We start from the raw sequence: 220,178 nt of genomic DNA on the forward strand, positions 1-220,178 counted from the left end.
CATCACGGTCGTGTCGTTGGGCGTCCCGTCCTGGAAGGTGATGCCCGCGGTCTGGTTGAGGAAGATGACGCTCGCGTTCCGGTCGGCCGCGCCCACGGTTTCCGTTTCCCCGACCGCGCCGCCCTCGGTCGTCGTCTCGTTACCTGTCGCGGTCTCCGTCTCCTGTGCCAGCGGCGCGTCGCTCGCCGCCTGCGGCCCGGTCGTCTGGGTCGCGGCGCCGACCGCCAGCGTCGCGGTCGCCCCGACCACCACCGTCGCTACCAGCGCTACGATAACTGTCTTTCGTGTCATGGAAACCCCGCCGACGGTACGCCGAGCGCGTGGAAGAAACGCCCTAATCGTTCAGCCGACGAGCTGTCGGATAGCGAAAGCAAAACGGCCGGCGGCCCGCTGAAAACCTCGATTACGACCGTGAAATCGGCGGTTTCGGTCGCCGGGGACCGCCGCACACGGCGGTCCCCGGCGGACCCTCTACAGGTCGCACCGATTCGTTGCAGTTCTCCGCGATTCTCCGTGATTCGCCGGAACGTCGCCGAACTCTCGTCGTCGCCGAACGCACGTCGTCGCCGCTACCGCTCGGGCGTCGGCGATAGAAAGGCGGGGTCGGTTCCGATACGCTCCGTGCGTCTCAGGCCGTGGTCGTCTCGCCGGCGGGGGTCGCGGTCGCGTTACCCGCGCCGGTGGCCTGGACGGTGATGGACGCCCAGTCGGTCACCGGTTGACCGTCCTGGACGTACGGGTCGTCGGCCTGCGGGAAGTCGTACTGCTGGTTGTCGTTGGTGTCGCGGTGCGGCATCGCGATGAGCACCTGGCTCTCCTCCAGCGACTGGTTCAGCGTGACCGTCACGTTCCGGTGGACGCCGGGAGTGAGGTAGGTCGAGTTGCCGAGAACCGCCCCGGCCGCGTACTGCTGGGTCTGGGCTTCGCCGGGGGCGGTGGTGGTCGTCTCGACGGCGGGCACGGTCGTCGTCTGTGCCCCGGTCGCCGTCGCGGCCCCGGGTGTCGTCTCGCCGGCCGACTGCTGGGCCTCGTGGATCACGACGAAGCCACCCTCGGGGACGACGACCCGCTGCACTACGACGGCGGTGCCGTTCGAGGTCTGGTCCTGGAAGGTGACGTTCGCGGTCTGGCCGCCCGCCGCGGTGGTCGTCTCCTGGCCCGGTTCGGTTGTCGTCTCCTGTGCCATCGGCGCGCCGTTCGTCGCGTTCGGGGCGGTGCCGAGCGCGAACGCGGCCGGCGTTCCGAGCGCGAGCATCGCTACGACTGCTACGAGTACTGTCTTTCGTGTCATCTTCGACCTCGTCGGAGCCACCACCGAGTTCGGCAAGAAACGGTCCTATCGTTCAGCGCGGAACGAGCGACTTCTCTGGAGTCGGGTCGGCCGACCGCCGGGTAATCGGGATTGCGGCCCGTAATGCGGGCGTTCACGGCCGGCGAATTCGAGTTACGATTACGACAGCGGTCGGAACCAGACCGCGACCAGCAACAGTGCGAGGAAGACGTACGACCCCCGGACCAGCAGCATCGTCGCCAGTTCGGGTTCGGCGCGGCGCGCGAACAGCGCGACCGCCCCGAATCCGGCGACCGCGGCCGCGCTACTCGGCGGGAACACCGCCAGCGCCGCGAACCCGACCACGAGCGCGAGCGCGCAGGCCATGAGCGCGTAGGCCGCGGTGCGGGCGCGCTCGCGGCCGAGCGCGACCGCGACGGTTCGCTTCTCGATGGAGCGGTCGTACTCGAAGTCCTGGGCGTCGTCTATCACCTTCACGCCCGACAGCAACACGAGGAACACCGCCGCGAACGCCACCGGCGTCGCGGCGAGCGTCCCGGCCTGGACGTAGTAGCCGCCCAGAATCGCCAGCGCGATGCCGAGCGGGTAGCCCGTGGTCGTGGTGACGGGGTTCGTGTCGAGTTGGGGCGCGTGGTGGTAGCCGATGAGCCACGTCGGCACGGTCACCAGCGCCGCCCCGACCCCGACCGTCAGCCACAGTCCGGCCGTACAGGCGGCGAACAGCGCGGTCGACCCGGCGAGCGCGCGCTCGCACCCGGACTTCGTCAGCGGGTGGTCGTCGTCCTCGCCGCGGATGTAGAAGTCGACGTAGCCGTCTTTGACGTGCGCGGTGTACACCGCGGCGAAGATGGCGGTCGCGTGGAGCAGTCCCGACAGCGGCGAGAACGTCCCCGCGAGCACGCCGCCGAACAGCGAACTGGCGACCGGCGGGAGCATGAACACCGGGTGAACCTGCGAGGCGAGCGCCCGCGTCGCGGGGACGATGCCACTGCCGCGGCGCGAGAGGGACATGGAGCGTCAAACGACAGCGTGACGCATAAAATCTCAGGCCGGCTGAGAAGTTATAGGTCGCCGGGGCGAGAACCCCCGCGAGTGACCGCCAGCATCTACCGCACCGACGACGGACGCCGCGAGATTCGCGCCCGCTACCGCCGCATGCGAGACGACCTCGACGCCGAGTTCGACGAGGAATGGGTCGAGACGCGTTTCGGCCGGACCCACGTCCTCGCGACCGGTCCAGAGGATGCCCCGCCGCTGGTGGTCTTCCACGGCGGGAACGTCGTCAACCCCGTCAGCCTGGAGTGGTTCCTCCCGCTGGCCGATGACTACCGACTGTACGCCCCCGACACCGTCGGCCACCCCGGGCTGAGCGCCGAAACCCGGGTTTCGCCCGCGGGCGACGACTACGGGAAGTGGGTCGTCGACGTGCTCGACGGCCTCGACCTCGACCGCGTCCCGATGGTCGGACCTTCCTACGGCGCGGGCATCGTCGTCCGAACGGCGGCCTACGCGCCCGAGCGAATCGAGGCGGCGTCGCTGGTCGTCCCGTCGGGAATCGCCTCTGGGTCGGTGCTTCGGATGGTCCGGGCGGTCGTGGTGCCGATGCTCGTCTACCGGGCGTTCCCGACCCGCGAGCGTCTGCTTCGTGCGCTACAGCCGATGTTCAGCGAACCCGCCGACGAACTCGACCCGGAACTGGTCGACCTCGTCGGCGCCGTCTTCCGGCACGTGAAGATAGAGCGGGTGATGCCCGCGGAGGCGACCGCGGCGGAACTCGCGGACTTTCGCGCCCCGACCCAGGTCGTCGCCGCCGAGAACGACGTGTTCTTCCCGGCCGAGAAGGTGATTCCGCGGGCCAGGGAGGTCTTCCCGAACGTCGCCGACGTGGGACTGCTCGCCGATAGCGGTCACTTCCCCGCGCCGGCAACCCGCGTGGAGATGGTCGAACGAATCGCGGCGTTCCTCGGCGAGCGGGCGCGGTGAATCGGAATCAGCGCACCGCCTCGTACGCCTCGCGCATGATTTCGAGCGCCTCCTCTATCTGGGCCATGTCGGTGGCGTAGGAGATGCGGGCGTAGCCCTCGCCGTGCTCGCCGAACGCCTCGCCGGGGACCACGATGACCCCTCGCTCCAAGACCTCCTCGACCCAACCCTCGGGCACCTTCGGCATGGCGTAGAACGCGCCAGAGGGCTTCGGCGTCTCCAGGCCGATGTCGTCGAGACCGTCGAGCAGCACGTCGCGGCGTTCCTCGAAGGCGGCGACCATCTCGTCGACGCAGTCCTGGGGTCCCGAGAGCGCGGCCTCGGCGGCGTACTGGGCCGGCGCGCTCGCGCAAGCCTGGGCGTACTGGTGGACCCGGAGCATCCGCTCGATGCGACGCTCGCTCGCGGCGACCCAGCCGAGTCGCCACCCGGTCATCGAGTAGGACTTCGAGCAGGCGTTGACGACGACCACGTTGTCCGACTCGGCGAACGCCATCGGCGAGCGGTGGTCGCCCTCGAAGACGATGTGTTCGTACACCTCGTCGGAGATACAGAGTACGTCGTGCTCGTCGGCGATACGCGCGAACTCCCGCATGTCCGCTTCGGACTGGACCGCGCCGGTCGGGTTCGCTGGGCTGTTGACCACGAACGCCGCGGTGTCGTCGGTGATGGCGTCCTCGACGGCGGCGGGGTCGAGGGTGAGGTCGTCGCGGAGCGCCACCGGTCGGGGTTCGCCGCCCGCGATGTGGGTCAGCGCCTCGTAGGAGACGAAGCCGGGGTCGGGGTAGACGACCTCCTCGCCCGGGTCGACGTGGGCCTCGATGGCGATGTGGAGCGCCTCGCTCCCGCCGGCGGTGGCGATGAGGTTCTCGGGCGGCACCGAGTAGTCGTTGTCCCGGTCGTGCTTCGCGCTGATGGCCTCCCGGAGTCCGAGCGTCCCTTTGTTCGAGGTGTAGGCGTCGGACTCGCCCGACTCGATGGCGTCGACGGCCGCCCGCTTGGCGTGGTCGGGCGTGGGGAAGTCGGGTTGGCCGATGCCGAGGTTGATGGCGTCCTCGCCGGCCGCCTCGAACACTTCGCGGATGCCGCTGATGGAGACCTGCTCGACTCGCTCGGAGAAGTCCGTCATGTGTTCGTCTGTGCCACCCGGCACGATAATTCTTGATACTCTTCGGGCCGCCGGACCCGGTCGGTGTCTCGACGGGTGTTACTACGTTCGAAGTAACGCGCGCGTTACCACCGGAGGGATACGACCGAGACTATGGTCCCTGAATCGAGACGGGGATACTGTCCGACGAACGACCTCGCGAAACGATTCGTGCGACGACGGGAGCCTCCGAATGCCGATAGCTGAACTCCAACTCGACTCGTGCATCCTCCGAACCGCGATGACGTCCGCGCCCGACGCGGTCCTCAGATACGAACAGTGCCACCGCTCGGCGGACGGCGTCCGACTGTACGCCTGGGTGGAAACCGACGACTTCGGCGCGTTCGCCGAGGCGCTTGCGGCCGACGACACCGTCGCGAACCCGGCCGTCCTCGCGGTGGACGCCGGCCGTCGCCTCTACCGGGTCGAGTTCACCGAGGCGGGACGCGCCGCCTCGCTCTCGCCCGTTCGGGCCGAACTCGACATCGTCGTCCTCGACGCGCGGGCGACGGCGGAGGGGTGGACGGTTCGGCTGTTCACCCCGGACAACGAAGCGCTCTCGGCGTTCACCGACGAGTGCGACGAGCGAAACCTCTCGTTCACCGTCGAGACGCTCCAGCAGGCGCCGCCGCGGTCCGGGCAGACCGCGGCGGAGTTGACGTCTCCCCAGCGGGAGGCCCTGGAGGTCGCGCTGGAGGAGGGGTACTTCGAAGTTCCGCGCCGGGCGGCGCTGCGGGACGTCGCGGAAAAACTCGGCATCTCGGCGCAGGCGGCGTCCGAGCGCCTGCGCCGGGGCGTGGCGTCGTTCCTCCGGACCAGACTCCGCGAGGAGTGACGCCCGCCGCTCTCAGGACAACCGCGCCGCGATGTCGGCCTCGGTGATGATGCCGACGGTGTTACCGCGCTCGGTGACGATGACCGCCTTGTTGTGGCCGAGGTCGGTGCTGATCTCGTCGAGCGTGGCGTTGGGCGACTTGGTGGGGAAGCTCTCGCCCATGAACTCCTCGACTGGCTGGTCGCGGGCGTCCTCGTCGACGCTCATCAGGTCTTCGAAGCTGATGGACCCGACCGGGACGCCGTCCTCGATGACCGGCAATTGCGAGAACCCCGCGTCCTGCATCCGGGTGACGGCCCGGCTCACCGGGTCGTCGGGGGCCACGCTGACGACTTCCTCGTGCATCAGGTCGCCCGCCCGGACGATGTCGCCCTCCGACTCCTCGAGGGCTTCGACGATTCGCCGGAGCGTCGAGAGCCGGGGGTCGACGTCGCCGCCCTCGATTCGGGCGATGAGCGGCTGGGAGACGCCCGCGCGGTCGGCCAACTCGCTCTGGGTGAGCCCGAGGTCGGTCCGACGCTCGCGGACGTCCTGTGGCGTCGGTAATTCCATACCTCCGGATTACCATGGGTTATGGATAAAGCTTCGGACTGTCGACGCCCGAGAATCGTTCGCCCCGTCACGCTCCGATTACGCGGAGAAATCGCCCGATTCGGTCGCCGAACTCACTCCTCGCTGCCGAACTCGATCTCCTCGTCCTCGGCGTACTCGAGGGTTTCCACCACGTCGAGCGGAACGTCGCGGAGCGCGCCGCCGATTTCGCTCTTGGCGATGCGCTGGGCATGTTCCTCGCCCTCGGCGTTGAACACCTTCATCTCCAGCAGCAGGCCGACCAGCGCGGTGCCGGCGGCGATGAACGCCGAGTCGAACGGTTCGCCGCAGGCGGGACAGCCTGTCGCGCCGACCTCGACCTCGACATAGTCCATGTTCTTCTGATTCAATCGCTTGCCGGCCTCGCTCACGGCGACGCCGATTGCATCGTCGATGTCTTCGACGTCGCGGACGAGCCACGCGGCTTCCATCGCAACGAGATAGTTGCTCATACCTACCAGTCGGTTCGCGTAGTTTCGTGCTTTTTGGTTTCGTCCCGCCGCGTTTGCCGCGTCGACGTGGGTTTCGGTGACGTCGTGCAACCACCGAGTTCGGACGCGGCCGGTTCCGGCACGGCGACACCGCCGGCCCACCGGTCGCGCTCGGAGCGCGCACGTAATTCCGATAATGCTCATAACTTATGCCTACGCCGAGCGTCGCCAAACCCCGGTATACGACTGCGCGGCGCGCCACCTCTACGAGATTGGACGTAACGCAAACCGAGTTGAATCGATAGACGGCGCCGGGGTGAATCAGTCGGATAAACCGTTATGAATAATATCTGCACGAAAACGTTTTATGTAGGCTCGGCCGACCGCCGGATGAGGTACGACCGTCCGATGTACACGCGGATCCACAACGCAATCGTGTTCGCCCTGTATCAGACGAGCGTCGCCGCCAGCATCCTGCTGCTCCCGCTGGCGGTGCTCGCCCGACAGATCGGCGTCCCGCTCCCCGCCCACAGAATCGTAGACCGACTCGCCCGTGCGTACGACGCGGCCGCCTGAGGCGTCCGAGCGAATCCGAGAGGAGAACCGCTTTTCGCGCCAGACCGTCCAGACCAAGCGCTCGCTGAACTTCCCGACTGTCTCGCCGGAGACGCCCCGCGAGCGGCCCGTCGCTGAAAAGGGACTTCGTCCACCGGAAAGGTTGGTTTTATCAGTGCTGACGGACTACTGTCTGGCAATGCGTAATCCGATGCACGGTTCCGAGTTCTCGCAGAACGCGTCGCGTCTCGCAGCCGACCAGAACCCCTACGAGCCGGAGCTCGGCTCGATGCCGGACCGCTCGGGTTCGGTCGACATGGAGGACGTCCAGCAGCTCAAGACCGGGACGACCACCGTCGGCCTGACGACGAACGACGGCGTCGTGATGGCGACCGACCAGCGCGCCAGCCTCGGCAACATGGTTTCGAGCAAGACCGCCCAGAAGGTCGAGCAGGTCCACCCGCAGGGCGCGCTCACCATCGCCGGGTCGGTTTCGGCCGCCCAGTCTCTCATCCGCACGCTCAAGGTCGAGGGTAACCTCTACGAAACCCGCCGCGGCGAGGACATGAGCATGCAGGCGCTCTCGACGCTCACCAGCAACCTCCTGCGCTCGGGCGCGTTCCTCATCGTCGTCCCCATCCTCGGCGGCGTCGACGACGAGGGCGGCCACGTCTACTCCTTCGACGCGCTCGGCGGCGTGACCGAGGAAACCTACACCGTCTCCGGTTCGGGTTCGCAGTTCGCGCTCGGCGTTCTCGAACAGGACTACCACGAGGACCTCAGCCAGGACGAGGCCCGCGAGGTCGCGGTGCGCTGTATCAAGAGCGCGACCGAGCGCGACACCGCCTCCGGCAACGGCATGTGGCTCGCCGAAATCGACGCCGAGGGCGTCGAGATCTCGAACTACGAGAACTACGACGACGCGCTGTAGGAGTCCTCTCTTCCCTCTCTGCGGATTCCGTTCGGAGTCTTTCGAGAGCCGGCGGCATTCGCATCACGCCGGGAGTCCCGTTCGCGGCCCGGGCTTCTCGGCGCGACCGTTCCACCCTCCGCCGCGTCTGAAGAAATCGGGGGTCCCCGCCCGCCCGCGGTTGAACTACCGAAATATTTATATTTTCTCGCCGGAACGTTCGGTTGCAGTGCTGGTCGCGTGCCAGTAACTGTCACCCCCTGGGCTCACCACCCACCATTACCACCCCCCGAGGCTCCGATTTTTCGTCGGGGCCTCCCCACCCACCTACCCGCCGAGTCGCATCGCCGACGGCGATGCGACTCGGCGGACGGTCGGACGGTTCCGTCGTCGAAAAACGGTCGCGTGGCCGAGCGCTCGCCGTCGTCACTCGCGTTCCATCTCGGTGCCGCCCCGGCCCACCCAGTCGGCGAAAGTCCCGTCGATGAGCGTCATCGACTGGTGGTCGATGTACGCCCGCTGCATGCCGTAGACCGCCTCCTCGAAGTCCATCCCGTCGTCCAGCCGATTTCGGACCTGCTCGCGCTTCCAACTCGCGGGGGTGAGGCCGTGGCGGGCGCGCTGGCGGAGCGGCCAGAGGTATTTGGCGGCCTCTTCGTCGCTCAACCCCCGGGCCTGGAGGCCGTCCTTCGCGTAGGCGAACAGGTCGGCGTAGAGTTTCTCGCGGTCGGTCGTCTCCTCGCCCGCGTTGGTAATCCAGTAGATGTCGGCGTCGAGGCCGTCCTCCATCGCGGCGTAGAAGTTGTCCTTGGCGACCACCCAGTCGAGGTGGCGGACCGGGTGCTCGTGGCGGAAGGTCGCCTCGAGCAGGCCCGCGAACGCCGCCTGGAACGCGATGGAGTCCCGGACCGTGGGCTGGGCCGCGATGGGTCGGAACTCGATGCGAGCGTTCGCGGACGACTCGGTGGCCCCGCCGAACACCGGCCGAACCCACCGCCAGTAGGTGCCGTGTTTCATCCGGAAGTTGGCGAACTGGTCGTCGAAGCGGTCGGTCGTGGCGACGGGCATCGGGACGAGCGTGCGGTCCTCGACCACGTCCCGGATGGCGTCCTCGACCGACTCGATGTCCTCGGGGAACCGGACCTTGCCCGGCGCGTCGGCGTCGTGGTTCAGCACCGACTCGAACACCGAGATGCGGTGTTCGTCGTAGCCGTCGTCGAGGATGGCCTCGGGGTCGGCGTCGTCGTCGTAGAGGTCCGGTGGGAAGAACGGGGAGTTGACTCCGAGCGCGAGTAGGGGCGCCGCGATGCGGACGGCGTAGGTGAAGTACGTCGGCAGGTCGCGGGCGTGGGGCACCTGGTAGTGGGGCTGGATGGAGGTGATGAGGCTCTCGGGTAACACCGTGTCGTCCTGGAGGTGGACGTGCGGGGCGTCGAGCGCCATCCGGGCCTGCGCGTCGGTGTTGGCCATCGCGTGGTAGCGCACCGAGTCGCTCATGTTCGAGGCGATCTTCACCCCGCGGTCCTCGACGCTGTCGGTGAGGTAGTGGTGGGCCGTCTCGCCCTCCGGCGGGATGGTCCAGAGCGCGTCGCTGACCAGCCGCATCCCCTCCGCGCCGGTCCGGTCCTCGGCCGCCGACAGCCTGGCCTTGACCTCCGACTCCTGGGCCGCCAGTCCGTGGGAGTTCAGCGGCTGGGGACTGGTCGACATCTCGGCGTTGTGGAGGCCGAGTTCCTTCTCGAAGCCGATGAGTTCGAGCAGTCGCCGCGGCACCCGAGTCAGCGCGGCGGTTTCGGCGTCGACGGCGTAGAACTCGTACTCGAAGCCGATGATGGCCTGGGGGTTGTCGAACGTCCCCGCCTCTACTTCCTCGACGATGACCTCGGCGTCGGCCTCGACGCTGGCCTGGAACTCCTCGGGGTCCACGTCGAGGACCTCCGTCACCGCCGCGGCGAGGTCGGACTCTGGCATAGGGGCTACTCGTCTCGGAATCGCCTTGAATCCACGGGCTACGGTTCCGACGCGGGGTCGGGGTTTCGGGACTCTGCGGCGTCGGAGGACGCCGGGGAGTCCGGGCCGAGCCTCGCCGCGACCCGGAATGCACCCGCGTCGAAGAGCGCGAACAGGCTCCCGACGACGGCCCCGACGAGGAACGCCAACAGCGAGGCCACCGCGGCCGCGAAGACGAAGAACGCGACCGTGTCGGCCTCCATACGAGCGAGGTCCCGGAGTCGAACCCGGGGGACGAGAGCGACGACGACGATGGCCCAGAGGAAGCAGACGCCGTCGACGCCGCCCCACTTCATCCCCGCGCCGAACATCTCGGAAAGCGCCGGTTTCGCGTCTGCGTCCGTCTCCGCGCCCCCGTCCGACCCTGCGCCGGCCACTTCTGCGAGCGTGCAACGAGTCGTCCACCACGTCGCGGCCCACAGCAGGACGTAGAGCGCGAGGCCGACGAGCGTCGACAGGCCCCCGAGCAGTTCGCCGAGCGCGCCGGCGAGGTACAGCGCCGCAACCAGCGCGGCGACGAACGCGGCGGTGTGGAACGTCGCCAGCGTCCAGACGACGAGGGGGTCGTCGGCGCCCGCGAACGCACCCTCCGCGTCGGCGGAGGGCGCGTTCGCATCCAAATCCACCTCCTCAGCCATGGGCGAGCACCTCCGCCAGCGCCACAAGCACCGCGAACGCCAGCGCCGTCGCGCCGTAGCTCCGCCGGAGGCGCCGCCGGCCCGCGCGGCCGAGTTCGTCGGCGCGGCGGTAGCGGTGGACGACCAGCGTCCGGACGAGCGAGAGCGCGAGCACCGCCAGCACGAGCGCCAGTTTCGCGACGAACGCGGTCCCCCACGGCGTCTCCGTCCCCGGGACGTAGGGCGCGAGGCTCCCGAGGTTGCCGACGCCGGTCATCACGAGGACGCCGGTCGCGGCCCAGAACAGTCGCTCGTAGCCCGCCGCGACGGCGAGCGCGGGGACGCCCGTGCTCGCCGTCGCGACCTCGCTCGCATCTCCCGTCCCGGACTCGCTCTCGCCGACCGGCGCCGTGTCGAATCCCGTCGTCCGGAACAGCCACCACGCCAGGGTCGCACCGCCGAGCGCCAGCGCCGCGCCGAGCAGGTGGAGCCAGCGAATCGCCAGCACGCTACTCCCACCCCGCGTTCGTGCCGGACTGTCGACCGGAGTCGCCCGAGGCGGCCGCGAAGTCTCCCGAGTTCGCGGCCGCCATGTCGGCGACGAACTCGGTCGTGGCGAACGCCAGCGCCAGCGCGACGGGGGCGGTCAGCGCCGTGCCGACCACGACGCCGACCGCGCCGAGGTTGACCACGACCGGAGTGACGACCGCGGAGACGACCGCGCCGAACACCAGGTATCCCAGCGCGAACGAGAAGTACGGCCCGCCCGAAAGCGCCCAGTCGAGACTGCGCGAGAGCGCCGCCGCGAGGCCGGCACCCTCCACTACCACCAGGTACGGCGTCGCGTAGAAGCAGTACGCCGCGACGAAGTACAGCGGAATCGCCAGCAGGACGAGCGGTCCCGCGGCGAGTCCCAGGCCGACCAGCGCGAACGTCGGCGCCGAAATCAGCGCCTGCCACCCTAGCACCGGCAGGAAGTACCGCCGGACGTTGCCGACGAAGTCGTACTCGTTGACGCGGAGGAGGTCGGCGACGCTCCCGAGGTAGCCCGCGACGAGCGCCGCGTTGACGACCAGAAACACCGGAAACAGCCACAGCGGCGACGAGACGTGGACTCCGGGCCCCTGGTTTGGTAGGCTTACGAACGTCCAGAGGTCGGCCACCGTCATCGGGAACGGGAACTTGACGCCGAAGTGGCCGCCCTCGAACGCCGCGACCCGCCGGATGGCGTCGACGTTCAGCACGCTCGAAAGCACGGGGACGGCCGCCAGCGGCAGGTGGTCGCTCGCGCGCTCCCACCCGGCCCCCAACCGGGCGGTGAACGACCGCCCGGTGCTCCTGGCGTCTCCGGAGGAATTCGGAGTGTCGGTCGGCGCGGTGGAGGCGTCGTCGGGGGACTCGGAGACGTCGTCGGGAGCGTCCGGCGCATCGTCGGTCGAATCGTCTGGAGAGTCCTCGGGGGCGTCGTCTGGCGGGGAGGGCATCGTCCGTCCGTGCGTCCGGCCGCAGAATAAATCTTCCCGAGGCGACACGTCGGACGGGGAGTCGGTCGGTTTATCTGGGGCTACCGACTACCCTCGCTCGATGGAGTTCGGGGAGTTCGCCGACGCGGCGGCCGAAATCGAGGAACTGAGCGCCGACACGGAGATAATCGAGCGCGTGACCGAACTGCTGTCGCGCGCCGACGCCGAGAGCGACGGCGCCGCGGGCGAGGACAGCGCGACCGACGAACTCCCAGTGCTCGCGCGGTTCGTCCAGGGCCGAGTGTTCCCCGCCTGGTCGTCGACGACGCTCGACATCGGGCCGAACTACTGCTACGAGGCCATCGCGCGGGCGGCCGGGACGAACGTCTCGGCGGCCGACGTCGAGTCCCGACTCGCAGAGGTCGGCGACATCGGCGAGGTGGCCGCGGGCTACGACTTCGGCGGCCAGCAGGGGCTGGCGGCGTTCGGTTCGGGCGGCGGGAGCGAGGACCTCACGGTCGCCGAAGTCGCCGAGGAACTGGCGACGCTCGCCGCCGCCGAGGGGTCGGGGAGCCAGGACAAGAAGATAGACCTGCTGTTCGCGCTGTTCAACCGCGCGAGTTCGCGGGAGGCGCGCTACCTCGCTCGACTCGTGCTCTCGGAGATGCGCATCGGCGTCGGCGAGGGCACCGTCAGGGACGCCATCGCGGCCGCCTTCGACGTGCCGGTCGAGTCGGTCGAGCGCGCCCTCCAGGTGTCGAACGACTACGGCGAGGTCGCCCGCGTCGCGCGCGACGCGGGCGAGGCCGGCCTCGACGAGATGGACCTCGAAGTCGGTCGGCCGGTCCAGGCGATGCTCGCGCAAGCCGGCACCGTGAGCGATGCGCTCGACGATTGGGAGGAGACTGCGGTGGAGTGGAAGTTCGACGGTGCGCGCGTCCAACTCCACTACGACCCCGACGGACTCGCCCGCTCGGCCGACGACGACGCGTCGTCGTCGGCCGAGCGCACGGTCGCGGTCTTCTCGCGCAACATGGAGGACGTGACCGACGCGCTCCCCGAGGTCGTCGAGTACGTCGAGGAGCACCTCGACGTGCCGGCCATCCTCGACGGCGAGGTGGTCGCCACCGACGACGACGGCGACCCCCTGCCGTTCCAGGAGGTGCTGCGACGGTTCCGCCGGAAGCACGACGTCGCCCGCGCCCGCGAGGCGGTCGAACTCGACCTGTTCGCGTTCGACTGCCTCCACGCCGACGGCGACGACCTGCTCCGCGCACCCCTCACGGAGCGCCACGACCGCCTCGAAGACGTCCTCTCGGGAGGCGTGTCGGCGCTGTGGGTTTCCGACGACCCCGACCAAATCGCCGAGATAGAGGAAAACGCCCTCGACGCGGGCCACGAGGGCATCATGCTCAAGAATCCCGACTCGACGTACTCGCCGGGCCGCCGCGGGAAGAACTGGCTCAAGCGCAAGCCCGACGTCGAGACGCTGGACCTCGTGGTCACGGGCGCCGAGTGGGGCGAGGGCCGGCGGGCGAGCTTTCTAGGAACCTTCCTGCTGTCGGCTCGAACCGACGACGGCGACTTCGAGACGCTCGGAAAGGTCGCCACCGGCATCACCGACGAGGAACTCGCGGAGTTGACCGAACTGCTCGAACCGCACATCCGGACGCAGGACGGCCAGGACGTCGAGATTGCTCCCGAGGTCGTCTTCGAGGTCGGCTACGAGGAGATCCAGGAGTCGCCGACCTACTCGTCGGGCTACGCGCTCCGGTTCCCCCGGTTCCTCGGCGTTCGCGACGACAAGACGCCCGAGAGCGCCGATTCGCTTTCGCGAGTCGAGCGACTCGCAGACGCCCAGTAACGCGAATCTATTTCTGTCGGCGAGCGAAACAGTCTCGGGTGACAGGAGACGGTGTCGCAATCGAACGCGGGCGGTCCTCCACCCCGGCCAGCGCGCCGTCGAAGTGGCGATTCCTCGTGGTCCTCCCCGCGCTGGAACTACCGGTCGCCGTCCTCGCACTTCTGTCGTCCGCGGCGGTCGGGCCGTCTCACGCCGTCACGGCCTCGCTCGCTATCTTCCTCATGTACGCGACGCCGGTCGTCGGCCCGCTGTCGTTCGCCGGTCTGTACCTCGACGGTTCGCGCCGAACTGCCACCAGCGGTCGCCGCGAGCGCGGCGACCGCTGGTGGCTCTACGCCCTCGTCGCGCTCGCGTTCGCGGCCGTCCTCACCTACCACGCCTCCGGCGGCACCGAAGGCAACGCCGCACTGTTCGGCCTCTGGGAACCCTCGGTCGCGCTCGCGCTGGCGATGGTCCCGGTCGGCGTTGCGAACTTCCTCCGTCGCTACGCGTTCTGATTCGGATCGGACGGCGCTCGCGGGTTCGCCGACTCCCGACCTTCGACTCGCCGAGTGCCGACCTGCAGGCCCGCCAGGTGCCCGACGTCCGTCACCTGGCCGCGAAGGTTCAAATAGGAGAACGGGACCAACCCAGGACGTGACCTGAGCGGTCCCCGGAGCGGGACGCGGTCGCGCGGTGCGCGCCGCTTCGGGGTGACAGACCCTCGCGAGGACGCGCACCGCCTGTTAGCCCTCTCGACCGCCGTTCCGGAGCAACTGCGTCGAAGGCAGACGACTTTCGAGGCCATTTTTCGAGACGTCCGAAGCCGAACCGTTTAGGCCGCTTCCCCACCAACGCCCGGCCATGACGATTCGCCACGACGGACTCCTCGTCGACTGGCTCGGCTACGCGACGCTCCGCATCGAAGCGCCCGGCGGTCCCGTGGTCTACCTTGACCCAGGGCGCTACGGCGTCCTGACCGGCGAGTGGCGCCCCGACAGCGCCGACGCGACCCACCCCGAAGCCCGCGACTACCGGCCAGAAGACGGCGATTTGGTGCTGGTCACCCACGACCACCACTACGATTCGGACGGCATCGAGCGCGTGGCGGCAGACGACGCCACGGTCGTCGTCTACGACGCGGTCTACCCGAAGGGAATCGACCGCGACGTCAAGGACCTCGGCGACCTCCCCTACGAGGTGGTCAAGGTGAGCGACGGGACCGACCGGATGTTCGGCGACGTCATCGTCCGAACCGTCGAGGCCTACAACGAACCGGACGGTCCGCACACCCGCGAGAACGGCGAACCGTTCCACCCCGAGGGCTCGGGCACGGGGTACATCGTCACCGTGGACGGGACCGACGTCTTCTGGCCGGGTGACTCCGACGCGCTCGACGGCCACGCCGCGCTCGACGTCTCGCTGTTCTGTCCGCCCATCGGTGGGTCGTTCACGATGGACCGCCGCGAGGCCGCCGACCTGGCCGAGGCGATGGACCCGGACCTCGTGTTGCCGATTCACTACGACACGTTCGAGGCGCTCGAAACCGACTCGGCCGCGTTCGCGTCCGACGTGGCGTCCCGCGGCGTCCCCGTGGTGCTCGACGAGCGCGAGTAGTCGACCCCAACCTCTTTTCCGCTCTCCGTCGTTCCGTCGACCATGGGACGCGAACGGGGCCTCCTCCGGACCGAGACGGGCGAGTACCCGTTCGTGAAGTTCGGCGACGGCGAGCGTCCGCTGGTGATCTTCGCCGGCCTGAGCGACGCGTTCCAGCCGGAACGCCCCGCGCCGTTCTTCGCGCTGCTGCTCGAACGCTACTACTATCGGCTCTTCACCGACGAACACACCCTCTACGTCGTCGGTCGAAGACGGCGACTCCCCTACGGGACGACGACCCGCGACATGGCCGGCGAGTACGCCGACGTGCTCTCGAATCTCGACCTCGGTCCGGCGGACGTGCTGGGCGTCTCGCTCGGTGGTTTGATCGCCCAGCACCTCGCGGCCGACCACCCTGGTCTGGTCCGGCGACTCGTCCTGGGCGTCTCGGGCGCGCGCGTCGGCGTCGCGGGCCGCCGGACGCTCGAACGCTGGCGCGAGTGGGCCGACCGCGGGTGGTGGTTCGACGCCTACCTCGACGCGATTCCGGTGACCTACACCGGCTACCGTCGGTGGCTCTACCCGCCGTTGATTCGGACGGTCGGTCGACCGTTGCTCTCGGAACCCGCGGCGGTTTCCGACGTCGCCGTCTCCTGCCAGGCGTGTCTCGACCACGACTCGAGCGACCGCCTCGGCGAAATCGAGGCGCCGACGCTCGTGATCGGCGGCACCGAGGACCACTTCTTCCCCGAGGCGACCCTGCGAGGGACCGCCGAGGCGATTCCGAACGCGCGTCTCGAACTCATCGAGGGGACGGGCCACGGCGCGTTCGAGGAGCGAAAGCGGGCGTTCGACCGGACCGTGAAGGTGTTCCTCGACGATAGCGCGTAGTCCACGCGAGCGGGTCGGGCGTCGACGACGCCCGACCCGCCCGACACTGCGCTCTACCGCGTCCGCGCCGCCCGCTTCGAGAACCGGTTAGATTATTTACCCGTGCGTCCGAATCGACGTCCAAGATGCGTTTCGAAAGTCCCGGCGTCGAACCCCCTGCGGAGTGGCCCTACGCCACGGAGGCGACGGTCTGCGCCGCCTGCGGTCGGGCGAGCGACCGCCACCTCGTCGTCGATTCGCTGGGACTCGTCTGGGGCGCGGCGACTCGCGGTGGCCTCGCGCCGAGCGAGGTCGGTGAGTACGTCGGCACGTTGGAGTTTCGGTGCTGTACCGACTGCTGGACCGATGCGGGCGTCGCCGCGCTCGACGGTGCTCGGACGCTCCTCGCCCGGGAAACCCGCGCCGAGGACGGCCGACCGTTCGCGCTCGACGCGCGGAAGGTCGCGGCCGCCGCACGACTCGACGCGCAGAAGGTCGCGGTCGCCGACCTCTGGCCGCTCGGTCGGACCGGTCCCGAACTCGAACACGTCAGGGCGCAGGACGCAGCGGTCGAGGACCTGTTGGCGTCGCTGTCCGGGGAGTGACGCGCCGCGTCGGCGAACCGCCGGACCGGCGCCGACGCAGGGTCGGCCGTCACTCGGCGTCGATCATCACTTCGGTCGCCTTGACGACCGCGTTCACCTCGTCGCCCTCCTCGATGCCGAGTCGGTCGACCGAGTTCGCGGTGATGACCGCGGTCACCCGCTGGCCGCCGTCGGTTTCGACCGCGACCTCGGCCATCAGTCCCTCGGTTTCGACCGATTGGACCGTTCCCGCGAGCCTGTTGCGTGCACTGAGCGTCATGCGAACCGGCTACGACGTTCCGCGTGTTAAGCGTTCGAGCCGAGAATCGCGCGGACGATACGTCGCCGATGCTACACAACCTTCTTGTTACCGCGACGACGATTTCTCGTATGGCAACCCGCGATACGCCGAACTTCTGTTCGCAATGCGGCGACGCCCTATCGCCGGGAGACGCCTTCTGCTCGCAGTGCGGGGCCGGCGTCGACGACGACTTGGGACGGTCTGGGTCGCGCGCCACCGCCGGCGCGAGCGCCGGCGGTGGCGCGTCCACGCGGTCGGCCCGCTCCGGGCCGCGGTCGGACTTCCGCCGCCGGGTCGAGGACCTCACCGTCGAAGGCTGGGACGTGAAACACGACTACGGCGACCGCGTGGTGATGATAAACCGCGGCTTCGGTTCGATACCGGTCCACCTGCTCCTGCTGGTGTTCACCAGCGGCGTGGGGAACGTCCTCTACGCCGCGTACCGTTACTCGCCGGGCGCCGAACGAATCGAACTCCGCGAGGACGGCACCGACCGCTACTCGCCCGGCCGCGGACTCGACACGGAGTGGAGTCTGTCGGGGGCTATCGCGCTGGTCGCGAGCATCGTCTTAGGCGGTTTCCTCGCGTTCGCCGGACTGGGACTGATGGTCGACTCCGCGATTCTCCTCGGAACGGCGGTGCTATTCGTCGGCGTCGCGTCCGTCGCGTTCGCCGCGCAGTTCGTCCCCGGGTTCGAGTCGCCGACCACCTTCGGCCGGCGTCGGACCACCGACGAGGAGGTCGTCACCGCCCCGGAGACGCCCTGCGTCGCCTGCTCCCGGCCGGTCGGAACCGGCGTAAAACGGAGCTTCACCGAACGCCGATACGTCGCCGGAGTGCCGGTCGAGACGGTCGAGTCCGGCGAGAACCACTACTGCCGGTCCTGCGCGAACGGCGACCCGTTCACCGGCGAGTTCGAATTCGAGCGAGCGACCGGCGAGAAGAGCCGAGAGTTCGTCTGACCCGCGTTCGTCCTCAGCGAACGAGCGCGCCGAACACTCGCTCCTCGATTTTCCTGAGGTGTTCGCCCGCCGTCGTCGGTGCGATTCCGACCGCCGACGCGACGTCTTCGTGCGTTGATTCCCGCGGTGACCGGTAGTATCCGAGTTCCACCGCTGCTTCGAGCACTTCCCGCTGACGGGTCGTCAGCAGTCTCGTGAACGACTCGACCTCGGGGTCGTACTCGCCCGTTTCCACGACCTCGAAATCGAGGACCGTCTCGTCGGCGACCTTTTGAAACAGCTCCCGGAGGTCGGCGTCGCTCCCGAGGTGCGTTATCCGGAGCGAACCGTCGTCGTTGATGCGTATCGGCGTCTCGACGACGACGTCCGACTCGCGGCCGAGTTCCAGCACGCGCCGCGTCGAGTCGGTCGGTTCGAACTGGCTCACCGCCATCCACCGCTCGTCACCCGAGACGAGCGAGTCGACGACGTGGGGCGACTCCCGCATTATCTCCTCGTACCGTTCCCGGTCGCCGCTCCCTTCGGCGAACAACAGAACGGTCCCGTCAGCGAGGAGTTCGACGTGGTGGATCGCCTCCCGCGAAATCGAGGGCTCTTCGGCGAGTTCCGCTCCGAGCGGGTGGAACGCTCCGCTCTCGCCGGGGCGGGCGACCACCGTGAGATATCGCATACGAGCGCGGAGACGCCGACCGAACTTAAAGAGGCGCGGATGGCCCGCAGTCGACGCTTCGTATTCGGGTGCGAAGCGTCGACCATGTCACGAGAGTACCCCGACGTCGCGATAGTCGGCGGCGGCATCTGCGGACTGACCGCGGCGCTCGCGCTCGAACGGCGGGGGTGGACACCGACCGTCTACGAGGCGGCGTCCGAGTACCGCCCCGTCGGCGCAGGCATCCTCCTGCAGACGAACGCCCTCCTCGTCCTGGACCGTCTCGGTGTCGCCGAACGGGTCCGGGACGCGGGAGTCTCCCTCGCCGACACCGAGATTCGCTCGCCGAGTGGGCGCGTCCTGCAACGGTTCGGCCTCGACGCGGTCGAGCGCCGCGAGTTCGGCTACGGATTCGTCGCGATTCACCGCGCCGCCCTCCAGCGGATTCTCCTGGACGAACTCGACGCCGAGGTCCGGACGGGGATGAACTGCATCGCGGTGACCGATACGGAGACGCCGACGGTCCGGTTCGCCGACGGGACGACGGTCGGTCCGGACGTCCTCGTCGGCGCCGACGGCATCGGGTCGGCCGTTCGCGAGGCCGTCTCCCCAAGCGTCGGCCCGCAACCGTTCGACGGCGTCGTCTACCGCGCCGTCGCCGGGGTAGAACTGGCCGAGGAACACCGCGCCAGCGGGTTCGAGGTGTGGGGCGACGGAACCTACGCCGGCGGGGCGCCCGTCGACGGCGACCGGTTCTACCTGTTCGCCACGGCGCCCGAACCGCTGGCGGTCGACGGGACGGACGCCCGGGCGACGGTCGCGGCGCTCCGGAACCGCCTCGACGAGTTCCCCGACCCGGTCCCGGCCGTCGTCGAGTCGCTCGAACCGGGCGACGTGTTCGCCACCGGCCTGGCGGACGTCCCGCCGCTCGACCGCTGGCACCGCGACGCCGTCGTCCTCGCGGGCGACGCGGCCCACGCCATGCTCCCGTTCGCCGGACAGGGCGCGGCCCAGGGCGTCGAGGACGCGCTCGCACTGGCCCACGCGCTCGACGCCCACGAGGAGCGGTCGGCGGCCTTCCGGGCCTACGAAACCGAGCGAAAGCCCCGGGCCGACCGGATTCGGTCCGAATCGCGCAGGCTGGGGGAACTCGGGACGATGCGGTCGACCCTCGGCTGTCGGGTCCGAAACGCCGCGGCCGGCCTCCTCCCGGCCGCGCTCCTGCGACGGTCCCGGCGGCGCCGCGCCGCCGGGACGTCGCTCCCGGAAACCGGTCCTACTCCGCGTCCGAAGACCGGCGCCGACGACTGACTCCGCGTGCGGTCGCTCGTGCAGTCGGGTCGAAAGAAAGAGTCGTTCGGGAGTTACAGCACGCCCATGTCGCTCAGCCGTTCGGGCAGGTACTCTTCGGTCACGAAGTCCAGGCCGTGGGAGGCCAGCGACTGCTGTTCGGACTTCTTCTCGATGTCGAGTTGGATCTCGATCTGCTCCTCCCAGTAGTCGGTCTGGAAGCGCGGGTCCTCCAGTTCCGATTCGAGCGCGTTGACGTCCGAGTCGCTGAGCGGGTCGGTCGGCAGGTCGTACTCCACGATGTCGGAGGGCTGGATGCCGATGAACTGGGCGTCGGGCGTCGCGAGGTAGTCGCTCAGGTGGGCCGACTTGATGGAACCGTAGGCCACCGAGCCGAAGATGCGGTACGACCACGGGTCGCCGTCAGTGAAGACGGTCACCGGCAGGTCGAGTTCGTTGTGGAGTCGCTTGGTCAGCCGGCGGGTCGCCCGCGCCGGTTGGCCGCCCAGGTGGACGATGATGGTGTTGTACTCCTCGTCGAACCCGTTCTCGACGAGTCGGTCGCGCATCCCACCGGTTTCGACGCAGAGCACGAAGTCGGCGTCGTTGTCGAGGAACTCGATGGTGTCGATGTTGTTCGGGATCTGGTAGCCGCCCTGTCCCACGTCGTCCTGACAGTGGATCTCCCGGTCGCCGCGGTTGGTCTGCTCCCGGAGCAGCAGCGGTCCCATCACCTTCGCGCCGGACTCCTCAGGGCGCATGTGGAAGTCCTCGCGGGTGACTTCCGAGACGATCTCCAGGTCCTCGATTAGCTGGTTCGATTCGTCCTGGTTCGAGAACTGCGCCTCCTTGGAGTCCCAGCTCTCGCTGAGGTAGTAGAGCTCACGCAGGGTGGACGAGCGGTCCTGGTCGAGTTGTTCGGCCAGGAAGTCGATGGTGTAGACGGCCTTCAGGAGCTTCCGGGCGCCCCGGACGCTGTTGGCGCTCCGGGTGCTCTCTCGGTCGCCGTACACCCAGACGCGGTCGTCCTCGTCGTACTCGATGTTGCTCTTCGTCCGCGTCGGGATCGACATCTCGGGGATGTCGCCCCGGTCGAACTGGTCGTAGAACTCCGCCGCGAGGTCGATGAGTTGCTCGCGTGCTCGTTCTTCGTTGTCTGCGCTCATTGGTTAACTGTGAGTTTGGGGTCTTCGATTCCTTCGACGTTGACGTCGAACGATGCGTCCTCGCTGACTTCGTACTCCAGGGCGGCCTCGTCGCCGCTGGCGACGGTGGCCGACCACTTGACGAACCACTCGCCGTCCATGTCGACGACGGTCGCGCCGTCGGAGAGGTTCGTCGGTTCGGCGCTCACGATGTCGGTGACCTCCACCGTCTCGTTCGTGGTGGTGTGGTTCTCGACGACGAGTCGGACCTTCCCGTCCTCGACTTCGCGCTCGACGAGCACGTTGTTCATGATGCGCGCCAGCGCGTCGTCGTACTTGGGTTCGTCCTGGTCGGTCACGTCGGCGAGCTTCCGGGCCATCTCCGGCAGGATGGAGGCGATGACGCTCTGTTTCTTCTTGCGCTTCTGGAGCGACTTGCGCTTGTTGAGGTACGATTTGAGTTCGCGGGCGGCTTCCCGGATGGCGAGTTCGATTTCGTCCTCGATTTCGGGGACGTTCGCCACCGCGTCCTTGGACTCGCTGGTGAACGGGACGTTCGTCGAGGCGACGTGGATCATGATGACCGCCGGGCCGTTCGGGATGCCCGACCCGCCGGGTTGGTCGAGGTTGTAGTTGCGCCAGCCGATGGACTTCACCACGTCGGTGGTCGCACACGCCCCGCGCTGGTAGACCAGCGGCACGCGGTTGGCGAACCGCAGCACCTCGGCTTTCCCCTCGGCTTCGAGTTCACCGCCGTAGGCGATGCCGGCCTCGACGATGAACGGGTCGCCGCCGTGGACGCCCGCGTCGCGGGTCGCCGCCGCGTAGAAGTCGGCGTCGTACTCCTTGCGGAGGCCGGCCTCGACGAGGTCGGCGTCGATGGGCGACAGGCAGTCGGTCGGCGGCGCGATGATGTCGGTGTCCTTCATCGCGTTCAGGAGCTCGCCGGTCGCGTCGCGGTCGTCGGCGAGTTCCCGGACCTTCGGCACGTCGTCGGTCACCGTCCGCATCACCGACCAGAGCTCCGTCACGACGTTCTCGCGGGCCGTCTCGCCGAACGTCGCGTCGTCGTATTCTTCGGTGTCGTCGGCCGCGCGGTCGACGTACTCGACGAGTTCGTCGTAGGTCGCGCGGTCGCGTTCGCGGCCTTTCTCGAACCGCCGGGCGACGCGCTCGGCCAGGCCGTGGACGGTTTCGTCGTCCTTCCGAGTGCTGGTGGCCTTGTCGACCAGTCCGTAGATGTCGCTCGTGCGGTCGGCGGTGAGTTGCTCCCAGGCGGCCTCGACGGCGTTCTCCTGGACGGTTTCGCCGAACGTGACCTCGTGGGCCTCACCGGCCGAGTGGGCGGCCTCGGCCACGATTTCGACGAGTTCGTGGTGGGAAACCCGGTCGCGGGCGTCGACCTTCTTCGCCACCTCGTCGGCGAACGCGTTCGTCGCGTCGGCGCCCTTGTTCGAGACGGCGGCCTGGACCGCTCGGGCGATGTCGGCCTCGTCGTGGGCTTGCGGGGGTTTCCACGACGCCTCGCGGCCGAAGTGTCTGTCGCGGAAGTTGTCCAGGATGGAATCCGCGGTCTTGCGGCCGACCCGGGTGAACTCCTCCTGGACGAACCCCGAGATGCTGTGGGAATCGGTCGCGCCGAGCATCTTCAGCACGGTGCCGAGTTCGACCCCGTGGGGGTGCGGGCGAATCTCTTTCGTCTCTTCGGGGAGCGTCGCGCCATCGGCCCGGTCGAACACCTGCTGGCCCTCCATCCCGGGCTCCTCGAAGATGATCTGGGCGTGGGGGTTGACGACCGCGGTGTGCTTGATGTACTGCAGCAACTGCTGGCGGGCACGCATGTTCGCCTCCATCTGAAGCTCGATGCGCGTCCCGTGGGTGTCGTTGACGTGTTTGCCCGTCGGCGGCGTGTCCGACTCCTTCTGGATTTCGGGCTCGTTCTCGTCGGTATCGATGATGAGCTCGAAGTACTGCTCGCTACCCTCTCGGGTCTTGCTCGTAATCTTCGCGGGGGAGCCGCTGGTGAGCTGGGAGTAGAGAACGGCCGCGGAGATACCGATACCCTGCTGGCCGCGGGACTGCTCGCGCGCGTGGAATCGAGAACCGTAGAGGAGTTTCCCGAACACCTTGGGGACCTGCTCTTTGGTGATGCCGGGACCGTTGTCCTCCACGACGAGCGTGTAGTAGTCGCCGTCGTCGCTGATTTTGACGTAGATAGTCGGTTTGAAACCCGCCTCCTCCGTCGCGTCGAGCGCGTTGTCGACTGCCTCCTTCACTGCCGTCACCAACCCTCGGGCCCCGCTGTCGAACCCGAGCATATGCTTGTTCTTCTCGAAGAACTCGGCGATGGAGATCTGGCGCTGGCTCTCTGCCAGCTCCTCCGCGATGCCCTCCTCTTCACCGAGTGTCGACTGGATGGATGGCATTCTGTGAGGGGACGTTACGTCGGGCCATTTAAAGGCTTCTCGGTGGTGCGGAGTGAAAGTGAAAGTGATGGCAACAGCGCCCGAAACGGCGCATTTCCGTCTCGCGACCGCGGATAAACCGGGGCTTGCTATATCAAATGTTGCTCGAAGCCCCTCACCGTCTTCGAAGGAGAGCGCCATTCGCTTTCGATTTCGGTCGAATCAGACTCCGTCGCGGTCACGTTCTGCCGACGCGGTCGGCGACCGCGTCGCGTCGGCGAACCGAATCGGTTCGACGAGTACCCTCGCTCGAGCGCAGAACTCTGACATGCAATAACCACTATGCGAGAAGTCGGACGGTCAGCGGCGAGCGAGCAGGTATCCGGTCGCGGCACCGACCAGAATCGTTCCGCCGCGGGTGAGGATAATCGCGATTACGCCCAGAACCAGCGGTGCGGCGACGAGGAGGAGCAGGTTGTTGAGCGCCTGCATCACGGGGTCGTGCCGAGAAGCGGGTCGAAGGGAATCCCTTCGAGCGCGAGCGTCGCGAACTCGAGGAGGTATATTGGTACCGGCAGCGCCAGCAGTCCGAACGCCCCGCTGACCGTGGCGCCTCTGAGCGGGGACTCGCCCGCCCCGAGTCGCGTCCAGAGCAACCCCGCGACCAGCGCGGTGCCGACGACGCGAATCACGTCCAGATCGGAGGAAACGGAGACGCCGCGGTCCGCCGCCAGTTGCCGGGCAGAGGTCGCGGCGACCGGGAAGGTTAATTTTTATTCACTAACACGTGTTTTAATCACCTCCGAGAACGTCCGTTGGGCCGGTGTCAGAGATGGAAGACCACGACTCGAACGCTTCACGAACCGACGATACCGCTCGAACGTCGCGCCGTCGATTCCTCGGGGCGTGTGCGACGACCGGCCTCCTGCTCGGGACGACCGTCCCGGGGTCCGGACGAACCGCCGTCGGCGGAACTCCCGCGACGAAACGAGTCGACGGGCGCAGGCGGTCGGCGGCGGCCGCCCGCGCCGAGGACCCCGCGGCCGCGGAATCGACTACCACGCCGACGGACGGGGCGAGCGTGTCGTTCACCGCCCAGACTAGCGACGGCGAGACGGTCACCGTCGATTCGGCGACGCTCCCCAAGGACGGTTTCGTCGCGATATACGAGACGCGGGCCGGAGGCGACGCGCCCGCCGAACGCGTCGTCGGCGTCTCCGAGTACCTCCCGTCGGGAACCCACGAGAACGTCGAAATAACGCTGTTCGACGTGCCCGGCGCCGACTTCGACCGGACGCGACTCTCGACCGACCGGAGACTCCTCGCGGTGGCCCACCAGGATACGGACACGAACCGGCAGTTCGAGTTCGTCTCGTCCGGCGGCACGCAGGACCCGCCGTTCGTCGCGGGCGGCGAGCGAGTCGCCGACGTCGCCTGCGTCTCGGTGCGTCGCTGCTGACCCCGGACCGACTGCGGAAGAATCAGTATCCACCGCCGTCAACGTCCGGGTGAGTTACACGATGGTCCTCCCGATACGGATGGGGTGGCGACACCTCCTCTTCGCCAACTGGCCGGTCGACCCGTCGCCGGTCGCGACGCAACTCCCGGACGCGCTCGACGTCGAAACCTACGACGGGCGGGCGTGGCTCTCGGCGGTCCCGTTCACCAACGTCGCCGTCCGCCCGGCGGGCGTTCCCCGCCGACTCGGCTTCCGCCTGCCGGAACTCAACCTCCGGACGTACGTCACCCACGACGGCGAACCGGGCGTGTACTTCTTCAGCCTCGACGCCCACGGCGTTCTGGGCGTGGTCGGCGCGCGCGTCCTCCACCAACTCCCGTACTACTACGCCCGGATGTCGCTCGAAGTCGAGGCGGGCACCGTCGACTTCGAGAGTCGACGGCGTCACCCGGGGGCGCGCTCGGTCGACTTCACCGCCGCGTACGGTCCCGCCGGCGAGGAGTTCGTCGCCGAACCGGGGTCACTGGCCGCGTTCCTCACCGAGCGCGACCGGTACTACGCCGAGGGCGCGTCCGGAGATATCTGCCACGCCGACGTCCACCACGGCCCCTGGCCGCTCTACCCAGCGGAAGCGACCGTCGAGGGTGACTCGCTCTTCCGCGCTAACGGATTCGAGCGCCCCGACGGCGAACCGGTCTGTTACTACAGTCCGGGCGTCGACACCGTCGCCTCGCCGAGCGGCGGGTGGTGACCGACCGCCGACCCGAGTCCGAACGCTGAACATCCCCGCCCGCCAAGTTTCCGCCACGAATGAGCGCCGATGGCCCCGACCGCGCCGACCCGGCGGACGTCTCCGACGACCACCCGGTCCTGTTGTTCGACGGCGTCTGTAACCTCTGCAACGGGGCGATTCAGTTCGTCGTCGACGCCGACCCGGATGCCGTCTTCCGGTTCGCGCCGCTCCAGTCGCCGGTCGGCCGCGACCTCCTCGCCAGTTGCGGCCTCCCGACCGACGAGATGGACACCGTGGTCCTGGTCGAGGACGGCGAGTGCTACACGAAGTCGGCGGCCGCGCTCCGGGTCGCCCGGCGACTCGGCGTCCCCTACTCGCTCCTGTGGCCGTTTCGGTTCGTCCCGCGGCCGATTCGGGACGCCGTCTACGACGTTGTCGCCGCGAACCGCTATCGGTGGTTCGGCCGGCGCGAGGGGTGCATGGTGCCCTCGCCCGACGTCGAATCGCGGTTCCTCGACCGGAACTAGGGGCGAGTGTCCCGCGGCCCTGGGTCCGTCCCACGCCCGGCCCGAAGAGTCGAGCGCCGAGACGCGGGCGTAAACCTCGTACCGCTTGCCCCCGTACGTCCGGCGAGGCTAATACGGTGGGGGACGACGCTATCTCGAAATCGGCGGAAGGGACCGGGGGCGACGAACGGGTGCGCGACGCCGCGATTCGCCTCGACGGCGTGAGCGTGGAGTACGACGGCGTGCGCGCCCTCGCCGACGCGGAGCTCCGCGTCGGCGAGGGCGAGTTCGTCACCGTCATCGGGCCGTCGGGGTGCGGCAAGACGACCATGCTCCGGACCGTCGGCGGGTTGCAGGAGCCGACCGCGGGGTCGGTCCGCGTCGCCGGCGACCCGCCAGAACGGGCCAAACAGGCCGGCGACGTGGGATTCGTCTTCCAGCGCCACGCGCTCCTGCCGTGGAAGTCGGCGCTGGGTAACGTCACCTTCCTCCGGAAGATGGCCGGCGAGTCGCCCGACCCCGAGGGGGCCAGAGAACTGCTCTCGACCGTCGGCCTCGGAGGCTTCGAGGACGCCCGGCCCGCCGAACTCTCCGGCGGGATGAAACAGCGCGTCGCCATCGCGCGAGCGCTCCACCTGGGGGCCTCGGTGCTACTGATGGACGAACCGTTCGGCGAACTCGACGAACTCACCCGCGAGGAGATGGGCGTCGAGGTCCGGCGGGTGTGGCGCGAGGAGGGAAAGACCGTCCTCTTCGTCACCCACAGCGTCCCGGAGGCGGTGTTCCTGGCCGACCGATGCGTCGTGATGAGCGGCGACCCCGGCCGCATCGAGGGCGTCTTCGACGTCGACCTCCCCCGCCCGCGCGACGAGTCGGTGTACGGCACCGCGGCGTTCCAGGAGCAGGTCGCCCGCGTCCGGACCGCGCTCCACGCCGGGGCCGGGTTCGGCGCGTCGAACTCGGGCACGGAGAGCGCGGGGAACGTCTCACCGGAGCGAGGTGACATCGACGGTGACCGTCGCTGACTCGCCCGCAGACGGAACGCCCGCCGACGAAGCACACGCTAACGGGTCGTCCGGTCCCGAATCGCTCGCCGACCGGACGCCCGCGGCGAGTGTCGTCCTCCCGACGGCCGCGCTCGCGGTCGGCGTCTTCGCGTGGTGGGCGGTGGTCACCCTCTTCGGCGTCCCCGCATACCTCCTGCCCTCGCCGGTCGCCGTGGCGGCCAGACTCCTCGACCGACCCGACCTCTACGTCCGGAACGGGTGGGTGACTCTCCAGACGGTGCTGTCGGGCGGCGCGCTCGGCGCGCTCGCCGGACTCCTCGCCGCGGTCGGCGTCGTCCAGTCGTCGCTGCTCCGGCGCGCGCTGTACCCCTACCTCGTCACCGCGCGCGTGCTCCCGAAGGTCGCGCTCGCGCCGGTCCTGCTGGTGTTCGTGGGGACGGGTACCGGGACCGCCCAGACGTTCGTCGCGCTGGTGGCGTTCTTCCCGGTGTTCGTCGACGCCGTCGCGGGGTTGGACGAGACGCCCGACCGCTACCTAGACCTGCTCGAATCGGTCGACGCCGGCCCGGTCCGGACGTTCCTGTTCGTCCGACTCCCGGCCGCGCTCCCCGCCGTGTTCGCCGGCCTCAAGCAGTCGGCCGCGCTGGCGGTCGTCGGCGCCGTCGTCGCCGAGTGGATTCTCACCGACGAGGGACTCGGTTTCCTCGTCCTGGTCGGCGCGGAGAACGTCCAGACGGCGGCCGTGCTCGCGGCGGTCGCGGTACTTTTCATAGAGGGATATGCGGTTTATGGGCTGGTGGCGCTGGCCCAGAAGCGAGTGGACTGGCGGTCGTGACGAACGCCCGAATTGCCGAAAAAACCGGTTCCGCGGGCTACCTCCGACGAATCCGCCGCTCGACGAACGCGGGCACGAGGTAGAACGCCACGCCGAGCGCCGCGAGCGCGAACAGCGCGGCGATCATCCGCGGCGTCTGGAGTCGCGTCGAGGCGTGGAACACCCGGTAGCCGAGTCCCGCGGTGAGCGTCAGGAACTCCGCGACCACCGCCCCGACGACGCTCGCGGCGGCCGCGACCTTCAGCCCCGCGAACGTCTCGGGCGCGGCGGCCGGAAGCCGAACCCGCACCAGTCGCGCGCCGGTCGGCGCGCCGACCGACCGCGCGAGGTCGAGGTACTCCCGCGGAGTCGCCCGGAGGCCGTCGTAGGCCGCGACCGTCACCGGGAAGACCGCGAGCGTGGCCGCGAGCAGCGCCCGCGCGCCGAGGCCGTGGCCGAACCACCGGAAGAGGAGCGGCGCGACGGCGACCAGCGGGACGATTCGGAGCGCGACCACGTAGGGCCGGGCGACCGCCGCGGCCGTCTCGGAGGCGACCATCGCGAGCGCGAGCGCGACGCCGACGGCGCCCCCGGCGATCAGTCCGAGTCCCGCAGTCGCGGCCGTGATTCCGGCCGCACCTAGGAGCGTCTGCCACTCGGCGGCGAGTGCGACCGCCACGTCCCGGGGGCCGGGAAAGACGACGGGCGGCACGCCCGACGCCTGGATGGCCCACCACCACCCGACGACCCCGAGCGCGGCGACCGCCAGCGGCGGTCCCGCGCTCGCGGCGAGTTCGCGTACGCGCGAACCCGCCCGCGTCCGCCGCCGATGTCCGTGGTTCGCTCCGCGGTCGGTCGCCATCGCTATCCGTTGGAGGTCGTCGTGGTGTTTCCGGTCGCGGTGGTCGTCCCGCCGGTCGTCGTCGTTCCGGACCGCCCGACGCGCACGAGCGAGGCGTACTCCCCGACTGCTCGGGCGTCGGTCGGGAGGTGGTCGTTGGTCCACGCCGCCGCCGGGTCGGTCTTCCCGCCGAGCAGGCCGCCGTCGCGGAGCGCCCGGTACATCGTCCGCCAGGGCTTCGACTCGCTCCACCCCCAGCCGTGCTCCCGGACCGCGTTCGAGAGGACGTACTGGCGGGCCATCTGCTCCCACTTCGCGCGCTGTACCTCGCGCGTCTCGGCGAGCGAGGGTTCGGCCTTCACCAGGATGTCGGTGGCTTTCCCGGGGTTGTTCGTCGCCCACGCCGCGCCGCGGGCGGTCGCCCGCAGGAAACTCCGGACGGTCCCGGCGTTCTGCTTCGCGTAGGACTCCTCGGTCGCGACGACGTGACCGTAGGAGGGTATCGCCTCGGCGACCGAGACGGACGAAACCCGGTTACCCTTCTGGCGGGCGACCACCGCGTCGCCGAAGACGCCGCCCGCGGCGTCTATCTTCCCGCCCAGTAGCTGCTGGACCGTGTCGTAGCCCGTGTCGACCAGTTCGACCTGCGAGAGGACGCCCTTCTCCTTCAGCAGGAGCCTCGTCAGGAGCTTTACCATCCCCGGCCCGGTGCCGACCGTCTTGCCCGTTAGCTGGTCGACGCTCGTGAGTTTCCCGCCGAACGTCTCGCGCGTGGTGAACACCACGACCGGACTCCGCTGCATCATCACCCCGACCGAACGGGGCGAGAGGCCGCGGCTCCGGACGTTGAGCACCTGGTCGGCGCTGGTGACGGCGAACGGGACGTTGCCCAGGCCGACCTGCTTGGCCGAGAAGTCCGAGCCCTGCCCGGCTTTTATCTCGCTCACCGGCGCCCTGGCTTGCTGGTAGTACCCCCTCGCCTTGGCCACGTAGTACGGGACGTGAAGCCCGCTCGGCTTCCAGTTCAACAGCAGGCTGACGCCGTCCGACTGGCCGGCCGCACCGCCGACCGCGCCCGCGAATCCGACCGCCGAAGCACCCGTCGCTCGAAGGAACTGTCGTCGTGTCTCCCCCATGTTATCCGAGAAGCTGTTCGGCTGTCAGCCGTATAACGTTTCGGGCGGACCGGGGGTGGACGCGCCCGCCGGCCCCACGTTCGATTCCGTCTCGTCCGGTCCCTCACGCTCGTCCGGGTCCGATTCGATTCCGGCGGAACGGTACGTCCCGTCGGTGACTCCTCAGCCCTCGGTCTGGTTGCCGTCGTCCGACGTGGTCGTGCCCTCGTCGGTCGCGCCGCTGCGAGCCTCCGCTTTTACGGTTTCGGTCGTGCCGGTCGTCTGTCCGCCCGCAGTGGTTCGGGTTTCGCCGGTCGCGGTGGTCCGCTGGGCCGCGGTCGTGGTTCCGGCCGCGTCGGCCGTCGTCTCGGCGGTCCCGTTCTGACCGGCCTGGCCGAGCGAGACGCCCGACAACCGGAGTTGGGTCAGCGTGTAGTTCTCGACCACCGCGGTTTCGGCGGCCAGCGCGGGCTGACCGGTCGACTCGGCCGCCCCGCCGGTCGCGCCGCCGGCCTGCGAGAGGGAGACGTTCTCGGTCGCGCCGACGTAGACCGTCGCGTTCTCGACCGCGAGGCCGTCGACGGTCTGGTTCTGGAGGACCGCCTCGTCGATGACGAGCCGAGTCTCGATGCGGACGCGTCCGCTCTCCTCGATGAGCGCCTTCGCGAGCGTGTCGTTCCGGATGGTGACGTTCTCGACGGTCAGGTCGGTCACGAACCCGGTCGACTCGATGCGCTGGACCGCCACGTCGTTGTAGGTTCGGTTAGTGGCGTTCTCGCCCGACGCGTTCACCAACGTCAGGTGTCCGAACTGCGCGTTGCGGACCGTGACGTTACGCAGCGTGAGTTGCTCGACGGTCACGTTCCGGGCTTCTACGTGAGTCCCGGAGCCCTGGGTCGCGTTGCCGGCCTGCTGGGTCGCGTTCGTCCCCGGGGCCTGGGTTTCGTTCGCGCCCTGGGCCTGCTGGGTGTCGTCTGTCGCCTGCGTCTGCTGGGCCGCGGTGGTCGTGCCCTCGTCGGTCGCGCCGCTGCGGGCCTCGGCCTTCGTGGTTTCGGTCTGCGTGGTCGTCTCCTGCAGGGCCGAGTCGGCGGACCCCGCTCCCGGTTGGGCAGGGCCGACGTCGCCGATGAGTCCGGCCGCCCCGCCGGTGAGCGCGAGCAGCAGTGCTACCAGTATCGCCAGTGTGTCGTTCATTCCGCGACTCGCTACGCCGAGGCCGCGGATAAACGACCGAGTCCGTTTTGGCGACCGCGCGCCGACATTTCGCTCCGTTTCGTATTACAGCGCCGTTTCGATTCCGAGCGGGTCGTTACACCGAGGTTAACCGGGGCGACCGGCCGCGACCGAGGGAGAGGGTCCGTCGCGGGCCGGCGGAGGAACGAGCCACTACCGGCGGGAGGACGCAACCGCGCTCCCGTAACGGTGACGCCAATTTAAGGGCGTCTGCGTGTGGTTTCCCGTAGATGTTCGACACAGACCATGCGACCCTGATAGTCGGAGTAGTAGCGCTCGCGGTCGTCGCGCCGCTCGCGGCCGGCGCCGGCGTTCCGGCCGCGCAGAACGACCGGCCGACTCAGTCGGCCGGTCTACAGTCCGCCTCCACCGCCGACGGCCCGGCCCAGACCGGGCAGGGCGTCGGCGTGGGCAGGCTCTCGGCCGAGACGGTGATGCTCCGCAACGTCACGGCGACCGACGTGGTAGTACGGGATCTAACCGTCCGCCGGATGGGCCAGCACCGGAACGTGACGTTCGCGAACGTCTCGCTCGACCGCGTTGTCGTCCAGCGGGCGAACCTCTCGGACGTGCAAATCCGTGATGCGACGATACGAAGCCGGGAACTGCTCTCGGCCCTCGGCATTCCCTTCGGCGGGTTCAACCTGAGCAATCGTTCGGTCCGGCGCGTCACCATCCGGAACCGGACTGTCGACGGCGTGGTCGTCCGGAGCCTGACCGTTCGGTCGGCCCCGGGACTGAACCTCTCGAACACGGAGAGCGTCGCGGGCGACGCCGCGGTGAACGTTTCGTCGCCGGCGCTCACGGCAGGCAACGTGACCGTGAGCCAAGTTCGGTCGTTCCAGGTTTCGGTCGCCGGGCAACCACCGGCGAACGCGACGGCCGAGGCGGCCAGATTGACGGGACTGAATGCCGAGACGGCCGCGGAATCGGCGTAGTCCCTCCTTTTTCGTCGAGACACCGAAATCGGCTCCGGAACGTCCGGAAACCGGAGAAGGGCGAGCGTCAGAAACCGGAGAGAGCGTCGCGGGACCTTACTCCTCGAAGCCGCCCGACGACCAGACCGTTATCTCGTCGTCGGCCGCGACCGCGACGTACTGGATCTGCTCGGTCGGGTCCTCCCACACCACCGGCGCGGGGGTGATGCGGTCGGCGTCGGTCTGGGCGCTCCAGATGCGCTCGCCGGTCTTGGCGTCGAGCGCGTAGAGGTGGCCGCCCGAGGAGGCGACGAACAGGACGCCGCCGGCGGTCGCGGTCGTGCCGCCAGGCCAGATGCGCCAGTGGGACCACTCGGGGCTGACGTCCGGGAGTTCGGTCCGCCACGCGAGGTCGCCGCTGGCGGGGTCGACCGCCTGAACGTACGCGTTGTGGGTGGTGTCTTCGGAGGCGAGTCGCGAACCGCCCTCCGCGAGCGTGATGTCGCCCTCCGTCACGTACTCCCAGTCGGGGTCGTAGGAGACCCGCTGGGCCGCCTCGACGGCGGCGATGTACCGCATCCCGGTTTCGGGGTCGTACGCGCACGGCGGCCACTCGGTCGCGCCGATGGTGCCCGGCCAGGCGGTCGCGGCGTTCTTCTCGCCCCGAGGCGGGAGTGCGAGAAAGTGCTCGGCCCACTCGTGGTCCTGCTTGGTCCAGGGCGCGGTGCGTTCGAGCAGTCGGCCGGTTTCGGCGTCGTAGACGTAGGTCCAGCCGGCCTTCTGGTCGGTCGAGACCGCGCGCCGGGTTTCGCCGTCGACCTCCAGGTCGAAGACGGTCGGGGTGGCGTGGCTGTCGTAGTCCCACAGTTCGTGGGGAATCTGCTGGCTGGCCCAGTTGATCTTGCCCGAGTCGAGGTCCACGGCGACGATGGAGTTCGAGTGGTGGTTCGGCCCGGGCCGGACGAGTCCGTTCATCATCGGACACGGGTTGCCGACCGCGTAGAACACCGTGTTCGTCTGGGGATCGACCGAGGGACTCATCCACGGGGCGGCGCTGGCGAACCGCCAGCTCTCGTCGACCCAGGCGTCCTCCGGGGCCATGTTGACGGTCCACTGGACGTCGCCGGACTCGGCGTCGACCGAGGAGGCGACGCACCAGCCGCCGAAGTCGCCGCTCATGCCGACGAGGATTCGGCCGTCGTAGGCGATGGGCGCCTGGCTGATGGACATCCGCTTGGGGTACTCCATCTCGCGCTGCTGGCGCTCCGTCAGCATGTTCGTCTCCCACTCCTTCTCGCCGGTGTACCGGTTGAGCGCGACCAGGTGCGTGTCGGTCGTCGCGAAGTACACCTTGTCCTTCCACACCGCCACGCCGCGGTTGCGGCCGGTCTGTCCGACCGCGTCCTCCGGTAGCGCGTACTTGAACTGCCAGTACTTCTTCCCGTTCCGGGCGTTGGCCGCGACGACCGAGAGGTTGCTCGTGGTGTAGTACATCACCGGCGGGTCGGTCGGGACGATGATCGGGTTCGTCTCGATGCCCGCGCTGTCGGTCGGGATGGAGTACTTCTGGGTGAGGCTGGCGACGTTGTCGGAGTCGAGCCTGTCGACCGGCGTGTAGCCGCGCTGGCCCAGTCCCTTGTCGTAGGTGAGCCACGAGTCGCGGCGCTCGCCGTCCTCCCGGAGCATGTTCGTCGTCACGGAGAGCTTCGGCATGTCTTCCTGTGCGGCCCCCGGACCCGGCGGCTGTTGGATGGGTTGCTGCTGTTGCTGGCCGTCACCGCCGCCGCGGACCTGCATGTCGCCGACCATCGAGTTCGGGTGGATGGTGCAGATGTACTGGGACATCTCCTCGGTCGCCGTGAACACCAGCGTGACCGTCGCGCCCTGCGAGGAGTACACCTCGGTCCCCATCAGCCGGTTACCGTCGGCGTCCTGGATGACGAAGTTGTGCGGGGCGCCGTCGATGTTCTCCCAGCGGACCCGGTAGCGGTTGCCCGCCTCCAGGTTCAGCGTGGGGTTCACCTGCCCCTCGATTCGCTTGGGTTGGCGACCGTGCCAGCCGGAGATGCCGCCGCCGAACACGAACTCCGTGTCGTAGTCCTGCATGAAGTTGACGTGCTCGTCCTCGTCGCGGGCCTCCGGCCCGGTGTCGATGTAGTGCGGTCGCTCCTCCGGTTCGATCTCCTCGGTCTCGGGGTCGATATCGGCGGACATCGTTAGTTAGGAATTTCCAGGTCGTTGTCGCGCTCGGCGCGGGCCTCCTCGTCGATCCAATATGCGTCCTCGGGCAGCAGGTTCTGGGCGATGGCCTGCAGTGCGAACCCGCTGGATAGTAGTCCGGCAAGTTCGTCGTCCGTGGTGTCGGCGCCGCGGGCATCGCCGTCCGCGACGCGGCGGGCGCCGTCGACCATCAGGTCGAACCCGGCCGCCATGGCGCGGGCGTCCCACGTTGCGTCGGCCAGGATGTCGTCGGTCAGCAGCACCGCGTTCGTCCAGATGTGTTCGTCGAGGTCTTCGAGCCACAGCAGGACGCCGCCGGCCGCGGCCTTGGTCATCGGCGGGACGTACTTGGCGAACTCCATCTGCTCGCGGGGCAGTTGGTCGGTCGACACCCAGTGGCGGTCGCCGATGCGTTCGCGGTGGTTGACCGTGGTCGCCAGCAGGTCGACCAGTTCCCGCTGGTCGAAGCCGAGTTCTGACAGCGACCCCGCCAGCCCTTCGCTCACGACGAACCGCCGGACGCTGTCCTCGATGTACCCCGGCGTGAACTCCGGCAGTCGCTCGGTCGTGCTCTCGAAGAAGCCGACCTCGCCCAGGTGGTCGTAGACGGGGCGGGCCGCCTCCGCGACCGCCGCGAACTCCCCGCGGGGCCCCTCGTTCATTCCGGGGAGGCCGCGCTCGGGGACCGCGGTCAGTCCCGACGCCGCCTCGGCGACCGCCGCCTGACGGTCGGCGAGCAGGCTAGCGTCGAGTTCGCCCGCGAGGTCCGACCGAATCGCCTCGCCGACGCTCGCCAGTCGCTCGGACCCGCCCGTAGAGAGTTCCGACCGCACGTCGTCGAGGGTCGCCCCGCCGGCGGCGACGGCACCCCCGACGCCGAGTGCCTTCAGAAACTCCCGGCGCTGTTCGTCAGTTACACGTTCGTCTCCGTAGCCGTGAGCCATGTTCTCCAGTTCGGGTAAGGGAAGAATCCCGAAAAGGAGCCGACATAGTTTCCCAGCGTTCCGCGTTTCAATGCCCGATGTCGCCGATTCTAAGACGGTGGGCTTCGAACCGAAACGGCCCGGGTCGTTCGAGGCTCCGCCTAACGCGTCGCCGCCGGTCCGGCGGTTCGCCGACGCGCGGGGAACGACCGATTACTCCGCCGCCGACCGGGTCCCGGCGGTCGTCCGAACGTCGGACGACCGCCGGGGAACGACCGCGAACCCCGCGGAAAAACGGCGGTAAATTCTGCGGGAAACCGCGACGAGAGGCTCCTCCTCGGCGCAGTCCGGACTTCGGCCCGAATCCCTTTAGTAAGCGTCGTGGTACGACGAGGGGGTATGTTAGACGCTCTCAGACGGGCGGCGCTCGGTTCGACGGGACGGGCGCCCTCCCTGACCGACCGGGGAGTCGTCGCGCTGTTGCAGGACGGGGGCGGCGGCTTCGAGTGGCCCACCACGACCGAGGAGTTGATCGCCGAGTTCGGCGGCCTCATCGGCGACGTGATCGCGTTCGTGCTGGCGTTCGTCGTCGTCTACTTCGTCGGCAGGTACCTGCTGGTCAACCTGGTCGACCGTACGATGCGGGCGCGGGGAATCGACGAGACGGTCCGGCAACTGGCGACCAGGACGGCCGGAGCGGTGGCGCTGTTCGTCGCCGTCGCGGTGGCGTTCACCGTGGCGGGGTTCGGGGCGTTCCTCGCGGCGTTCGCCACGCTGGGCGGCGCGCTCGCGCTGGCGGCCGGTTTCGCGGCCCAGGACCTCGTCGCCAACTTCGTCGCCGGGGTGTTCATCCTGAAGGACGAACCGTTCGAGGTCGGCGACTGGATAGAGTGGTCGGACTACGCGGGCGTCGTCCGGGAGATCGACCTCCGGGTGACGAAGGTCGAGACGTTCAACAACGAGGTCGTCACGGTGCCCAACTCCGAACTGGCGAACAACCCGGTGACGAACCCGATGGCCAACGAGAAGCTTCGGATGCAGTTCACCTTCGGCATCGGCTACGACGACGACATCGACGAGGCGGCCGACATCATCGTCGCCGACGCCGAGAGCTGTGAGGAGATACTCTCGGACCCGGCGCCGTCGGTCCGGACGACCGAACTGGCCGACTCCTACGTCGGACTGGAGTCCCGAATCTGGATCGACGACCCCGGCCGCGGGAAGTTCAAGGAGGTGCTGTCCGAGCACGTCGAAGGGGTCAAGGAGCGTTTCGACGCCGAGGGCGTCGAGATGCCCTACCCCTACCGAGAGCTGACGGGCGGTATCGGCATCGAGGAGGTGAACAACGTCGACCAGGTCCGGGTAACGGGCGATTGACCGGCTTCCATGACGGCATCCTGTCGACGGAGAGGGAGTTAGCGTGCGCGCGCGTGCGTGAGTTTTATCAATACTGAGCCTCTACCCTAAATCACGTTTTATGAGTCAGGAAAGTGAATACGGGGCCGGGCAGATTCAGGTCCTCGAAGGTTTGCAGGCGGTCCGCAAACGCCCGGCGATGTACATCGGCTCTACCGATACGCGAGGATTACACCACCTCGTTTACGAAGTCGTTGACAATTCTATCGACGAGGCGCTCGCCGGCTACTGTTCCGCGATTGATGTAACCCTCCACGAGGACGGGTCGGTGAGCATCGCAGACGATGGCCGGGGCATTCCCGTGGACACCCACGAGGAGTACGACGCCCCCGCCCTGGAAGTCATCCTCACCGTCCTCCACGCTGGCGGGAAGTTCGACAACAAGTCCTACCAGGTTTCGGGCGGCCTCCACGGCGTCGGCGTCAGCGTCGTCAACGCGCTCTCCGAGCGGTTCGAGATAGAGGTCCGACGCGACGGCGGCGTGTTCCGCCACGCCTTCGAGCGCGGCGAACCCGCCGGCGAGATGGAGCGCGTCCGCGACCTCGAAGACGGCGAGGAGACGGGCACCTACCAGCGGTTCTGGCCCGACGGCGACATCTTCGAGACGACCGAGTTCAAGTTCTCGACGCTGGCGACGCGCCTGCGCGAACTGGCGTTCCTGAACTCCGGCGTTGCCATCACGCTGACCGACGAGCGGGACGGCCAGACCGAGACGTTCGAGTACGAGGGCGGCATCCGCGAGTTCGTCGAGTACTTGAACGAGACGAAGACGCCGCTGCACCGCGACGTCATCTACTTCGAAGACGAGGCCGACAACATCCAAGTCGAGGTGGCGATGCAGGCCACCGACGAACTCCAGGGCTCGATCCACGCCTTCGCCAACAACATCAACACCCGCGAGGGCGGCACCCACCTCACCGGGTTCAAGACCGCGCTGACCCGGGTGGTCAACGACTACGCCAACGACAACGGGATGCTCAACGACCTCGACGAGAACCTCACGGGCGAGGACGTCCGTGAGGGTTTGACCGCGGTCATCTCGGTCAAGCACCCCGACCCGCAGTTCGAGGGCCAGACCAAGACCAAACTCGGCAACAGCGAGGTCCGCGGCATCGCGGAGTCGACGGTCCACGAGGGACTGGCGACGTTCTTCGAGGAGAACCCCGACACCGCCGAGGCCATCATCTCGAAGGCGGTCGAGGCCGCGAAGGCCCGCAAGGCCGCCAAGAAGGCCGAGGAGTTGACCCGCCGGAAGAACGCGCTCGAATCGACCGCGCTCCCCGGCAAACTCGCCGACTGTCAGTCGCGGGACCCCAGCGACGCCGAACTGTTCGTCGTGGAGGGCGACTCCGCGGGCGGGTCGGCCAAGCAGGCCCGCGACCGAGAGTTCCAGGCCATCCTCCCGCTGTTCGGCAAGGTGCTGAACGTCGAGAAACACCGCCTCGACCGGGTGCTGGAGAACGACAAGATTCGAAACTTCATCACCGCCATCGGCACCGGCGTCGGCGACGAGTTCGACCTCGACGAGGCGCGCTACCACAAGATCATCATCATGACGGACGCCGACGTCGACGGCGCCCACATCCGGACGCTGTACCTTACCCTGCTGTACCGGTACATGCGCCCGCTGCTCGAAGCGGGGTACGTCTACGCGGCCCAACCGCCGCTCTACCGCATCCGCTACCGGGGCGAGACGTACGACGCGATGACCGAGGCCGAGCGCGAGGAGATAATCGAGGAGAAATGCGACGGCAACCCCTCCCAGGTCCAGCGGTTCAAGGGGCTCGGCGAGATGAACCCCGAACAGCTCTGGGAGACGACGATGAACCCCGACAACCGCATCCTGAAGCAGGTCACCATCGAGGACGCCGCGGCGGCCGACAAGATGTTCTCGGTGCTGATGGGCGACGCGGTCGAACCGCGCAAGCAGTTCATCAAGGAACACGCCACCGAGGCCGAATGGGTCGACATCTGAGAACCGTTTCGACCACGAAAACCAACAGAAACACGACAATACATGAGTGCTGACACACCAGACCTCCCTGACGAGGTCGCAGAGCGAGTACGGAGCGTCCGCGTCGAGGACGAGATGGAGCAGAGTTACATCGACTACGCGATGTCGGTCATCGCGGGCCGGGCACTACCGGACGTCCGGGACGGCCTCAAGCCCGTCCACCGGCGCATCCTCTACGCGATGCACCGGGCGGGCATCACCAGCGGTGCCGGCCACCGGAAGTGTTCCAACATCGTGGGCGACACGATGGGCGACTTCCACCCCCACGGCGACCAGTCCATCTACGACGCGCTGGCCCGGATGGCCCAGCCCTTCTCGATGCGCTACCCCCTGGTCGACGGTCAGGGCAACTTCGGCTCGGTGGACGGCGACCCGCCGGCCGCGATGCGGTACACCGAGGCCCGGATGGACTCCATCGCCGAGGAGTTGCTGGCCGACATCGACATGGACACCGTCGACTGGCAGTCCAACTACGACGACCGGCTTCAGGAGCCGGAGGTGCTGCCCTCGGCGTTCCCGAACTTGCTGGTCAACGGGTCGTCCGGCATCGCGGTCGGGATGTCGACCAACATCCCGCCGCACAACCTCGGCGAGGTCATCGACGCGACGGTCGAACTCATCGAGAACCCAGAGGCGACCGTCGAGGACCTGATGGAGCACGTCAAGGGACCGGACTTCCCGACCGGCGCGAACATCGTCGGCCGGAACGCGGTCCACGCCGCGTACAAGACCGGCCGCGGGCGCATCCGGGTCCGCGCGGAGTTCGAGGTCGAGGAGAACGAGAACGGCAGCGACCGAATCCTCATCACCGAACTTCCCTTCCAGACAAACAAGGCCCGGATGATCGAGAAGATCGCCAACTCGGTCAACGAGGGCACCATCGAGGGTATCCGTGACCTGCGCGACGAGTCTGACCGCGACGGCATCCGCATCGTCGTCGAACTCAAGCAGAACGCGATGGCGGAGGTCGTCAAGAACCAGCTGCTGGAGCAGTACCTCGAGAAGACGTTCGGCGTCATCAACCTCGCGCTGGTCGACGGCCAGCCCCAGGTGCTGACGCTGAAGGAGACGATCGAACACTACCTTGACCACCGCAAGGACGTCGTCCGACGCCGGAGCCAGCACGAACTCGACGAAGCCGAGGACCGCGCCCACATCCTCGAAGGTCGGCTCACGGCGCTGGCGAACGCCGACGACGTGGTCGACATCATCCAGGACGCCGAGGACCGCGACGAGGCGAAGGCCGACCTGCGCGCGGAGTACGACTTCTCCGAGGAGCAGGTCGACCACATCGTCCGGATGCAACTCGGTAGCCTCACCTCGCTCGAAGCCGCCGAAATCGAAGACGAGTACGAGGAGGTCCAGGCCCGAATCGAGCGACTCGAAGAGATTCTGGGCAACGAGTCCGAACTGCTGGCGGTCATCAAGGAGGAACTGCTCGAAGTCAAGGACGAGTACGCCGACGACCGCCGGACCTCGTTCATCGAGGACACCGCCGAGGTGACCCGCGAGGACCTCATCGCCGAGGAGGACGTCGTCGTGGTGCTCACCGAGCAGGACTACGTCAAGCGGATGCCGGTCGCGCAGTTCGACGCCCAGAACCGCGGCGGCAAGGGCATCATCGGCGGCGACATCAAGGAGGGCGACCGGGTGTCGAAGGTGTTCCGGGCCAACACCCACGACCACCTGCTCTGCTTCACCAACCACGGGCAGGTCTACCGGCTGAAGGCCTACGAGATTCCGGAGATGTCCCGGACCGCCCGCGGGAAGTCGGCCATCAACCTCCTCGACCTCGACGACGGCGAGGAGCTGACGGCGGTCGTCAACACCGACGACTTCGCCGACGACGAGTGTCTGAGCATGGTCACCCGCGACGGCTACGTCAAGCGGACCGCGACCGAGGAGTTCGACAACATCCTCTCGACCGGCATCATCGCCGCGAAACTCGAAGACGGCGACGAACTCGTCGACGTGAAGGTCACCGACGGGACCAAGGACCTCCTGATAGCCACCGCCGACGGCATGTCCATCCGCTTCGACGAGAGCGAGGCCCGCGAGATGGGCCGCAACGCCCGCGGCGTCCACGGCGTCGACCTCCAGGACGGCGACGAGGTGGTCGGCATGGTCGCGGCCGACGACGACACCGACGAGGACCTGCTGACCGTGACCGAACGGGGCTACGGCAAGCGCACGCCGCTCGCGGAGTACCGCCCGCAGTCGCGTAACGGCATGGGCCTGGTCGACATCAAGACCGGCGACCGCAACGGGTCGGTCACGTCGGTCAAGGCGGTCGGCCCCGACGACGGACTCATCATCATGAGTTCGGGCGGCCAGATCATGCGCATCCGGGCCGACGACATCTCGGAGGTCGGCCGGAACACGATGGGCGTGAAGGTGATGGAACTCGAAGGTGACGACACGGTCGCGAGCGTCGACGTGCTGCCCGGCGGACGCCGGGAATCCGGCGACGAGTCGGCCGACCTCGAAGCCGAAGTCGCCGAAGAGTAACGCCGAACGACCGCCTCTCGCGATTCTTCTCTCATTTCCGTGGGTCGTTCGTTCTTCGTCGGTCGTTCGTTTTCAGCAGTTGGTCACTTTTTCGCGGTCGTTCGCTCGCCGTTCGCTATCCGCTCGACGTCGTGGAGGTCGGCGACCTCGTACGTCGGTTCGACCGAGAGTTCGAGGTCGGCGCGGTGGGCGCGCCGGACGAACGCCGAGTCCATCCCGGCCCGGCGGGCGGCCTCGACGTCGCTCTCGCTGTCGCCGACGTAGAGCGCGCGGTCGGGGTCGGCGCCTATGTCGGCGAGCGCGCGTTCGAGGTAGTAGGGTTCGGGCTTCTTCCGGGCGACGCTCTCGATCGTCGCCTCCCGGCCGTAGTAGGTTTCGAACAGGTCGCCGAACTCGAAGAACTCCAGGATGAACTCGATGGTTTCGTGCTGGTTCGAACTCACGATACCGAAGTAGTGGTCGAAGTTCGCCAGCGCGACCACGTCGTCGTAACAGTCGCGCACGCCGTCCTCGAACTCCGCGCGCTGGCCCTTCGAGGCGAGGCGGTCGCGGGCCGCCCAGAAGGTCTCCCGGTCGACGCCGTAGGCCCCGCAGACGTCCCGGAGGAGGTCGGGGGTGACTCCGTACATCACGTCCTCGACGTGGGACTCCTCGGCGTCGTCGATGCCGACCGCTTCGAAGGCGCTCCGCGCCGCCTCCCTGAGGGTGTCAATGCTCGGCGGTTCGACCAGCACGCCGTCGTTGTCGAACAGCACCGCGTCGTAGGCCGTCATTTCGCTCGTGCGTGCTCGCGGCGGCGACTTGAGGTCGTCGGTTCGCGGACGTCGGTTCGCGGACGTCGGTTCACGGACATCGGCTCTACTCGTCGAGGTCGGCGCCGGCAAGCGCGCCGACGGTCGCGCCGACCGCCGCCGGGTCGGGCGCGACGCCGACGAAGACGCCCATCTCCTCGTCGGCGTCCCACGCGACGACGTGGGCGGCGCGCTCGAACGCCCGTACCGTCACCTGGACCTCACCGAGGAGGTGGGTCAGTTCGTCGTGGTCGTGGGCCGCCAGTTGTTCGCCGACCACGGTATCGACGAGGTCGAGGATTTCGTTCGGGGAGTACCCCTCGTGCACGTCGTCGTGGAGGTACGCCAGGGTGTAGTCGTGGGCCGGGAGGTTCCCGTAGAACACGCCGTGGAGGTCCTCGCCGAGTTCCGCGCGGAGTTCGTCCACGAGCGAATCGACCTGCTCTCGCATACGCTCGGATTCTCCAGCGCGATAATAAATCCACCAGATAATCGTTGAAGGAGGCCGATTCGACGTAATATCTACACCATCGACGAAGAAACCGGGGCTCGAAGGCAGGAGTCCGATGCGTCCAAACAGGACGTCTTGCGAACGCTCCCCCGGTATCGCGATGCGGTCGACAGGGCGCGAAGCGCCCGCACCAACGGGTTGTAGGATGTGAGCGAGACGACGGCGCATCGCGCCGTCGTCTCGCTCGCGTGTCCTTTTTTGGTCCAGATTTTTTCGAGAAGTGGTGGCCGAGCAGGCCGAAGGCCTGCTCGGCGACCCGACGAAGAAAAAAGGTGGTTTTAGAGGATGCGCTTTCCGAGCGCGCTCGCGGCGAGTTCGACCGCGAGTTCGGCGGTTTCGTTGTGTTGGTCGAGAATTGGATTCACCTCCACGACTTCGAGCGACCGGAGCGCGTCGTCCTCCTCGCCGCGCTCGGCGACCATCTCCAGGGCGGTGTGCGCCTCGCGGTAGGTGACGCCGCCGCGGACGGGGGTGCCGACGCCGGGCGCCTCCTTGGGGTCGAGCCAGTCGAGGTCGAGGCTGACGTGGATGCCGTCGGTGCCGTTCGTCACCACGTCCAGCGCGTCCTCGACGACCGGCGCGATGCCGCGTTCGTCGATTTCGGACATCGGGTAGGCGGTGACGTCGCTGTCGCGGATGGCCTCGCGTTCGGTTTCGTCGAGGCTCCGGAGACCGACGATGGCGACGTTCTCCTCGCGGATGTTCGGGGCGTTGGCCCACTCGGTGTCGGCGAAGTCGCCGATGCCGAGCAGCGCGGCCAGCGGCATCCCGTGGACGTTGCCGCTCGGGGAGGTCTTGGGGGTGTTGAAGTCGCCGTGGGCGTCGAACCAGATCACGCCGAGGTCGGCGTCCCGGGCCGCGCCGCCGGCGGTTCCGATGGCGATGGAGTGGTCGCCGCCGAGCACGAGCGGGAAGGTTTCGTCGTCGAGGGCGGCAGCGACCTCGTCGCTCAGGCGCGTACAGACGTCGGCCGTCTCGCGCAGGAACTTGGCCTTCCCCTCGACGGGGGCCTCGGCCTCGGGGTCGCGCTCCTCCGCGCGGGGGACCCGCAGGTCGCCCGCGTCGGTCGTCTCGACGCCCGCCGCCCGGAGTTCGTCAGCGAGGCCGGCGTAGCGGATGGCCGACGGTCCCATGTCGACGCCGCGTCGGTTCGCGCCCAGGTCCATCGGCGCGCCGATGATCTGCACCTGTCTGCTCATGTCCGGAATCTCGGCGGCCGGGCGTAAAGAAGGACGTGCTTTCGGTTTGTGGCGAGAATTGCGACTGGACGATTCTCCTGCCGTTCGTCCTCCCGCCTTCGACTGTGCAGCAGCGACCGTCGCGAAAGTCTTCCACGGAACGCAGACGCTATCGTAACGACGACCGCCCCGAAAGCCCCCGGTCGCTGGCGGTCGTTCCGCGGGATATTCGACTCGTGCCTATGGCGCGAGTCGAATAGTGGCCCGTCGGAAGCGACCGAGGGCCTGCGGCCCGCCAGCGACCGGCCCCTTTCAGTCCCGCCACGTCGGCTGGTCCGCCGTCGGGTTCCGGGGAAAGATTCACCGGGCGCAAGCCGGCTTCGATGAAAATGCGCGACGCTACTCTTAGGTCACGGCGTGCACGACGCGGTGCGGTTTCGTAGTCATCGTGCGAGTAGCGGTCGCGGTTGCGGTCGTGGTTGTGGTTGTGGTGGCGGTGCGGTCCTTCAGTGATGTGCGAGACGGAGATACCGGCGTTAGATTTGCCTTCTCTTCGTCTACGCCACACGGGTTCCCTCTCGAAATTCGACCAAGCACTACGACCGAACGAACCTACTCGTAGTACGAACAGACCTCTTTCAGCCCCTCTTCGAAGCTGATCTCCGGTTCCCAGCCCGTCGCCTCCTTCATCTTCGTGTTGTCGGCCATGGTGTCGTGGACGTACACCTTCTCCGGGATGGGATTCTCGACGTACTCGGGTTCGACGTCCGCGCCCAGTTCCTCGTTCAGGCGCTCGACCAGCGTGTTGATGCTGTAGCTCTCGCCGGTGCCGAGGTTGTAGATGCCGTCAAGTTCGTGGTCGGCCGCGAGTTCGAGGCCGCGGACGATGTCGTCGACGTGAGTGAAGTCGCGGGTCTGGGTACCGTCGCCGTAGATGACCGGCGATTCGCCGTGGGCGATGTCGTCGGCGAACTGCGCGATGAGGTTCGCGAACTCGTCTTTGTGCTCCTCCGCGCCGCCGAAGCCCTCGTAGACGCTGAAGAATCGCGTCCCCGCCATCGACATGTCGTAGTGGTACGAGAAGTACTCCCCGTAGCGCTCGCGGGCCAGTTTCGAGGCCTCGTAGCCCGTCCGGGCCTTCACCGGCATATCTTCGGGGGAGGGTTCGGTCCGGTCGCCGTAGATCGAGGAGGTCGAGGCGTAGACAACGGTGTCACAGCCGTCGTCGCGGACCTGCTCGACGGTGTTGACGAACCCCTCGACGTTGACCCGCGCGCCCTTCACGGGTTCGTCCTCGTGCATCTGGTACGACGACAGCGCCGCGATGTGAAAGAGGACGTCGACGCCCTCCGTCGGCAGGTCGTCGTCCAGCACGCTCGCGTCGTGGAACTCGACGGCGTCGTCGAGGTTCTCGGGCGTCCCCAGATAGAGGTCGTCGACCGCCACGACGTCGTTGTCCTCCGCGAGGTGGTTCGCGAGGTTCGAGCCGATGAACCCCGCGCCGCCAGTCACGAGAACTCGCTTTCCGTTCATGTGTCGAGGCACCGTCGCCACCGTCAAAGGGGTATCGCTCCGTCGCCGCTTGTGGCGTCGGGCGGACCGCCCATACGCGCCCGTCGCGGGGGGAAGGCCGTCTCGTCGTGGCCGGGGAGCCGGGCCGGTTAAGTACCCCGGCCGGGAACTGTCAAGGTATACGTGCGAGCTCGGGCGGTCCGTCGGATTTAAGGAAATCTATTACCAAGAATTGCATAATGTCGACCATCGAACTCACACCGAGCCAGAAAACGATTCTCACCGCGCTCGTAAATCTCCACCGGGAGTCCGAGGACGCGGTCAAGGGCGAGGACATCGCCGACGAAGTCGACCGCAACCCCGGCACCATCCGCAACCAGATGCAGAGCCTAAAGGCGCTGCAGTTGGTCGAGGGCGTCCCCGGCCCGAAGGGCGGCTACAAGCCGACCGCCACGGCATTCGAGGCGCTCGACGTCCAGGAGATGGAGAGCGCCGCCGAGGTCCCGCTGTTCCACAACGGCGAGGAGGTCGAGGAGGCCAACGTCGAGGAGGTCGACCTCACGAGCGTCCACCACCCCGAACTCTGCCGGGCGGAGATCCACCTCCGCGGGTCGGTCCGCGACTTCCACGACGGCGACTCGGTCCGCGTCGGCCCCACGCCGCTGTCGAAACTCGTCATCGACGGGACCCTCGACGGTAAGGACGACACCAGCAACATCCTCGTCCTGAAGATTGACTCGATGGAAGCGCCGGCCGAAGAGCCCGAACACTGAACCGTCCGCGGCTCGGTCACTGATTCTCTCCGCTACTCGCTGTCTCGCGACGACCGCGCTCGAACCTGTTCGACCGAGTGCCGAACCGCCGAATTCACGTTAGACAACCTCTCACAGTGCGTCCGGGGTTTCAAAGCCTTTGTATCGGAGGACTCCGGAGTTTCCCACATGACGGAGAACGTCGTCGTGCTCGGTGCGGGGTACGCCGGTGCTGGCGCGATTCAGCAACTCGAAGACGAACTGGACGGTCGCGACGCGGAACTGACCTGGATTTCCGAGAACAGCTACCACTTGGTTCTCCACGAGTCCCACCGCGTCATCCGCGACCCCAGCGTGCAGGACAAGATCACGATTCCGGTCGGCGACATCGCCTCCCCGTCGACGGAGTTCGTGCAGGGGCGCGTCGAGCGCGTCGACACTGACGAGCGGACCGTCGAACTCGACGACAGCGAGTCGGTCGACTACGACTACCTCCTCGTGGCCATCGGGAGCCAGACCGCCTATTACGGCATCCCCGGGATGGAGGAGAACGCCCTGACGCTGAAGAGCCTCGACGACGCGCTCGAAATCCACGAGCGGGTCAAGGAGGCGGCGAGCACGGCCTCGCGCAACGACCCCGCGAAGGTCGTCATCGGCGGCGCGGGCCTGTCGGGCATCCAGAGCGCGGGCGAGGTCGCGGAGTTCCGCGACAAGCACCGCGCGCCCATCGACGTCTACCTCGTGGAGGCGCTCGACGAGATCATGCCCGGCCAGGACTCGGAACTTCAGGGCACCGTCCGGCGCTACCTCGAGGAGGCCGACGTCGAGATTCTGACCGACGACCCCATCACGGAGGCCGACGAGGACACCATCCACTTCGACGAGGGCGACCCGCTCGACTACGACGTGTTCGTCTGGACCGGCGGCATCACCGGCCAGGACGCGATGGACGACTGCGGCCTCGACAACGAGCACAACCGCGTAACCTGCGAGTCGAACTTCCGGACCAGCGACGACCGCGTGTTCGCCATCGGAGACTCGGCCATCGTCGACCAGGGCGACAACCCCGCGCCGCCGACCGCCCAGGCCGCCTGGCAGGCCGCGGAGGTCGTCGGCGAGAACATTGCCCGCGCGATGAACGACCAGCCGCTGAAGACCTGGACCTACCAGGACAAGGGGACGCTCATCTCCATCGGGGAAACCGCGGTGGCCCACGACGTCGACGCCGTGCCGGTCCGGACGTTCAACTCCTACCCCGCGAAGTTCCTGAAGAAGATGGTCGCCGCGCGCTGGATCGCCGACCTCACCTCGTGGCCGCGCGCGCTGAAGGCCTGGGACGTGCTGTAGCGACCGGCGAACTACGGCGGTAGCCGACCGCGACTTCCGTTTCGATTCTCAGTTTCCGAGTTCCCGGACGAGTCCCGCGTCGCTCGCGACGAAGACCCGGCCGTCCCGGCCGACCGCGGGGCGGAACAACTGCTCGCTCGTCTCGAACGTCCAGCGCGCGCTCCCGTCGGACGCGTCAAGCGCGGAGACGAACTCCCGACTTCGCGTGTGACTCCCGACGACCAGCGACTCGCCCGCGACCTGCAGGAAGGTGGCGAATCCGCGGACCGAGACGCGCCAGCGTTCCTCGCCGGTCACCGCGTCGAGGGCGTGTACTGCGTCGGGGCGGCCGTCGTTGTACGCGCCGACGTAGAGCGTCCCGTCCGCGACGGTCGGCGGCTCTCGGGTCTGGCCGTCGGCGTCGAACGTCCAGCGCTCAGCCCCGTCCGTCACGTCGAGGGCGAACACGGCACCGTCGTACCCGGTTCCGACGACGATGTCGCCCGCGACGGCCGCGCCGGTCGGGACGAACGGCCTGTCGGCCACCGGGACCTCCGCGTAGGTCCAGCGTTCGGTTCCGTCGGACAGTTCGACGGCCGCGAACGCCGAGTCGCCGTCGGTTCGGGTTTCGGCGAATAGCGCGCCGTCGGCGACGACGAACGACTCCGTCGCCGACGAGAGCGCGCCGACCTTCCCCGACCACTGCCGGTTCCCGGTCGCGGGGTCGTGGCTCGCCGTCGCCTGTCCGCCGCCGGGGCCGACCAGCAGCGTCTCGTCGAGGTAGTGACCCTCGAAGGCGTCGCCGCTCTCGACCGACCACGCCGTCTCGCCGTCGCTGAGACCGACAGCCGACAGCGTCTGGCCTTCGACGTCCAGCGCGTCGTCGCTGGTGGCGAGGTACGCCCGGCCGCCGCCGAACGCGAGGACGTTCAGGAACTGGTCGACCGGGTCGGTGCGCCACCGTTCGCTCCCGTCCGAACCGAACCGGAGGAGTCGAACGTCGGTGCCCCAGAAGCCCGAACTGCCGCCGGCGACGCAGAACGCGTCGCCGCCGTGGACTCGCGGGGCGGCCATCGGCGCGGCGGGGAGGTCGGCCGTCCACCGCGGTACGCCGTCGCTCGCCGCGCTCGCGGCGAGCGACCCCTTCGCGTCCGACTCGCCGTCGGTCGTCTGCATCTCGACTTCGCCGACGGGGACGTACACCGCGCCGTCGCCGACCGCCGGCGCGTGGGCGAGCGGGGCGTCGAACGCGACCCGCCAGCGAACCGCCTCCGATTTCGGCGATTCGGGTCGCGGCTCGTGGCCAGTCTTGGTCGTCGTCGGGGATGTCGTCCCTGCGGTCGTCGTCTCGGCGTCGCGCTCGGTCGTTTTCGTCGACCCGGTCGTCGCGGTGCTGTCGGTCGGCGCGTCGCGGCCAGCGCAACCGGCGAGGCTCGACGCGACGGCGGCGCTCACGAGGAACCGTCTGCGGGTCGAGGAGACCGGCTTCTCTTCGGGGGAGGGCATGGGCGTGGCTGTCGCCCGGGGTCGGTATAAGTCTTCTATCTAAACGGTTCGCTCCCCCGCGCTATCGTCCTGGCACGGTTCACTCGGCGCCGGCCGCGCTCGCGGCGCTCCTATCCGCGCTCTTCGAGAATCCGGTCGATGATGCGGCCCGTCGAGAGCAGTTCGCCCTCGTAGGCGGGTTCCCGGGGGCCGGCGCGCCGGACCTCGCACTCGATGCCCCTGCGGGTGAGTTCGTCCTCGATGGCGGCCTCGTCGTGGTGTTGGTCGTGGCCGAGGACGATGTAGTCGGGTTCGAGTTCCTCGATGGGCACGAAGATGTCCTCGGGGTGGCCGACGACGGCCTCGTCGACCATCTCCAGGGCCGCGACCACGTCGCGGCGCTGGCGGTTCGGCAGAATCGGGGGTTGCTTGTGGGTGACGTTCTCGCGGCGGGCGACGATGACGGTGAGTCGGTCGCCCATCGCCGCGGCGTCCCGGAGGTAGTGGAGGTGTCCGGGGTGGAGCAAGTCGAAGGTTCCCTGTGCGATGACGTGGGTCATTTGGTGTCCTCGTCGTAGTCTCGTTCGCGGTCGTATTCGTAGCCCATTTCGGCGTCGATGTCGGCCTGCGTGAAGTCGAAGAACGACTCGCCCTCCGGGAGCGAGACGTCGAGCACGTCTAGATCGCGGGGCTGTCCGTCGTTGTCGAACGCCCGCCAGTCGTCGCGCTCGTAGGGGTAGCCGATGATGATGTGGACCTTCCCGCGGCCGAACGTCGCGAGGTCGGCGTCGCTCGGTTGCAACACGCCGTTGGGGTGGGAGTGGACCGACCCGACGCCCCGCGAGTCGTTGGGAATCTGGCTGGTCTTGACGGTGGCGCTCACGCTGTTGGACTCGGTCCCGGGGATGACCAGCACGTCGGTGATGACCGTGCCGTCACGTTCGAGTCCGAGGCTCCGGGCGTCCTCGCCGCGGAGGAAGCCCATGTACTCGTGGGGATGGGAGTCTTCCGACGCTTCGAGCGCGAACTGGAGGGCCTCCTCGGCGATGCCGAGGATTTCGCTCGACCTGAACAACCGCATACTGATGAGTCCGGCCGGGCGCGTTCTAAACGTTGCGAACGTCGCGTCGAACCGTGCGAGAAGTTGTCCCTCGTAACGGAACAAATTCGTCCTTCGCGCGCACTCTTAGCGCGCCCCCGTGGCGCGGTGCGGTGGCTATGCGGTCCGGGTGGATGAAAGGGGCCGCTCGGTCGCGCCCGAAGGGTGTGGTCGTCTCAGCGCGGCCACTATCTCGGGCGCGACATCGCCGCGCCCGAGATATCCCGCTGAGCGAACGCAAGCGGGCAGAGGCTTTCGAGGCAGTTTTCACTGCGGTCGCTCCGACCTGTGGCGAGCAGATGGATGACGAGGCCGCAACACTCGAGACGAATTCGGCGGTTCGTGGGTCGAACGTAATCGCTCACTCCCTCCATCTTCGAACCTCCACTTCCCACGAACCCACTTGCAAACCGTTAAAAACGGCCGCGCCGAAATCACGCCTAACAATGACTTCGTCTACCGACGACCCCGAGCAGGGGTCCGTCGTCGTCTACGACCTCGACCCCGATTGCACGGTCGAGGACGTCGAAGCGGGCAACTACTACCACGCGACCGTCAACGGCGTGGTCGACTACGGCGTGTTCGTCGACCTCTCGGACTCCGTCTCGGGACTCGTCCACGAGTCGACCTACGACGGGAGCTACGCGGTCGGCGACGAGTTCGTCGTCGAACTCACCGAGATTCTGGAGAACGGCGACCTGAGCTTCGAACCGTACGAGGGCGACTACGAGACCGAGTCGGTCGCCCACGACTACGACATCACGGACGCCGGCGACCTGCCCGACCGCGTGGGCGACACCGTCCACCTCGAAGGCGAGATCGTCCAGATCAAACAGACCGGCGGCCCGACCATCTTCCACGTCAGCGACGAGACGGGCGTCGTCCCCTGCGCCGCCTTCGAGGAGGCCGGCGTCCGGGCCTACCCCGAGGTCGAGATCGACGACGTGGTCCGGGTCACCGGGATGGTCGAGGAGCGCGACAACTCCCTTCAGGTCGAGGTCGAGAAACTCGACGTGCTCGAAGGCGAGGAGGCCGACGAGGTCCAGGACCGACTCACCGCCGCGCTCGAAGAGCGCGCGGAACCCCACGACGTCGAACCGCTCGTCGAGTGGCCCGCGCTGACCCAGCTATTCCCCGACCTGAAGGAGGTCGCCAAGCACCTCCGGCGCAACGTGCTGGAGAGCCGGCCGATTCGGATGCGCCACCACGCCGACGGCGACGGGATGTGCGCCTCGATTCCGGTCCAACTCGCCCTGGAGAAGTTCATCGAGGAGACCCACCAGAACCCCGCCGCCAAGCGCCACCTGTTCAAGCGCCTGCCGAGCAAGGCACCGTTCTACGAGATGGAGGACGTCACCCGCGACCTGAACTTCGCGCTCGAAGATCAGGCGCGCCACGGCCAGAGGCTCCCGATGTTGCTGATGCTCGACAACGGGAGCACCGCCGAGGACGTGCCCGCGTACAAGAACCTCGCCCACTACGACATCCCCATCGTGGTCGTCGACCACCACCACCCCGATCCGGAGGCGGTCGAACCGTTCGTCGACGCCCACGTCAACCCCTACCTCCACGACGAGGACTACCGCATCACCACGGGGATGATGTGCGTCGAACTCGCCCGGATGATCTGGCCCGACATCACCGACGAACTCCGCCACGTCCCCGCGGTCGCGGGGCTGTGCGACCGCTCGAAGGCCGACGAGATGGCCGACTACGTCGAACTCGCCGAGTCGGAGGGCTACGAGGAGTCGACCCTGCGCGACATCGGCGAGGCACTCGACTACGAGGCGTTCTGGCTGAAGTACGACGACGGCCGTAGCCTCATCAACGACGTGCTCAACGTCGGCAGCGACGACGAGGAGCGTCACCGCGAACTCGTCTCGTTCCTCGCCGACCGCGCCGCGTCCGACGTCGAGGAGCAACTCGACGCCGCGATGCCCCACGTCGAACACGAGCGCCTGGAGAGCGACGCCCACCTCTACCGCATCGACGTGGAGAACCACGCCCACCGCTTCACCTACCCCGCGCCGGGCAAGACGACCGGCGAGATCCACGACCGGAAGGTCCAGCAGACCGGCGAACCCGTCATCACCATCGGCTACGGTCCGGACTTCGCGGTCCTGCGGAGCGACGGCGTGCGCCTCGACATCCCCGAGATGGTTTCGGAACTCAACGAGGAGATCGTCGGCGGCGGCGTCTCCGGTGGCGGCCACCTCGTGGTCGGCTCCATCAAGTTCGTCCCCGGCATGCGCGAGCAGGTTCTCGACGCGCTGGTCGAGAAGATGGCCGACGCCGAGATAGACGAACAGCTCCAGAGCACGACGGTCGGTCACGAGCGCGACGACTGACCCGCTTTTCGACTCCGTCTCTCGAATTCGTCTCCCGACTGCTTCTCGAACCCGTCTCCTGACCCTTCCTTCGCCGTCGAACTCACTTCTCGAACGTCACCTCCCGCCTGGCGACCAGTATCGCGACGACCGCGCCGACGACGATTGCCGCGAGCAGACCGACCGGTAGTCGGCCGACGCCACCCGCGCCGTCGCTGCTGGCGCGCCAGTCGCGGTCGAACACCGCGGCGTAGTACCCGGCGGGCGCTTCGCCGTGTAATACGACCGCCACCTCCCGGTTTTCGCGGGCGGAGTTGTTGTTCCAGTTGAGACTGCCGACCACCGCGGCGTCGCCGTCGACGACCACGCCCTTGGCGTGAATCTTCTTGTACCTCCCTCGGGGGTCGGCCACCCGCGCGGTCAGCGGAATTCCCTCGCGGTCGGCGCGTTCGTTCAACCGCGCCGCCAGCGCCCGGTTGTCCTCCGCGACGTACCACGCGCTGGAGAGCAGGATTCGGACCTCGACGCCCCTGCGGGCCGCCCGTCGGGCGGCCCGCAGGAAGGGTTGGCCGGGACCGCCAATGGAGACTTGCTGGACGCGAATCGACTCGCGGGCCGAGTCGAGCAGGGAGACGACCGATTCCTCGGCGTTGTCCGGCGCGACGACGATGTTTGCGGACTCGACGGAGACGGTCCGGGGGTCGAAGTGGGAGGGGAACGACCCATTCTCCGGGCCGCCGGGTTCGAACGTTCGGCCCCGCCGGAACTCCCGCCACGGCACGGCGTCGCGCCACCCGGCGTCGGCCGTAAACACGGTTGCGAGGCGGTCTGCGGCCGCCTCGCTCCGTAAGACGACGCCCCACCCGCGGCTGGCCCGGCCGCCGGTCCCCGAGGGCTTCCAGTTCTCGGTGAGCACCAGCGCCCGGTCGTCTGCGACGGCGTACTTCGGGTGGTGGAAGGCGTAGCGCGCCAGCGGTCCGGCGACCACCCGGACCTCGATTCCCTTCCGGGCGAGTGAGTCGAGGAGTTCGGCCTGCCGGCTCGAGATACCCCCGACGGGCGCGCCCTCGACGAGTAGGCGGACCGTTGCCCCGCGACGGTCTGCGGCGACGAGCGCGTCGGCCGCCCGCTCGGAGGTGAACGTGTACCCCGCCAGCAGGAGTCGGTCGTCGGCGCTCCGGAGCGTCTCCACCGGAACGCCCGGCGCGTCGGGGAGGACGAACGTCCGGGCGCGAGCGGGGCCGACCGACGCGACCGGGAAGTCGGTCGCGCCGAGCGGCGTCCAGCGCCATGCGCCCGAGTCGGCGCGGTTCCAGCGCTCGCCCGCAGGGGCGTCAGCGTAGGTAACGTCGGGAGATCGGTCGGCCCGGCCGGCGCGAGCTCCAGCCGGGCCAACCAGCCGAACCGTCTCGCCGGCGTTCGACAGCGAGAGGTCGCCGTGGAGTCCGAGGACTCGAAGTTCGGTTCGGTTTCGGGCCGTCTCGGGGTCGGCCGAGAGCGCGACCCGGCCCGAGACGGTCGCGTCCGGGAGCGAGACGTTCGCCTCGCCGTCGGCGAGGCGGTACTCAGAGAGGTTCGTCGCCCGAGGGACGTCCAGGACCACGAACTCGCCGACGTCGTCGGGCGCGACGGGATTGGGGTAGACGGCCGCTATCGTCGGCGACCTTGTGGCGTTCGTCGCGTTCGTCCTATCCGAGGCATCCCACCCGGCCGCGGGCGGAACCGGGCGGGACCCCGCGCTCGCCGCCGGTGCGAGACAGACGGCCGCGAGGGACCCCGCGAGCAGAAGCGCGAGCACGACTCGGGCCGCGGGCGCGCGACGGACGAGGCGTTCCTGGCGCACCCCCACAGGTGGCCCCGGCTTCGAATTTAAACTCTCGGGGACCGGTGGATATTTGGCTCGTACGTCCGCCGGTGACCGTATGGACTACGTGCTGATGCTCGAACTCGCGGGATACGCGGTCGGGGCGCTGGGCGGCGTGCTGGTGTTCTTCGAGTTCTTCCAAACGCCGAGTTACATCTCGTACGAACCCGAGTTCAACGACTACAACGTCGACATCTCGCCGCACGAGGTCGAACAGTACACGTGGTCGGGGCGAATCGGGGCCTTCCTGCTGTCGGTGGCGTTCGCCCTGGAGTTCCTCGCGGCGTTGCTCGGCTGAACCGGCGACGGCCGCGGAACCGAAGCGCCGTCACTCGTCCCGTGGATGGACGACATCCCGGCAGTCGGGACACTCCGCGAACTTCGCGGGCGTGCCCTCCGACACGTACTCGATGAGAAGATAGTCGCGCGGGATGGCTCTGGCGCAGTTCGGGCATCGTCCGAGCGTCTTCGTTTCGGCTGACATGGCCCGTGTCCGTATTACACGAGGGAGAGGGCCATCTTTGTTATTGTCGTACTAACTAGACGTAACGCCCGATAGTGTGTCACAGAAAACCCCGACGAATCGGAAATGTAGCACTGAAATGCCGTAACTGGTGGTTACGGCGTCTTCTCGCCGGTCACGCGACCGTCTCGACGTCGTTCTCGACGGCCTTCTCGGCCTCGGACTGGACGAGGAAGTCGCGGTCGTCGCTGTACGGGCGGACCGCTTCGAGCGCGCGCTCGGTGCCGATCTGGTTGAGCGCCCACGCGGCGCTGGCGCGCACCTCGCCGGACTCGTCGTCGGCGAGCGTGTCGGCGAGCGGTTCGATGGCGCGCGTGTCGCCGATGAGGCCGAGCGAGCGGGCGGCCTGACTCCGGACGGAGGCGTCGTCGGCCACGAGCTGGTTGGCGACGTCCTGGGTGGTTTCCTCGCTGCCGATCTCGCCGATGGCCTTCAGCACGGGTTTGGCCATCCCGGGGTCGGCGTCGATGTAGTCGAGGATGGCGTCGAGTCCGTCCTCGTCGCCGATCTTGCCGATGATGTGGATGGCGGGCTTGTCGCGGCGCTGGGCGCGCTGTTTCATCGCGTCGAGCGACTCGGAGTTGCCCATCCGTTCGAGCGCCTCGACGCAATGTTCCTCCATGAAGTTCGACTGGAGCTTCTCCAGCGCGAGCAACACCATGTCGACGCGGTCGCGCTTCTCCCAAATCTTCAGCGCGTGCCACTCGGGCGGGTAGTCCTTGCGGTGGTCGAGCACGTCGAAGAAGCCCTCGGCCTGGAGCTGTTCGCGGGTCGAGAGGTCCTCCCACGTCTCGGCTTCCTCGACGCCCGCTTCGAGTTCCTCGGCGGCCGCCAGGAGTTCCTCGATGGTTTCGGCGTCGTCGTCGGGGTCGAGGCCGGCCTCGCCGATCGCGACCGCGGCGTCTTCGAGCGCGGCCACCACGTCGTCGGTGTCCGTCGTGACGTTGACCGCCAGGTCGGTGTCGAGGATCTCCTCGACCTGGGAGACGAACTCGACGGTCGTCTCCTCGAGTTGCGCTTTGCCCCGCTCGGTCCAGCGCTCTTCTTCGACGGTGGTCCCGGCGTCCGAGACGATCTCGACGACGTCCTCGGCGTAGGGACCGCGGGCCGCTTCGAGTTCGTCGCGGAGGTCGGCGAGGCGAGCCTCGTACTGCTCGCGCGGACTCTCCACGTCCTCGTCTTCGTCCTCGGGTTCGGGGAGGTCGGCCGCCTCGAGCATGCCCTCTATCTTGTCGAGTTTGGCCTCGACGGCGTCGAGGTCGGCTTCGGTTTCGGCGGCCTCGAGTTCGGCCTCGGCGTCGTCCAACTGCTCCTCGATGGAGTCCTGAGAAACCAGCTCCTGGGTGTCCTCCTCGTCGGCCGCCTGCTCGTCGGCTTCGGCCTCGGTCTCTGGCTCTTCGGTCTGCGCTTCAGTCTCCTCGTCGGCGGCGTCGGCCGCCTCCTCGTCCTCGCTCATGCTGCCCACCCCGTTGCGCTGACTCGGTCCATATGGTGGAAACTCGGTCCGTACGCATCAAGAGCGTTTCCCTTCCACCTCGCGGCGGGGTTCGCCGGCGGGGGAGGTTTCGTGGCAGTCGCGCCAGTAGAACCGCGGCCCCAGAAGCAGGTACGCCAGCGCGGCCCCCAGCAGCGCTCTCGGGAACGCCCGGTCGAACGCGAACGGAACCAGGATGGCGAGCGCCTGCACGCCGCCCATCGCCAGCGCGTCCCGGGCGTAGAGGTCCGGGTACGGAATGTCGGTCACCATCAGGTACGCGAACGCGCCGGTCGCGCCGAGGAGCACGGCGGCGTCGTCGACTCCCGCGAGGACGGCGGCGGCAAGCAGGGTCGCACAGAGCGTCGTCGGCACGCCCTCGGTGTGCTGGTTCGCGAGGTCGTAGGCGGTGTAGAGGCCGAGGCGGACGACCGCCATCGCGACGAACACCGCGGGGACGCAGAACGCGGCCGCGGTCGCGAGCGAGGGTTGGGTGAGGTTCCACTCCGCGCGCGCGACGACGAACACGAGCACCGCGGGCGCGACCCCGAACGAGGCCACGTCGGCCAGCGAGTCGAGGTACTCGCCGGCAGCCGTGCCGCCGGTCTTCCGGGCGATGACGCCGTCGAGGCCGTCGGCGACCGCCGCGAGCAACAGCAGGCGGGCGGCGAGTTCCGGTTCGACGGTGGCCGCGACGGCCGCGAGGAAGCCGAGCGCGGCGTTCGTCACCGTGACGGCGTCGGCGAGGCCGAGCCGTCCCACGAACCGGGGTTGCATACGTGCGGGATGGGCGGCGGCCGTTCATACGTCTTTATATCCGCGCGATTCTCGGCGGCCGGACAGGTCGGGCGGTAGAGCGAAGCCGAATCGCGGCGGGCGAGAATCTCGGAAGGCGAGCGTCTGCCCCGTGCTCGCGAGCGCGGACTACGCTCGGAGACCGGAGACAGACGCTCGTAGACCTGAGACGGTCGTTCACAGGTCCCGGGGAAGCCGCTCGCAGGCCCGGCCGACACGGGCGGCCTTTCGCACCACATAAATCCCTCGCGCTCCGAAGGGCCGACATGGACCGCCGAACCTTCCTCGCCGGGACCGCGGCGCTCTCGTCGGTCGGCCTCGCCGGCTGTAGCGCCCTCCGGAACAGCAACGCGAGCGCGAGCGAGGAGTACGACGTCGGCATGGGGTCGGCATTCTTCCGTCCGAAGAAGCTGACCGTGACGGTCGGCACGACCGTCGTCTGGCGGAACACAGGCAACCGCCGCCACACGGTCACCGCCTACGAGGGTCAACTCCCCGAGGGCGCGGCGTTCTTCGCCTCGGGCGGCTTCGAGTCGGAGGAGGCCGCCCGACAGGGCTGGATGAACGGCCTGAAGGGCCACATCGACGCGGGCGAGACGTTCGAACACACCTTCGAGGTGCCGGGCGACCACCACTACTTCTGTATCCCCCACGAACCGACCGGCATGGTCGGGACGGTCGTCGTCGAGGAGTGAGGGTTCTCGGGACGGGGCTTCGACGGTCACCCCTCACGCGGACGAGGTTCGCGTCAACTGGAGCGCCGCCACCGTCGCGCCCCCGAGGACGATGGGAAACAGCAGCGTCGCGCTCCGGAAGACGAGCGCCGCGGCCGTCGCGGTCGCGGCGGGGAGGCCCGTGAGCGCGACGAGGAGCACCACCAGCGCGGCGTCGACGCTCCCGATGCCGCCCGGTAGCGGGACGAGGTCAGTGACGGTCACGAGCGAGACGACCAGTACCGGAATCGCCGGTCGTACGCCGGCGCCGACCGCCGACAGCGAGAGCCACAGCGCGGTTGCCTGCAACAGCCACCCGAGCGCCGACGAGCCGATTCCGAGCGCGAGCACGCGCCGGTCGGCGGCGACGCGTTCGAGTCCGTCGACGAACGTCCCGATTCGCGCCTGGAGGTCGGCTGGCGACGGGAGTCGGACGCTCGGGACGACGCGGACAGTGACTCGCTGGAGGGCAACGAGCGCGCCGACCGCCCGAACTTCGAGCCACCGCCGGTATCGCCACGCCAGGCCGCCGCCGACCGCCAGCAACGCGGAGATGCCGAGCATCGTTCCCGCGACGACCTCCAGTTGCTGCCCGACCGTCGTCGTCGCGCCGACGTAGAGCACCCCCAGGAACGCGAACGCCGGCGCGGGTAGGTAGTTGATGACGTCGGTGCTGACCACCGACAGGAGCGCGGTTTCGTAGTTCGCCCGGGTCGCCCGCGAGACGAACAGCGCCGCGATGGGTTCACCGCCCCCGACCGAGAACGGCGCGACCTGGTTGGCGAACAGCACGTTCAGGTAGACGAGCGTCGCCCGTCGCCGCGACGCCGACACGTCGAGGACGCCGAAGACGAGATAGAGGGTGTAGCTCCACGCCGTCATCCAGCACAGTGCGACCGCGAAGACGGCGCCGACCGTGAGGCGGTCGGCAGTCGCGAGCGCCGCGACCACCTCGGAGACGCCGACGACGCCGACGAGAACGTACAGGACGACCGCCGCGGCGAGGAAGCCGACGAGTATCGTCCGCGCCGAAACGGAGTTCGTCTTCATTCGACTCCGAATTGGACCTTCTCCCCCGAGTGCGTTACCGCCGTTTTCGGTTCCCGCTCCGGGTCGCTCCGTCGCGGTCGTGGTCGCGGTCGCTCGCGGGGAATTCGAGCGCTGTCGCTCGGGGGACGCGAGTTCGGCGGTCGATAAAACGAGTGGTCGATTCGGTTCGAAGGCCTCAGACTTCGACGTCTTCTTCGTCGACGTCGACCGCGGTTTCCTCCTCGGCGGCGACCTCCTCGGGGCGCGCTTCGAGCGTCGCCTTCTGGATCTCGACGCGGCGGAGCGGGTAGATGGTCTTGGCCTCGCCGTAGATGGCCGAGGAGAGCCGACCCTCGACGACGCTGTCGATGAGGTCCTCGAAGGTGCGGTCCTCGGCGGCGTCCTCGACGAGGTCGATCATCGTGCGGCGGATGGCCTGCTCCTGGCTCGCGTCGGCGCTCTTGGTCGTGAACGCGACGGGCTGGATCTGGACGCGGTAGTCGTCGGTCGTCAGCACCGTGATGTACGCCTCGATCTTCGAGGCGCCGCGGCGCACGAGGCTCCGCAGGTAGTCGCGGGTGAGTTCGTGCTTGACGAACTCGGTGTAGGCCGCGTCGCTGCCCACGTCGTTGATCTTGAACGTGAGCTTGGTGTTGTTCTCGCTGGCGTCGTTGCTGAGTTCGCCCAGCGTGGTTTCGATGTCGCGTCCGAGTACCTTGTCCGGTTCGTCTGCGGGGGTCTGACCCAGCTCCTGTCGGTCGAACTGCTGGGGAGCGTGGATGGTGTACCACCGCTTTTCCTGTTTCTGCTTGGAGACTGAACGTTCGCTCATGATTGGTGTGTATCTGTGTTCGCGTGTCGGTCGGCTGCCTGTACCACTTTCCGCGCCACCGTGAGGTTCACGACGTAGTCGTCGACAGTCGTCTGCAGTCCGCCGGTCGTCTCTCGTTCGACGGTCGTCACCACGGCGTCCGGGCTGGACTCGCCCGCCTCGACTCGGGTGTCTATCTCGGGCGTGTTGTCCGGGCGGACCGCCGCCGCGACGACGTCGGCGCGGTCTAACTCCGTTCGAATCCGCGCCGAGCGAGACGCCGTCGTGGACGGCGTCTCGCTCGGGTCCTCGCGTCGTTCCTCGGTCACGTTCGGGCCTCCCGGAACGCGGCGAGGAAGTCGGTCGCCTCGGTGTCGAACTCGGCGTAACCGCGGGTCGCGGTGCCGCCGCCGCGGCCGCCGGTTTCGGCGGCCGCGGCGGCCATCGCGTCCCCGACCGAAACCGCGTCGGCCTCGTCGTCGAGGACGGCCTGTTCGGTCGCCGCCGCGGCGGCCTTCCCGTCGCCGACGACGAGTGCCGTCGGTTCGGGCGACCGGAAGTCCCGCAGGAGGCGGGCGACCGTCTCGACCGGGGCGTCTTCGGTTCGGAGTACGAACAGGCCGTCGTACCGGCCGGTCGTCCCCTCCCGCAGGGCCGCGTGGGCGCTGGCGGCGTGGTCGCGCCACGCCTCCAGCGCGTCGGTCCGCGCGTCGTGGCCGAGCGCCAGCGCGACGCCCGCGCCCGGTCGCTCGCGCGCGACCGATTCGAGCACGTCGGCGTAGCCCTCGACCGTGACGAACGGTCCGTCTTCGAGTTCGTGGGGCCGGAGCGCGCGCTCGACGGCGTCGGCCGCGCGGTCGGTCGTCCACTCCGCGCCCGCGACGGCGAGCGCGAGGTCCGAGGCGACGTCGCGGTGGGCCGACTCGTCGAGTTCGGCCGGCAGGTCGAGTTCGGCCAGCGTCGCCTGGACCGACCCCGCGTCGCCGGAGTAGTCGGCGTGCGCGAGGGTCGTGTGCGCGAGGCCGTCGGCGAGGTCGCCGGTCGGAACGCCGACGCCGGGTCGGCGCTCGAGCCCCGCTTCGCGGGCCTCTTCGTAGACGTGGGCGCTCTCGCCGGCGCCCGGCGGGCGACCGGCCGCGACCACGCCCGCGAGTGCGAGCGTGCGGTCTGGCGACGCGTCGAGTTCCCGGGCTGCGTCGAACGCGGTGACGCTCGCCGGGGTCGCCTCGGCCGCGAGCGAGACGTCGGCAGCGGGGTCGAGTCCCACGCCGACCGTCGTCTCGCCCGCGCCCGCGTGGGCTTCTCCGTCGGTGTCGGCACCGCCCCCGACGAGCGTCGTGCCGAAGCGGCCGACCCGAACCTGGTAGGGGACCGCCCGCTCGCTCAGTGCGCGCGCGAGCAGTCCCGCCGCGGCGAGGCAGTCGCCGTCCGCACGCGCGAGCACGCGGACGAACTCCGCCTCGCCGAGTGCGGCGGCCACGTCGCTACCCGAGGGGGCGTCGGCGCCGCTTCCGGTTCGACCCGAGGTGGACATCTATTCGATGAGTTGCTTGGCGGTTTCGTAGGAGTACGTGAAGTCCTCGTCGAGCTGGTCGCCGCGGTAGTAGTCGACGAGGCGACGGACCTTCGACTGGGTGTTCTGGAGCGCGCGCTTGTTCTGGTGGTCCTGGGGGTTCTCGTCCATGTGCTCGCGCAGTCGGACGGCCCGCTCGAAGAGGTTCCGGAGGTCCTCGGGGAGTTCATCGTCGGCGTCGTTCTCCTCGAGGATCTCGCTGACCTTCTTGCCCGTCGCCAGTTTCACGTCCGGGACGGGGGTGCCCTTGACGCCTTCGTCGCGCAGTTTCAGCCCGATGACGCTGGGGCTGTGGCCCTGCTCGGCCAGTTCAACGACGCGCTCTTCGACGGCGTCTTCGTCTACGTCGCTCCACTCCGGGGGTTCGTCTGCCACCGGCTTGTCGGAGTCCGACGAGCCGCGGCGGCGGGTGTGCATTCGTGCCATAGTTTGGATTGGAACTGCACAGACCGCTCGTGACTGAGAGTGTCTGCGTGCTGGTGCGTCTGTTCGACGCGGTGCACGTCCGCAATCCCGAGCCACCCAATCGGATGGCGAGTCAGATTTGCGGCTGTGCTGTTCCCGTACTCGAAGAACGGGTCAGGTCGTGTTAAAGGGTTTCCATTCGCTCCGCCGTGGGAGGCGTGAACGCAGTGGGGCGATTCCGAGAGGTTTATCAACACCGGCGGGGAACGTAGAATTGCAATCGCGGGCTCGTAGATCAGCGGTAGATCACTCCCTTGGCATGGGAGAGGCCCCGGGTTCAAATCCCGGCGAGTCCACTTCCTTCCCTCACTTCGTTCGGTCAGTCAGTGAACTCGCCGACCTTCGCGAACGAACCGCGTTCGCTCAGTCCCGGCGAGTCCACCGCAGAAAATTTCCCGTCATTCGAGTGAGGCCGTCCTATTCATTCGCTTTCTTCAAGTACTGTTTCACCGTCAGAACCCGATTTGATGGGATGTTCCGGCAGTTACGTCCTTGCTAATTTGATTCCGACCGTGCGTATTGCGTACCGGTGGTTAATCGTCACCGTGAACGGCTGGTGCGGGGGAAGCATCAACTCCCTTCGTGATAGCGTAAAGCAGTGCAGTAAGGAGCGCAGTATAGCGGAGGACAGCGATGAGAGTACTTCGCACCCCATAGAGGAGTTCGATACCGAATGCGGCAATAAATTCGCTCAGGAAATGGGCGAGGAGAAATCCGACCAAGACGATACTTCCGATACGGAGGCTTTCGGCAAGCAACCACCGACCATCAACGCCAAATGCGTTCATATCACTCGTCAACTCTCTCCTCCGATAAATCTACGTTCTAAATCTCCCATCAAGGGACGCTGGCCTGCACCGAATCGTATCGGAGGCCGCGGTCACTCCTCTCGAGTAAGATTGAGCATCTGCATGGCCTCTCGGATGTGGAAGTTCTTCTGTGCTCCATTCTCGGCATCTAGGGCCAACTTCAGTTGTTTCTCCACACCGCCCTTGAGTTCATCTCTCTCCATGTGAAACCACCAAGGAATCCAACCGAGTTAACACTTCTCCTCCGGGTCATTATGCCTGGTTTTCCGGACCGTGCGAGAGGCGAAGGGCCAGTACAGCGGCATCACGCAGAAAGAAGGGAGAATATCGGAGATGAGGAACGCGTCGTTCTCAGCTGGTCTGCCACGGCAGCGACTTCGGGAAATGGTGGCGGCGAACCGCTTCGCCCATCATCAGCAGGCCGCCGACAGCGAGTCCGATGGTCGCCATCCCTTTCGGTACCGTCGCCGGGAAGATGAGTCGATAGGTGAACGTGTGGGTCGTTCCCTGTATCTTCACCTTCACGTGCTGTGGCTGGAGGGGAATCTTGGCTGTGCCGGGAAGCGGCTCGCTGGTTTCGAGCACGTACGTCTTTCCATCGAGCGCACCGTCGACGATGCGTCGTTCCTGAGGCGTAAGCGATTCGTACCGATTGACGTGTTCCCCCTCGGCGTATGCGCTCGCATCCTGTTGAAACTCGTACTGAATCGCAGGGATGAACATGACCACCCCGGCGACGAGCGTGAAGACGCCGACAATGAACAACCCGTAGTGGATCCGCTTCCGTCTGGACCTCTCTTTAGAATCGACCGTTGGAGCCATAGCCCGGACTGGCGGACCACACATCATAAGTTTTCTCCACTTCGAACGGGTTAATATCGGCCCGTTGTCGGTGGCAGTGACAGAGACACGCTCTAAAGCTCTCATTGAGGGACACTGGCCTGCACCGTACCCTATCGCAGGCCGGGAGTCTTCTAGCCGGTTACTCTCTCCGGACGACAGAACCAGGCGGGAAACGGACGATGACCCGACCGCCGTTACCCCACTAATTAATGAAACGGTTGCAATCATAATGCTGATTAAGTAGACTCGACGTGTGGTTCATAACCGTGAGCGTCTTTACGATCGAATGCACCGGGTGTGGGACGACCCGAACTGCTCGGCAGAAATCTGACGAAGTCCTCCCCTTCGATCCCGTTTGCCCGGACTGTCTTTCGCAGGAATTCGAGGTAGTCAAGGGGGCGGACGAGGGAATCCCGGATAGCGCGCCCGTGAAAAGCGAGGGGACCCGCGACGTTTGACTGCCGGCTTGCTGTACCGACCGCGCCGCGCTTCTCGACGAGATTCCTTCCCCGGCAAGCAGGAGAATATGGCAATTGACGGTGTCGGCCACCTCGGGCCGGGTTCGAGGCGAGACTACGTCGGGGAGGTCACGCAATTTCAGAAGTCCGCGTTCGAAATCCACTCCACGGCCGCCGAGACGAACCACGCCATCCAGAGCGCGAAGACGACCAGCCACGCCCCGTACCGCGCTTCCGGCGACCCCACCACCAGATAGCCGACGGCCAGCACCAGTGCGGCGGCGGCGAGGGCGGTCAGCGTGCGGCGAGTCGGGGTGAGTTTGTCGGTCATCGTGACGGTTTCGTCGTTCGTGGTCCGAACGCAACGGTCGCGTGTTGCTAAGAACGCGGCGCGACGTAGTCCTAACGTCTGTGGGAGCATTTCGTTCGAACAGCGCGCTCTGCTCGTACTCTACGAGATTCACGAGATAGGGGTTTCAGTCGAACGGAGCGTTCTGCTCGCATTCTACGAGATAAGGATTTCAGTTAAATGGAGCGTTCTGTTCACACTCTACAAGATAAGGATTTCAGTTGAATGGAGCGTTCTGCTTGCACGATTCAAATGAGTACCGCAACCGCACCGCGACCGCCACACACCTCCCCAACCGATTCCTTCGCGCCTGCCGGCGCTCAGTCATCCCTCGCGCGTGTTGGTGCGGCCGAAACCGCCGGCCGCACCAGCACGCGCCGATGGTGAACGTGAAGATTCGGGGCTGAAGATGAACGCGAAGATTCGATGCCGAGGTGGTTTCGACTGGTGAACCGGTTCGTCGAGAAAACGTTACGAGAATCGCCAACGACCGCGTCTCGAAGACGGTTTCAGCTTCGGACGACGATACGGCCGTCCGAGAACACCGTCACGTGGTAGATGTCGTAGGGGAACGAAACCGAGACGTCGTCTCGGAGGTCCCCGTACCGCCGGGTGTGAAACAGCAGTTGGAGCGCGTCGCAGTCGACGACGGAACTGAGCGGGACCATCTGCTCGGGCGGTCGTTCGACCACCTTCGAGAGCGCGAGCGCGATACCCGTACACACTTCGCCGTGAATCATGTGGTCGCTGACGTTGAAAACGTAGGTCGACGATTCGTCGCCGTCGGCGTCCGCAACCTCGATTTCCACGGGGTCGATGCCATCTCTCGCCATGCTACTCGGTTCGATACGCCTCCTCGGGGAGGGACGTACATATGCTTTCCGGACAGGGTAAAATCGGGGTACTGCGGCGGGTTTCGACGCCGCTCGCCTGAAGATTCTGAGGCTATTTTTCGATTCGGCGAAGGTTCTTCAACGGTTGGGTCGCCTCCCCGTCGGTTCGGGTGTGACGACGGTCCGGAAGACGAGGCGCGGAGGACGGCGGCGCGGAAGACGACGGCGCAGCGGATGGCGGCACGGAGAGCGACAGCGCAGAAGACGGCTCCCCAGTGTCGGCAGGAAGAACGGTTCCCGTCCCGACGGATGCACCGACGGTCGGGAACCTCCCCAAAACGCCCGACTCCGACGGGAACGAACCGTCGTGCCGCACCCCGAACAACGTGAAAATTTCTCGAAGGGAGGCGGGGTAGTTTAAGACCCCCTGGTTCGTTGGGCCGACTATGTCGGGACGACCCAGGGGCGGTCGGAGTCGCGCACAGTCGAACGTCATCGGCGTCGTCCTCCTACTCGGACTCACGGTCCTCGGCACGGGCCTCATCGTCGCGTACGGATCGTCGGCGCTGGACGACTCTCGCCAGGCCTCCGAGGTCGGCGGCGCGGAACAGGCCATGGCCCAGTTCGACTCGCGGGCGGCGATGGTCGCGCTCGGCGATTCTGCGGTGCAATCGGTGCCGTTCGGGGGGACCGACGGGGCGTACAGCGTCGACCCCGACGCGGGGTCGATCAAGATTACCCACGTCGACTTCTCCGGGACCCACGACCACGTCATCCTCCCCGAGACGAGTCTCGGCTCGGTCGTTTACGAGAACGGTGACGCGACCGTCGCCTACCAGGGCGGCGGCGTCTGGCGCGAGGGCGAACACGGCGGGACGACCATGGTTTCCCCGCCCGAGTTCCACTACCAGGGCGCGACGCTCACGCTTCCCATCGTCCGCGTGTCCGGGTCCGGAAGCGTCGCCGGGTCGCCGACCGCCCGCATCACCGAGGTGACCCGCGCCGAACCGGTCTTCCCGTCGAGCGAGACGTATCCGGCGCCGGACGACGACCGGCCCTACGAGAATCCGCTCGAGAACGGCAAGATGATAGTCGAAATCCAGAGCCGGTACTACGAGGCGTGGGCCGACTACTTCCGCAGCAGGACCGCGGGAACCGTCACCGTCGACGCGTCGACGAACCCTGGCACCGTCACCGTCGACCTAATATCCACGGGGACGACCGGGACGTTCGGGATGCCCAACGACGGTAGCGGCGTCGACATCCGGGGCATCGCGGGCGGCCACTCACTGAACGAGTACGCCATCACCCTCCAACCGGACGACACCGACAGCTCCGACTTTTCGAACCTCCAGTGGTCGATGTACGCCGAGAAGGGCGACCGGCAGTTCGAACTGCACCTCCGCCGCCAGAGCGGAAGCGACTGCGACGACATGGTGGTGAGCGCGACGGTGTACTACTCCGAGAACGACGGCTCCACCTATCAGGGCTGGTACGACGGCGACGCGTACACGAGCGAGTGCTTCGACGCCGACGGCGACGGCGCCCAGGACGAGGTGCGTCTCGTCGCGAACTTCGTCGACGGCGACTCGGCCGACCCCGAACTGACCTACCAGTCGCTGTCGTCGAATCAGCTCTCGCACTTCAGCCTCTCCGGCGCGTCGCAGGCGCCCTCGCCCAGGTTCGACGAGCACGACGAGAGCGTGGAGTGGGAACCGAAGTCGTACTCCGACGGCTCGGTCGAGCGCATCGACCCCCTGATGAAACACTACCTCGCGCTCATGGGTCCGGGTTTCGAACTGCGAGTCGACGACAAGAACTCCGACACGGTGAACGAGGGCGTCTCCTCCGGCACGATCTACTACCCCGGCTCCGGCGAGTTCGTCACCTACCTCCACATCACCGAGAACGAGGTGCAGGTCGAACTCACGTGATGGCGACGTCGACCCTCGTCGCCGTCACGTACAGCCGTTCCGCGTCGAACGAACACTCCACGGTGTCGGCGTCGGTCCCGACGACGTCGCAGTTGCCGTTCCACCGCGGGTCGTCGAGTCGAGCCTCGAAGTAGCGCCGCCAGACGGGCGCCCGGGCCGGCGCGGTGTCGACGGTCACCGTCACTCTGTACCCGCCGGACGTCCGCGCCGACAGCACCTCCGAGACGGCGCGCGTCCCCCGGACCAGCACCGTCTTCGAGCCGCCGACACCGCCGGACCCCGTCGCCCGCGTCTGAACGACCGGGAGTATCACGACCCCGCCGTCGGCGCGGAACACCATGTCCGGCGCTCGCTTCATCACCGCGCCGCCCGGGTCCGTGCGGATGACGGCGCCCGCCTCGTAGACGAGCGTCGACTCCGACCGCCCGGAGTAGACGAGCGGCGCGATTTCGACCGTGTCTGCGGGCGTGCCGGCGACGTCGACGCTGACTGTCATCGTCGTAGGTTCGCCGAACCCCAACTGCGCCTCGGCGAGTTTGATCTCGGTCGCGCGGCTGGGCGCGTCCTGCCGGTGGAGGTCGGCCATGTTGTCGGCCAGAACGTCGAACGCGCGCTCGGCGTTGTTCAACTGCTCGGCGTCGCGGGCGTCGGTCAGCCCGTCGATTCCGACGACGTACACCGTGGCCACCGTCAAGGTGATGAGCGCGAAGACGAGGACGAACCCGACCGTCTCGCTCACGCCGCGGTCAGCCATGCTGCACCTCCAACTCGTCGGCGCTCGGGTCGTAGACGACGCGAACGTCGCCGCCGGAGACGGCGGTTTCGGCGACGGTCGTCTCGGACGTGAGTTCCACCCGGACGCTGACCTCCGGGCGGTCCACCGAGAGGACGAGGTACCGGTCGGCCCCGTCGGCTCGGACCGCTATCGTGTACTGTTTGCCGGTGACCCGTTCGGGGAGGTTCCGGTCGACGGTCACCGTCCCCGTCTCGACGGTCTGTGCGAGTCGGTCGACCGCGGCGACGTCGGCCGACACCTGCTGGCCGATGACTTCGAGTTCGTTGCGGACCGTCCGTTCGCGCTGGTCCTCGACGAACCCGCCGCCGGCGATCAGGAGGCCGCCGACGAGGAGCGTCGCCACCGTCAGGCTCAGCGCGTAGCCGAGCGTGGTCGAGACGCCTCGCTCGTCGGTCGCCAGTCGCCGCGCGCGCCCGTCGACCGCGGCGTCTGACCGGAGTCGGTCGCTCACGGCGGACACCTCGTTCCGTCGACCACGTGCTCTTTCGACGCGGTTCTGTCGTTTCCGTCCGCATCGGTCGCGGTGATGGCGACGGTGAAGCGGTCGCCGGTGCTCCCGAAGTCGACCGTTTCGCTCCCGGACGTCGCGGCGTACGTCTGCGAAGTGCCGGTGTTCTGGTTCGTGACGGTGACGTCCACGGTGTCGAGGTTCCCGTCCGGGTCGGACACCGACCACGAGATGGCGAACGAGCCGTCGTCGTCGTCGTCCGTGATTTCGAACTTGGTGACGTACGGCGCGACGGCCGGTCGGCCGGACTCACCCGGCGCGACCCGGCCGTCGGTTTCGTAGGTGAGACTCGGCCCGTCGACGACCAGGTCGACGGTCGCCGAGTAGATCGCCGGCGTGGTGTACGGCGAGCCGAGGTCGGGGTCGTCGCGGTAGGTGGTTTCGGTCGGCGGGCAGACGACCCCGTTCGCGGCGTCGACCTCGTGGCGGAACGGTCCCTCGACCCGGTCGACGGTGAGTTCGTACGTGCCGACGACGGCGTCGGCGTTGATGTATCGCACGTCGTAGGTCCCCGTCGGTCGCGCTGGGAAGTCCAGCGCCTCGCAGTGGACCCCGTCGAGCGTGCCCGCGGTGAGGTCGACGACGACGGACGACCCGTCGGCGGCGCACGTCCTGATGGTCCCGTCGGCGTCGTAGCTCATCACCTCGACCTTGTCGGTGGTCGAGTCGCGGTAGATCGCGACGCGCCAGACGTCGTTGCCGTCGTCTAACTCCACGAAGAAGGCCGCATCATCGGAAGTGGTGAGCGTGTCCTCGACCGTCGCGTCGTCCAGCGACGGGAGGCCGCTTCGGCGGACCGTGAGCCGGAACTGGCGCGCTTCGACGTCAGGGGCGACGACCCAGTCGTGTTGCCCCCCGACCGGGGTGAATTCTCCGCTCGTCCGGTCGGCGACGAGCGTCCCTTCCCGCCCCGAACTGGGGGTGACCGACGTCAACAGGCCGTCGACCGCCGAGTAGTTCGCGCGTAGCGTCTGCCACCGCCGGAGCGCCGTCTTGTACTCGTCGTATCGACTTGAGTAGGTGCGGTCGCCGCCGTTCCGGTTCGCGTGGTCGATGGCGGTGCCGGCCCCGGCGAGCGCGTCGTGCCGGAAGCCGACGGCGTCGTCGACCGAGGCGTCGCCGGTCCGCGTCGCGAGGTTCTCGGTGTAGATGGCCGAGTTCACCACGAGCGCGAGCGCGACGAACACCACCGCAAGCGAGAGTCCGCCGACGAGGATGAGCTGTCCGCGCCCTCGGCCGTCCGGCGTCACATCCGCCATACGACCACCTCCACCTCGACGACGTTGTACAGGCCGCCGGTCGCGGCGTCGCGGTAGAGCGAGGCGTCGCTGACCCCTGTGGCCGTCGGTTCGGCGACCCCGTCGCCGTCGGGGTCGCCGAACAGGACGTCGTCGTCGACGAGCGTCACGGTCTTCGACGCCGTCGCCGCGTTGTCGCTCGGGACGCCCTGGTAGAGCATCCGCTTGCGCTTGACCAGTCCGTCTCCCGTCTGGTACTTGACGAACACGTTGTAGACGATGCCGCGGTCGCCGAACGCGCGGTCGAGCATCGCCCCGAACCGGTTCGGGGGCGGGGAGTTCGTGTAGTAGCCGTCCATCCCGGTCTGGCGGAAGTCGCCCTCCGCGTCGGCGAACAGCACCGCCCGGCGGAGCGCGCCGCTCTCGGCCGCCGCCGCGAGGACGCCGTCGGCCGTCGCCGCCTGCTGGTTCTCGATGTGCTGGTTCGACGTGCTGGCCGAGAGCGGCGTCACCGCGGTCATCTGGAGCGCGAACGCGACGCTGGCCAACAGTAAGAGGCTGGCCACGACCGCTTCGAGCGTGTGGGCCTGTCCGCGACCGGTTGCGGGTCCGTCGCTGTGTCCCCCCACGTTACCACACCCGTACCTTCAGCACCGCGTCGATTCCGTCGAGGGTGACGAAGCGGCGCGCGACCATCACCGAACCGGACCCGGCGGGCGGCGAGTCGCCCGCCTCGAAGGCGGTGCACGACCCGCCCGCGGCGACGACATCGTCGCGCTCGTCGACGGTGCCAGAGCCGTCGTTACAGAGGACGTCGGGCGTCTGGTCGGCGTCGTCGGTGTCGCCGACGAGTTGAACGTTCACACCCGTATCGTCGGCCACGCCGATTCGGTCGTGAAGCGACCCGCTGCCGAACCGACAGTCGGACTCGGACGGACCGCCGAAGAAGTAGGTGGTACAGCCCACGTCCAGCACGTACGGCGTCGACGGGTCGCCGAGCGTCCCCTCGGCGAGTTGACTAGCGATTCGGTCGACGGCGACGGTCTCCTCCTGGGCGCTCCCGACCAGCGGTTCGAGGATGCCCGGAACGACCGCGAAGACGAACGACACCGCCAGCAGGAAGACGCTCACCCCGATGACGAAGTCGATGGTTGTCTGTCCTCTCATGGTCAGATGAAGATGAACGTCACCAGCGCGACGGTCGGCAGGACGACCGCGAACTTCACGCCCGCGAGCAGGCTGGCGTCGCGGATGTAGCCCGCGATGAACCCCGACAGGAGCGCCTGGAGCGTGACGGCGTGGAAGAACAGCATCGCCATCAGGTTGGTGTCGAGGCCGCTGCCGAACTGCATCCCGCCGCCGGCCCCGGACCCGCCGCCGGAGGCCTGGCTCGCGAGGCCGCCCATTACGTCGAGGAACTTCACCTTCAGGATGGCCATCACGGCCAGCAGGGTGAGGTAGGTCATGATGATGATGACGACCTGCATCCGCGAGCGCGACTTGCGCTCGCGGGCGATGTCGTCCTGGTTCTCGCTGGCCTGCGCCGCGGTCGTGAGCACCGCCGAAATCTGGCTGGAGGCCTCCTGGGCCTTGCTGATGAGCTTGACGGTGCGGGCCAACCGCGGGATGTGGTAATCGTTGTTGAACTCGATGAGCGCGGCCTTCAGGCTCATGCCGTACTCGACCTTCGCGTGGAGCACGTCGAACTCGTCGGCGAGTTTGCCCGAGGAGGTGTCGGCGACGGTCTTGATGGACTCCAACAGCGTGAGGCCGGTGTCGTTGGCGCTCGAGAGCTTCCGGAGGTTGTCCGAGAGCTTCCCGATGACCGACCGGCGCGACCGGACGTTCCACTCGTAGAACACCATCAGCGGCAGGAAGTTGAGGTAGACCGGGACGTAGACGTAGATGAACGTCCCCCAGATGGGTCGGGCTATCATCCCGTCGAGGCTCCGGGGCGCGGCGCCGGTCCAGACCGCGCTCGCGACCAGCACCAGCGACGCCGGGGCCGTCAGGCCGAGCACGTAGGTCGGGTTGTCCCGGAAGAAGATGTGCGGCCGCTTGAGCAGGGCGACCGTCTCGTAGGTGCCCTCGCGGCTCTTGATACGGTCGAACACCGAGAACTCCCCGACGTACTTCTCGACCAGGCCGAGGTGGAGCAGGCCCGCGCCCGTCGCGGCCGCCAGCACCTCCCCGCCCTCGTCGGGGTCGAGGTAGCCGTCACCGGGGTCGTCCTGCTTGACGGTCGAAACCAGCACCAGGAATCCAACGCCGGTCAGCGGGATGAGCCCGTAGACGGTGGCGTACAGCATCGACTGCTTGGCCTGGCCGAGCAGCGACATGATGACGAGGATGATGATGAGCAGCAGGGGGAACAGCGAGAGGGTCATGTACATCTCGCCGAACAGCTCCAGCGTCTCCAGGGTCATCTCCTGTTCCTGCTTGGCGGTCCGCATGTGCTTGTCCTTCTTGTCGTCTAAGAAGTCGGTCATGTTCCCGCCGGAGTTGACGATGGAGAGCATGTCGGTGAGGAACTGGCCGAGTTCGTCGCTGGGCGTCTCCAGCGACCGCTTGCGGATGGCGGTCCGGTAGTCGGTGTCGAAGTACTCGGTCTCCTGGACGATGGACTGGAACTCCCGGGACACCTCGCCGTAGGTGTCGTCGGCCTTCGCGATGGCCTCCAGGATTTCGAGTTGGTTCAGCCCCCCGATGGAGAGGGCGTACATGAACGAGATGGCGTCGGGCAGCAGCATGTTGATCTCGCGCTTGCGCTCGCCGGCTTTGAGGTACGGCACCCCGACGACGGCGCCGAACCCGCCGGCGAAGCCGATGGCGCCGAAGAACAGGCCGCTGGCCACGACGAGCGACGGAATCTTCAGCGTCCGGATGAGCCACAGCACGGTGTCGTTGGGCACCGGCACGCCGATGAGGATGCCCACGTCGACGAACCCAGTCATGAACAGTCCGTAGCCGACGACCAGTCCCAGTAGCCAGAGGACCGCGCCAGCCAGCACCCCCACGGCGAGCCCGCGCGAGATGTAGAGTTCGGCGGTTTCGGCCATCCGGGCCTCTGCGAGTTTCTTCTCGACGTCGGCGACGAAGTCGCCGTCGGCGTCGAAGAGGCGCTCGAACAAGGGGTAGAAGGTGTCGGCGAGCGAGTCGGCGGATTTCCGCGTGCCGGTCGCGGTCCCGTGGCTCATGACCGGTCCTCCGCGTCGGCGTCGGCGTCGCTACCCGCGGAACCGTCGTCGTCGGTCGTCCCGGTTTCGCTCTCGTCGAAGGCGGCTTCGAACTCGCCGAACGAGGGGGTTTCCTCGTCGTCGGTCGAGGAGGCATCCCCGTCGTCGGTCGAAGGCGACTCGTCGCCATCGACCGACTCGGACTCCGCGGCGAGGTCGCCCTGACCGAGTTCGGTACCGGACTCGCGCCGACCCGACTCCGCCGGAGTCGGGTCGGCGCTCACCGGGCGGTCGTTCGCGGGTTCGTCGCTCGCCGGGGCGGCGCTTTCGAACTCGTCGGCCGTGGTGCTCCGTTCGACGGCGTCGGGTCGGCGCGGCGTCGTCGCGTCGCCGGACCCGTCTCGGGTCCCGCCGGACTCGCTTCGCTGCCCGACCGCCTCACCCGCCGACGGTCGGTCGTCCTCGGTCGACTCGGGGTTCGTCTCGAACTCCACGGCGTCGAGCATCTCGTCGTCGAACGGCAGGTCCGGGGCGTCGCCAGAGTCGGTCGGCGCGTCGGTCGCCTCGTGGGACTTAGCGAGTGCGACCGCCAGTCCCTCGGCGTCGGCGTCCTCGCCGCGGTAGTCGTCGAGCAGGCGGTCCTCGGCCTCCGCGAGGATGCCCCGGGCGAGTTCGTACGTCTCGGGGTCCGGGTCGGGCCGGGGCACCATCTCCTCCTTCTCGGGGTCGATGTCGATGTGGACGCTCTCCATCTCCCGGAGGTCGTGGAGGCTCTCCTCCAGGTTCCCGTTGGCGATGAGGGTGAGGATGGTGTCAGGGTCGTTGATGAACGCCTGGGCGGTGGCGGCGACCTGGGTGTACTCGTTCAGGCCGTTCTTGATGAGGTATGCGAGGATGACCCGGCGCTTCAGGATCTCGTCCTCCAACTGGTCGTGGTTCCACCCGCGGTCGAACATGATCTCCTCCATGGTGTTCGACCCGGACAGGCGCATGAACTCGTCGTCCTCGGCGCGCCACTGGAAGATGTCCTGGACGTTGATCTCGTCGTTCTCGGGGTCGTAGTGGTTGATCTCGGTCAGCGACTTGTTCCGCCGGACCTTGCTCCCCTGGACCCGGGTCTGGGTCTGGATGGAGACGAGGTCGAGGGCGGTGAAGAGGGTCTTGCTGACGTTGATGGGTTCCGTGGTGAACCGCTTCAACACCTCGCCGACCGTGTCGGCGTGGAAGGTGGTGTAGGTGGTGTGACCCGTCGACATGACCTGGAAGAGCGTGCGGCCCTCCTCGCCGCGGATTTCGCCCATCACGATGTAGTCGGGGCGCTGGCGGAGCGCGGCTTCCAGCAGGTCGAACTCGTCGACGTCGCCCTTGTCGTCGTCGCTGAAGGAGGGTCGGGTGACGCTGGCGATCCAGTTGCGCTGGGGCAACTCGACCTCGCGGGTGTCCTCGATGGAGACGATCTTCGTGTTGCTCGGGATGAACAGCGAGACGGCGTTCAGGCTGGTGGTCTTCCCGGACGCCGTACCGCCCGCGAAGATGAGCGACTTGTGGTTCTCGATGGCCAGCCAGAGGAACGCCATCTCCTCCAGGCTGAAGGTGTTCCAGTTGACGAGGTCGATGGGCGTGAACGGTACGTCCTTGAACTGCCGGATGGTGTAGTTGGTGCCGTGGTCCGAAACCTCCCGCCCGAGCGTGAGTTGAGCGCGGGAGCCGTCCGGCAGGGTGGCGTCGACCTGGGGTTGGCGCTTGCTGATACCCTTTCCGGACCGCTGGGCCATCTTGACCACGAAGTCGTCGAGTTCTGTCTCGCCGTGGTAGACGTTGGTGATGATCTGCTCGTAGTCGGTGTGGTAGACGAAGACGGGCGAGTTGTAGCCGTCGACGGAGATGTCCTCGACGTTGATGTCGTGTTTGATGCCGTCGATGCGCTCGTAGCCGATGAAGTCCCGGCGCAGGAAGTAGAGCAGTTTCTCGGCCTGGTACTCCGAGAGCGTCTCCTCGTCCTCTTCGAGCAACACCGGTTCCGGCCGGACCGAGATGCCGTCGAGGCCGCCCGACTCGTCGGGTTCGAGTTCCTCGATCTTCGCCTCCACCGCGGCGCGGACCTGCTCGCGCAGGCTCCCCGAGGCGTCGAAGTCGAGGTCGAGGTACTCGTCGAGTCGGATTCGGGGCTCGGGGTCGTCCCGTCGCTCGGCGTCCCCGTCGGCCTCGCCTTCGGCGTCGTCCGCCGCGCCGGACGCTTCCGATTCCTCCGCCGCGACGGGACCGTCCGGCGATTCGGGTTCGGGTGGTGACGCCGGTTGCTCGGTCGCCGCGGGAGCGCTCGCGTCCGACGCGGGCGCTCCCGCGTCGTCACCCTCGCCGTCGACCGTCCCGCCGTCCGCGGCGACTTCCTCGTCTCCGTCGGAGTCGGCGTCGGCTTCGGGCGTCGGTTCGGTCGGTGTCTCGGGCGTTTCGGGTTCGTCGGGCGTCTCGTCCTCCGGCCCATCGTCGTCCTCTCCGTCGGCGGAGGCGGCCGACTCGTCGGCCGCCTCCGCGTCGTCGTCGCGGCGCTTCTCGACGTAATCGAGGTAGCTCTCGCGGACCGGTTCGAGCGCGGCGTCGGTGCTCTCTCGCGCACGGGCGAGCGACGCCGAGACGGCGTCTCTGGTTTCGTCGTACCGGGCAAGCGCCTGCTTCAACTGCTCGGCGCGCTCGCCGGTGTTCTCCGCGTAGAGGTCGTAGCGAGCGAGCAGTCGCAGGGTTTCGCGCTCGATGACCTCCTCACGCTCTTCCTCCTCCGCCTCGACGACCACCTCCTCGCTGGAGTACTTGATGGAGGTCCGGAGCTTTCCGGTCAGGAACTCCTTCAGGTCGTCCTCGATGCGGGTGCAATAGGGCTCTATCAGGTAGTACTTCGTCTCGTTCTCCTTCTCGGAGTGGAAGATGATGACGAACGAGTAGGGCTTGTTGACCCAGTAGCGGTCGACCTCCCGGAAGTGCTGTTTCTTCGGGAGCGCCACCGCCTTCTCCAGGTCGTAGCGGTTGACCACCGTGGTGTGGCCCTCGACGGTCGAGAAGAAGGCGTCCTCGTCCAGTTCCTCGGGCACGTCGAGCGTGCGCTCGTCCTCGACCTCCAGCAGTTTCTCGGCCTTGGCCGCGCCCTCCGCCAGCAGGTCTTCGAGGTCGTCTTCGGGGAAGCCGAGCCACTCCTCCTCGTCGAAGCGCTCGATTTCGCCCTCCTCGTCGCGGGGGCGTTCGGGCGCGGTGACGCTCGTGTCCTCGTAGTAGTACTCGTACTTGAAGTGCTCCCAGTAGTAGTCGCCCTTCGTGACGGGCGTCGTCGCGGGGTCGAGCCACGCCTCGAAGTCGGCGCTCAGGTCGGTGACCGCCAGGCCGCCCTCGAAGACGCTCGCCCCCAGGTCGTCGTGGCCGAGCCACTCGCTCCGGTCGAAGGGCACGACTTCGCCGTCCCCGTCGCGCGGGCGCGCCATCCCGTCGTCGTCCTCGTCGTAGTAGTACTCGTAGCGGAAGTGCTCCCAGAGGTACTCGCCGAGTTCGACCGGCGTCTCCTCGGGGTCGAGGAACGCCTCGAAGTAGGCGCTCAGCCCCGCGGCGGTTTCGGCGGCGTCGTCCACCCTGTCGCCGGTTTTCTCGGGGTCGAAGCCGAGGTACTCCTCGGGTTCGAAGGGGTACGGTTTGCCCCGCCAGTTGGTCGGCGGGCCGCCGTCCTCCCAGAAGACGTCCTCCTCGCAGTCCCGCCAGGTGTACTCGCCGACAGTGACCCGCGCCGAGGCGAGTTCGTCGTCGGAGAGGTCCAGCGGACCGGGCGTTCCGTCGGAGTCGCCGTCGTCCCCGTCGGAGTCCTCCGGTTCCCCGCCGCTCCCTCCGGGGTCGTTCGATTCGTCGTCGACATCGTCTGCGTCGTCAGCGTCGTCGGCCGTCTCGTCTGCCTCGCCCGCTCCGCCGTCGTCGTCGGCATTCCCGGTGTCGGAGTCCTCGCCGCCCTCCGAACCGGTTTCCTCGTCGGCGTCGCCGTCAGTCTCGTGGCGGTCGCCGTCCGGTCCGTGGGACGGTCGCTCCCGACCCCGGCCGCCGCCTTCGGACCGAGGTTCGGCCCCACCCGAATCCGCTTCCCCCTCGGGGTTCTCGTCCCTCCTCCGGTCCGATTCATCGTTCATTGACTCTCCCCTCCCACTGATACTTGAAAAAACCTTTTACCTGCCGAATTACATGTCATTTTAATTTGAGTGTATCAGTAAGGAATGTTCTTCCCCGAAGATATACGGAGTCGGAACCACAGCTGTCGGACTCCGACTATGGAGTCGGACAGATTACACTAACGGGAACCGAAGACGGTCGGACGAAGGACGTATCGACAAGAGAAGAGGAATCGCCGGGCCCGGCGAAGCGACGACGGGTGTCGGGCCGTCCGAGGTCAGTCGTCCAGCGACGCGGACCGCTTGGAGTCGTCGGCCTCCTCGTAGGTGTGTAGCAGACAGCTCGCCCGCTGGCCCGGCCTGGTTTCGATGAACTCGGGCGTCCGGCTCTCGCACACCGTCTCGAACTCGGTCGAGAGCAGGTCGTCGGCTCGATCGAAATCGCCCTCGGAGACGTACTCGATGGCCTCCGCGAGCACCGACTCCGCCGAGGGGTCCGAGAGTTGCTCGGGGATGTCGAACTCCTCGCGGAGGACTTCGTCTATCCGGTCGAGCGGGACGTCGGCCTCCTCGACGTTCCCGCCGTCCTCGGCGGCGGCGAACTCCCGGACCGCGCCGACGTCGATCTCGTGCTTGGCGACTCGCTCGCGGAAGTTCATCACCGCTCGCCAGTGGGTCTGCTCGAAGTCGTAGCCCTCCGGTTGGATGACCTTCGGGCACCTAGTGTGGAACCGACAGCCCGACGGCGGGTCCGACGGCGACGGCACGTCTCCGGTGAGTTCGATGCCCATCCCGCGCTTTCGGGGGTCGGGCCTCGGTATCGACGAGAGCAGCGCCTGCGTGTAGGGGTGCTGGGGGTTCTCGAACAGCTCTTCGGTCGGTCCGATCTCGACGATCTCGCCGAGGTACATCACCGCGACGCGGTCGCAGACCTCCCGGACCACGCCCATGTCGTGGCTGATGAGCAGCATCGAGAGCGAGAACTCCTCCTGAATCTCGTCCATCAGCGAGAGCACCTCCGCCTGCACGGAGACGTCGAGCGCCGACACCGGTTCGTCGGCGACGATGAGTTCGGGGTTCAACACGAGCGCCCGCGCGAGTCCGACGCGCTGTTTCTGCCCGCCTGAGAACTCGTGGGGGTAGCGGTGGACGTCGTCGGCCGAGAGGCCGACGCGTTCGAGGAGGTCCTCGACGATGGCCCGCCGCCGCGCCTTGTCGGTCAGCCCGTGGACCCGGAGCGGTTCGGCGACCGACTCGCCGATTGTCATCCGGGGGTCGAAGCTTGAGGAGGGGTCCTGATAGATCATCTGGGCCTGCCGGCGGAACTCCTTGAGCCGTTTGTCGTCGAACCGGGTGACGTCGTTCGGATGCGGACCGTCGCCGGTGTGGGCGACGTCGTCGTACTGGTTGCTGTTGAAGATGACCTCGCCGGCGGTCGGCTCCTCCAGTCTGATGATCGACGAGGCGGCCGTTGACTTACCACAGCCCGACTCGCCGACCAGGCCGAGCGTCTCGCCGCGAGCGATGTCGAAGCTCACGCCGTCGACCGCCCGCACGCGGCCGACCTCCTTCGAGAGCATCCCCTCGGTGATGGGGTAGTGCTTCTTGAGGTTGCGGACCGACAGCAGCGGTTCGCCGTCAGTCATCGTCGGCACCTCCTCTGTTCCCGGTCGGCGTGTCGGCCGGCCCGGTTTCCGTGACTACCGATTCGTCGTACCCCGACGTGTAGTAGATGCAGGAGGCGCGGTGGTCCTCACTGTCGGTCGCCGCCAGCGGCGGCTGGTCGCCGGTGTGACACTCGTCCACCGCGTAGGGACACCGCGCGGCGAACCGACACCCGTCCGGCGGATTCGTCGGGTCGGGAAGCGACCCCGGAATCCCCTCGGTCCGGTCGCCCCGGCCGGGGAGGCACTTCAACAGCGCCTGTGTATAGGGGTGGGTCGGGTTCTCGAAGAGGTCGAAGACGTCGCCCTGCTCCATGACCTTCCCCGAGTACATGACGACGACACGGTCGGCCACCTCGGCGACGACCCCCAGGTCGTGGGTGATAAGCAGGATGCTCATCCCGAACTCCTCCTGGAGTTCGGCGAGCAGTCGGAGTATCTGGGCCTGGATGGTGACGTCGAGCGCGGTCGTCGGTTCGTCGGCGATGAGCAGGTCCGGTTGGGTCGCCAGCGCCATCGCGATCATGACCCGCTGTTTCATCCCGCCCGAGAACTGGTGGGGGTAGTCGTCGAAGCGGGCGGTCGCCTCCGGGATGCCGACCCGGTCGAGCAGTTCGATGGCTTGCTCGCGGGCCGCCGGCTTCGAGACGTCGTCGTGGAGGCGGATGGCCTCGACGATCTGCCACCCCACCGTGTAACAGTGGTTGAGCGCGTCCTGGGGGTTCTGGAACACGTGCGCGATGTCGCCGCCGCGCAGTTCCCGCAGTTCCCGGTCGCTCATCTCGCCGATGTCGCGGCCCCTGAATCGGACCTCGCCGTCTATCTTCCCCGGCGGCATGTCGATGATCCGGGTGATCGACTCGCTGGCGACGGTCTTGCCCGACCCCGACTCGCCGACGATGCAGACGGTTTCGCCCTGGTTCACGTCGAAGTCGACGCCGTCGACCGCCTGAACGTCTCCTTCGTCGGTCTCGAACGTCGTCTTGAGATTCCGAACGGACAGCAGTGGTTGGGTTTCCGTCATGGTTACGTGTCAGATTTCGAGTCGGCTTGCGGGTTGAGCGCGTCCAGCAGCGCGTCGCCGAGGAAGTTGAACGCCAGGATGGTGAAGAACAGGAAGAATCCCGGTATCGTCGTGATCCACCACGCCGTCGACAGGTCGCCTCGGCCGGCCGCAATGATCTGACCCCACGACGGCACCGACGAGTCGCCGAGTCCGAGGAACGCCAGTTGGGCCTCGGCGAGGATGAAGACGGGGATGAGCAGCGTGAGGTCGGTGATGATGCTGCTGGCGGTGTTCGGTATCAGGTGACGGCGGATGACGTACCAGGTGTTGGCACCGCTGGTCTTCGCCGCCTTGATGTACTCCTCTTCGGTCTTCTGGAGCGCGTTCGAACGCACGTACCGGGCGTTGTTGCCCCAGGTGAGTCCGCCGAAGATGAGGATGAAGGTGAACAGGCTCCCGCCGAACATGTAGACCATTAGCAGGTAGAGCAGGAAGCTCGGGAACACCATCTGGATGTCGACGTACCGCATCAACAACTCGTCGACCAGTCCGCCGGCGTACGCCGCGACGGTGCCGACGATGCTGCCGATGGTCATCACCAGCAGCGACGTGATGAGCCCGATCTTCATGCTCACCTGCATCCCGTAGACGATGATGGTCAGGATGTCCTTGCCCTGACCGGTCGTTCCGAACGGATACTTCCACGTTCCGTGACACTGCCCGTTGCTCACCTCGCCGACGCACTGGATGGGGACGGACGAGTCCACCGTGAGCCCGATCGGCGGCTGGTACTTCTGGAAGAGCGCGATCTCCGGCTGTTTGAGGAACAGCGGGCCGAGGAGGCCGACGACGAAGATGACCAGCAGATACACCAGGCTGATGACCGCCGCCCGGTTCTTCTTGAAGTTCCGCCAGTAGTACCGGGTCATCCGCGGATTCTGGTACATCGGAATCACGGCGTAGAAGAACAACATGACCAGCGTGAGCGCGAACAGCCAGTCGAGTTGCGAGACGTCGTACTCCCACCCGACGGCCGCGAAGGTCGGCGTGTACGGATCGACCATGAACACGTCGTACAGGAACAGGACTGTCATGGCACCGAGCGTCGCCAGCAGTCCCGCGGTTCGCGGCGTGACCGGCAGACCACCCTGCCGGGACACCTCTTCCCAGTCGACGTCTTCGAATCGTTCCGAACGAGGTCGTTCCGTAGCCATTATCGATCACCGAAGCTGATCCGCGGGTCGAGTATCGTGTACGTGATGTCCTGTAGCAGGTTGCCGATGACCGCGACGAAGATCCCGATGAACGAGGTGCCGAGGACGAGCGCGGTGTCCTGGGCCTGGATCGCCTTCAGGGTCAACATGCCGAGTCCGGGAATGCCGAACACGACCTCGACGAGGTACGACGCGCCGATGAACAGATAGATCATCGTCCCGACGAAGGTCGTCGACATCGGAACCGACGCCGGCCGAAGGATGTGTCTGGTCAGCAGGCGCCGTTCGTCGGCGCCCTTCGCCCGCGCGGTCTTCACGAAGTCGGCGTTGAGGTACTCCGCCGACTCGTTACGCGAGACGCGCATGATGCTCCCGATCGACCCGGTTGTGAGGACGAACACGGGCAGGATGAGCTGTTTGACGTTCGCCCAGCTAAACACCGGGACGGAACTGTCGTACACCACCGGTACCCAGCCGAGGTGGACGCCGAAGATGACCAGCAGTATGATGCCGAACCAGAAGTTCGGAATCGCGTATCCGAAGAACGCGAACAGCGTCGCTAGGTGGTCCTTCGTCGTGTACTGGTTCGCCGCGGAGTAGAGCCCGACGGCCGGGCCGAGTATCAGCGTCAACAGCGTCCAGGGGACGGAGTACTGGACCGTGTAACGTAACGACTCCCAGATCGCCTGCGTCACCGGTTGGGCGCGGGATTCGGACCACCCCCAGTTCAGCGTGACGATGTCGGTCATGTAATCGGTGTACCGAACCCACAGCGGCCGGTCCATCCCCTTCAGCTTTCGGATTCGCTCGGCCGCGGCTTCGGCGTCCTGTCCTCGCTGTGCCGCCTCGATCTTCGCCTGCCGGATGTCCTTGTCTGGTGTCACCGCGAGTAGCCCCCACGTGACCGAGAGGATGAGGTACGTGGCGATGAGCGACCACAGTACCCGTCGGGCTACGTACCATCTCATACCCATGATTTGCGTTCTCTGATTTAAAGTACCGAAATGTTGGTTCGAGGTCGATTCGACTTCGGAGTTACTGTCCGTCTTCCTTGTACCAGATCATCTCGTCGTATCCGCTGAAGAACTCCTCGACCGGCCCGACGATGCCGTTGCGGTAGCCGTAGATGTCGGAGTTCATCACCAGCATGCCCATCGGCTGGTCCTTCGACAGTTTGCCGAAGATCTCCCCGTAGATCTGCTTGCGCTTCGCCTTGTCGACCGTCTTGGACGCCTTCGAGAACAGCGACTTGAAGTCGTAGCTCGGGTAGTAGCCGTAGTAGTTGAACCCGCCCTTCTTCAGGAAGAACGTCTCGGCGGAACTCGGCGTCATCGGGTACGTGTTGAGACCGTAGACGAGCGACATGTCCCACGGTTTCTGGCTCGTCGCCTGGTCGCGCGGACCGGCGTTGTAGGAGCTGATGTTCCACTTGGGTTTGTCCGGCGCCGACTGCTGGACGTACTTCTTGTCGAACTGCGCGCCCGGCATCCCGTTGACAGTGACCTTGATGCCCGCGTTCTGCTGGAACTCCTGGGCCACGAACTCGGCGGTCGCCTTCTCGTCCGACTGACCCGCGCTGTGGTACAGCGTGAGTTCGACCTGCTCACCGTTGCCGTCGACGAGCTTCTTGCCGTTGTAGCCGTAATCGGTGCCCTTGAGCGCCTCCTTCATCCGCTTGCGGGTCACCTCGGACCCGTAGAGGTCGCCGGTGCCGTACTGGACGACCTGCTCGCTGTCGTACCACTGCGACCAGCGCGGCTGGTACGTGTAGGCGGGGTTCGCGTAGCCGCGGTAGACGCCCCTGACGAGCTTCTTCTTGTCGACCGCACAGCCCAGCGCCTGGCGCACCTTCTGCTTCCGGAACGGCTTCCAGCCGTTCGCCCGCATGTTGTACGCGATCTTGACGATGTACGGCTGGGGGGTGACGTTCAGGTAGGTGTCGTCGCGGCTCTTGAACTGCGAGGCCTTGTTCGGCGGCACCTGCGCGACGTCGATCTGGCCGGTCTTGAGCGCACCCAGCCTGGAACTGGACTCCTGGATGACCTGCGTGACACGCTTGTCGAAGTACGGAGCCTTCTGGTACAGTTTCGGCATGTCGGTGTCCTCCCGCATGTAGTAGCTATCGTTGCGGGTGAAGACCACCTTCTTGCTGCGCTCCCAGGTGTCGAGGTTGTACGGACCGAGGTTCCCGTTGAACGAGAGGTTCAGCAGTTTCTTGTCCTTCTTCAACCCGTCGACGTCCTGCTTGTCCACGTAGGGCTTGACGAGTTTCTTGGGCACGCACTGTGCGCCCCACATCGTCGGCTTCTTGTGGAACATGGGGTCGACCTCCGGGAGCTTGATGTCGAAGGTGTACTTGCCCGTCTTCTCGACCGGAATGGGCTCGTCGTTGCGGTACCAGTCGGTGCTGGCGGCGGTCCCGGACCACTCGGTCTGGTGGATCTCCTTGATCATGTAGACCCAGTCTTCCGCCGTCATCTGGCCGTAGGGTTCGCTCCATTGGAGGTTCTCCTTCAGTTTGGCGGTCCAGACCCGACCGTCGTCGGTCGTGAGGTCCATCCAGTAGGGGAACAGCTTCTGACCCGGCTCGAAGTAGTAGGCGCTGTCGAGCGCCTGCATGATGAGGGTCCCCGCGGTGCTCTCGGTGTTGTAGAGCGGGTTGAGCGTCGTGATGTCCGAACTGATGGCGTCCGTGTAGGTCCCGCCGACCTTCGGGAGCTCCTTCATCTCGCTCGTCGTCTGGGTGTCCGTCCCCGTTTCAGTGCCGAATCCGACGTCGCCCGTGGTCGTCGACTCGGTCGTGGTGCTATCCTGCGGGGTATCCGTCCCTTGACAGCCGGCCAGCCCGGCGATACCGCCGAGGCCGACGGCCTGCAGCCACCGTCGGCGCTTCATCCCGGGACGATCTTGGGTCGTGGTATCAACTCTATTGTTGCCAGATGGCATATCCCTTACCTCTTGCTAGCCTCATATATATGTATCGATTGCTGTAATGACTGCTACGGAGTTATCCCCGCCCGGTCGTGCAAAAAGGTCAATATACGGCGGAAGATAACGCAAGGTCACCCGAACGAACGACGTATCAAAAAGGAGTCGGTTCGTCGAGTCGACTCGAACCGGCTACGTGGGGACGCTCGCGCCCAGCGCCTCCAGCAGCGCGGTCGCGCCCGCCTCGGAGGATTCGGGACCCCGGGCGGTGATGAGGTCGCCGTCGACCGTGACGCTCTCGTCGTTGTCGAGTTCGGCGTCCCAGTTGCCGCCCGCGGCTTTCACCTCGTCCTCGACCCAGTAGGGAAGCTTTCGGCCGTCGGGCATCAGGTCGTTGTCGTCGACGATGTCCTCCTCCCACTCGTTCGGGAATCCGGTGACGTCCCGGCCCTCGACCAGAAATCCGCCGTCGCTATCGCGGGTGAACGCGAGCAGGCCGACGGCGTGGCAGACGACCAGCGCCTTGCCGCCGTCCTCGCGCTCGACCACGTCGCGCAGGAGTTTCCGGGCGTGTCGGTCCTGGTTGACGTCCCACTCGGTGCCGTGGCCGCCGGGGAACACCACGACGTCGTACATGTCGGCGTCGGCGTTGGCGACCGGTTTCGGGTTCTGGAGTCGTTGGTCGGTCGCGTGGACCTCCTCGACGCGCTCGGCGGTTTCCTCGCCGACGTTCTCGGGGTCGATGGACCGGTCGTCGACGACCGGTTTGTTCCCGGATGGCGTCGCAACGTCGACGTCGACGTCGGCGTCCGAGAGCAGTTCCAGCGGCGTGACGCACTCCTCTCCCCAGTAGCCTTCCTCGCTCACGACGAACAGTGCTGAGGTCATCGTCGGCGTGTTGGGCGCGTTCGTCAATAAGCATCGGGGCCGCGGTCGGGTCGGCGCGAACTGCGATGACGCGTGGACGCCTCTATCGGGGGTTCGAACTCTCGAGCATACGAGACTTCGTGGTACGTGGCGGTCGGCGTGAACTCAACCCATTGGATTCGACCGAACGAAGGTCGCTCCTCGTTCGCGAATTGAACTCCGAAAGAAGTAGCGGGAGGTAGATTTGAACTACCGGTCTGCGGGTTATGAGCCCGCCGGAATCTCCTGGCTATCCCATCCCGCTACTATTTCGTAGCGCCGTCCGGCAGATAAGGGTTATGATTCGGCCACCGTGTGATACAATATACCGCGACGGAGCCACGTCGGGGGACCGACGCCCCGTCCCGGCGGTAAGGACCCCCTACGGACGCCTCGGCGACCGGTAGCCGGTGACACCAACCCCAAGATGTTTATCGTTTCGCCGCCCGCCTTCCAATCGATGGAGTACGCGCTCGTCCTGCTGTGGTTCGTCGCGTTTCAGGCGCTCGCGCTCGCCGGACTCCCGCTGGCGACCCGCCTGTTTCCCCGGTTCCCCGACCGGGGTGCGTCGTTCGCCCTCCCCGTCGCGCTGGTCGTCGTCACCGCCGTCGACTACTGGGTCGGCCACCTCGCGTTCTCGCGGGCCACCGCGTTCGCGTCGGTGGCCGTCCTCGCCGCGGCGTCGCTGTTCCTCGTCTGGACCGACCGGAGCCTCCGCGACGAGGACGCCGACGCAATCGATTCGGATTATCTTCCCACGCGCGCGTACGCGGAGTCGGCCGTCGTCTTCGCCATCGCGTTCGCCCTCCTCGTCGCCGTCCGGGCGGTCGACCCGTCGATTCACGCCGCGGGCGGCGAGAAGTTCCTCGATTTCGGCATCTTGAAGTCGCTGTTGCGGGCCGACGCGCTCCCGCCCGAGGACATGTGGTGGGCGGGCGCGCACGTGCTGTACTACTACGGCGGCCACCTGATGGCCGCGATTCTCACCCAGTTGACCGGCACCGAGGCCCAGTACGCCTACAACCTCGCGCTCGCGGGCTTCTACGCGACGCTGGTCACCGCGGCCTACGGCCTGGCGGGGGCGCTGGCCGACGCCCGCGGCGCGTCGCGACGCGCCGCGGGCGCGCTCGGGGGCTTCTTCGTCGGCTTCGGCGGCAACCTCGTCGTCCCGGTCACCGCCGCCGTCTGGCTACTGCCCGACTCCGTCGCGTCTGGGGTCGCGAACTGGGTGGCGGCGACGCTCCGCGAGGAGCACGCGGGTGAACTCGTCCGGACCGGCCTCTCGGAGTTCCACTACTGGGCGCCCAGCCGCGTCATCCCCGAAACCATCAACGAGTTCCCGATGTTCGCGTTCCTGAACGGCGACCTCCACGCCCACATGCTCAGCACGCCGTTCCTGCTACTGGTCGCCGCGCTCGGGTTCGCCTACTTCCGGACCGACCCGGCCGCGAGCGCGCGTCGACGCGCGCTCGCGTTCGGCGCGCTCCCCGTGGTCGTCGCGCTCCTCGGGTTCGTCAACGTCTGGAGTTTCCCGACCGGCCTCGGCGTTGTCTGGCTTGCGCTGCTGTTCGCGCCGGCCGACCCGTTCTCGCTGTTCCCCGGCGTGACGACCGACCGCCGGGCGACGACCGCGACGGACGGCGGCCCCGGCGAGCGCTCTCCCGCCGCCGCGCTCCGCCTCGAAGCTCGCCGAATCGCCGGGGCGTTCGCGGCCACCGGCGTCGTCGCCGTCGTCGCGCTCGCGCTGGTATCGCCGTTCGTCTTCGGCATCCTGCTCCGGTCGGCCGGCAACCGGAGCATCGGCACGTTTCCGACGCCCGCGAGCGCGATGGCGCTGTTTCTGATCCACGGCGCGTTCCTCGTTCCCTTCGCGCTGTACCTCTGGGCGCGCACCCGCGAGACGCTCGCGGTCGACCCCGCGCGGTTCGCCGCACTGGCCGCCGCGCTGGCGGTGGTCGCGTGGTTCGTCGGCTACGCCGTCGTCGCGCTGGTCGTCCCCCTGCTGGTGGTCGGTTGGCTCCTCCTGCGGACCGACGCCGACTGCGGGTACGAGACGGTGCTAGTGGTCGCCGGGGCCGGTCTCGTGACGCTCGTGGAGTTCGTCTACGTCGTCGACAGCGCCGCGCCCGGCCGGATGAACACCGTCTTCAAGGTGTACATGCAGGTGTGGGTGCTCTGGGGCGTCGCGGCGGGCGCGGTGGTGGCCGCGCTGATGGCCGACGCCGGCCCGACGAGTTGGCGACTCCCCTCGGTCGGACTGTCGCGCGAGGACGCCATGGCCGGTCTCGCGGTCGTGCTGGTGGTCTCCTCGGGCGGGTTCGGCGCGCTGGCGCTGGCCGAACACTTCACCTCCGACGACCCCATCCACCGCGCCGACGACCCGACGCTGAACGGGACGGCGTTCACCGAGAAGTTCCACCCCCACGAGGCCGAGGCGATCCGGTGGCTCGACCGAAAGGAGGGCCAGCCCCACATCGTCTCGCCGCCCGGCCACCAGGTGTACTCCTGGACCAGTCCGGCCGCCTCGCTGACCGGACTGCCGACGGCCATCGGTTGGGTCTACCACGAGGGCATCTACCGGGGTCACGAAACCGCCGAACACCGGGCCGCCGACGTCGAACTCATCTACACCGGACCGTGGAACTCCTCCGGCCCGCGCAACGACCGGGCGGAACTGCTGAAGGAGTACGACGTCAAGTACATCTACGTCGGCCCGGAGGCCCGCGACCGGTACTCCGAGCAGAACCTCCAGTTCGGTCGGTATCCCGGCATAGAGGTCGCGTTCCAGAACGAGGGCGTCACGATATACCGGGTCGACCAGTCGAAGTTCTGAGCCGCCGCTAGCTTCGCTCGTCGGATTCGCCGAACTCGGTCGCCCGCGCTCTCGCGCGCTTCCACCGTCGCCGACACGACTGGTCGCAGAAGGCCACGATGTCGGCGCCGTCGGCGGTGTTCCGGGTCGCTATCGGGTGCCACTCGGTCGTCACGACCGGCGCGCCGCAACGGGCGCACTCGGTCGTCGCCTTCTCGGCGTCCGGGTCGCGCGAACCGCCGCCGTCGGTCGAGCGTCGCCGTTCGCGCCGGCGCTCGGCCGCTTCGGGAACGTCAGACATCGGCCTCGGTCCCTCGCACCCGGCTTCCCGCCGTCCGGTTTTCGGCGACGCTCGACGCGTCGAGCGTCGCCACGTCAGTTTCCACCGTCTTCCACCGACCCGAGCGTCGGTCCGCCGCGGCCCTCACCCCGGTCGAAACCGCTGTCGACGTCCGTTCGTTCCACCTCGACCGCCCCGTCGCCGTGGACGACGACGTCGCACCCTGCGATGCTGAACTCGACGCGCCCGACCCCGCGCGTCGCCTGCCGCGTCGTCTCGAACAGGCGGTCGAGGGCGTCGGGGTCGATGGCGTGGTACAGCGGCCCCACGTCGGTTTGGTCGCGGTTGGTCGCGGCGGCGACGGCCGCGACGACCCGTTCGCTCGGTGTGGCTTCGTCGGCGACGGAAACGGCGTTCTGGTGGCTCATTGTCTCTGTACTTTCGTTGGGGCGCGACGGGGAAAGTCGCCCAGTGCAGATACATTCACGCCGAGGCCGCCGCGGGGGTATAGGAGTAAAGTTCGTCCCGATCAGCCCTGGCCGGTTTCGACGTCGACGTCCTCGAAGGTCACTTCGACGGCCTCGCCGTAGCGGTCACCGTTCGTCTGGTCGTGGCGCTTGAACGTCGGCGGTTCGACCCGGACGTCGAGGGTGTAGGTGCCGTCGCCCGGCACCTCGACGTTCCGCCCGTAGTGGAAGAGCCCCGGGTGCCAGAGCATCGGCATCTCCATCGGTCCGACCTGCTCGCCGTCCTCGCCGGTCAGCGTGGCGATGACGGTCGCACCCGGGACGAACCGGCCGTCGGCGGCGTCGCAGACGGCCACCTCCACATGGCAGTTAGCGTCGCCGGGTTCGACCCACTCGAAGCTCTCCTCCTTCGTCAGCACGTACATCCCCTCGGCCTCCTCCTGAGCGAAGCCGACCACAAGGTCCCCGGCCTCCTGCTTGCCGCCGGTGTGGGCGACCTCGTTCGCCATGTAGTCGAGGGCCTCCTGGTAGGCGTCGCCCGCCTTCTGGGCGAGGTCGAGTTGCTTCTGGTCCACCTCGTCGCTTGTCTGTTTCTCCGGATTGTCGGGCATAGGCCGTCGGAAACACGGCATCCGCGAGCAAAAGGGTGGTGGCGGGTCGGTCGGCCGACTCAGCGGGCCGCGTCGCCGGTTTGGAACCCGCGACGCCGCCGGACGAAGAACGCCGCACCCGCGGCCGCCGAGACGACCCAGTTCAGTGCGACCTGCGCGGTGACGACCGGCGACCCGCGGAGGGCCGGGTCGTGGATGCCGGTGAGGTAGCCCAGCGCGACGAAGCAGCCGAACGCGAGCAGGCTGGCGACGAACAGTCGCGTCGAATCCAGGTCCGGCCGGTAGAGGGCGAGCCACCAGGCGACGACCAGCGCGGCGACCGCCCCGACCCAGTGAGGGGTGCTGTACGACGGCAGGTCGACCAGCGCCGTCCGCAGGACCGCTCCGACGCCGACGCCGACCGAGAGATTCAGCGCGAACCAGTACCCGACGGCGCGGGCCAGCGTGCGGGCGGTCGACTCGGTCGACCGCCCGCGGGCGTCCGTCATCGGTCGCCCTCCAGCGCATAGACCGTCCGGCCGACGCCGAGGTAGAGCGTCCCGTCGACCACCACCGGCGGCGACGTGCCGTGGGCCCTCGACCACGGCGGGACGAACCGGAACCGCTCGGCGCCGGTCGTCGTGTCGAAACCGACGACGCCGCCGGGACCGGCGTCGTGGGACGCGAGGGGGACGTACAGCACGTCGCCGACCAGCGAGGGGTGGCCGAGCGCGTAGCCCGCCGAAACGCGCTCGCCCCACCGCCGACGTCCGTCGGCCGCGTCGAGCGCGACGATTCTGGTCGGTTCGTCGGCGTCGACGTAGACCGTCTCGCCGTCCGTCACCGGCGACGCCGACGTCAGGTCGGCGTCGTCGAGCGCCGACCACCGGACCGTCCCGTCTTTCGCGTCCAGCGCGTAGAGCGGTCCGGTGCCGACGTAGATTCGTCCCCCGGCGACCGCCATCGTCGGAAACCACGTCTCGGCCCGCGCGGTGACGCGCCGCGACCACCGTTTCTCGCCGGTCCGGGCGTCGACCGCGTACACCTCCCAGAGTCCCGTCTCACCGTCGGCGGCGTCGTCCGGTCCGCGCCACGTCGCCCCGAAGACGCTCCCGTCGCCGTAGGCGAGCGGATACGCCGACCCGTCGGCGGGGCGTCTCCAGCGGGTGAGGCCGGTTTCGGCGTCGAGCGCGACGAGCGACTGGTCGGCGCCCGACCGGCAGACGAAGAAGGCGGTGTTGCCCGCCAGCAGGACGTCGTCGAAGCTACTGGTCGTCCGGTACTTCCACTTCGCGCGGCCCGTCCCGGCGTCTACGGCGTAGAGGCTCACGTCGCCGACGACGAACACGGTCCCGTCGCCGACCGCGGGCGCGCTCCGCAGGAACTGCCCGCCGGAGCCGCCGAGCGACGGCGGCGCGAACCGCCACCGCTCGGCTCCGTCGGCGACGTCGACTGCCCAAAGTGTGTGTCGGGACTGCGCGAAGAGCGTCCCGTCGGCGACCGCGAGCGGGAGGAATCCGCGATAGGGGTCCTCGTCGGTTTCGAACGTCCACGCGACCGCGGCGTTCCCCGTCGGCCCGCGGGCGCTCGGCGCGGCCCCGGCGTAGCCGGGGTCGCGCTGGAGCATCGGCCACGACCCCGGGCGGTTCCCCGACCCGACGGCCGACTCCTCGGACTCGGGGAGGACCTGCTCGTTCCCGAACGTCGACCGCCGGAAGTCGACGCACCCGGCGAGCGCGGCGACGTCGACGGCTCCGGCGGCCGCGAGGAGTGCTCGCCGGGTAGTTTCTGGCGGTCGACCGTCGTCCGTCGACGCGTCGGCGCTCGGCGGCGAATCGTGGTCCGGCGTCGCGTCGGCCGATGCCGACGCGACGCCGGGGTTCGGTGGAGGGGACGGCGAGCGGGGAGCCATCTTGTTAGCGTTCCATCACACTTGTCCGCCTTAGCTGTTCATCTTCGCCTGCAATTCAAATGCGAACACCGGGGCGGCCGACTCATCGTCGCAGAATTACCTCGGCGAACCGTGCCCGGAGAGAATCGTGGCCGGAGAAACGGCACGGAACCGGCGTCGTCAGTCGTCGGCAGCGACCGGAACGCCGGTTTCGTCGGCGTCGATGCTCGTGCCGGGGTTCGACTGGTGGAATCGATCGGGCAGGGACGACCGCACCTCGCCGGGGAGCGCCAGGACCAGGCGTTCCCATAGCGAGGCCAGCGGTTTGCGCAGGAGCGCGTACCCCGCCGACGCCGCGAGGACGGCGACCACCAGCGACCGAACGGCGTCGTCGTAGAGCGCGAACGACGGGGCCGCGAGCGCGGCCGCGAGCAGGAGGTCCTCGGGCGCGCCGTCATAGCGTACCCACCGCCGCGGGGGGACCCACCGGCCCCTGTAGTGGTCGTACACCGCGCGCTCGGAGGTCGCCTCCCACGGCCGGAGTTCGAGGCCGCCGCCCAGCGCGTCCGACAGCGAGTGGAAGGCGGCCCCCGCGAGGAAGAACGCGACGGCGGCCGTCGCGGCGACCGGAACGGCGACCGCCGCGAGAGCGGCGGGAACCGCGAGCGCGGAGTAGTAGACGGGGTAGTGGAGGGTCTTCCGGTGGCCCGCGTAGAGGTCGAAGTCCGGGAAGACGCTCCCGCCGACCGCCGACGCGAGCGCGACGGGCGTGAGTTCGGGTGCGACCGCCGTGGTCACGCTCGCCAGCAGGACACCGACCAGCGCGTGCGTCGTCGCCATCATTTCGGCGGGTGTACGCACGCTCGCCTTATACGCGTAGCGCCGGGTGTGTCCCGTAGCGCAAACGTATCGTCTCCGGTTCCGGCATCCCGTCCCGAACAGAAAGAATATGCGAATCGGATAACCAACGACCGCGAAATGCCCTCCGTCCTCTCACGACGACACATCTTGACCGGTGGCAGTACCATAGTGACCGTAAGGGAGGTTGGCGAGGCAGCGTTGGGTGAGTGACAGCCCTGTTTAATTAGTCCTTCTGAGAAGTCAGAGGCTAATGGGGCAGAACACGCTCTCCGATTACCTCTTTCGAACACCAGTTACGCTTGTACTGGCCACCGGGATGGCTATCGTCTACGTCGCAGACCCTCCAATCACGCCAATGTCCTACACTGCTCTCGCTCCGTGGATGCATGCTGGATTCGGGCACCTGTGGCAAAATCTCTCCGTGTTCGTACTCCTCGGTGCATGGATAGAGAATCGAGTAGGATGGTCAACGTTCGGCGTGTTTGCTGCTGTGAGTTCCTACCTCGCCCTCTAGTTGCCCGTTACGTTCGAGTACGGCGGACTATCACGTGGAGCCTCGAGGCTGACGATGGCTCTGACGGGATACGCAATTCCCGTTCTCCTCATCGGTCTTGCCCAGCGGGTAGAATCCTTTAAGCTCAAGACAGAGGTGGTGAACGATGTGGGAGTACTTCTCATCGTGTTGTACCTGGCTTTGGACTCATGGATGACGGTGAAGCGGTTCTTCCATGTTGACCCGCGTCCCGACGGTCTGGCGGTATCAGCTCACTTCACTGGCCTCGTCTTGGGGGTGTTGTGGTTCGCGTGGCGAAGACGGCGACACGGCACCTACGACGCATAATCTCCGCCTGCTGAATTACGAAAGAACCAGTTCCGGTGTCTGTCTCCTATAGGGCCACAAATCCCTCTCGGCGACGTTCTTCACTCCGCTCAGAAAGTGCGCCGGCCGGGATTTGAACCCGGGCCATGAGCTTGGAAGGCTCAGGTCCTGCCACTAGACCACCGGCGCGCTTCGCTCACTTCGTTCGCTCGCGCCCCGAGCCCTCGTTCACTGCGTTCACGAGGACACCGGCGCTCACTCTAAATTCACCACCCGGCGTTAAGGACCTTACTGTTTGGACCGGCGCACTTCGGCGTAACAGTTCCCGCTGGAGATCTCGAAGTCGATCAGTTCGAGGCCGCTGGCCGCCACGTCGTCCCTGAACTCCTCGGGCGCGTAGATGTGGTAGAACCGCGGCACCGTCTCGCCGCCGGGCAGGGTCCACTCGACCGTCGTGTCGAACCCGTCTTCGCGGTCGAACCTGTCGTGGGCGGTGCTCCAGGCGCTCACCAGCGCCCGGCCGTCGGGCGCGAGGACGCGGGCGAGTTCGTCCAGGCTCGCGACCCGGGCCTCGCGGGTCGGCAGGTGGTGGAGGGTCGCGACGTACACCGCGAGTTCCACGACCGCGTCCCGAAGCGGAAGTGCGGCGGCGTCGGCCTGCACGAGGTCGGCGTCGAACCCGCGCTCGGTGGCGCGTTTCCGGGCTTCGTCGAGGAGGCCGCGGCTCACGTCGGCGCCGACCGCGCGGTCGGCGCGGTCGGCCAGCAGTTCGGTGTGCCGGCCGTTGCCACAGCCGAGGTCGAGCGCGACGTCGACGGGGGATTCGGCGCCGGCGACGAACGACTCGACCTCCGGCCAGGCGTACTCACGAGTTTCGGAGAAGTGGCTCGCGATTCGGTCGTAGGTGGCCCGCACCTCTTCGCGGGGGTGCTCCTCGCGTTCGTCGGCCGAGTCCATGTCCCTTCGTCGGCCGCCCGGCGACAAAACGGCTCCGTTAGCGCCCGCGGGGACCGGAACCGCCGTCAGGGGAGCACGAGGAACGCGCCGTAGGCCACCGTCAGCAGGACGGTCGCGTGCTTCGCACCGTCGGCGACGTTCCCCTCGCCCATCTGGCCCGCGAGCAGGCCCGAGAACAGCGCCTGGACCAGCGCGGTGTGGAAGAACACCAGCGTGTAGGCCTTGACGTTCACGCTCGCGATGGAGGCCAGCGGCCCGCCGCCCATCGTGGACCCCGGCCCGCCGTCGGGCGCGGCCGTCCCCGTCGGCAGGTTCGGGATGAGGATGCTGTTGAGCGCCGCGACGATGACGAGGAAGACGGCGAACGAGAGGTAGATGACGACGAGGTAGGTCAGCATCTCCTGTCGGCGCTTCCGGGCGAGTCGCCGGGCGTCCCGCGCTTCGGCGGCGGCGATGCGCAGGACCCGCGCGATGTCGCCGCTGGCGGCCATCGCGTTGGCGACCAGCGTCACGACCCGGGTCACGGTCGGCGTGTCGACGCGGTCCTCGAACCGATAGAGCGCGGTTTCGGCGTCGACGCCCCACCGGACGTCGGCCCAGAGTTTCTCGGCCTCGGCGTCCAGCGCGCCGAGGTCGCTCCGGACCACGCGCCCGAGGCTCTCGACCACCGACATCCCCGCCTCGTTGACGCTGGCCAGGCGGTCGAGGAAGTTCGGCACCGCGTCCTCGATGGCGTGCGTCCGGCGCCGGTGGACGTACTGGATCGCGGCGAACGTGCCGACGACGAACAGCGCGGCTTGGATCACGAAGTCGTCGAACGTCCGAAGCGTGAGCGTCCCGGCCGACAGGTGGGGCCACGCCCGGACCAGCACCGACAGCGAACCGAGCGGGACGGTGGCGTAGAGCAGTCGCGTCGGGCGGTCCCGGAGCAGTCGGACCGGGTTCGAGAGCCACTCGCGGAGCCACCGAATCCGCTCGAACGCGGCGAGGCGCTCGAAGTTCCGGCGGGCGGGAGTGCCGTTCGCTTCGCCCGGAACGCCGCCGTCGCTTCGCGGCGCGTCCGGGGTCGCCGCAGCGACCCCGGACGCGCCGAACTCGGCGGGGCGCTCGACGCCGACTCGGTCGCTGTCCGGGTCGCGGGTCCGCCGGACGCTCGACAGGAGTTTCGCGGCCGCGAGGTCGGCGTCGCGGTCCTCGCGGGTGGCCCGGAGCGATTCGGTGATGCTGTCGAGGTAGACGATGAATCCGAGGTTCGCGAGCGGAATGGCGAAGTACGTCAGCGCCCGCAACAGCGGCAGCGTCTCGCCAAGTCCCATCAGACTCGTGATGACCAGGATGGTGATGAACAGCAGGGGCGCGACCACGAACACGGAGACGTACCCCTCCGCGAGCGTCGCAAGTAGTTCGAGGAACGACTCCTGTTGGCTCTCGGCGTCGGCCTGGTAGCGCTCGTACTGCTCGTCGAGGAACGAAGCGAGGCTCTGGCCGCTCCGGAGGACGCTGGCGAGGTTGTCGGCGAACTCCTCGAACTTCTCGCTCGGGGTGCGGTCGGCGAGTCGCTCGATGGCCGACAGCATGTCGAGGCCGCCCAGGTCCATCGCCTTGACCGCGACCGCGACCTCCTCGGCGGCCTCGCCGTAGACGCCCCGGTTCGCCGCGAGCGTTCGCATGGCGTCGGGAAACGCCATGCCCGACCGCGACAGCGCGTAGAAGAACGCGACGGTCCGCGCGAGGCTCTCGTCTATCTGGCGGGCGCGGGTGTTGGCCTGGTAGGAGAGGCTCTCCCACCGGAACCAGTAGATGCCGCCGCCGGCGGCGACCCCGAGCGTCGCGCTGCTCGCCAGCAACGCCCCGAACAGTTCGCCGAGCGAGAGGTTCGGGTCGCCGAACATCCCCGCGACGAAGCCGAACTGCGAGGGCAGGGTCGCCCGGACCGCCGCGGGCGAGGTCGACAGCACCGCCAGCGCGCCCGCCACGAGGTAGGCTCCCAGAACGCTCCCGACGACCGCGCCGAACCCCGCGTACAGGAGCGTCTTGGCGGCGTACATCCGGTAGGTTTCGGGGGCGTGAACCGACTCCAGCAGGCGCTTGCGGCGCACACGTCGCCGACCGCGGTCGGCGACGTGCGCGCCGAACAGCGCGAGCGCGGTCCGGGTCGCGACGCGGTTCGCCCGGCGGTCGAGCGGCACGGCGGCGACCGCCGTGCACGCGAGCGCGACCGCGGCTAGCGGCAGGTAGCCCAACATCAGTCGAGTCCCGCGACCACGTCCCGGTCGCCGTCGATGGCCTCCAGCACCCGGTCGGGGTGGGCGTAGTACTCGTTGACCATCGCGGTGAACCGCCGGTAGTCGGTCACGTTCCGTTCGCGGAGGTACCGGAGGACGCGCTTGCGGTCGCGAAGTTCGCCCAGCAGTTCCGACCGCGACCACCCGCGCAGGTGCTGGATCTCGTCGAGGACGCGACTGTCGCTCCGGCGGAACTCGTCCTGGCCCGCGTCCCACGAGAACGCCGTCGAGTAGTCGAGGTCGCCGGTCCGCTGGTCGATGCCCTCGATCTCGGCTATCACGCGGTTGCGCCGGACCCGCTCGTCGCCGACGTGAGTCAGCGTCTGGACCGAGAGGATGTCGAGGCTCTGTATCATCGCCCGCGGTACCTCGATGGGCTTGTTCTCCAGGCGGTTGATGACCGTCTGGACCGAGTCTGCGTGCATCGTCGAGTAGGTCGTGTGGCCCGTGTTCATCGCTTGGAACAGCGTCATCGCCTCCTCGCCCCGGACCTCGCCGACCACGATGTACTCGGGGCGGTGCCGGAGCGCCGACCGCAACAGGTCGTACATCGTGATGTCGGCGCCCTCGTCCCGTCGCTCGCGGGTGACCGACGAGAGCCAGTTATCGTGGTAGAGCGCCAACTCGCGGGTGTCCTCGATGGTCAGCACTTTCGAGCGCGGCGGGATGAACATCGAGATGGCGTTCATCGAGGTGGTCTTGCCCGAGGCGGTGCCGCCGGCGAAGATGAGCGACTTGTTGTTCTCGATGGCCAGCCAGAGGTAGGCCATCTGGTCGAGGCTGAAGGTGCCGTACTCCACGAGGTCGACGGGGGTGAACGGCTCGTCGGCGTACTTCCGGATGGTGAACGCCGACCCGCGCGGCGTGACCTCCTCGCCGAGGACCAGTTCCGCGCGCGAACCGTCGGGCAGGGTCGCCTCGACCACCGGGTCGCCGATGCTGACGTGCTGGCCGGACTCCTGGGCGAGTCGGACCACGAGGTTGTCGAGTTCGGCCTCGCCGTAGACCACGTCGGTTTCGACGTCGGTGTACTCGTCGTGGTAGACGAAGATGGGGAGGTCGTAGCCGTCGCACGAGACGTCCTCGATGTGGGGGTCGCGCATCAGCGGGTCGAGTTTGCCGAACCCGCGGAACGACCGGTGGAGATAGTAGAACAGGCGGTAGAAGGTCGCCGGTTCGACATCGACGCCGTAGACCGAGAGCAGTTCGCGGAGTTCGGCCTTCAGCACGCTCTCTGCGGTCGCGGCCTCCTCGCCGGTTTCGCGCCGGTGGATGAGCGAGTCGCGGATGTCCTCGAACAGCCGCGAGAGCAGGTCGACTTCGAGGTCGTCGAGTTCGGGTTCGACGACCCGGTAGCGGTGTTCGTTCTCGGCGTCGTCGTACTCGACGGTGACGAACGCGAAGGGCGCGTTCACCCAGTAGCGCTCGACCTCCTCGTAGCCGTCGGCGCCGGAAAACGACACCAGCGGCCCGTGAGCGCCGGGGTCGTAGTTGCCGACGTCGACCGACGACCCCGCGAGGACCTCCGCTGTCCGGCGGAGCGTCCGCTGGAACTCCCGGATGCGAATCCGCACGTCGTCGGTGGTCCACTGGGACATCGAACGAATCTCCTCTGTCGGGTTACGCGACACGTCGAATCGGGGGTACTTAAATCAACGGTCGGCATCCACGCGCCGGGCGTCCGGTCCGGCCCGACCGCCGTGTGCTTGGACCCTGCCGACCGCCGTGCGCTTCGACCCTGGCGCACCGCGCACGTCGCCCCGACCACTTCACACTTCGACCCGACCGTTACGCACTCCAAGCGACGGGTCAGAAATGGCGTCCGACGAGTGCCGGTGGCGTTACGTTCATGACGCGCCGGACCGTACTGTCGAACACGGAATGAGGCGCGACTACTTCACGCTCGATGTCCGGAACGTCGATTGGGTCGAGAGCGGCGGGGACCCGAGCAAACCTGCGGTTAGTATCGACTTTCAGGGCCCCGCTTCGACACTCCGAGAGCGCCTCACGGGAACGAGCGACGACCTGCTCGACGCCGAGGAGACCGACGTCGCCTTCCGCTTGCAGGGGTCCATCGACGACGCCGACGCGACCGGCGTCGTCAGCGTCACCAACCGCATCACGGGCGACTTCGTGCTCGAACTCAACGAGGACGCCGACGACGTGCTGAAGTTCATCCGGGCCGCCCGCGAGTACGGCAAGCAGACCGGCGACAGCGACGGGCGCTATCACGTCGAGATCTCCCTCGACGGCGACGACCTCGTCGAGTACGACAAGAGCACGTTCCTGGTCTACAACGAGGAGGGGAACCTGCTCCGCCAGCACAGTCTCATCCCCAGCGGCGTCGAACTGTAGTCGCCACGCCACCGCTCCGCGCTTCTCGGTCGCGGCGCGCCAAGTGCCGCCCGCAACTCCGCGCGCCCTCTATCTCCTCGATTCTCGACCGGCCGGCGACACGACCGCCGAAACGGTCGCGTCGCCGGGCGTCAGTTCGGCCCCGGTTCACCGGTAGCTATCCGACTTCCGGCCTGCGAGCGTCTGGCCGACCTCGGCCGAGGTCGGCCAGACGCCGAAAACAGTCAACTCGATTTCAGTACGTGCCGAACACCAGCAGGACGACCGTGAGGATGGCCGCCAGGAGGAGGATGAGGCCCAGGATGTACTCGAGCAGTCCTTCCGGCGTGGTGAGGCTTGGAAGCTTCATATCCGTGATGACTGGGTTCGACGGCTTAGTTCCTACGGGTTCGACGGAGCGTTCAGGGACGGTGACACGAACGCCCGCCGCTCCCGGCGGGCGCTCGTCGCGTCGTTCTCGGGCGCGCCTACAGCGGAATCCAGGGCATCGTGAGCCCCTCGTCGGGCACGTGCCACCGCTCCTCGCCGCCGCCGTCGGTCGTCCGGAGTTCGACCACCGAGTCGAACTCCCCGGCGAGGCGGCCGACCAGGTCGCTCTCGTAGGGTTCGGGGAGGACGAAGTGGGCCATGCCGGCGCAGTCGCGGACGCGCTCGCCGACCCGGCCGACGAACCGGCGCAACTCCGCCTCGCCGTGGCGCTCGACCAGCGGCGAAAGCGAGTCGACGCCGACCCGCAGTTGCGCAGGGAGGAGTCCGTCGGCCCGACGGTCGAACGTTTCGACGACGTCCTCGAGTTCGGCCCGGAGCGCCCCAAGGTCGGTCGATTCGACGCGCCGTTCCGGGACGGTCGCGGCCAGTTCGCCCGCCGGTCCGCGTCGGACGTCGGGACCGGCGTCCCGCGAGGCGGCGGAACGGACGCCATCGCCGTAGACGAGGACGGTCGCCGTCTCCGCCGGCGAGTCGGCCTCGCGCGGGAGTCGTCGCCGGACGCTCTCGGCCGCAGCGTCGGTCACCGCGAGCGCCCGGTAGCGCCCGGTGCCGGCGTCGCCGAGCATCTGGGCGCTGGCCCGCGCGAACAGCCGTTCGGGACCCTCGCCGACGACCAGGAGGCTGCAACCCTCGGCCTTGAGCCGACTGAGGCGGCCGACGAACGCCGCCATCTCCTCGTCGGCTCGGGAGCCCTCGGTAGCCATCTGTACGCCAACGTTCATCCCTTTGGTTTATAAATCTATTCGCTCCGAATAAACGTCGGCCGTTCCGGCTTCGAGCGAACGGCCGGGCGCTCTCCCGGTGCTTCTCGGCGGTTCCGCGCTATGTCGCCGACGACTACACTCGGGCGACTCGCCGCCGACCGTCGGCGATTCGTCGTCCGTGAACGGGCGACGCGTCGACGACGCGTTTACGACCGGCGGCGACCCGGCGCGGCCGGCCGAAATCGCGGGAAGCTAAGTGTCCGGGACCGGAATCTCGGCACATGAGCCTCTTCGGAACCGCGGGCATCCGCGGGAGCGTAGTCGAGAAGGTGACGCCCGAACTCGCGCTGGCGGTCGGGCGGGCGGCGGGTCGGGCGGGCGGCGAGTTCGTCGTCGGCCGCGACGGCCGGGAGACGGGCCGGGCGCTGGCGGCGGCGATGGAGGCTGGACTGGAGAGCGCGGGCGCCGACGTCCGCCGGGTCGGGCAGGTGCCCACGCCGGCGCTGGCGTTCGCCTCACGGGGCCGCCGCGGCGCGATGCTGACCGCGAGTCACAACCCGCCGACCGACAACGGCGTCAAACTGTTCGCCGACGGCGTCGAGTACGACCGGGACGCCGAGCGCGCCGTCGAAGAGCGCGTCGCGGCCGACGCCCCGCCGGCGGCGTGGGACGCGTGGGGCGACGGCGAGCGGGCGGAGGTCCTGGACGCCTACCGGGACGCGGTCGTCGCCTACGCCCGGGAGCAGGGCGCGCCGCTGGACGGCCTGCGCGTCGCGGTCGACTGCGGCAACGGGATGGCCGCGCTCGCGACGCCCCAGGTCCTGCGCGCGCTGGGCGCACACGTGGTCACGCTGAACGCGAACGTCGACGGTCACTTCCCCGGCCGGGAGAGCAAGCCGACCCCCGAGACGCTGACGGACCTCCGGGAGTTCGTTCGCGAGGGCGACTTCGAACTCGGCATCGCCCACGACGGCGACGCCGACCGCATCGTAATCGTCGACAGCGACGGCGGCGTGGTCCACGAGGACACGGTAGTCGCCGTGTTGGCCGGCCACTACGCCCGCCAGAGCGAGGCGGCCGACCCCGTGGTGGTGACGACGCCCAACGCGTCGGCGCGCATCGACGAGCGAGTCGAGGCCGCCGGGGGTCGCGTCGAGCGCGTGCGACTCGGCGCGCTCCACGAGGGCATCGCGGCCGCGCGGGCGGCAGGCACCGACGACACCGAGGTCGTCTTCGCGGCCGAACCCTGGAAGCACGTCCACACTGCCTTCGGCGGGTGGATAGACGGGGTGGTCAGCGCCGCGGTGATCGCCCGCCTCGTCGCCGACGCCGGCGGCGTCGCGCCCCTTCGCGAACCCGTGACCGAGCGCCCCTACCGGAAGGAGAGCGTCTCCTGCCCGGACGACGCGAAGGCGTTCGCGATGGAGCGACTCGCCGCGACGATTCCCGAACGCTTCCCCGACGCGTCGGTCGAAACCGAGTACGGCGTCCGCGCGACGCTCCCGGACGGGTCGTGGGTGCTGGTCCGGCCCAGTGGCACCGAACCGTACGTCCGGGTGTACGCGGAGAGCGAGGAGGTCGATTCGCTGGTCGCGGAGGCGACCGAACTCGTCGAGTCGGCCGTCCGGGCGGCGGAATCGTAAGCCCGCGACGGGGTTTCGGCCGCGCCGGGACGGGGTTCCCGGCTCGCGTCCGGTATTTTTCACGGTTCTCCAACCGAAGCGACGCTTTTATGCCGAGTTGCCCGACTCGTTAGGGTAAGATGTCGAACATCGACAAACGAAGGCGTCAGATGATAAAAGTCGGCGGAGCGGGTGCGTTCGCGGCCGGACTGGCCGGTTGTCTCGGCGGCGGTAACGGCGACGGCGGTCAGGGCACCACGACCGACGGTGGCGACGGAACCACCGAAGGCGGCGACGCGGGAACCACCGAGGGTGGCAAGACGACCCAGTCGGGCGACTCCCTCGACGTCGGGATGGTGTACGCGACGGGCGGACTGGGCGACAACTCGTTCAACGACATGGCCCACAAGGGCATCAAGCAGGCGAAGTCCGAGTTCGGCCTCTCGTTCAGGAACACCGAACCGGGCAACCCGACCGAGGTCGGCACCCTCCAGCGGAAACTGGCCCAGTCCTCGAACCCCAACTACGACCTCATCTGCTGCATCGGCTTCGTCCAGGCTGACCCGCTCGCCCGCAACGCCCAGCGGTTCTCCGACCAGAAGTTCACCATCGTCGACGAGTCGGTCGACCAGCCGAACGTCGCCAGCTACCGGTTCAAGGAGCACCAGGGGTCGTTCCAGGTCGGCCACCTCGCCGGTCTGCTGACCGACATGGACTTCAGCGCCGGCAAGGGCAAGACCAACGGCGACCTCACCGTCGGCTTCGTCGGCGGGAAGGAGACGCCGCTCATCCAGAAGTTCGAGGCCGGGTACAAGGCCGGCGTCAAGCACGCCAACTCCGACATCAAGGTGCTCTCGGCGTACGCCGGCGCGTGGAACGACCCCGCGCAGGGCCAGTCCATTACCAACTCGATGATCAGCAACGGCGCCGACATCGTCTACCACGCGGCGGGCGGCACCGGCACGGGCGTCTTCAAGGCGGCCCAGAGCAAGGGCCGGTTCGCTATCGGCGTCGACGCCGACCAGTCGAAGACGCTGCCGAAGTACAGCAACGTCATCCTCGCGAGCATGGTCAAGCGCGTCGACGAGGCGGTCTACCGTTCGGCTCAGAACGTCCAGAACGGGAGCTTCAAGGGCGGCACCACCCAGACGCTCGGTCTGAAGGAGAAGGGCGTCGCGGCCGTCTACGGCCAGCAACTCGGCTCGAAGATTCCCGAGGACGTCAAGTCGAAACTCCAGAAGTCGCGCAAGAAGGTCGTCGCCGGCGACATCTCGGTCCCGAAGAAGCCGGGTAAGGTCTGACGCCGCGTTCGCCCTTCCGCTCCCCTCTTCGTCGACTTCCTTCTGCTTTCCTTCGTTTTCGTCACGACCGCTCCGTTTTCTCCTTTCCGTCACGCTCGGACTTTCTCGTCGTCGCTGTCACGTCTCTCTCGGCTTCGTCGGTTTCGCCCCGCCGACGCCGGGAACGAAGCGTCGCATTAATCACGAACGATGCTGACACTACTGGTGATGCGGGGGAGAAACACGCGACGACAGTTTTTGGGGGGTATCGCCGGGGCCGCCGCGGTCGGGTCGGCCGGGTTCCTGCAGAACGACACGACGTACGTCGGGATGGTGTACGCGACGGGCGGGTTGGGCGACAACTCGTTCAACGACATGGCTCACGCCGGGGTCCAGAAAGCGGCGAAGCAGTTCAACGTGGAGTTCCAGAACGCCGAACCCGGCAATCCGAGCGAAGTCGCCACGCTGCAGCGGCGGTTCGCCGCGTCGCAGAACCCGAACTACGACCTCGTCTGCTGCATCGGCTTCGTCCAGGCCGAGGGGTTACAGCGCAACGCCCAACGGTTCCGCGACCAGAAGTTCATGGTGGTCGACACCGTCGTCGAACAGCCGAACGTCGCCAGCTACGCGTTCAAGGAACACCAAGGGTCGTTCCAGGTCGGCCACCTCGCCGGCCTGCTGACGACGATGAATTTCAACGCGGGCGCGGGCAAGACCAACGACCAGACGACGGTCGGGTTCGTCGGCGGACAGGAGGTGCCGCTCATCAAGAAGTTCCAGGCGGGGTACATGGCCGGGGTGAAACACGCGAACCCGGACGTGAACGTCCTCTCGGCGTACGCCGGTTCGTTCAGCGACCCGGCGCAGGGCCAGTCCATCGCCAACTCGATGTACAACAACGGCGCCGACGTCATCTACCACGCGGCGGGCGGCACCGGCAACGGTGTGTTCAAGGCGGCCCAGCAGAACGGCCGCTACGCCATCGGCGTCGACGCAGACCAGAGCCGGAGCCTGCCGGAGTACAGCGACATCATCCTCGCGAGCATGGTCAAACACGTCGACCGGGCGGTCTTCCGGTCCATCCGCCGGGTCACGAACGGCAACTTCCAGGGCGGGACGGTCAACCGACTCGGACTCGGACAGAACGGCGTCGAGGCGGTGTACGGCTCCCAGTTGGGTTCGGCGATTCCCCAGCAGGTCAAGTCGGCGCTCCAGCAGTCCCAACGGAAGATCGTCAACGGCGAGATTACGGTGCCGACCAAACCGAGTCAGGTCGGCCAGGGAGCGACGACCACGACGAACTGACGACACTCGCCGGACGGAGGGCGGTCCGTCCGGCGATCGGAAGCGGTCGACGGGAGCGGTCGACTGGGGAGGTCGACGGAGCCGGGTGGCGGACGGGGCCGGCGCGCGAAAAAGCGCAACCGGCGATACGGCCGGCGAGAACGTGTGGGTCACCTGAACGTCCTTCGGGAAATCCGCGCGTTTAAGCCGGACGACCCTGAACACCGACAGTAATGAGCGTAGCCGTCCATCTGGAGGGAATCACAAAGCGGTTCCCCGGCGTCGTCGCCAACGACGAGGTGGACCTCGTGGTCGAGGAGGGGTCCGTCCACGCCCTGCTCGGCGAGAACGGGGCCGGTAAGACGACGCTGATGAACGTCCTCTACGGGCTCTATCAGCCCGAAGGGGGGACCGTGCACGTCCACGGGGAACCGCGGGCGTTCGACACGCCGCGCGACGCCATCGACGCGGGCGTCGGGATGATCCACCAGCACTTCATGCTGGTCGACACCCTGACGACCGCCGAGAACATCGTCCTCGGCCACGAACCCCGCAAGTGGGGCGGCCTCGCGATGGACCGCGAGCGCGCCCGCCGCGACGTGCGGGAACTCAGCGAGCGCTACGGCTTCGACGTCGACCCGACCGCGAAGATAGAGGACGTGAGCGTCGGCGTCCAGCAGCGCGTCGAGATTCTGAAGGCGCTGTACGGCGGTGCCGACGTGCTCATCCTCGACGAACCGACCGCGGTCCTCACGCCCCAGGAGGTCGAGGACCTCTTCGAGGTGTTCGACGAACTCGCCGCCGAGGACAAGACCATCATCTTCATCACGCACAAACTCGGCGAGGCGATGGAGGCGGCCGACGACATCACGGTCCTGCGCGACGGGAAGAACGTCGGCACCGTCGACGCCGACGCGACCACCCGAGAGGAACTGGCGGAGCTGATGGTGGGCCGCGAGGTGCTGCTGGAGGCCGACAAGGACCCCGCCGAACCCGGCGATGTCGGCCTGTCCGTCTCGGGATTGCGGGTCACCGACGACCGGGGCGTCGAACAGGTCGGCGGCGTCGACGTCACGGCCCGCGAGGGCGAGGTGTTCGGCATCGCGGGCGTCGACGGCAACGGCCAGTCCGAACTGATCGAGGCCGTCACCGGACTCACGACGCCCGACGAGGGGAGCGTCTCGATGGGCGGCCGGGACGTCACCGGCCTCTCGCGGCGCGAGCGCATCGACGCCGGAATGGCCTACGTCCCGGAGGACCGCCAGGAGCGCGGGCTGGTGATGGAGTTCGACCTCGTGGAGAACGGCCTGCTCGGCAGCCAGCACCGCCGCCCGTACGCTTCGAGCGGCCGCATCGACTGGCGCGAGAGCCGCGACCACGCCGAATCCATCATCGAGGAGTACGACGTGCGACCGCCGAACGCCGACGTCGAGGCCGAGTCGCTGTCCGGCGGTAACCAGCAGAAGTTCATCGTCGGCCGGGAGTTCGCGCGCGACCCCGAGGTCGTGGTGGCGTCCCACCCGACACGGGGCGTCGACGTGGGGAGCATCGAGTTCATCCACGAGCGCCTGCTCGACCTCCGGGCGGCGGGCAAGACGGTGCTGTTGGTTTCCTCGAAACTCGACGAGGTCCAGCAACTCTCGGACCGCCTCGCGGTGATGTACGAGGGCGAAATCATGGACGTGGTCGACCCCGACCGCGTGACCGAAGAGGAACTGGGGCTGTTGATGGCCGGCGAGCATCCCGAGAGCGCGCCCAGCCTCGCCGACCCCGTGGAGGGCGAGCCATGAGCGGCGACGGCGACCCCGACCGAGACGACGCGAGTTCCGACCGGACCGGGTCGGGTCCCGGCCGCGAAGACCCAGGTCCCGACCCGGAGGGAAGCCCCGACCGCGACGACGAGTCGTGGCAGGGCCGGGCCGACCGCGCGCTCGGCCGCCTGGTCGACGCCTCGGCGGGCGAACGACTGCTCATCAGCCTCGCGGCGCTGGTCGCGGCGGTCGTCGTCGGCGCGGTCGTCATCCTCGTCTCGGGGTGGGTCGCGACCTGCGACTCGCCGTTCTTCTCGGCGTCGGGCGTCGGGTCGTTCTGCTACGACCCGGTCGCGGTGTACCTCACGCTGTTCGACGGCGCGTTCGGGTCGTCGTTCAACCAGGCGATTACGCTGAAGGAAACCACCCTGCTCGTGTTCACCGGCCTCGCAGTCGCCGTGGCGTTCCGCGCGGGGATGTTCAACATCGGAACTCAGGGTCAACTCGTGCTGGGCGCGCTAGCGACCGCGCTCACCGTACTCTGGGCCGCGCCGGTCGTCCCTTCGGGGACGGTCGGCGCGCTCGTGCTGATTCCGCTCGGCCTGGTGGCCGGCGCGGTCGTCGGCGGCTTCTGGGGTGCGATTCCCGGCGCGCTGAAGGCGTACGCCGACGCCAACGAGGTCATCACGACCATCATGCTCAACTTCGTCGCCACGGGGGTCGCGTTCACGCTCGTCTCGGAGGTGTTCAAGGACCCCGGGAGCCAGACCGTCCAGACCCGCGCGATTCCGCTGTACGCCGAACTCGGTCCGGTCTTCTTCGACTCGACGGTGTTCTCGACGTACGCGCTGCTCGGCGGCCTCGCGCTCGCGGCGTTCATCTACTGGTTGCTCAACGGGACGACGTTCGGCTACGAACTCCGCACCAGCGGCGTCCAACCGGAGGCCGCAGAGTACGGCGGCGTCGACGCCGACCGGATGACCGTCTCCAGCATGACGCTGTCGGGGGCCATCGGCGGTATCGGCGGCGCGGTGTACGTCCTGATGGTCGCCTCGCGGTGGCGGACCGGCATCCCCTCGCTGGGCTTCGACGGTATCACCGTCTCCATCCTGGCAGGCAACAACCCGCTGGGCGTGCTCCCGGCCGCGCTACTGTTCGGCGCGCTCAAGAGCGGGAGCCTCGCCATCGAGTTCGAACTCGCGGTGCCGAAGCAGTTGGTCGGCGTCCTGCGCGGACTGGTCATCCTGTTCGTCGCCATGCCGGAGTTCTTCCGGATGATCGGCGCGCGGATGGGCGCCGGCGAGGACGACCGCGCGGTCGCCGCAACCGACGGCGGTGAGACGCCCGAGGACGGGACAGCGGCCGAAGCGGACGACACCGCCGGCGATTCCGCGGGAGGTGACGACCGATGAGCTACGCCGACTACTCCCGGAAGCGGCGCATCCTGACCGGCATCACGTTGCTCGTGGTGGCGGCGCTGGCCGCCGTCGAGGCGTTCTTCCCGGCGAGTCCGGTCGCCGAAATCGTCCGCATCGTCGACACCAGCTACGTCAGTTCGGTGCTGCGGCTCACCGTCCCCATCGCGTTCGCGGCGCTCGGGGGTATCTTCGCCGAGAAGAGCGGCGTCATCAACATCGGCCTCGAAGGACTGCTCATCATCTCGGCGTTCACCTCGGTCGCGGTGGCGGCGACCATCGGCGGGGGTGACCCGACCCAACTCCAGCTCTGGCTCGGCTTCGGCGTGGCCGTGCTGGCGAGCGTCCTGTTCGCGCTCCTGTTCGCGGTCGTCTGCATCGAGTTCAAGGCCGACCAGATCATCGCGGGGCTGGCGGTGTGGCTCATCGCGCTCGGCCTCGCGCCGTTCGCCAGTAAGGTCATCTGGGGCCAGGTCAACAGCCCGCCGGTCAGCACGCTGAACAACTGGACGATTCCGCTCCTCTCGGAGATTCCGGTCGTCGGTAGCGTCCTCTTCGACGCCAACCCGCCGGTGTACATGCTGCTGGCGTCGGTGGTCGCCTCGTGGTACGTGCTCAACCGCACCGCGTACGGTCGGTGGATCGAGTCCAGCGGCGAGAACCCGAAGGCCCTCGACACCGTGGGCGTCGACGTCCGGAAGGTCCGGTACTCGGGCGTCCTCATTTCGGGGCTGTTCTCGGGCATCGGCGGCGCTGGCCTGGCGCTCGGCCGGGTCGGCCAGTTCATCGGCGGCGGAACCACGATGATAAACGGCCGGGGTTGGATCGGCATCACCGCCTACCTGTTCGGCAACTACAACCCGCTGGGCGCGTTCGGCGCGTCGTTCCTCTTCGCGAGCCTCGACGCGCTCCAGATTCGCCTCCAGCAGATCGGCTACAACATCCCGAGCGAACTCATCGGCATCATCCCCTACGTGACCGTCATCGTGGTGCTCGCGCTGGTCGGTCGGACCCGGATTCCGTCGGCCGCGGGCGAACACTACGAGTCGGGCGAGGAGTGATTCTCGGGTCGTTTTTGGATCGGGGTTTTGGGTTCGGGGGTGAGTACGTTTCGTCTGTTCTTTGGAATATTGGTGTGGCGCTGTACCACGGTTTCAGCTTCTCGAACGCGACTCTTCTCGGGAAATTGACGAGAGTGAGGGTATTCGAACTGGTATAACGTAACGACCCTAGCGCAGACCGCCACTCGCACGACACAAATGAGACTGCACCGCAACCGCACCGCGACAGCCACATCCTCCCCAACCGACTCCTTCGCGCCCTTCGGGCACTCAGTCGTCCCTCGCACGAGAAGGGCGCGAGATGAACTCGCGCCCAGCGCGCGCCGGTCGGTAAGCCGAGATGCGTGACACCGATCTTTGGTCCCGGCGCGCGCTGGCGCGGCCCTGTGCCGCGCCCTCATGCGCGAGGTCTGCACGAGCAAAGCGAGTGCAGGCTCGTCGGAGCGAAGCTCCGACGGTGGATGAGCGAGTGAGCGTAGCGAACGAGCGAATCGGCTGGGGAGACTGTGGCCTGCGGTTACTCATTTGCATCGGGAGTAGCTAGCTCCGATTCGTTGGAATAGCCAGTTGTCACTGCACCGTCCCATCCCGTCACTCCCGACTGATCCTAAAATCACGTCCCACTTCTCGAGTCCACAGGCGCGGAATCCCGAAGTATTTCCCTCCTCCGTCCAACTCTCGCACACCAATGGACGCGAACGAACTCCTCGAAGCCGCACGCGAGGTCAGAGCGCGGGCCCACGTCCCCTACTCGGACTACCCCGTGGGTGCCGCCCTGAAAACCGCCGACGGTGCGGTCTACGTCGGCTGTAACATCGAGAACGCGAACTACAGCAACAGCCTTCACGCCGAGGAAGTCGCCATCGCCGAGGCCGTCAAGGAGGGCCACCGGGAGTTCGAGGCCATCGCGGTGAGTTCCGAGCGCCAGGACGGCGTGACCCCCTGCGGGATGTGCCGCCAGACGCTCGCGGAGTTCTGCGACGACGACTTGCCGGTGTACTGCGACGAGGGCGAGACGGCGGAGGGCGGCGACGACGTCTCCGAGTACACCCTCGGCGAACTCCTCCCGAACACCATCACCGAGGAGATGCTGGAGTAGTCGAAGTCGGTTCGTCCGCGCGAGGCTACTCCTCCGAGACGCCTGCGAAGCAGTTGAACTCGACCGTCACGGAGTCGACCGTCTCGCCGCGTCCGGTGACGGCGACGATTCGGTACCGGCCGTGGTACGGTCGCTCGGCGAGGTACTGCTCGTAGTAGAGTTTCCCCTTGCCGTCGCGGTCCTCGTTCGCCATCAGGCCGAGTGTCCCCCGACGACGTCGGCCAGCGCCCCGCGTTTCACCAGCGCGAATCCGACGAGGATGACCGCGAAGCCGACGATGGTCGCCGACGCGAGCGACTCCTCCAGCAGCGCCCACCCCGCGAGCGCCGCCACGATCGGTACGACGTAGGAGACGAGGTTGATCTCGACGGGGCCGTGGCGCTCCAGCAGGCCGAAGTAGACCGCGTAGGCCGCGGCCGTCGCGACCACCGCGAGGTAGACCAGCGGGACGACCGCGGCCGGGTCGAGTCTCGTGGGGAGCGACTCCCCGCGGGCGATGCTGAGTGCGTGCATGACGAGCGCGCCCACCAACATCGCCCACCCCGTCGTGGTCACGCTGTCGGCGTCGGGGTCGGTCCGTCGGAGGAGGACGCTTCCGAGCGCGACGCTGCTGGCGGAGGCGACGACCAGCAGTTTGCCGACGGCGCCGGACGTGAGGTTCGCGGGGTCGGGCCGGACGACGAGCGCGACGCCGGCCAGACCGACCAGCAGGCCGACGACGCCGACCGCGGAGAGACGCTCGTCGGGGAGCAGACCCCGGGCGAACCCGGTCGTGAGCACGGGGTTCAGGCTGTAGAGGACCGCCGCCACGCCCGCCGTGGTGTTCTGCTGGCCCAGGAAGAGCAAGGCGTTGTTGCCCGCGACGACGAACGCGCCGACGACCGCCACCGCGAACACGTCGTCGCGCGTGCGCGGGAACCACCGCTCGCGGGTCGCGACCGCGTACGCGACCAGCAGCAGCGCACCGAGGTCGAATCGGGCCGCCGCGAAGAAGACCGGCGGCAACGACTGAAGTCCCGCCTCGACGGCGACGAACGACCCACCCCACGCGAGCGCGAGGAACGCGAACAGCCCGGCGTCTCGAAAACGCGTCACGTCCGTCGGTGGACGCGGCGGACCGAAAACCCTCTCGATTCGACGCGCCGGTACGTTCGCCGGCGCGTCGAACCTTTTTAAGTGATGGCCGTACCACTCTCCTGCATGACCGGCGACAGCGAGGACCCCAACGACGAGGTCCAGTACCACATCGAGGTGGGCGAGGGCGACGTGGCCGACGCGGTGCTCCTCCCCGGCAACCCCGAGCGCATCGAGAAGATCACCCAGTTCTGGGACTCCGCCGAGGAGATGGGCGCCCACCGCGAGTACCGGACCGTCACCGGCGACTACGAGGGGACGCCGATCAGCGTCACCTCGACGGGCATCGGCAGTCCCTCGGCGGCCATCGCGGTCGAGGAACTCGCCCGGGTCGGCGCCGAGACGTTCATCCGCGTGGGGTCCTGCGGCGCCATCCAGCCCGGGATGGACGTCGGCGACCTCGTCATCACCACCGGCGGGGTCCGCCAGGAGGGAACCAGCGACGCCTACGTCCGCGAGGATTACCCCGCGGTGGCCGACTTCGAGGTGGTTTCGGCGCTCGTCGCGGCCGCCGAGCGACTCGGCTACGACTACCACACCGGCATCACGATGAGCGCCGACAGCTTCTACGCCGGGCAGGGTCGCCCCGGTTTCGAGGGCTTCGAAGCGCTCGGGAGCGACGAACTCGTCGAGGGACTCAAGGCCGCGAACGTCAAGAACATCGAGATGGAGGCCAGCGCCATCCTGACGCTGGCGAACATCTACGGCCTGCGGGCCGGCGCGGTCTGCTCGGTGTTCGCCAACCGCGAAACCGGCGAGTTCCTCACCGAGGGCGAGAACCGGGCCGCCGAGACGGCGAGCCTCGCGGTGAAACTGCTCGCGCAGATGGACGAGGTGAAAGCCGAAGCGGGCGTCGACCGCTGGCATCCGGGCCTGAGCTTGGAGTAACGACGCCGGCGGTTGCAGCGAGCGAACGAAGTGAGCGAGCGCACCAGCAGTCTCGAGATGCGCCCTAGCCGAGACGCGTCGCGTCTCGGCTGGGGCGCGTGTCCTTTTTTGGTCCAGATTTTTTCGAGCACCGTGCGAGCGGCGGAGCCGCGAGCAGAGAGCGGTCGCTGATTCGCCGAAGGCGAATCAGCGACCCGACGAAGAAAAAAGGTGGAGTTACAGCAGTTCGGCGTCGGTCAGTCGCTCGATGGCCTCGCCGATGCGCTCGAGGCTGTTGGCGTAGGAGACGCGGGCGTAGCCGGGCGCGCCGAAGGCGCTGCCCGGCACGGTCGCGACGTGGGCCTCTTCGAGCGCCTGCTCGCACCACCGCTGGTCGTCCTCGTCGACCTCCATCATGAGGTAGAACGCGCCGTCGGGTTCGGGGGCGACGACGCCCTCCTCGTCGAGTCGCCCGAGCAGGTACTCGCGGCGCTCGGCGAACGCCTCGACCATCTCGGTGACCGCCTCGTCGGTGTTGCGCAGGGCCTCGACGCCCGCGTGCTGGACGAAGTTGGTCGCGCAGGAAACCGAATGAGAGTGGAGCTTTCCGGCCTGCGAAATCAGCTCCTCGGGGGCAGCGAAGTAGCCGAGTCGCCACCCGGTCATCGAGTAGGCCTTCGAGAAGCCGTTGACCGTGACGGTGCGCTCTGCCATGTCGTCGAGCGTCCCCAGGCTGGTCGTCTCCGCGCCGTCGTAGGTGATTTCGGCGTAAATCTCGTCGCTGATGACCGTCACGTCGTGTTCGACCGCGAGGTCCCGGACGCCTTCGAGCGCGGCGTCGGAGTAGACCGCGCCGGTGGGGTTGCTCGGGGTATTGACGACGAGCAGTTCGGTGTCGTCCGAAATCGCCTCGCCGAGAGCGTCGAGTGCGGGTTCGAGTTGGAAGTCGTGGGGCGAGAGGTCGACGCGGTTCAGCGTTCCACCCGCGAGTTTCACCATCGCCTCGTAGGAAACCCACGCGGGGTCCAGCAGGACGACCTCGTCGCCGTCGTCGACGAGCGTCTGGACGGCCTCGTAGAGCGACTGCTTCGCGCCGGGCGTGACGATTATCTCGTCGGACGAGTAGTTGAGGCCGTCGTCGGCCAGTTTCTCGGCGATGGCCTCCCTGAGCTCCGGGATGCCGTTCGAGGGGGTGTAGCCGGTGTGGCCCGCGTCCATCGCCGCCTTGCCGGCCTCGACGACGTTCTCGGGCGTGGGGAAGTCGGGTTCGCCGACGCTCAGGTCGACAACGTCCGCGCCCTCGGCTTCGAGTTCGGATGCGAGGTTGCTGATGGCGAGCGTGGCGCTCGGTTCGACGCGCTGGATTCTGTCGCTGAACTTCATGGTCATGCTGGGAGTCCCTCCGCGAGGTCTATGGCACTCTTCACCGCGTCGGCGCCCTTCGACTCGCGCTCGCGCGCTTCGGCGCCTGACATCCCGGGCCCCGTGATGCCGAGCGCGACCGGGGTGTCGCGGTCGAGGCTCACGTCGGTCAGCCCCTGGGCGGCGGCGTCGCCGATGACCCGGTCGTGGTCGGTGTCGCCGGTCACGATGGTGCCGACGACCGCGACCGCCTCGATGTCGTCGCGCCGGGCGAGGCGGTCGGCGGCCAGCGGCGTGTCGTAGGCCCCCGGCACGTGGACCGTCTCTGCGATCTCGGCGCCGTGCTCGGCGGCGGCTTCGCGGGCGTGTGATTCCATCCGCTCGGTCACCTCGCGGTTGAACCGCGAGACGACGAGCCCGAGAGTAACCATGTCCGAACGGTAGCCAGCGCGGGTAAAAGAACTACCGTTCTCCGGAAAATTTGGCCTCGCGAACCGCCCGGAGAGCGCGGGGAACCGACGTCCGGGAGCGGTCGTGGATGGGCGTCCACGACCGAACGGAGCCGACGCTCGGGAGCATCCGAAGCGAACCGCCTCTCCGGTACACTTGTATCCCCTCGAATGCTTTCCCGAAAACGATGAGTACGGACGACACGCCCGCGAGCGGGTTCGGCCGGGCCCGCAGGTCGGCCACCGCTCTCGGCCGGGTAATCGGAACGCGGACGGCGGCGGTGCTGGTCGCGGTGACGCTGGTGTCGCTATCGCTGCGGCTGTACGGACTCGGGACGCGGGTCTTCCACTGGGACGAGGCCCGAGTCGGCTACTGGATTCTCCGGTACGCCGAAACCGGCGACTGGCAGTACCACGCCATCATCCACGGCCCGTTCCTCTACCACGTGAACAAGTACCTCTTCCAGTGGTTCGGCGCGAGCGACTTCCTCGCTCGGATGCCGGTCGCGGTGATAACCGGCCTGCTTCCGCTGTCGGCGTGGCTGTTCCGCGAGCGCCTCCGGCGGACCGAGATGGTCGCGCTCGCGCTACTGTTCGCGCTCAACCCCGTCCTGCTCTACTACTCGCGGTTCATGCGCAACGACGCACTGTTGGCGGCGCTGATGGTGTTCGCGCTCGGTTTCTTCGTCAGGTTGGCCGACACCCGCAAGCCGCGCTACTTCTACGCGGGCGTCCTCGCGGTCGCAGTGGCGTTCACCACGAAGGAGAACGTCCTGGTCTACGTGCTGACCTGGGCCGGCGCGGCCTACCTGCTGTTCGACGCGCGACTCGTCATGGCGGCCGGGTGGGACGAACGGCGGCGGGTCGTCGGAAACGGAATCCGGACGGCCCGCGGGCGATACCGGTGGTTCGGCCACCTCGCCCTCGCGCTCGTCGTCTTCTTCGCCGTCGTGGTGTTCTTCTACGCGCCGCGCGCGGGGAGCAGTTCGGGAATCGGCCTCTGGAAGGCGTTCGCGAACCCGGGGATGTTGCCGGACGTGGTCGGCGCGGCCACCGTGGGCGCCTGGAAGGAGTTCTACGGGACGTGGGCCGGCGGGAAGCAGGACCACACCTACCTCCCCTTCCTGAAGGACTACGCGACCTTCCTCTGGGAGGGCGCGGCCGCGGTGTCGCTGTTCTCGGCGGTCGGCTTCCTCGTCGACCGCTACCGGGGCGAACGCCCGCGGGACCTCGTCGCCTTCTGTTTCTACTGGGGGTTCGTGAGCGTCTTCGGCTATCCGCTCATCACCGACATCTCCGCGCCGTGGGCGGCGATTCACGCCGTCGTCCCGCTGGCGATTCCGGCGGCGGTGGGCCTGGCCGTCCTCGCGCGCTGGGGTGCGGAGGCGGTCGCCGACGGCGACGGGGTGAGCGCGGCGCTCTCGATTCTGCTCGTGTTGCTCGTCGCCGGGCAGGTCGTCGCTACCGCGGCCGACGTCACGTACGTCCACCCCCAGGACCACTACCTCGACGGCGGCCAGACGAACGAGAACGACCTCGTCCAGTACGGCCAACCCGCCGACGGCATCCGGCCGACGCTCCAAACGGTCGGATACGTCGCCCGGCACAACGACGGCGTCGACGTGCTCTACTACGGGTCGGACTTCTACGTACAGGACGAGTCCGAGAACGACGACTGGGCGGCGGGCGGCGGGTGGTACAAGCGACTGCCGATACCGTGGTACACCGAGAAGGCCGGTGCGAGCGTCGACAGCACCGACGACCCCTCGCGCCTCGACGGCGGGGACGTCCCGCCGGTCGTCGTCGCCCGGGCGAGCGACAGTCACCTCGTCGAGAAACGACTCTCGGGCTACGTCGCGTACGAACACGAACTCACCCTCTGGGGGAGCGAGACGGTGTTCTACGTCCGGGAAGACGCTCTGCCGCCCGGCGCGCCCCGAGCGGCGTCGGACGGGTGAGGTGTTCGCGGACGAGTGGAGTGAGGCGCCCGCCCGCGACTTTTGACCACGAACGTGTGCATCTGGAGAACGGGTTGGCAAATTTTATGCAGGTGCGTTCACAATCTCGGGACAGATGAGCGACGCAGAGACTCTCAGCGTCGTCGGTGGCGGACAGCTCGGTCGGATGCTCGCCGAGGCGGCCGCGCCGCTCGGCGTCGAACTGGTCGTCCTCGACCCGACGCCCGAGTGCCCGGCCTCGCCGGTCGCCCGCGACCAGATCGTCGGCGACTTCGACGACGAAGAAGCGGTCCGGGAACTGGCGGAGCGCGCCGACTACCTGACCTACGAAATCGAACTGGCCGACCCCGACCTGCTGGAGACCGTCGAGGCGGAGTACGACGTGCCGGTCCACCCCGACCCGGCGACGCTCCGGACCATCCAGGACAAACTGGTCCAGAACCGCCGACTGGCGGAGGCGGGGATTCCGGTCCCCGATTTCCGGCCGGTCGACGACCGCGCCGACCTCGAAGCCGCGGTCGAGGCGTACGGCTACCCGGTGATGCTGAAGGCCCGCAAGGGCGGCTACGACGGCCGGGGGAACGCCCCGGTCGAAGGTCCGGCAGACCTCGACCTGCTCGACGAACTCGACGGACCCGCGGTCGCCGAGCAGTTCGTGGAGTTCGAGCGCGAGGTGTCCGTAATCGGCGTGCGCGGCGTCGACGAGACGGCGACGTTCCCGCTCGGCGAGAACGTCCACCGCGAGGAGATTCTCCGCGAAACCGTGGTCCCCGCCCGCACCGACGAGGACGTGGCCGAACGCGCCCGCAAGGTCGCCGCGGACGTGCTCAACGTACTGTCGGGTCGCGGCGTATTCGGTATCGAACTGTTCGAGACGGACGAGGGCGAGATTCTGGTCAACGAGGTCGCCCCGCGCCCGCACAACTCCGGCCACTACACAATCGAGGGCGCGCTGACCTCACAGTTCGAACAGCACGCCCGCGCGGTGACCGGCCGACCGCTCGGCGCGACCGACCTCCGGAGTCCGACGGTGTCGGCGAACGTCCTAGGGGACGTCGAGGAGAGCCGACCGACCGACCTCCCCGCGGGCGTCGAGTCGGTGCTGGCGACGCCGGGCGCGAGCCTCCACTGGTACGGGAAGCACGAGGTCCGGCCCCTGCGGAAGATGGGCCACTTCACGCTGGTCGGCGACCGCGACGCCGACGTCGAACGACTGCTGGCCGAGGCGCGCGAACTGCGCGACGACGTGACCTTCGTCTCGGACGACGAAGCGAGCGAGGAACCACGACCATGAGCGAACTCCAACGACTCATCGACGACCTGCGCGCGGAGGCCGAGCGCGACAGAAACCCCGAGAGCACCCCCGAAGTCGGCATCGTGATGGGGAGCGACTCGGACCTCGACGTGATGTCGGGCGCCCACGACGCGCTGACCGAACTGGGTTTCGAAGAGGTCACCGACTACGATGACCCGCCCGAGGCGCGCTACACCTTCGAAACGTACGTCGTCTCGGCCCACCGGACGCCCGGACTGATGTACGCCTACGCCGAAACCGCGGAGGCCCGCGGCCTCGACGTGATAATCGCGGGCGCCGGCGGCAAGTCGGCCGACCTGCCGAACATGACCGCCTCGCTGGCGTACCCCCTGCCGGTGGTCGGCGTGCCGGTCCAGGAGAAGTCGGTGTCGTCGGTCATCGGGATGCCCACCGGCGCGCCCATCGTCGCGGTCGACGCCGGCAAGTCGTTCAACGCGGCGCTGTCCGCGGTCCAGGTGCTCGCGCGCGAGCACGACGACCTCCGGGAGCGACTGGTCGACTACCACGACGAACTCCAGGCCGGCGTCGCCGACGTCTCTCGCCGACTCCACGAACAGGGGACCGAGCGGTTCCGCGAGAACCGGTAGGTCGACCTTTACGCGTCCGGGCCTCGCGGCGGATTTTCGAGCCGTTTTTCGGTACTGTCGATTACTGTGAGATTGGCGATACCGGTGTCGCCCCGAGAGTCGCTTCGCTCCCGGCGCGTCGGCGGGTGTCAACCGAAAGGGACCGTTACCCGACAGAAACCGTCAAACCCCCGAGAGGCGGTCGAGACGGTATATTCCGGCTGAATCGCAAGAATCAACGCTTATAGGGGTCGGCTCACAAGTTCGAGGTGCTAGGAGAATACCGGTATGAATCCATGGATAGCCATTGGGGCGCTGGCGCTGGTGGGGCTGCTGATACCGCTGGGAATGATGGCGGTCTCCAGTCTCCTCCGGCCCACTGTGCCCGAGAAAGGAAAAACCGCCGTGTACGAGAGCGGCGAGGTCCCGACGGGCGGCACCCGGATTCGGTTCAACATCCAGTACTACATGGTCGCGCTGCTGTTCGTCGTCTTCGACATCGAGACCGTCCTCATCTTCCCTTGGACGGTCATCTACCAACGAGCGGTCTCGATGGAAGGCGTCGGACTCGTCAAGGCGCTCGGCCCGATGCTGGTGTTCATCGCCGTCCTCGTCGTCGGCCTCGGTTGGGCGTGGCGTAACGGCGCAGTTCGGTGGGTCAAGAACCCCACTCAACGGAGCGTGGAACGACAATGAGCAACGAACCACGGGACGCAATTCACGGGAGTACAGCACCGCAGACCAAGACGCGCGAGGCGCGGATGGAGGGCGTCGACAACCGGTTCAACTCGAAGCTTCGAGAGGCGTTCGGCTCCTCGCCGTTCATCCTCACGAAGTTCGACAAGTTCATGAACTGGGTGCGGGGCTCGTCGATGTTCATGCTGCAGTTCGGTATCGCGTGCTGCAGCATCGAGATGATGCACACTTACGCGGTTAAGCACGACCTCGACCGCTTCGGGTCGGGCGTCCCCCGGGCGTCGCCCCGGCAGGCGGACGTGATGATCGTGCCCGGGACTATCGTCTCGAAGTTCGCCCCGCGGATGAAGCGGGTCTACGACCAGATGCCCGAACCCAAGTTCGTCGTCAACATGGGTTCGTGCGCCATCTCGGGCGGCCCGTTCCAGGAGGGCTACAACGTCATCAAGGGCGCCGAGGAGGTCATCCCCATCGACATCCACGTCCCCGGTTGCCCGCCGCGGCCCGAGGCGCTCGTCTACGGCGTCGTCAAACTGCAGGAGCGCATCGCGAACGGGGAGTCGAGTCCGGTGACGGTCAAGCCCTACGAACTCGAACAGTTCGGTGACCTCGAACGCGACGAACTCGTCGAGAAGTTCGCCGACGAAATCGACGAGGACACCCTCGTCATGCGCTACAACTGGGCTGATTCGCCATGAGTTCCCAGGAAGAACACACCGGGGAGATGCAGGTCGCGGGCGTCGACTACGACGCCATCGAGGACCTGCTCGGCGACCACGTCATCCGGCGCGAGAGCCACCTCAACGCCGAGGGGTTCGTGATTCGGCCGGATGAGGTGGCCGCCACGCTGCGAATCCTCCGCGACGATGCGGGCTTCGACCACCTCTCGATGGTCACCGCCCAGGACTACGAGGACCGCTACGAAACCATCTACCACCTGACGAAGTTCGACGACCGGACCCAGGAGGTCAGCGTGGTCGTGCCGACCGACCCGGAGAACCCGGTGAGCGAGTCGGCGGCCGAGGTCTACAAGACGGCCAACTGGCAGGAGCGGGAGGCCTACGACCTGGTGGGCGTCGAGTACGACGGCCACCCCGACCTGCGGCGCATCCTGCTGCCGGAGACGTGGCAGGGCCATCCCCTGTCGTCGGACTACGACCAGGATAAACCCCAGATCGTCACGCTCCAAGAGCACGTCAACCCCCTCGCCGAGAGCACGAAGGGCAGCGAGTCCGACACGATGTTCCTGAACATCGGACCGCACCACCCGGCGACCCACGGCGTGCTCCACCTGAAGACGACGCTGGACGGCGAGCAGGTCGCGGACGTCGAACCCGACATCGGCTACCTCCACCGTTGCGAGGAGCAGATGGCCCAGCAGGGCACCTACCGCCACCAGATCATGCCGTACCCCGACCGATGGGACTACTCGTCGGCGGGACTGCTCAACGAGTGGGCGTACGCGCGGGTGGCCGAGGACCTGAACGACATCGAGGTGCCCGAGTACGCCCAGATCATCCGGACGATGGGCGCGGAGCTGTGTCGCATCGCCGCGCACATGCTCGCGCTCGGGACGTTCTGTCTGGACATCTACGGGGACTTCACGGCGATCTTCATGTACGCGATGCGGGACCGCGAGATCGTCCAGAACATCCTCGAGGACCTCACCGGCCAGCGGATGATGTTCAACTACTTCCGACTCGGCGGCGTGGTCTGGGACCTGCCCGAACCCCGCGAGGAGTTCTTCGAGAAGATTCGGGACTTCCTCGACGACCTGCCGGAGGTCCTGGAGGAGTACCACGACCTCATCACGGGCAACGAGATCTTCCAGAAGCGCACCATCGGCACGGGCGTCCTCGAACCCGAGACGGCTCGGCAGTACGGCTGTACCGGGCCGGTCGCCCGCGCGTCGGGCATCGACTACGACCTGCGCCGCGACGACCCCTACGGCTACTACGACGAACTCGACTGGGACGTCGTCACCGAGGACGGCAAGGACAACTACGCCCGCCTGCTCGTCCGGATGCGCGAGGTCGAGGAGTCGGCGAAGATCATCAGCCAGTGCGTCGACCTGCTCGAAGACTGGCCCGAGGACGAGCGCAACATCCAGGCCAACGTGCCCCGGACGCTCAAGCCCGACCCCGACACCGAGGTCTACCGCGCCGTCGAAGGCGCGAAGGGCGAACTCGGCATCTACATCCGAAGCGACGGCACCGACAAGCCCGCGCGGTTCAAGATCCGGAGCCCGTGCTTCTGTAACCTCTCGGCGCTCAACCGGATGAGCAAGGGCGAGTACGTGCCCGACCTCGTCGCCACCCTCGGCAGCCTCGACGTGATTCTCGGGGAGGTGGACCGATGAACTCCGATTGGATTCTGCTCCAGCAGGGCGGCCAGTCCGAACCCATGCTCCCCGAAACCATCGGTCGGTGGCTGTTCGGCGCCGAGATGGCCGTCTGGCAGGAGATGATCGCGGCGTTCATCGCGGCGTTCATCGTCGGCAACATCATGCTGGCGATGACCGGCGTCGCCGGCCCGTGGGCCAAGCGGAAGATCACCGCCGCGTTCACCGACCGCATCGCGGTCAACCGCGTCGGTCCCGCCGGCCTGCTCATCATCGTGGCCGACGCGGTCCGACTGCTCAGCAAGGAACTCATCATTCCGGACGGCGCGGACCGTCCGGCGTTCGACCTCGCGCCGATCGTGATGGCCGGGTCGGCGCTGCTGGGCTTCGCGGTCATCCCGATGGGACACCTCTTCGGTGTCAACCTCCAGTTGGCCGACCCCGAGTCGGGACTGGTGTACATCTTCGCGGTCGCGTCCATCGCGACGCTCGGACTCACGATGGGCGGCTACGCGTCGAACAACAAGTACTCGCTGATGGGCGGTCTGCGCGCTATCGCGCAGAACATCGCCTACGAGATTCCGCTGGTCGTGACGGCGGCGTCGGTCGTGCTGTTCACCGACAGCCTCCAGACCAGCCAGATCGTCGCGGCCCAGCAGCAGACGCTGTTCACCGTCGCGGGCATCGCGATTCCGTCGTGGTTCGCGTTCGTGAACCCGTTCGCGTTCGTGCTGTTCGTGGTGGCGAACCTCGCGGAGATCGGTCGGAACCCGTTCGACATCCCCGAGGCGCCGACCGAAATCGTCGCGGGGTACCAGACGGAGTACTCGTCGGTGTACTTCGTGCTGTTCTACCTCGGCGAGTTCCTGCACATCTTCCTGGGCGGCGCCATCATCGCGCTGCTGTTCCTCGGCGGCCCTTCGGGTCCGTTCCTGCCGGAGTCGCTGAACTTCGTCTGGTTCGTCATCAAGATCTGGGCCGTCTTCCTGTTCACCCAGTGGGCGCGGTCGGCCGTGCCCCGGATGCGTATCGACCAACTGATCGAAGTCGGCTGGAAGGGCATGCTCGTGCTGAGCTTCGCTAACCTGGTCCTGACGGCCGTCATCGTCGGGGTGATGCTCTAATGATCGGAGTCCTCAAATCGATGGCAACGACGCTGAAGCACGCACTGGACGGCTCGACGTTCACGGTCGAATATCCGGACGTCGCGCCCGAAGTCAGCCCCCGGTTCCGCGGGGTCCACAAGTTCAGCCAGGAGCGCTGCATCTGGTGTCGCCAGTGCGAGAACGTCTGCCCGAACGACACGATCCAGATCGTGCAAGACGAGCAGCGCAACGGCGAGCAGTACAACCTCCACATCGGACAGTGCATATACTGTCGACTGTGCGAGGAGGTCTGTCCCGTCGACGCGATTCTGCTCACGCAGAACTTCGAGTTCACGGGCGACACGAAAGACGACCTCGTCTACAACAAAGAACAGCTGAAGAACGTGCCGTGGTACAAGGACATCGACCCGCTCGAATCGCGGGAGCCCGACCGCGGGGCGTGGATCGGCGAAGGCGAAGGCGAGGTAGACTACCAATAATCGAGTTGCGCCCGTCTCGAAATGTTCAAAGGGCGATTACACGAAACCCCAAGGTGACTGAAATGGTATACGAGATGCTCGCGTTCGGGCTGTTTGCTCTCATCACGATAGCGAGCAGTCTGGGCGTCGTCCTGGCGAAGGACGTGTGGCACTCGGCATTACTGCTGGGTGCCGCCTTACTCTCCGTCGCGGTCCACTACGTGATGCTGGAGGCGGAGTTCCTCGCGGCGATGCAGATCCTCGTCTACGTCGGCGGGGTTCTCATCCTCATCACGTTCGCCGTGATGCTGACGCGCCAGGCACAGACAGAGGCAGAGGAGGTGACCGAGTTATGAGTAACTACGACGACGATAGAGACCGGCGAGACGAAAGTATCCCGCCCGAGGTCGACGACAGAGGTCGCAAGTGGCCGGGACTGGCCGCGGTCGCGCTGTTCGGCGTGCTCGCGTACGTCTTCGTCGGCGCGGAGTTCGGCGAGGCGGCGGGCTTCCCGAACGGCGCCGAGATTACGGCCAGCATCGGCTACGCGATGTTCAACATCGGCGCACAGAACGCCGTGGCGAGCGAAGGCTTCCTGGTGGCGTTCGAGATCATCGACGTGGTGCTCGTCGCCGCGCTCGTGGGCGCGGTCATGCTCGCGCGCCGCGACGAGGGCGGCACCATCACGTCGGCGCTGCGCTCGGATGCGGTCGAAGACGAAGGCCAGGTCGCCGTCGCGGACGGCGGTGAACCGACCGACACGCAGGAGGGTGAGCACTGATGGTTCCGATTCAGTACTACCTCCTGCTGTCGGCCGCCGTCTTCTGCATCGGCGTGTTCGGCATCCTGACCCGACGGAACGCGCTGTTGTTCCTGATGAGCGTCGAGCTCCTGCTGAACGCGGCGAACATCAACCTCGTCGCGTTCTCGAAGTTCCACGGCAACCTCACCGGCCAGACGTTCAGCCTGTTCACGCTGGCGCTGGCCGCCGCCGAGGTCGCCGTCGGCATCGGCATCATCCTCGTCCTCTACCGCAACTTCGGAGACGTGGACGTGACGAAAGCGACGACGATGAGGTGGTAAACGTATGGCAGCACTCCCCTTCGAACTGGCACCCGCCATCGCGGCGCTGCCGTTCGTATCGTTCCTGATCGCGCTGCTCGCGGGCGCGTTCGCCCCCCGGCTCCTGCCGAAGGGCGGCGCGATTCCCGGCATTCTCGCCACCGGCGGCTCGCTCCTGCTGTCGGCGTGGGCGTTCCTCACGGTGAGCGGCGGCGAGTACTACCACGAGACGATAACGTGGGTCGTCGCCGAAGGTCCGACCCCGTTCGAACTCCACCTGGGCATCCTGCTCGACCCGCTGTCGACGATGATGCTCATCATCGTCTCGCTGGTGGCGTTCCTCGTCCACATCTTCAGCCTCGGCTACATGAACGACGAGGGCGAAACCGGCCTCCCCCGGTACTATGCCGGACTCGGCCTGTTCACCTTCAGCATGCTCTCGTTCGTGTTCGCAGACAACCTGCTGATGGCGTTCATGTTCTTCGAGCTGGTCGGGCTCTGCTCGTTCCTGCTCATCGGCTTCTGGTTCCGCGACCGGGCGCCGCCGTCGGCCGCGAAGAAGGCGTTCCTGGTCACCCGCTTCGGTGACTACTTCTTCCTCGTGGGCGTCGTCGGCATCTTCGCGACCTTCCACACGTCGATGTTCGTCGCGGGCGAGGAGTCGGGCCTCCACGCGTTCCCCCACATGGCCGAGCAGGTCCTGCTGGGCGAGGGCGGGGCCGAGGTGACGACCTACCTCGGTCTCGACCCGCAGGCGTGGTTTGCGGTGCTCGGACTGCTCGTGCTGGGCGGCGTCGTCGGTAAATCGGCGCAGTTCCCGCTGCACACCTGGCTGCCCGATGCGATGGAGGGTCCGACCCCCGTCTCCGCGCTGATTCATGCGGCGACGATGGTCGCGGCCGGCGTCTACCTCGTCGCGCGGATGTACGGCTTCTACGCGCTGCTGCCGAACGTGCTGGCGCTCATCGCGTTCGTCGGCGGCTTCACGGCGCTGTTCGCAGCGACGATGGGCGTCGTCAAGAAGGAGATAAAGCAGGTGCTGGCGTACTCGACCATCTCCCAGTACGGCTACATGATGCTGGGGCTGGGCGCCGGCGGCTACGTCGCGGCGACGTTCCACCTCATGACCCACGCGTTCTTCAAGGCGCTGCTGTTCCTCGGCGCCGGGTCGGTCATCATCGCGATGCACCACAACGAGGACATGTGGGACATGGGCGGCCTGAAAGACCACATGAAGGTGACCTACTACGCCTTCCTCTCCGGGTCGCTCGCGCTCGCGGGCATCGTCCCGTTCTCGGGCTTCTGGTCGAAGGACGAGATTCTGTTCGAGGCGCTCGCCCGCGGGATGGAGAACCCGATTCTCCTGGCCGCGTACGCGATGGGTCTGCTCGCGGTGTTCTTCACCGGGTTCTACACCTTCCGGATGGTCGCGCTGACCTTCCACGGTGAACCCCGGAGCGACACCGCCCGCAACCCCCACGGCGTCCGCTGGAACGTCAAGGGACCGCTCGCGGTCCTCGGGATTCTGGCGGCCGTCGCCGGCCTGGTCAACATGACCCCGGTCGCGGAGCTGACGGGTGCACACATCGAGTACCTCCACAACTGGCTCGGCGGCCCGCTGGAGGCCACCTCGGTTCACACCTACACCCACATCCTCGAGGAGAGCGGCGTCCACCACGCAGAGCTGTCGCCGCTCATCCCCGGCCTGATCTCGCTGGCGCTCGCGCTGGCGGGTGCGGGCCTGGCGTGGAAGCTCTACGCGGTCCCGTCGCCGACCGAGCACACCGACAAGCTCGGCGGCGTCAAGACGCTACTGTTCAACAACTACTACCAGGACGAGGCGCAGGTCTGGCTCGCCACCGGCGTCACCCTGCCGCTGGCTCGCGCCGCCGACAAGTTCGACCAGGGCGTCATCGACGGCGTGGTCAACGGCGTCTCCAGCGTGAGCCTGTTCAGCGGGAGCCGGGTCAAGCGGGTCCAGAGCGGCGTGGTGACCAACTACGCCTTCCTGCTGACGGTGAGCTTCGTACTCCTGCTCGTCGTCGTCGGCTTCACGGGAGGTTGGTTCTAGATGTGGATCGAAGCGCTCATCGCGGTCACGATGCTCGGCGCGTTCGCGGCGTTCCTCGCCCCCGACAAGGTCGCGGGCAAACTCGCGTTCGCGCTCAGTCTGCTCCCGCTCGCCGGGAGCCTCTGGATGTACAGCACCTACGAGGCCAGCGGTAACGCCCTCACCGGCGGGACGCTGGCGTTCGAGGAGAACTTCCAGTGGGTCGTCGCCGGCCCCTACAGCCTCAGCTGGCACGTCGGCCTCGACGGCATCAGCATGCCGCTGGTCGTGTTGACCACGGTGCTGACGACGCTGGCGCTGCTCAGTTCGTGGACTCCAATCGACGAGCGTCAGAGCCAGTTCTACGGCCTGATGCTCTTCCTGGAGGCGGGCCTGCTCGGCGTCTTCTCGGCGCTCGACTTCTTCCTGTGGTTCGTCTTCTGGGAGATGGTGCTCGTCCCGATGTACGTCCTCATCGGCGTCTGGGGCGGCCCGCGCCGGAAGTACGCCGCCATCAAGATGTTCGTCTACACGAACATCGCCAGCCTCGTGATGTTCATCGGGTTCATCGCGCTGGTGTTCGGCCTCGGCGACTCGGTGACCAGCCTCGACATGCCGGCGGTCGCCCAGGCGCTTCGCGCCGGTCAGCTTCAGGGCCTCGGTCCGTTCGGACCAGAGACCCTGAAGGTGCTGGCGTTCTTCGCCATGTTCGTCGGCTTCGCGGTGAAGGTGCCGGTCGTTCCGTTCCACACGTGGCTGCCGGACGCTCACGTCGAAGCGCCGACGCCGGTGTCGGTGATGCTGGCGGGCGTCCTGCTGAAGATGGGTACCTACGCGCTGCTCCGGTTCAACTTCACGATGCTGCCGGACGTCGCGCGCGACTACGCCGTGCTCATCGCGGTGTTCGCCGTGGTCAGCGTCATCTACGGCGCGATGCTCGCGCTGGCCCAGTCGGACCTCAAACGCATCGTGGCGTACTCGTCGGTTTCCTCGATGGGGTACGTCATCCTCGGACTCGTCGCCTACACCATGTACGGCATGGGCGGGGCGACGTTCCAGATGGTCGCCCACGGCCTCATCTCGGGGCTGATGTTCATGTCGGTCGGCGTCATCTACAACACGACCCACACTCGGATGGTCTCGGACATGTCCGGGATGGCGAGCAAGATGCCGTTCACCGTCGCGGTGTTCGTCGCGGGCGCGTTCGGCTACATGGGCCTGCCGCTGATGGCGGGCTTCGCCGCCGAACTGTTCATCTTCCTCGGCTCGTTCGGGGCGTTCGCCGGCTCGGTGTGGTTCACGGCCATCGCGATGTTCGGCATCGTCATCGTCGCGGGCTACCTGCTGTTCGCGATGCAGCGGACGCTGTTCGGCCCGTTCGAACTGGAAACCGACTACGAGGTCGGCCGCGCCCCGTTCCACGACGTGGCGCCGCTGGTGGTGCTCGTCCTGCTGGTCATCCTGCTGGGCGTGGACCCCAACATCTTCTTCGGGATGATCCAGGACGCCGTGAGTCCGCTCGTCCCGGCCGCGGGAGGTGGACACTAAATGGCGTTCCAACTACCAAACTGGATGGCGCTCGCGCCGACGCTCGCGCTCGGGCTGACGGCGCTGGTGCTGTTGCTCGTCGATAGTATCGACCCCGACACGACCGACCGCGGCCTGCTGGCCGCCATCGCGACCGTCGGGTCGCTGGCGTCGGCCGGCTTCGCGGCGTGGTACCTGCTCGCGGGTACCGGCGACCAGCCCTTCACGCTCTACAGCGAGGCGCTGGTCGTCGACACGATGGCGCTGTTCTTCGCCTTCGTGTTCGCCAGCGTCACCGCGATGGTGACCGTCGCGAGCTACGACTACCTGCGCGACCACGCCTACCAGGCGGAGTACTACGCGCTGGTCACGCTGGCGGCGACCGGCATGACGCTCATGGCCGCGGCCAACAGTCTCGCCGTGGTGTTCGTCAGCCTCGAACTCGCCAGCCTCCCCTCCTACGCGCTCGTCGCGATTCTGAAGAAGAACCGCGGCAGCGTCGAGGCGGGGCTGAAGTACTTCCTCATCGGCGCGCTGTCGGCGTCGGTGTTCGCCTACGGTATCAGCCTGATCTACGGCGTCAGCGGCTCGCTGGTACTGCCCGAAGTGGCGAGTTCGGTCGCCCAGACCGAACTGACCGGCGTACTGGGCATCGGCGTGATGATGGTGCTCGGCGGCTTCGCGTTCAAGACCGCCTCGGTGCCGTTCCACTTCTGGGCGCCGGAGGCCTACGAGGGCGCGCCCGCGCCCATCTCGGCGTTCCTCTCGTCGGCCTCGAAGGCCGCCGGGTTCGCCGCGGCCTTCCGCGTGATGACGGTGGCCTTCCCGGTCGCCGCCGTCGCCGAGGGCGCGGCCGCGAGCGTCGACTGGGTGCTGGCGGTCCAGATTCTGGCCGTCGTCACGATGACGCTCGGCAACTTCGCGGCCGCCACCCAGGACACGGTCAAGCGGATGCTCGCGTACTCGTCGGTCGGCCACGCCGGCTACGCCCTCATCGGGCTGGCGGCGCTGACCGGCAACAACGACACGTTCGTCCTGGCGGGTAGTATGGCCCACCTGCTGGTCTACGGGTTCATGAACACGGGCGCGTTCCTGTTCATCGCCCTCACCGAGCACTGGTCCATCGGCCGCCGGTTCGAGGACTTCAACGGTCTGGCCTCGCAGGCACCGTTCGCGTGTGCGGCGATGACCGTGTTCCTGTTCAGTCTGGCGGGCGTCCCCGTCGGCGGAGGAGCGCTCTCGAAGTGGTTCCTCTTCGCCGGGGCCGTCGGCGCCGGCTTCTGGTGGCTCGCCGCCGTGGGCGTCATCAACAGCGCGCTGTCGCTGTACTACTACTCGCGGGTCGTCAAGGCGATGTGGATCGAGGAGGCGTCGGGCGAGTTCGCCATCGAGTCCCGCCCCGCCGGCCTCTACGCCGCGCTCGTCACCGCCGCCGTCGTGACCGTGCTCCTCCTGCCGGGCTTCGGCCCGGTCTGGGAGTTCGCCACGGAGGCCGCGGCGGCGCTGGTGGCGTAGACTCCACGTAACGGCCTTCGAGTAACTTTCGCGGCTCGCGGATTTTTTGCAGTACAGTCGACCAACGCTGTTCGACGAGTGACTTCGCCGAGCGTTCGCAACCGGAGTGAAGCGATGACGAGGACGTGCGACCGACCGGCGCTGACAGCCACGAACACGCTGTGCTCGACAACGGCGTTGCGCGCGCTGGCGGTGCGGTACTCAGTTGTGGAGTGCAAGTAGCGGTCGCTGTCGCAGTGGCGGTGCCGTTACGGTAGCGGTCGCTGTCGCGATGGAGGTCGCTGTCGCGGTGGCCGTAGAACGCGAGCGACGGCGCCGTTACATGCTGGTGTCGTCGCGGTGCGGTTTCCCCCAAACATCGCACTCGGCTAGCCCCGTCGATTTGAGGTGGTCACGCTGTAGATTTTCGTCCACCACATCGGATTCAGGAGCAACGTTATCACTGGAAATTTTAAGCGCGAAGACGACGATATATCGCCGACGAACCGCCGATTTCCGGCCCTAGACGGTAGACTTTAGGCCGAGCAAGCGAAAGCGCGGGTTAGGATGGTTTCCCGGCTGGTGCTCGGGTGTGGAACCGTCGGGCAGTCGTTAGTGGAGTCGATAGCCGACGCGCCCGGCGACCTACTCGTCGTCGCGAGCGGGGAGAACCGGGTCGAAGCGCTCCGGGACGAGAAGGTTTCTGCGACCCGCGGCGACCCCGCCGACCCCGACATCGCCGACCTCGGGACGGTCAACCCCAACGTAGTCATCGTCGCCGCCGACGACCCGGCCGTCAATCGCCGGGCCGCGGAACTGGCGGCGGACCGCTTCGCCGACGCCTATCTGTTCGCGTACCTCGGCGAGGAACCCAGCGACGAACAGCGCACGGCGATAACCGCGCTCGCCGACCGCGTGGTCGACCCCCGGGCAGAACTCGCCGTGGCGATCGTCGCGGCCGCGACCGGCGAGTCGGCCGCCCGGACCGCGGGCCTGCGCCGGGCGCTCCGGGAGATTGAAGGGACGCTGGGCGTGTTCATGCACGACAACCCCGACCCCGACGCCATCGCCAGCGCGGTGGCGCTGTCGCGCGTCGCCGAGTCGGTCGGCGTCGACGCCGAGGCCTGCTACTTCGGCGCCATCTCCCACCAGGAGAACCGGGCGTTCGTCAACCTGCTCGACCTCGACCTCCGGAACGTCGAGGACGACGTCGACCTCTCGGAGTTCGGCGCGGTCGCGCTGGTCGACCACTCCCGGCCGGGCGTCAACGACCAACTGCCGCCCGACACCGACGTCCACGTGGTCATCGACCACCACCCGCCGAAGGAACCCGTGGAGGCCGAGTTCGTCGACCTGCGCAGCGACGTGGGCGCGACCTCGACGCTGTTGGCGGAACACGTCCAGCGTCTCGACGTCGCCCTGACCGAGGACGTGGCGACCGCCCTGCTGTACGGTATCCGGGTCGACACCAAGGATTTCGCCCGGGAGGTTTCGACCGCCGACTTCGAGGCGGCCTCGTACCTGTTGCCCCACGCCGACATCGCCACCCTCGAACGGGTCGAGACGCCCTCCATCAGCGCCGACACGTTCGAGACGATCGCCCGGGCGATTCGGAACCGCCGCCTCGACGGCACGATTCTGGCGACCTGCGTCGGGTCGCTGGCCGACCGCGATGCGCTGGCGCAGGCCGCAGACCGCCTGCTCAACATGGAGGGGGTCACCACCACGCTGGTCTACGGCTTCCGTAACGGCACGGTGTACGTCTCCGCGCGGGCGCGCGGGACCGACATCGACCTCGGCGAGACGCTCCGAGACGCCTTCGGCCAGATCGGAAGCGCCGGCGGGCACGCCGACATGGCGGGCGCCCAGATTCCGCTGGGACTCCTCGGCGAGGTCGAGGACGAACAGGAGGAGTCGCTGGCGTCGGTCATCAGCGAGGTCATCACCGAGCGCTTCTTCGAGACGGTCCGGTCGGTGCCCAACGACGAGAGCGAGTACGCGGCCGGCGGGTCGGCCTTCGACGTGACGGTCGCGGGCGAACCCGAGGACTGAACGGTTCATCCAGAACCGACCGACGGCGGCCGAACCGGTCGGACGTATACTCGCTTCGGCCGGCCCGAGCGGGAAACTTTTGGCGCGGGGGCGCGTCGGTGGGTGCATGGACGTGGCGGCAGTGCCCGACGGCGGCACCGCAGACGGCAAACCGAAGGTCAAGGACTACATGACCCGCGAGGTGGCGACCGTCTCGCCGGACGACACCGTCGAGGAGGTCGCGCGCCGGATCGTCGAGAGCGACGGACACAACGGCTTTCCGGTCTGCGACGGCCGCCGGGTAGAGGGGTTCATCACCGCCAGGGATCTGCTTTTGGCCGGCGATCAGGAACCCATCTTCAAGGTGATGAGCCAGGACCTCATCGTCGCCCACCCCGAGATGGACGTCAACGACGCCGCCCGGGTCATCCTCCGGTCGGGCATCCAGAAACTCCCGGTCGTCGACGACGCGGGCAACCTCGTCGGCATCATCTCGAACACCGACGTCATCCGCTCGCAGATAGAGCGCGCGACCCCCGAGAAGGTCGGCAAACTGATGCGGACCCTCGAATCCATCCACGACACCGAGGTGACTCAGACCCGCCGCGAGGTGGCGCTGGCCGAACTCACGCCGACCCAGGGGAAGGTGTACGCCGACGAACTGGAGGGCCGGACCTACGAACTCGAACGCGGCCTCGCCGAACCGCTGGTGGTCATCGACACCGCGGGCGACTTCCTGTTGGCCGACGGCCACCACCGGGCGATGGCGGGCGACCGGGTCGGCGTCGAGACGATGGACGCCTACGTCATCGTCGTCGACGAGGACGTGGAACTCGGCATGCAGAAGACCGCCGAGAAGGAGGGACTGGAGACCATCGACGACATCAAGATCGTCGACTACGCCCGCCACCCGCTGGTCGAGACGACCAAGCGGTTGCAGTGAGCGCCGGGCGCTCGGGATTCTTCGACGGCGAGCACGTTCCAGTCACCGTCGAGCGTCAGCGTCAGCGCGTCGCCGTCGAGTTCGACGGCGACGCCCATTCGGAGCGGTTCCAGTAGTTCTCGCACGAGACGGTCACTACGAGTAGATCGCCGACGCGATTCAGTCGGTCCCGTGATACGCGTTTCGTATCAGTCGGGTTATCGAAATCGCGTTCTGGAAAGGGTTAATAATCCGACGGGAGACGTGCGGAGTGTGAACGCCGAAACGACGCCGACGGGGTCGGAGTCGCCGACCGCCGAGACGGACGAAACCGGGACGGACCCCAGGTTCGAAGACGCCGCCCTCAGGGTTCGCGACCTCCGGAAGACATACGGGAGCGGAGACGACGCGGTGACCGCGGTGGACGGGATTTCGCTCGACGTCGAGCGCGGGTCGGTCGTCGGACTGCTCGGGCCGAACGGCGCGGGCAAGACCACGACCATCAAGTCGATGCTCGGCCTCGTCGTCCCGACCGAGGGGTCCGTGCGAATCGCGGGCGTGGACGTCCACGAGTCGCCGAAGGCGGCCTACCGGCGGGTCGGCGCGATGCTGGAGGGCGCCCGAAACGTCTACTGGCGACTCACCGTCCGGGAGAACCTCGCGTTCTTCGCGGCGCTGGCGGGCGACCGACCGTCCGACAAGCGCGAGCGCCACGGCGCCCTGCTCGAACAGTTCGGTCTCGCCGAGAAGGCCGACGTGACCGTCAAGGAACTCTCGCGGGGGATGAAACAGAAGGTGTCGCTGGCGTGCACGCTGGCCCGCGACGCCGACGTGGCCTTCCTCGACGAACCGACGTTGGGGCTGGACGTCGAGAGTTCGCTCGAACTCCGCACGGAGTTGCGCGACCTCGCCGAGGAGTCGGGCACGACTATCGTGCTGTCGAGCCACGACATGGACGTCATCGAGGACCTCTGCGACCGAGTCGTCATCATGAACGAGGGGCGAATCGTCGCCGACGACACCGTCGAGAACCTGCTCGACCTGTTCCGCACCCAGACCTACGAGGTCCGGGTCGAAGGCGAGATACCGCCCGACGCGCGCCGCCGCCTCGAAGGAGCCTTCGACGCCGCCGAGTTCGAGCGGCGCTCGGATGTCGAGCGGTTCGTCGTCTCGGTGACCGGCGGGGAGTTCTACGACCTGACCGACGCGCTCCGTGATGCCGGCCTCGCGCTCGCGTCGGTCGACGCCGTGGAACCCGACCTCGAAGACGTGTTCCTCGAACTCACCGACGACTCGGGCGACGATTCGGGAGGTGACCGCGCGTGAGCCACCGGAGCGCCGACCGCGACGAGGTCGCCGGGTTCCCGACGCTGCTGCGGTACGTCGTCTACAAGCGGTTCCTGCTGCTGGTCCGATACCCGGCGAACACGCTGGCCCAACTGCTGTCGGTCTACCTGTTCTTCGCGGTCATCTTCTTCGGCGGGCGGGTGGCCGCCGAGAGCGTCGGGGCGGGCGCGGGCGCGCTGGCGAGCACCTTCGACGGCCTCATCGTCGGGTGGTTCCTCTGGACGATGTCGCTGACCGCGTACTTCAGCCTCGCGATGAACATCACCCGCGAGTCCCAGTGGGGCACCCTCGAACAGCTCTACATGTCCGCCTACGGGTTCGGCGCCGTGATGGTCGCCAACGTGGTCGCGCTCCTGGTCGAGAGCGCGCTGTGGGGCGCGGTCATCCTCCCACTGATGCTGGTCACGACCGGACGCCCGCTGACGGTGGACCTGCTGACGGTCGGCCCCGTCGCGCTCTTCGCGCTCCTCTCGGTGGTCGGCATCGGCTTCGTCTTCGGCGGACTGGCGCTGGTGTACAAGCGCATCGAGAACGTCTCGCAGTTGATGCAGTTCGCGCTCATCGGCCTCATCGCGGCTCCTATCGCCGACATTCCGGCGCTTCGGTACCTCCCGCTCGTCCAGGGGAGCGCCATGCTCCAGCGGGCGATGCAGGGCGGGGTCCGGCTCTGGGAGTTCCCGGTGGCCGACCTGGTGATCCTCGCCGGAACCGGCGTCGGCTACGGCCTGGCCGGCTTCTACGTCTTTTCGCGGGCCTCGGACTACGCCCGGAAGAAGGGCGTGATGGGTCACTACTGACGGCCCACGGTGCAGGACGCGAAGCGCCCGCACTCCGTTTGGGGCGGTAGCTGCACTAGCAGTCGAAGATGCGAGCGAGACGGCCGCGCAATGCGCGGCCGTCTCGCTCGCGTGCCCTTTTTTGGTCCAGCTTTTTTCGAGGAGCGGTGGCTGACGCGCCTGCGGCGCGTCAGCGACCCGACGAAGAAAAAAGGTGGAGGTGCGGAATCTTAATGGACGCCCCGGCAAGTATTACGAGTATGTTCGACGAGGACGACCTCTCCGAGATACGCGAGAGCAAGCAGGAGTGGGAGGACGAGACCCTGGAGCCGGTACTGGACGCCTACGGCGAGCGCAAGGACCGGTTCGCCACCGTCTCGAACCTGGAAGTCGACCGGCTCTACACCCCCGAGGACGTGGCCGACCTCGATTACGAGGAGGACCTGGGCTTCCCCGGCGAGGACCCCTACACGCGGGGCGTCTACCCGACGATGTACCGCGGCCGGACCTGGACGATGCGCCAGTTCGCCGGCTTCGGCACCGCCGAGGAGACCAACGAACGATTCCACTACCTGACCGAGAACGGCCAGACCGGCCTCTCGACCGCCTTCGACATGCCCTCGCTGATGGGCAAGGACAGCGACGACCCGCTGTCGGACGGCGAGGTCGGCAAGGAGGGCGTCGCCGTCGACACGCTCCGGGACATGGAGATTCTGTTCGACGGCATCGACCTCGGGGAGGTGTCGACCTCGTTCACCATCAACCCCTCCGCGCCGGTCATCTACGCGATGTACATCGCGCTGGCCGACCAGCAGGGCGTCCCGCGCGACGAGATTCGGGGCACCCTCCAGAACGACATGCTGAAGGAGTTCATCGCCCAGAAGGAGTGGGTGATTCCGCCGGAGCCGAGCCTCGACATCGTGACCGACACCGTGGAGTTCGCGGCCGAGGAGACGCCCAAGATCAAGCCCATCTCCATCTCGGGCTACCACATCCGCGAGGCCGGGTCGACCGCGATCCAGGAACTGGCGTTCACGCTGGCCGACGGCTTTGCCTACGTCGAGGACGCGATGGAGCGCGGGCTGGACGTCGACGACTTCGCGCCGCAGCTCTCCTTCTTCTTCAACTCCCACAACTCCATCTTCGAGGAGGTGGCGAAGTTCCGCGCGGCCCGGCGCATCTACGCCGACGTGATGGAGGAGTGGTACGGCGCGGAGGCCGAGGCCAGCAAGCGCCTGAAGTTCCACACCCAGACCGCGGGCCAGAGCCTCACGGCCCAACAGCCGCTGAACAACGTGGTCCGGGTGACCATCCAGGCGCTGGCGGGCGTGTTGGGCGGCACCCAGAGCCTCCACACTAACAGCTTCGACGAGGCGCTCGCGCTGCCCTCCGAGCAGGCAGTCCGGGTCGCGCTCCGCACCCAGCAGATCATCGCCGAGGAGTCGGGCGCCGCCGACATCGTCGACCCGCTCGGCGGGAGTTTCGCCATCGAGAGCCTGACCGACGAAACCGAGGAGAAGGCGATGGCCTACATCGAGGAGATAAAGGAGATGGGCGACGGCTCGGTCCGCGACGGCGTCCTCGAAGGCATCGAGCAGGGGTACTTCCACCGCGAGATACAGGACGCCTCCTACGAGTACCAGGAGCGCGTCGAGGAGGGCGAGGAGACGGTCGTCGGCGTCAACGAGTACCAGATAGAGGAGGACACCAAGCCCGACATCCTCCACGTCGACGAGACGGTCCAGGAGCGCCAACTCGAACGCCTCGCTTCGGTCAAGGAGGAGCGCGACGACGCGGCCGTCGAGGCCGCGCTGGACGACCTGCGCGAGGACGTCGAGAACGGCGAGAACGTGATGCCCGCCATCGTTGACGCCGTGAAGGCCTACGCCACGATGGGCGAGATAATGCAGGTGTTCGAGGCGAAGTACGGTAGCTACCAGGAGAAAGTCGGACTGGCGTAAGCGGTCGACGCGGCGACTCCGAAGGCGCGTTTCCTTTTTTCGGGCTACCGTCGAGGTGAGCGTGACGGTTCGACGATTCCACGGTGGGGAGGACTCCGACCGGCGACCGGTCGACGGTCGACCCCCGACAATTAAGATCACCAACATGTTAATTCATAAAATAAAACTAGAAAAAATATATTAGTCAGCCACGCGTTCGAATTCATGCAAATGCATTCCCGACGAAATATACTCAAGAAGTTCGGTGCGGCAAGTACTGCGAGTCTCGCCGGAGCGGCCGCCCTCACGGGGACCGCGGCGGCGAAACCCTCGGTCGACTGGGAGGCGGCCCACTCGAGCAACTACACGTCCGCCGACCGGGGCGCGGGCTACATCGACTGGATCGTCATCCACACCGTCCAGGGGTCGGCCCAGAGCGCGGTCAACTGGTTCCAGGACCCCGACGCCGACGTGAGCGCCCACTACACCGTCGCCCAGGACGGCTACAGGTACCAGTCGGTCAGCGACATCAACATCGCGTGGCACGCGGGCGGGTCGAACTACAACACGTACTCCGTCGGCATCGAGCACGGCGGCTACGTCAGCGGTACCTACGAGGACGCCCAGTACCGGGCGTCGGCCAAGCTCGCCAGTTGGCTCTGCGACCAGTACGGTGTCCCGAAACAGCACCCGTCCAGCGTCCCCTACGACGCCGCGAACCCGGCGAACGGCGGCATCATCGCCCACTCCCAGGTTCCCGAGAGCACCCACACCGACCCCGGGTCCAACTGGGACTGGGACTACTACATCGACCTCGTCAACTCGTACTGAGAGAAATCCGCGACTCAGCAACTCACGACGCGAAAATTCACCCGACGGACGTTCGGCAAAGCACTCGGAACCGCGGCCACCGGTCTGGCCGTTCCCGCGACGCTCAGCGGGAGCGCGAGCGCCTTCAGCGACGGCGAGCGAGTCGAGGCGACGACCGACCTCAACACCCGCCACCGACCCGGCCTCGAATCCGAAGTGGTCGGTACGATGGCGCCCGGCACGGTCGGGGAGGTCGTCAACGGTCCCACGACCGAGGACGGCTACACCTGGTGGGGAATCCACTGGCTCGAAGCCGACATCTGGGGCTGGTCGGTCGAGCGGTACCTCGCGTCGAGCGGCGGCGGTAGCGGCGGCGCCGACCTCGTGTGGCCGATGAACGGCTACATCACTTCGCCCTACGGCCAGCGGTCGAGCGGTTTCCACGGCGGCGTGGACATCGGCCACAACGGCGAGATCGGCACGCCCATCTACGCCGCCCACGGCGGCACCGCCTACACGGCGTACGACTCGGGCGGATACGGCAACTACGTCTACATCGACCACGGGAACGGCTGGGAGACGGAGTACGGCCACGTCAACAGTTTCGGCGTCTCCGACGGCCAGACCGTCGCCCAGGGCGATTACATCGCCGGCATGGGCAACTCCGGAAACTCGACGGGACCGCACCTTCACTTCGGCGTCGAGGTGAACAACGACCCGAAACCCATCCCCGGGAGCGACGGCCAGACCGTCTCCGCCGGCGACGCCATCCCTCGGGACTACAGCGGGCTGTAATCCCCGAGAAACCGTAACTCCGGGTGGCCGGCGACCGCTTTCGACCCGCCTCGGGCCGGCGCCGACCAAACTTTCTTCCGGCCGCGGGACGTCGGTTTCGACATGGAGTACACGGTCCAGTACTACGACCTCGTGCTCGCGGCCATCTTCGCCACGATGGCGCTCGGCGCGGTCGTCGGTGCGGTCACGTCGCTCGCGCTCCCGACCGCCGTGACCGCGGCCGGCCTGCTCGCGGCACTCGCGGTCGCCCACGCCCTGTTCGTCAACGGACCGGTCGACGGTCCCGAGGACCTCACCGACGAAGTCGACGCGCTGAACTGAGCTCGCGCTCGCCGCGGACGGCCGCCGGCCCGGCGGCCGTCCGCGGCGATTGGTGATGCCGAGATTTCTGACACTTCAAGGGGCCGTTTCCGGCAATATTCTCGGCGAACGAGGTGCTTTCTTGCCGTTTTCCGTGATTGTTCGTGGCAATCTTTATTGCTCTCCTACGTGAGGATTCATACGAACCTATGCCGGATGATACCGTAGAACTCGAAGCACGGCTCGAAGAACAGGAAGCGTTCGAGCCGCCGGAGGAGTTCGTCCAGCAGGCGAACGTCTCCGACGAGTCGATCTACGAGGAGTTCGACGAGAACTGGCCGGAGTGCTGGACGCAGGCGGCCGACCTTCTCGACTGGTACGAGGACTACGACGAGGTGCTCGACGCCTCGAACCCGCCGTTCTACAAGTGGTTCACGGACGGGAAGCTCAACGCCTCGTACAACTGCATCGACCGGCACCTCGAGGAGCGCGGCGACGAGGCCGCCATCGAGTGGGTCGGCGAACCGGTCGACGAGGAGAACCGCACCTACACCTACGAGGACCTCCACCGCGAGGTCAACGAGTTCGCGGCCGCGCTCCGGGAGATGGGCGTCGGCGAGGACGACGTCGTGACGATGTACATGCCGATGATTCCGGAGCTTCCCATCGCGATGCTGGCGTGCGCGCGCATCGGCGCGCCCCACAGCGTCGTCTTCGCCGGCTTCTCGGCCGACGCGCTCGCCACTCGGATGGAGAGCGCCGACTCAGAGTACCTCGTCACCGCCAACGGCTACTTCCGGCGGGGCGACCCACTCGACCACTTCGAGAAGACCCGCGAGGGCCTCTCGAACGTGGGCCACGAGGTCAGCGACGTGGTGGTCGTCGACCGACTCGGCGACGAAGCGCACGGCTACGACCTCCAGGACAACGAGAGCTACTACCAGGACCTCGTCGACGAGCAGTCGGGCGCGGAGGTCGAACCGGTCGAGCGCGACGCCGAGGACATGCTGTTCCTCATGTACACCTCGGGCACCACCGGCCAGCCCAAGGGCGTCAAGCACACCACCGGCGGCTACCTGGCGTGGTCGGCCTGGACCTCCCAGTCGGTGCTGGACGTGAAGCCGGATGACACGTACTTCTGCTCGGCCGACATCGGCTGGATTACCGGCCACTCCTACATCGTCTACGGCCCGCTGGCGCTCGGCACCACGACCATGATGTACGAGGGGACGCCCGACCACCCCGAACGCGACCGACTCTGGGACATCATCGAGGACTACGAGGCGACCCAACTGTACACCGCGCCGACCGCCATCCGGGCGTTCATGAAGTGGGGCAGCGAGTTCCCCGACGAACACGACCTCTCGAGTCTCCGCCTGCTGGGCACCGTCGGCGAACCCATCAACCCACGGGCCTGGAAGTGGTACTACAAGCACATCGGCGACGAGTCCTGCCCCATCGTCGACACCTGGTGGCAGACCGAAACCGGCGGCATGATGGTGACGACGTTGCCCGGCGTCAAGACGATGAAGCCCGGCAGCGCGGGTCCGCCGCTGCCGGGGGTCGACGCCCAGATTGTCGACACCGAAGGTGAGCAGGTCGAGGCCGGCCGCGCCGGCTACCTCACCGTCCAGAAGCCGTGGCCGGGGATGCTCCGGACCCTCTACAAGAACGACGAGCGCTACATCGACGAGTACTGGGCGGAGTACTCCGACACCGACTCCGACGACATGGAGGACTGGGTGTACTTCCCCGAGGACGGCGCGAAGATAGACGAAGACGGTTACATCACCGTCCTGGGCCGGGTCGACGACGTCATCAACGTCTCGGGCCACCGCCTGGGCACGATGGAGATAGAGAGCGCCATCGTCGGCGTCGAGGGCGTCGCGGAGGCCGCGGTGGTCGGCGGCAACCACGACGTGAAGGGCGAGGCGGTCTACGCCTACGTCATCACCGAGGAGGGCTACGACGGCGACGACGGGATGCGCGACCGAATCATCCAGGGCGTCGAGGACGCCATCGGTCCCATCGCCCGGCCGGAGTCGGTCGTCTTCACCCCCGAACTCCCGAAGACCCGCTCCGGGAAGATCATGCGTCGCCTGCTCGAGGACATCGCCAACGACGAGGAACTGGGTAACACCTCGACGCTCCGGAACCCCGACGTGGTCGAGGACATCCAGCGGAAGGTCGGCGGCGACTGACCGCATCGCGTCGGCGACCGTTTGACCGACTACTTCGACTATCGTTTTTCTTCGAGTTTCGCTCCGCTGAGTGCCGCGTTCGCACCGTCGGGACTCCGGTTCAGGAATTCGACGGCGTCAGCGACTCGGCCGAAACCTCGTGACCGCCGTCGCGACAGATTTCGGCGCCCTTCGCGCCCACCGCCTCGGCGTCGGGGAGCCGACCCTCCTCGCGAATCTCGGTTTCGATCCACGCCGTCAACTCCTCGGCCGCCTCCTTGCCGGCGACCTCGTTCACTCGTTCGATGGTCCGCTCGTAGCGCTCGCGGCGGCCCGCCTCCTGTTTCGACCGGTAGTCCTCGCGGTCGCCCAGCGACTGCTCGACGGCCCGGTCGATGCCGAGGATGGCTTCCTTGAGGCTCATGTGTTCGGTGACGATATGCCCGGGTGAATAGCTGGTGGGCGACTCGGCGGCCGACGCCGCGACGTAGCTGGACGTGTCCGAACCGACCGACCTGCCGGACGGCTGCGAGTTCGCCGGCGCGCCACCCGGACCGGACCGACTCCCGAGGGCGGCGAGACGGTCACCGTGAACGGGTGGGAGTTGGCGGTCAAAAGCTACGGCGAGACGACGTCCGTCACGTGGAACTGCGGCGGGCGACGCTACGCGGTGTCGGGCCAACTGTCGAACGAGACGCTGACCGACGTCGCGTCGTCCGTCGCCTGCGAGTAACCCGGTCGCACCGCCCTCGAACGTTGACTTCTTTCGACGAGGATTCGTCGCCGGTTTCGCGGTTTCGCCGACGAACCGTCCCCGAAAAATCGCGTCCACCGGAACGTATATCACGAAAGTCGGTAACATATCTCGGTATGCGCAGACCCTTACTGGTCACGGACTTTCTGGACCGGGCGCGCGATTACTACGGCGACGAGGAGGCGGTTGTCGCCACCACGGGCGAGCGGTTCACCTATTCGGAACTCGGCGAGCGCGCCGACCGCGTGTCGGCCGCGCTCGCCGAACGGGGGATCGAGAAGGGCGACCGGGTGGCGGTGCTCGACCCCAACACCCACTATCACCTCGAAGCCGCCTACGGTATCATGCAGTTGGGCGCGGTCCACACGCCGCTGAACTACCGGCTGACGCCCGACGACTTCGCGTACATTCTCGAAGATGCCGGCGTGAAGGCCGTCGTCGCCGACTACGAGTACGCCGAGAAGATCGAGGCCGTGCGCGACGAGGTGCCGACCGAGGTGTTCGTCTCGAACGACGCGGCGGCCACCGACGGCGACTGGGAGGACTTCGACGACATCATCGCCGACGCCGACCTCGGGAGCTACGAGCGCCCGGAGATGGACGAGGACGACGTCATCACCATCAACTACACCTCCGGGACCACGGGCGACCCGAAGGGCGTGATGCGGACCCACCGGACCGAAACCTGCCACGCCCACCTCATCACCATCCACCAGGAACTCCGGGACGACGACGTCTACCTCTGGACGCTTCCGATGTTCCACGTCAACGGTTGGGGCCACCTCTACGCGGTGACCGGGATGGGGGCCAAGCACGTCTGCACCCGGGGCGTCGACGCCGAGGGTATCTTCGACGCCGTGGTCGCGGAGGACGTCTCGTACCTCTGTGCCGCCCCGACCGTGCTGAACATGCTGATGAACTACTACGAGGATAACGAGGTCGAAACCCGCGGCGCCAACGACGTCCGGGTGGCGACTGCCGGGTCCGCGCCGCCGGAGGCGACCATCCGGACCGTCGAGGACGACTTCGGCTGGTACCTCAAACACGTCTACGGCGCGACCGAGACGGGACCGCTCATCACCACCTCGGACGCCCGTCGCCTGCTCCCCGACGACGAGGAGCGGTTCTCGCTCAAGAAGCGCCAGGGAATCCCGTTCCTGAGCACCGAGGTCGCCGTGGTCGACGACGACGGCGAGGACGTCCCCCGCGACGACGCCACCATCGGGGAGATCGTCGTCAACGGCAACCAGGTGATGGAGGGCTACTGGGAGAAACCCGAGGCGACCGAGGAGGCGTTCAACGAGAAGCGCGAGGGCTGGTACCACACCGGCGACCTCGCGGTGGTCGACGAACACGGCATGGTGTCGATTCAGGACCGCAAGAAGGACATCATCATCTCGGGCGGCGAGAACATCTCCAGCATCGAGATAGAGGACACGCTGTTCGACCACGAGGCGGTTTCGGACGTGGCGGTCATCCCCGCCCCGAGCGAGCAGTGGGGCGAGACTCCGAAGGCGTTCGTCGTCCCGGCCTCCGGCGACCCCGACGAACCGGGGGTCACCGCGGAGGAGATTCGGGAGTTCACCAAGGAGAACATGGCCTCCTACAAGGCGGTGGGCGAGGTCGAGTTCGTCGAGGAACTGCCTGCGACCGCCACCGGGAAGATACAGAAGTACGAACTCCGCGAACGGGAGTGGGACGACGAGGACCGGATGGTCGGACAGGGATAGGGGCGTCGTCTCTCGGTAGAGTCTGTTTTTCTCGGCTGGTCTGCGGGAGGAACCTCGAGTGACGAGAACTACGGGGGTCGTGTCCACCCGTTCCCGAGAACAGCAACGACGGACGACAATCACAGCCAGAAAGCCCCCGCCCGCTCGCGGTCGTTGCGAGACATATCTGCGCCACGGCGAACCGCGCCGCAGATAGGGGTCCCGCAGACGACCATGGTGAACGCGAGCGGCCGGCCCCTTTCATTCCACCCGACAGCGACAACCACGCCCTCCCCAGCCGACTCCTTCGCGCCCTCCGGGCGCTCAGTCATCCACCGGAGGACAAACCGCGTCCTCCGAGCCTGCACTCGCTTCGCTCGCGCAGACCTCGCACGGGGAAGACGCGGCATGAAGCTGCGTCAGCGCGCGCCGTATCGGAAGTGAAGATACGCGCGACCGAATTCAAGTCGCGGCGCGCGCTGGCACGACCTCGTGTCGCGCCAGCGCGCGCGAGGGATGAGCGAACGCAGTGAGCGAATCGATTGGGGAGGCATGTGGTGCGGTGTTGTTGCGGTATGGGTGGATGAAAGGGGCCGCCTGCTCGCGCCCGCAGGGCGTGGTCGCCTCCGACGGGCCACTATCTCGGCGCGGCGTTGCCGCGCCGAGATAGCCCGCGGAGCGACCGCGAGCGGGCGGGGGCTTTCGGGGAGTTCTCCTTTACCGTCGTCGTTGCTATCCGCAGAGAACGCCCGGTCGGCACTCCTCCGCGAATATCTCTTCGGGAGCCCAAGACCCAAGGTACCTCCAATAGAGACACGTGATACCAATGGCCGAAGAAGACGAGGCGCTCTGTTTCGACATGTACGGGACGCTCTGTGACACCGGCAGCGTCACCGCGACGCTGGGCGAGGAACTCGGGGTCACCGACAAGGTGGTCGGGGCCGTCGACGAACTCTGGCGCCAGAAGCAACTCCAGTACGCGACCGAGGTCGCGCTGATGGAGTCCTACGAGACGTTCTGGAGCGTGACCGAGCGCGCCCTGGAGTACGCCCTGGCGTTCTACGACCTCGACGCCGACGAAGCGGCCCAGGACCGGATAATCGAGTCCTACGAGCACCTCGACCCCTATCCGGACGCCGTCGACGCCCTGGAGCACCTCGGCGAGTCGCGCACGGTCGTCGTGCTGTCGAACGGCAATCCCGAGATGCTGGCGACGCTCGCGGAGAACGCCGGCCTCGCGCCCCACCTCGACGACGTGATCAGCGCCCACGAGGTCGAGACGTTCAAGCCCGCGCCGGCGGTCTACCGGAACGCGGCCGACCGTCTCGACCGGGATTTGGGGTCGTGTCGGCTCGTCTCCTCGAACGCGTGGGACGTGGCCGGAGCCTCCGACGCCGGCATGCAGACGGCGTGGGTCAACCGCGCCCGCGAACCGGCCGAGCGCATCGGCGGCGACGCCGACCTGACCGTCGGGTCGCTGTCGGCGCTCGCCGAACGTATCGGCGAGTAGGCGGATTCGCCGGGCGAACGCGGAGACTTGCCGTACCCGTTCGTCAGCCGAGTCGTCCAATTTCCGAGCGGAACGGCGGTTCCGGTCCTAGTTTAGTGGACGAATACGCGACTCTCGCGGGCGGAGCCGTGACGGTAATCCGGCCGCGTCGCTCCACTAAGCGCCCACGTCCGGGATTTTTTACATCTCCGACCCCGGAATCTTCCCGTATAATTATTAATGATGTTGTAGTCGTGTGATACGATGTCACGGGGAAATGACAATGACGTGACGCGCAGAGATGTCGTGAAGATGGCCGGAGCGTCCGGTCTGGCGGGGGTTGCCGGGATAGCAGGGAGCGCGAGTGCACAGCAGAATCCGCCCATCGGGAACTTCCCGATTCAGGGCCAACCGACGTTCGGGTTCACCGTTCCGCAGTCGGGACCGTACTCTTCGGAGGGGCAGGACGAGCTTCGAGCCTACCGGCTGGCGGTCGAACACCTCAACAACGGCGGGGGCTGGATCGACAACTGGAGCGACCTCTCGGGCGACGGCGTGCTCGGCGAACAGATTCAGTTCGTCTCGGGCGACACGGCGACCGACGCCGACACCGCCCGCCAGACGGCCCGGCGGATGATCCAGCGCGACAAGGCCATCATGCTCTCGGGCGGATCGTCGAGCGCGGTCGCCATCGCCATCCAGGAACTGTGCCAGCGCGAGAAGGTCCAGTACATGTGCTGTCTGACCCACTCGAACGAAACCACGGGAACGAACTGCGTCCGGTACTCCTTCCGGGAGATGTTCAATGCCTACATGAGCGCGCAGGCGCTGGTGCCGCCGGTCACCAACGAGTACGGCCAGAACAACAACTTCTACCAGCTGTACGCCGACTACACGTGGGGCCAGACGGTGCAGGAATCGATGAAGCGCTTCTTCACCGAGGCCGGTTGGTCGCAGATCAACAGCGTCGCAACGCCGCTGGGGACCAAGGACTTCTCGTCGTACCTCTCGCAGGTGCCGCGCCAGCGGACCGACGTGCTGTTCCTCGACCACTACGGGCTGGACGGCGCGAACTCGCTCAGCCAGGCCAAGGACATGGGACTGCACAACGACATGGAGATCGTCGTCCCGCTTTACAACCGCCCGATGGCCCAGGCCGCCGGCGGTGCCATCGAGGGCGTCTACGGGACGGTCGCCTGGGACTCCCAGATCGACAACACGCCGTCGAACCAGTTCACGCAGGCGTTCCAGAACAAGTACGCGCGCATCCCGTCCGGACCGGCGCAACTGGCGTACGCCCAGACGCTCCAGTACGCCGCGGCGGTCGAGCGCGCCGGGACGTTCTATCCGCCCGAGGTCATCAAGCAACTGGAGGGCTTCCAGTACAACAACATCGGCATGGGTCAGGAGACGATGCGCAAGTGCGACCACCAGGCCCAGCGGGCCGTTCCCGTCGTGAAGGGACTGCCGCAGAGCCAGCAGAAGCAGGGTCAGTTCTTCGAGATCGTCAACCTCACGCCGCGGGATACGCTCGGCTACTCCTGTAGCCAGGGCCCCGCGGCCGAGTGCGACCTCGGACCCTACCAGTAACGAGCCTATCCAGTAACGAGCTGATACCGAACCCGCATTTTTCCGGTAATTCTTGACAGCGACCCGATTACTTTCGGCAATATTCGCGTGAACTCGCGGATGTCAGCTATGGAAACACAGTAACAATTATTACCTACCGGTTGCTCCACGACACCATGCCACAATCTAACAGTGGCCCAACGCGACGCGACGTCGTAAAGGCAGCAGGCGCGACTGGCGCGGCGAGCATCGCTTCGCTCGCCGGATGTATCGGCGGCGGTGGCGACGGTAGTGGCGGCGGTGGCGGCGGTGATGGCGGCGGAGACGGCGGCGGAGGCGGTGGCGGCGGTTCGCAAGACTATCCGCCGCTCGGCAACTTCCCGGTCGAGGGCGACACGGTAAAACTGGGGTTCAACGTCCCGCAGTCCGGCCCCTACTCCTCCGAGGGGAAGGACGAACTTCGAGCCTACAAGCTCGCGGTGAAACACCTCAACAACGGCGGCGGCTGGGTCGACAACTGGAGCGACCTCTCGGGCGACGGCGTGCTCGGCAAGAAGGTCGACTACGTGACCGGCGACACGGCGACCGACGCCGACACCGCTCGCCAGTCGGCCCGGCGGATGATAAACCGGGACAACGTGATGATGGTTTCCGGCGGGTCGTCGAGCGCGGTCGCCATCGCGGTCCAGGGGCTGTGCCAGAAGGAGAAGGTGCTGTTCATGGCGTGTCTCACCCACTCGAACGACACCACGGGTAAGGACTGCGCCCGGTACGGCTTCCGGGAGATGTTCAACGCGTACATGACCGGCCAGGCGCTCGCGCCGGTCGTCACCGAGGAATACGGGAACGACCTCAAGTTCTATCAGCTGTACGCCGACTACAGTTGGGGCAAGACCCAGCAGGCCTCGATGAAGAAGTTCTTCGAGGAGGCGGGCTGGTCGGAGATCGACAGCGTCCCGACGCCTCTCGGCACGAAGGACTTCCAGTCGTACCTCTCGGAGGCCGAAAGCTCCGGCGCGGAGGCCATCTTCCTCAACCACTACGGCCTCGACGGCGCGAACTCGCTCAGTCAGGCCATCGAGATGGGACTGGACAAGAAGATGGAGATCGTGATGCCGCTGTACAACCGACCGATGGCCCAGGCCGCCGGTGGCGCCATCGAGGGCATCTACGGCACCGTGGCGTGGGACGCCCAGATCGACAACGGACCGTCGAACTCGTTCGCGAAGGCGTTCGGAGACGAGTACAACGGCCGCGTCCCGTCCGGACCGGCCCAGTTGGCGTACGCCCAGACGCTCCAGTACGCCGCGGCGGCCGAGCGCGCCGGGACGTTCTACCCGCCCGAGGTCATCAAACAACTGGAAGGTCGGAAGTACAACAACCTCGGCATGGGCGAGGAGACGATGCGCAAGTGCGACCACCAGGCCCAGCGCGCGGTCCCGGTCGTGAAGGGACTGCCGGGGTCCAAGCAGGGTTCGGGGAGGTTCTTCGAACTGGTCAACCTCACCTCCAAGGACAAACTCGGCTACAAGTGCGGCGAGGGACCGGCGGCGGAGTGCGAACTCGGTTCGTACGAATAGGTCCCCGGCGCAGTTATTCACTAACGTTTATAATCGATAGAGGATACCAACCACATGGTAGAATTTCGCATGGACAGTAGTAGTCACGAAGAACGGAGACAACGCTCGAGGGGACAGACGTGAGTCTCGTTTCCGAAGTAGCTACGGTGCTGATAAACGGGCTCCAGCAGGGAGCCATCTACGTGCTGGTCGCCATCGGACTGTCGATCATCCTCGGGACGCTGAAGTTCGTCAACTTCGCCCACGGGGCGCTGTATCTGGTAGGCACGTACGCCGGCCTCTTCATCACGCTCAACGTCCAGTTGACGGGCGGGAAACTGATGGACTGGGGCTACAGCGAACTCGGACTCGGGTGGGGCTTTCTGCCCGCACTCGTGCTCGTCCCGATTATCGTATTCGTCGTCGGCGTCCTGATGGAACGATTCGTGGCCAGACCGTTCTACGACAGGCCCGACACCGACCAGATTCTGTTGACGTTCGGACTGGCCATCGTCGTCCAGGAACTGTTCAAAATCCTGTTCGGCGGTCAGAGCTACAACTTCGCGCGCCCGGCGTGGGCCAGCGGGCCGGTGTCGCTGCCGCTCATCGGTAGCTTCCCGCAATGGCGCCTCTACGTGCTCGGCATCACCGCGGCGCTGGTCATCGGCGTCTACTTGCTCATCGAGTACACCGACTTCGGCCTCGTGGTGCGCGCGGGCACTCGCGACGCCGAGATGGTCCAACTGCTCGGCATCAAGATCACCCGGCCGTACCTCATGGTGTTCGGCGTCGGCGCGGCGCTCGCGGGCGTCGCGGGCGTCGTCGGCGGCCCGCTGTACGCGGTCAATCCCAACATCGGCACCGAGGTGCTGGTGCCGGCGTTCCTCGTCGTCGTCATCGGCGGGGTCGGCTCCATCACCGGCGCGGTGCTCGGGGGCATCCTCATCGGCGAGACGCTGGCCATCCTGGTCGCGGTCGCGCCCCAGTGGTCGCAGGTCGGCATCTACGTGCTAGCGGCCGTCGTGCTGCTCGTGCGGCCCCAGGGACTGCTCGGCGTCGAGGAGGTGACGCCGTGACGGACGAAGGAACCGAGCGCGCCGACGCGCCCGCCGACGCCACCGACGACGGGACCGTCGTCGGGGCGGCCGAGCGCGAACTGTTCGACTGGCAGTCGCTCAAGGAGAGCGAACTGTTCGTCGTCGCCGCGACCACACTGTTCGTCGCGGTGTTCCCGTGGCTGTTCGCCGACGCGCCAGTCATCAGCGGCTTCTTCAACGGCTACCGGGACCTCGCGACGCTGATGCTCATCTGGGGCATCTTCGCGATGGGGTTCAACCTCCTGCTGGGCTACACCGGCCTGCTGTCGTTCGGCCACGCGGCCTTCTGGGGCGGGGCGGCCTACGCCGCGGGCATCTTCAGCCACACGGTCTCCTCGAGTCCGATACTCATCATCGTCGCCGGGACGCTGTTCGCGGCCGTGCTGGCGTGGGTGCTCGGATTCATCTCGCTCCGCCGCGGCGGTATCTACTTCTCCATCCTCACGCTCGCGTTTGGCCAGATGGCCTACTACCTCGCGCTGTCGCCACTCTCGCAGTACACCAACGGCGAGAACGGCTACACCAGCGTCGAGATCGGCCAACTGCTGGGCACGTTCTACCTCCGGTACCCGGTGCCGGGTCTGGAGTGGCTGCTGGGGACGTGGAAGTACGTGCTGGTCGGGACGGTGACCGTGCTGTCGGTCGCCGCCGCCTACCGCATCCTCCACTCGCCCTACGGGATGGTGTTCCGCGCCATCCGCCAGAACGAACAGCGCGCGGAGTTCGTCGGACTCAACGTCTGGCGCTACAAGCTGATGGCGTTCATCATCTCCGGGTCGTTCGCGGGAATCGCCGGGAGCCTGTTCACCATCCACGGCGCGTACGTCCCGCTCCAGTCGCTGTACTGGACGACCAGCGGCGAGGTCGTCATCATGGCGGTGCTGGGCGGCGTCGGGTCGCTGTTCGGCCCCATCGTCGGCGCGGGCGTCTACCTCTACGTCGAGAACATCATCAGCGGCGTCCAGAAGCTCACCGTGCCGTTCACGGGGCCCGCCGAGTGGCTCACGCTGGTTCAAGAGCCCGTGGTCCTGCTGGAGGGCTTCGGCGCGTACTGGCACCTCATCCTCGGACTCGTGTTCGTGCTGGTCATCGCGCTGTTCCCGCGTGGCATCTGGGGGCTGTTCGAAGACCTCGGCGCTTCGCTGCGCCGCCTCTCGGGAGGTGACCGGTAGATGGCGCTGCTCGAAACCGACGGCCTCACCAAGTCGTTCGGTGGCCTCACGGCGGTCGACGACGTGACCCTCGGCATCGAGGAGGGCGAGAGCGTCAGCGTCATCGGCCCCAACGGCGCGGGCAAGTCGACGCTCATCAACCTCATCACCCGGATGCTCGACGTCACCGACGGCGACATCCGGTTCAAGGGCGACTCCATCGTCCGGGCGGAACCCCACGAGGTCGTCCAGAAGGGCGTGAGCCGGTCGTTCCAGACCGCCTCCATCTTCCCGGAGCTGACCGTCGAGGAGAACGCCCAGATCGCGGCGCTGGCCGCCGAGAAGGGTTCGTTCAGGTTCGACTTCCTGCGCCACCGCAACAAGTACGGCGAGGTCGACGCGCTGGCCACCGAGATGCTCGACGCGGTCGGACTGCTCGGCCAGCGGAGCGTCACCGCCACCGACCTGCCCTACGGCGACAAGCGCAGGCTCGAAATCGGCATCGCGCTCGCGAGCGAACCCGACCTCCTGCTGATGGACGAACCCACCGCGGGGATGTCGCCCGAGGAGACGGCCGCCACGGTCGAACTCGTCGAGGAAGTCAAGGAGGAACTCGGCCTGACCATCATGCTGGTCGAACACGACATGGAGATCGTGTTCAACGTCTCGGACCGCATCGTCGTGCTCAACCGCGGGAGCGTCATCGCGGAGGGCACGCCCGAGGAGGTCCGGGGCGACCCCGACGTCCAGGAGGCGTACCTCGGAGGTGTCGAGGTGTGAGCCTGCTGGAACTCTCCGCGGTCGACTCCTACTACGGCCAGAGCCACATCCTCCGGGACGTGACGATGAGCGTCGAGGAGGGCGAGATTTGCTCGCTACTCGGCCGGAACGGCGCGGGAAAGACCACGACGTTGCGGTCCATCTCGGGGGCGCGACCCCCGGAGGTCCGTGACGGCAGCGTCACGTTCAAGGGCGAAAACATCACCGACCTCGCCCCCGAGGACATCTCCTCGCGGGGAATCTCGCTCGTCCCCGAGGAACGGCGGGTCTTCCCGAACCTCACGGTCGCGGAGAACCTCCACCTCGCGGAGGTGACCAACAACAAGTCCAACACCGTCGGCCGTCAGATTCCCGAGATAAAACACGCGGGCATGACGACCGCCGACGTCTACGAGGAGTTCCCGCGCCTCGACGAGCGCCGGGACCAGCAGGCCGGCACGCTGTCGGGCGGCGAACAGCAGATGCTCGCCATCGCGCGGGCGCTCAAGCAGAGCACCGACTTGCTGTTGCTCGACGAACCGTACGAGGGGCTGGCGCCCCAGATCATCGCGGACGTCGAGGACGCCATCGAGCGCATCAGCGAGTCTGGCACCACCATCCTGCTGGTCGAGCAGAACGCGGTCGCCGCGATGGACATCGCCGACCGCTGTTACGTCATCGACCAGGGGAGCATCGTCTTCGAAGGCGCCGCGGAGGAACTACGCGAAGATGGAGAAACCAGGGAACGATACCTCGGCGTCTGAGGCCCCGGAGGAGGGGTCGCCGTCGCCGACCGACGACGCAACCGACCCCGACCCGGACGCGCTGTTCGACCGACTGGTCGCGGAGGGCGTCCTCCGTGAGGACGACAACGGCGTGACCACGACCCAGGAGTTCGACGACGACCACGCGGTGTACTACGACTCGTACGTCGGCGTCGGCGACGAGGAGTTCCACCGGTCGGTCGCCGAGACGTTCGGCCTGCCGGACGCCGACGCGGCCGCCGCCGTGGTCGCCGAGCAGGGAATCGAGCGCACCGACCTCGCGCGCTACCTCGCGCTCCGCTCCCACCTCCCCGACGACGTGTCGGCCGCCGACCTCGGCGTGATGGACGGGATGGTCGCCGAGGTCACCCCCGACACGCCGGTGCCCGACTCGGTGCCGGACGTGACTGACGACCCCGCGTCGTTCGTCGCCGAGCACGACCGGGCGGTCGTGACCGTCTGGAAGCGCTTCTGCGAACCGTGCGAGCGGATGGCCGCCGAGTTGCCCGACGCGATGGCGGCCGCTCCCGAAGCGATGGCGTTCGCCGGCATCGACGGCGAAGTCGCGACGGAGTTCTGCGCGGCCCACGAGGTCGACGCCGCGCCGGCGTTCGTCGCCTTCGAGGCGGGCGAGCGCCGCGACACCGTCACCGGCCGCGCGGTCGAGGACCTCCGCGAGACGCTCGAACGGTTCTACGACTGACCCCGCCGCTTCTTCTCGGTCTTCCGTCGTTCAGCGGTCGCGTCGTCTCCGGAGGCCCAACCGGTAGCGTATTTCGAAACCGTCGAGATTCGACCGTATGACGACGACCGAGGAGGCCATCCTCGTAGAACTGTTCGCGCTCCTGCTGGTGGCGTTCGCCGGGGTCGACGAACTGACCGGCACGTACGTTCTCGCCGACTAGGACGTCATCGGGACCACGGAGTTCTGGCTGGTGGCCGGTTTCCTGGTCGGCGGCTACGGTTTCGTCGCCGGACTGCGTTCGGAGGCGTAGCCAGCGCTCGCCGGGAGCGCGGTCGAAGAATCGGACGGGCCGGTGGGGCGCCGACGCCGTCGGCGCCCACCGGCGGACGGGTTCGGACTACTCGACGCCTTCCAGTCCGCCGGTCACCAGCACCGGGCGGTCGGCCTGGAGGATGACGGACTGGGACGTGCTGCCGAAGATGGCCTTGCCCGCGGGCGACCGGCGTCGCCCGCCGACGCAGATGAGGTCGGCGTCCTCGTCCTGGGCGAAGTCGAGGACGACGGCCGCGGGTTCGCCGCTGCGCTCCTCGATGGTGGTTTCGACGCCCGCGGATTCGAGCACCTCGCCGGCGCGCTTGACCGACGCGATCTGGGCGGCCGACGCGCCGCCGGGGTTGTCGGTGAACACGTGTAGGAGCGTCGCCCGCACTTCGTCGGCGGCGTGCGGGAGATCGGCGACGTCCTCGGCCTGTCTCCGTGCGCGCTCTTCGTCTTCGTCCACGGCCACGACGACGTGGTACATGCTCGGACCTACGAAGGTGACCGCCTTAGCTATTCCCCCGAATTCAGCCCTCTCGGCGCGAGTCGTGTGCGTCGGCGGCGTCGGCCCGTTGGGAGACGAAGGCGACCAGCGCCAGGGGGACGCCCAGAATCAGTCCGACCGTCACCATCCCGTACACCGCGAGGCCGAGCGGCGTGGGCTGGAGTTCGATGAAACCGAGGAGCGGAACCGACGTGAGGTCGTCCGGACCGGCGACGCCGAGCGCGACGCCGGCGGCTCCCGCGAACGCCACGAAGAAGGCGTAGAGACCCACGACGAACGAACGACCGCGGAACGTCTCGGACACGTTCGACGGTTGGGCCACCGGAAGGATTAGCCTTTTCATCCGGTCGGTCCGTAGGTCGGGTATGTCCGAAAAAGACATGCTGGCGTACCTCCTGGGGGGTATCGCGTTGCTCATGTTCTCGATGGGTATCATCCTCGCGGTGACGTAGAGGCCGCCCGCGCGGACGTCCGGACCCCGAGTCGGCCCGCGAGCGAGTCCCCGAGCAGGCCGAGTGCATCGCGAGCGGTTTCCCGAAGCCAGAAACCGACGGGGTCGCGGTGGCCACGTCGACCCCCCTTCCCCGACGAGGTTCACCGCACGTACTTCGCGCGCGACACTCCACTCGTCCCGTCCTTTCGTCTCGGCAGGCAGTGGGCGCCGCCGGCCACGTCGACGGCTTCGACGTGGCCGGCGGCTCTCCGGCGAAAATACGAGAAAACGAAAACCGGCCGCGTGTTACTCTTCGTGCGCTTCGTCCGGTTCACCGCCGTCGGTGGCGATGGCGGTTTCGCGCTTGCTCTCGAACCACTCCCACTCCTTGGTGAGCAGGCCGTCGTCCTCGAGGCTCCAGGGGTCGTGGCTCTCGACGCGCGGGCCTTCGAGCCACGAGGTCACGATGTTCCAGACGAAGATGAGCTGGCCGAAGCCCATGATGAACGCCCCGACCGTCGCGATGAGGTGGAGGTCGGTGAACTGCGGCAGGTAGGTGGCGTAGCGGCGAGGCATCCCGCCGTAGCCCAGCAGCAACATCGCAAAGAACGTGACGTTGCTACCGATCATGGTGGTCCAGAAGTGCCAGTGGGCGAGGCGCTTCTGGTACATCCGGCCGGTGTACATCGGGAACCAGTAGTAGATGCCGGCGAAGCCGGCGACCGCGATGGCACCCATCACGATGAAGTGGAAGTGTCCGACCACGTAGTAGGTGTCGTGGAGCACCAGGTCGACCGGAATCGACGCGAGGAACACGCCGGTGACCCCGCCGATGATGAAGTTCTGGACGAACCCGATGCAGAACAGCATCGGCGCCGTCATCCGGAGTCTGCCGTTCCACATGGTGGTGATCCAGTTGAACACCTTGACGGCGCTCGGAATCGCGATAGCGAGCGAGACGGCCATGAAGCTGGCGCGGATGCGGGGGTCGATGCCGGTCGCGAACATGTGGTGGGCCCAGACGCCGAAGGAGAGGACGCCGATGGCCAGCGTCGAGTAGACGACGAACTTGAACCCGAACAGCTTCCGGCCCGCGAACCGCGGCAGGATGAGACTGACGAGTCCCATCGGCGGCAGCACCAGGATGTACACTTCGGGGTGACCGAAGAACCAGAAGAGGTGCTGCCAGAGGATGGGACCGCCGCCCTCCGTGGTGAAGAACGTCGTCCCGAAGTTACGGTCGAGCAGCAGCATCACGAGGGCGCTGCCGAGCAGGGGGAACGAGAAGAGGATGAGTCCCGACTGGGTGAGCATCGTCCAGGAGAAGATGTCGAGGCGCTCCCAGCCGACCTCCTCGCCGCGCTCGGTGAAGATGGTCGCGATGAAGTTGATCGCACCCATCGTCGCCGACACACCCGAGAGGTGCAGGCCTAATAGCATCAGGTCGACGCCCGGATTGGTCTGCTCGGCCGACAGCGGCGTGTACATCGTCCACGCCGTCTGGGCGGGCTGGATGTCGCCGCCGGTCAGCGTCGCCAGCGGGAAGCCCAGCCAGATGAGGATGGCCGCGGGCGGGAGCAACCAGAAGGCGATGGCGTTGATGCGGGGGAACGCCATGTCGTCGGCGCCGATGAGCAACGGGATGAAGTAGTTCCCGAAGGCGGCGATGATGGGCGTCCCGAACAGGAACAGCATCGTGATGCCGTGGGTGGTCAACAGCGAGTTGTAAAAGTTGGCCCCCATGAAGTTCTCCGCGGGCGCGGCCAGTTCCGCGCGCATGAGCAGGACGGCGATGCCGCCCCACGCGAACGCGGTCAGGCCGTAGACGCCGTACAGCATCCCGATGTCCTTGTGGTCGACGGTCGTCAGCCACCGAATGATTCCGGCAGGCTTCTCGTGGTGGGCCTGCCCGGTCTGTTCGCCGACGTAGCCTCCGCCGCTCGTCAAGGGAGTGTACGACCGCCAGTCCTCGAAGCGCGAGAGGAACGCGGCGACCGCCAGGAGGAAGACTCCCATCACGACGGTGAGTGCTATTTGCCCGGCTTCTACCATACCAGAAGCTTGGACCCGAGGGTTATGAAAGGTTAGGATACGACTCCGGCCCTCTCTTGCGATTGGCCCGAATCGCGAAAGCTCGCAGCGAGCGGAGGCGTCACCGACGGTTCGGAAAGTCCTCCGAGAAGCGGACGGACTTCGGCGTTCCGGGGGAGATTCCGGCGGTTCAGATGTACTGGGCGGCGAGGTAGGTGAGGCCGGCCAGCCCGAGGAACGGGACCACGAGGAGGGCGTAGCCGACGACCGAGGTCAGCCCCTCGATCGGCCACGGCGAGGCGACCGTGAACAGCGCCAGGAAGAAGGTGATGATGCAGATGGGGATGAGGTTGACCGTGATGTCCAGCCAGGTTTCCCTGTCGAAGATGGGGGTTGCCATGGTCGGCGGTATTCGCGGAGGAACCAAATAGGTTGTCGATTCGTCTGGGCGAGGTCGGCGCTCAGACCCCTCGGGGCTGGTAGAACGACCCGAACACGCCGCCGAGGAGGCAGACGACGCCGCCGGTGACGATGGCGATGCCCCGCAGGCGGATGCTCCCGGTGGTCAGGAGCGCGATGGCCCCGCCCACGCCCACCGAGAGGACCGCGGCCGTAATCAGGCCCTTCCACGGGTCGTCGATGTACTCCGACTCACGGAGGATGCCGACGACGCTCCCGACGAACAGCAGCATGCCGCCGACCGCGACGGGAAACAGCGGCCAGACGATGCCGACCTCGAAGATGGCGAGACCGAACGCGACGAACAGCGGCCACGGACTCGCTTTTCTATATTCGTCGCTCAGTCCCGGTTGTTCGTCCATACCGACAGTCGGGGTGGCGCGGACTAAAGGGCACCGAATGTCGGTCCGACGGAGGGAGGCCTGGCGCGCCGCGAGTCGGCACGCTCGCCGGTCGGCCGACCGCCGTCGCCGTACGGTCGTCACCGTCACGCCCTGTCGCGGGCCGGAATCCACCCGACGACGAAGAGGCTCGCGCTCAGCGGGTCGTCGGTGAAGTACGAGTAGACGAAGAGGAACGCGAAGTAGAGCAACACCAGCAACCCCAGCATCTTCAACCGGAACAGTCGGAGGTCCTCGTTCTCGCTCCGGTAGGCGTCCCGGAACGCCTCGCGCTCGCCGTCGTCGAGTCGCTCCCAGTGGTCGAGGCCGCGGTGGAGGACCAACCGTTCGCGGTCCCGGAGCGGGCGACCGCAGTCGGGGCACTCGACGACCGACGCGTCTGCCGGGACCGACGTCTCGTAGGCGGTCCCCTCCTCGGCCCTCTCGAAGGCGGTGTTCTCGGCGCTCGACGTCTCGGTGGCGGGTGTTTCGGAGTTCATACGTACGGTGGGACGACGTTCGGTGCGGAGACGATCCAGAGACTGCTCATGGTGTAGAGGACCATCACCACGACGAGCGGGTACTGACTCCGGACTGCCTGCAGGCGGCCGGGGAACGCGTCGTAGGCGCTGGCGTGGGCGACCCAGACCGCGAGCAGGTGGCCCAACAGGACCGCCGCGACGGAGACGCCGCCGAACCAGCCCGGAAGCACGATGACGACCGGATTCGCCGGCGGCGAGAGCGGATTCGTCAGGACGCCGACCAGCACGGGCGACAGCGACACGAAGTAGCCCAGGAAGTGCGCGAGGTGGTAGCCGGCCGCGATGGGCAACAGCGACCCGGCGAACCGCCGGGCGAGCGCCGCGGACGTGAGGTACGTCTCGGCGGTGTCGCGGGCGTACCGGGCCGCTAGTCGGTACGCGCCGAGGAAGACGCCGAAGCCCAGGAGCATCGCCGCGGGGTAGAGCAGTTCGGCCGGGACGCCCGCGCCGACCACCGCGCGGGCCAGGTCGCGCCACACCGGCGTCCCGACGAAGCCGTCGTAGGTCGTCACCCACAGCAGGGCGACGACGAACGCCACCTCGTCGCGACCGTCGACGAGGTCGGGGTCGGTCAGCGCCGACCCGGGCAGGCGCAACTGGAGGCCGTCCTCGTCCCGGTGAATCGGTGCGACCGCCCCGTAGTAGCGGAAGACGCGCGCGATGGGGTCGACCCGGTCGAACCACGTCTCCGACCCGAAGACGAACGCGCCCGCGAGCGTGACCGCCGTGTAGCCCAGCACGACCAGCGCCAGCAAATACGGCTGGTCGGCCAGCGGGCTGACGACCTCCAGCCAGACCAGCGCCAGGAGGCCGACGACGCTCGGCCACGCGCCGAGGTCGTCGGGGTAGGGCCGCTCCAGCGAGGGAAGCCAGTCGGCGAGCGCACGCCAGGGGTTCAGCGCGGGCCAACTGTTGCCGACGAGGTAGACCGTCGCGACGTAGCCCGCCCACCAGCCGACCCACACCACCAGCACGGCGGCGTTCTGGAGCGGGTTGGCGAGAGTCGGTATCACACGACCGGCCAGCCCGATAGCGATTACGCCCGCCAGGGCGACCACCGACAGCGCTCGGGTCGCCGACGTCAGCGCGTCGAGCGCGCCGACGTCGGCGACGCGCCGCCAGTCGTGGACCGCGCGGACGAACGCCCGGTCGGTGACGAAACTCGCCAGCAGGAACGACGCGCCGACCGCGCCGCCGCCCGTGAGCAGGAACAGCCACGTCGGAACCGACAGCGTCCCGGCGGCGGCCCGTAGGGCGCCGCCGTGGGCGCTCGCGCGCCCGGCCAGCGCGAGCGCGCCGGCGAGGCCGACGAGGAGTCCCGCTCGGATTCGTCGCGTTTCGTCGCTCATCGTATGACGTTGGGAGGGTCCGGTCTTTTGGCTTACGAACCACCTTTTGCTGCAGTCGGAATCGCGGCTGAAGCCGCGATCCTCCCTTGCAAAACCTGGACCAAAAGCCTTCGTCACCCCCTCGGAAGCGGCCCTCGGCCGCTCCTTCGAGGGTTCCTCGGCCCGCTCGCTCACTTCGTTCGCTCGCGGCAAGGAGGCTGGTGCGCGACCGCAGGACCGCCCTGGACCACAACCGTGGAACCGCCAACGCAACCGCAAGACGGGGCCGGTGCTCTCCGGATTTGGGGAATTATTCGACCCGAGCGCCAGCACAGTTTTGTAGGATGCTGGTGTACCGCAGGCGGGGAGACTTCATGGAACGACAAGGTACACCGACCGGACCCGGAGAGCGCGAGATGGGAGGAGAGCCGACGCAGGCGTCGCAGCCGGACGACATCGCCGAGATGGACATCACCGAGCCGACGGTGACGTGGCTGGAGGTGTCTCACCCCCAGCAGCCAATTCCCATCGGCGAGAAAGACCGCGTGCTCGACAGCCACTTCAACGAGCAGTACGACGTCTGGGAGGTCCTGCTGGTGGCGCTCCCGGACGAGGAAGAGGAAGAAGACGACGAGTAATCAGATCATATCCTTCTGTTCGAGTCCCGCGATGAGGTCGTCAACGAGGCTGTCGACGTTCTCGTAGGGGAAGTCCTGGGTGTCCGAGAGCTTCGTCGACAGCTCCATCGCGGTGAAGCTAACGTCGCCCGCCTCGAAGCGCGTGCCCGGGCCGTTCGGGAGCGCGGGGACGAGGTCCATCGGGTTGCTGACCGGGTAGTCTGCGCCTTCGAACGCCTCGGTGAACTGCTCGCGGAGTTCGGCCTTGGTTTCTTCGTCTGCCATGAACGGGACGTGTATCGAAGCGTGCAAAAACGTTCCGGAACCACTGAAAACTCGTTGTGCGTTGATTCGCCGGCGAGCGGAGTGGCGAAGTTTATGTCGGCGGCATCGATACCACGGCCATGGACTACGACTTCGAGTTGCTCCGGGAACTGACCGAAACCAGCGGCGTCCCCGGATACGAGGACCGCGTTCGGGAACTCGTCTGCCGGGAGTTCGAAGGCGCGGTCGATTCAGTCGAAACCGACGCGATGGGGAACGTCGTCGGGACAATCGAAGGCGAGAGCGATTACTCGGTGGCGGTCGCCGCTCACATGGACGAGATCGGCTTCATGGTGCGTCACGTCACTGAGGACGGCTTCCTCGCCGTCGACCCCCTCGGCGGGTGGGACCCCGAGGTGCTCCGCGCTCAGCGAGTGACCGTCCACGCCGCCGAGGAGGACCTGACTGGCGTCATCGGTTCGATTCCGACCCACGTCCAGGACGACGACGAGGGCGGCCTCTCGGTTGAGGACGTGACCGTCGACCTCGGTCTCCCCGTCGAGGAAGTCGAGGAGCGCGTCGCGGTCGGCGACCTCGTGAGCATGGACCAGACGACCGAACTGATGGGTGACGCCGTCACTGGAAAGGCGCTCGACGACCGTGTCTGCCTGTTCGCGATGCTCGAAGCCGCCGGGCGAATCGAGAACCCGGACGTGACGGTCCACTTCTGCGCAACGGTCCAGGAGGAACTGGGCGTCCGGGGCGCGCCCGCGGTCAGCGTCGACGTCGACCCGGACCTCGCCGTCGCGCTCGACGTGACCGTCGCCAACGACATCCCCGCCGTGGAAGACGAGGCGGACTACGTGACCGAACTCGGCGGGGGCGCGGCGATAAAGCTCAAAGACTCCAGCGTCGTCACCACGCCGAAGGTCCACCGCCGGATGCGCGCGGTGGCCGAGGACCGCGACATCCCCCACCAGACCGAGATTCTGCCCTCGGGTGCGACCGACACCGCGGGCTTCCAGAACACCCACGGCGCGAAACCGGTGGGTGCCATCTCGGTGCCGACCCGTTACCTCCACACCGTGACCGAGACGGTCCACCGCGAGGACCTCGCGGCGACTATCGACCTCCTGACGGCGTTCCTGGAAACCGAAACCGGCGAGCACGACTACGCGCTGTAGGTTTGTTCTGGGGGAGTTCGATCAGCACGACCCCTATTTGGCCCCGTTTTGGTACTTGAAGCTTCGTGGTGGACGGACTCGGAATCGGCTGGGGAGGCGCGTAGGCGGTGGCGGTGCGGTCGTCAGGGCGCGAAGTCTCCGTGAGCGAAGCAAACGGAGGCTCGGAAGTCACAGCGCGCGCAGCGAAGCGGGCACGACCGTCTTCCGGTGCGCCCGTACCAGTTCGAGGGCGGAAGTCGCACCACGTTCCGAAGATGCGATGAAGCCGAGTCGCCACAGCGACTCGGCTTCATCGCATGCCGTTTTTTGGTCCAGCTTTTTTCGAGGAGCGGTGGCCACGCGGCGCGACGCGCCGCGTGGCGACCCGACGACGAAAAAAGGTGGAGGGGAAGCGAAAGAATTCAGTACCCGCCACCGTAACCCTCTGGTATGACAGACGCGGAAGGCAGCCAGACGGTGTCGCGGCGCGGATTCATGCGCGCCGCCGCGGGCGGGGCGGCGGCCGCGGGCGCCGCCGGGACCGCCGCGGCGCAGGAAACCAGCGGCGGTGGTGGCGGGACGAAGACCGTGGTGGTCGGCCCCGGCGGGAGCCTGAAGTTCGAACCCGCGGACCTGACCATCGCACCCGGTACCACCGTCAAATGGACCTGGGAGTCCGACAACCACAACGTGGTGCCCGAGAGCGTCCCCGACGGCGCTAGCTGGGAGGGGACGAAGGGTGCGCCGAGCAAGACGTACAACACCGGCCACACCTACACGCACACGTTCGACAGCACGGGGACCTACGAGTACTTCTGCCAGCCCCACAAGACCGCCGGCATGACCGGTTCCATCACCGTCCAGGAAGGCGGTGCGAGCAGCGGGAGCAGCCAACCCGCCATCCCCTCCAGCGCGAAGACGCTCGGCATCGCGACCACGACCGCGCTCGTGTTCACGCTCGGTCTGGCCTACTTCTTCCTGAAGTACGGCGGCGACTACGGCGAAGTCAACGAGTAATCGCCGCAAAATCGACGTTCGACTCCCGTTTTCGTCGACCGGAAGCAACCGAGAGCGGTTCGTCTCCCCGGGCCGCGGCTGCGAGTCGCCGGCTCAGATGGTGTCCGGCGAGTCGTGCACCGTCAGGTCCACCGGGCGGCGCTCGCCTTCGAGGTCCTCGACGATGCGCGCGACCACGCGCTCTGCCTCCTCCAGCACCAGGGGTTCGACCTTCTTGACGACCCAGCCGAGCGAGACGAGTTTGGGGAGGTCGAGCATGTCGGCGCTCGCCGAGTCGGCGTCGAAACGGATAACCAGTCGAACCCGCGAGGCTGTTTCGCGGTCCTCAGGCGCCTCCTCGGGGGCGTGTTCGACCAGCCAACTCCCGTGGGCGTCGAGGTCCTTGACTAGCTTCCAGTCGATGCGGTCGGGCGGGTCGAGGTCGACCACCTCCGAGCGGACGGTGTAGTTCAATTTCCACCACTGGAGGTGGAGGTCGTACTCGGTTCCCGCTTCGCCGTCGCCGTGGCGCTCGACGCCGGTGAGGTACTTCGAGTACTTCGCGTAGCCGGGGAAGTCGACGAGGAACTCGTAGGCCTCCTCGGGCGGCACGTAGACGACCGTACTGACTTCGACGCTGTCCACGCCGGGGATTTCGGCCGAGCAAATCGTAAATCTTCCGGCAGGTCGGGCGACGCCGCGTCGCCCGACCGCGGGCGGTCCGGACCCGTGGTGACCAGGGTCGACTCAGAACCGGGGCGCTTGTATCGGGCGAGTGCCTACCGGCGCGCATGGCAGACGAAGTTCCAGCGTACGACGTCGTCGTCGTCGGCGGCGGCGTCGCCGGCCTGTCGGCGGGCGTGTTCACCGCCCGCGCCGACCTCGACACGCTCGTTCTGAATCACGGAGTCTCCATCCTCCAGCGAAACGCCCACCTCGAGAACTACCTGGGCTTCCCGCTCGGCGTCGACTCTCGACTGTTCGGCCTGCTCGCGGAAGAGCAGGCGGAGGAGGCCGGGTGCGAACTCCGAGAAGAGAAGGTCACGTCCGTCGTCCGCGCGGACGACGTACCCGCTGACGACGCTGACGACGGAGGCTTTCGCGTAGAAACCGAAGCGGGCGAGTCGTTCGCGGCCCGGCGCGTGGTCGCCGCCTCGTGGAAGGACGCCGACTATCTCGCCGAACTCGGCGTAGAGCGCGTCGAGGACGGAAGTAAGCAGTACGTAACCGTCGACGAAGCGGGCCGAACGAACGTCGAGGGACTCTACGCTGCGGGCCGACTGGCCGAGCAGTACCACCAGGCCATCGTCGCGGCGGGCCACGGCGCGCAGGTGGGTATCACGCTGGTCGGCGACGCCGACCCCGAGTTCTACCACGACTGGGTGGTCCCGGAGGGGTACTTCACCCGGCGGGACCGCGACGTGCCGAAGGGGTGCGAGGAGATAAGCGAGGACGAGCGCAAGCGTCGGGCCGAGCGGTCCCACGCCCGTCTCGCGGAGTATCTCGACGAGTGGGACGACCGGACGCCCGTCCCGCATCCGAGTTTCCGCGACGACGTCTCCGAGTGAGGGTTCGCCTCAGTCGCCGGTTTCGCGCACCCACTTCGGAGCGTGCGAGACGCCGATTCTCGGGAGCAACGGGTCGCGCTCGCGCGTACACCGCAGTAGCGGTTCGAGTTCGGCCGTCTTCTCGGTCGCCTCCACCACGCCGGACTCGTGGTCGTACGTCACCACGCCGGCGTCGGCAAGTTTCGGCAGGTGGGAGTGGACGAGCATCGTCCGGATGTCGTCGACGGTCGACGTCTTGCCGTCGTCGGCCTCCCAGCGCGAGAGGCGCGCCGCCAGCGTGTCGACGTTCGTCCGCTCGTTCCGGTCGAGCGCGTAGAGGACGCCGCGGCGCCGGGCCTCGCTCAGCAGGTCGAAAGCCGAGTCCACGTCGAGCGGTCGGTCGAGGGAGGTTGCTTCGGTCATCTACTACCACCCTGCCACTCCGGGGTTATCAAGCGGTAACTCGTTCCCGACTGGTTCGACCGGTCCCTCCCAACCGTTGCAACTGTTTCAATGCAATATTACTACTTTTTAACTGTGCCTGGGGTCCCGCGGATCGCTTCGTCACGGCGCGGGATTTCGACGGACCCGCTCGGAACCCGTACCTCTTTAATCTATCACGCGCCGAATACTCGACAATGCTCTCGGGAGTGAACGTGGCGCTGGGCGTGACCGGCAGTATCGCGGCGGTGAAGGTAGTCGAACTGGCCCACGAACTGCGACGCCGCGGGGCGTCCGTCAGGGCCGTGATGACCGAGAGCGCTCGGGGCATCCTCCACCCCTGGGCGGTCGAGTTCGCGACCGGTAATCCGGTCGTAACCGAGATCACCGGCCGGGTCGAGCACGTCGAACTGTGCGGTCGGGACGGGTGGGCCGACGTCTTCCTGCTCGCGCCCGCCACGGCGAACACCGTCGGGAAGATCGCGGCCGCCGTCGACGACACGCCGGTCACCACCACGGCGACGACCGCGCTCGGCGCGGGCGTTCCGGTCGTCGTCGCGCCCGCGATGCACGAACCGATGTACGACCACCCCGGCGTGCTGGACGCCATCGACCGCGTCGAGTCGTGGGGCGTCTCGTTCGTCGACCCCCGAATCGAGGAGGGCAAGGCCAAGATCGCGACCGAGGACGCCATCGCGCTCGAAGTCGCGCGCGCGACCTCGCCCGACCCGTTCGCGGGCGCGAACGTCGTCGTCACCAGCGGCGCGACCGCCGAACCGATAGACCCCGTGCGCGTGCTGACGAATCGCTCGTCGGGCAATACCGGCCGCGCGGTCGCGCGCGCCTGCTACGTCCTGGGCGCCGACGTGACGCTGGTCCACGGTGTCGTCGGCCCCCACTCGGTCGGCCGCGGCGACGCCGCGGCCGACGAAGTGCCGTACGCGGAACTCGTGGACGTCGAAACCGCCGAGGAGATGCTCGACGCGGTGCTCGACCGCGCGTCGGCGGGGGCCGCCGACGCGCTGGTTTCGGTGGCGGCCGTCGGCGACTACACCGTCGAGGCGGCCGACGAGAAGATCCGCTCGGGCCAGGACCTCTCGCTCGACCTGACGCCGACGCCGAAACTCATCGACCGCGTCCGGGAGGTTTCGGATGTCCCCATCGTGGGCTTCAAGGCCGAGACGAGCGGCGACGACGAGGCGATGGTCGCACGCGCCCGCGAGACGCTCCGACGGGCCGACCTCTCGTTCGTCGTCGCCAACGACGCTGGCGTGATGGGCGAGAACCGCACACGGGCGCTGTTCGTCCGCGAGAACACCGTCAGGGAACACACCGGGACCAAAGCGGAACTCGGACGCCGAGTCGCCGAGTCGCTGGCCGCGGAACTCGACTGAGAGCAAGCCCACGTGCAAATCCGAAAGAACTCGGACTTGCACCCTGCGAGTTCAGTTCTGACCGCCGCCTCCGGTCGCGCCTCCGCCGCCCTGTCCGCCTCCACTTCCGCCGCCACCGTTCCCGCCGCCCTGTCCGCCACCGCCACCGTTTCCGCCGCCACCGCCTCCGCCACCCTGTCCACCACCGTTTCCACCGCCCTGTTCGCCGCCGCCTCCGCCCTGCCCGCCGCCGCCATCGCCGCCTTGCCCGCCTTCTCCGCCGCCGCGGTTCGACCCCGGTCCGACGATGCTGAGTTGGCCGAGCGAGCGGTTGGTGACGATGTAGTTCTCGCCGACGTCGTCGTTGAGTTCCTCGGAGTGAATCTCGTTGCTCCGGACGAGGTTGTACTTCGGCCGGGGCTCCCGGTTCGACACGCGGAGGACCCGGTCGTACAGCGTCGTGTCCCAGACCATCCCCCTGAGCGTGTTGTAGTTGCCGAGTTGCAGGTCCCAGAGGTACCGCGAGTACGTCTCGGGTTGCGTCTGGAAGAATTCGAAGGTGTTGCCGTCTATCTGGCCGGTGCCCCGGGTTCGGATGCAGGTCCGGAACATCCAGTGACACCCCGAGAAGTAGTTGCCGTTTATCCACCACGGCTCCTCGCGGACGTGGAGGTCGGCGACCGTCTCCATGAAGTAGCTGTCGTGGTGGACGCACTGAATCCACGCCATGGCGGCGTTGGTCTGCTGGCCGCGGTTGTGGAGGTAGTAGAGACGCGCGTTGCCGGGCTTGTCCTCGACGTCGACGCCCCGGGTGTAGCCGCCGAACACGCCCGCGCCGTAGTACCGGTACGACCCCAGGTTCCACTCGGGATGGTAGATTCCCCACTCGGTGTCGAACGTGAACACCGTCGAGGACCAGTCCCGCGAGATGAGGTGAATCCGCGGCTCGACGACGAAGGCGCCGGGATGGACGTGCATCACGTCGCTGTCGGTCGCGGGGACGATTATCGACCCGTTACAGTCGAGGACGACGCCGGGTCGGATCGTCCACGTCTGGTTCGGGTCGTACAGTTCTCTCGGATCGAGAATTACCTTCCCGCCACCCCGTACGTGAACTCGATCTATCGCGTCTTGTACCTCTCCCGGAGGGACCGCCGTGAGGTTCGTCGGAGGCATTCTGTACGCACTGCGACGTTCCGGCGGAAATAGTTCTGCTACGGCTTCAACGCGGACGAAATTTGATTTAATCCCCGTTGGATGCGTCGTATTCGTCGTTGTCGCCGGGCCAGGTCACCTGATCGCCGAAGAACGGGATGCCCATCTTCTCGGCCGACCGGGAGATGAGGTGGGCGCCGGTCGGCGCGGTGATGAACAGAAAGAGGATGCCGACCAGCGAGGTCAGCCCCGCGTTCTCCGGGCCGTAGTAGACGAATCCGGCGAGGAAGATGGACGCCGCCCCGAGGGTGGTCGCCTTGCTGGTGGCGTGCATCCGGTTGTACACGTCGGGGAGTCGGAGCAGGCCGATGGTGCCGACCAGCAGGAAGAAACTCCCGACGACGACGAGCGCCGCGACGACCGCTTGCTGTATCACGTTCATTCGATGATGTCTCCTTCGACGACGTACTGGCTGACCGCGATGGTGCTGATGAACCCGATGATGGCGAGGACCAGGCTCACCGTGACGAACAGTCCCCGTCCGCGCTGGAGCGCGAACAGGACGGCGATGGCGACCACGTTGGTCGCGATGGTGTCGAGCGCGACCACCCGGTCGGGGACCGTCGGTCCCTTGATGACCCGATAGCCAGCGAGCAGGGTGAGCGCGCTGACGAGGACGAGCGCGACGTTGATGACCGCCGCGGGGACGCCGGCCAGTTCACTCGCCATCGGACTCACCTCCTTCACGGTCGACCTGCGGGCCACCGTCGGCCCGACCCTCCTCCGGCGAGGCGAGGGGCGTCTCGGGGACGGGGTCGCCGGGCTTGCGCTCCTCGTCGAAGATGACGAGGGCGTAGTCTTCCCACGCCCGAATCGGTTCGAGAATCGCCTCGCGGTTGCGGCCGGTGATGCCGTGCACGTACAGCGTGTTGGTTTCTTCGTCGTAGTCCATGGTGAGCGTGCCGGGGGTCAGGGTGATGCTGTTGGCGATGGTAGTGATTGCCGCGTCGGTCTGGACCCGGAGCGGGACCGCCACCACGTCGGGTTCGATGGGCATGCTCGGCGCGAGCACGCGGTACGCCACGTCGAGGTTCGCGGTCAACAGTTCCTTGAGGAACACCCCGACGTAGAGCGCGGCGTAGGGCGCGGCCCGGAAATTGCGCGAGAGCGCCCACTGATCGGCGTAGAACCGCCGGAAGGCGAACGCGATGGGAAAGCCGAACGCCAGGCCGATGAGGAACTCCGCGAGCACGCGGTCGGCGGCGAGTTCGACCCCGCGGACGAACAGCCAGAGCACCGCCAGCAGGACGCCGATGACCGGCCACTTCCGGGTCGTCACGCGTGCTCACCTCCCTGGGCGCTCTGGGCGCTCTGCAACACGGCGTCGATGTACGCCTGCCTGTCGAGGGCGGCGTGGGCGCCCGACTCGGCCGCCCGCATCACCACGTCGAAGCCGATACCGAACGCGACGATTGCGACCGCGAGGACGGCCACGGCGACGACCAGCGACGCCGTCGACTCGCCGTGCTGGACCAGCAGGCTGGGTTCGCCCCAGAAGCCCCGGTTCCAGGCGCGCGAGAAGTACGCGATGGTGAGGATAGCACCCGCCAGCGCGACGGCGAGCGCGAGCGTCGACCCGGCGCTGGCCGCCGCGTCGAACACCAGCAGTTTCCCGAAGAAGCCCGACAGCGGCGGGATGCCGATGAGCGCGAGCGCGCCGACGAAGAAACTCGCCGACAGCACCGGCGCGGTTTCGGCCAGACCGCCCAGGTCGGGGAACTCGGTGGTGCCGACGGTGTCGTACACCGCGCCGCTGGCGAGGAACAGCAGTCCCTTCGCGAAGCCGTGGTTGAGCGCGTAGACGAGCGCCGCGGCGACGCCGAGCGCCCGGACCTCCGGCGAAGTCGCCGTCGCGGCGATGGCCAGCGGCAGGACGATGAACCCGACCTGACCGATGGAGGAGTACGCGAGCAGGCCGTCGATGTCGTCGCGGCCGATCGCACCGAGGCCGCCGACGAAGATGCTCGCGGTCGCCATGACGAACAGTATCGGCCCGTAGAACGCCAGCAGCGAGGAGCCGTCGGCCGGAACGGAGAGGCCGGGCAGCGAGAGGCCGCCGAGGCTCGCGCCCGCGAAGACGGTGAAGTAGAGTCGGACGATGGCGTAGACGCCGACCTTCTTGACGACGCCGGCGAGCATCGCCGAGACGGGCGCGGGCGCGGCGCGGTAGGCCGCGGGCACCCAGAACTGGAACGGCGCGAGGCCGGCCTTCAGTGCGAACACCGCGAACAGCAGGGCCGACAGGCCCAGCACCGGCGCGGGCGCGACCTGCGCGGTCTGGAGTCGCCGGGCGAGGTCGGCCATGTTGAGCGTGCCGGTCGTCGAGTAGAGGCCGCCGATGGCCAGCAGCATCACGGCGCTTCCGACGAGGTTCAACACCACGTACTGGAGCGCCGCGCGGGTGTGCTGGGGGCCGCTGTAGAAGACGACCAGGACGTAACTCGACATCAGCATCACCTCGAACCAGACGAAGAGGTTGAAGATGTCGCCGGTGAGGAACGACCCGGTGACCCCGACCATCATGAAGTGGAACAGCGGGTGGTAGGAAACCCGCTGGCCGAAGGTGTCGACGTACTTCACCGAGAACGCGAGCGCGACGACGGCGAGCACCGCCGAGAACGACAGCATGAACGCCGACAGCGGGTCGGCGACCAGCGTGATGCCGAACGGCGCGCGCCAGTCCGAAAGCTGGTAACCGACGACGCGACTCGCGCCCAGCGGGTCGACCTCCGAGACGAGCCACGCGACCGCGCCGAGGTAGCCCAGGCCGCCGAGCAGACTCACGGTCGATTGCACTCTCCCGAACCGCCGGGTGAGCAGGGTGGCGATGGCAGTCGCGAGCGCCACCAGCAGCGGCGCGATGACGAACTGCTCGCTCACGCCTTCTCACCCAGTTCCAGCAGGTCGATGGTGCCGTGCTCCTGGTACACCCGGTAGGTGAGCACGAGCGCGAACGCGGTCGTGCCGAAACCGATGACGATGGCGGTCAGTACGAGCGCCTGGACCAGGGGGTCGGTCACGGCGGCGTGTTCGCCGCCCCCGCCGCCGTGGCCGAGGAACGGGACGCCGCCCGAGAAGCCGCCCATCGTCACCAGGTAGACGTTCGCCGACTGGCTGATGATGGTGACGCCCCAGACGACCCGGACGATGTCACGCCGGAGGACGAGGAACGTCCCGAGCGCGAACAGGAAGCCGAGCGTGACCGCCAGCACGAACTGCGGGTTCTCGGCGCTCATTCGCTTCCCACCACCGCGAGGATCGTGAGCAGGGCACCGACGACGACGCAGTAGACGCCGAGGTCGAACGCCAGCGCGCTGGCGACGTGGAGTTCGCCGTAAATCGGCAGGTGGTGGAGCACCCAGTACGTCTGGTAGAGGAAGTTGTGCCCGAACAGGATGGGCACCAGTCCCGCGACGGCGGCCAGCGCCAGGCCGACGCCGAACGCGATCTGGTAGTTCTCGACGATGCCGTGGCGCATCGACTCCAGCAGGGGTTCGCGGAACTGGTGGAGCAGTTCCTCCTCCAGGTAGTCCAGCCCGTAGATGATGTATATCAGCGCGAACGCCGTCGTCGTCAGCACCCCGGCGATGAAGCCGCCGCCGGGGAGGTTGTGGCCCTGCAACAGCAGGGCGACGGCGGTCACGAGGATTATCGGTACCACTGTCCGCGTGACGGTTCGTGCGATGACGGTACTCATTGCGTTTCACCTCGTTCGCGCATGGCGATCAGCGTCAACACCGAGAGGGCGGCCATGGCGACGACCGAAATCTCGCCCATGGTGTCGAACGCCCGGAAGTCGACCAGGATGACGTTCACGATGTTGTGCCCGCCGGCCTTCTCGACGGTCACCGCGGGGTTCGTGAAGAAGTCGGTGATGGGGTTGGCGGGACTCGTGTCGGTCGTGACCAACACCGTGACGAAGACGGTCGCGCCGACCGCAACCGAGAGCATCCCGTCGCGTATCATCCGCGACCGACTCGCCGTGCCGTAGAACGCCGGTAACTTGTCCAGCACCAGCAGGAAGATGACCAGCGAGAGCGTCTCGACGACCAACTGGGTCAGCGCGAGGTCGGGGGCGTCGGCCAGCACGTAGAACACCGCGACCATGAACCCCAGAATCGAGAGGGTCAGCACGCCCGAGACGTGCGAGGGCGCGATGCTCACCGCGACGGCGCCGACGACGGCGACCAGCAGGACGAGCAACAGCGCCGGCGAGAGGCCGAGGCCCTCGAACGCCGGAATCGAGATTCCCGCCGCGACGTAGCCCGACAGCGCGAGCGCCGAGACGGTGGCGAACGTCCACGTCGCGTAGGTCCGGAGCAGTCCGTTCTGGACCAGCGGTGTGACTCGGTCGCTCAGGCCGTTCGCGCCGAACACCGCGCCGTCGTAGTACCAGTTCGCCCGTAGGGGGTCGACGTCGAGCAGGCGATTGATTCCGTCGTGGAGTCGGCCGTAGAAGGGGTAGGCGGCCGCGCCGACACCGATGGTGACGGCGCTCATCACCGCGGCCGGACTGACGTGCTTGGGCAGGTGGTAGCCGAAGTGGACGCCCTCCGCTTCCGCCGGCGGGAGGACGCTGGCGAACACCTCGCCGACGAAGTGGTTGAGCGGCGTGATGGGAACGCCGAACGTCGCGGTGACCCCGCCGAGGCCGATGATGCCGGCCGCGGTGGCCAGGATCAGCGGCGGGACGAGCATCGTCTTCGGCGGGGTGTGGACCGTGTGGAGGCCGGTCGGCTTCTCGCCGAAGAACAGCATCAGGAAGCGAATCGAGTAGAGGAAGGTGAACACGCTCCCGAACACCGCGACGACCGGGAAGAGCCACGCCAGGCCGCCCGAGTGGGCGGCGGCGTGGTAGGCCGCCTCGAACAGGAACTCCTTGGAGTAGAAGCCGTTGAACGGCGGCACGCCCGCCATCCCGAGCGAGGCGACCGCGGCGATGGCCGCGGTTATCGGCAGGTCCTCCTTCAACCCGCCGAGGCCCTGGATGCGCCTGGTTCCGGCCTCGTGGGCGATGATGCCCGCGACGAGGAAGAGCGCGGCCTTGAACATCGCGTGGTTCAGGATGTGGAACGCCCCCGTCTCGCCGCCCAGTTCCGAGACGAAGCCGAACCCGGCGACGATGAGGCCCAGGTGGGAGGCGGTCGAGTACGCCAGCAGTTCCTTGATGTCGGTGGCCGCCACCGCCAGCACCGCGGCGACGGTCATCGTCGTCAGGCCGAGCGCGACCAGCAGGAGTTCCCACTCGTGGCTCACCAGGACGGGGCGGAACCGCCCGAGGAGGTAGACGCCCGCCTTGACCATCGTCGCGGAGTGGAGGAACGCCGAAACCGGCGTGGGCGCCTCCATCGCGTTCGGCAGCCAGATGTGGGCGGGCACCTGGGCCGACTTGGTGGCCGCGCCGACGACGAGCAGGCCAAGGACCGGGACGAACAGGCCCGCTGCGCGGAGTTCCTCCTGGACCGCCTCGGCGTGTTCGAGCATGTAGACGATGCTGAAGGCGTTGGCGTCGGTCGCCATTTCCGCGACGACCTCGTGGAGCAACAGGAACCCCACGAGCATGAACAGGCCGCCGGAGACGGTGATGAGCATCGACTTCCGGGCGGCGTACCGCGAGTCGTCGGTCCGCTGGTAGTGGCCGATGAGCACGAACGACGAGAGGCTGGTGAGTTCCCAGAAGACGAACAGCGCGATGAGGTCGGCCGCGAACGCGACGCCGAGCATCGACCCCATGAACGCCAGCAGCGCGGCGTAGTACTTCGGCTTCCCCGGTTCGTCGTGCATGTATCCGCCCGAGTAGGTGAGGATGAGCACGCCCACGCCGCTCGCCAGGAAGCCGACGAGCAGCGAGAGACCGTCGACGTAGAAGCGCAGCGAGACGCCGAGTGAGTCGATCCACGGTACGACGACCTGACCGTGGGTGCCGTACTGGCTGGCGACGAGCGAGAAACACGCCAGCGCGACCGCGGCCGCGTAGTAAGCGGTGCGCTCGCCGAGAACGCGATAGACGAGCGGCACCAGCGCGGCGGCCGCGAACGGCACGAACACGACGGCCAGCACCGCCGCCGCTGTCGGGTCCGTTGTCGGTTGCACGTGCGAGACTCGCTCCGGACCGGACTTAACAGTTCTCAAACGTCGCAGGCTCGCCGCGTTTTCGGGTGGTTCGCGCGCGTGAGAAAGTGAGAATCTGCCGACGGAGCGTTCGGTCGTGAGACGCTCTCGGTCCGGCACTCACGGCAGTCCGGCACCCTTGGTGGTTCGGTACACTCGGCAGTCCGGCGCCCTCCGGCGGTAACTGCCGCCGGAGGGCGCCGGACCACCGAGGCCGCGTCAGGACTCCACCGACTCCCCGCGCGTCCTATCGGACGACTCCCCCTCGCGCGAGGAGTCACCGCCAGACGGCGACTCCGTGTCGAGCGCGCGCTCTCGCGCCGCCGACAGCGAGCCGAACCGCTCGTAGTAAATCTGGAGCGAGTACCGGCCGTGTTCGTCGACGACCTCGGCGGTCGGCCCGCCGCCGTGCTCGGCGGCGAGCCGGCGCAGTTCCTCGAGCAGGGCCTGCTCGGTGATCTCCTTTAGTTGGGCGTGGGGGTCGCGGTTGAACTCGGTCGCGTCGAGCGCCGCGCGCCAGCTTCCGAACCGGCGGTGGTAGGTCACGGGCGCGTACTCGCCGAGTTCCGCCATCTCGGTCGACTTCGGCGGCCGGCCGAGTTCGTCGGCCAGCCGTTCGAGTTCGCGCACCAGGTCCTTCTCGGAAATCTCGTTGGTCGAGAGCATCGCCTGCTGGATGGCGTCGTTCCAGCTACCGAAGCGCGTCTGGTAGGTCCGGGTCGAGTACCGGCCCTCCTCGGCCATGTCGCGCTGGGTCGGCGTGTGGCCGAGTTGCTGTTCGAGTCGCTGTAGCTCCGCCAGTAGTTCGCGGTCGGGAATTCGCTTGCCCATCTCCCCGGGGTCGAGGCCCGCGGCCTCCAGCGCGGCGTCCCAGCTCCCGAACGCCGACTGGTACTCCTCGGGCGCGAACTCGCCCTGCTCGTGCATCTCGACCACGGTCGGCGTCTTGCCGAGACGCGCGGCCAGCGACTGGAGGGCCGCCCGAAGCGCGGCTTCCTCGTCGACCGCCCGCGCGTCGGCGTTCCCGTCGGAGGGCCGGCTCATCTACGGCTAACTTTCGTCGGACATTTTATAAAGATGTACGGTAGAAGGTGTAACTCGTCCCACTACATGGACTGAGGTGACATGACTATCGCCCCGGAACTATCGGATTTTATAATTCTATTTTCAGGTAAGCAAGTATTTATATAGGATGGGTGTCAACGCGGAAGGTAAGCACGCTCAACGCGAGAAAACGCCGGGCTGGGGCGGCATTACAGACCCCCGCCGACGATTGAACCCTACGGGATCCGTCGTAAAAAGCGTACGGCCAATTCTCGGGTATGAGAACGTGCTCGCAAACGGAGACAACAAAACCATGACACTGAAAGGAAAGCTGAAGTCGAGGATGTCTGACGCGAGAGCTGTAAGCCCTGTGATTGGAGTAATTTTGATGGTTGCAATTACTGTAATTCTAGCTGCAGTGATTGGGACCTTTGTACTGGGCCTCGGGCAGGAGATGAACAAGAACGCGCCGACTGCGCAGATTAGCTTCGACCAATCTGCGGCAAATAATCCCGGAACAGTGACTATCAGTCACGATGGCGGAGACCAACTGAAAAAAGGTGAGGTTTCCATCATATTTGAGCCGGGCGACAGTGATAGTTTGACCGGAAGTTCTGATGTGACGAACTGGGCAGATGGAAGTAATCCGTCTGATACGGTCACTGCTGGCGAAAGCGTTGATTTGGGAACTGATGGTGACGGCTTCCAGACTGGTGATGTCGTAAAGGTTGTCTGGACCTCTGAAGATGGCGGTACGTCGCAGGTCCTGCAAGAGTACACCGTCAACTAACGCGCATCGCTTCTCTCTTTATCGCAGACTCTCCAGCTATGCCTCTCTTACTTCTACTGATGAAATAGCCACTGCCACCATCACCCATACCAAAACCACACGAACGCGGCAGATACCGTCACCTTTTATTGGCACGTCGAGTACCCCCAACATGGATAAACTGAAGCGGTCGCTGCTCGAGGCGCCCATCATCGAGAAAGACGGCTACCACTACTTCGTCCACCCCATCAGCGACGGCATCCCGGTGCTGGAACCGGGCCTCCTCCGCGAAATCGTCATCCGAATCATTCGGAAGGCCGAACTCGAAGACGTCGACAAGATCGTCACCCCCGCGGCGATGGGCATCCACATCTCGACCGCAGTTTCGCTGATGACCGACATCCCGCTGGTGGTCATCCGCAAGCGCGAGTACGGACTCGAAGGCGAGGTCGCGCTCTCTCAGCAGACCGGCTACTCCGAGAACGAGATGTACATCAACAACGTCCACGAGGGCGACCGCGTACTGTTGCTCGACGACGTGCTCAGCACCGGCGGGACGATGAAGGCCGTCACCGAGGCGCTCGAACACATCGGCGCCGACATCGCCGACGTGCTCGCGGTCATCAAGAAGGAAGGGCCGAACGAACTCGACGAAACCGACTACCGAATCAAGACGCTGGTCAACGTCGACGTGCAGGACGGCAAGGTCGTCATCGTCGACGAGGAAGGCGACGGATAGCGGAATCGCAAACAGGCAAGCGAGCGAAGTTCTCGTCGCTTCGGGACTCCTTTTTACCGTCGTTGGAATCCGCGCCGCTCAGCGTCGCGAGCGAAGCCACTCGGCGACGTCGTCGACCGCCTCGGCGGCGATGCGGTGTCCGACGGGGTACGACCGGAAGGTAACGTCGAGTTCGGCGTCGGCGAGGAAGTCGGCGCTATCCTCGCCGTGGTCGGGCGAGATGACGGCGTCGTCCTCGCCGACGCCGACGAACACGGACCTCTCCCGCGCCCGCGCGACGCGCTCGCGGTCGGCGTACTCCCGCGGGAGGTAGCCGTTCATCGCCACGGCCCACCGGTACAGTTGGGGGTCGGTCACCAGCGCCGCGAGCGCCGCTTTCGCGCCCTGGCTGAAACCGAATAGACCGACGCGATGGGGGTCAACGTCGTACGCGTCCGGGACGCGCTCGGCGAACTCGCCCAGCAGTTCCACGCTCCGGCCGAAGAGGTCCCGTCCGGACGCCATCCACGCGTACTCGTTCTCGCCTGCCGGGTGCGGCCCGCGAACGCTCAGGACGTGCAGGTCGCTCGGGAGGTAGTCTGCGTGGGAAAGCAAGTCGGCCTCGTCGGCGCCGTAGCCGTGAAGTAACAGCACCGCGGGAGCGTCGGTCGTCGGTTCCTCGGGCGGCCGACTCACGTAGGAGAGGGGAAACTCGACCACGCGCGCCGTTGGGGTCCAAGCGGGTTCAGGGTGATGGTGGGCGGGGTTAGAAGTGCCCGACTTCCCAGAAGTGGGCGTGACGGGACCGAGCGAATGCGGTTTGTTCGCGAGGGGCGTGACGGGATTCGAACTGGAGCCAAACGGTCGCTCACTTCGTTCGTGCTGCGACCGACAGGGCTCGACTCCCCCGGCTAGCTTCCATCGCCGACCAAAACGGGCGTGACGGGACCGAGCGAATGCGGTTTATTCGCGAGGGTCGTCACGCCCGTATTCGTCGCGCGCGACGAATACGGGCGTGACGGGATTCGAACCCGCGATCAGAAGGTTAGGAACCTCCTGCCCTATCCACTAGGCCACACGCCCAAAAGAGTCGATTAGTTGTCGGTCGTCTCGGTTTCCGTCTCGGTCGTCGTCGTGGTGTCGTTGACCGGTTCGGGGTCCGAGTTGACGTCGGGGTTCGACATCTCCTGCAGTTCCTCTTCGACTTCCTGGCGACCTTTCTTGAACTCGCCCATCGCCTCGCCGGTCGAACGCGCGAGCTTCGGGATCTTGTTCGCGCCGAACAGCAGAACGGCGATGAGGAGAATGACCATCATCTCCATCCCGCCGGGCACGGGTCCGAACAGTGGGATCATCTGTACCATCTCTACCTGTTGGTAGCTGTCTCGAAACTATAGGCTTTTTGCCTTGCGCGATTACGCAAAAGACCACTCATCTCGAGGGCTGGCGCGCCCAAAACCACCTACCTCGACTCGCCAGTGAATTCTTCTCGCCGAGTGCATCAAAGTCTTCCGGCCACCGGGGGTGTCCGGCATGACCCACCAGGTCGTCGGCTGCTCAACCTGCAGTGGACACTGGATCGCCGAGGACCTCCACGGCCAGGAGACTACGGAGTGTCCGCTCTGCTTCACCCAGCACCAGACGGACCACCTCAACGTCCTGTTCTCCCACGACGACTTCGACGTCGCCGCCGAAATCCGCTCGAAGATCCTCGCCGAGAAGGCCGGCCATCGCGACCGGTACGAAGCCGAGGACGACTACGGCGAGCTCGCCGACCGCGTCGACGAACTCCACCGGCGCCGCGAAGACGTCCTCGAAGCCGAGGCCGAGCAGTGCTTCGAACAGTTCGACACCGCGTTCGCGGATGAAGTTGAGGCGTCCCTCGACGCCCACCGGGCGCGCGGCGAGTTCCTCGAAGCAGAGGCATGGGCTGTCTTCGAAGACTGGCACGCCGCCATCGCGACCGAGGAAGAAGCGCTGGGAGCGTTTGCACACTTCACTAACGCGTTCGGCGAAGAGCGAGAAGCGTACGAAGAGCGTCGCTCGCCCCGCTGGACGGACGAAGAGCTTCCCGAGATAGGCGAGGGCGGTGACCTCGTCCCGACCCAGCAGGTGCCGGCTAGCTCAGCCGGTATTCTCTCGCTTGATGAATCGATAGCTGGTTTATCCAAGTCGTCGGTGCGCGCTATCGGAGACGCTATCGTCGAGGGACTCCAGGAGACCGCGAAATCGCATGGTCTCGACGTGCTCCACGACCTCCTGGTCGAGGCGAGCGTGGACATCGAGGACGCGGACATCGTATCGCTCGCCGTCCAGACCGCCAAAGGGTCCACGAACGCCGAGGGCCGACTCCGGCGTGCGCTCTGGCATGCGAGCGCTGGCCGACGGACGACCGCCGATGCGTTCGTCGTTCCCCAGCTCCTCTCGGTCGTCGAGGCGACGCCAACGGTCCCCGTCCACGTCGACGATGAGTTCTTCGACCTCCGCCGCGAGCAGCGCGAAGACGTCGCTCGCTACCTCGCCGCGCTCGCCGTCGGGTGCGAAGTCCGGCTCATCGCGACCGGCCGCGTCCACTGGGAGCTCTGGCAGGACCAGCGCGAGCTCCTCCCCGTTAGTCGCGACGACATCAGACCCATCGCTGAAGCACGTCTCGACGAGGCCCGATCTCGACTCGGCCCCGACTCACCCGAAGTCCAGATCCTACGCTGGCTCAGCGAGGAAGACGCCGAGACGTTGTCGTACAGCGCGCTCGACAGCAAACTCGCCGTCTCGACGAGCCGGCGCAGCCAGCTCCTCCACGATGACGAGCGCGGTCTCGTCACGCTCGGCCTCGCCAACGACTTCTCGACGGGGTCGAGCAAGTCCGTCGAACTCCTGCCAGCGGGAACCCGGTTCTTGGAGTGGCTCGACGCCGAATTCGGCACCCAGTCCGAACTCGATGACTGCGTTAGCGATGTGTGCAAGTCGTCCGACGATAGCCGTGTAACCCCGCGCCCGCACACGTGGGGAGGGAGGGCCGCCCGGACCGCATCCGCCTACCGCGCCACCACCAGGTCACACCGCTCCCCCGGTGGGACGCGGTCGCGACGACCGCCTCGACGCCGGAGAACGGCGTCTCGGTGGTCAACTACCCCCTGCAGGAGCAGGACGACCGCGGAAGCCCCCGGTGGTACTACGACTACAACGCCGACCGGCTGGTCGTCGGTGCGGAGTTCACGAACCCGATGCAGTACTGGGTGTGTGTTGCCAGAGCGTTAGCGAGTCCGGCGACCTTCCGCCGTGTCCTGGACGATGGTGACCGTCTCGACGACACTGACGAGATCGCCGCGTTCCTCACTGAGCACAAGCACATCCTCCGGGACTCGCGGTGCCTCGGCTACCTCCCCGACGCCGTCGAGGACGGCGCCGACTACCTCGACGAACTCGAGGAGGCCGAGGAGCACCTGTGCGAACTGACGAAACGCTGGTATTCGGGGGACTACGACTGTGGTGACGCCGAGTTCCGGTCGGTCGTCACTCGGGAAGCGCTCGGCCTCGCCGGGACGATGGTCCACCTCCTGGACCTCGTCGACGTCGACGTCGTCCGGCAGGTGCGCCTCCCCCGCCAGAACGGTGGGCGTTCTGACGTACTTAAGAAGGAACAGCGGCTTACCCTTGTCAAATCCCTCGTTACCGGCGTCTCCATCCAGTCGACGTACCGTCACTCGGCAGTCTACCGCCAGCTGTTCGAGCCCCGTGACGACAAGCACGACGCGGCGATCGTCCCGACCGTCGACGCCGAGGACCCGTTCGGTCGGCTCATCGGTCGCGTCTGCATCGTCGGCGACCTCGGCCAAGAGGAGGACGCGCTCGTCGAGGATCTCCGCGACCGCCTCGGTTCGCCCGCCGAACTCCGAGAGGACGCGCCCGACATCCGAGTCCGAGTTCCAGTCGAAGCAACGGGGGACCTCACTCGGCCGCGGTTCGCGAGCGCCGTCGAACGGATGTGCTCGGCCCGCGGTCTCAACGTGACCCGGGAGACCGTCTCGACGCTCCGGCTCTTCGTCGAGACGCCGTTCGATGCGGCGAAAGCAGTGTTCGCCTTAGAAGAGGAGGACGAGCAGCGGGACATCCGGCTGTCGGAAGTCCGGTACGGCCTCTCTGAACTGGATGTCACACGGGTTCTGCCGTGGGAGACGCCGGGCGTCCGGTCGCTTGTCGCGACGCTCCTGGAGGCGAGGGGTCCGCTTGCGGTGTCGGAGCTCGTCGAGCGCGCCGACGTCTCGCGTCGGACGTGGCAGAACCACCGCGACTGGCTCGTCGGCATGGGCCTCCTGGAGGAGACGCCCGGCGGCTACCGGCTCGTCCTCTCCTTCAAGAACGACGAGGAGCGGTACTGGGACATCCGACCGTGGTTCGTTCGCGTCGACGGCGAGGACGAGCTGCCGTTCGAGGTCGCGGTGCGAAGTCTCGCGACCGAGTTAGCGGTCGGCCTTCCCGACGGTGAGCGAGGTGAGGCCCTCCGCCGGGTCCAGGGCTGGCCGATGGATCTCGACGCTGTTCGCGAGCACTGGCCGCGCATCGAGTCGTGGCTTCGAGTCCTCCGAGCGGTGACCGCGGCGCCGGGAAGCCGTGAGGTCGAGACTCCGGAACCGGTGGTGTTCGGATCGTCGTCCGGCCAAGTGAGTCTCCAGCAGTCGGTCGAGGGAGGTGCGTCGGCGTGACTCTCGAGGGACGGGTCTGGCCGTCGACAGTAGTCAAGTCGGTGTGCTATGAGCTCGGCGCAGCAGACCGAGAACACCCAACGGAACTCGCGGTTGCCCGAGAGTTCTGCAAGTCGGAGGAGGCGGACTTCGAGTCGTTGGAACCGAAGGACTGGCTGCTTGCGGTGTTCGCGAGCGGCGGGGAGATCTGCCTTCGAATCGACGAGATCCCTGAGGTCGCGTACATCGGGTACGAGGACCAGACGCTGACCGCGTCGGTCTACAACAACGTGTTCCTCCGGCGGAGGACGACAACGCTGGACAGCGAGGAGGCAAAGGAGTTGATTGAGCGGTTCACGCCACAACTCACCCTTCGGCGGAGCACTCCCTTCGGTGATGGTGAAGGTGGTGAGTCGGCGTGAGGCCGGATTCGAACGCGCAGGCGTTCCGAAAGCTGAAGGACGATATCGGGGAGAACCCGGCTCAGTTCCTCGACCGGCCACTCCGCAGTGATGGCGAGCTCCCGCTGATGATTCGGGACCGTATCAAGGGCATCGACCGGTTGGCGGTCCTCCACGCCTACCGCGCGGTCGAACGGAAACTCCAGCGGGGGAAGGATATCCAGAACCTGCCGGACTCCGTCGACCCCGACGCGCTCGACTTCTACGAGCACGACATCGAACCGGGACGCCAGCGAGTGTTGGACGCGCTCGACGCTCGCCAGCAGTACCTCGAAGAGCACGGCGAGCGCAACCTCCCCGACTGGACTGCGGAGGAGCGCCGGGAGCGCGCTGTCAAGTTGTACGAGGGGTCGGGGAAGAACGAGCGGAGTACTGAGGAGGAGTCGTTGTCGGCGTCGCAGAAGCTGGCGCGGATGCGGTCGGAGCGAGGTGAAGCCTGACCATGGCGTTTCGCCCAGTGAAAGCTATTCGTGGTAATCTGGCTGACAACGTAAGCAAATTATCGAGAAAACTTATAATGTTACGACCGCCACGAGTTATCTGTACCAGCCACCTACCACAACACCGAGACAAAGCCACCCTCGCGGGACGCCCCACAACGGGGCGGATGACCCCGAGGGAGACAGCCTGCGGTTTCTCCTCCTTCGACGGTGACATACGATGAAGGGCCAGGATGCAATCTGTCCGGAGAGCGGCGCCCGTCTCTCGGAAGACCGACATCCGGACGAGCGCCGTCGCCCCTATCGAGCACCCGAGGACGAGAGTGGACTGCTCACGACCGGCGAACACTGCTCGTCGAGAGGCGCGCTCATCACGTTCTTCCGACGCACCCACCGCGGCATGCACGACGGCGACCTCGACCGCAACCTGCTCCGGCGAGCCGCGCTCCACCTCTACCAGCTCAAGCGAGCAAGCGACGCTCGCGACGAATGGATTTGGTACGCGCTCTGCGAGCGCCTCCACCGCGACGGCTACGACGTCGCCTGGATGCGCGCCGTGGTCGACCCCGTCTGCCCGCACTGCGGGAGTGAGCTCACCGCCGAACTCGCCCCACGCGATGAGGTTCTCCCGAAGTGCGGCGCCAGCTGCAGAGGAGACCAATTCCTCGCGGGCGATATCGCCAACGCCATCCGCAGGACGTTCAACCAGGCGTTCGACAAGCACGTCGAACGCGGCCACCTCAAGATCGCGTAACCTTCTCAGCGATGTCCACCGACACGCCCACCCCCGAGGTTCCACGAGAGCCGAGTGCGTTCCACCCGTCAATCCACTTCGGCCAGCAGACGACGGACGCCGGCACCGACCGGAAGCGCCACCTCGACGGCGAGATCATCGACGGCTGCATCGAACGCGGTGACCGTCGAAAGCGAACCGACAGCATCTACTGGCTACGAGAGACGTTCGACGCCGTCACCTATCGACTCGTCGTCAACATCGACGACAACGAGGTGATTACGGGCTACCCCATCGGCATCGACCCGAACGCTGCTAAACAACTTGGAAGCCGTTGGACGGACGACCAAGTCGAGGATATTCTCCACTTCATTCGGACCGACCCACGGACTGAAACAGACCAGTAGTCCCGATGATGCGCGCGGCCAGTCTGTCATCCACCCCTATCCAACTCAGTTCGTCCTCGCGACGCCGTGTGCTGAGGGACTCTTTCGATACACGAACCCAGTCATGCAACGCCAGCCACCGATCGAACTCGCGCTCGGAGCACCACTCCAAGTCCGCGAGGAAGGCGACGTCACTGTCGTCGGCATCCGCGACTCGACCGGGTGCTGGTGTGAACTGAAACGGATTCACGAGTAGACCCCAGCATCGAACCCATCATGAGTACGAAACAACCCGTCTGGTTCTGCCCGACGGAAGTCATCGACCACAACTGCGAAATCGCCAGACACATGGACATCCGCGCATGGAAAGCCCTTAAAGCAGCGTTCATCTCCACCCTTATCCTCGGCCTCGCCGGCTACGCGATCCACCGAGGAGCCGACCCGACCAGCATCGCACTCGCCGCGCTCGCGATTACCGCGCTGCTCAACGGCGTTGAACTCCGAGAACTGGCCGCTGTCAAGGGCATCCAGGTCGTCCGCGAAGGCGACCCGGCCAACAAGACCGAGACCGACGAGAAGACGGACACCCAGCGATCGGAGTCGAAGCGATGAACGTCGACCACGTCCTCACCCTCGCCAACTCCCCGCTCGCCCAAGCGGTCGCGGCGCTGCTCGTCGGACTCCTCGGCACCGTCCACCGCTACCGACAGACCGGTAAAGTTCCGCTCGCCGGCGTTCCGTGGCGAGCCCTCCGCCGAGTGATCTACGCCGGTCGCCGGCGTTGGTTCACCGTCGAGCGTCCGACGGTCGACGCAGCGCTCCGCCTCGTCGACAGGCCCGTCGAGGACGTCCGCGCGACGCTCGCCGAGCAGTCCTACAACCCCGGTTGGTTGCTCTCTTACCACTACTACGGCGAGGACCTCAACGCCAGACGGTACTTCTACGACCCGACGCGGCCACACCCGCACCGTCAGCTCCACATCCGGGGCTTCAAAACCGGCGAGGGCGTCGAGCTCGTCGCCCACGAAGAGCCGGCGCCGGAGCATCACCCGCGAGCGCACCTGAAGGAGGTCGACATGCACGACGCGACCACGTGGGTCCACGAGAACTGGGATTCGAAGAACCTCGACCCCCGCGGCTTCGAACGACACACCTGACCGATGACGTACATCTACGAGTGCGACGGCTTCTGCGACGAAGGACCCCAGGACCGGCCAGCGCTCACCGCGGAGTTCAGCGAGCAGTGGTTCAAAACAACCACGTACGGCGACCACCTCAAAGAGCACGGGTACGAGCCCGGAGACCTCGTCACCCTCTGTGGCGAATGCACCCGCCAACTCCTCCTCGACTTCTGATGACCTCCGACCCTGAGTTCCGCGACCGCCACCGCCGTCGACTCCACGCCGATCGCGCTGGCGAACAGTGCCCTCGCTGCGGACGCTCGCTCGACACCGCCGACCGCGTCGACGACCACCACCACGACGGCGACCCCACGAACGGCCACCCGAGCAACCTCCGGAAGCGCTGCAAGAACTGCCACCTCGGCGGCGAGCACGACCGCGACGTCGAGACGAAACAACCCCGCGGTCCACGCTCGGGCCCACGACGTCCCCGCACGTCGCCGCGGTGACCCCATGGACCCCCACCAACTGACGGATACCCCATGGACCCCCTCGGAGGACTCAAATGACTGACCGAAACTACGGCGAGCACGGGCGCTGCGAAGCGACCGCGAAGTCCACCGGCGAGCGCTGCAAGAAGTCAGCGATCGGCCCGCACGGGAAGTGCGACTCCCACGGCGGGAAGTCGAAGAAAGGCGCCGACCACCCGAACTACAAGCACGGTGCGTTCAGCAAGTACTTCCGGTCGGACCTCAGCGAGCGCGAAGAGGACGCGCTCGCCGACATGCTCGACGCAGTCGACGACCCCGAGCAGATCAAGGACGTCCTCGCAGAGGTCGCGTTCGAGCACCTCGTGAAGGGCAAACGCTCGGGCGACCCGCGGTTCACGCGAGAGGCCCGCCAGCTGCTCGCAGAGTTCAACATCGTCGACAACACCGACCAGCTCGAAGTCGACGCGAACGTCGACGCCGACCACTCGCTCGACGAGGGCACGAAGGACATCATGCGGGAGGTCCTCCGACGCCGTCGTGAGGATGGTGATTCTGAATGAGCATCGACCCGAACAGTGCGCTCGCCGAGTTGGACCCGGACCAGCAGGCCGAGCAGATCTGGCGTGACCTCGAAGAGCCCGAGCGGCGCCGGGAGGTTCTCAACCCGTTCGAGGATTGCCCGTGGGAGGAGTTCCTCAACGAGCTCACGTACGGGTACATGCAGGGCGAGCGCGACGACTGGATCCCGGTCGCCGACGTCCACCTCGACTGGGTCGAGCGCTTCCGGTCGGACAAGGACGTCGGCCTCCTCGCCCACCGTGACAGCCTGAAGACTACGGCCACGCTCGGCATCGTCATCGCTCACCTGGAGTACATCGACGGGTTTCGCGCGCACTGGATTACGAACACCCAGGGCCAGGCGCACAAGAAGGCCGACACCGAGTTCTGGAAGCTGGTCGAGCGGAACTCCTGGCTGACGAACCTGAACAGCCAGCCGGTCCAGGACACCAAGGAGGTCAAGGAGTTCCAGAACGGCTCGGTGCTCCACGCCGGTTGGCTGTTCGGCGCTATCGAGGGCGACCGGTCGCACCTGCTGATTCTCGACGACCTGATCAAGGAGCACGGCGACGGTGAGACGGACAACGTCCTCACGTGGATCGAGGGCGTCACCGTCCCGATGGTCAAGGACTCGGGGAAGACCGCCATCATCGGCACCCGCAAGCGCCCGGACGACATCTACAGCCACATCGCCGACCGCGAGGCGTACGACTTCACCGAGTACCCAGCCATTCTCGACGTCTGGGACCAAGAGTTCGGGGACGACGACAACTGGGAGGAGCGCCGGCCACCCGAGGACCTCTACACGGAGGTCGACAACCCGCTCTCCGAGGGCGGGGACACCGTCCGCGTCCTGTGGCCGGAGGCACGGGGGCCGCAGTACTTGGCGGACAAGTACGCCCAGATGAGCCCGCACCTGTTCTGGCGGGAGTTCTGCATGGTCATCATGGGCGCGAGCGGGAACCTCATCGAGAAAACCGACGTCGACCAGCTCGTCGACGACGGCGGCTGCTCCATTCGGAACCAAGTCCCGCCTATCAAGATGACGCCCGGCGCCGGCGAGGCGACCGTCGTCGCACACGACCCCGCGCAGTCGTCGACCGGCGACAACGCGGCGTTCGTCGTGTTCCACGTCGGTCGCGACGGTCGACGTCGTCTCCTGGACGCGCACGCCGAGACGGGGATGAAGCCCAGCGCGATCCGGGCGAAGCTCCTCGACCTCGACGACCGGTACGACCCGGCGATGGTCGTCATCGAGTCGAACGGGATGCAGCAGTACGTCGCGAACGACGCCATCGAGTTCAGTGCGTCGCTGCGGTCGAAGGTCACGGGCATCCCAACTACGGGCAAGAAGCACTCGTGGGAGAACGGCATCCCGCGGCTCCGGACGCTCGTCGGGAACGGCGGCATCCAGTTCTACCGCGGCCACGGTCCGACGGAGGACTTCATCCAGGCCGCGCTCTCGCTCAAGCTCAAGGATGGGAAGCTCTCGGGCCACACGCCGGACCTGATTGCGGCGTGGTACATGGCCGAGCAGGGCATCCGCCGGTTGGAGGGCATGGGCGCGCTCGCCGGCGACGACGATGACACTTCAGGAATTTCATACCTATGAGTAAGAACGAATCCGACAGCGATGGCTCGAAGGTGTCGCTGAACGTCGAGGGTATCGGGTCAAACCAGACCGCTTCGAAGGCCGAGAACAGCACCCAGCTCGCCGAGCGCCGCATCCGTACGCTCGGCATCGGCATCAAGCCACCGTACAACCCCGACCGGCTCGCCGCGTTCCTCGAACTGAACGAGACGCACGCCACGTCGGTCCGCAAGAAGGCGCGCTACGAGGTCGGGTTCGGCTTCGACATCGTCCCGCACGAGGACGTCGACCCGGACGACGCGAGCGAGGACGAGCGCGAGACGGTCACCGACTTCTGGCGTAGCCGGGACTCCCGGTGGCTCACCGGCCCCCATCGGTCGGCGGAGCCGACGACGCCCGAGGAGGTGAAGGAACTCGCCCGCCAGGACTACCACTCGATTGGCTGGGCGTGTCTGGAGATCCTGGCGAACGCGGAGGGAGAACCGGTCGGGCTCGCGCACGTCCCGGCGAACACTGTCCGGGTCCGGAAGCCCCGGGCCAGCGAGGACGACGAGCGAGCGATCGGCCATGACGCGCCGAACGACGACCTTCGAGCCCGCGGGTACGTCCAAGTCCGGAACGGCCGCCGGCGTTTCTTCGGCGTCGCCGGCGACCGGTACCGCGGCCAAGGGGACGACGACCGCGAGCCCATCTTCGTCGACAAAGAGAACGGCGACGTCGCGAAGGGGAGCGCGGAAGCGCTCGACAACGGGCCGGCGAACGAACTCATCTTCATCCGCAACCCGAGTCCCCTGGAGCAGGACTATGGCATCCCCGACTGGGTGTCCGCTATCCGGACGATCTCCGCGGACGAGGCGGCGAAGGACTACAACCGCGAGTTCTTCGACAACGACACCATTCCCCGCCTGGTCATCAAGGTGACTGGCGGAGAGCTCTCCGAGGAGTCCAAGCGCGACCTCCGCCAGATGCTCTACGGCCTTCGCGAGGAGTCTCATCGAACGGTCGTTCTCGAGGTCGAGAAGTTCCAGTCCCACCTGGACGAGGACGTCGAGATAGAACTCGAACCGCTCGGCCAGGGTATCAGCGAGGAGATGGACTTCCGGCAGTTCCGCGAGAAGAACGAACACGAGATCGCGAAGGTTCACGAGGTCCCGCCCATCCTCATCGGTGTGACCGAGACGTCGAACCGGGCGAACTCGAAGGAGCAGGTCCACGACTTCGCGACGAACATCATCGCGCCGGAGCAGCACAAGTTCGCCGAGCGGCTCTACCAGATCATCCACCAGAAGGCGTTCGGCGTCTCGGACTGGACCATCGAGTACGAGCTCCGCGGCGCCGACCAGCCGAAGGAAGAGGCCGAGGTCGCTCGCCGGAAGATCCAGGCGGTTCGGGGGGCGATTCCGGTCAACCGGGCGCTGGAGATGGTCGGCGAGGACCCGCTCCCCGAGGACCATCCCGTCGACGGCCAGACGCTCGTCGCGGACGTCGGCAGCGACACCCAGCCAGTCGGTAGCGGGACACCGTCGGGAGGACCCGAGCAGGTGCGCGCCGCAGCGGCGCCGCCCGAGCACAACAAGATCGGCGAGCGCGACTGGGCCGACGTCAAGGCCGACCTGGTCAGCAAGGACCCGATCGAGCAGACGAAGTTCAACAGCTCGAACCTCGACGAGGGCCTCTACGACTTCGGCGAGCAGGAGCTCTTCCTCTCGTTCAAGCGCGAGGAGGGACAGAACTCGCTGTACGCGTACGTGAACGTCCCGACGACGGAGTGGGCGGGCCTCGTGAACGCCTCCAGCCACGGGAGCTACCACTACGACTCCATCCGACTGGAGTACCCCTACGTGGAGATCACGAACTTCCACGACCGACTGCCCGAGGGCCCGGCGCCGGACTCGGAGGACGTCCCGGACGACATTCCTGCATAGGTTTCATCAATGTAAAGACCTCGACCGTCTGGTGCCGACACGGGTCACCACAGTTCACTATTCTGGAGCTGTTCCCAGAGCAAGTTGATTGCTCGCAAGATCTGTTCAAAGGGTATCTCGGAGGATAAGAACTCCCAAATCAGGCGGATTACGATTTGTTGAACCAGATCCTCCAAGGATGGTAATACATCTAAGAATCTGCTAAAGGCATCAGCAGCTTCACTCGGTGTTGATATTCCGTAATTCGACCCGTAGTTCTGCCCATAACCCATATGAAGTGTAGCTATTCTGTAACCACTTAACATATCGCCCAACTGCCGATGATCCAGGGAGCGACCCGACTCCCCTGTGTGAGGTTCGACCGGGCTGAACTGACTTTTCGACCACCATGACGGAAAAAGACATAGCGCGCGGCGAGAAGCGCGGCGTCCTCTCGACCGGTCGAGCCCAAAAGCTCGGGAAGACCAAGGACGCCGACGCAGACGCCGACGACGAAGATGAGGAGGGCTGAAACATGCCCCCCGTGAATAAGTCCGACAAGTCGACCCTCCGGAAGGACGTCGACTTCGTCGCGAAGGACGACCAGGAGCAGATCGCCACCGGAATCGTGATGGTGCCCTGGGCGGTCGACCTCCAGGGCGACTGGGAGCGACCGGAGACGATCGCCCAGTTCGCCGAGCAGTTCGAGAACTTCGAGGCGGTCGGCGAAGCCGGCGGCGGCGTCATGCACGCCGTGTTCCCCGACGAACACGCCTCGCTCGAACGCAACGAGGTCCTCGACGAAGCCACGGACATCGGTGGCACGACCGCCCCCGAAGGTGCGTGGGTTCAGAGTTGGAAGTTCGAGGACGAGGAGCTCTGGAGCCTCGTCGACGACGGCATCCTCGAAGGCTACTCGATCGGCGCCATCAACGTCTCGTGGGATGGCCCGATGGAGCAGGACGAACTCCCCGACGAGGTCTCCCTCCCTGACGACGCTCCCGAGGACGCCCTCGTATGGGAGCTCGTCGACGGCATCATCCGCGAGGTCTCGGCCGTCGACATCCCGGCGGTACCAGACGCTCAGATTCTGGAGACGAAGGCCGACGCCGAGAAGCGACTCGCCGACCACCTCGGCAACCGCGACGGCTTCATCGAGGAAGCCCAGCAGCGCGGTCACTCCGATGACGAGGCCGAGCGCCTCTGGGAGTACCTCAACCGCGCGGTCGACGTCGAGGGCGCGGGCGAGCCCGGCTCGAAGGGCCTGCTCGCGTCTGCAGGAAAGGCGTTCCTCAGAGTACTCTCCGGGACCGATGACGACAAGGCGGTGTCCGAGGCCCCGGACCGCGGTCGCGAGAAAGACGCGGGCGGCTTCGAGGCGGACATCTTCCGCGTTGTCGCCCCAGAGGACAAGGCCGAGAACTACGAGGACGAGGTCCTCGGAATCGGGGTCGACTTCCCGAACAGCGACGTGTACGTCGACTGGCGAAACGAGGTGTTCCCGGACGAGCTGGACGAGCCGCACGTCAGCATCTACGGGAGTACCAGTGACCTCGAACAGGCGACCGGCAACACCACTGAGCAGATGGACACGCTGAACGCGAAGGCAGCGAAGACGCTGTTCGGCGCATCCGGCCTGCAGGTGGACCCGATCGACAAGGAGGGCCGCACGCTCTCGACGGCGAACCGCCACCGCCTGTATGCCACCATCGACGCCAGTCTGGATGTCCTCCAGGACGCCGGCGTCGACCACGGCATGACACGATTCACCGATCGCGAGGACACGACCTTCGATCTCTCCGAGCACAGCGCCCGGACGTGGGCCGACGACGGCGACGAAGACGAGGACGACGAGAACGAGGACGAGGAGGTAGAGAACGACAAGAACGCCGCCGGCGGCGACACGCCGGACGACGAGAGCGGCACGGAGACCGCTGACGACATGACCAACGAGAACGACACCGAGCCCCCGAGTGGGCCAAGGAACTCCAGGAACAGCTCACCGAACAGTCCAAGCGCATCGACGACCTCGCCGACACCGACGGCGACGAGGGCGAGAAGGATGCCAGCGACGACGTCGACCCGATGGAGGACGCGCCCGAGTGGGCGAAGTCCCTAAAGTCGGACATCGACGAGCAGGCCGAGCGCATCGACACCATCAGCCAGCAGTCCGGCTACAGCGACCAGCTGGAAGCCTCGGCTGAAACGGACGAGAACGACGAAGACGGCCTCACCGCGATCGGGAAGGCGCTGTCCTAACGGAGCGATTTCTACATGGGAACGAACACCACTATCGACGCAGTACGGCAGCAGAACCAGCAGGCGACTCTCTCGCAGAAGGACATCGGGCTGACGGAACTCGACGGCTTCCAGCTTCCGAGCGCAGTCACCGAGGAGTTCCTCGACCGGATGCAGAAGGAGGTCAACATCCTCGGCATGGCGGACACCATGACGCTGGCTCGCCTCGAGCAGGAAGTCCCGCAGTTCGGTGTCCCGCGACTCTCCGGCCACGCTCGTGCCGAGGAGGCCTCTCGGACGACGAACTCCGCGGCGGAGTCGGGCGAAGTCAAGTTCAACGCGACGGACCAGTCGTACTACATCCTCGTCGAGCCCAAGCGCGACGCGCTGAAGAACACGCACTACGGGCCCGACCAGTTCGGCGACTACATCATCGACCAGTTCGTCCAGCGCTGGGGCAACGACATCGGCCTCATCGGCATCCGCGCCGGTGCATCTAGCGGCAACCTCCAGTCCATCGGCGGTGCGGCCGAACTCGACACCACGTGGAACGGCTGGCTCGCCATCGCAGAAGGAAGCGACTCGGCGTCGGACCGCATCGGCCTTGAGGACACGGCCGACGCGGAAACCAGCACGATGCCGCAGGTCGATATGGCTGGCGCGTCGGTCGACACGCAGATGTTCGACGACACAATCACGACGCTCGACTCGCGGTTCCGCGACCCCGACCGTGTCAAGTTCCTCTGCAACCCCGACCAGGTCCAGGCCTACACCATGAGCCTGACCGAGCGCGAAGACCCGCTCGGCTCGGCGGTCATCTTCGGCGACTCCGACATCACGCCGTTCAGCTACGACGTCGTTGGCGTGAACGGCTGGCCGACCAGCTACGCGATGCTCACGGACCCCGAGAACCTTGCGTTCGGGCTCTTCGAGCAGATGGAGCTCGACCAGACGACGGACACCGACAAGGTCCACGAGAACCGGCTGCACTCCCGGAATTGGCTGGAGGGCCAGTTCGACTTCCAGATCAAGCGGATGCAGGCCGGCGTGCTCGTGAAGAACATCGCGGACCCGGCGGCCTAACGGAGTAATCTGAGATGACACTCTACACCGAGACTGACGAGCACGGTACCGAGTACCTTGTCAGCACCAACGGAAACGCCGAGCACCGGCTCCGTCTCGACGACCACGAACGCCAGGAGATCCGTCGAATCGCAGACGACCTCGACGACGACGATGGACCTGAAAAGGGCGACCTCGGGACGTTCGTCGACACAGACGGGGCAGAGCACAATGCAGTCGTGACCAAGGTCTGGGACTCGAACACCGTCAACCTGGCCTACACCGTCGACGGTGGCGGAATGACCGAAGCGACCAGCGTCACGCTCGACTCGGAGACGTACGCGTTCGAACCCGGAGGCTGGTAACCGATGGCTGGACCAACCACCAACGCAGAGATCCGTGAGCGCTACGAGAACGGCAAGCATCTCGCCGATGGTGCGGTGGGCAACGTGGTCACCGACAGTCCGGCGAACGCCGCAGACACGGTGGTCGGCGCCGACACGGACGTTCACGTCGTCACTGCGGACGGGACGAACACGGTCGACCTCAGCGGCGCCGCGGAGGCTGGCCGTGTGGTCACCGTCGTCCACAACGGCGGCGCGGCTACGCCGACGCTGTCGTTCACCGATGCGGACTTCGTCGGGACGGGCCCGGCGAACATCACGAGCGCGGGCGCGACTGCGACCGTCTGCAACGTCGACGGAACCGCCAGCGGCTGGGTCGTCATCGCGACCGGGAGTGCCTGACCATGCCACGAGTTGAGAAAACCGACGGTGGCCTGGTGTACCTCCGGCCGCTCGACCGCCGATTCGAGATCGGAGATCAGGTGGACGTCGACGAGGAGATGGCCGCGTACCTCTGCGAGGAGCGCGGCGACTTCGAGTACGTCCGCGACATCGAGGCACGCGCCGCCGAGGTCAAGGAGTCGCTGGTTGATGAACCAGCGTCCGACGAGGAGGAGACCACCGAAGGCGAAGACGGATCCAACACCTGCGACGTCGTCAAGTCCGACGGAGAGGTGTGTGGTCGAGACCTTCCCTGCGCGTACCACTCCGACGAGGAGGCCTAATCCATGCCGGCGTGGGACGCCAGCACCGTCCTCGCGACCTCGAAGACGTTCGGTGCGTCCGAGACAGTGTCCGCCTCGGTCGACGGCTACCACACGCCCGCGGTCTGCGTCGCGCTGGAGGGACTCAACGGGAACGCCGACGACACGATCACCATCGAGATCGTCGGCGACGCGGGGACGTACGATGTCGACAGTCGGACGCTCAACGCGACCGGGTCCTACGTCGTCGACGTCCCACAAGCCGACACCGTCCAGCTGACGAGTGCGAACGGCACGACCATCAGCGCCGAAGTGCGGAACAACCCGAGGTAGTGAGTCATGCCAACTGGGTACTGTACCGTCGAGGATGTCCGCCGAGCGCTGCGAGAAGCATCACTCCCGGGTGACGTCGAGCAGGACCGCAACATCGTACTCGACGCGATCACGTCGCAGACCGAGTGGCTGGAAAAGACCATCAGCCGGCACTGGTACATCCCAGGTGGTATCAGCGAGGACTCGGACAACCTCATCCCGACAGGCCCGAACTCTCGCGACGACGAGCACGACATCCCCACGCACGGGGCGCTCGTCGACGGTGCGAGCGAGCGCGAACGCTTCCGGTACAGCCGGAACAGCGACGCACTACTCGAAGCCGGCCCTCGCCACGACCGCCAGCGCTGGCAAGACCTCCGCCGCGAGCCGAAACAAGAAATCCGGCTCTCGACCGGCAACATCTACGAGGAGGACATCCCGGCCTACACTCGGATTCGGCTCGCACGGAAGGACGTCAAGGCGATCACCGAACTCTCGGTCGTCAACAAGAAGGGCGGGTACGACGACTGGGTCGCCTCCAGCGACTACACCGGCGGTGTCGGCAACCAGCACCGAGGTAAGGACTACTGGGTGCGCATCAACAACGGCGGCGTCTCCGAGCTCTATCTGAACGTCCACTCGATAGACGACGATATCCCGTCGCTGTCGAACGCCGTGTACGCCGCGCTCGATTACGGCCACGAGGGCATCCCCCGGAACGTCCGGCGAGCGGTCGCATTCTTGGCCGGGTCTGATCTGGTCGAGGAGGCCGTCGTGGAGATTCCGCAGAACGCGACGGTGTACAACATCGAGACGAAGGCTGACGAGATGCGGTCGAAGGCCGAGGAACTGCTCGATGTCTACCACGAAGGCAACCTGGGAATCAACCAATGAAGCTCGACAGTAGCTTCGAGGACGATCTCCGCGAGGCCGTCTTGGACGAGGCTGAACACGAACTCATAGGGAAGCAAGGTAACCTCGTTCACGAAGCCGTCCAGTTCACCCACGACCGCCTCCGCGAGTACGGACGGGAGTTTGACTACCGAGTCGACTCCATCATCGACAGCTTCGGCGGTGTCGAGGTAGATCGGTCCGCCAACCGGCTCACCATTCGGTGGGGCTGGACGCACGAAGCGATGGTCTATCTCGAGTTCGGCACGAGCGACCACACCATCGAGGGTGACCCCGTGCTCTCGTTCGTCTGGGAAGAGCGCCACAATCCACCGGAGTGGGTTCGTGAAGAGTTCGACCAGGAGGGCAACGGCTACCGCGTGTTCCTGCCAGAGGTCGAGGTCGCTGGCGTGAAGGAGACGCGAGCAGCCCGGGACGCATTGAACTGGCTTCGTCGGGAGGTCCAGTCATGAGCGCTCCGGAAGTCGAGTGGGTACTCACCCAACTCGGTTCCGTCGTTGGCTCGCTCACCACGCCCCTGAAGCGAGTCGACCGCGACGAGAGCAAGATCCTCGATGGAAGTATTCGGTCGCGGACGGCCGAGTTGGAGAAGGCGAATTACGTCGGTGCGACGCTCTCGGATGTTACGAGTCAGCCGATCGGGACGGAGTACGACCACTCGCGGGAGGCCGTCGTCGGTGTTCGCATTGAAGGCCTCACGCACCGCGAGTTCGGGTACGTCGACCCGAACGGCAGTAGCGGCATTCCGTTCGACAACGACGGCGGGCTCGTCTCCCGTGTCCGGGATGCACTGCTCGTCGAACGGACGTATCCGAACGCGGGCGGGGCGAACGTGACGTACACCGACTTACGGATTACGAACGAGGCGCCGCAGTCGAGCAACTACGCGGATTACTATCGCACCGACTTCGACGTCGTGTTCAACGGTTACGAAGACCTACCATGACCAGAACCAGCAGTACCCCACCTGACGGAGGCACAGCACGATGACCGGCGCCGGAACCAGCACGGTCGCGTACGGCATCGAATCGAGTTTCATGGGGTCGGTGGTGGACGACGACACCGACTCCTCGCCGGACTACTACCTGCCAGGCAAGAACGTCACCATCGAGGAGATCGAGCTGTCGAACCAGCTCCAGCGCATCCGCGACCCCGATAGCGTCGAGTCGGTCGAGAGCATCGAGGGCAACCTCGAAGGCGCGTTCTCGGCGTCGTGGATCGCGAAACACTGGAACCATCACAACTTCATCTTTAACGACGCCGGAACCGGGTTTGCACCGGGGCTCGCCGCGTCGTCACGGTGGTATCTCGGTATCGACTACCTCACCGGGACCGCGGAGCGCGAACTCATCGGTGTCGTACCCACGCAGTACCAGATTCGGTACGAGCAGGGTGGTCCGGTACGCGTCAGCGTGACCTGCATCTACGCCGACGAGAAGCTCGCGACGAGCATCACCCCGTCGACCATCGAGGACCCCGGAACGGTCTACCAGTGGCACGGCACGTCGCTCGACGTGAATACGACGACGCAGGCGAAGCTTCAGTCCTCGACGCTCCAAATTAGCAATATCGCCCGCTTCCAGCGTGGGTCCGGCCGAAAGCCCATCGACGCGGTCATCGCGGCGCCGGAGGCATCGCTGTCGGCGGACACGACCATGACCGAGACGGACCAACTCGCGCTCGCGTACGGTGCGGCCGGCTCGACCGCGCCCCAGGACTCCGTCGGCGGTGTGTCCGCTTCGTTCGCGGTGACGAACGGCGGCGGGACGACGAAGACGTTCAACCTCTCGGAGGTCACGCCAGACACGTACAACTGGAGCGACCTCGTCAGCGCGGAGAACGACATGAACGAGAATCTCGACTACCAGGTCAACGGGGTGACGGTCGCGTAATGCCGCTTCGAACTGAAACCATCGAGTTCGCCGAGGAGATCCAGCGACTCGAAGACGAACGCGAAGAACTCGCCGAGCAGCTCGCCGACCTCGACGACGACAACCCAGTCGTTCCCGAGCTCGCGCAGCGCGGCCACGAAATCGACACTCACCTGAAGGGGCTTCGATGGGCGCGCGACGAAGCACACACCGACACCGTCATCTCGAACTGGACGACGCCTGCAGAGCACGTGACTCTCGCTGGCCTCACCGGCGGTGAGTTCGGCGCCGTCGAGGACACGCTCGTCTCGGAGGCCGCTGCTCGCGGGCAGAGTAGCCCCGGAGATGGTGCGACGCGCGTCCATCTCGTCGCCAAGGGCACGGTGGACGCCCCATACCTCCCGGACGAGGATGACGAGAAGAAGACGGTCGCGGCGGTTGCGCAACTCCCGATTCCGTTCTTGAAGTGGGCGGAGGCTCGCGTCGACGAGCTCACGTCGGTCGGGGAAGAGGAGGGAAACTCCTTCGGGCGATTAGTAGCGGAGAAGCGAGCGAAGAAGACGTCGACCGACAAGTAGCTCTCGACTACGTGAAGGCGCTGGCCTTTCATCGTGGTCTTGATCCGCGCATCGTCGAGGAGCTTCCGTGGCGAACCATCGAGTGTTACCTCGTCGTCCACGACCTCCTTAACGCTCAGGAGGTGTTCGCGGCGTTCGGAGAGGGTAAATGATTAAACCATCGGGAAATCAAACACGTCCCAATGGATATAGAAACCGCTCGCTCGGTTAAATTAGACCCTCGCGTTTCGAAGGCACTGGAGTACGCATCCTACGGTTTCCTCCTTCTGGCGATTCTTCCAGTTATTGACGGGAACTACGTGAATGCGGCCATGCACGCGGGAGGTGCCCTCTTACTGTACCAGACCAGTCAGTATCGGCTGGTAATCCATACTCTCCAGTCTGAATAGCTCCCCGAACGGTTCGGGTGAAGTAACGGCCGTTTTTCAATCATGACAAGCTTCAGCACTAAGAGCCTCCTGCAAGTCGAGGTAGAGAAATCCTCGCTTCGAGATGCTCGAAAAGAGATTCAGAGCGGAATCGGAGACGTCACCGTCCAGGTGGACGCATCGTCGGCGTCGTCCCAGCTGGCGAACGCGGGCGGCGGTGACGCGGTCGAACGAGCATCCCGGGAGCGAGCGATGTCGCGGCAGTTGCTCGACGCCCAGACGGACGTCCTCTCGGGGCTCCGTGAGGACCTCCAGGAGCGTCCCGTCCTCGACGAATGGGAGATCGAGCATGACCTTAGCCGGACCCGGAACGATCTCCTTCGGGAGCTCCTGGAGGTAACCGAGAAGGGGAACCTTCGCGGTCGTGCTGGGGGTGGAGGTCTTGGCGGGATGCTCGGTGGAACGCTCTCGATTGCGAGCCTGATCGGGAAGGTAGGCGCGTCGGCGCTTATCACTGGCACGGTCGGTATCAGTGGCCTCATCTCGGGAAGCATCGGCGCCTACGAAATCGTCTCTGGGACCGTCAAGTCGGTAGACCTCATTTCAGGGACCGTCAGCGCGACGGACCTTATCACTGGGATCGTTCCTGCAGCGGACATCTTGAACGGGACCGTAGGTATCGCGTCATTCATCACAGGGACTATCACCATCTCCGAGTTCATCAAGAAGGATAGCAACGGAGACGACGGCGGTGATGCGGCCCCACCGCCAACACCGAACGAGTGGCCTGGACCTGGACCCCATCCTGGCCTCGGCCGGCCGGACAGATCCCCGGCGGTCACTCGTCCGAACGATGGCGGGCGCAGTAATCCGAGCCTCGTCGACCAGCTCCTCGGGACAGGGGCAGCGACTGCCTCCGTCTTGTGGAATACTCTTCCTGGAAACAATGCCGTCGAAGGAGCAGGACGGTGGGCAATGGACAATCCAGGGAAGGCAGCAGGCGCCGCCGGCCTGGGACTCGCTGCTGGCGGCCTCGCGCTTGCTGACGGTCCTCTTCCGTTCGGTGAAATGGCCGGAGGAGCTCTCCTCAGAGGTAGCGGTCTCCTCGCCTTGAGCGGCAGTGCAGGCGCGAAGAACGGGAGAGATACGAGAAGAAACAAAGCACGAGAACGGAAGCAGCAGCGCCCGAAGGTCGAATACTCGCCAACCTACAACGTCGACCTCTCGGAGCTGAAGCGGAAGCAGCGGCGGGAGACACGGAAATTGGAGCGCCGTGTGAAGAAGCTCGAAAAGGAGTTCGACGGGAACGGATCCTGGAGGAGATAGCATGGTCGAATCGAACGTAGCTCTCGAAATCGATGCCGACGTCGACGGAGACGGAACGAAAGAAACCGGGAGGTTCGAGTTCAAATCGGTGGACGTCGAGGAGTCCATTCGAACGGGCTACCTGATAGACAGCGCTGGCGATAACCTGTACGCGTTCTTCGTCGGTCTCCTCGACGATGGCGCATCAAAGCGAAAAGGAATCAGTCTCGACCAGGGCGGCGGTCAGCACGTCTTCGAGATCGACTTCATGGGCTGGACCGGTGAAACCGGCCAGTGGGGATCCAGCCCGGACCCCGCTAAGGGGCCGAACAAACGCACGGCAACGGGAGCGGATCGTATCACCCGAATGAACGTGTTCATGAACTACCTCCGGGTCGGCCAGACGGACAGTATCACGCCTGCCCGCTTCGAGTATGGCCAGTACACCCCAAACGGATTTCTCGACGATCATCTCGACGTCGCGGTCGAGAGTCCGAACATGGTCCCTCCAAAAGACGAGTCGAGCATCTTCGATGGAAGCCTCACGGTCGTCGAAATCGCGGACCTGAACGACGTGTTCGACGGAATGCAACAGACCGAATCATAACATGACCGACCTGCTTTTGTACGCGCTCGCTCTCCCAAGGGCGGGCCAAACCCAGACCGAACAGCAGCAGCGCCAGAACCTGAGCAAACACGGCCTCCTCGACAACGACTCCGGCGTGGTCCAGCATGTGAGTTCTGAACCCGGAACGCGGGCGCTGTCCGGCGTCTACCGGGGGAAGTACGCGGAGAAGATGGCGTCGGAACTCGAAGAGCTCGCAACCGCAGCGGGCGACAGCTCACTCCCGCTTGCGGGACGTGGGACGTCGACGCCGATGGACGGCTACTACTCGGTCGAGGAAGCAGACGTCCGACCGGCAGATCCGAAGGCTCAGAACCTCTATCGGTATCGGTTGTCGCTCGCGAAGGACGGGACCCGAGCATCGCGACGGCGCGCGATCTCGACGACGGTGGTTCAGGTCGAGAACGACCTCGGGAACGACCAGACCGCGCTCGTCGGCGTGCCGACCGCAGCGGAGGACGTCCGATGGAGTGACTCGGAGTCCAAGCAGACCGAGGCGGTCGCGGTTGTCGAGACCCGGAGCGCAGAGCTCGGTGATGTAGACGTCGTCGACGCGAAAGCGAGTTCGTTCACGAACCCGACGCTCGTCTACGACGTTGACTACACCGCGGAGGCGGATGTCGACGTTCGGGTCTGGGATACCCAGGGTCACGGCTCGAAACTTGACGGAGACGGCTATCTGCAGTGGAAGAAGGTGTTCTCGACGAGTCACGATTTCTCCGGAAATCCGGTGTGCGATAACGGCCTCGTCCGCCTCACGTTCGACACCGCGGCGAACTCACTCGCGGTCGAGGAGTGGGACTCGTCGACGAGCACCTGGTCGGCGGTCGCGCTCGGCACGTCGAACTGGGAGCTCGCCGGTCTGGACGTCACGGAGATCGGGCTCGCGAGCATCGAGGCGCAGGTCCGATTCGAGGATCCGAGTCAGTCGCCGACCGCAGAGTACTATCTGAACATGAGTCTGAAGCGGGGTTGGGAGTGGCCGCTCTGGACGGTGCCGGAGAACGAGACGCCGCCGACGCCGTCGGGGCTCCAGGATCTCCTCGCGCCGGTCGCGTCCGGTTCGGATTATGATCCGCAGGAGGTTCAGACGCTGGTGGATCGATCGGAGGTGCGAAAGTAGATGGTCGTCATCGACAACTTCGAAGACGGGGACACCTCAGCATACACGCAACACTGGAACGACGAAAAATTCAACGCCAGCACGAGTCGTGTCTACAGCGGGACGTACTCCGGCCACGTAAACGCCGACACAGACGGCGGGGGCATCTACTATTCGTCCAGAGGACTTCCCAATTACCCGCCCAAAGGCTCCACCTTCTCGGGATACTTCAACCACGCCGGGCAATATAACCGCCTGGGGGTACTGTTCGGCGGCTCCTCTGTCAACGGCTGTTACGAGGTCCACGTCACCCCGCAGTATGACAACATCTACATCTTCGACCGCACAGGGAGTTCGGTCAACAGTCGCACCATGCTTGCTTCTGCAAACGCGACCATCCCGGATACGCATGGATGGTTCAAGATAGAAGTCGACTGGCAGGACACGATAACGGCCCGAGTCTACAACCAGTCCGGTGCGCTCGCTGGGGAAGTCTCCGTCACAGACAGCAGGTATTCGACCGGCGGGTTCGGGTTTTACTTCGAAGGAGGGTCCAGCAACGTCAATTTCTATACGGACTACTGGACGTATTCTGCGCCACCGGCCGCACCGTCGAACCTCGCCGCTTCCGCGACCGCGGACGACGTGTCGCTCTCGTGGGACGACAACAGCAACAACGAAGACGGGTTCCGGATAGAGCGTGCCCACGACGGGTCGGGATTCAGCGAAATCGCCACCGTCAACGCGGGGGTGACGACATACGATGATCCGAACGTCCTCGACGGCGAACTGTACACCTACAGAGTCAGGGCGTACAACGCCTCCGGCACCTCATCGTATTCGAACGAGGATTCGGCGACGACCAGTCTGTCCGCTCCGTCCGGGGCGTCCCAGACCGTCGACACCCCGACCGCTATCACGCTCAGCTTCACGGATAACACCGACAACGAAACCAGCTTCCGAGTCGAGAAGTCCGTCGATGGCGGTGCATGGACCCACGTTACGGACCTCTCGGCGAACACGACAAGCCAACAGTTCACCGTCTCGAAGAGCGCAGACACCTTCCAGTGGCGGATTCGTGCGGAAACCGAACACACCACCAGCGGATGGGCGACGACCGGGACGGCCGCGACGGACGGCTCCGGGCTGACCGCGACGGTCGCGAGCGGCACCAAAATCGACCTCGGGTGGGATGCGAAACCCGACGCCGACGAGTACCACCTCTACCGGGCGCAAGCATCCAGTTCGTCTCTCGCTGACTACACCCAGATAGCGACTATTGCGGCTGGAACCACAACACACTCGGATACCGGATTGGAGTCCGGCGAGGAGTACCACTACCGCCTCGCACCGGTCTACGGCACCACGGAAGACAACCCGTCGGTCAACGTCGCTGCGACCACCTCGCTCCCAGCGGCGTCGGGGGTCACGCTCGACACGTCGACCCAGAATGAGATCGGTGTCAGTTGGACGCGGAACGACAACTCCAGCGACGGCGTCTGGGAGATCTATCGGTCGACCGATGGCAGTCTGGGGACGCTCCAGACGACGATCTCGACGCTGAGCACCACCTCGTGGACGGACACTCCCGTCCCCGACGGTGAGAAATACTACTACACGATTCGGCGTGTCACCGACCATGCGTCGGCGGACTCCTCACAGGTATCGGCGACGACCATCCTCCCCGCGCCGGTCATCGACTCACTCACGGTTTCCGGGGACCAGTTCGAAGTCGCATTCCAGGACCGGAGTGACAACGAGGACGAGTTCCGCGTCTACCTCCGACCGACAGGGACGGCCTCGTGGACGTTCGACGGGACGGCCGCAGCAGACGCGACGTCCTACACGACTACGAGCCAGCGCGACGGTGAGGAGTACGAGCTGAAGGTCGCCGCCTATACCGAGGATGCTGAATCGGATTCGGGCGTGGTGACCGCGACGACCGACCTCCCCGACGCCCAGACGCCAAGCCTGGACAACGGGATCGAGGACGAGATCACCGCGACATGGCCGGACGTCATCGACTACGGGAACTATCGGTTGAGGTACCGTCAGACTGACGTGTCGACGTGGACGGACTGGGGGACCGTCGGTGAGGCGATGACGTCGGCGACGATTCGGGGGCTCCCGGACGGCGAAGAGTTTGAGGTCCAGCTTCGGACGGAAACTGAGCACACCCCCGGGACGTGGACGGCGAGTGCGACGGTTGTCACGGCATTCCCCACGCCGACGAATCCGGCCGCGACCATCACGGCAGCGCTCACGGCCGAGGTCACCTGGAGCGAACAGTCCGACAACGAGAACGGCTTCCGCATCTACCGAGCTCGAAAGTACGACTACGGCTGGGGGCCGTGGATGGAGGTCGGCGAGGTCGACCCGAACATCACGTCGTTCACCGACGACACGCTAAGTCCAGGGAACGACTACAGGTACAAGATCGAGGCGTTCACCGAGGACGCCACGAACGAGTCGGCGGCGACGAACACGGTTTCGACCGCGTCGAGCGGCGTCCCCCGTGAGCGAACGGGCTCGAAGGGCTATGAGGTGAAGGTCGAGCATCCCTCTGGGCAGGCGCTTCGGCCGCAACTCCTCGACGATCCACAGTTCACGCCGGCGCTCAACGACTACCCCCGCATCGAGATCCCCGTTCCCCGAGACGAGAAGTGGCAAGGCGAGGCGTTCGAGGAAGCTCCGCTGTCGGTCTGGAAGGACGGCAGGATTCTCCCGATCGACCAGCTCATCAACGTCCGGATGGAGCCCGGTCGAACCGTCTTGGAGGGGCGTGGCGGGAAGGAACTCGATGACCGCGTGCAAGCAGAGTTCGACAACCACGAAGCGCATCTGGCGGCGAAGGAGCTCGGCCAGAATAACACGAGCTACGCGATGCATGTCGACGACCCTTCGACGTCGACGCGGTCGGATACGGTGATTCAGGAGGCGTCGACGCAGTCGGAGTTTGAGAACTTCGTCACGATTCCGTCGGACCAGCCGGCCGAAATCGTCGACGGTGGCGTCCAGACGAAGCAAACCGCTTGGCACCTGGAGGCGTGGGGCGACTCGACGGAGTTCGATGGGACCGCGCACACAGACGTCGACTGGAACGTCACCAGCGACCTGTCAGATACGGCCGGCAACGCCATTGAACTCTCCAACGACGGGAATTACGTCGAAGCCCAGTTCACGCCGGCCTACGACATCCCTGCCGGACAGGCCAGCGGATGGGTCCGGTTCGGGAACCCAAACGGGATTAGCAACGGCCCGCCCCTCAAGGCGACCATCAACGGTGAGCAATTCGCTGGCACCTCCGAGGGGTTCAGCATCGGCGAGAACTGGACGAACCAGACCGGGACCATCTCATCGCCACTGAACGCCGGGGAGACATGCACGATTCGCGTCAAGATTGAAGACAGCACGCCGTCAAGCCAAGACTGGAGCGAATCGGCGTTCGTTGATATCTTCGGCGGGTTCGACGGCAGGTACAACTACTTCTTCGACAACGACGCCCTCCCCAACCATAGCCTGAACGGGCCGGAGAGTCATCCAGACGCCCTCCCGATCGAGTTCGAGACGACGACCACCGCGTTCAACGTGACGGGCGGCCGGGTCGAGGTGTCGATGGACGATACCTCGAACGGCCAGGCACTCGCGTTAAGTAACGACGAGGGAACGACCTGGGAGACGGCGAGCAACACATCGAGCTTCGAGACGAGCTTCCCGAACACGGGGACATCGCTGACCTTCCGGGTGACGCTCAGTCGGTACGGCACTCGGAATAGCCCGACGCCGATGGAGGGATTCAACACCCAGCGCATCGAGAGCTTCACCGTCTACGGCGACCTCGAGGATACGCCGATTTTGGACGGCCAGAAGTACGACGACTCGCTGAAGTCGGTGTTCAACCAAATCGCCAACTACGGCAACTTCATCTGGGAGCTTCAGCGCGACCAGAACGGGTGGTCGGTCGAGTGGACCGAACCTGGACTGAGGACTGCCGACAGCGACACCGCGCTCGTCGATTACTCGGTGCAGAAGAACGTCGAGTCGAAGTACCTCAAAGCCGTCATCAAGGGCGCGGCTCGCCCTGTCCGCGGGGATGACTTTACGTCGAGTTATGATAATTGGTTGCCGCTGAACCATTCGAACTTGGTGCCGACCACGGAGATCGTCCGGGACTTCTCCACTGGGGGGACGTTCACCTACGGGACGGACTACGAGCTCGACCGCATCAACGGCCGTATCAAGGTACTGAGTACTGGGAGCATGTCCGACTCGACGGACTACGAGATTGACTACCAGTACAAGGTGGAAGGGTCGTATACGGCGGAGACTGCGGGGAGTGACCCGCCGGAAGTTATCCGGACGATCCCAGAGTTGGCGACGGAGCGGGCGTGCCAGCATGCGGCGCTCTATCTAATTCAGCGAGTTCAGGAGCCGCTCTGGAGTGCGACGGTCACCATCCCGAAGGATGATGCAGGCCTGAGTCTCGTCGACGACCTCTCCCTCGACGGACTGCCTACCCAAGGGGAGCGGATGGTCGTGCGAGAAGTTGAGCAGTCGCCCGAGCAGGTCGTGCTACGGCTTGGTTCGCGGCAGTCGGTCGGCGAGGTCATCAACGATATCCAGTCACGGATTTCGTCGGTGAGCAAGCGGGTGTAGCCCCCGAGGACAACCCCTGCCTCAGGCTTTTGTGATGGATTCGACCGAGGCGTCGTGGGAGACGAGTGTCTCGTACTTCGAAAGTGCCGGCGTGCCGAGACGCTCTTCCAGGGTATCGTACGCACCGACGGTGTACGTCTCAATCCTCGTTGGTGTATCTCCATTCCCCCACTCCCACTCGCCTTTGACCGTCACTCGGACCGCAAAGTCGTTGTCGTTGTTCAGGTCGACACCGTAAATTGTTCCCGGCACGGCTGTGCTCTGAACGACCCAGAAGGAGACTTCGACCTGGCTCTCCGGGTCAGGAGTCGTCGTCGGAGTGGGAGTTGGTTCCTCAGTAGTCGTTTCCGTGGTAGTTGGTTCCGGCGTTGTGGCCGTCTTCTCCGTAGTCGTCTCGGTCGTCGTCGTTGTGGCTTCGGTGGTCGTCTCAGTAGTCGATGTCTCGGTCGTCGAGGTTTCGGTGGTCGTCTCGGTGGACGTCGGCGTGGTCGCGGTCGGTTCTGCTGTCGTCGCTGTCTCCGTCTGTGCAGAGGCGGCTTGCAGGCCACTCTCGCCCGCGATCGTCGTTTGGGGTTGCGATGCAGATTTGGACTGCTGAAAGTACTGGTTACCGACTACGATGCCGCTGCCGCCGAGGGTGCCGGCGGCGAGAGCGGCGATGACGTTCCGTCGATTCTCGTCCATGTTTCATTTCAGAATCCCGTAATTATAATGCTTCCCCCACTATCGAAGGTTGAGAAAAACCGCGTACGAGTTCGTCGCCCCTCCACGTCGCCCTTTCTCTGAGGACTGCTTCACCGACGGGATACGGCGTCACGACGAGAGCGCGCTCCCGTAGGACTTGTGAAGTAGTAGCCCCCACGGAGTAGCGCTCTCAGCGCTCCCTACGCGGCCACGAACACTATTTCTTTCGCTAGCTTGGGCCGGTTAGTTGTTGATTCGGTGGATGCATTCAGCGAGGAAGGAGTTGAGCTGGCGGGCAACTTCGGGCTCGAGGGTGACGACGATGCCGCGTTCCTGCGTCTGAGGGAAGTGCATCACCATCGCATCGTCGAACGACCGGACGATGCCGTTGAGGCCACCGAAGGGGAAGCTCCGCTGTTCGCGTCCAAGTGATTCTTGGCGGAGTCGATCGACCATTCCGTACGTTGAACCGGTTTCTTGACGAACGTCTTCGTCTGAATTCATCGCTGGCCACCCGTGTTCAGCAACCGCTCTAAATCCCTCTCCAACTGTTCCACCGTATAGCCATCTTGATGGAGGTACCGTGCCCTCGCGTCTTCTACCGACTGCCCTCGTTCGTACCGCGGGTCATAGGGGGTGGTCTTACAGACTTTCGCGCGTTCAGTTCCGTCACTCGTCATCGGTCACACCCCGATAAGCCCCCGCAGGTAGTGAACGAACGAACCGCGAAAAAGCAACTACTCGTCGGCTGTCAGGTCGATGTCGATGTCCGGATCGTCGTAGTCTTCGAGTTCGGGAGCGTGCCGACCGTCGGTTGGTCGGCGTTCGATCAGGCTGCTGAAGTCCTTCCGAACGAGCGCGGTTTGGACTTCCCGGTCTTGAGGCTCTCGTAGTGCTTCGAAGGCCTCTTCTCGGGATTCTGCCTGCACTGTCACCGTCTCGTGAGTGACCTGTTCGACGCTGATCTCGAAGATTTTCTCTTCGCTGTCCGTCTCGTCGCTGCTGTCGGTTTGGCTTGTTGCCATAGTTTCTAATCGTTGTCAAGCAACCTAGTTTTTTCGATAGTTCATTCAGTTTGGAGTGGGTTGGTCGTGGTGGGTCTGTCGTCAGGGAAGATTTATCAATCATTCCGTGCGTTGAACCGGTTTTTTGACGAACGTCGTCGTCCGAATTCATTGTCCATCCTCCGGCTTCAGCGAATAGTCCATCGAGACGAACGCCTCCAGGCACTCCACGGAACAGAACCTCCGGCTTGTGGTGTTCGGATGCTTCCCGCCAGAGTCGGTCACTTCGATGTGGTCGTCATCGTCCGACGCCGGCTTCCACAGGACCATTATCTCTTCATCCCACGGCTGGTAGGCGGAGTTGTGCGGGCGCATTTCGGCACCGCATTTGAAGCACTCTTTCACGCCGACCCACCTCCATCTTTGTGAGGTGGGGTTGCTGGCGCATCGAAATCCAGTTCGGGACTGGCGGGTTCTTCGAAACGCTCGATTGATGTGCTGCCTTTCTCCGCTACTGCCGGCTCCAAGTTCAGCTCGTCAGGATAGTCAAATCGAAGGGGGAAGCCACCCACCTCATTAGCCATCATCGCAAGCGCTTCGCTCATCCCGCTCCCCTTGCGACGATCACTTCGTCGTTCACAGTCCGATACACTACGGCGGTTTTGGGGCCGTCCTTGTGTACAGACAGTTCCGCTATTCCATTATGGTTTTTAATCATCGGTCAGACACCTCGCTAAGCCGGTCCTCTGCCATTTCCAGCGCAACGAGCGCCTTCAGCACGTCACCCTTCGCTGTCTGTATTTCCTGTTCGGTACACGGCATATCGTGAATCCACGAAGCCGCTGACTCAGACTCGTGCTGTGCGACGGACCACAGATCCTCGATGGACGGCGGCCCCTCACCTTCGAATGCCTCTAATTCTGATCTGATCTGACTTTTCCAGTCACCGTATCGCTCGGATTCTTGTGTCATGCTATCACCTCACCAGTCGCTGAAGTCGTGGAATTCGGGACATTGGACGGGGAAGATTTATCAATCGTTCTCGGACTTTTACGTGTATGACCGGCGACACCCGCGCGGCGGCCGAGCCCGCTCTTGGCGAGCAGGCCATCGCGCAGGCTGTCGCTGACGAACCCGGCCCCCTCACGACGGACCGTGAGGACGGACTCGATGGCGGTGGACGTGAGCACCCGCAGTCCGTCGCTCAGGCCCACATCTACCGGATTCTCACCGGACGCTCGTTCTTCGAACTGGAGCGCCACTTCGACCGCTACCCGACGATTCGGGAGTCGCTCGGCCTCGAAGACAACCTCGACCACTCCTCGTTCTCCTACTCGATGCGCGAGCAGTTCGAGGACATGGACGTCTTCTTCGAGAGCTACGCCGACTACATCCGCGACCGAATCGAAGCCGGGCTCCCGAACAGCCTCACCGAGCCGTACCTCGACACTCCCGACCCCGAGGACGACTCCGAGCCGTTGCCGGAGATCCCCGAAGCTGCGAAGGACGAGAAGATTCGTCACGTCCGGGCGATCATGCTCGAAGAGACCGACTTCGACCGCGCCAGTAACGCTACCTACGAGGCCGGAAGCATTCTCACGCCGTTCCTCGAAGCCGCGCAGGAAGGCGACGCGCCGGCCAACGTCATCAGCGACAACAAGCACGACTTCGCCATCAAGACGGCGTTCAACGCCGTCAAACAGCGCGACGCCGACGGATGGCACGAGGAGTTCAAGCGCGTCAACGGCCGCGTCCTCCGTGCCGCGACCGGCTCGGGGATGCTCCAGGGCGACCTGGACGCCTACATCGACATCACGGTCATCCCGTACTGGCCGCAGACCGACAACCCGGCCGAGGGCCACCGGCAGGGCGAACCCAAGAAGGGAACGACCTACGGCTTCCACTTCGCCACACTCGTCGCGCACGACCAGGAGCACGACAAGGACGTCGCGGTCGCGGTCGAACCCTACACGCAGGACATCGGCCCCTATGACCTCGTTGAGCGGCTCCTCGATGAAGCCAAGGAGTACGTCTCCATCGATAGCCTGCGACTGGATTCGGGCTTCGAATCGGCGCGCATCCTGAAGCTTTGCCGGGAGCGAGACATCATGCCGACGGTCCGGCTGAAGCGCCGGGGAGACGAACTCAAGGGCGCGCTCGCGGCGATGGACGGCCGCTTCGACGACTACGAGAACTATCCCGTCACGTCCTCCGAGCACAACCTCTCCGAGAAGGTCCGCGTCGTCTCGGAGCCCGACTGGAACAACGCCAAGAAGGACGACTTCGAGACCGTCATCAGCACCAGCCAGCAGACGTTCGGGGACTACGGCGACGGTGACGAACCGGACGTCCTTGACGTCGATGAGGTGCCGAAGATCCTCTGGCAGGCCCGTCGGCCGTACGGGACGTTCAACACCGAGGACAGCCCCGAGGAGATCATCCGCCGGCACAAACTCCGGTGGCGTGTTGAGAACTCCTACGCGGAGAAGAAGACGAAGCTGATGGCGCGCACCGGGTCGCGCGACCACGGCGTCCGCGTCTTCCTCTTCTGGCTCAGCACGCTCCTCTACAACGGCTGGATGCTCACCCGGAAGTTCCTCCGAGAGGACTTCCCGAACCACCGTCCACAGGACCGGGGCGCGGTGGAACTCACCACGTTCGTGAAGAAGATCCTCCGGTTGGACTACGGGTAGCGCCTGAAGTTCCTCTCCGAGCTCGCAACTCGTGAGAGACATCACCGGCTGACGCGGGCGTTTCTGCTCTTCTTTTCGACACTTTCGCCGCTCTCCGACCACCGAGCGATGTGACCGGGACGGGATCGACCGGGATTCGCGGTGGATCGGTGCGAATCCGCGTCCTCTCCCGTTCGAACTTCAACGTACGTCATCGCGTCCTCCGTCCTCTCGCGGATCTTCGACGAGTTCGTACACTCCTGTCCCAAGAAGGTTCCCGATATGCTCGTGCTCGGCGAGGCGCTTCAGCCGCCGATTGATGTACTGGCGGGATACGTCGGCGAGCCCTCGTTCGTCGAGCTGCTTTCGCGCGAGGGTAGGAGTGAGCCGCCCCTCGACGAGTAGATCGAGGAGCGCCCGGTCGAGGTCGTTGAGTTGGTCCGGCGAGAGAGTCACTGCCGGAGAGTTGCTTTTCGACATTTACAACAGTAACGATTCGCGCCATCAACAAGTAACTTACGACAGAACTTACCATCGAAACGTTGCATGAGTAGTTTACAATAGCAACCTTTATGGTGTTGGCAAATAGACTATAGAGTAAGAAGCGCGGGACACCGGCCAGAAGTTGGCCGGGGCGTGCGACAACACGCCCGACCGTGCTTCACCCACGGTGAAGCAACATGAACGACGACATGGACGAAAAAGAAAGCATCGACACCCCGCTCGAAATCTTCCTCGACGGCTACACGTACATCGGGGAAGACGGCGAGGGATACCACCACCACGCGGACCGAAGCACCTCGCGCATCATCGTCTGCGACGACGAGGGCGAGCGCGTCGGCGAGCGCGGCTGGCACGTCCGTCTCACCGGCGAGGTCGACCACGTCGAGCACGGCCTGAAGTACGCCGCCGACCTTGAACGCTGGGCCAACTACGTCGACACCAAGCGCGGTTGGGAAGACCGCGCGCTCAAAACCCACCCTGGCCTCCTCGGCCAGATGGACAACGCCTTTCAGACCGGAGGGCAGGCCTGATGTCGACCACTGACAGCGCGAGCGGCACCCCGCCGCTCACCGAGCGCGACGTCCGCGCCGCCGGCGAGCTCCTACTCGTCGTCGAGCATGCGCCCGATCTCTACCACGTCTACTCGGAGGACGGAACGGAGTACACCGTCGACGCCCGCGGCGGCGTCTGCGACTGCGACGACTACCACTACCGAGCGCCCGACGACGGGTGTAAACACCTGCGGAGAGTGCGGTTCGCGACCGGGCAGCGAGAACTCCCCGACGGAGTCCGGCTCGACCCGTTGCTCGTCCAGGCGGCCGAGGAGGTCGAGAACTGATGACGTGTGACTGCGACAGCGAGACGGACGTCTCCCAGACGGTCTACCGCGACCCGCGGACTGGTCGCGACCACGTCCAGTACATCTGCGAGGAGTGCGGTGACGTCGTCAAGAATCCGGCCAACGGGAGGATGGTCTGATGGCGGGCGAGTGCCGACAGCACGGTTGCACGAACCCCCGTCGGGAGGATGGCCGGGATGCGTTCGCCAACCAGTTCTGCAGCCCACAGTGCGAGGTCACGTACGACAAACGCCGGATGGACGCCCGCGAGGCCGCCCTGGAGGCCGGTGATGATGATGAGTGACATCGTCGAGGCGCGCCGCGCGTTCATCCAGGAACTCACGAAACGACCGCTCGTCGAGGACGTCGACTTCAGTCGAGACGGCTATCGGACCGTTGTCCTCACCCTCGGTGAACCCGGCACGGAACTCACCGAGTGCCCCTGCTGTGGTGCGGTCGGACTCCCCGAGCGGATCGAGGATCATGACTGCCAGGAGTTCCGCGAGTGGAGGGCCGACCAGTGAACGCCCAGACGGCCAGTGAGTTACGGCGGCTCGCCCGCGGTCGCTCCTACGCCGCGTTCAAGAGCGCCGCGCTGGCGTGCGGCATGCAGGAGGCGGAGGCCGAACTCGTCTGGCACCACGACGGCCAGCCCTCGAGGGGAGAGCCCGTGCTCGCTGTTCGTGAGTCGGGCGCGGAACTCCGTGGGGAGGGAGCGGCGTGGCTGACGTCGACTGCGGTCGCGAGGGTCGAACGATGAGCGTTCTCGACCACTTCCGCAGGACCGACGAGCCCCACGCGATTCCGGGCGACGACGTCTGGGACGCCCTCCGGAACGAGCGTCGCCGCAGAATCATCCAGTACGCCGCCCAAATGGACTCAGGGGAGGCGGTTTCGCTGGGCGTGCTCGCCGACGACCTCTCCGCAGCCGAGTACGGCCCGGAGTATACGTCGGGTGAGCGGAAGGCAGTCTATGTGGCGCTCTATCAGCGGCATCTCGACAACCTCGACCAGGTCGACGTCGTCGACTACGACCCCGACCGGGGCGTGGTTCGGCGCGGATCTCGCGCGGGTGAACTCGCGGGTGCACTGCGGGCGGTCGCGGAGGCGATTCACGGATGAGCCGTCGGCCGCACCACTGGATGGAGATGACAACACACTTTGAGTTATTGACGCGGGAGTCAGGCGACCAGTACGGGGTTGCAACAGGCGAGATCTCCTGCGACCGCTGCCACGCCGTGTCCCTTCACGTGGAGCACATCGATCACGAGGTCTGGTGCCCAAATAGCGAGCACTACGACGAGCGACCGCCCGCACGGACGCCGATGGGGTGGATCGTGCCCGAGCGCCCCGAGCGTTCCGGCCACGACCCCCGGATCGAGACGTGCATGGTCGCCGCGCGGACGCGAACGCTCAACCCGATGGACTACGCCGACTGCTCCGCGGCCAGTGTCGAGGAGTCCCTGGATTTCTTCGGACAATTCCTCCGCCGAGCCGACGAGTATCACCTCCGGCGCCACCAGCACGACTACAACGACTTGGACTGGCGGCTCGACGAGCTGCGGCCGGAGGAAGTGAACGCGCCCGAACACCGACTGTCGCAGGGACGCGTAGAAGCCGGCGACTGAACTGGCGTGGGGGTCTGTTCTCCCAGGGTTAACCAACACACAGTGGTCGATGCGCCAGATGTTGGTTAAAACTAATGTCGTGGATGCCGCTCGGGCGGAGTCGAAAGGGGTTGCCGGCAGGTTCGTTCAGGTTCTACGCAGGAATAGGTTGATCGAGGCTTCGTTAGAGTTCGCTAGTTTCGCTGGACTCTGCGAGCTGCATATCTACAATCGTCACTCCGGGAACGGTCCGTTGAGCACCTTGGACGGTCTCGTACGTGTAGGGGCCTTGAACAACCGCCCAGAGTTCGACAGTATCTCCTTCTAAGAAACGGTCACCCTCTCAGCCGCCGAAGATATCGCTGTAGCTGTTGCCGTCCGGCACGAACAACCGGAAGAGGAACTGGCCGTCTTGCTCTATGACTTGGTTGATGCCCGCCTGTTCGTAGTAGATGTAGTCTCCGACGTGGTTCTCGATATCCCGGAACAGATCTTCGTAGGAGATTACTTTGGCGTTTGATTTCACCTCTGAGACATCGTAGTCACTGACGGTGGCGGTCGTAGTTTCGATCGTTGTTGGGTCTGCGGTCGTGGTTTCGACAGTAGTCTCGGGTACCGTACTCGTCTGTGGATTCGTTGTCGAGCCGCTCGTGTTTTCGTCGCTGCTACCTGTGCAGCCTGCGAGCGGGAGAGCCGTTGCGGCTGTAAGACTGATGTACTTACGTCTATTCATACGTAAGCGAACACATATTTGGTTTAAAAACTTACTGATTGAGTGATATACAGTGATCCGCTAGGTACTCGTTCTTGACGTCGGTGATTAGTTAGCTGTCGGAACCGTCGCCTTCTTTGGATTTCCCTCCATGTCATGGCCCTCTTGTTCGAGACGCTGTCTGACTGCCTCCCGAATCCACGCTGCACGACTGTCCCCGTAGCCTAGCTGCCCGTCGATTTTTTCGACCATGTCTCCAGGCATCGGTACCGTGACGTCCTTTCGGTTCTCCATACCTGCCCCAATCCACCGTGGTTATTTAATAACTGGCCACGTGGTAACGTGGTTAATAACCACAACAACTATATCAGGTTAGTGGGAACGTGGTAACGTGGCAACAATGAGGCGTATCAGTGTCGGGGTGTCCATGCCCCAAGAACTCATCGACAAAATCGACGCCCACCGCGACGCCTCCAGCGAAAGCCGGTCGGAGTACATTCGCGACGCGGTCAAACAGCGGATGGCAGAGGAGGATGCGGAAAACGGAGCGTGACGCCTGAGACGATAGGATAGGCTACTGAGTAATCGAATTGCCCGGCGTGTCACCAGCACGACCGGGCACAACACCGAGAATGCATGTTCACTTTCACCCGCAGTCGGTATAGTTACCCGGCGGCTAACCGCCAGTATTGGCGGCTTATACCGTCCATAAGCGCTGCTTTCTCCCCCGGACTGAGCGCGTTCACTTTCATTCCGGGGGAGAAAGACGTTTTTTGTAGAGTATGCCGTCAGACATGGATAACATGTCTCAAACAAAGACGGTCACCATCAGTCGAACAGGCCCCGGCCGCTACCGGTACGTCTGCCCGAACGGGCACTCGGACTGGGATCGCACCAACAACCACATCTGGTGCCGCGGCTGCAGGCGACAAGCCGAGAACGGCGTCGACGTCAACGCCGAACACTGGGAGATCCACGACAAGAAAACCGGCCGCACCATCCCCTGGAGCGCAATCCAGATCGAATAGTACCGCCTCGACTGCGACTCACCACGCCCAGACGCCGACCAGTCTGCCAGGACACTCGGCGCCCGGGCGCAGGTCGCGGTCCCGTACTACCCAGCTGAAAGCAGACTAGACGGAACCATGATAGACTCAGACGCAGACGCGCTTAAAGACGACGCCACCGCATCGACCACCGACCAGACCCCGATCGACGACTACACGCGCTTCCAGATCGACCTGCTCACGGTTATCGCCGGCTACGAAACCGGCCAGTATCAGAACAACCGCCACAGTGGAGAGTGCCCGCACGGCCTCGCCATCAAGGACGAGCTCGACGACCGCTACCAGGACACCGAGATTCATCACGGCCGGCTCTACCCGAACCTCGATACGCTGGTCAACCGCGGGCTCGTCGAGAAGGCCGAGCACGACCGCCGCACCAACCAGTACCAGCTGACCAACGCCGGCTGGAAGTTCCTCCAGCAGCGCGCCGAGTGGATGGTCGCGTGCCTTGACGGCGGTGACCGATGATGACGGACACCGACGAGGGCGGGTTCGTGAAGCACCAGAAGGGCTACTACGGGGCAGCCGCGCTAAACGCGCCAGCGTTCACCATCTACCAGAGCGGGAGCGGCCGGTTCAACGCGGCCGCCTGCGAAGAGTTCCTCGACGACGTCGACGCGATCACGTACTACACGAACACGGCGACGGGCGAACTCGGCATCGGCTTCGGTGGCAGCGACGACGCCTACAAGCTCACCCACCAGTCGAGCGGCGGCGCGGAGTGCTCGATGCGCTCCGTCCTCAACACCTACGGCGTCCGCGTCGACGACCTCGTCCAGGAGGTGGACGCCTGATGCCGACGGTCACCGTCGAAAGCTACGGCGACCTCCTCGCCGACCGGGAGCTCGACCTCGTCGCTGCGGACACCCTCGCCAGCGTCCTCCCGACGAGCGACGGGCAGGTCGCGTTCTGGCTTCCCGGCTGGCTCGCCGAAGAGAAGGTCCTCGAACACGCGGGCAAGAGCGACCACGTCTTCGTCGCCGAGCGAGTCGTCGAGCGCGAGACCGAGAACGCCATCTACGCCCGCCAAGGAAGGGCCGGCGACTGGATTCCGAAGAGCGTCGCCCGCATCTACCACGCCCCCGATGGCGCGGAGATCGTCTCCGCGCAGGCGAGTCTTGCGGACTCGACGGAGGGATCTGCGTGACGCGATGCGAGCGCTGCGGCACCGACGCCCAGGAGACCAAGCGCATCATCTGCAACGGCCGAGTCTGGGGCGTCTTCTGTTTCGGCTGCCACGACGTGCTAGCCGACATCCTGCTCGCGGAGTGGCCGGTCGCCCCCGGAGCAGTCCTCTATGAAGATCGCCCCGACACGCCCGATTTCCAGCGACGACTCCACCACGTTGTTGCCCGCCGCATCGACCCCGATACCGGCGAGCAGTACGTCGTGATCGAGGATGGGACCCACACTACTCGGATGCACTACCATATCGAGGACGTGTTCGGGGACTTCGCTCCCGCTGGCTGGCAGTGGGCAACCTCGGAAAAGCCGACGTACCACCTCACTCGCGAGTGCGGCGTGTACGACGAGACCGATCCGATGATGGACGTCATCGAGAACGCGCGAGCGAACGGTGATTCGACATGAGCAAAGCACCGAGTATCTCCCCCACTGACGACCCCCAAGACACCGACGAGAACTGGATCGAAGAGCACCGCGAAGAAATCGAACGAGAGGCAAACAGCGACGCTCCCGACGCCTGGGTGTTCGAGCGCCTCCTTCAGTCCGTCGAGGACTCCGAGGACGGTGATTCCTCGTGAGCGCCGAGCGCGCTCGGGTCCGCGTCGAGGCGCCGGAGGACGAACGCCCGGAACTCTCGGCGAGACATGTCTTCGATGCTCGCCATCCCCTCCGCGAGGTCGCTGACCGCGTCGCCCTTGAGCTCGCGTGTCTCGGGACTCGCAGCTTCCCCACAGCGTGGACAGTAGCCATGGTGCGGGGCGAGGAGCTCTCGGCAGTTCCCGCACGGGCGTCGTTCCTGCTCGAGCGCGTTGGCGTCGTCCGTCTCGACGATGCCGGCCTTCGCGAAGATGGAGTCGTTGTGCTGCTCGCCGGAGATGTGCTCGTAGACCTCCCACATGTCGGTGTCAATCTTCCAGTGGACGCGATGCTCGATCTCCGACCGGCTGTAGCCCTCCCGACTCATGCGAGTGATCGCGGAGTGCCGGAAGTTGTGGGGGTTCGTCGGCTTCTCGACGCCGGCCTCTCGGGAGACCTTCGAGAGCATGTACTGGATGGTGCGCGGTGTGATGGCGCCGTCGTCTTCCTCGTCGTAGTTGCCGGGGAGAGCGTGGAAGAACGCGACGTCGTCGCGGTCCGAGCGCGGATGGGTTTGCTGGAGGTAGGTGCGGAGGATGGCCTTCGAATCGATGATGGGGTACGGCATGATCTCCGCGCCCTTCAGCCCCCGCGCGTTCGGGTTCGGCGTGTAGGTCGCCTGCTCACCATCGAGGTTGACGTCGCCGACTCGGAGCGACCCGATGAGCGAGAGTCGGGCGCCGGTGTCGGCGAAGAACTCGATCATCGCGATGTTCCGGAGGTACTCGGCGGCGGAGGTGAGGGCGTTGATGTCGCTCGCGAGGAGCATGTCCTCGGGTTGGACGTTGTTCTTCGAGGCGACGATGAGGTCGTAGTCTTCGGCCCAGTCGGCGCCGTCGACGTCGACGGTGGTGAGGAACTTGCGGACGGCGAACTGGACCGTGCGGACGGTGTGGTCGCTGAGTCCAGGGTCGGGGCCGCGGCCGTACTCGGGGCTGTGGCGGAGGTCGTAGACGTGGTCGTCGAAGTCCAGTTCGGTGAGGGAGACGAGCGACTGATCGATGCGTTCGCTCGTCATCCGGATGTTTTTCAGGTACTCCGAGAGCGTCGAGTCCTTGACGCGGCCGTCGAGTTTGCGGACGAATCGCTTGACGTAGGGCTGGTCGTCGGGGTGATGGTGGCCGAGTTTGTCGAGTTCGCGTTGGAGTTGCTGTTGGAAGCCGTGAAAGTCATCCAGATCGCCCATACCCCCACCTCGAAGGGTGGTGTTATGAAACCCGGTTTCGGAAAAATAGGCTTTTTGCCTTGCGCGATTACGCAAAAGACCACTCATCTCGAGGGCTGGCGCGCCCAAAACCACCTACCTCGACTCGCCAGTGAATTCTTCTCGCCGAGTGCATCAAAGTCTTCCGGCCACCGGGGGTGTCCGGCATGACCCACCAGGTCGTCGGCTGCTCAACCTGCAGTGGACACTGGATCGCCGAGGACCTCCACGGCCAGGAGACTACGGAGTGTCCGCTCTGCTTCACCCAGCACCAGACGGACCACCTCAACGTCCTGTTCTCCCACGACGACTTCGACGTCGCCGCCGAAATCCGCTCGAAGATCCTCGCCGAGAAGGCCGGCCATCGCGACCGGTACGAAGCCGAGGACGACTACGGCGAGCTCGCCGACCGCGTCGACGAACTCCACCGGCGCCGCGAAGACGTCCTCGAAGCCGAGGCCGAGCAGTGCTTCGAACAGTTCGACACCGCGTTCGCGGATGAAGTTGAGGCGTCCCTCGACGCCCACCGGGCGCGCGGCGAGTTCCTCGAAGCAGAGGCATGGGCTGTCTTCGAAGACTGGCACGCCGCCATCGCGACCGAGGAAGAAGCGCTGGGAGCGTTTGCACACTTCACTAACGCGTTCGGCGAAGAGCGAGAAGCGTACGAAGAGCGTCGCTCGCCCCGCTGGACGGACGAAGAGCTTCCCGAGATAGGCGAGGGCGGTGACCTCGTCCCGACCCAGCAGGTGCCGGCAGCTCAGCCGGTATTCTCTCGCTTGATGAATCGATAGCTGGTTTATCCAAGTCGTCGGTGCGCGCTATCGGAGACGCTATCGTCGAGGGACTCCAGGAGACCGCGAAATCGCATGGTCTCGACGTGCTCCACGACCTCCTGGTCGAGGCGAGCGTGGACATCGAGGACGCGGACATCGTATCGCTCGCCGTCCAGACCGCCAAAGGGTCCACGAACGCCGAGGGCCGACTCCGGCGTGCGCTCTGGCATGCGAGCGCTGGCCGACGGACGACCGCCGATGCGTTCGTCGTTCCCCAGCTCCTCTCGGTCGTCGAGGCGACGCCAACGGTCCCCGTCCACGTCGACGATGAGTTCTTCGACCTCCGCCGCGAGCAGCGCGAAGACGTCGCTCGCTACCTCGCCGCGCTCGCCGTCGGGTGCGAAGTCCGGCTCATCGCGACCGGCCGCGTCCACTGGGAGCTCTGGCAGGACCAGCGCGAGCTCCTCCCCGTTAGTCGCGACGACATCAGACCCATCGCTGAAGCACGTCTCGACGAGGCCCGATCTCGACTCGGCCCCGACTCACCCGAAGTCCAGATCCTACGCTGGCTCAGCGAGGAAGACGCCGAGACGTTGTCGTACAGCGCGCTCGACAGCAAACTCGCCGTCTCGACGAGCCGGCGCAGCCAGCTCCTCCACGATGACGAGCGCGGTCTCGTCACGCTCGGCCTCGCCAACGACTTCTCGACGGGGTCGAGCAAGTCCGTCGAACTCCTGCCAGCGGGAACCCGGTTCTTGGAGTGGCTCGACGCCGAATTCGGCACCCAGTCCGAACTCGATGACTGCGTTAGCGATGTGTGCAAGTCGTCCGACGATAGCCGTGTAACCCCGCGCCCGCACACGTGGGGAGGAGGGCCGCCCGGACCGCATCCGCCTACCGCGCCACCACCAGGTCACACCGCTCCCCCGGTGGGACGCGGTCGCGACGACCGCCTCGACGCCGGAGAACGGCGTCTCGGTGGTCAACTACCCCCTGCAGGAGCAGGACGACCGCGGAAGCCCCCGGTGGTACTACGACTACAACGCCGACCGGCTGGTCGTCGGTGCGGAGTTCACGAACCCGATGCAGTACTGGGTGTGTGTTGCCAGAGCGTTAGCGAGTCCGGCGACCTTCCGCCGTGTCCTGGACGATGGTGACCGTCTCGACGACACTGACGAGATCGCCGCGTTCCTCACTGAGCACAAGCACATCCTCCGGGACTCGCGGTGCCTCGGCTACCTCCCCGACGCCGTCGAGGACGGCGCCGACTACCTCGACGAACTCGAGGAGGCCGAGGAGCACCTGTGCGAACTGACGAAACGCTGGTATTCGGGGGACTACGACTGTGGTGACGCCGAGTTCCGGTCGGTCGTCACTCGGGAAGCGCTCGGCCTCGCCGGGACGATGGTCCACCTCCTGGACCTCGTCGACGTCGACGTCGTCCGGCAGGTGCGCCTCCCCCGCCAGAACGGTGGGCGTTCTGACGTACTTAAGAAGGAACAGCGGCTTACCCTTGTCAAATCCCTCGTTACCGGCGTCTCCATCCAGTCGACGTACCGTCACTCGGCAGTCTACCGCCAGCTGTTCGAGCCCCGTGACGACAAGCACGACGCGGCGATCGTCCCGACCGTCGACGCCGAGGACCCGTTCGGTCGGCTCATCGGTCGCGTCTGCATCGTCGGCGACCTCGGCCAAGAGGAGGACGCGCTCGTCGAGGATCTCCGCGACCGCCTCGGTTCGCCCGCCGAACTCCGAGAGGACGCGCCCGACATCCGAGTCCGAGTTCCAGTCGAAGCAACGGGGGACCTCACTCGGCCGCGGTTCGCGAGCGCCGTCGAACGGATGTGCTCGGCCCGCGGTCTCAACGTGACCCGGGAGACCGTCTCGACGCTCCGGCTCTTCGTCGAGACGCCGTTCGATGCGGCGAAAGCAGTGTTCGCCTTAGAAGAGGAGGACGAGCAGCGGGACATCCGGCTGTCGGAAGTCCGGTACGGCCTCTCTGAACTGGATGTCACACGGGTTCTGCCGTGGGAGACGCCGGGCGTCCGGTCGCTTGTCGCGACGCTCCTGGAGGCGAGGGGTCCGCTTGCGGTGTCGGAGCTCGTCGAGCGCGCCGACGTCTCGCGTCGGACGTGGCAGAACCACCGCGACTGGCTCGTCGGCATGGGCCTCCTGGAGGAGACGCCCGGCGGCTACCGGCTCGTCCTCTCCTTCAAGAACGACGAGGAGCGGTACTGGGACATCCGACCGTGGTTCGTTCGCGTCGACGGCGAGGACGAGCTGCCGTTCGAGGTCGCGGTGCGAAGTCTCGCGACCGAGTTAGCGGTCGGCCTTCCCGACGGTGAGCGAGGTGAGGCCCTCCGCCGGGTCCAGGGCTGGCCGATGGATCTCGACGCTGTTCGCGAGCACTGGCCGCGCATCGAGTCGTGGCTTCGAGTCCTCCGAGCGGTGACCGCGGCGCCGGGAAGCCGTGAGGTCGAGACTCCGGAACCGGTGGTGTTCGGATCGTCGTCCGGCCAAGTGAGTCTCCAGCAGTCGGTCGAGGGAGGTGCGTCGGCGTGACTCTCGAGGGACGGGTCTGGCCGTCGACAGTAGTCAAGTCGGTGTGCTATGAGCTCGGCGCAGCAGACCGAGAACACCCAACGGAACTCGCGGTTGCCCGAGAGTTCTGCAAGTCGGAGGAGGCGGACTTCGAGTCGTTGGAACCGAAGGACTGGCTGCTTGCGGTGTTCGCGAGCGGCGGGGAGATCTGCCTTCGAATCGACGAGATCCCTGAGGTCGCGTACATCGGGTACGAGGACCAGACGCTGACCGCGTCGGTCTACAACAACGTGTTCCTCCGGCGGAGGACGACAACGCTGGACAGCGAGGAGGCAAAGGAGTTGATTGAGCGGTTCACGCCACAACTCACCCTTCGGCGGAGCACTCCCTTCGGTGATGGTGAAGGTGGTGAGTCGGCGTGAGGCCGGATTCGAACGCGCAGGCGTTCCGAAAGCTGAAGGACGATATCGGGGAGAACCCGGCTCAGTTCCTCGACCGGCCACTCCGCAGTGATGGCGAGCTCCCGCTGATGATTCGGGACCGTATCAAGGGCATCGACCGGTTGGCGGTCCTCCACGCCTACCGCGCGGTCGAACGGAAACTCCAGCGGGGGAAGGATATCCAGAACCTGCCGGACTCCGTCGACCCCGACGCGCTCGACTTCTACGAGCACGACATCGAACCGGGACGCCAGCGAGTGTTGGACGCGCTCGACGCTCGCCAGCAGTACCTCGAAGAGCACGGCGAGCGCAACCTCCCCGACTGGACTGCGGAGGAGCGCCGGGAGCGCGCTGTCAAGTTGTACGAGGGGTCGGGGAAGAACGAGCGGAGTACTGAGGAGGAGTCGTTGTCGGCGTCGCAGAAGCTGGCGCGGATGCGGTCGGAGCGAGGTGAAGCCTGACCATGGCGTTTCGCCCAGTGAAAGCTATTCGTGGTAATCTGGCTGACAACGTAAGCAAATTATCGAGAAAACTTATAATGTTACGACCGCCACGAGTTATCTGTACCAGCCACCTACCACAACACCGAGACAAAGCCACCCTCGCGGGACGCCCCACAACGGGGCGGATGACCCCGAGGGAGACAGCCTGCGGTTTCTCCTCCTTCGACGGTGACATACGATGAAGGGCCAGGATGCAATCTGTCCGGAGAGCGGCGCCCGTCTCTCGGAAGACCGACATCCGGACGAGCGCCGTCGCCCCTATCGAGCACCCGAGGACGAGAGTGGACTGCTCACGACCGGCGAACACTGCTCGTCGAGAGGCGCGCTCATCACGTTCTTCCGACGCACCCACCGCGGCATGCACGACGGCGACCTCGACCGCAACCTGCTCCGGCGAGCCGCGCTCCACCTCTACCAGCTCAAGCGAGCAAGCGACGCTCGCGACGAATGGATTTGGTACGCGCTCTGCGAGCGCCTCCACCGCGACGGCTACGACGTCGCCTGGATGCGCGCCGTGGTCGACCCCGTCTGCCCGCACTGCGGGAGTGAGCTCACCGCCGAACTCGCCCCACGCGATGAGGTTCTCCCGAAGTGCGGCGCCAGCTGCAGAGGAGACCAATTCCTCGCGGGCGATATCGCCAACGCCATCCGCAGGACGTTCAACCAGGCGTTCGACAAGCACGTCGAACGCGGCCACCTCAAGATCGCGTAACCTTCTCAGCGATGTCCACCGACACGCCCACCCCCGAGGTTCCACGAGAGCCGAGTGCGTTCCACCCGTCAATCCACTTCGGCCAGCAGACGACGGACGCCGGCACCGACCGGAAGCGCCACCTCGACGGCGAGATCATCGACGGCTGCATCGAACGCGGTGACCGTCGAAAGCGAACCGACAGCATCTACTGGCTACGAGAGACGTTCGACGCCGTCACCTATCGACTCGTCGTCAACATCGACGACAACGAGGTGATTACGGGCTACCCCATCGGCATCGACCCGAACGCTGCTAAACAACTTGGAAGCCGTTGGACGGACGACCAAGTCGAGGATATTCTCCACTTCATTCGGACCGACCCACGGACTGAAACAGACCAGTAGTCCCGATGATGCGCGCGGCCAGTCTGTCATCCACCCCTATCCAACTCAGTTCGTCCTCGCGACGCCGTGTGCTGAGGGACTCTTTCGATACACGAACCCAGTCATGCAACGCCAGCCACCGATCGAACTCGCGCTCGGAGCACCACTCCAAGTCCGCGAGGAAGGCGACGTCACTGTCGTCGGCATCCGCGACTCGACCGGGTGCTGGTGTGAACTGAAACGGATTCACGAGTAGACCCCAGCATCGAACCCATCATGAGTACGAAACAACCCGTCTGGTTCTGCCCGACGGAAGTCATCGACCACAACTGCGAAATCGCCAGACACATGGACATCCGCGCATGGAAAGCCCTTAAAGCAGCGTTCATCTCCACCCTTATCCTCGGCCTCGCCGGCTACGCGATCCACCGAGGAGCCGACCCGACCAGCATCGCACTCGCCGCGCTCGCGATTACCGCGCTGCTCAACGGCGTTGAACTCCGAGAACTGGCCGCTGTCAAGGGCATCCAGGTCGTCCGCGAAGGCGACCCGGCCAACAAGACCGAGACCGACGAGAAGACGGACACCCAGCGATCGGAGTCGAAGCGATGAACGTCGACCACGTCCTCACCCTCGCCAACTCCCCGCTCGCCCAAGCGGTCGCGGCGCTGCTCGTCGGACTCCTCGGCACCGTCCACCGCTACCGACAGACCGGTAAAGTTCCGCTCGCCGGCGTTCCGTGGCGAGCCCTCCGCCGAGTGATCTACGCCGGTCGCCGGCGTTGGTTCACCGTCGAGCGTCCGACGGTCGACGCAGCGCTCCGCCTCGTCGACAGGCCCGTCGAGGACGTCCGCGCGACGCTCGCCGAGCAGTCCTACAACCCCGGTTGGTTGCTCTCTTACCACTACTACGGCGAGGACCTCAACGCCAGACGGTACTTCTACGACCCGACGCGGCCACACCCGCACCGTCAGCTCCACATCCGGGGCTTCAAAACCGGCGAGGGCGTCGAGCTCGTCGCCCACGAAGAGCCGGCGCCGGAGCATCACCCGCGAGCGCACCTGAAGGAGGTCGACATGCACGACGCGACCACGTGGGTCCACGAGAACTGGGATTCGAAGAACCTCGACCCCCGCGGCTTCGAACGACACACCTGACCGATGACGTACATCTACGAGTGCGACGGCTTCTGCGACGAAGGACCCCAGGACCGGCCAGCGCTCACCGCGGAGTTCAGCGAGCAGTGGTTCAAAACAACCACGTACGGCGACCACCTCAAAGAGCACGGGTACGAGCCCGGAGACCTCGTCACCCTCTGTGGCGAATGCACCCGCCAACTCCTCCTCGACTTCTGATGACCTCCGACCCTGAGTTCCGCGACCGCCACCGCCGTCGACTCCACGCCGATCGCGCTGGCGAACAGTGCCCTCGCTGCGGACGCTCGCTCGACACCGCCGACCGCGTCGACGACCACCACCACGACGGCGACCCCACGAACGGCCACCCGAGCAACCTCCGGAAGCGCTGCAAGAACTGCCACCTCGGCGGCGAGCACGACCGCGACGTCGAGACGAAACAACCCCGCGGTCCACGCTCGGGCCCACGACGTCCCCGCACGTCGCCGCGGTGACCCCATGGACCCCCACCAACTGACGGATACCCCATGGACCCCCTCGGAGGACTCAAATGACTGACCGAAACTACGGCGAGCACGGGCGCTGCGAAGCGACCGCGAAGTCCACCGGCGAGCGCTGCAAGAAGTCAGCGATCGGCCCGCACGGGAAGTGCGACTCCCACGGCGGGAAGTCGAAGAAAGGCGCCGACCACCCGAACTACAAGCACGGTGCGTTCAGCAAGTACTTCCGGTCGGACCTCAGCGAGCGCGAAGAGGACGCGCTCGCCGACATGCTCGACGCAGTCGACGACCCCGAGCAGATCAAGGACGTCCTCGCAGAGGTCGCGTTCGAGCACCTCGTGAAGGGCAAACGCTCGGGCGACCCGCGGTTCACGCGAGAGGCCCGCCAGCTGCTCGCAGAGTTCAACATCGTCGACAACACCGACCAGCTCGAAGTCGACGCGAACGTCGACGCCGACCACTCGCTCGACGAGGGCACGAAGGACATCATGCGGGAGGTCCTCCGACGCCGTCGTGAGGATGGTGATTCTGAATGAGCATCGACCCGAACAGTGCGCTCGCCGAGTTGGACCCGGACCAGCAGGCCGAGCAGATCTGGCGTGACCTCGAAGAGCCCGAGCGGCGCCGGGAGGTTCTCAACCCGTTCGAGGATTGCCCGTGGGAGGAGTTCCTCAACGAGCTCACGTACGGGTACATGCAGGGCGAGCGCGACGACTGGATCCCGGTCGCCGACGTCCACCTCGACTGGGTCGAGCGCTTCCGGTCGGACAAGGACGTCGGCCTCCTCGCCCACCGTGACAGCCTGAAGACTACGGCCACGCTCGGCATCGTCATCGCTCACCTGGAGTACATCGACGGGTTTCGCGCGCACTGGATTACGAACACCCAGGGCCAGGCGCACAAGAAGGCCGACACCGAGTTCTGGAAGCTGGTCGAGCGGAACTCCTGGCTGACGAACCTGAACAGCCAGCCGGTCCAGGACACCAAGGAGGTCAAGGAGTTCCAGAACGGCTCGGTGCTCCACGCCGGTTGGCTGTTCGGCGCTATCGAGGGCGACCGGTCGCACCTGCTGATTCTCGACGACCTGATCAAGGAGCACGGCGACGGTGAGACGGACAACGTCCTCACGTGGATCGAGGGCG

General features: G+C 66.5%; 240 protein-coding genes and 4 tRNA genes (2 of these 244 running past the window's edge). 138 read left to right on the forward strand and 106 right to left on the reverse strand.

What is annotated here, in order from left to right; translation table 11 throughout:
* The 3 genes from NGM07_RS18855 to NGM07_RS18865 all read right to left on the reverse strand — a co-directional run.
* On the reverse strand, positions 1-291 hold the start of the coding sequence (locus tag NGM07_RS18855) for a DUF7282 domain-containing protein (protein ID WP_253514466.1). The gene continues 408 nt to the left of window position 1, outside the view; only the first 291 of its 699 coding nucleotides appear in the window; it begins with the start codon at positions 289-291; its stop codon lies beyond the left edge, outside the window.
* A 337-nt stretch (positions 292-628) separates the two neighbouring features.
* Complete coding sequence (locus tag NGM07_RS18860; RefSeq protein WP_253514468.1) at positions 629-1,291, reverse strand: DUF7282 domain-containing protein; 663 nt, start codon at positions 1,289-1,291, stop codon at positions 629-631.
* Positions 1,292-1,450: 159 nt separating this feature from the next.
* Complete coding sequence (locus NGM07_RS18865; protein ID WP_253514470.1) at positions 1,451-2,302, reverse strand: UbiA family prenyltransferase; 852 nt, start codon at positions 2,300-2,302, stop codon at positions 1,451-1,453.
* Positions 2,303-2,383: 81 nt separating this feature from the next.
* Between NGM07_RS18865 and NGM07_RS18870 the strand changes: the two genes are divergently transcribed.
* Positions 2,384-3,274 (forward strand): alpha/beta fold hydrolase, encoded by an 891-nt coding sequence (locus NGM07_RS18870; RefSeq protein ID WP_253514472.1) that lies wholly within the window; start codon positions 2,384-2,386, stop codon positions 3,272-3,274.
* A 7-nt stretch (positions 3,275-3,281) separates the two neighbouring features.
* On the opposite strand, the gene NGM07_RS18875 is transcribed toward NGM07_RS18870, so the two are convergent.
* Positions 3,282-4,403, reverse strand: a complete 1,122-nt coding sequence (locus NGM07_RS18875) for a pyridoxal phosphate-dependent aminotransferase (RefSeq protein WP_253514474.1) — start codon at positions 4,401-4,403, stop codon at positions 3,282-3,284.
* Positions 4,404-4,614: 211 nt separating this feature from the next.
* Between NGM07_RS18875 and NGM07_RS18880 the strand changes: the two genes are divergently transcribed.
* Positions 4,615-5,256, forward strand: coding sequence for a helix-turn-helix domain-containing protein (locus NGM07_RS18880; RefSeq protein ID WP_253514476.1), 642 nt, complete (start codon positions 4,615-4,617; stop codon positions 5,254-5,256).
* 12 nt (positions 5,257-5,268) lie between these two features.
* Here NGM07_RS18880 and NGM07_RS18885 read toward each other — a convergent pair whose 3' ends face one another.
* A complete protein-coding gene (locus NGM07_RS18885) occupies positions 5,269-5,808 on the reverse strand; it encodes a CBS domain-containing protein (protein WP_253514484.1) in 540 nt (179 codons plus the stop codon).
* 113 nt (positions 5,809-5,921) lie between these two features.
* The gene (locus tag NGM07_RS18890; protein ID WP_253514486.1) at positions 5,922-6,299 is read right to left on the reverse strand and encodes a DUF555 domain-containing protein; all 378 of its coding nucleotides are present in this window, start codon (positions 6,297-6,299) and stop codon (positions 5,922-5,924) included.
* Between the two features lie 387 nt (positions 6,300-6,686).
* On the opposite strand from NGM07_RS18890, the gene NGM07_RS18895 reads away from it, so the two are divergent.
* Complete coding sequence (locus NGM07_RS18895) at positions 6,687-6,854, forward strand: hypothetical protein (protein WP_253514488.1); 168 nt, start codon at positions 6,687-6,689, stop codon at positions 6,852-6,854.
* 178 nt (positions 6,855-7,032) lie between these two features.
* Positions 7,033-7,764: an archaeal proteasome endopeptidase complex subunit beta gene (gene psmB / locus NGM07_RS18900; RefSeq protein WP_253514490.1), complete on the forward strand. Its 732-nt coding sequence runs from the start codon at positions 7,033-7,035 to the stop codon at positions 7,762-7,764.
* Between the two features lie 405 nt (positions 7,765-8,169).
* On the opposite strand, the gene NGM07_RS18905 is transcribed toward psmB, so the two are convergent.
* From NGM07_RS18905 to NGM07_RS18920, 4 genes are read right to left on the reverse strand one after another with little or no spacing between them, the layout of a single operon-like run.
* Entirely contained in the window at positions 8,170-9,714 is a 1,545-nt protein-coding gene (locus tag NGM07_RS18905; RefSeq protein WP_253514492.1) for a glutamate-cysteine ligase family protein, read from the reverse strand.
* 38 nt (positions 9,715-9,752) lie between these two features.
* Positions 9,753-10,391 (reverse strand): DUF7965 family protein, encoded by a 639-nt coding sequence (locus NGM07_RS18910; RefSeq protein ID WP_253514501.1) that lies wholly within the window; start codon positions 10,389-10,391, stop codon positions 9,753-9,755.
* On the reverse strand, positions 10,384-10,878 hold the full coding sequence (locus NGM07_RS18915; RefSeq protein ID WP_253514503.1) for a CopD family protein: 495 nt from the start codon (positions 10,876-10,878) through the stop codon (positions 10,384-10,386). Before NGM07_RS18915 ends, NGM07_RS18910 begins: the two co-directional genes overlap by 8 nt.
* Position 10,879: 1 nt before the next feature.
* Positions 10,880-11,854 carry a hypothetical protein gene (locus NGM07_RS18920; protein WP_253514505.1) on the reverse strand — a complete coding sequence of 325 codons (975 nt, stop codon included), beginning with the start codon at positions 11,852-11,854 and terminating at the stop codon, positions 10,880-10,882.
* A 100-nt stretch (positions 11,855-11,954) separates the two neighbouring features.
* Here NGM07_RS18920 and ligA point away from each other — a divergent pair, with 100 nt between their 5' ends.
* The 5 genes from ligA to NGM07_RS18945 all read left to right on the forward strand — a co-directional run bounded on the left by ligA (position 11,955) and on the right by NGM07_RS18945 (position 16,747).
* Complete coding sequence (gene ligA, locus NGM07_RS18925) at positions 11,955-13,697, forward strand: ATP-dependent DNA ligase LigA (protein ID WP_253514507.1); 1,743 nt, start codon at positions 11,955-11,957, stop codon at positions 13,695-13,697.
* A gap of 38 nt (positions 13,698-13,735) precedes the next feature.
* Positions 13,736-14,194: a hypothetical protein gene (locus NGM07_RS18930; protein ID WP_253514508.1), complete on the forward strand. Its 459-nt coding sequence runs from the start codon at positions 13,736-13,738 to the stop codon at positions 14,192-14,194.
* A gap of 346 nt (positions 14,195-14,540) precedes the next feature.
* Complete coding sequence (locus NGM07_RS18935) at positions 14,541-15,293, forward strand: MBL fold metallo-hydrolase (protein WP_253514510.1); 753 nt, start codon at positions 14,541-14,543, stop codon at positions 15,291-15,293.
* 42 nt (positions 15,294-15,335) lie between these two features.
* Positions 15,336-16,163 carry an alpha/beta fold hydrolase gene (locus tag NGM07_RS18940; RefSeq protein ID WP_253514512.1) on the forward strand — a complete coding sequence of 276 codons (828 nt, stop codon included), beginning with the start codon at positions 15,336-15,338 and terminating at the stop codon, positions 16,161-16,163.
* 125 nt (positions 16,164-16,288) lie between these two features.
* Entirely contained in the window at positions 16,289-16,747 is a 459-nt protein-coding gene (locus NGM07_RS18945) for a hypothetical protein (protein WP_253514514.1), read from the forward strand.
* A 49-nt stretch (positions 16,748-16,796) separates the two neighbouring features.
* On the opposite strand, the gene NGM07_RS18950 is transcribed toward NGM07_RS18945, so the two are convergent.
* The gene (locus NGM07_RS18950) at positions 16,797-17,006 is read right to left on the reverse strand and encodes a TOBE domain-containing protein (RefSeq protein WP_253514516.1); all 210 of its coding nucleotides are present in this window, start codon (positions 17,004-17,006) and stop codon (positions 16,797-16,799) included.
* A gap of 110 nt (positions 17,007-17,116) precedes the next feature.
* Between NGM07_RS18950 and NGM07_RS18955 the strand changes: the two genes are divergently transcribed.
* Positions 17,117-17,989: a zinc ribbon domain-containing protein gene (locus NGM07_RS18955; protein WP_253514517.1), complete on the forward strand. Its 873-nt coding sequence runs from the start codon at positions 17,117-17,119 to the stop codon at positions 17,987-17,989.
* 13 nt (positions 17,990-18,002) lie between these two features.
* Here NGM07_RS18955 and NGM07_RS18960 read toward each other — a convergent pair whose 3' ends face one another.
* Positions 18,003-18,659 (reverse strand): helix-turn-helix domain-containing protein, encoded by a 657-nt coding sequence (locus tag NGM07_RS18960; RefSeq protein ID WP_253514519.1) that lies wholly within the window; start codon positions 18,657-18,659, stop codon positions 18,003-18,005.
* An 84-nt stretch (positions 18,660-18,743) separates the two neighbouring features.
* Here NGM07_RS18960 and NGM07_RS18965 point away from each other — a divergent pair, with 84 nt between their 5' ends.
* Positions 18,744-19,949, forward strand: a complete 1,206-nt coding sequence (locus NGM07_RS18965; RefSeq protein WP_253514521.1) for an FAD-dependent oxidoreductase — start codon at positions 18,744-18,746, stop codon at positions 19,947-19,949.
* A 53-nt stretch (positions 19,950-20,002) separates the two neighbouring features.
* Here the strand turns inward: NGM07_RS18965 and NGM07_RS18970 are convergent, their stop codons facing one another.
* The 4 genes from NGM07_RS18970 to NGM07_RS18980 all read right to left on the reverse strand — a co-directional run bounded on the left by NGM07_RS18970 (position 20,003) and on the right by NGM07_RS18980 (position 24,170).
* Positions 20,003-21,094 carry a DNA topoisomerase IV subunit A gene (locus NGM07_RS18970; RefSeq protein WP_253514523.1) on the reverse strand — a complete coding sequence of 364 codons (1,092 nt, stop codon included), beginning with the start codon at positions 21,092-21,094 and terminating at the stop codon, positions 20,003-20,005.
* Positions 21,091-23,499, reverse strand: a complete 2,409-nt coding sequence (locus NGM07_RS18975; RefSeq protein ID WP_253514525.1) for a DNA topoisomerase VI subunit B — start codon at positions 23,497-23,499, stop codon at positions 21,091-21,093. The genes NGM07_RS18970 and NGM07_RS18975 overlap by 4 nt, the downstream gene beginning before the upstream one ends.
* Positions 23,500-23,838: 339 nt before the next feature.
* Positions 23,839-23,970, reverse strand: coding sequence for a hypothetical protein (locus NGM07_RS25360; RefSeq protein ID WP_256524288.1), 132 nt, complete (start codon positions 23,968-23,970; stop codon positions 23,839-23,841).
* Positions 23,970-24,170, reverse strand: a complete 201-nt coding sequence (locus NGM07_RS18980; protein WP_253514526.1) for a hypothetical protein — start codon at positions 24,168-24,170, stop codon at positions 23,970-23,972. Before NGM07_RS18980 ends, NGM07_RS25360 begins: the two co-directional genes overlap by 1 nt.
* A 140-nt stretch (positions 24,171-24,310) precedes the next feature.
* On the opposite strand from NGM07_RS18980, the gene NGM07_RS18985 reads away from it, so the two are divergent.
* From NGM07_RS18985 to NGM07_RS19005, 5 genes are all read left to right on the forward strand, one after another.
* On the forward strand, positions 24,311-24,937 hold the full coding sequence (locus tag NGM07_RS18985; protein ID WP_253520249.1) for a DUF7282 domain-containing protein: 627 nt from the start codon (positions 24,311-24,313) through the stop codon (positions 24,935-24,937).
* Positions 24,938-24,998: 61 nt separating this feature from the next.
* The gene (locus tag NGM07_RS18990; protein ID WP_253514528.1) at positions 24,999-25,688 is read left to right on the forward strand and encodes a YqjF family protein; all 690 of its coding nucleotides are present in this window, start codon (positions 24,999-25,001) and stop codon (positions 25,686-25,688) included.
* Positions 25,689-25,747: 59 nt separating this feature from the next.
* Positions 25,748-26,197 carry a thiol-disulfide oxidoreductase DCC family protein gene (locus NGM07_RS18995; protein ID WP_253514529.1) on the forward strand — a complete coding sequence of 150 codons (450 nt, stop codon included), beginning with the start codon at positions 25,748-25,750 and terminating at the stop codon, positions 26,195-26,197.
* A gap of 185 nt (positions 26,198-26,382) precedes the next feature.
* A complete protein-coding gene (locus NGM07_RS19000) occupies positions 26,383-27,201 on the forward strand; it encodes an ABC transporter ATP-binding protein (RefSeq protein WP_382195639.1) in 819 nt (272 codons plus the stop codon).
* Positions 27,188-28,018: an ABC transporter permease gene (locus NGM07_RS19005; RefSeq protein ID WP_253514533.1), complete on the forward strand. Its 831-nt coding sequence runs from the start codon at positions 27,188-27,190 to the stop codon at positions 28,016-28,018. The genes NGM07_RS19000 and NGM07_RS19005 overlap by 14 nt, the downstream gene beginning before the upstream one ends.
* A 37-nt stretch (positions 28,019-28,055) precedes the next feature.
* Here the strand turns inward: NGM07_RS19005 and NGM07_RS19010 are convergent, their stop codons facing one another.
* The 3 genes from NGM07_RS19010 to NGM07_RS19020 all read right to left on the reverse strand — a co-directional run bounded on the left by NGM07_RS19010 (position 28,056) and on the right by NGM07_RS19020 (position 31,147).
* Positions 28,056-28,859 carry an ABC transporter permease gene (locus NGM07_RS19010; protein ID WP_253514535.1) on the reverse strand — a complete coding sequence of 268 codons (804 nt, stop codon included), beginning with the start codon at positions 28,857-28,859 and terminating at the stop codon, positions 28,056-28,058.
* A 2-nt stretch (positions 28,860-28,861) separates the two neighbouring features.
* Complete coding sequence (locus NGM07_RS19015; RefSeq protein WP_253514537.1) at positions 28,862-29,974, reverse strand: ABC transporter substrate-binding protein; 1,113 nt, start codon at positions 29,972-29,974, stop codon at positions 28,862-28,864.
* 162 nt (positions 29,975-30,136) lie between these two features.
* Positions 30,137-31,147, reverse strand: coding sequence for a hypothetical protein (locus NGM07_RS19020; RefSeq protein ID WP_253514539.1), 1,011 nt, complete (start codon positions 31,145-31,147; stop codon positions 30,137-30,139).
* Positions 31,148-31,416: 269 nt separating this feature from the next.
* On the opposite strand from NGM07_RS19020, the gene NGM07_RS19025 reads away from it, so the two are divergent.
* Positions 31,417-32,124, forward strand: a complete 708-nt coding sequence (locus NGM07_RS19025) for a hypothetical protein (RefSeq protein ID WP_253514541.1) — start codon at positions 31,417-31,419, stop codon at positions 32,122-32,124.
* 96 nt (positions 32,125-32,220) lie between these two features.
* Here the strand turns inward: NGM07_RS19025 and NGM07_RS19030 are convergent, their stop codons facing one another.
* Both NGM07_RS19030 and NGM07_RS19035 read right to left on the reverse strand, forming a co-directional pair.
* On the reverse strand, positions 32,221-34,317 hold the full coding sequence (locus tag NGM07_RS19030) for an outer membrane protein assembly factor BamB family protein (protein WP_253514543.1): 2,097 nt from the start codon (positions 34,315-34,317) through the stop codon (positions 32,221-32,223).
* Between the two features lie 2 nt (positions 34,318-34,319).
* A complete protein-coding gene (locus NGM07_RS19035; protein ID WP_253514545.1) occupies positions 34,320-35,267 on the reverse strand; it encodes a twin-arginine translocation signal domain-containing protein in 948 nt (315 codons plus the stop codon).
* On the opposite strand from NGM07_RS19035, the gene NGM07_RS19040 reads away from it, so the two are divergent.
* The 4 genes from NGM07_RS19040 to gyrA all read left to right on the forward strand — a co-directional run bounded on the left by NGM07_RS19040 (position 35,266) and on the right by gyrA (position 41,184).
* Positions 35,266-35,550 (forward strand): hypothetical protein, encoded by a 285-nt coding sequence (locus tag NGM07_RS19040; protein ID WP_253514547.1) that lies wholly within the window; start codon positions 35,266-35,268, stop codon positions 35,548-35,550. The genes NGM07_RS19035 and NGM07_RS19040 overlap by 2 nt on opposite strands.
* Before the next feature lie 95 nt (positions 35,551-35,645).
* The gene (locus NGM07_RS19045) at positions 35,646-36,623 is read left to right on the forward strand and encodes a mechanosensitive ion channel family protein (RefSeq protein WP_253514548.1); all 978 of its coding nucleotides are present in this window, start codon (positions 35,646-35,648) and stop codon (positions 36,621-36,623) included.
* Between the two features lie 100 nt (positions 36,624-36,723).
* A complete protein-coding gene (gene gyrB / locus NGM07_RS19050) occupies positions 36,724-38,637 on the forward strand; it encodes a DNA topoisomerase (ATP-hydrolyzing) subunit B (RefSeq protein ID WP_253514550.1) in 1,914 nt (637 codons plus the stop codon).
* Positions 38,638-38,679: 42 nt separating this feature from the next.
* Positions 38,680-41,184 carry a DNA gyrase subunit A gene (gene gyrA / locus NGM07_RS19055; RefSeq protein ID WP_253514552.1) on the forward strand — a complete coding sequence of 835 codons (2,505 nt, stop codon included), beginning with the start codon at positions 38,680-38,682 and terminating at the stop codon, positions 41,182-41,184.
* Positions 41,185-41,267: 83 nt separating this feature from the next.
* On the opposite strand, the gene NGM07_RS19060 is transcribed toward gyrA, so the two are convergent.
* The 4 genes from NGM07_RS19060 to NGM07_RS19075 all read right to left on the reverse strand — a co-directional run bounded on the left by NGM07_RS19060 (position 41,268) and on the right by NGM07_RS19075 (position 45,197).
* Positions 41,268-41,957 carry an HAD family hydrolase gene (locus NGM07_RS19060; RefSeq protein WP_253514554.1) on the reverse strand — a complete coding sequence of 230 codons (690 nt, stop codon included), beginning with the start codon at positions 41,955-41,957 and terminating at the stop codon, positions 41,268-41,270.
* Between the two features lie 85 nt (positions 41,958-42,042).
* Positions 42,043-42,426, reverse strand: a complete 384-nt coding sequence (locus tag NGM07_RS19065) for a DUF7522 family protein (protein ID WP_253514556.1) — start codon at positions 42,424-42,426, stop codon at positions 42,043-42,045.
* A gap of 338 nt (positions 42,427-42,764) precedes the next feature.
* Positions 42,765-43,685 carry an arginase gene (rocF, locus tag NGM07_RS19070; RefSeq protein ID WP_253514557.1) on the reverse strand — a complete coding sequence of 307 codons (921 nt, stop codon included), beginning with the start codon at positions 43,683-43,685 and terminating at the stop codon, positions 42,765-42,767.
* A 591-nt stretch (positions 43,686-44,276) separates the two neighbouring features.
* Positions 44,277-45,197 (reverse strand): NAD-dependent epimerase/dehydratase family protein, encoded by a 921-nt coding sequence (locus NGM07_RS19075; RefSeq protein ID WP_253514559.1) that lies wholly within the window; start codon positions 45,195-45,197, stop codon positions 44,277-44,279.
* 218 nt (positions 45,198-45,415) lie between these two features.
* Between NGM07_RS19075 and NGM07_RS19080 the strand changes: the two genes are divergently transcribed.
* Complete coding sequence (locus NGM07_RS19080) at positions 45,416-45,949, forward strand: Rrf2 family transcriptional regulator (protein WP_253514561.1); 534 nt, start codon at positions 45,416-45,418, stop codon at positions 45,947-45,949.
* A 168-nt stretch (positions 45,950-46,117) separates the two neighbouring features.
* The gene (locus tag NGM07_RS19085) at positions 46,118-47,275 is read left to right on the forward strand and encodes an NAD(P)/FAD-dependent oxidoreductase (RefSeq protein WP_253514563.1); all 1,158 of its coding nucleotides are present in this window, start codon (positions 46,118-46,120) and stop codon (positions 47,273-47,275) included.
* Positions 47,276-47,323: 48 nt separating this feature from the next.
* On the opposite strand, the gene NGM07_RS19090 is transcribed toward NGM07_RS19085, so the two are convergent.
* From NGM07_RS19090 to NGM07_RS19100, 3 genes are all read right to left on the reverse strand, one after another.
* Positions 47,324-48,760, reverse strand: a complete 1,437-nt coding sequence (locus tag NGM07_RS19090) for a PQQ-binding-like beta-propeller repeat protein (RefSeq protein ID WP_253514565.1) — start codon at positions 48,758-48,760, stop codon at positions 47,324-47,326.
* A 110-nt stretch (positions 48,761-48,870) separates the two neighbouring features.
* Entirely contained in the window at positions 48,871-49,299 is a 429-nt protein-coding gene (locus tag NGM07_RS19095) for an FAD synthase family protein (protein WP_253514566.1), read from the reverse strand.
* Entirely contained in the window at positions 49,296-49,820 is a 525-nt protein-coding gene (locus NGM07_RS19100) for a Mov34/MPN/PAD-1 family protein (RefSeq protein ID WP_253514568.1), read from the reverse strand. The genes NGM07_RS19095 and NGM07_RS19100 overlap by 4 nt, the downstream gene beginning before the upstream one ends.
* A 464-nt stretch (positions 49,821-50,284) precedes the next feature.
* Between NGM07_RS19100 and han the strand changes: the two genes are divergently transcribed.
* Positions 50,285-52,186 (forward strand): Hef-associated nuclease, encoded by a 1,902-nt coding sequence (gene han, locus NGM07_RS19105; protein ID WP_253514569.1) that lies wholly within the window; start codon positions 50,285-50,287, stop codon positions 52,184-52,186.
* 82 nt (positions 52,187-52,268) lie between these two features.
* Here the strand turns inward: han and NGM07_RS19110 are convergent, their stop codons facing one another.
* The gene (locus NGM07_RS19110; protein WP_253514571.1) at positions 52,269-54,008 is read right to left on the reverse strand and encodes a phospholipase D-like domain-containing protein; all 1,740 of its coding nucleotides are present in this window, start codon (positions 54,006-54,008) and stop codon (positions 52,269-52,271) included.
* A 79-nt stretch (positions 54,009-54,087) separates the two neighbouring features.
* On the opposite strand from NGM07_RS19110, the gene NGM07_RS19115 reads away from it, so the two are divergent.
* Positions 54,088-54,327, forward strand: a complete 240-nt coding sequence (locus NGM07_RS19115; RefSeq protein ID WP_253514573.1) for a hypothetical protein — start codon at positions 54,088-54,090, stop codon at positions 54,325-54,327.
* A 30-nt stretch (positions 54,328-54,357) separates the two neighbouring features.
* Here the strand turns inward: NGM07_RS19115 and NGM07_RS19120 are convergent, their stop codons facing one another.
* The 3 genes from NGM07_RS19120 to NGM07_RS19130 form a co-directional block, all read right to left on the reverse strand.
* On the reverse strand, positions 54,358-54,513 hold the full coding sequence (locus tag NGM07_RS19120) for a DUF7837 family putative zinc-binding protein (RefSeq protein ID WP_253514575.1): 156 nt from the start codon (positions 54,511-54,513) through the stop codon (positions 54,358-54,360).
* A 154-nt stretch (positions 54,514-54,667) separates the two neighbouring features.
* Entirely contained in the window at positions 54,668-56,008 is a 1,341-nt protein-coding gene (locus NGM07_RS19125) for a HEAT repeat domain-containing protein (protein WP_253514577.1), read from the reverse strand.
* Between the two features lie 57 nt (positions 56,009-56,065).
* Positions 56,066-56,803 (reverse strand): protein sorting system archaetidylserine synthase, encoded by a 738-nt coding sequence (locus tag NGM07_RS19130; protein WP_253514579.1) that lies wholly within the window; start codon positions 56,801-56,803, stop codon positions 56,066-56,068.
* Positions 56,804-57,087: 284 nt separating this feature from the next.
* Here NGM07_RS19130 and NGM07_RS19135 point away from each other — a divergent pair, with 284 nt between their 5' ends.
* Positions 57,088-57,516: a plastocyanin/azurin family copper-binding protein gene (locus NGM07_RS19135; RefSeq protein WP_253514581.1), complete on the forward strand. Its 429-nt coding sequence runs from the start codon at positions 57,088-57,090 to the stop codon at positions 57,514-57,516.
* Positions 57,517-57,549: 33 nt separating this feature from the next.
* On the opposite strand, the gene NGM07_RS19140 is transcribed toward NGM07_RS19135, so the two are convergent.
* From NGM07_RS19140 to NGM07_RS19160, 5 genes are all read right to left on the reverse strand, one after another.
* Positions 57,550-58,584 carry a lysylphosphatidylglycerol synthase transmembrane domain-containing protein gene (locus NGM07_RS19140; protein ID WP_253514582.1) on the reverse strand — a complete coding sequence of 345 codons (1,035 nt, stop codon included), beginning with the start codon at positions 58,582-58,584 and terminating at the stop codon, positions 57,550-57,552.
* Positions 58,585-58,759: 175 nt separating this feature from the next.
* On the reverse strand, positions 58,760-59,395 hold the full coding sequence (locus tag NGM07_RS19145) for a 30S ribosomal protein S3ae (protein ID WP_253514584.1): 636 nt from the start codon (positions 59,393-59,395) through the stop codon (positions 58,760-58,762).
* Positions 59,392-59,703: a KEOPS complex subunit Pcc1 gene (locus NGM07_RS19150; RefSeq protein ID WP_253514586.1), complete on the reverse strand. Its 312-nt coding sequence runs from the start codon at positions 59,701-59,703 to the stop codon at positions 59,392-59,394. Before NGM07_RS19150 ends, NGM07_RS19145 begins: the two co-directional genes overlap by 4 nt.
* Positions 59,700-60,908: an exonuclease RecJ gene (locus NGM07_RS19155; protein WP_253514588.1), complete on the reverse strand. Its 1,209-nt coding sequence runs from the start codon at positions 60,906-60,908 to the stop codon at positions 59,700-59,702. The genes NGM07_RS19150 and NGM07_RS19155 overlap by 4 nt, the downstream gene beginning before the upstream one ends.
* Positions 60,909-61,373, reverse strand: coding sequence for a 30S ribosomal protein S15 (locus NGM07_RS19160; RefSeq protein ID WP_253514590.1), 465 nt, complete (start codon positions 61,371-61,373; stop codon positions 60,909-60,911).
* A 263-nt stretch (positions 61,374-61,636) separates the two neighbouring features.
* Between NGM07_RS19160 and NGM07_RS19165 the strand changes: the two genes are divergently transcribed.
* A tRNA-Ala gene (locus NGM07_RS19165) sits at positions 61,637-61,708 on the forward strand.
* 237 nt (positions 61,709-61,945) lie between these two features.
* On the opposite strand, the gene NGM07_RS19170 is transcribed toward NGM07_RS19165, so the two are convergent.
* The 5 genes from NGM07_RS19170 to NGM07_RS19185 all read right to left on the reverse strand — a co-directional run bounded on the left by NGM07_RS19170 (position 61,946) and on the right by NGM07_RS19185 (position 64,704).
* Positions 61,946-62,200, reverse strand: a complete 255-nt coding sequence (locus tag NGM07_RS19170) for a hypothetical protein (protein ID WP_253514597.1) — start codon at positions 62,198-62,200, stop codon at positions 61,946-61,948.
* Positions 62,201-62,292: 92 nt separating this feature from the next.
* A complete protein-coding gene (locus tag NGM07_RS25365) occupies positions 62,293-62,424 on the reverse strand; it encodes a hypothetical protein (protein WP_256524306.1) in 132 nt (43 codons plus the stop codon).
* 148 nt (positions 62,425-62,572) lie between these two features.
* The gene (locus tag NGM07_RS19175; RefSeq protein WP_253514599.1) at positions 62,573-63,043 is read right to left on the reverse strand and encodes an ABC transporter ATP-binding protein; all 471 of its coding nucleotides are present in this window, start codon (positions 63,041-63,043) and stop codon (positions 62,573-62,575) included.
* 618 nt (positions 63,044-63,661) lie between these two features.
* Complete coding sequence (locus NGM07_RS19180) at positions 63,662-63,853, reverse strand: hypothetical protein (protein WP_253514601.1); 192 nt, start codon at positions 63,851-63,853, stop codon at positions 63,662-63,664.
* Positions 63,854-64,380: 527 nt separating this feature from the next.
* Positions 64,381-64,704 (reverse strand): HalOD1 output domain-containing protein, encoded by a 324-nt coding sequence (locus NGM07_RS19185; RefSeq protein ID WP_253514603.1) that lies wholly within the window; start codon positions 64,702-64,704, stop codon positions 64,381-64,383.
* A 446-nt stretch (positions 64,705-65,150) separates the two neighbouring features.
* On the opposite strand from NGM07_RS19185, the gene NGM07_RS19190 reads away from it, so the two are divergent.
* The gene (locus NGM07_RS19190; RefSeq protein ID WP_253514605.1) at positions 65,151-66,638 is read left to right on the forward strand and encodes a DUF7289 family protein; all 1,488 of its coding nucleotides are present in this window, start codon (positions 65,151-65,153) and stop codon (positions 66,636-66,638) included.
* Here the strand turns inward: NGM07_RS19190 and NGM07_RS19195 are convergent.
* The 14 genes from NGM07_RS19195 to NGM07_RS19260 all read right to left on the reverse strand — a co-directional run bounded on the left by NGM07_RS19195 (position 66,631) and on the right by NGM07_RS19260 (position 84,475).
* Entirely contained in the window at positions 66,631-67,392 is a 762-nt protein-coding gene (locus NGM07_RS19195) for a DUF7289 family protein (protein ID WP_253514607.1), read from the reverse strand. The two genes, NGM07_RS19190 and NGM07_RS19195, sit on opposite strands and share 8 nt — an antisense overlap.
* Entirely contained in the window at positions 67,385-67,885 is a 501-nt protein-coding gene (locus tag NGM07_RS19200) for a DUF7266 family protein (protein ID WP_253514609.1), read from the reverse strand. The genes NGM07_RS19195 and NGM07_RS19200 overlap by 8 nt, the downstream gene beginning before the upstream one ends.
* Positions 67,882-69,201 (reverse strand): DUF7261 family protein, encoded by a 1,320-nt coding sequence (locus NGM07_RS19205; RefSeq protein ID WP_253514611.1) that lies wholly within the window; start codon positions 69,199-69,201, stop codon positions 67,882-67,884. Before NGM07_RS19205 ends, NGM07_RS19200 begins: the two co-directional genes overlap by 4 nt.
* Positions 69,189-69,809, reverse strand: coding sequence for a DUF7288 family protein (locus tag NGM07_RS19210; protein WP_253514613.1), 621 nt, complete (start codon positions 69,807-69,809; stop codon positions 69,189-69,191). The genes NGM07_RS19205 and NGM07_RS19210 overlap by 13 nt, the downstream gene beginning before the upstream one ends.
* Before the next feature lies 1 nt (position 69,810).
* The gene (locus NGM07_RS19215) at positions 69,811-70,347 is read right to left on the reverse strand and encodes a DUF7287 family protein (RefSeq protein ID WP_253514621.1); all 537 of its coding nucleotides are present in this window, start codon (positions 70,345-70,347) and stop codon (positions 69,811-69,813) included.
* A gap of 2 nt (positions 70,348-70,349) precedes the next feature.
* Positions 70,350-72,377, reverse strand: a complete 2,028-nt coding sequence (locus NGM07_RS19220; protein ID WP_253514623.1) for a type II secretion system F family protein — start codon at positions 72,375-72,377, stop codon at positions 70,350-70,352.
* Positions 72,374-76,513: a type II/IV secretion system ATPase subunit gene (locus NGM07_RS25490; protein ID WP_368410222.1), complete on the reverse strand. Its 4,140-nt coding sequence runs from the start codon at positions 76,511-76,513 to the stop codon at positions 72,374-72,376. The genes NGM07_RS19220 and NGM07_RS25490 overlap by 4 nt, the downstream gene beginning before the upstream one ends.
* Before the next feature lie 257 nt (positions 76,514-76,770).
* Entirely contained in the window at positions 76,771-78,138 is a 1,368-nt protein-coding gene (locus NGM07_RS19230) for an ABC transporter ATP-binding protein (protein ID WP_253514625.1), read from the reverse strand.
* A complete protein-coding gene (locus tag NGM07_RS19235; protein ID WP_253514626.1) occupies positions 78,131-79,180 on the reverse strand; it encodes an ABC transporter ATP-binding protein in 1,050 nt (349 codons plus the stop codon). Before NGM07_RS19235 ends, NGM07_RS19230 begins: the two co-directional genes overlap by 8 nt.
* 2 nt (positions 79,181-79,182) lie before the next feature.
* The gene (locus NGM07_RS19240; RefSeq protein ID WP_253514628.1) at positions 79,183-80,376 is read right to left on the reverse strand and encodes an ABC transporter permease; all 1,194 of its coding nucleotides are present in this window, start codon (positions 80,374-80,376) and stop codon (positions 79,183-79,185) included.
* On the reverse strand, positions 80,376-81,350 hold the full coding sequence (locus tag NGM07_RS19245) for an ABC transporter permease (protein ID WP_368410223.1): 975 nt from the start codon (positions 81,348-81,350) through the stop codon (positions 80,376-80,378). The genes NGM07_RS19240 and NGM07_RS19245 overlap by 1 nt, the downstream gene beginning before the upstream one ends.
* Positions 81,351-81,411: 61 nt before the next feature.
* Positions 81,412-83,322, reverse strand: a complete 1,911-nt coding sequence (locus tag NGM07_RS19250; protein ID WP_253514632.1) for an ABC transporter substrate-binding protein — start codon at positions 83,320-83,322, stop codon at positions 81,412-81,414.
* A gap of 174 nt (positions 83,323-83,496) precedes the next feature.
* The gene (locus tag NGM07_RS19255) at positions 83,497-84,192 is read right to left on the reverse strand and encodes a type 1 glutamine amidotransferase domain-containing protein (protein ID WP_253514633.1); all 696 of its coding nucleotides are present in this window, start codon (positions 84,190-84,192) and stop codon (positions 83,497-83,499) included.
* Positions 84,193-84,400: 208 nt separating this feature from the next.
* Positions 84,401-84,475, reverse strand: a tRNA-Met gene (locus tag NGM07_RS19260).
* A gap of 195 nt (positions 84,476-84,670) precedes the next feature.
* Between NGM07_RS19260 and NGM07_RS19265 the strand changes: the two genes are divergently transcribed.
* Positions 84,671-87,043 (forward strand): DUF2298 domain-containing protein, encoded by a 2,373-nt coding sequence (locus NGM07_RS19265; protein WP_253514635.1) that lies wholly within the window; start codon positions 84,671-84,673, stop codon positions 87,041-87,043.
* 7 nt (positions 87,044-87,050) lie between these two features.
* On the opposite strand, the gene NGM07_RS19270 is transcribed toward NGM07_RS19265, so the two are convergent.
* The 6 genes from NGM07_RS19270 to NGM07_RS19295 form a co-directional block, all read right to left on the reverse strand.
* A complete protein-coding gene (locus NGM07_RS19270) occupies positions 87,051-87,323 on the reverse strand; it encodes a DUF7576 family protein (RefSeq protein WP_253514636.1) in 273 nt (90 codons plus the stop codon).
* A gap of 74 nt (positions 87,324-87,397) precedes the next feature.
* Positions 87,398-87,730, reverse strand: coding sequence for a DdfA family disk-determining factor (ddfA, locus tag NGM07_RS19275; RefSeq protein ID WP_253514638.1), 333 nt, complete (start codon positions 87,728-87,730; stop codon positions 87,398-87,400).
* 101 nt (positions 87,731-87,831) lie between these two features.
* Positions 87,832-88,380 carry an iron transporter gene (locus tag NGM07_RS19280; protein ID WP_253514640.1) on the reverse strand — a complete coding sequence of 183 codons (549 nt, stop codon included), beginning with the start codon at positions 88,378-88,380 and terminating at the stop codon, positions 87,832-87,834.
* Positions 88,381-88,439: 59 nt separating this feature from the next.
* Complete coding sequence (locus tag NGM07_RS19285) at positions 88,440-88,868, reverse strand: hypothetical protein (RefSeq protein WP_253514642.1); 429 nt, start codon at positions 88,866-88,868, stop codon at positions 88,440-88,442.
* Positions 88,865-90,271, reverse strand: a complete 1,407-nt coding sequence (locus NGM07_RS19290; RefSeq protein ID WP_253514643.1) for a PQQ-binding-like beta-propeller repeat protein — start codon at positions 90,269-90,271, stop codon at positions 88,865-88,867. The genes NGM07_RS19285 and NGM07_RS19290 overlap by 4 nt, the downstream gene beginning before the upstream one ends.
* A 159-nt stretch (positions 90,272-90,430) precedes the next feature.
* Positions 90,431-91,093: a metal-dependent hydrolase gene (locus tag NGM07_RS19295; protein WP_253514645.1), complete on the reverse strand. Its 663-nt coding sequence runs from the start codon at positions 91,091-91,093 to the stop codon at positions 90,431-90,433.
* 268 nt (positions 91,094-91,361) lie between these two features.
* Here NGM07_RS19295 and NGM07_RS19300 point away from each other — a divergent pair, with 268 nt between their 5' ends.
* Positions 91,362-91,625: a rhomboid family intramembrane serine protease gene (locus NGM07_RS19300; protein WP_253514647.1), complete on the forward strand. Its 264-nt coding sequence runs from the start codon at positions 91,362-91,364 to the stop codon at positions 91,623-91,625.
* Between the two features lie 54 nt (positions 91,626-91,679).
* Complete coding sequence (locus NGM07_RS19305) at positions 91,680-91,952, forward strand: hypothetical protein (protein ID WP_253514649.1); 273 nt, start codon at positions 91,680-91,682, stop codon at positions 91,950-91,952.
* A 97-nt stretch (positions 91,953-92,049) separates the two neighbouring features.
* On the opposite strand, the gene NGM07_RS19310 is transcribed toward NGM07_RS19305, so the two are convergent.
* The 4 genes from NGM07_RS19310 to NGM07_RS19325 form a co-directional block, all read right to left on the reverse strand.
* Positions 92,050-92,120: transfer RNA gene (locus NGM07_RS19310), tRNA-Gly, on the reverse strand.
* 99 nt (positions 92,121-92,219) lie between these two features.
* Positions 92,220-92,888, reverse strand: coding sequence for a class I SAM-dependent methyltransferase (locus tag NGM07_RS19315; RefSeq protein WP_253514651.1), 669 nt, complete (start codon positions 92,886-92,888; stop codon positions 92,220-92,222).
* Between the two features lie 65 nt (positions 92,889-92,953).
* Complete coding sequence (locus NGM07_RS19320) at positions 92,954-95,134, reverse strand: type II secretion system F family protein (protein ID WP_253514652.1); 2,181 nt, start codon at positions 95,132-95,134, stop codon at positions 92,954-92,956.
* On the reverse strand, positions 95,134-96,771 hold the full coding sequence (locus tag NGM07_RS19325) for a type II/IV secretion system ATPase subunit (protein ID WP_253514654.1): 1,638 nt from the start codon (positions 96,769-96,771) through the stop codon (positions 95,134-95,136). The genes NGM07_RS19320 and NGM07_RS19325 overlap by 1 nt, the downstream gene beginning before the upstream one ends.
* A 283-nt stretch (positions 96,772-97,054) precedes the next feature.
* Between NGM07_RS19325 and NGM07_RS19330 the strand changes: the two genes are divergently transcribed.
* Positions 97,055-97,528, forward strand: a complete 474-nt coding sequence (locus NGM07_RS19330; RefSeq protein WP_253514656.1) for a DUF5793 family protein — start codon at positions 97,055-97,057, stop codon at positions 97,526-97,528.
* Positions 97,529-97,995: 467 nt separating this feature from the next.
* On the opposite strand, the gene NGM07_RS19335 is transcribed toward NGM07_RS19330, so the two are convergent.
* Complete coding sequence (locus tag NGM07_RS19335) at positions 97,996-98,721, reverse strand: DUF7504 family protein (protein ID WP_253514658.1); 726 nt, start codon at positions 98,719-98,721, stop codon at positions 97,996-97,998.
* Between the two features lie 281 nt (positions 98,722-99,002).
* Here NGM07_RS19335 and NGM07_RS19340 point away from each other — a divergent pair, with 281 nt between their 5' ends.
* The 7 genes from NGM07_RS19340 to cdd all read left to right on the forward strand — a co-directional run bounded on the left by NGM07_RS19340 (position 99,003) and on the right by cdd (position 108,233).
* On the forward strand, positions 99,003-100,364 hold the full coding sequence (locus tag NGM07_RS19340; protein ID WP_253514660.1) for a phosphohexomutase domain-containing protein: 1,362 nt from the start codon (positions 99,003-99,005) through the stop codon (positions 100,362-100,364).
* A gap of 149 nt (positions 100,365-100,513) precedes the next feature.
* Entirely contained in the window at positions 100,514-101,644 is a 1,131-nt protein-coding gene (locus tag NGM07_RS19345; protein WP_253514662.1) for a BMP family lipoprotein, read from the forward strand.
* Between the two features lie 237 nt (positions 101,645-101,881).
* The gene (locus NGM07_RS19350; protein ID WP_382193842.1) at positions 101,882-102,928 is read left to right on the forward strand and encodes a BMP family lipoprotein; all 1,047 of its coding nucleotides are present in this window, start codon (positions 101,882-101,884) and stop codon (positions 102,926-102,928) included.
* A gap of 212 nt (positions 102,929-103,140) precedes the next feature.
* Positions 103,141-104,697 carry an ABC transporter ATP-binding protein gene (locus NGM07_RS19355; RefSeq protein WP_253514665.1) on the forward strand — a complete coding sequence of 519 codons (1,557 nt, stop codon included), beginning with the start codon at positions 103,141-103,143 and terminating at the stop codon, positions 104,695-104,697.
* Entirely contained in the window at positions 104,694-106,070 is a 1,377-nt protein-coding gene (locus NGM07_RS19360) for an ABC transporter permease (protein WP_253514667.1), read from the forward strand. Before NGM07_RS19355 ends, NGM07_RS19360 begins: the two co-directional genes overlap by 4 nt.
* Positions 106,067-107,134: an ABC transporter permease gene (locus NGM07_RS19365; RefSeq protein ID WP_253514668.1), complete on the forward strand. Its 1,068-nt coding sequence runs from the start codon at positions 106,067-106,069 to the stop codon at positions 107,132-107,134. Before NGM07_RS19360 ends, NGM07_RS19365 begins: the two co-directional genes overlap by 4 nt.
* Before the next feature lie 688 nt (positions 107,135-107,822).
* Positions 107,823-108,233, forward strand: a complete 411-nt coding sequence (gene cdd / locus NGM07_RS19370) for a cytidine deaminase (RefSeq protein WP_253514682.1) — start codon at positions 107,823-107,825, stop codon at positions 108,231-108,233.
* A gap of 25 nt (positions 108,234-108,258) precedes the next feature.
* Here the strand turns inward: cdd and NGM07_RS19375 are convergent, their stop codons facing one another.
* A complete protein-coding gene (locus tag NGM07_RS19375; RefSeq protein ID WP_253514690.1) occupies positions 108,259-108,426 on the reverse strand; it encodes a 5-formyltetrahydrofolate cyclo-ligase family protein in 168 nt (55 codons plus the stop codon).
* On the reverse strand, positions 108,426-109,328 hold the full coding sequence (locus NGM07_RS19380) for a DMT family transporter (RefSeq protein WP_253514698.1): 903 nt from the start codon (positions 109,326-109,328) through the stop codon (positions 108,426-108,428). Before NGM07_RS19380 ends, NGM07_RS19375 begins: the two co-directional genes overlap by 1 nt.
* Before the next feature lie 105 nt (positions 109,329-109,433).
* On the opposite strand from NGM07_RS19380, the gene NGM07_RS19385 reads away from it, so the two are divergent.
* Positions 109,434-110,255, forward strand: coding sequence for a nucleoside phosphorylase (locus NGM07_RS19385; protein WP_253514700.1), 822 nt, complete (start codon positions 109,434-109,436; stop codon positions 110,253-110,255).
* A 216-nt stretch (positions 110,256-110,471) separates the two neighbouring features.
* Here NGM07_RS19385 and NGM07_RS19390 read toward each other — a convergent pair whose 3' ends face one another.
* Together NGM07_RS19390 and ribH are read right to left on the reverse strand one after the other, a co-directional pair.
* Positions 110,472-111,623: a pyridoxal phosphate-dependent aminotransferase gene (locus NGM07_RS19390; RefSeq protein ID WP_253514701.1), complete on the reverse strand. Its 1,152-nt coding sequence runs from the start codon at positions 111,621-111,623 to the stop codon at positions 110,472-110,474.
* Entirely contained in the window at positions 111,620-112,027 is a 408-nt protein-coding gene (gene ribH / locus NGM07_RS19395; RefSeq protein ID WP_253514703.1) for a 6,7-dimethyl-8-ribityllumazine synthase, read from the reverse strand. Before ribH ends, NGM07_RS19390 begins: the two co-directional genes overlap by 4 nt.
* 206 nt (positions 112,028-112,233) lie before the next feature.
* Between ribH and NGM07_RS19400 the strand changes: the two genes are divergently transcribed.
* From NGM07_RS19400 to NGM07_RS19475, 16 genes are all read left to right on the forward strand, one after another.
* Positions 112,234-114,003: a flippase activity-associated protein Agl23 gene (locus NGM07_RS19400; RefSeq protein ID WP_253514705.1), complete on the forward strand. Its 1,770-nt coding sequence runs from the start codon at positions 112,234-112,236 to the stop codon at positions 114,001-114,003.
* 115 nt (positions 114,004-114,118) lie between these two features.
* A complete protein-coding gene (locus NGM07_RS19405) occupies positions 114,119-115,297 on the forward strand; it encodes a 5-(carboxyamino)imidazole ribonucleotide synthase (protein WP_253514707.1) in 1,179 nt (392 codons plus the stop codon).
* Entirely contained in the window at positions 115,294-115,905 is a 612-nt protein-coding gene (gene purE / locus NGM07_RS19410) for a 5-(carboxyamino)imidazole ribonucleotide mutase (RefSeq protein ID WP_253514714.1), read from the forward strand. The genes NGM07_RS19405 and purE overlap by 4 nt, the downstream gene beginning before the upstream one ends.
* A 267-nt stretch (positions 115,906-116,172) precedes the next feature.
* Positions 116,173-116,580 carry an NADH-quinone oxidoreductase subunit A gene (locus NGM07_RS19415; protein WP_253514716.1) on the forward strand — a complete coding sequence of 136 codons (408 nt, stop codon included), beginning with the start codon at positions 116,173-116,175 and terminating at the stop codon, positions 116,578-116,580.
* Entirely contained in the window at positions 116,577-117,278 is a 702-nt protein-coding gene (locus tag NGM07_RS19420; RefSeq protein WP_253514718.1) for an NADH-quinone oxidoreductase subunit B, read from the forward strand. The genes NGM07_RS19415 and NGM07_RS19420 overlap by 4 nt, the downstream gene beginning before the upstream one ends.
* Positions 117,275-118,939, forward strand: coding sequence for an NADH-quinone oxidoreductase subunit D (locus tag NGM07_RS19425; protein WP_253514720.1), 1,665 nt, complete (start codon positions 117,275-117,277; stop codon positions 118,937-118,939). Before NGM07_RS19420 ends, NGM07_RS19425 begins: the two co-directional genes overlap by 4 nt.
* A gap of 44 nt (positions 118,940-118,983) precedes the next feature.
* A complete protein-coding gene (locus tag NGM07_RS19430; RefSeq protein WP_382193877.1) occupies positions 118,984-120,045 on the forward strand; it encodes a complex I subunit 1/NuoH family protein in 1,062 nt (353 codons plus the stop codon).
* Positions 120,045-120,506 (forward strand): NuoI/complex I 23 kDa subunit family protein, encoded by a 462-nt coding sequence (locus tag NGM07_RS19435; RefSeq protein ID WP_158057413.1) that lies wholly within the window; start codon positions 120,045-120,047, stop codon positions 120,504-120,506. Before NGM07_RS19430 ends, NGM07_RS19435 begins: the two co-directional genes overlap by 1 nt.
* 62 nt (positions 120,507-120,568) lie before the next feature.
* Positions 120,569-120,841 carry an NADH-quinone oxidoreductase subunit J gene (locus tag NGM07_RS19440; protein ID WP_253520253.1) on the forward strand — a complete coding sequence of 91 codons (273 nt, stop codon included), beginning with the start codon at positions 120,569-120,571 and terminating at the stop codon, positions 120,839-120,841.
* Positions 120,838-121,266: an NADH-quinone oxidoreductase subunit J family protein gene (locus tag NGM07_RS19445; RefSeq protein WP_253514722.1), complete on the forward strand. Its 429-nt coding sequence runs from the start codon at positions 120,838-120,840 to the stop codon at positions 121,264-121,266. Before NGM07_RS19440 ends, NGM07_RS19445 begins: the two co-directional genes overlap by 4 nt.
* Positions 121,266-121,568, forward strand: coding sequence for an NADH-quinone oxidoreductase subunit NuoK (gene nuoK, locus NGM07_RS19450; protein WP_253514723.1), 303 nt, complete (start codon positions 121,266-121,268; stop codon positions 121,566-121,568). Before NGM07_RS19445 ends, nuoK begins: the two co-directional genes overlap by 1 nt.
* Before the next feature lie 4 nt (positions 121,569-121,572).
* Positions 121,573-123,618 carry an NADH-quinone oxidoreductase subunit L gene (gene nuoL / locus NGM07_RS19455; protein ID WP_253514725.1) on the forward strand — a complete coding sequence of 682 codons (2,046 nt, stop codon included), beginning with the start codon at positions 121,573-121,575 and terminating at the stop codon, positions 123,616-123,618.
* Positions 123,619-125,145, forward strand: a complete 1,527-nt coding sequence (locus tag NGM07_RS19460) for a complex I subunit 4 family protein (protein WP_253514727.1) — start codon at positions 123,619-123,621, stop codon at positions 125,143-125,145. It abuts the gene before it with no gap.
* Positions 125,146-126,639, forward strand: a complete 1,494-nt coding sequence (locus NGM07_RS19465; protein WP_253514734.1) for an NADH-quinone oxidoreductase subunit N — start codon at positions 125,146-125,148, stop codon at positions 126,637-126,639. It begins immediately after the preceding gene.
* Between the two features lie 546 nt (positions 126,640-127,185).
* On the forward strand, positions 127,186-128,670 hold the full coding sequence (locus NGM07_RS19470; protein ID WP_253514741.1) for a DHH family phosphoesterase: 1,485 nt from the start codon (positions 127,186-127,188) through the stop codon (positions 128,668-128,670).
* 106 nt (positions 128,671-128,776) lie between these two features.
* Positions 128,777-129,592 carry a CBS pair associated ParBc domain-containing protein gene (locus NGM07_RS19475; protein WP_253514749.1) on the forward strand — a complete coding sequence of 272 codons (816 nt, stop codon included), beginning with the start codon at positions 128,777-128,779 and terminating at the stop codon, positions 129,590-129,592.
* Here the strand turns inward: NGM07_RS19475 and NGM07_RS19480 are convergent.
* Positions 129,547-129,717 (reverse strand): hypothetical protein, encoded by a 171-nt coding sequence (locus NGM07_RS19480; protein ID WP_253514751.1) that lies wholly within the window; start codon positions 129,715-129,717, stop codon positions 129,547-129,549. The two genes, NGM07_RS19475 and NGM07_RS19480, sit on opposite strands and share 46 nt — an antisense overlap.
* 127 nt (positions 129,718-129,844) lie before the next feature.
* Here NGM07_RS19480 and NGM07_RS19485 point away from each other — a divergent pair, with 127 nt between their 5' ends.
* The 7 genes from NGM07_RS19485 to acs all read left to right on the forward strand — a co-directional run bounded on the left by NGM07_RS19485 (position 129,845) and on the right by acs (position 137,740).
* Complete coding sequence (locus tag NGM07_RS19485) at positions 129,845-130,897, forward strand: ABC transporter ATP-binding protein (RefSeq protein ID WP_253514753.1); 1,053 nt, start codon at positions 129,845-129,847, stop codon at positions 130,895-130,897.
* A complete protein-coding gene (locus NGM07_RS19490) occupies positions 130,894-131,715 on the forward strand; it encodes an ABC transporter permease (RefSeq protein WP_253514755.1) in 822 nt (273 codons plus the stop codon). Before NGM07_RS19485 ends, NGM07_RS19490 begins: the two co-directional genes overlap by 4 nt.
* Before the next feature lie 239 nt (positions 131,716-131,954).
* Complete coding sequence (locus NGM07_RS19495; RefSeq protein ID WP_253514763.1) at positions 131,955-133,655, forward strand: methylmalonyl-CoA mutase family protein; 1,701 nt, start codon at positions 131,955-131,957, stop codon at positions 133,653-133,655.
* A gap of 210 nt (positions 133,656-133,865) precedes the next feature.
* The gene (locus NGM07_RS19500) at positions 133,866-134,465 is read left to right on the forward strand and encodes an N-acetylmuramoyl-L-alanine amidase (RefSeq protein WP_253514765.1); all 600 of its coding nucleotides are present in this window, start codon (positions 133,866-133,868) and stop codon (positions 134,463-134,465) included.
* A gap of 207 nt (positions 134,466-134,672) precedes the next feature.
* A complete protein-coding gene (locus NGM07_RS19505; protein WP_253514766.1) occupies positions 134,673-135,239 on the forward strand; it encodes a M23 family metallopeptidase in 567 nt (188 codons plus the stop codon).
* A 102-nt stretch (positions 135,240-135,341) separates the two neighbouring features.
* A complete protein-coding gene (locus NGM07_RS19510; protein ID WP_253514768.1) occupies positions 135,342-135,560 on the forward strand; it encodes a DUF8015 family protein in 219 nt (72 codons plus the stop codon).
* A gap of 188 nt (positions 135,561-135,748) precedes the next feature.
* A complete protein-coding gene (acs, locus tag NGM07_RS19515) occupies positions 135,749-137,740 on the forward strand; it encodes an acetate--CoA ligase (RefSeq protein ID WP_253514770.1) in 1,992 nt (663 codons plus the stop codon).
* A 100-nt stretch (positions 137,741-137,840) separates the two neighbouring features.
* On the opposite strand, the gene NGM07_RS19520 is transcribed toward acs, so the two are convergent.
* The gene (locus tag NGM07_RS19520) at positions 137,841-138,143 is read right to left on the reverse strand and encodes a hypothetical protein (RefSeq protein WP_253514772.1); all 303 of its coding nucleotides are present in this window, start codon (positions 138,141-138,143) and stop codon (positions 137,841-137,843) included.
* A 165-nt stretch (positions 138,144-138,308) separates the two neighbouring features.
* Between NGM07_RS19520 and NGM07_RS19525 the strand changes: the two genes are divergently transcribed.
* The 10 genes from NGM07_RS19525 to NGM07_RS19570 all read left to right on the forward strand — a co-directional run bounded on the left by NGM07_RS19525 (position 138,309) and on the right by NGM07_RS19570 (position 149,273).
* Entirely contained in the window at positions 138,309-138,452 is a 144-nt protein-coding gene (locus tag NGM07_RS19525) for a hypothetical protein (RefSeq protein ID WP_253514774.1), read from the forward strand.
* Between the two features lie 137 nt (positions 138,453-138,589).
* Positions 138,590-140,203 carry a long-chain-fatty-acid--CoA ligase gene (locus tag NGM07_RS19530; RefSeq protein ID WP_253514776.1) on the forward strand — a complete coding sequence of 538 codons (1,614 nt, stop codon included), beginning with the start codon at positions 138,590-138,592 and terminating at the stop codon, positions 140,201-140,203.
* Between the two features lie 805 nt (positions 140,204-141,008).
* Positions 141,009-141,692 (forward strand): haloacid dehalogenase type II, encoded by a 684-nt coding sequence (locus tag NGM07_RS19535; protein WP_253514778.1) that lies wholly within the window; start codon positions 141,009-141,011, stop codon positions 141,690-141,692.
* A gap of 243 nt (positions 141,693-141,935) precedes the next feature.
* A complete protein-coding gene (locus NGM07_RS19540) occupies positions 141,936-143,261 on the forward strand; it encodes a substrate-binding protein (RefSeq protein WP_253514780.1) in 1,326 nt (441 codons plus the stop codon).
* 155 nt (positions 143,262-143,416) lie between these two features.
* Positions 143,417-144,820: a substrate-binding protein gene (locus tag NGM07_RS19545; RefSeq protein WP_253514782.1), complete on the forward strand. Its 1,404-nt coding sequence runs from the start codon at positions 143,417-143,419 to the stop codon at positions 144,818-144,820.
* 119 nt (positions 144,821-144,939) lie between these two features.
* Positions 144,940-145,875 carry a branched-chain amino acid ABC transporter permease gene (locus NGM07_RS19550; protein WP_253514784.1) on the forward strand — a complete coding sequence of 312 codons (936 nt, stop codon included), beginning with the start codon at positions 144,940-144,942 and terminating at the stop codon, positions 145,873-145,875.
* Entirely contained in the window at positions 145,872-147,068 is a 1,197-nt protein-coding gene (locus NGM07_RS19555) for a branched-chain amino acid ABC transporter permease (protein WP_253514786.1), read from the forward strand. The genes NGM07_RS19550 and NGM07_RS19555 overlap by 4 nt, the downstream gene beginning before the upstream one ends.
* Positions 147,069-147,827 (forward strand): ABC transporter ATP-binding protein, encoded by a 759-nt coding sequence (locus NGM07_RS19560; protein ID WP_253514788.1) that lies wholly within the window; start codon positions 147,069-147,071, stop codon positions 147,825-147,827. It begins immediately after the preceding gene.
* A complete protein-coding gene (locus NGM07_RS19565; protein WP_253514790.1) occupies positions 147,824-148,570 on the forward strand; it encodes an ABC transporter ATP-binding protein in 747 nt (248 codons plus the stop codon). The genes NGM07_RS19560 and NGM07_RS19565 overlap by 4 nt, the downstream gene beginning before the upstream one ends.
* A complete protein-coding gene (locus tag NGM07_RS19570; RefSeq protein WP_253514792.1) occupies positions 148,536-149,273 on the forward strand; it encodes a thioredoxin family protein in 738 nt (245 codons plus the stop codon). Before NGM07_RS19565 ends, NGM07_RS19570 begins: the two co-directional genes overlap by 35 nt.
* Positions 149,274-149,652: 379 nt before the next feature.
* Here NGM07_RS19570 and NGM07_RS19575 read toward each other — a convergent pair whose 3' ends face one another.
* The 7 genes from NGM07_RS19575 to NGM07_RS19605 all read right to left on the reverse strand — a co-directional run bounded on the left by NGM07_RS19575 (position 149,653) and on the right by NGM07_RS19605 (position 155,272).
* Positions 149,653-150,057 (reverse strand): universal stress protein, encoded by a 405-nt coding sequence (locus NGM07_RS19575; protein ID WP_253514794.1) that lies wholly within the window; start codon positions 150,055-150,057, stop codon positions 149,653-149,655.
* 43 nt (positions 150,058-150,100) lie between these two features.
* On the reverse strand, positions 150,101-150,382 hold the full coding sequence (locus NGM07_RS19580; protein WP_253514796.1) for a DUF7520 family protein: 282 nt from the start codon (positions 150,380-150,382) through the stop codon (positions 150,101-150,103).
* Positions 150,383-150,817: 435 nt separating this feature from the next.
* Positions 150,818-152,563, reverse strand: a complete 1,746-nt coding sequence (gene ctaD, locus NGM07_RS19585; protein ID WP_253514798.1) for a cytochrome c oxidase subunit I — start codon at positions 152,561-152,563, stop codon at positions 150,818-150,820.
* A 169-nt stretch (positions 152,564-152,732) separates the two neighbouring features.
* A complete protein-coding gene (locus NGM07_RS19590; RefSeq protein WP_253514800.1) occupies positions 152,733-152,942 on the reverse strand; it encodes a DUF6684 family protein in 210 nt (69 codons plus the stop codon).
* A 61-nt stretch (positions 152,943-153,003) separates the two neighbouring features.
* Entirely contained in the window at positions 153,004-153,363 is a 360-nt protein-coding gene (locus NGM07_RS19595; protein ID WP_253514802.1) for a DUF7541 family protein, read from the reverse strand.
* A 125-nt stretch (positions 153,364-153,488) separates the two neighbouring features.
* On the reverse strand, positions 153,489-153,881 hold the full coding sequence (locus NGM07_RS19600; protein ID WP_253514804.1) for a DUF7410 domain-containing protein: 393 nt from the start codon (positions 153,879-153,881) through the stop codon (positions 153,489-153,491).
* Positions 153,878-155,272: a hypothetical protein gene (locus NGM07_RS19605; RefSeq protein WP_253514812.1), complete on the reverse strand. Its 1,395-nt coding sequence runs from the start codon at positions 155,270-155,272 to the stop codon at positions 153,878-153,880. The genes NGM07_RS19600 and NGM07_RS19605 overlap by 4 nt, the downstream gene beginning before the upstream one ends.
* Positions 155,273-155,625: 353 nt before the next feature.
* Here NGM07_RS19605 and NGM07_RS19610 point away from each other — a divergent pair, with 353 nt between their 5' ends.
* A complete protein-coding gene (locus NGM07_RS19610; RefSeq protein WP_253514813.1) occupies positions 155,626-155,889 on the forward strand; it encodes a hypothetical protein in 264 nt (87 codons plus the stop codon).
* Here NGM07_RS19610 and NGM07_RS19615 read toward each other — a convergent pair whose 3' ends face one another.
* A complete protein-coding gene (locus tag NGM07_RS19615; protein ID WP_253514815.1) occupies positions 155,890-156,153 on the reverse strand; it encodes an MTH865 family protein in 264 nt (87 codons plus the stop codon).
* 119 nt (positions 156,154-156,272) lie between these two features.
* Here NGM07_RS19615 and NGM07_RS19620 point away from each other — a divergent pair, with 119 nt between their 5' ends.
* Together NGM07_RS19620 and NGM07_RS19625 are read left to right on the forward strand one after the other, a co-directional pair.
* Positions 156,273-157,316 carry a M42 family metallopeptidase gene (locus tag NGM07_RS19620; RefSeq protein ID WP_253514816.1) on the forward strand — a complete coding sequence of 348 codons (1,044 nt, stop codon included), beginning with the start codon at positions 156,273-156,275 and terminating at the stop codon, positions 157,314-157,316.
* Between the two features lie 429 nt (positions 157,317-157,745).
* Positions 157,746-158,312: a plastocyanin/azurin family copper-binding protein gene (locus NGM07_RS19625; protein ID WP_253514818.1), complete on the forward strand. Its 567-nt coding sequence runs from the start codon at positions 157,746-157,748 to the stop codon at positions 158,310-158,312.
* 93 nt (positions 158,313-158,405) lie between these two features.
* Here the strand turns inward: NGM07_RS19625 and NGM07_RS19630 are convergent, their stop codons facing one another.
* Positions 158,406-158,936, reverse strand: coding sequence for a type II toxin-antitoxin system RatA family toxin (locus NGM07_RS19630; protein WP_253514820.1), 531 nt, complete (start codon positions 158,934-158,936; stop codon positions 158,406-158,408).
* A 146-nt stretch (positions 158,937-159,082) separates the two neighbouring features.
* Here NGM07_RS19630 and NGM07_RS19635 point away from each other — a divergent pair, with 146 nt between their 5' ends.
* On the forward strand, positions 159,083-159,859 hold the full coding sequence (locus NGM07_RS19635) for an FAD-dependent oxidoreductase (protein WP_253514821.1): 777 nt from the start codon (positions 159,083-159,085) through the stop codon (positions 159,857-159,859).
* A 9-nt stretch (positions 159,860-159,868) separates the two neighbouring features.
* On the opposite strand, the gene NGM07_RS19640 is transcribed toward NGM07_RS19635, so the two are convergent.
* The gene (locus NGM07_RS19640) at positions 159,869-160,261 is read right to left on the reverse strand and encodes a DUF7344 domain-containing protein (protein WP_253514823.1); all 393 of its coding nucleotides are present in this window, start codon (positions 160,259-160,261) and stop codon (positions 159,869-159,871) included.
* Between NGM07_RS19640 and coaBC the strand changes: the two genes are divergently transcribed.
* Positions 160,249-161,673, forward strand: coding sequence for a bifunctional phosphopantothenoylcysteine decarboxylase/phosphopantothenate--cysteine ligase CoaBC (gene coaBC / locus NGM07_RS19645; RefSeq protein WP_497007265.1), 1,425 nt, complete (start codon positions 160,249-160,251; stop codon positions 161,671-161,673). The genes NGM07_RS19640 and coaBC overlap by 13 nt on opposite strands.
* A 51-nt stretch (positions 161,674-161,724) precedes the next feature.
* On the opposite strand, the gene NGM07_RS19650 is transcribed toward coaBC, so the two are convergent.
* The 9 genes from NGM07_RS19650 to NGM07_RS19690 all read right to left on the reverse strand — a co-directional run bounded on the left by NGM07_RS19650 (position 161,725) and on the right by NGM07_RS19690 (position 170,022).
* The gene (locus NGM07_RS19650; protein ID WP_253514827.1) at positions 161,725-162,828 is read right to left on the reverse strand and encodes a hypothetical protein; all 1,104 of its coding nucleotides are present in this window, start codon (positions 162,826-162,828) and stop codon (positions 161,725-161,727) included.
* Between the two features lie 67 nt (positions 162,829-162,895).
* Positions 162,896-163,249 carry a monovalent cation/H(+) antiporter subunit G gene (gene mnhG, locus NGM07_RS19655; RefSeq protein ID WP_253514828.1) on the reverse strand — a complete coding sequence of 118 codons (354 nt, stop codon included), beginning with the start codon at positions 163,247-163,249 and terminating at the stop codon, positions 162,896-162,898.
* Entirely contained in the window at positions 163,246-163,536 is a 291-nt protein-coding gene (locus NGM07_RS19660; RefSeq protein ID WP_253514830.1) for a monovalent cation/H+ antiporter complex subunit F, read from the reverse strand. The genes mnhG and NGM07_RS19660 overlap by 4 nt, the downstream gene beginning before the upstream one ends.
* A complete protein-coding gene (locus NGM07_RS19665) occupies positions 163,526-164,146 on the reverse strand; it encodes a Na+/H+ antiporter subunit E (RefSeq protein WP_253514832.1) in 621 nt (206 codons plus the stop codon). The genes NGM07_RS19660 and NGM07_RS19665 overlap by 11 nt, the downstream gene beginning before the upstream one ends.
* Positions 164,143-165,747 (reverse strand): complex I subunit 5 family protein, encoded by a 1,605-nt coding sequence (locus tag NGM07_RS19670; RefSeq protein WP_253514834.1) that lies wholly within the window; start codon positions 165,745-165,747, stop codon positions 164,143-164,145. The genes NGM07_RS19665 and NGM07_RS19670 overlap by 4 nt, the downstream gene beginning before the upstream one ends.
* Complete coding sequence (locus tag NGM07_RS19675; protein ID WP_253514836.1) at positions 165,744-166,103, reverse strand: sodium:proton antiporter; 360 nt, start codon at positions 166,101-166,103, stop codon at positions 165,744-165,746. Before NGM07_RS19675 ends, NGM07_RS19670 begins: the two co-directional genes overlap by 4 nt.
* Positions 166,100-166,564: an MnhB domain-containing protein gene (locus tag NGM07_RS19680; protein ID WP_253514838.1), complete on the reverse strand. Its 465-nt coding sequence runs from the start codon at positions 166,562-166,564 to the stop codon at positions 166,100-166,102. The genes NGM07_RS19675 and NGM07_RS19680 overlap by 4 nt, the downstream gene beginning before the upstream one ends.
* The gene (gene mbhE / locus NGM07_RS19685; RefSeq protein ID WP_253514840.1) at positions 166,561-168,960 is read right to left on the reverse strand and encodes a hydrogen gas-evolving membrane-bound hydrogenase subunit E; all 2,400 of its coding nucleotides are present in this window, start codon (positions 168,958-168,960) and stop codon (positions 166,561-166,563) included. The genes NGM07_RS19680 and mbhE overlap by 4 nt, the downstream gene beginning before the upstream one ends.
* A 237-nt stretch (positions 168,961-169,197) precedes the next feature.
* A complete protein-coding gene (locus NGM07_RS19690) occupies positions 169,198-170,022 on the reverse strand; it encodes a homing endonuclease associated repeat-containing protein (protein ID WP_253514842.1) in 825 nt (274 codons plus the stop codon).
* A gap of 313 nt (positions 170,023-170,335) precedes the next feature.
* Here NGM07_RS19690 and NGM07_RS19695 point away from each other — a divergent pair, with 313 nt between their 5' ends.
* Positions 170,336-170,812 carry a type IV pilin domain-containing protein gene (locus tag NGM07_RS19695; protein ID WP_253514844.1) on the forward strand — a complete coding sequence of 159 codons (477 nt, stop codon included), beginning with the start codon at positions 170,336-170,338 and terminating at the stop codon, positions 170,810-170,812.
* A gap of 151 nt (positions 170,813-170,963) precedes the next feature.
* On the forward strand, positions 170,964-171,530 hold the full coding sequence (hpt, locus tag NGM07_RS19700; protein WP_253514846.1) for a hypoxanthine/guanine phosphoribosyltransferase: 567 nt from the start codon (positions 170,964-170,966) through the stop codon (positions 171,528-171,530).
* A gap of 78 nt (positions 171,531-171,608) precedes the next feature.
* Here hpt and NGM07_RS19705 read toward each other — a convergent pair whose 3' ends face one another.
* From NGM07_RS19705 to NGM07_RS19715, 3 genes are all read right to left on the reverse strand, one after another.
* The gene (locus NGM07_RS19705) at positions 171,609-172,229 is read right to left on the reverse strand and encodes an alpha/beta hydrolase (protein WP_253514848.1); all 621 of its coding nucleotides are present in this window, start codon (positions 172,227-172,229) and stop codon (positions 171,609-171,611) included.
* Positions 172,230-172,519: 290 nt separating this feature from the next.
* A tRNA-Arg gene (locus tag NGM07_RS19710) sits at positions 172,520-172,592 on the reverse strand.
* Positions 172,593-172,603: 11 nt separating this feature from the next.
* The gene (locus tag NGM07_RS19715) at positions 172,604-172,873 is read right to left on the reverse strand and encodes a Sec-independent protein translocase subunit TatA/TatB (RefSeq protein WP_253514849.1); all 270 of its coding nucleotides are present in this window, start codon (positions 172,871-172,873) and stop codon (positions 172,604-172,606) included.
* 169 nt (positions 172,874-173,042) lie between these two features.
* Between NGM07_RS19715 and NGM07_RS19720 the strand changes: the two genes are divergently transcribed.
* The 30 genes from NGM07_RS19720 to NGM07_RS19860 all read left to right on the forward strand — a co-directional run bounded on the left by NGM07_RS19720 (position 173,043) and on the right by NGM07_RS19860 (position 199,953).
* Entirely contained in the window at positions 173,043-174,767 is a 1,725-nt protein-coding gene (locus NGM07_RS19720; protein ID WP_253514850.1) for a DUF5817 domain-containing protein, read from the forward strand.
* A gap of 1,441 nt (positions 174,768-176,208) precedes the next feature.
* Positions 176,209-176,613 (forward strand): hypothetical protein, encoded by a 405-nt coding sequence (locus NGM07_RS19725; RefSeq protein WP_253514851.1) that lies wholly within the window; start codon positions 176,209-176,211, stop codon positions 176,611-176,613.
* Positions 176,610-177,092, forward strand: coding sequence for a hypothetical protein (locus NGM07_RS19730; protein WP_253514852.1), 483 nt, complete (start codon positions 176,610-176,612; stop codon positions 177,090-177,092). The genes NGM07_RS19725 and NGM07_RS19730 overlap by 4 nt, the downstream gene beginning before the upstream one ends.
* 220 nt (positions 177,093-177,312) lie before the next feature.
* Complete coding sequence (locus tag NGM07_RS19735; RefSeq protein WP_253514853.1) at positions 177,313-177,846, forward strand: hypothetical protein; 534 nt, start codon at positions 177,313-177,315, stop codon at positions 177,844-177,846.
* A gap of 11 nt (positions 177,847-177,857) precedes the next feature.
* Positions 177,858-178,232: a hypothetical protein gene (locus NGM07_RS19740; protein ID WP_253514854.1), complete on the forward strand. Its 375-nt coding sequence runs from the start codon at positions 177,858-177,860 to the stop codon at positions 178,230-178,232.
* 255 nt (positions 178,233-178,487) lie between these two features.
* Positions 178,488-178,823 (forward strand): hypothetical protein, encoded by a 336-nt coding sequence (locus NGM07_RS19745; RefSeq protein ID WP_253514855.1) that lies wholly within the window; start codon positions 178,488-178,490, stop codon positions 178,821-178,823.
* Positions 178,820-179,368, forward strand: coding sequence for a hypothetical protein (locus tag NGM07_RS19750; RefSeq protein WP_253514856.1), 549 nt, complete (start codon positions 178,820-178,822; stop codon positions 179,366-179,368). Before NGM07_RS19745 ends, NGM07_RS19750 begins: the two co-directional genes overlap by 4 nt.
* 3 nt (positions 179,369-179,371) lie before the next feature.
* Entirely contained in the window at positions 179,372-179,566 is a 195-nt protein-coding gene (locus tag NGM07_RS19755; protein ID WP_253514857.1) for a hypothetical protein, read from the forward strand.
* Positions 179,566-179,841, forward strand: coding sequence for a hypothetical protein (locus NGM07_RS19760; protein ID WP_253514858.1), 276 nt, complete (start codon positions 179,566-179,568; stop codon positions 179,839-179,841). The genes NGM07_RS19755 and NGM07_RS19760 overlap by 1 nt, the downstream gene beginning before the upstream one ends.
* Positions 179,842-179,897: 56 nt before the next feature.
* On the forward strand, positions 179,898-180,383 hold the full coding sequence (locus NGM07_RS19765; RefSeq protein WP_253514859.1) for a hypothetical protein: 486 nt from the start codon (positions 179,898-179,900) through the stop codon (positions 180,381-180,383).
* Positions 180,380-181,993, forward strand: coding sequence for a phage terminase large subunit family protein (locus tag NGM07_RS19770; RefSeq protein ID WP_253514860.1), 1,614 nt, complete (start codon positions 180,380-180,382; stop codon positions 181,991-181,993). The genes NGM07_RS19765 and NGM07_RS19770 overlap by 4 nt, the downstream gene beginning before the upstream one ends.
* The gene (locus NGM07_RS19775; RefSeq protein WP_253514861.1) at positions 181,990-183,897 is read left to right on the forward strand and encodes a phage portal protein; all 1,908 of its coding nucleotides are present in this window, start codon (positions 181,990-181,992) and stop codon (positions 183,895-183,897) included. The genes NGM07_RS19770 and NGM07_RS19775 overlap by 4 nt, the downstream gene beginning before the upstream one ends.
* Before the next feature lie 388 nt (positions 183,898-184,285).
* Complete coding sequence (locus tag NGM07_RS25370; RefSeq protein ID WP_256524396.1) at positions 184,286-184,408, forward strand: hypothetical protein; 123 nt, start codon at positions 184,286-184,288, stop codon at positions 184,406-184,408.
* Between the two features lie 3 nt (positions 184,409-184,411).
* A complete protein-coding gene (locus NGM07_RS19780) occupies positions 184,412-185,995 on the forward strand; it encodes an XkdF-like putative serine protease domain-containing protein (RefSeq protein WP_253514862.1) in 1,584 nt (527 codons plus the stop codon).
* Entirely contained in the window at positions 185,962-186,135 is a 174-nt protein-coding gene (locus NGM07_RS19785) for a hypothetical protein (protein ID WP_253514863.1), read from the forward strand. Before NGM07_RS19780 ends, NGM07_RS19785 begins: the two co-directional genes overlap by 34 nt.
* 15 nt (positions 186,136-186,150) lie before the next feature.
* Positions 186,151-187,197 (forward strand): hypothetical protein, encoded by a 1,047-nt coding sequence (locus NGM07_RS19790; protein ID WP_253514864.1) that lies wholly within the window; start codon positions 186,151-186,153, stop codon positions 187,195-187,197.
* A gap of 14 nt (positions 187,198-187,211) precedes the next feature.
* Positions 187,212-187,541 (forward strand): hypothetical protein, encoded by a 330-nt coding sequence (locus NGM07_RS19795; protein WP_253514865.1) that lies wholly within the window; start codon positions 187,212-187,214, stop codon positions 187,539-187,541.
* Positions 187,542-187,544: 3 nt separating this feature from the next.
* Complete coding sequence (locus tag NGM07_RS19800; protein WP_253514866.1) at positions 187,545-187,922, forward strand: hypothetical protein; 378 nt, start codon at positions 187,545-187,547, stop codon at positions 187,920-187,922.
* A gap of 2 nt (positions 187,923-187,924) precedes the next feature.
* Positions 187,925-188,245: a hypothetical protein gene (locus tag NGM07_RS19805; RefSeq protein WP_253514867.1), complete on the forward strand. Its 321-nt coding sequence runs from the start codon at positions 187,925-187,927 to the stop codon at positions 188,243-188,245.
* Between the two features lie 3 nt (positions 188,246-188,248).
* Positions 188,249-188,557, forward strand: coding sequence for a hypothetical protein (locus tag NGM07_RS19810; protein WP_253514868.1), 309 nt, complete (start codon positions 188,249-188,251; stop codon positions 188,555-188,557).
* Between the two features lie 6 nt (positions 188,558-188,563).
* Positions 188,564-189,430: a hypothetical protein gene (locus tag NGM07_RS19815; protein ID WP_253514869.1), complete on the forward strand. Its 867-nt coding sequence runs from the start codon at positions 188,564-188,566 to the stop codon at positions 189,428-189,430.
* Complete coding sequence (locus NGM07_RS19820; RefSeq protein ID WP_253514870.1) at positions 189,427-189,900, forward strand: hypothetical protein; 474 nt, start codon at positions 189,427-189,429, stop codon at positions 189,898-189,900. The genes NGM07_RS19815 and NGM07_RS19820 overlap by 4 nt, the downstream gene beginning before the upstream one ends.
* Positions 189,897-190,394 (forward strand): hypothetical protein, encoded by a 498-nt coding sequence (locus tag NGM07_RS19825; RefSeq protein WP_253514871.1) that lies wholly within the window; start codon positions 189,897-189,899, stop codon positions 190,392-190,394. The genes NGM07_RS19820 and NGM07_RS19825 overlap by 4 nt, the downstream gene beginning before the upstream one ends.
* A 40-nt stretch (positions 190,395-190,434) precedes the next feature.
* Positions 190,435-191,340, forward strand: a complete 906-nt coding sequence (locus NGM07_RS19830; RefSeq protein WP_253514872.1) for a phage tail tube protein — start codon at positions 190,435-190,437, stop codon at positions 191,338-191,340.
* Positions 191,340-191,897, forward strand: a complete 558-nt coding sequence (locus NGM07_RS19835) for a hypothetical protein (RefSeq protein ID WP_253514873.1) — start codon at positions 191,340-191,342, stop codon at positions 191,895-191,897. The genes NGM07_RS19830 and NGM07_RS19835 overlap by 1 nt, the downstream gene beginning before the upstream one ends.
* Positions 191,898-191,908: 11 nt before the next feature.
* Positions 191,909-192,049, forward strand: a complete 141-nt coding sequence (locus tag NGM07_RS19840; protein ID WP_253514874.1) for a hypothetical protein — start codon at positions 191,909-191,911, stop codon at positions 192,047-192,049.
* 279 nt (positions 192,050-192,328) lie between these two features.
* Positions 192,329-193,591, forward strand: coding sequence for a hypothetical protein (locus NGM07_RS19845; protein ID WP_253514875.1), 1,263 nt, complete (start codon positions 192,329-192,331; stop codon positions 193,589-193,591).
* Positions 193,592-193,679: 88 nt separating this feature from the next.
* Positions 193,680-194,177: a hypothetical protein gene (locus NGM07_RS19850; protein WP_253514876.1), complete on the forward strand. Its 498-nt coding sequence runs from the start codon at positions 193,680-193,682 to the stop codon at positions 194,175-194,177.
* A gap of 1 nt (position 194,178) precedes the next feature.
* A complete protein-coding gene (locus NGM07_RS19855) occupies positions 194,179-195,318 on the forward strand; it encodes a hypothetical protein (protein ID WP_253514877.1) in 1,140 nt (379 codons plus the stop codon).
* A complete protein-coding gene (locus tag NGM07_RS19860) occupies positions 195,319-199,953 on the forward strand; it encodes a fibronectin type III domain-containing protein (RefSeq protein ID WP_253514878.1) in 4,635 nt (1,544 codons plus the stop codon).
* A gap of 21 nt (positions 199,954-199,974) precedes the next feature.
* Here the strand turns inward: NGM07_RS19860 and NGM07_RS19865 are convergent, their stop codons facing one another.
* The 5 genes from NGM07_RS19865 to NGM07_RS19885 form a co-directional block, all read right to left on the reverse strand.
* Entirely contained in the window at positions 199,975-200,637 is a 663-nt protein-coding gene (locus NGM07_RS19865) for a hypothetical protein (protein WP_253514879.1), read from the reverse strand.
* Positions 200,638-200,880: 243 nt separating this feature from the next.
* Positions 200,881-201,141: a DUF7522 family protein gene (locus NGM07_RS19870; protein ID WP_497007266.1), complete on the reverse strand. Its 261-nt coding sequence runs from the start codon at positions 201,139-201,141 to the stop codon at positions 200,881-200,883.
* Positions 201,142-201,374: 233 nt separating this feature from the next.
* Positions 201,375-201,662, reverse strand: coding sequence for a hypothetical protein (locus tag NGM07_RS19875; RefSeq protein WP_253514882.1), 288 nt, complete (start codon positions 201,660-201,662; stop codon positions 201,375-201,377).
* A gap of 147 nt (positions 201,663-201,809) precedes the next feature.
* Positions 201,810-202,046, reverse strand: a complete 237-nt coding sequence (locus NGM07_RS19880; protein WP_253514884.1) for a hypothetical protein — start codon at positions 202,044-202,046, stop codon at positions 201,810-201,812.
* A gap of 309 nt (positions 202,047-202,355) precedes the next feature.
* Positions 202,356-202,613: a hypothetical protein gene (locus NGM07_RS19885; protein WP_253514886.1), complete on the reverse strand. Its 258-nt coding sequence runs from the start codon at positions 202,611-202,613 to the stop codon at positions 202,356-202,358.
* Between the two features lie 86 nt (positions 202,614-202,699).
* Between NGM07_RS19885 and NGM07_RS19890 the strand changes: the two genes are divergently transcribed.
* The gene (locus NGM07_RS19890; RefSeq protein WP_253514893.1) at positions 202,700-204,334 is read left to right on the forward strand and encodes a transposase; all 1,635 of its coding nucleotides are present in this window, start codon (positions 202,700-202,702) and stop codon (positions 204,332-204,334) included.
* Between the two features lie 180 nt (positions 204,335-204,514).
* Here NGM07_RS19890 and NGM07_RS19895 read toward each other — a convergent pair whose 3' ends face one another.
* Positions 204,515-204,793, reverse strand: a complete 279-nt coding sequence (locus tag NGM07_RS19895) for a hypothetical protein (protein ID WP_253514895.1) — start codon at positions 204,791-204,793, stop codon at positions 204,515-204,517.
* Between the two features lie 200 nt (positions 204,794-204,993).
* On the opposite strand from NGM07_RS19895, the gene NGM07_RS19900 reads away from it, so the two are divergent.
* Genes NGM07_RS19900 through NGM07_RS19935 form a run of 8 tightly spaced genes read left to right on the forward strand, consistent with a single transcriptional unit; the run spans position 204,994 to position 207,283 of the window.
* Complete coding sequence (locus NGM07_RS19900) at positions 204,994-205,347, forward strand: hypothetical protein (RefSeq protein WP_253514897.1); 354 nt, start codon at positions 204,994-204,996, stop codon at positions 205,345-205,347.
* Complete coding sequence (locus tag NGM07_RS19905; RefSeq protein WP_253514898.1) at positions 205,347-205,655, forward strand: hypothetical protein; 309 nt, start codon at positions 205,347-205,349, stop codon at positions 205,653-205,655. Before NGM07_RS19900 ends, NGM07_RS19905 begins: the two co-directional genes overlap by 1 nt.
* Entirely contained in the window at positions 205,655-205,795 is a 141-nt protein-coding gene (locus NGM07_RS19910) for a hypothetical protein (RefSeq protein ID WP_253514899.1), read from the forward strand. Before NGM07_RS19905 ends, NGM07_RS19910 begins: the two co-directional genes overlap by 1 nt.
* A complete protein-coding gene (locus NGM07_RS19915; RefSeq protein ID WP_253514900.1) occupies positions 205,795-205,959 on the forward strand; it encodes a hypothetical protein in 165 nt (54 codons plus the stop codon). Before NGM07_RS19910 ends, NGM07_RS19915 begins: the two co-directional genes overlap by 1 nt.
* Positions 205,946-206,179, forward strand: coding sequence for a hypothetical protein (locus NGM07_RS19920; protein ID WP_253514901.1), 234 nt, complete (start codon positions 205,946-205,948; stop codon positions 206,177-206,179). The genes NGM07_RS19915 and NGM07_RS19920 overlap by 14 nt, the downstream gene beginning before the upstream one ends.
* Positions 206,161-206,415 (forward strand): hypothetical protein, encoded by a 255-nt coding sequence (locus NGM07_RS19925; RefSeq protein ID WP_253514902.1) that lies wholly within the window; start codon positions 206,161-206,163, stop codon positions 206,413-206,415. The genes NGM07_RS19920 and NGM07_RS19925 overlap by 19 nt, the downstream gene beginning before the upstream one ends.
* The gene (locus NGM07_RS19930; protein WP_253514903.1) at positions 206,412-206,777 is read left to right on the forward strand and encodes a DUF7344 domain-containing protein; all 366 of its coding nucleotides are present in this window, start codon (positions 206,412-206,414) and stop codon (positions 206,775-206,777) included. The genes NGM07_RS19925 and NGM07_RS19930 overlap by 4 nt, the downstream gene beginning before the upstream one ends.
* 20 nt (positions 206,778-206,797) lie before the next feature.
* Positions 206,798-207,283, forward strand: coding sequence for a hypothetical protein (locus NGM07_RS19935; protein ID WP_253514904.1), 486 nt, complete (start codon positions 206,798-206,800; stop codon positions 207,281-207,283).
* A 322-nt stretch (positions 207,284-207,605) separates the two neighbouring features.
* On the opposite strand, the gene NGM07_RS19940 is transcribed toward NGM07_RS19935, so the two are convergent.
* Positions 207,606-207,995: a hypothetical protein gene (locus NGM07_RS19940; RefSeq protein ID WP_253514905.1), complete on the reverse strand. Its 390-nt coding sequence runs from the start codon at positions 207,993-207,995 to the stop codon at positions 207,606-207,608.
* A gap of 87 nt (positions 207,996-208,082) precedes the next feature.
* Positions 208,083-208,268, reverse strand: coding sequence for a ribbon-helix-helix domain-containing protein (locus NGM07_RS19945; RefSeq protein ID WP_253514906.1), 186 nt, complete (start codon positions 208,266-208,268; stop codon positions 208,083-208,085).
* 106 nt (positions 208,269-208,374) lie between these two features.
* Between NGM07_RS19945 and NGM07_RS19950 the strand changes: the two genes are divergently transcribed.
* From NGM07_RS19950 to NGM07_RS19980, 7 genes are all read left to right on the forward strand, one after another.
* On the forward strand, positions 208,375-208,527 hold the full coding sequence (locus NGM07_RS19950) for a CopG family ribbon-helix-helix protein (protein WP_382193875.1): 153 nt from the start codon (positions 208,375-208,377) through the stop codon (positions 208,525-208,527).
* Positions 208,528-208,777: 250 nt separating this feature from the next.
* Positions 208,778-209,002 (forward strand): hypothetical protein, encoded by a 225-nt coding sequence (locus tag NGM07_RS19955; protein ID WP_253514908.1) that lies wholly within the window; start codon positions 208,778-208,780, stop codon positions 209,000-209,002.
* Between the two features lie 183 nt (positions 209,003-209,185).
* Positions 209,186-209,509 (forward strand): PadR family transcriptional regulator, encoded by a 324-nt coding sequence (locus tag NGM07_RS19960; RefSeq protein WP_253520255.1) that lies wholly within the window; start codon positions 209,186-209,188, stop codon positions 209,507-209,509.
* Positions 209,506-209,835 (forward strand): hypothetical protein, encoded by a 330-nt coding sequence (locus tag NGM07_RS19965; RefSeq protein WP_253514909.1) that lies wholly within the window; start codon positions 209,506-209,508, stop codon positions 209,833-209,835. The genes NGM07_RS19960 and NGM07_RS19965 overlap by 4 nt, the downstream gene beginning before the upstream one ends.
* Positions 209,835-210,188: a hypothetical protein gene (locus NGM07_RS19970; protein WP_253514910.1), complete on the forward strand. Its 354-nt coding sequence runs from the start codon at positions 209,835-209,837 to the stop codon at positions 210,186-210,188. The genes NGM07_RS19965 and NGM07_RS19970 overlap by 1 nt, the downstream gene beginning before the upstream one ends.
* The gene (locus NGM07_RS19975) at positions 210,185-210,631 is read left to right on the forward strand and encodes a DUF3261 domain-containing protein (RefSeq protein ID WP_253514911.1); all 447 of its coding nucleotides are present in this window, start codon (positions 210,185-210,187) and stop codon (positions 210,629-210,631) included. Before NGM07_RS19970 ends, NGM07_RS19975 begins: the two co-directional genes overlap by 4 nt.
* A complete protein-coding gene (locus NGM07_RS19980) occupies positions 210,628-210,804 on the forward strand; it encodes a hypothetical protein (RefSeq protein ID WP_253514912.1) in 177 nt (58 codons plus the stop codon). Before NGM07_RS19975 ends, NGM07_RS19980 begins: the two co-directional genes overlap by 4 nt.
* Here NGM07_RS19980 and NGM07_RS19985 read toward each other — a convergent pair.
* Entirely contained in the window at positions 210,765-212,048 is a 1,284-nt protein-coding gene (locus NGM07_RS19985) for a tyrosine-type recombinase/integrase (RefSeq protein ID WP_253514913.1), read from the reverse strand. The two genes, NGM07_RS19980 and NGM07_RS19985, sit on opposite strands and share 40 nt — an antisense overlap.
* A gap of 185 nt (positions 212,049-212,233) precedes the next feature.
* On the opposite strand from NGM07_RS19985, the gene NGM07_RS19990 reads away from it, so the two are divergent.
* Positions 212,234-212,857, forward strand: a complete 624-nt coding sequence (locus tag NGM07_RS19990) for a DUF5817 domain-containing protein (protein ID WP_253514914.1) — start codon at positions 212,234-212,236, stop codon at positions 212,855-212,857.
* A gap of 5 nt (positions 212,858-212,862) precedes the next feature.
* Here NGM07_RS19990 and NGM07_RS19995 read toward each other — a convergent pair whose 3' ends face one another.
* Together NGM07_RS19995 and NGM07_RS20000 are read right to left on the reverse strand one after the other, a co-directional pair.
* Positions 212,863-213,273 (reverse strand): hypothetical protein, encoded by a 411-nt coding sequence (locus NGM07_RS19995; RefSeq protein WP_253514915.1) that lies wholly within the window; start codon positions 213,271-213,273, stop codon positions 212,863-212,865.
* Positions 213,274-213,399: 126 nt separating this feature from the next.
* The gene (locus NGM07_RS20000; protein WP_253514916.1) at positions 213,400-213,825 is read right to left on the reverse strand and encodes a hypothetical protein; all 426 of its coding nucleotides are present in this window, start codon (positions 213,823-213,825) and stop codon (positions 213,400-213,402) included.
* On the opposite strand from NGM07_RS20000, the gene NGM07_RS20005 reads away from it, so the two are divergent.
* From NGM07_RS20005 to NGM07_RS20055, 11 genes are all read left to right on the forward strand, one after another.
* A complete protein-coding gene (locus NGM07_RS20005; protein ID WP_253514917.1) occupies positions 213,818-215,401 on the forward strand; it encodes a hypothetical protein in 1,584 nt (527 codons plus the stop codon). The two genes, NGM07_RS20000 and NGM07_RS20005, sit on opposite strands and share 8 nt — an antisense overlap.
* Complete coding sequence (locus tag NGM07_RS20010; RefSeq protein WP_253514851.1) at positions 215,398-215,802, forward strand: hypothetical protein; 405 nt, start codon at positions 215,398-215,400, stop codon at positions 215,800-215,802. Before NGM07_RS20005 ends, NGM07_RS20010 begins: the two co-directional genes overlap by 4 nt.
* Positions 215,799-216,281 carry a hypothetical protein gene (locus NGM07_RS20015; protein WP_253514852.1) on the forward strand — a complete coding sequence of 161 codons (483 nt, stop codon included), beginning with the start codon at positions 215,799-215,801 and terminating at the stop codon, positions 216,279-216,281. Before NGM07_RS20010 ends, NGM07_RS20015 begins: the two co-directional genes overlap by 4 nt.
* Positions 216,282-216,501: 220 nt before the next feature.
* A complete protein-coding gene (locus NGM07_RS20020) occupies positions 216,502-217,035 on the forward strand; it encodes a hypothetical protein (protein ID WP_253514853.1) in 534 nt (177 codons plus the stop codon).
* An 11-nt stretch (positions 217,036-217,046) separates the two neighbouring features.
* Complete coding sequence (locus tag NGM07_RS20025) at positions 217,047-217,421, forward strand: hypothetical protein (RefSeq protein WP_253514854.1); 375 nt, start codon at positions 217,047-217,049, stop codon at positions 217,419-217,421.
* Positions 217,422-217,676: 255 nt separating this feature from the next.
* A complete protein-coding gene (locus NGM07_RS20030) occupies positions 217,677-218,012 on the forward strand; it encodes a hypothetical protein (RefSeq protein WP_253514855.1) in 336 nt (111 codons plus the stop codon).
* A complete protein-coding gene (locus tag NGM07_RS20035; RefSeq protein WP_253514856.1) occupies positions 218,009-218,557 on the forward strand; it encodes a hypothetical protein in 549 nt (182 codons plus the stop codon). The genes NGM07_RS20030 and NGM07_RS20035 overlap by 4 nt, the downstream gene beginning before the upstream one ends.
* 3 nt (positions 218,558-218,560) lie before the next feature.
* Entirely contained in the window at positions 218,561-218,755 is a 195-nt protein-coding gene (locus NGM07_RS20040; RefSeq protein ID WP_253514857.1) for a hypothetical protein, read from the forward strand.
* Positions 218,755-219,030, forward strand: a complete 276-nt coding sequence (locus NGM07_RS20045) for a hypothetical protein (RefSeq protein ID WP_253514858.1) — start codon at positions 218,755-218,757, stop codon at positions 219,028-219,030. The genes NGM07_RS20040 and NGM07_RS20045 overlap by 1 nt, the downstream gene beginning before the upstream one ends.
* A gap of 56 nt (positions 219,031-219,086) precedes the next feature.
* A complete protein-coding gene (locus tag NGM07_RS20050) occupies positions 219,087-219,572 on the forward strand; it encodes a hypothetical protein (protein WP_253514859.1) in 486 nt (161 codons plus the stop codon).
* Positions 219,569-220,178, forward strand: the beginning of a protein-coding gene (locus NGM07_RS20055; protein ID WP_253514860.1) for a phage terminase large subunit family protein. It continues 1,004 nt past the right edge of the window; 610 of the gene's 1,614 nt are visible here — the first part of the coding sequence; it begins with the start codon at positions 219,569-219,571; its stop codon lies off the right edge, out of view. Before NGM07_RS20050 ends, NGM07_RS20055 begins: the two co-directional genes overlap by 4 nt.

The sequence above is a fragment of the Halorussus vallis genome (assembly GCF_024138165.1).
GTDB lineage: Archaea > Halobacteriota > Halobacteria > Halobacteriales > Haladaptataceae > Halorussus > Halorussus vallis.

Bases quoted from the DNA above. Each gene is read 5' to 3' on its own strand.
- NGM07_RS18860 (WP_253514468.1), bottom strand. From the start codon at position 1,291: ATGACACGAAAGACAGTACTCGTAGCAGTCGTAGCGATGCTCGCGCTC.
- NGM07_RS18865 (WP_253514470.1), bottom strand. From the start codon at position 2,302: ATGTCCCTCTCGCGCCGCGGCAGTGGCATCGTCCCCGCGACGCGGGCG.
- NGM07_RS18875 (WP_253514474.1), bottom strand. From the start codon at position 4,403: ATGACGGACTTCTCCGAGCGAGTCGAGCAGGTCTCCATCAGCGGCATC.
- NGM07_RS18880 (WP_253514476.1), top strand. From the start codon at position 4,615: ATGCCGATAGCTGAACTCCAACTCGACTCGTGCATCCTCCGAACCGCG.
- NGM07_RS18885 (WP_253514484.1), bottom strand. From the start codon at position 5,808: ATGGAATTACCGACGCCACAGGACGTCCGCGAGCGTCGGACCGACCTC.
- NGM07_RS18890 (WP_253514486.1), bottom strand. From the start codon at position 6,299: ATGAGCAACTATCTCGTTGCGATGGAAGCCGCGTGGCTCGTCCGCGAC.
- NGM07_RS18895 (WP_253514488.1), top strand. From the start codon at position 6,687: ATGTACACGCGGATCCACAACGCAATCGTGTTCGCCCTGTATCAGACG.
- psmB (WP_253514490.1), top strand. From the start codon at position 7,033: ATGCGTAATCCGATGCACGGTTCCGAGTTCTCGCAGAACGCGTCGCGT.
- NGM07_RS18905 (WP_253514492.1), bottom strand. From the start codon at position 9,714: ATGCCAGAGTCCGACCTCGCCGCGGCGGTGACGGAGGTCCTCGACGTG.
- NGM07_RS18910 (WP_253514501.1), bottom strand. From the start codon at position 10,391: ATGGCTGAGGAGGTGGATTTGGATGCGAACGCGCCCTCCGCCGACGCG.
- NGM07_RS18920 (WP_253514505.1), bottom strand. From the start codon at position 11,854: ATGCCCTCCCCGCCAGACGACGCCCCCGAGGACTCTCCAGACGATTCG.
- ligA (WP_253514507.1), top strand. From the start codon at position 11,955: ATGGAGTTCGGGGAGTTCGCCGACGCGGCGGCCGAAATCGAGGAACTG.
- NGM07_RS18935 (WP_253514510.1), top strand. From the start codon at position 14,541: ATGACGATTCGCCACGACGGACTCCTCGTCGACTGGCTCGGCTACGCG.
- NGM07_RS18940 (WP_253514512.1), top strand. From the start codon at position 15,336: ATGGGACGCGAACGGGGCCTCCTCCGGACCGAGACGGGCGAGTACCCG.
- NGM07_RS18945 (WP_253514514.1), top strand. From the start codon at position 16,289: ATGCGTTTCGAAAGTCCCGGCGTCGAACCCCCTGCGGAGTGGCCCTAC.
- NGM07_RS18950 (WP_253514516.1), bottom strand. From the start codon at position 17,006: ATGACGCTCAGTGCACGCAACAGGCTCGCGGGAACGGTCCAATCGGTC.
- NGM07_RS18955 (WP_253514517.1), top strand. From the start codon at position 17,117: ATGGCAACCCGCGATACGCCGAACTTCTGTTCGCAATGCGGCGACGCC.
- NGM07_RS18960 (WP_253514519.1), bottom strand. From the start codon at position 18,659: ATGCGATATCTCACGGTGGTCGCCCGCCCCGGCGAGAGCGGAGCGTTC.
- NGM07_RS18965 (WP_253514521.1), top strand. From the start codon at position 18,744: ATGTCACGAGAGTACCCCGACGTCGCGATAGTCGGCGGCGGCATCTGC.
- NGM07_RS18970 (WP_253514523.1), bottom strand. From the start codon at position 21,094: ATGAGCGCAGACAACGAAGAACGAGCACGCGAGCAACTCATCGACCTC.
- NGM07_RS18975 (WP_253514525.1), bottom strand. From the start codon at position 23,499: ATGCCATCCATCCAGTCGACACTCGGTGAAGAGGAGGGCATCGCGGAG.
- NGM07_RS25360 (WP_256524288.1), bottom strand. From the start codon at position 23,970: ATGCAGGCGCTCAACAACCTGCTCCTCCTCGTCGCCGCACCGCTGGTT.
- NGM07_RS18985 (WP_253520249.1), top strand. From the start codon at position 24,311: ATGGAAGACCACGACTCGAACGCTTCACGAACCGACGATACCGCTCGA.
- NGM07_RS18990 (WP_253514528.1), top strand. From the start codon at position 24,999: ATGGTCCTCCCGATACGGATGGGGTGGCGACACCTCCTCTTCGCCAAC.
- NGM07_RS18995 (WP_253514529.1), top strand. From the start codon at position 25,748: ATGAGCGCCGATGGCCCCGACCGCGCCGACCCGGCGGACGTCTCCGAC.
- NGM07_RS19010 (WP_253514535.1), bottom strand. From the start codon at position 28,859: ATGGCGACCGACCGCGGAGCGAACCACGGACATCGGCGGCGGACGCGG.
- NGM07_RS19015 (WP_253514537.1), bottom strand. From the start codon at position 29,974: ATGGGGGAGACACGACGACAGTTCCTTCGAGCGACGGGTGCTTCGGCG.
- NGM07_RS19020 (WP_253514539.1), bottom strand. From the start codon at position 31,147: ATGAACGACACACTGGCGATACTGGTAGCACTGCTGCTCGCGCTCACC.
- NGM07_RS19025 (WP_253514541.1), top strand. From the start codon at position 31,417: ATGTTCGACACAGACCATGCGACCCTGATAGTCGGAGTAGTAGCGCTC.
- NGM07_RS19030 (WP_253514543.1), bottom strand. From the start codon at position 34,317: ATGTCCGCCGATATCGACCCCGAGACCGAGGAGATCGAACCGGAGGAG.
- NGM07_RS19040 (WP_253514547.1), top strand. From the start codon at position 35,266: ATGTTCTCCAGTTCGGGTAAGGGAAGAATCCCGAAAAGGAGCCGACAT.
- NGM07_RS19035 (WP_253514545.1), bottom strand. From the start codon at position 35,267: ATGGCTCACGGCTACGGAGACGAACGTGTAACTGACGAACAGCGCCGG.
- NGM07_RS19045 (WP_253514548.1), top strand. From the start codon at position 35,646: ATGTTAGACGCTCTCAGACGGGCGGCGCTCGGTTCGACGGGACGGGCG.
- gyrB (WP_253514550.1), top strand. From the start codon at position 36,724: ATGAGTCAGGAAAGTGAATACGGGGCCGGGCAGATTCAGGTCCTCGAA.
- gyrA (WP_253514552.1), top strand. From the start codon at position 38,680: ATGAGTGCTGACACACCAGACCTCCCTGACGAGGTCGCAGAGCGAGTA.
- NGM07_RS19060 (WP_253514554.1), bottom strand. From the start codon at position 41,957: ATGACGGCCTACGACGCGGTGCTGTTCGACAACGACGGCGTGCTGGTC.
- NGM07_RS19065 (WP_253514556.1), bottom strand. From the start codon at position 42,426: ATGCGAGAGCAGGTCGATTCGCTCGTGGACGAACTCCGCGCGGAACTC.
- rocF (WP_253514557.1), bottom strand. From the start codon at position 43,685: ATGAGCAGACAGGTGCAGATCATCGGCGCGCCGATGGACCTGGGCGCG.
- NGM07_RS19075 (WP_253514559.1), bottom strand. From the start codon at position 45,197: ATGAACGGAAAGCGAGTTCTCGTGACTGGCGGCGCGGGGTTCATCGGC.
- NGM07_RS19080 (WP_253514561.1), top strand. From the start codon at position 45,416: ATGTCGACCATCGAACTCACACCGAGCCAGAAAACGATTCTCACCGCG.
- NGM07_RS19085 (WP_253514563.1), top strand. From the start codon at position 46,118: ATGACGGAGAACGTCGTCGTGCTCGGTGCGGGGTACGCCGGTGCTGGC.
- NGM07_RS19090 (WP_253514565.1), bottom strand. From the start codon at position 48,760: ATGCCCTCCCCCGAAGAGAAGCCGGTCTCCTCGACCCGCAGACGGTTC.
- NGM07_RS19095 (WP_253514566.1), bottom strand. From the start codon at position 49,299: ATGACCCACGTCATCGCACAGGGAACCTTCGACTTGCTCCACCCCGGA.
- NGM07_RS19100 (WP_253514568.1), bottom strand. From the start codon at position 49,820: ATGCGGTTGTTCAGGTCGAGCGAAATCCTCGGCATCGCCGAGGAGGCC.
- han (WP_253514569.1), top strand. From the start codon at position 50,285: ATGACTTCGTCTACCGACGACCCCGAGCAGGGGTCCGTCGTCGTCTAC.
- NGM07_RS19115 (WP_253514573.1), top strand. From the start codon at position 54,088: ATGGACTACGTGCTGATGCTCGAACTCGCGGGATACGCGGTCGGGGCG.
- NGM07_RS19120 (WP_253514575.1), bottom strand. From the start codon at position 54,513: ATGTCAGCCGAAACGAAGACGCTCGGACGATGCCCGAACTGCGCCAGA.
- NGM07_RS19125 (WP_253514577.1), bottom strand. From the start codon at position 56,008: ATGAGCGAGGACGAGGAGGCGGCCGACGCCGCCGACGAGGAGACTGAA.
- NGM07_RS19130 (WP_253514579.1), bottom strand. From the start codon at position 56,803: ATGCAACCCCGGTTCGTGGGACGGCTCGGCCTCGCCGACGCCGTCACG.
- NGM07_RS19135 (WP_253514581.1), top strand. From the start codon at position 57,088: ATGGACCGCCGAACCTTCCTCGCCGGGACCGCGGCGCTCTCGTCGGTC.
- NGM07_RS19140 (WP_253514582.1), bottom strand. From the start codon at position 58,584: ATGAAGACGAACTCCGTTTCGGCGCGGACGATACTCGTCGGCTTCCTC.
- NGM07_RS19145 (WP_253514584.1), bottom strand. From the start codon at position 59,395: ATGAGCGAACGTTCAGTCTCCAAGCAGAAACAGGAAAAGCGGTGGTAC.
- NGM07_RS19155 (WP_253514588.1), bottom strand. From the start codon at position 60,908: ATGTCCACCTCGGGTCGAACCGGAAGCGGCGCCGACGCCCCCTCGGGT.
- NGM07_RS19160 (WP_253514590.1), bottom strand. From the start codon at position 61,373: ATGGCACGAATGCACACCCGCCGCCGCGGCTCGTCGGACTCCGACAAG.
- NGM07_RS19170 (WP_253514597.1), bottom strand. From the start codon at position 62,200: ATGAACGCATTTGGCGTTGATGGTCGGTGGTTGCTTGCCGAAAGCCTC.
- NGM07_RS25365 (WP_256524306.1), bottom strand. From the start codon at position 62,424: ATGGAGAGAGATGAACTCAAGGGCGGTGTGGAGAAACAACTGAAGTTG.
- NGM07_RS19175 (WP_253514599.1), bottom strand. From the start codon at position 63,043: ATGGCTCCAACGGTCGATTCTAAAGAGAGGTCCAGACGGAAGCGGATC.
- NGM07_RS19180 (WP_253514601.1), bottom strand. From the start codon at position 63,853: ATGACCGACAAACTCACCCCGACTCGCCGCACGCTGACCGCCCTCGCC.
- NGM07_RS19185 (WP_253514603.1), bottom strand. From the start codon at position 64,704: ATGGCGAGAGATGGCATCGACCCCGTGGAAATCGAGGTTGCGGACGCC.
- NGM07_RS19190 (WP_253514605.1), top strand. From the start codon at position 65,151: ATGTCGGGACGACCCAGGGGCGGTCGGAGTCGCGCACAGTCGAACGTC.
- NGM07_RS19195 (WP_253514607.1), bottom strand. From the start codon at position 67,392: ATGGCTGACCGCGGCGTGAGCGAGACGGTCGGGTTCGTCCTCGTCTTC.
- NGM07_RS19205 (WP_253514611.1), bottom strand. From the start codon at position 69,201: ATGGCGGATGTGACGCCGGACGGCCGAGGGCGCGGACAGCTCATCCTC.
- NGM07_RS19215 (WP_253514621.1), bottom strand. From the start codon at position 70,347: ATGAGAGGACAGACAACCATCGACTTCGTCATCGGGGTGAGCGTCTTC.
- NGM07_RS19220 (WP_253514623.1), bottom strand. From the start codon at position 72,377: ATGAGCCACGGGACCGCGACCGGCACGCGGAAATCCGCCGACTCGCTC.
- NGM07_RS25490 (WP_368410222.1), bottom strand. From the start codon at position 76,513: ATGAACGATGAATCGGACCGGAGGAGGGACGAGAACCCCGAGGGGGAA.
- NGM07_RS19230 (WP_253514625.1), bottom strand. From the start codon at position 78,138: ATGACTGACGGCGAACCGCTGCTGTCGGTCCGCAACCTCAAGAAGCAC.
- NGM07_RS19235 (WP_253514626.1), bottom strand. From the start codon at position 79,180: ATGACGGAAACCCAACCACTGCTGTCCGTTCGGAATCTCAAGACGACG.
- NGM07_RS19240 (WP_253514628.1), bottom strand. From the start codon at position 80,376: ATGGCTACGGAACGACCTCGTTCGGAACGATTCGAAGACGTCGACTGG.
- NGM07_RS19245 (WP_368410223.1), bottom strand. From the start codon at position 81,350: ATGGGTATGAGATGGTACGTAGCCCGACGGGTACTGTGGTCGCTCATC.
- NGM07_RS19250 (WP_253514632.1), bottom strand. From the start codon at position 83,322: ATGCCATCTGGCAACAATAGAGTTGATACCACGACCCAAGATCGTCCC.
- NGM07_RS19255 (WP_253514633.1), bottom strand. From the start codon at position 84,192: ATGACCTCAGCACTGTTCGTCGTGAGCGAGGAAGGCTACTGGGGAGAG.
- NGM07_RS19265 (WP_253514635.1), top strand. From the start codon at position 84,671: ATGGAGTACGCGCTCGTCCTGCTGTGGTTCGTCGCGTTTCAGGCGCTC.
- NGM07_RS19270 (WP_253514636.1), bottom strand. From the start codon at position 87,323: ATGTCTGACGTTCCCGAAGCGGCCGAGCGCCGGCGCGAACGGCGACGC.
- ddfA (WP_253514638.1), bottom strand. From the start codon at position 87,730: ATGAGCCACCAGAACGCCGTTTCCGTCGCCGACGAAGCCACACCGAGC.
- NGM07_RS19280 (WP_253514640.1), bottom strand. From the start codon at position 88,380: ATGCCCGACAATCCGGAGAAACAGACAAGCGACGAGGTGGACCAGAAG.
- NGM07_RS19285 (WP_253514642.1), bottom strand. From the start codon at position 88,868: ATGACGGACGCCCGCGGGCGGTCGACCGAGTCGACCGCCCGCACGCTG.
- NGM07_RS19290 (WP_253514643.1), bottom strand. From the start codon at position 90,271: ATGGCTCCCCGCTCGCCGTCCCCTCCACCGAACCCCGGCGTCGCGTCG.
- NGM07_RS19295 (WP_253514645.1), bottom strand. From the start codon at position 91,093: ATGATGGCGACGACGCACGCGCTGGTCGGTGTCCTGCTGGCGAGCGTG.
- NGM07_RS19300 (WP_253514647.1), top strand. From the start codon at position 91,362: ATGGGGCAGAACACGCTCTCCGATTACCTCTTTCGAACACCAGTTACG.
- NGM07_RS19305 (WP_253514649.1), top strand. From the start codon at position 91,680: ATGGCTCTGACGGGATACGCAATTCCCGTTCTCCTCATCGGTCTTGCC.
- NGM07_RS19315 (WP_253514651.1), bottom strand. From the start codon at position 92,888: ATGGACTCGGCCGACGAACGCGAGGAGCACCCCCGCGAAGAGGTGCGG.
- NGM07_RS19320 (WP_253514652.1), bottom strand. From the start codon at position 95,134: ATGTTGGGCTACCTGCCGCTAGCCGCGGTCGCGCTCGCGTGCACGGCG.
- NGM07_RS19325 (WP_253514654.1), bottom strand. From the start codon at position 96,771: ATGTCCCAGTGGACCACCGACGACGTGCGGATTCGCATCCGGGAGTTC.
- NGM07_RS19330 (WP_253514656.1), top strand. From the start codon at position 97,055: ATGAGGCGCGACTACTTCACGCTCGATGTCCGGAACGTCGATTGGGTC.
- NGM07_RS19335 (WP_253514658.1), bottom strand. From the start codon at position 98,721: ATGGCTACCGAGGGCTCCCGAGCCGACGAGGAGATGGCGGCGTTCGTC.
- NGM07_RS19340 (WP_253514660.1), top strand. From the start codon at position 99,003: ATGAGCCTCTTCGGAACCGCGGGCATCCGCGGGAGCGTAGTCGAGAAG.
- NGM07_RS19345 (WP_253514662.1), top strand. From the start codon at position 100,514: ATGATAAAAGTCGGCGGAGCGGGTGCGTTCGCGGCCGGACTGGCCGGT.
- NGM07_RS19355 (WP_253514665.1), top strand. From the start codon at position 103,141: ATGAGCGTAGCCGTCCATCTGGAGGGAATCACAAAGCGGTTCCCCGGC.
- NGM07_RS19360 (WP_253514667.1), top strand. From the start codon at position 104,694: ATGAGCGGCGACGGCGACCCCGACCGAGACGACGCGAGTTCCGACCGG.
- NGM07_RS19365 (WP_253514668.1), top strand. From the start codon at position 106,067: ATGAGCTACGCCGACTACTCCCGGAAGCGGCGCATCCTGACCGGCATC.
- cdd (WP_253514682.1), top strand. From the start codon at position 107,823: ATGGACGCGAACGAACTCCTCGAAGCCGCACGCGAGGTCAGAGCGCGG.
- NGM07_RS19375 (WP_253514690.1), bottom strand. From the start codon at position 108,426: ATGGCGAACGAGGACCGCGACGGCAAGGGGAAACTCTACTACGAGCAG.
- NGM07_RS19385 (WP_253514700.1), top strand. From the start codon at position 109,434: ATGACCGGCGACAGCGAGGACCCCAACGACGAGGTCCAGTACCACATC.
- NGM07_RS19390 (WP_253514701.1), bottom strand. From the start codon at position 111,623: ATGACCATGAAGTTCAGCGACAGAATCCAGCGCGTCGAACCGAGCGCC.
- ribH (WP_253514703.1), bottom strand. From the start codon at position 112,027: ATGGTTACTCTCGGGCTCGTCGTCTCGCGGTTCAACCGCGAGGTGACC.
- NGM07_RS19400 (WP_253514705.1), top strand. From the start codon at position 112,234: ATGAGTACGGACGACACGCCCGCGAGCGGGTTCGGCCGGGCCCGCAGG.
- NGM07_RS19405 (WP_253514707.1), top strand. From the start codon at position 114,119: ATGAGCGACGCAGAGACTCTCAGCGTCGTCGGTGGCGGACAGCTCGGT.
- purE (WP_253514714.1), top strand. From the start codon at position 115,294: ATGAGCGAACTCCAACGACTCATCGACGACCTGCGCGCGGAGGCCGAG.
- NGM07_RS19415 (WP_253514716.1), top strand. From the start codon at position 116,173: ATGAATCCATGGATAGCCATTGGGGCGCTGGCGCTGGTGGGGCTGCTG.
- NGM07_RS19420 (WP_253514718.1), top strand. From the start codon at position 116,577: ATGAGCAACGAACCACGGGACGCAATTCACGGGAGTACAGCACCGCAG.
- NGM07_RS19425 (WP_253514720.1), top strand. From the start codon at position 117,275: ATGAGTTCCCAGGAAGAACACACCGGGGAGATGCAGGTCGCGGGCGTC.
- NGM07_RS19430 (WP_382193877.1), top strand. From the start codon at position 118,984: ATGCTCCCCGAAACCATCGGTCGGTGGCTGTTCGGCGCCGAGATGGCC.
- NGM07_RS19435 (WP_158057413.1), top strand. From the start codon at position 120,045: ATGATCGGAGTCCTCAAATCGATGGCAACGACGCTGAAGCACGCACTG.
- NGM07_RS19440 (WP_253520253.1), top strand. From the start codon at position 120,569: ATGGTATACGAGATGCTCGCGTTCGGGCTGTTTGCTCTCATCACGATA.
- NGM07_RS19445 (WP_253514722.1), top strand. From the start codon at position 120,838: ATGAGTAACTACGACGACGATAGAGACCGGCGAGACGAAAGTATCCCG.
- nuoK (WP_253514723.1), top strand. From the start codon at position 121,266: ATGGTTCCGATTCAGTACTACCTCCTGCTGTCGGCCGCCGTCTTCTGC.
- nuoL (WP_253514725.1), top strand. From the start codon at position 121,573: ATGGCAGCACTCCCCTTCGAACTGGCACCCGCCATCGCGGCGCTGCCG.
- NGM07_RS19460 (WP_253514727.1), top strand. From the start codon at position 123,619: ATGTGGATCGAAGCGCTCATCGCGGTCACGATGCTCGGCGCGTTCGCG.
- NGM07_RS19465 (WP_253514734.1), top strand. From the start codon at position 125,146: ATGGCGTTCCAACTACCAAACTGGATGGCGCTCGCGCCGACGCTCGCG.
- NGM07_RS19470 (WP_253514741.1), top strand. From the start codon at position 127,186: ATGGTTTCCCGGCTGGTGCTCGGGTGTGGAACCGTCGGGCAGTCGTTA.
- NGM07_RS19475 (WP_253514749.1), top strand. From the start codon at position 128,777: ATGGACGTGGCGGCAGTGCCCGACGGCGGCACCGCAGACGGCAAACCG.
- NGM07_RS19495 (WP_253514763.1), top strand. From the start codon at position 131,955: ATGTTCGACGAGGACGACCTCTCCGAGATACGCGAGAGCAAGCAGGAG.
- NGM07_RS19500 (WP_253514765.1), top strand. From the start codon at position 133,866: ATGCATTCCCGACGAAATATACTCAAGAAGTTCGGTGCGGCAAGTACT.
- NGM07_RS19505 (WP_253514766.1), top strand. From the start codon at position 134,673: ATGGCGCCCGGCACGGTCGGGGAGGTCGTCAACGGTCCCACGACCGAG.
- NGM07_RS19510 (WP_253514768.1), top strand. From the start codon at position 135,342: ATGGAGTACACGGTCCAGTACTACGACCTCGTGCTCGCGGCCATCTTC.
- acs (WP_253514770.1), top strand. From the start codon at position 135,749: ATGCCGGATGATACCGTAGAACTCGAAGCACGGCTCGAAGAACAGGAA.
- NGM07_RS19520 (WP_253514772.1), bottom strand. From the start codon at position 138,143: ATGAGCCTCAAGGAAGCCATCCTCGGCATCGACCGGGCCGTCGAGCAG.
- NGM07_RS19530 (WP_253514776.1), top strand. From the start codon at position 138,590: ATGCGCAGACCCTTACTGGTCACGGACTTTCTGGACCGGGCGCGCGAT.
- NGM07_RS19535 (WP_253514778.1), top strand. From the start codon at position 141,009: ATGGCCGAAGAAGACGAGGCGCTCTGTTTCGACATGTACGGGACGCTC.
- NGM07_RS19540 (WP_253514780.1), top strand. From the start codon at position 141,936: ATGTCACGGGGAAATGACAATGACGTGACGCGCAGAGATGTCGTGAAG.
- NGM07_RS19545 (WP_253514782.1), top strand. From the start codon at position 143,417: ATGCCACAATCTAACAGTGGCCCAACGCGACGCGACGTCGTAAAGGCA.
- NGM07_RS19560 (WP_253514788.1), top strand. From the start codon at position 147,069: ATGGCGCTGCTCGAAACCGACGGCCTCACCAAGTCGTTCGGTGGCCTC.
- NGM07_RS19570 (WP_253514792.1), top strand. From the start codon at position 148,536: ATGGAGAAACCAGGGAACGATACCTCGGCGTCTGAGGCCCCGGAGGAG.
- NGM07_RS19575 (WP_253514794.1), bottom strand. From the start codon at position 150,057: ATGTACCACGTCGTCGTGGCCGTGGACGAAGACGAAGAGCGCGCACGG.
- ctaD (WP_253514798.1), bottom strand. From the start codon at position 152,563: ATGGTAGAAGCCGGGCAAATAGCACTCACCGTCGTGATGGGAGTCTTC.
- NGM07_RS19590 (WP_253514800.1), bottom strand. From the start codon at position 152,942: ATGGCAACCCCCATCTTCGACAGGGAAACCTGGCTGGACATCACGGTC.
- NGM07_RS19595 (WP_253514802.1), bottom strand. From the start codon at position 153,363: ATGGACGAACAACCGGGACTGAGCGACGAATATAGAAAAGCGAGTCCG.
- NGM07_RS19600 (WP_253514804.1), bottom strand. From the start codon at position 153,881: ATGAACTCCGAAACACCCGCCACCGAGACGTCGAGCGCCGAGAACACC.
- NGM07_RS19605 (WP_253514812.1), bottom strand. From the start codon at position 155,272: ATGAGCGACGAAACGCGACGAATCCGAGCGGGACTCCTCGTCGGCCTC.
- NGM07_RS19610 (WP_253514813.1), top strand. From the start codon at position 155,626: ATGGAACGACAAGGTACACCGACCGGACCCGGAGAGCGCGAGATGGGA.
- NGM07_RS19615 (WP_253514815.1), bottom strand. From the start codon at position 156,153: ATGGCAGACGAAGAAACCAAGGCCGAACTCCGCGAGCAGTTCACCGAG.
- NGM07_RS19620 (WP_253514816.1), top strand. From the start codon at position 156,273: ATGGACTACGACTTCGAGTTGCTCCGGGAACTGACCGAAACCAGCGGC.
- NGM07_RS19625 (WP_253514818.1), top strand. From the start codon at position 157,746: ATGACAGACGCGGAAGGCAGCCAGACGGTGTCGCGGCGCGGATTCATG.
- NGM07_RS19635 (WP_253514821.1), top strand. From the start codon at position 159,083: ATGGCAGACGAAGTTCCAGCGTACGACGTCGTCGTCGTCGGCGGCGGC.
- NGM07_RS19640 (WP_253514823.1), bottom strand. From the start codon at position 160,261: ATGACCGAAGCAACCTCCCTCGACCGACCGCTCGACGTGGACTCGGCT.
- NGM07_RS19650 (WP_253514827.1), bottom strand. From the start codon at position 162,828: ATGCCTCCGACGAACCTCACGGCGGTCCCTCCGGGAGAGGTACAAGAC.
- mnhG (WP_253514828.1), bottom strand. From the start codon at position 163,249: ATGAACGTGATACAGCAAGCGGTCGTCGCGGCGCTCGTCGTCGTCGGG.
- NGM07_RS19660 (WP_253514830.1), bottom strand. From the start codon at position 163,536: ATGGCGAGTGAACTGGCCGGCGTCCCCGCGGCGGTCATCAACGTCGCG.
- NGM07_RS19675 (WP_253514836.1), bottom strand. From the start codon at position 166,103: ATGAGCGCCGAGAACCCGCAGTTCGTGCTGGCGGTCACGCTCGGCTTC.
- NGM07_RS19680 (WP_253514838.1), bottom strand. From the start codon at position 166,564: ATGAGTACCGTCATCGCACGAACCGTCACGCGGACAGTGGTACCGATA.
- NGM07_RS19690 (WP_253514842.1), bottom strand. From the start codon at position 170,022: ATGAGCCGGCCCTCCGACGGGAACGCCGACGCGCGGGCGGTCGACGAG.
- NGM07_RS19695 (WP_253514844.1), top strand. From the start codon at position 170,336: ATGACACTGAAAGGAAAGCTGAAGTCGAGGATGTCTGACGCGAGAGCT.
- hpt (WP_253514846.1), top strand. From the start codon at position 170,964: ATGGATAAACTGAAGCGGTCGCTGCTCGAGGCGCCCATCATCGAGAAA.
- NGM07_RS19715 (WP_253514849.1), bottom strand. From the start codon at position 172,873: ATGGTACAGATGATCCCACTGTTCGGACCCGTGCCCGGCGGGATGGAG.
- NGM07_RS19720 (WP_253514850.1), top strand. From the start codon at position 173,043: ATGACCCACCAGGTCGTCGGCTGCTCAACCTGCAGTGGACACTGGATC.
- NGM07_RS19735 (WP_253514853.1), top strand. From the start codon at position 177,313: ATGAAGGGCCAGGATGCAATCTGTCCGGAGAGCGGCGCCCGTCTCTCG.
- NGM07_RS19740 (WP_253514854.1), top strand. From the start codon at position 177,858: ATGTCCACCGACACGCCCACCCCCGAGGTTCCACGAGAGCCGAGTGCG.
- NGM07_RS19745 (WP_253514855.1), top strand. From the start codon at position 178,488: ATGAGTACGAAACAACCCGTCTGGTTCTGCCCGACGGAAGTCATCGAC.
- NGM07_RS19750 (WP_253514856.1), top strand. From the start codon at position 178,820: ATGAACGTCGACCACGTCCTCACCCTCGCCAACTCCCCGCTCGCCCAA.
- NGM07_RS19755 (WP_253514857.1), top strand. From the start codon at position 179,372: ATGACGTACATCTACGAGTGCGACGGCTTCTGCGACGAAGGACCCCAG.
- NGM07_RS19760 (WP_253514858.1), top strand. From the start codon at position 179,566: ATGACCTCCGACCCTGAGTTCCGCGACCGCCACCGCCGTCGACTCCAC.
- NGM07_RS19765 (WP_253514859.1), top strand. From the start codon at position 179,898: ATGACTGACCGAAACTACGGCGAGCACGGGCGCTGCGAAGCGACCGCG.
- NGM07_RS19770 (WP_253514860.1), top strand. From the start codon at position 180,380: ATGAGCATCGACCCGAACAGTGCGCTCGCCGAGTTGGACCCGGACCAG.
- NGM07_RS19775 (WP_253514861.1), top strand. From the start codon at position 181,990: ATGAGTAAGAACGAATCCGACAGCGATGGCTCGAAGGTGTCGCTGAAC.
- NGM07_RS25370 (WP_256524396.1), top strand. From the start codon at position 184,286: ATGACGGAAAAAGACATAGCGCGCGGCGAGAAGCGCGGCGTCCTCTCG.
- NGM07_RS19780 (WP_253514862.1), top strand. From the start codon at position 184,412: ATGCCCCCCGTGAATAAGTCCGACAAGTCGACCCTCCGGAAGGACGTC.
- NGM07_RS19785 (WP_253514863.1), top strand. From the start codon at position 185,962: ATGGAGGACGCGCCCGAGTGGGCGAAGTCCCTAAAGTCGGACATCGAC.
- NGM07_RS19790 (WP_253514864.1), top strand. From the start codon at position 186,151: ATGGGAACGAACACCACTATCGACGCAGTACGGCAGCAGAACCAGCAG.
- NGM07_RS19795 (WP_253514865.1), top strand. From the start codon at position 187,212: ATGACACTCTACACCGAGACTGACGAGCACGGTACCGAGTACCTTGTC.
- NGM07_RS19800 (WP_253514866.1), top strand. From the start codon at position 187,545: ATGGCTGGACCAACCACCAACGCAGAGATCCGTGAGCGCTACGAGAAC.
- NGM07_RS19805 (WP_253514867.1), top strand. From the start codon at position 187,925: ATGCCACGAGTTGAGAAAACCGACGGTGGCCTGGTGTACCTCCGGCCG.
- NGM07_RS19810 (WP_253514868.1), top strand. From the start codon at position 188,249: ATGCCGGCGTGGGACGCCAGCACCGTCCTCGCGACCTCGAAGACGTTC.
- NGM07_RS19815 (WP_253514869.1), top strand. From the start codon at position 188,564: ATGCCAACTGGGTACTGTACCGTCGAGGATGTCCGCCGAGCGCTGCGA.
- NGM07_RS19820 (WP_253514870.1), top strand. From the start codon at position 189,427: ATGAAGCTCGACAGTAGCTTCGAGGACGATCTCCGCGAGGCCGTCTTG.
- NGM07_RS19825 (WP_253514871.1), top strand. From the start codon at position 189,897: ATGAGCGCTCCGGAAGTCGAGTGGGTACTCACCCAACTCGGTTCCGTC.
- NGM07_RS19830 (WP_253514872.1), top strand. From the start codon at position 190,435: ATGACCGGCGCCGGAACCAGCACGGTCGCGTACGGCATCGAATCGAGT.
- NGM07_RS19835 (WP_253514873.1), top strand. From the start codon at position 191,340: ATGCCGCTTCGAACTGAAACCATCGAGTTCGCCGAGGAGATCCAGCGA.
- NGM07_RS19845 (WP_253514875.1), top strand. From the start codon at position 192,329: ATGACAAGCTTCAGCACTAAGAGCCTCCTGCAAGTCGAGGTAGAGAAA.
- NGM07_RS19855 (WP_253514877.1), top strand. From the start codon at position 194,179: ATGACCGACCTGCTTTTGTACGCGCTCGCTCTCCCAAGGGCGGGCCAA.
- NGM07_RS19860 (WP_253514878.1), top strand. From the start codon at position 195,319: ATGGTCGTCATCGACAACTTCGAAGACGGGGACACCTCAGCATACACG.
- NGM07_RS19865 (WP_253514879.1), bottom strand. From the start codon at position 200,637: ATGGACGAGAATCGACGGAACGTCATCGCCGCTCTCGCCGCCGGCACC.
- NGM07_RS19870 (WP_497007266.1), bottom strand. From the start codon at position 201,141: ATGAATTCAGACGAAGACGTTCGTCAAGAAACCGGTTCAACGTACGGA.
- NGM07_RS19875 (WP_253514882.1), bottom strand. From the start codon at position 201,662: ATGGCAACAAGCCAAACCGACAGCAGCGACGAGACGGACAGCGAAGAG.
- NGM07_RS19885 (WP_253514886.1), bottom strand. From the start codon at position 202,613: ATGACACAAGAATCCGAGCGATACGGTGACTGGAAAAGTCAGATCAGA.
- NGM07_RS19890 (WP_253514893.1), top strand. From the start codon at position 202,700: ATGACCGGCGACACCCGCGCGGCGGCCGAGCCCGCTCTTGGCGAGCAG.
- NGM07_RS19895 (WP_253514895.1), bottom strand. From the start codon at position 204,793: ATGTCGAAAAGCAACTCTCCGGCAGTGACTCTCTCGCCGGACCAACTC.
- NGM07_RS19900 (WP_253514897.1), top strand. From the start codon at position 204,994: ATGAACGACGACATGGACGAAAAAGAAAGCATCGACACCCCGCTCGAA.
- NGM07_RS19905 (WP_253514898.1), top strand. From the start codon at position 205,347: ATGTCGACCACTGACAGCGCGAGCGGCACCCCGCCGCTCACCGAGCGC.
- NGM07_RS19910 (WP_253514899.1), top strand. From the start codon at position 205,655: ATGACGTGTGACTGCGACAGCGAGACGGACGTCTCCCAGACGGTCTAC.
- NGM07_RS19915 (WP_253514900.1), top strand. From the start codon at position 205,795: ATGGCGGGCGAGTGCCGACAGCACGGTTGCACGAACCCCCGTCGGGAG.
- NGM07_RS19920 (WP_253514901.1), top strand. From the start codon at position 205,946: ATGATGATGAGTGACATCGTCGAGGCGCGCCGCGCGTTCATCCAGGAA.
- NGM07_RS19930 (WP_253514903.1), top strand. From the start codon at position 206,412: ATGAGCGTTCTCGACCACTTCCGCAGGACCGACGAGCCCCACGCGATT.
- NGM07_RS19935 (WP_253514904.1), top strand. From the start codon at position 206,798: ATGGAGATGACAACACACTTTGAGTTATTGACGCGGGAGTCAGGCGAC.
- NGM07_RS19940 (WP_253514905.1), bottom strand. From the start codon at position 207,995: ATGAATAGACGTAAGTACATCAGTCTTACAGCCGCAACGGCTCTCCCG.
- NGM07_RS19945 (WP_253514906.1), bottom strand. From the start codon at position 208,268: ATGGAGAACCGAAAGGACGTCACGGTACCGATGCCTGGAGACATGGTC.
- NGM07_RS19950 (WP_382193875.1), top strand. From the start codon at position 208,375: ATGAGGCGTATCAGTGTCGGGGTGTCCATGCCCCAAGAACTCATCGAC.
- NGM07_RS19955 (WP_253514908.1), top strand. From the start codon at position 208,778: ATGTCTCAAACAAAGACGGTCACCATCAGTCGAACAGGCCCCGGCCGC.
- NGM07_RS19965 (WP_253514909.1), top strand. From the start codon at position 209,506: ATGATGACGGACACCGACGAGGGCGGGTTCGTGAAGCACCAGAAGGGC.
- NGM07_RS19970 (WP_253514910.1), top strand. From the start codon at position 209,835: ATGCCGACGGTCACCGTCGAAAGCTACGGCGACCTCCTCGCCGACCGG.
- NGM07_RS19980 (WP_253514912.1), top strand. From the start codon at position 210,628: ATGAGCAAAGCACCGAGTATCTCCCCCACTGACGACCCCCAAGACACC.
- NGM07_RS19985 (WP_253514913.1), bottom strand. From the start codon at position 212,048: ATGGGCGATCTGGATGACTTTCACGGCTTCCAACAGCAACTCCAACGC.
- NGM07_RS19990 (WP_253514914.1), top strand. From the start codon at position 212,234: ATGACCCACCAGGTCGTCGGCTGCTCAACCTGCAGTGGACACTGGATC.
- NGM07_RS20020 (WP_253514853.1), top strand. From the start codon at position 216,502: ATGAAGGGCCAGGATGCAATCTGTCCGGAGAGCGGCGCCCGTCTCTCG.
- NGM07_RS20025 (WP_253514854.1), top strand. From the start codon at position 217,047: ATGTCCACCGACACGCCCACCCCCGAGGTTCCACGAGAGCCGAGTGCG.
- NGM07_RS20030 (WP_253514855.1), top strand. From the start codon at position 217,677: ATGAGTACGAAACAACCCGTCTGGTTCTGCCCGACGGAAGTCATCGAC.
- NGM07_RS20035 (WP_253514856.1), top strand. From the start codon at position 218,009: ATGAACGTCGACCACGTCCTCACCCTCGCCAACTCCCCGCTCGCCCAA.
- NGM07_RS20040 (WP_253514857.1), top strand. From the start codon at position 218,561: ATGACGTACATCTACGAGTGCGACGGCTTCTGCGACGAAGGACCCCAG.
- NGM07_RS20045 (WP_253514858.1), top strand. From the start codon at position 218,755: ATGACCTCCGACCCTGAGTTCCGCGACCGCCACCGCCGTCGACTCCAC.
- NGM07_RS20050 (WP_253514859.1), top strand. From the start codon at position 219,087: ATGACTGACCGAAACTACGGCGAGCACGGGCGCTGCGAAGCGACCGCG.